Here is a 174902-nt window from a genome sequence, read left to right as displayed (position 1 = left end):
GTGCAGGCTGACGTGAACCTCTTGATCACCGGACTGCTCCGGGGGTTTCGAGGCGGTGGCGGAGCCAGGGGACGAGGGCGGCGGCCTGGGCCTGTTGGAAGGCACGGACGGTGGGGATGCCGGCCGGTGGCGGGCGGCGGGCGCTGTCGGTGAAGAAACCGGCCAGGCCCGCATAGAAGCCGGTCAGGGTGGCGGGGTCGACATCGGCGGTGAGCGGCGACCGGCGCACCAGCGCCTCGGTGTCGTGCCCGCCGTGCAGCCGCACGTTGACCAGCAGCAGCGCCGTGTCCAACCAGGCGGGCCCCCGGCAGGCCCACGGCCAGTCCACCACGGTCACCGCACCGTCCGCGTCGATCAACAGGTTGTCGGCCCGCACGTCCAGGTGGCACAGGGTGTCGCCGGTCAGCCCGGCCAGCCCCCGGTCGGCCGCCGCGCACAACTCGACCAGGTGCGCGGCGACCCACGGGTCGAGCCGGGGCGGCGGGTCGGCGGCGATCCGCCGCCAGCCGGCGAAGTCGTGGGCCAGCCGCTCGGCGGCGGTCGGCACGTCCGGCACCGGGCTCGGGGTGAGCGTGTCGGCCAGCGCCTCCAACGCGCGCAGCACCGGGTCGAGGTCCGTGGGCCGCCACGGCGTGTGCGGGTGCCGGCCGTCGACATCGGTGAGTACGAGCGCCACCCACTCACCGTCGTCGTGACAGCCGAGCAGCCGGGGCGTCGGGGCGCACCGGGGCAGTGCGGCCGTGTGCCGGGCCTCGGCGCGGTGCATCCGGGGGGTGTCCGGGTTCTGCGCCGAGCTGACCGCCTTGACGAACGCCCGTCGCCCGTCGGCCGTCAGCACCCGGTCGGCCGTGCCGGGGGAGTATCCACCGGGCTGGGAGACCGCTTCGACCACCCGGTCACCGACGATCCGTTCCACCGCCTGCCGGACATGCCCGGGCAGCTCATCCCACCCGATCCTGCCCCCACCCGCGTTCGCATCCGCCATCCCCCAACCCTGGCGAGCACCACACACCCCAGGCAACCCGATTACCCCACCCACCCCACGCACCGCCCCACCCCGCCCTCGCTCCTTCCCCGTCCCGCGCCCCGTCCCCGCCCTCGTCCCGTCCCCCCAGCCCTCGCCCCCTCCCGCCCTGCCCTCCCCTGCCCCGTCCGCGCCCTCGTCCCCTCCCGCGCCCAGGTGATCAAGAGGTTTGCGTCACCCCGCCGGCCCGACCTGACGCAAATCTCTTGATCACCCGCCCACCCCCACCGCTGTTTTCGGTGATCAAGAGGTTTGCGTCATTCCGGCCGGGTGGATTGACGTAAACCTCTTGATCACCGGGGCGGGGACGGGGCGCGGGCGGGGCAGGGGAGGGCAGGGCTGGGGGCGGGGCTCGGCTGGGGCATGGGTTGGGGTTGGGGGGGAATGCGGGCGGGACGGTTCTGGGGAGGAGTGACGGATGAGGGGTCCCACCGGATTGACCATCGGTGTGCTCGGCTCGTACGGCGGTCGGAACCTCGGTGACGAGGCGATCCTCACCGGTCTGCTGGCCGACCTGCGGGAACAGGAGCCGAACGCCCGGATCATCGTGTTCTCCCGTAATCCGGCGCACACCGCGCTGGCCCACCCCGACGTCGAGGCGGTGCCCTGGGAGGGCGTGAGCCGGGTCGACTCGGCCGAGGTGCTGGCCCAGCTCGACCTGCTCATCCTCGGCGGGGGCGGCATCCTGTACGACAAGGAGGCCCGCCGCTACCTGCGCGTCGTGCGGGTCGCCCAGGAACGTGGGCTGCCCCTGCTGACGTACGCGGTGGGGGTCGGGCCGCTCAACGACGGGGTGGACACCGGCATGGTCCGGGAGACGCTGGCCGGGGCGACCGAGGTGACCGTCCGGGATCAGGAGTCCCGGATGGTGCTGGAGGAGGCCGGGTTGCTCAACCCGATCACCGTCACCGCCGACCCGGCGTTCCTGTTGGAGCCGGAGGACTTTCCGGCCCGGCTGCTGCGCGAGGAGGGGGTGCCCGCCGGCAAGCGGCTGGTCGGGCTGAGCGTCCGGGAGCCGGGGCGGGCCGCGGAACGACTCGACGTCGACGGGTACCACCGGTTGCTCGCCCAGATCGGCGACTTCCTGGTGCAGCGGATCGACGCGCACGTGCTGTTCGTACCGATGGAACGCGACGACATCCGGCACTCGCACGGGGTGCTGTCCCACATGATCGCCGCCGACCGGGGGCGCATCCTGCACGGTGACTACTCGCCCCGGCAGGTGCTCGGCCTGATGAAGCACTTCGACCTGGCGGTCGGCATGCGGCTGCACTTCCTGATCTTCGCGGCGATGGTCGGCACCCCGTTCCTGCCCCTGCCGTACGCGGGGAAGGTCTTCGACCTGGCCCAGCGGCTCGGGGTGCCGGCGCTGCGCGGCGTGGAACGTGAGGTGGAGGGTCCGTTGCTGGCGGAGGTCGACCGGCTCTGGGACGAACGGGACTCCCGCCGCGAGGCCACCGCCCGCCGCGTCGCCGAGGTGTGCGACCAGGCCCGGGGCACCTCCCAGGTCACCCGGGCGGTGCTGGACGGTCTGCGTTCACGCACCCTGGCCCGGATGGCCGCCTGACCGGCGGGCACGCGGCCCGGATGGTTGCCTGATCGGCGGGCGCGCGGCCGGGATGGTTGCCTGATCGGCGGGCGCGCGGCCGGGATGGCCGCCTGACCGGCGGGCGCGCAGCCCGGACGGCCGCCTGATCGGCGGGCAGGCGGCCCGGATGGCTGCGTGATCGGCGGGCGCGGCCGGGATGGTTGCGTGACCGGCGGGCAGGTCGGTTCCCGGCAACCGGGGTGGGGTCAGAGCACGGGGCCGCGCCAGCGGTAGCGCCACTGGTCGCCGGCCGACTCCAGCTCGTAGATGTGGGCGTCGGCCAGCCCCTGCGGGCCGAGGTGGTGATGGGTCAGCGGGGGCCGGTCGTTGCTGTCCAGCTCGACGTCGACCGCCTCGCCGTCAGCCGGGCCGTCCGCCAGGGGAATCCGTACCGTCGAAGACATGCGCCCATCCTGCCAAGCCGGCCGCCGGGCCGCAGGGTTTGCCGGGACAGCGGGACGGCTCCGACGGTCCGGACCGCGCCGGTCGGCCGGCCGGGTCGGGGTGCGGGTATCGTCCGCTGATGGCGGAGATTCAGATCGACCCGACGCTCGCTCCGGTGTTGGCCCGCACCGGTGACGAGCGGGCGGTGCTCGACGCGTTCCTCGACTTCCACCGTGCGACCGTGCTGCGCAAGGCACGGGGCTTGACCGACGCCGAGGCGTCCCGTCGGCTGGTGCCGTCGGCGACCACCCTGGCCGGCATCCTGCGGCACCTCACCCTGGTCGAGCGGAACTGGTTCCCGTTCCTGCTCGCCCCGGCCCCCGGCGACGTCTTCCCCACCTCCGAGGAGGACGCGGCGGCCAGCTTCGCCCTGCTGCCGGGGGAGCCCCTCGACCAGCTCACCGACGGCTACGAGCGGGCGTGTGCCCGGTCCCGCGAGTTGGCCGCCCGGTTCCCCCTGGACCATGTGGTCGCGCAGCCGCAGCTCGGTGAGGTGTCGCTGCGTTGGATCATGGTGCACATGATCGAGGAGACGGCCCGGCACGCCGGGCACGCCGACATCCTCCGTGAGCTGACCGACGGCAGCACCGGCGCGGTCTGACCCCCTGCCTGAGCACGACGTCAGCCGGTCCGGCGTGGGCCGGGCGTGGCGGGGAACAGCCCGGTCGGATACTCCATCCCGTCGTGGGTGCAGGCCGCCGCAGCGACCCGGGCGGCGTACCCGGTGGCCGGCAGCAGCGCCGCCCCGCGCAGCCGGGCGGCGATCAGGCCGGCTGCGAAGGCGTCGCCCGCCCCGTTGGTGTCGACCACCGCACCGGGGGCCGGTCGCCCGGGTGGACGTCCGCGCCGTCCGCTCCCCGGGTCACCACCACCGTCCGGGGGGCGAGCGCCGCGGCCACCGCCGGGGCCCGGTCGCCCAACCGGACGCCGCTGACGAAGACCAGGTCCGCGGCCTCGGCGAAGGGCCGGTGGTACGGGTCGTCGCCGTCCCAGTCGTGCAGGTCGGTGGAGAGCAGCACACCCGGGGCCAGCGCGGCGCGCAGCGTGGGCAACCGGCCCCGGACCCAGTCCATGATCGAAACGTGGATGTGGGCCGCGCCGCCGGCCAGCGCGGCCAGTTCGGCGCGCGGGAACGGCGGCTCCCCACGCCACGGTCGGGGGTCGTAGAGCGCCATCCGGCGGCCGGCCGGGTCGACCAGGTTGACCGACCGGCGGGTGCCCCCGGGATCGTCGGCCAGCACCGACCGGATGCCGGTGCGGGCCAGCGCGGCGCGGACCACGTCGCCGGCCGGGTCGACCCCCAGCACGTCGACCACGGTCACCGTCAGTCCGAGCGCTGCGGCGGCCAGCGCCACCCCCGACCCGGTGTTGCCGACCCGCAGCTCGATCCCGGGAACGGTGACGGAGTCGGCGAGGGGCAGCGGCAGCGCGGGCACCCGGGTGCGGATGTCGACGCCCAGCCCACCGACGACGAGCAGGTCCACCATGGCGTCGACGGTAACGGTGCGCCGCCGCCTATCCTGGCCCCCGGGCGTCGACGAGGGGGAAACTGTGCTGGTCGTCCACGGGGTGTGGCTGGTCGGGGCCGGTCTGGCGGTGTGGGCGGAGGATTCCACCCGCCCGACGCAGGTGCCGCGCCGCCCCGGCCGGGCCCCGCGCGAACGCCCCCACCCCTTCGCCGCCGAACCGGCCGCCCTGTGCGCGTTGTTCGGTGACCGCCCGGCCGACGCCGTGCTGCTCACCCTCCCCACCCGGGCCGGTGCGCCGCTGCACTCCCCGGAGCTGGTCCCGGCCACCGTCGGGGAACCGGTCCGCGGCCCGGTCACCCCCGCCGCCTGGCGGACCCCCGCCCTCCGGTACGCCCCGGACGACGCGTTCGCCCTGCTGCGTACCCTCGACGGGCTCGACGCCGTGGTCGGGGCGGGCCTGCGGCACCTCGCGGAGCTTGCCGACTTCGCCGCCGACCTGGTGGCCCGGGGCCGGTTGCTGCCCGGTGTGGCCGACCGCCCGACGGGGGAGGTGCCCCGGTCACCGGCGGGCCGGCGGGCGGCCGGCCGGTCGGTGCCGTCGGCGGGAGCGGCGGTCGGATGGGCGGTGTGGCGACCCCTGCTCACCGGCGCGGACGCCGCCTGGGCCCGGTCGTTGGCCCTGGCCCTGCCGCCGGCCACCCGGGCCGCCGTCGACACCCCCACGCCCACTTCCCGCTCCCGTTCCGGGTCACGCCGGCCGACCGGCCTACGGTCCGAACCCGGGGAGGTGTCGCCCGGTTCCGGCACCACCACGGCGGCCCGACCCGGTGTCGACGTGCCGGCCGGGGCCTGGTCCGGTTCCGACGCGGTGGCGGGCGCGCGGTCCGGTCTTGCCGTGGTCGGGTCGGCAGGTCTGGTCGCCGACGCGGTGGACCTGCTCACCGATGCCGCCGCCCGCCGGGTGCTGGCCGACACCGACCTGGTCCGGGGCGGTCGGCGCGACGGCGCGACGGCCGCTTGGCTGGCGGCCCTGACCGGGCCGCAGCGGCGTTTCACCGCCGAGCCCACCGCGTTGGCCACCCTCCGTACCGAGCTGGACGCCTGGCAGCGCGACGCGGTGGGCGGCCCGGTCCGGGCCAGTTTCCGGCTGGTCGAGCCGGCCGACGACGAGATCGTCGAAACCCTGACCGTGGTGCCGGCCGACCCGTCGACCGTCATCGGGCAGGGTGGACGGTGGCGGATCGAGTTCGGCCTCCAGGCCGCCGACGAGCCGGGCCTGCACGTGGCAGCCGGTGACATCTGGCGGACGCCGGAGCGGTTGCCGGCGCTCGCCGGCCGGTGGAACGACCCGCAGGAGACCCTGTTGGCCGAGCTGGGCCGGGCCGGGCGGCTCTGGCCGGAGCTGGACGAGGCGTTGCGCACCCCCGCCCCGGAGCAGTTGGAGTTGGACGTCGAGGGTGCGCACCGGTTCCTGCGTGACGGCGCACCGGTGCTGCACGCCGCCGGCTTCGGGGTGCTGCTGCCGTCGTGGTGGCGGCGGCCGTCGGCGCGGCTCGGCACCCGGTTGCGGGCCAGCAGCCGGACCGCCCCGGGCACCGTCGCCGCCACCTCCGGGGGGCTCGGGCTGGACGCGCTCGTCGACTACCGATGGGAGGTGGCGCTCGGTGACGAGACGGTCGACGCCGACGAGCTGGCCGCCCTGGCCGCGATGAAGACCCCGCTGGTGCGGCTGCGGGGCCGGTGGGTGGAGCTGGACCCGAAGCGGCTGGCCGCCGGCCTGCGACTGCTGCGTTCCCCCGGCGAGCTGACCGTCGCCGACCTGCTCAAGATGGGCCTGACCGGGGCGGACGACCCGGAGGCGCTGCCGGTGCTTCAGGTGACCGCCGACGGGCCGCTCGGTGACCTGCTGGCCGGGCAGGCCGAACGGCGGCTCGTCCCGCTGGACCCGCCGCCCACCTTCCAGGGAACCCTGCGGCCCTACCAGCGGCGCGGGTTGGCCTGGCTGGCCTTCCTCCAGTCGTTGGGGCTCGGCGGGGTGCTCGCCGACGACATGGGGTTGGGCAAGACCGTGCAGCTGCTCGCCCTGCTCGCCGGGGACCGACCGGACGCCGGACCGACCCTGCTGGTCTGCCCGATGTCGCTGGTCGGCAACTGGCAGCGGGAAGCGGCCCGGTTCACCCCCGGGTTGCGGGTGCACGTGCACCACGGCGCGGACCGGGCCCGGGGAGCGGAGTTCGAAGCTGCGGTGCACGCCGCCGACCTGGTGCTCACCACCTACTCGGTGGCGGCCCGGGACGCGGTCGCGTTGGCGTCGGTGGGCTGGCACCGGGTGGTGGTCGACGAGGCCCAGGCGATCAAGAACGCCGCCACCCGGCAGGCCGAGGCGGTCCGGGCGCTGCCCGCCCGGCACCGGGTCGCCGTCACCGGTACGCCGGTGGAGAACCGGCTGGCCGACCTCTGGTCGATCATGCAGTTCGCCAACCCCGGCCTGCTCGGCCCGGCCAGCAGCTTCCGGCAGTCCTACGCGGTGCCGATCGAGCGGCACGGGGACGTCGACGCGGCGGCCCGGCTGCGCCGGATCACCGGCCCGTTCGTGCTGCGCCGGCTCAAGACCGACTCCTCGATCATCTCCGATCTGCCGGAGAAGCTGGAGATGGAGGTGGTCTGCAACCTCACCGCCGAGCAGGCGTCGCTCTACCGGGCGATCGTCGACGAGATGCTCGCGAAGATCGAGTCCAGCGACGGGATGGAACGGCGGGGCCTGGTGCTGGCCACCATGACCCGGCTCAAACAGGTCTGCAACCACCCCGCCCAACTGCTGCGCGACGGTTCACCGCTGGCCGCCCGCTCGGGCAAACTGCAACGGTTGGAGGAGATCGTCGACGAGGTGCTCGCGGCCGGCGAGAAAGCCCTGCTGTTCACCCAGTACGCCGAGTTCGGCGCGCTGCTGCGCGGCCATCTGTCGGCCCGCTTCGGTCGCGAGGTGCTCTACCTGCACGGCGGGGTGGGCAAGGCCGACCGGGACGACCTGGTCACCCGCTTCCAGTCCCCGGACGGACCGGCCCTGTTCGTACTCTCCCTCAAGGCCGGCGGTACCGGGCTCACCCTGACCGCCGCCAACCACGTCGTACACGTCGACCGGTGGTGGAACCCGGCGGTGGAGGACCAGGCCACCGACCGGGCGTTCCGGATCGGCCAACGGCGACGGGTGCAGGTCCGCAAGTTCGTGTGCGCCGGCACCGTCGAGGAGAAGGTGGCCGCGATGATCGCCGACAAGCGGGCCCTGGCCGCATCGGTCGTGGGCAGCGGCGAACAGTGGGTCACCGAGCTGTCCACCGGGCAGCTGCGGGAACTGTTCACGCTGGACGCCGGGGCGGTGGTCGAATGACCCCCCGGCGTGCCGGACCCCCCGCCGACGGCCCCGGCACGGCTGATCCTGACCCGGTCGGGTCGGGGCCGACCGGTCCGGCGGCGGAGGGCTCAGGGGTGGGGGGCGCGTTCGCCGACTTCGGCCCGCCGCGTCGGGTCGACGGCGGATTGCGGGCGCGCAGCACCCGGGGGGCGATCGGGGTCTCCTGGTGGTCCCGGCGGTTCCTGGAGGTGCTGGAGTCGTTCGCGCTCGGCACCCGACTCACCCGGGGCCGGGCGTACGCCCGCCGGGGGCAGGTGCTCCGGCTCGACGTGTCACCCGGGCGGGTCGAGGCGAGTGTGCAGGGCTCCCGCCCCCGGCCCTACCCGGTGGTCATCACCCTGCCGCCGTTTCCGGAGGCGCTCTGGGCCCGGGTCGAACGCGAGCTGGCCGGTCAGGCGTTCTTCAGCGCCCGGCTGCTCGCCGGTGACCTACCGGCCGAGTTGGAGGAGCTGTTCGCCGGTGCCGGTGCGCCGTTGTTCCCCGACTCGGTGGGGGAGCTGACCCAACGCTGCGGGTGCCCCGACTTCGCGGTGCCGTGCAAGCATCTCGCGGCGACGTTCTATCTGCTCGCCGAGGCGTTCGACGCCGACCCGTTCCAACTGTTGCACTGGCGGGGCCGCAGTCGCGACGCCCTGCTGGGCCGGCTCCGCTCCCTGCGCGCCGAGGCGGTCGACCGGCCGCTGCCTGCCGGGGCGGTCGGGTCTTCTCCGCCCGCCGTCGTCGACCCTGTTGCCGGGCGGCAGGGTGCCGGATCGGCGAGCGGGCAGGCCGGTGTTCCGGCGTCGGGCGTACCGGACGCCGGTACGCCCGATCGGACGTCGGGGCCCGGGTCGTCGGTGGTGGAAGGGGTGGCATCCGGGCCACCGGGCGCCGTGGCGGGGGCGGCCCGGGTGCTCGCCGACCTGCCCGACGCACCGCTCACCGAGGCGGTGGACCGGTTCTGGCTGCCGCCGGTGCCGTTACCGGACCGGCCGCCCATCCTGGCCACCGGTCCGGAACTGCTGCTGCGGCAACTCGGCTCGCCCGCTGCGACGATCGGCGGCCCCGGCCTGCTGGAACGCCTGCGCCGGGCCTACCAGGCCCTCGGCCCGTCCTGACCAGTGGTCCGCCCCGACCCGTGACGGTTCATGGTCGACACCAGTGGGGCGATGTCGGGGTGTCCCCGTCGCGTCGACCCCGCACCATCGCCACCCTGGTGTCGACCATGACGCGGGTCAACGCCAGCGGTGCCGGAAATGCCACATCAGGCCGGTGTTGGCTGCCACGAGCACGACGCACGCGGCACCGGCCGTCCGTCCGGCCACGACGGTCATCGCGGGCAGCGACGCCCACAGGATGACGGTCAGCAACATCAGCCAGCGTCCGCGCCGGGCCCGGACCCGATGGTCGAGTCTCGCGAAGAACTTCGGGTCGCTCTCCCGGAGCTGCCGGGTGATCTGTTCGAATCTGCGCTGATCCTCTTTGCTGAGCATGGCGGTGCCTTCCCCTCACGGCTGTCAGCGGTTCGGCGGCTTGTCAGCGGTTCGGCGGCTTACCCGCTCCGGCTGCGGGTCACGCCCTCCTGCTGCTGCTACTTTCGGTCCCACCCACCAGCCGAAAGGGACAGGCCGACCGAAGGCGCACCCGGCCGACCGAACGACGCAGACCGGTCGACGGCACCGCGACAGACCGGCCGACACCGGGCCCGGCCCGCCTGGCGGACGGGCGCGGCGAGGCTGCGGGTGGCCCCGGCCCGGCGTGCGGGTGGGTGGGCCGGGTGAAACCGGGCTGCGGGGGCGTTCGGTGACTCTTCGCGCAGGCTTACCGGTGGCTTAAGTTTCGCTGTGCCGGTGAACGTCGGATGCGGTGACGCGTACCGCTGCGTCGTGACGGCCGGGCTGCCGACGGACACGTCGTCCCTGCTGGGGACGCCGCTGGCCGACCGGGGTGTGGCAGCCCGGCTGACCGGGGTGCTGAGCTGCGGCTTAAGTGGCCGCCGGGGCCGCCGCGACCCGCCTTGAAGGCGCCGCACCCCTTGGCTACCTTCCCCGCAACGACTCCTCCGGCAGCCGCCGCCGCACCCCTGCCCGCCCCCGGCCGCAGTGGTACGACGCATCGAAAGAAAACGGGACCGGTACATGGCCGACCAGAAGGTGCCACCCCGCCGACCGCACGCCACCGACGAGAGTCGTTCCGGCGCACCCTACGGCGAGCCGACCGCCGGACCCCCGCCGGTGTCCCGGGGACCACAGTGGGTGGGGCCCGAGGGGTTGGGTCGGCAGGCGTTCCACCAGCCGGCCGGCACCGGACTACCGCACCTGGACGACGACGGCGACGACCGCGACCGGGTCGGCCGGCGGCGCGCACTGGTCGCGCTGGGCGGCACCGCCGCCGTGGTGGCGGGCGGCGCGGCGCTGGCGATGAGCCCCCAGGTGCGTGGTCTGTTCGGCGACGACGCCGCCGGGGACGCCACCGGCGTCACCGCCACCGACGGCACCCCGGCCCGCCCGAGCGGCCAGCAGCCCAGCACGGTACGCACCTACACCGAGCAGAACGAGAGCTACATGGGCTCCCGGGCCGGTGCGGCGCTGAAGAAGAACTCGCCCAGCGGGGGGCGGACCTTCTCCGGCCCGGCCGACGCGGCGGCGCGGACCCCGGTGACGGTGCGGACCGTGCTGGCCAAGGATCCCGTCCGGCACCTGGCCGGCCGGGCCACCTTCGGGGCCACCCCGAAGGTGCTCGCCGACATCAGGCGGATGGGCATCGACGCCTGGGTACGCCAGCAGCTCGACCCGGAGAAGATCGCGCCGAGCGCCGCCGAGCTGAAGCTCGGCGAGCTGCCCACCCTCAAACTGACCAGCCAGCAGCTACGCGACCAGCGGGAACAGCTCAACGCGCGGGGCGCGCAGCCGGAGCGGGAGATGGTCGACGGGACGCTGGCCCGGCAGATCTGGTCGGAACGGCAGCTGTACGAGGTGATGGTCGACTTCTGGAACGACTTCCTGCACGTCGCGGCGGACTTCGACGGCGGTGAGGCGTACCGGAACTCGTTCGACCGGGACGTGGTCCGCAAGCACGCCATGGGCAGCTACCCGGACATGCTGGTGGCGGCCAACAGGCACCCGGCGTTGCTGCTCTATCTCAACCAGAACGACTCCCGGGCCGACGCGGTCAACGAGAACCTGGCCCGGGAGAACCTGGAGCTGTACTCGGTGGGGGTCGACGGCGGCTACACCGAGAAGGACGTCCGGCAGGCCGCCCTGCTGCAGACCGGCCGGGGCGTCGACGACGGGCGGTACGTCTTCCGTCCCGAGCGGCACTACCGGGGCAAGGTGAAGATCCTCGGCTTCAGCCACCCCAACGACTCGACCGACCCGAAGAAGGCCGACCAGGTCATCGACGCCTATATCACGTACATCGCGTTGCACCCGTCGACCGCCAGGTACGTGGCCCGCAGCCTGGCCACCCGGTTCGTCTCGGACACCCCGCCGAAGTCCCTGGTGGACCGGCTCGCCAACATCTACACGGTCAACAGGGGCTCGGTGAAGCCGCTGCTGATGTCGCTGTTCAGCTCGTCGGAGTTCTGGGCGGCGGTCGGCCAGAAGGTACGCCGGCCGATGGAGTACCTGGTCGCCACGTACCGGACGCTGGGCGTCGGGCCGCAGGCCGGGCCGGGCTTCCGGCAGGGCGACAGCAAACGCACCGCCTTCGCCCAGGGGCTACGCCAGATCCACGACAAGCTGCGCGAGCTGGGCCAGTACCCGATGGGCCAACCCACCCCCGACGGCTACCCGGACGTCTACGTCGCCTGGACGTCGGCCGGCACGATGGTCAACGGCTGGAACGAGGCGGCGGAGCTGATCGCCGGCCGTCGTACCCAGTTCACGTACACCCGGCCGGAGAAGCTGGTGGCGAAGCCGCCGCCGACCGCCGGGGCGTACGTGGACGCGTTGGCCCTGCGGCTGGTGCACCAGAAGCTGTCGGCGCGGGAGCGCACCCTGATCCTCGGGGTGGCCGGGGTGTCCGCCACCGCACGGGTCGACGCCACGTTCGACGGGGCGATCGCCGCCGTCGCGCGGGCGATCCTCGCGTCCCCCCAGCACCACCTGCGGTGAGGCAGACGATGGACAAGCCGGTGACGCACCCGAGGGAGAAGACCGTGCCCGCGTTCCCCCTGCACCCCGAGTGCCCCGACCTGCGCCGCCTCGCCGACGACCCGACCGAGGCGCTGCTGCGCGCCGAGGCCGACCTGGTCGCCGCCGAGAACGCCGCCGAGGCCGACCGCTACCGTCGGCTGGAGGACCTGGAGGAGGCCCAGCAGGACGGGCGCGGGGTGACCCGGCGGACGTTCGTCGCCGGGGCCGCCGCCACCGCCACCACGCTGGCCACCGCCCAGTTCGTCACCACCTCCGCGTCGTTCGCGGCGACGAGGACCGGCACCCTGATCCACGTCTTCCTCTACGGCGGGCTGGACGGGCTGAGCCTGGTCGCCCCCGCCGACGACCCGGTGCTCGCCAAGGCCCGCCCCGACCTGCTGCTCGGCGGGGACTCGCTGGCCCTGGGCCGAGGGTTCAAGCTGACCAGCGCGTTCGCCCCGCTGGAGAAGTGGCTGAAGGCCGGTCAGCTCGGGTTCGTCCCGGCGGTCTCCGACGAGCGGTTGTCGCGCAGCCACTTCCAGGCCGCCGACGCCTGCAACCTGGGCGGTCTGCCCAGCGAGACCGGCGGCCGGGGCTGGCTGGACAGCCTCGTCGACGCCCTCGGCAAGGGCACCGCGTTCCGCAGCGTCGGCATCGGCAGCACGCTGCCCCGTTCACTGGTCGGCACGAACGGCGCGTTGTCGCTCAACAGCGTCGGCTCGCTGCGGCTCAACGGCGACGACCGCTACCGGGCGGCCACCGAGAAGGCGATCCGGGGCCTGTTCACCGGGATCAACCACCCCGTCGAGGAGGCGGTGATCGAGGGGATGGGCGCGTTGGCGACCGCCCAGCAGCTCGCCGCGAAGCCGTACCAGCCGGCGGAGGGCGTGACCTACCAGGGCGTCGGGTACGCCTTCCAGCAGCTCGCCCAGCTGATCAAGGGCGGGTCGAACGTCCGGGTCGCCACGGTCGGGATGGGCGGCTACGACACCCACGAGAACCAGGGCACCCGCCCCGGCGGTCAGCTGCACCGTCGGCTCGGCGAACTGGCCGGCGCGATGGCGGCGTTCTTCACCGACCTGGGCGACCGGGCCGCCGACGTCACGATCATGGTGTCCAGCGAGTTCGGCCGACGGGTCGCCTCCAACGGCGGCGGCACCGACCACGGCCACGGCGGGGTGGTCACCATCCTGTCCGGGCGTCGGCTCGCCGGCTCGCTGCTCGGCAGGTGGGACGGATTGAGCGATCTGGACTCGGGAGACGTACCTGAGTACAACAACATGTTCGACGTCTACGGTGCGGTGGCGCAGGGCCGGTTCGGGCTGACCACCGCCCAGGTCGACAAGATCTTCCCGAGGAAGAAGTACACCCCGATGAAGCTCTACGCGTGACCTATCAGGACATGCACGCCGCCGGCCGTCGCACCGGGGACCCGTCCCGGTCCGGCGGCCGGTCGGCTGCGTCCGTACGCCCGCCGCCCACCCTGCCACGACGGGGGTCGGCCGGTCGGCGGGTGGTGTCCGGGCTGTTCTGGGTGGGCCTGGTGGCCGCGGTGCTGCCGTGGTGGCTCGACACCCCGGCCGGTTCGCTGGCCGGCACCGCCGACGTGCTCACCGCCGCCGGTCGGGTCACCGGCCTGGTCGCCGGCTACCTGCTGCTGGTGCAGGTGCTGATGATGAGCCGGCTCGGGGTGCTGGAACGCGGGGTCGGCGGCGAGCGGCTGTCCCGGGTGCACCGGGACCTGGGCGCGACGCTGCTGGTGGCGGTGCTGGCCCACCTGTCGCTGCTGGTGGTCGGCTACGCGCGCACCCAGGGCAACCCGGTCACCGCCCAGGTGGGGGTGCTGCTGCGTGACTTCGACGACATGGTGTCCGCGTTCGTCGCGGCCGGCATCCTGGTGCTGGTCGGCTGCACCGGCATCCGGGCGGTCCGCCGGGCGGTGCCCTACGAACTCTGGTACCACCTGCACCTGACCAGCTACCTGGCGCTGCTGCTCGGTTTCGGCCACCAGTTCAGCAACGGTGCGCAGCTCTTCCCACCCGGCCCGGTACGCACCGGCTGGATCGCCGGCTACCTGCTGGTCGCCGCCGCCCTGGTGTGGGGCCGGCTGGTCGCGCCGCTGCTGCTCAACCTGCGGCACCGGCTGCGGGTCGCCGACGTGGTGGCGGAGAGCCCCGACACGGTGTCGCTCTATCTGACCGGGCGTCGGCTCCAGCAGCTCGACCTGCTCGGCGGGCAGTACCTGCGCTGGCGGTTCCTGACCCGGGGCTGCTGGTGGCAGTCACACCCGTTCTCGCTCTCCGCCGCCGCGAACGGCCGCTGGCTGCGGCTGACCGTCAAGGTGGTCGGCGGGCACACCGCCGACCTGCGCGACCTCGACCCCGGCACCCGGGTCTGGGTGGAGGGCCCGTCCGGCACGTTCACCGCCGCGCACCGGACCCGGGACCGGGCCCTGCTGATCGCCGGTGGCAGCGGCATCGGACCGCTGCGGGCGATGCTGGAGGAGTTGCCACCCGGCGCGGCCCTGATCTACCGGGCCCGCACCCCGGCCGACGTGCTGCTGCACCACGAGCTGGACTGGTTGGCCCAGGCCCGGCAGACGTCGGTCTGGTATGTCATCGGCTCCCGGGACGACCCCGGCCCCCGCCAGGTGATGAGCCCGGACGGGCTGCGCCGGCTGGTGCCCGACCTGATCCGCCGCGACGTGTACCTGTGCGGGCCGGAGGGGCTGGTCGAGTCGTCGATGCGGGTGCTCCGCCAGGCCGGTGTGCCCCGCCGGCAGATCCACCTCGCCCCGTTCGAGCTGTAGGAAGGCACCTGACATGCGTCGCGCGCTGTTCGCGATCACCGGGCTGGCCGCCGGCACCACCGCCCTGGTGGTGCTCAAGGGTGCACCGGACGCCCGCCAGGTCGCCCAGGACCTGCCGGCCGGTGCGCCGGGCGGCACCACCGCGGCCACCCCCGGCGCGGCTCCGGAGCGGGCCGCCGCGAAACCCCGACCGACCGGCCGCCCCGGCACCACCGCGGCCCGCACCCCGGGGGCGGGCCGGACCGGCACCGGAGCCGGCCCACGCAGCACCCCGGCCGCCCCGAGGACCAGCGCCGCCGCGCCGAAGTCGACCACCCGCAAGGTCACCGGGCCGGTGGTCGTCACGGAGTTCGGCAACGTGCAGGTGCAGATCACCGTCACCGGCACGAAGATCGTCAACGCGGTGGCCCTGGAACTGCCCCAGGGCGGCCAGTCCGACCTGCGCAGCAACCGGGTCGACGACACCTACAGCGGCACCTCCGGCACCGTGGTACGCCAGCAGGACGCCAACCTGGACACCGTCTCCCAGGCGACCGCCACCAGCAACGGTTACCGGCAGTCGTTGCAGGCCGCCCTCGACCAGGTGCGCTGATGACCGCGCCGGTGACCCGGCCCGGCCTGCGCCGGGTCGAGCAGGTGATGGGTACGGCGATCAGCCTGGACCTCGCCGACGACCTGCCCGCCGCCACCCTGCGCGAGTTGGCCGACGACACGTTCCACTGGCTGCGCGAGGTCGACGCCCGGTTCACCACCTACGCCGAGGACAGCGAGGTGCGCCGCGTCGACCGGGGGGAGTTGCCGCTGTCCGGGGCGTCGGCGGACCTGCGGGCGGTGCTGGCCCGCTGCGCCGACCTGTGGGGCGACACCGACGGCTTCTTCGACGCGTACGCCACCGGCCGGCTGGACCCCTCCGGTTACGTGAAGGGCTGGGCGGCGCAGGTCGCCTCGGACCGGCTGGTGGCCGCCGGGGCGGTCGACCACTGCCTCAACGCCGGCGGTGACATCCGGGTACGCGGGCACTCGTCGTCCGGACAGCCGTGGCGGATCGGCGTCCGGCACCCCTGGGACGCGTACGCCACCTGCCTGGTGCTCACCGGCACCGATCTGGCGGTCGCCACCTCGGGCGTCTACGAGCGGGGCCACCACGTCGTCGATCCCCGGCGGGGCGGCCCGGCCCGGGGGCTGCGCTCGGTCACCGTGGTCGGCCCGGACCTGGGCGTCGCCGACGCGTACGCCACGGCGGCGGTGGCGATGGGCGTGGCCGGGATCGGCTGGCTCGACCGGCTGCCCGGCCACCTGCACGCGGTGGTCACCGACGACGGTCGGCTCCTGCGCTCCACCGCCCTGCCGCTGGCCGACTGACCGCCCGTGCCGAGTGTCACCAGGTCGGTGGACGACGCGCGCCGACGCACAGGCCGGCGGCCCGCAGCCCGGGGTGCTCCGGGCCGTGTGGGGGGCGGGTTTTCACCGGGCCGTGTGGGGTGCGGGTTTTCACCCGGCCGGGCGCGGTGCGGGCGTTCACCCGAGCGTGCCCGGTGTGGGCGTTCACCGGGCCGTGCGGTGGGTGCCGGCCGGGCGGGAGCCGGTCGGCCGGGGGCGGCCGGGTCGGGAACCGGCGGGCCGGGTGTCCGACCAGTGTCGGGGCCGTCGCCGGTGGGGTGGTTCGGTGCCGCCGGTGTGCCGCATCTCGTCGTCCCTGGCCATGTCCTACCCCCGCTCCGGTGGCGCGTGCGCGCCGTCGTGGTGTGCAACGAGTCCGGCGTCGGCGGGGACGTTGGCGGGAACCCGACCCCGCCGACGCCCGTCCCGCCGCGCCCCGGCGGTCAGTGGCCGCGGCGGGGCAGCGGGAGCTGGCCGGGCAGCAGCTCCGGGGTCAGCGTCACCCCGTCGGCCCGCAACGCCCCGATCAGGGTGTTCTGCAACAGGTACGAGTCGGGCAGCTGCCAGCGGGCCTGCTCGGGGGCGACCGCCCAGCGCACCGGGCCCTCGGGCAGCCTGGTGGGGGGCGCGGGGATCCACGAGCCGGTGCCGTGCCGGACCACGTGGAAGCAGTGTTCCAGCTCGGGGCGCAGCGGGTCACCCGGGCGGACCAGGAACATCCACCGGCCGGTCGGGGTCACCACCACCGGGCCCCGGGCCCCGGGGCCGGCGGGGTGGCCGGGCACGGCGTCGAGCAGCCGGCGGCCCAGGTGCGCCGACACCTCCAGCACGTCGAACGCCCGACCGGTGGGCAGCAGCACCCCGTGCGGGCGGCTGCGCCACCAGGTGGCCACCCGGGCCGGGTCGGTGCTCGCCCCCCGCTCCCAGTTCTCCAGCGCGGGGTGGCAGCCGACGGTGGGACAGCCGGCCCGGCCGCACACGAAGCGGCTGCGCGCCAGACAGGCGCCGGGGGTCACCTCCCAGCCGTGCACCGCGTACCGCACGGCGATCCGGCGCAGCCGGACCCGTTCGATCGGCGACAGCTGGGCGACCCGTGGCCCGACGTTCCCCCACATGTCCCGTGCTCTCCTCTGGCCTCGACCGGTCACCCGCCACCCCTCACGTCGAGCGCCGTCACTGTCGTGATCCGGGATCGTTGACCTGACGAACGGCTCATGCAACTTGCACGAAGGTACGAAAAGCAGGTGTACGAACGACGTACACCCTGTGCGACCAGCGAATACCTGGGACGGACGGATCGGAGGCGCCCAGTGCGGGTCGTCCGGAGCCCGGTCGGACGACCCACGAGGGGGAGGAACGGGAGAAGATGGACGAGCTTCCGATAGGGCGGCGGGTGGCCTACTGGCGCGGGCGGCGCAAAATGTCCCAGCAGGTCTTCGCCGACCGACTCGGCAAGTCCAAGAGCTGGGTCGACAAGGTCGAGCGCGGGGTCCGCCGGCTGGACAAGTTCTCCGTGCTCTACGAGATCGCCGTGATCCTCCGGATCGACGTGCAGCTGCTGCTCGGCAAGGACCCGGAACGGCGCAGCGACGCGTTCAGCTGCATCGACCAGGTCGAGGTGCAGGAGATCCGGGCCGCCCTGGAGCAGTACGCCTCGATGACCGTCTACTTCGACGCCGTGGCGTACCCGCCGCCGCTGTCCGACATGCGCAAGGCCGTCACGCACGCCTGGCTCACCTACCAGTACGGCCGCTACGGGATGCTCACCCGGGCGCTGCCGAAGCTGCTGCGGGAGGCCCAGGCGGCCGACGCCGGCTACGGCGGGGAGCAGGGCAAGGAAGCCGCCCACCTGCTCGGGCAGGTCTACCAGATCGCCTCCTCGGTGCTGCGCAAGCTGGGCGAGTGCGAGCTGGCCTGGTTGGCCGCCGACCGGTCGATGGCGGTCGCCCAGCGGGCCGACGACCAGTTGCTGGCCGGTGTCGCCACCGCCCGGGTCTGCAACGCGCTGGTGGCGATGGGCCGGGCCCGGCCCGCCCTGGAGCTGAACGTCAGCATCGCCAACCGGCTCGCCCCCGGCGGCATGAACGACAGCGCGCCGGACCGGCTCTCCGTCTACGGCATGCTGCTGTTGCAGGGCGCGATGGCGGCGGCCCGGTTCGGCGACTCGGACACGGTCGAGGACCTGCTGCACGGGGCCCACGAGGCGGCCCTGATGCTCGGCGGCGACCAGAACCACTACTGGACCTCGTTCGGCCCGACCAACCTGGAGCTGCACCGGGCCGCCGCCGCCGTGGAGCTGGGCGACGGCGGGCGGGCCGTGGAGATCCACCAGCGCATCCCCGAGCCGAGCTTCAACGGGCTGCTGCCCGAACGCCGGGCCCACCACCTGCTCGACATCGCCCGGGGCTACGCCCAGCTCGGTGACGTCGCCAAGGCGGGGGAGATGCTGCTGCGCGGCGACCGGCTCGCCCCGTCCGAGATCCGCTGCCGACCCATCGCCCACGAAGTGATGTCCGACGTGCTGCGTCGCACACGGGGTGCGTTGCCCGCGCCGATAGCGGAGTTGGCTGAGCAGATGGGAGTCGGAGTATGAACACGGCGGCGGCCGGATGAGCGGCAGCCCCCACCAGAGCAGTGAGCACCGCGGAGTGCTCTACGTCATCGCCTGCGGTTCGCCGCTGGCCCGTCACCTCGATCGACTCGTCGGCCTCGCCCAGGACGACGGCTGGGAGGTCTGCGTCGTCACCACCCCCGACGGGGCCAAGTTCGTGGACCGGGCCGAGCTGGCCCGGCAGACCGGGCACCCGGTGCGTACCCATTACAAGAATCCGGGCGACCCGGATCTGCTGCCCCCGGCGGACGCGATGGTCGTCTGCCCGGCGACCGTCAACACGGTCAACAAGTGGGCGGCCGGGATCACCGACACCCTGGCGCTGGGCCTGCTGGTCGAGGGGCAGGGCCGGGGGGTGCCGGTGGTGGTGGTGCCGTTCACCAACGCGGCGATGGCCGCGCACCCGGCGTTCCGGGCCGGTCTGCAACGGCTGGGCGAGTGGGGTGCCACGGTGCTCTTCGGCGACCACGTCTACCCGCTGCACCCGCCCGGTACGGGAGAACGGCACCTGCACACCTTCCCGTGGGAGGCGGCGGTGGCGGCCCTGCCCGACCGGTCCCGGGCCGCCTCGGCCGCCTGACCCGCCGGACGGGCGTGGGCGTGGCCGCCAGTGCGCGCCGGTAAGCTGACCGGCCGTGAGCACAACCGCGTCCCCGCCGTCCGTCGCCGATGTCGTCGCCGCGCTGGACCGCCGTTACCCGCCGGCCTGGGCCGAGGAGTGGGACCGGGTCGGTCTGGTGCTCGGTGAGCCCACCGACCCGGTCCGCCGGGTCTACGGCACGGTGGACGTCGTTCCCGAGACCGTCGCCGAGGCCCTCGCCGTCGGGGCCGATCTGATCGTCGCGCACCATCCGTTGCTGCTGCGTGGTGTGTCCTCGGTCGCCCCGACCACCTGGAAGGGGCGGATCGTGCACGATTTGATCCGCGCCGGGGTGGCCCTCTACGTGGCGCACACCAACGCCGACATCGCCGCGCCGGGCGTCTCCGACGCGCTGGCCGCCCGGTTCGGGCTGACCGGCCTGCGTCCCCTCGCGCCGTCCGCCCCCGGTGCCCCGTCCGCCGGTGGTGGTCGGGGCATCGGCCGCATCGGCGAGCTGCCCGCCCCGCTGACGCTGGCCGAGCTGACCCGGCACGCCGCCGCCGTCCTACCCGCCACGGTCTGGGGGGTTCGCGCCGGAGGCGATCCCGGGCGTATCGTGCGTACCCTCGCGGTCAGCGGTGGCTCGGGCGAAGGTTTCCTGGCTGCCGCGTCCGCCGCCGGGGTGGACGCGTTCCTCAGCTCCGACCTGCGGCACCACCCCTCCGGTGAGCACCTCGCCGCCGGTGGGCCCGCCCTGTTGGAGGCCGCGCACTGGGCGACCGAACGACCCTGGCTGGACGACGTGGCCGCCCACCTGCGGGCCGACTTCGGCGTCGAGACCGTGGTGTCCGATCTGGACACCGACCCGTGGACCGTGCACGCCGCCGCACCCGCGATGGACGACAAGGAGCCCCGACCGTGAAGGCTGAACCCCAGGTCCAGCGCCGCCTGCTCGATCTCCAGGCGATCGACACCACCCTCGCCCAGCTCGCCCACCGCCGCCGGTCGCTGCCCGAACGGGCCGAGCTGGAGGGCCTGGCCCGGGAGCTGTCCGCGCTGGAGGACGAGCGGGTCCGCGCCCAGGTCGCCGTCGACGACCTGGACCGCGACATCGCCCGGTTGGAGAAGGACATCGACCAGGTCCGGGCCCGCAAGAGCAAGGACGAGGCCCGGTTGGCCAGCGGCAGCGGGCCGGCCCGCGAGCTGGAGGCGCTCCAGCACGAGCTGGTCTCCCTCAACCGCCGCCAGGGTGACCTGGAGGACGCCGAGTTGGAGCTGATGGAGCAGCGGGAGACGGCGCAGGCCACCCTCGACGGGATCGAGTCCCGGCTCGCCGAGACCCGGGACCGGCGGGCCGCCGCCGAGCAGCGCCGCGACGAGAGCCTCGCCGCCATCGCCAAGGAGGAGGAGTTCAAGCAGGGCGCGCGTAAGCCGCTCGCCGCGGACCTCCCCGCCGACCTGGTCACCCTCTACGACAAGATCCGCGCGGACACCGGCCTCGGTGCGGCGCTGCTCACCGCGGGCCGTTGCGGTGGCTGCCGGCTTGAGCTGTCCGGCGCGGACCTGGCCCGGATCCGCAGTTCGGACCCGGACGAGGTGGTCCGCTGCGAGGACTGCCGGCGGATCATGGTGCGTACCAACGAGTCGGGGCTGTAGCCCGGTGGCGGTACGCGCGGTCGTCATCGAGGCCGACGGCGGGTCGCGGGGCAACCCCGGGCCGGCCGGTTTCGGTGCCGTGGTCCGGGACCCGGCCTCCGGGGAGGTGCTGGCCGAACGCGCCGAGGCGATCGGGACGGCCACCAACAACGTCGCCGAGTACCGGGGGCTGATCGCCGGGCTGGAGGCCGCCGCCGAGCTGGGCGCGGTCGAGGTCGACGCCCGGATGGACTCCAAGCTGGTCGTCGAGCAGATGTGCGGCCGGTGGCAGATCAAGCACCCCGGGCTGCGTCCGCTCGCCGCGCGGGCCGCCGCCCTGGTGGACCGCTTCGACAGCGTCCGGTTCAGTTGGATCCCCCGGGAACGCAACCGGCACGCCGACGCCCTGGCGAACGCGGCGATGGACGCCGCCGCCGGCAAACCGTCCCGCGCGGCGGCCGTACCGGCCGGCGGCGGGGCGTCCCGGTCTCCCGGTGACGAGCCGTCCCGGTCGGTGGCGGGCGTCGACTCGCCGGGCCGGGCGCAGGCCCGCGAGGTGGCCGCCCGTGCCGCCACCCGCAGCGCCGGGACCGACCCGGCGACCGCCAAGGCTTCCTGGGAGCCGAGGCCGAGCTTCACCGCCACCCGGCTGATCCTGGTCCGGCACGGGGAGACCGAGTGGACCGTGCAGCACCGCTACGCCGGCCGCGCCGACGTGCCGCTGTCCGAGTCCGGCCAGGCCCAGGCGCGGGCCACCGCCACCCGGGTGGCCGCGCTGGCCCCGTCCGTCGCGGCCGTGCTCAGCTCCCCGCTGTCCCGGTGTACGGCCACCGCCGAGGCGATCGCCGGGGCGCTCGGCGGTCTGCCGGTCCGTCGGCAGGACGACTGGGTCGAGTGCGACTTCGGCGACTGGGACGGCCACACCTTCGCCGAGGTACGCGACCGGTGGCCGGGCGAACTGGACGCCTGGCTCGCCTCCACCCGGGTCGCCCCGCCGGGCGGTGAGTCGTTCACCGAGGTCGGGCAGCGGGTCGACCGGGCGATGGTGGCGCTGCGGGAGGCGTACCCCGGGGAGACCGTAGTGGTCGTCTCGCACGTCTCGCCGATCAAGCTGGCGTTGCGCGACGCCCTCGCGGCCGGCGACGCCATCCTGCACCGGCTCTACCTGGACGCGGCCGGCATCTCGGTGCTCGACATGTGGCCCGACGGGGGCGTCGCGGTCCGCTCCGTCAACGACACCGCCCACCTCCCGACCCGCTGATCACGGATAGTCCGCCGGCCGGCCCGGGACGTCCCGGGCCGGTTCGTCGTTTCCCGGTTCATCGTGGGTCGCCGCATCGTTCGTCGCGGGTCGATGTGTCTGCCCGTGCGTCGCACCGTTCGGCGCAGCCGGGCGGCCGTTGAGCGCATCGTCGCGCGCCGATTGAACGTGATCGGGTTCACCGGGTCGTAGCGTCCGGCCGTTACTGGCCGGCACGACTACCGGAGGTGGGTCAGATGACCGCTGCCGAACCGGAGACGCCGCGTGCGGCGTCGTCCAGGGCGAAGGACCACAGCCCCTGGAACTGGTTGCTCTTCATCCCGATCGTGGTACCGCTGATCCCGATGTTCTTCAATGCGGACTCGCCCCGGTTGTTCGGCTTTCCGCGCTTCTACTGGCTGCAACTGGTCTGGATCCTGCTCGGCGTGGCCACCACCACGCTGGTCTACCAGATGACCAAGAAGCGGGGAACCCGCTGATGTGGCGTGATCATCTGACCGAGATCATTGTCTTCTCGGTGCTGTTCCTGCTGGTCAGCGGCATGGGTTTCGTGGCGGCCCGGTGGCGGGCGCCGAAGGACATGGCCCACCTCGACGAGTGGGGGCTGGGCGGGCGCAGCTTCGGCGGCTGGATCACCTGGTTCCTGGTCGGCGGTGACCTCTACACGGCGTACACCTTCGTGGCGGTGCCGGCGCTGATGTTCGGGGCGGGCGCGGCCGGGTTCTTCGCCGTGCCGTACACGATCGTCATCTACCCGCTGGTGTTCCTGGTGCTCTGCCGGCTCTGGTCGGTGTCGCACCGGCACGGCTTCGTCACGCCGGCCGACTTCGTCCGCCGCCGGTTCGACTCGCCGGTGCTGGCGCTGCTGATCGCGATCACCGGCATCGTCGCGACCATGCCGTACATCGCGTTGCAGTTGGTGGGCATCGAGGCGGTGCTCAAGACGATGGGGGTCACCGGGGACAGCGCGGTGGCGCGGCACCTGCCGATCATCATCGCCTTCGCGATCCTGGCCGCCTACACCTACCAGTCGGGGCTGCGTGCTCCGGCGCTGATCGCGTTCGTCAAGGACACCCTGATCTACATCGTCATCCTGGTGGCGGTGATCTACCTGCCGTACAAGCTGGGGGGTTGGGGTTCGATCTTCGACGCGGCGGACGCGAAGTTCGCCGCCTCACCCAATCCGAACGACGGCATCCTGCTCAACGCCAACAACCAGCTCCAGTACGTCACCCTGGCGTTCGGTTCGGCGTTGGCGCTGTTCCTCTACCCGCACAGCATCACCGGCGTGCTGGCCAGCCGGAACCGGGACGTGATCAAGCGGAACATGTCGGCGTTGCCGGCGTACAGCCTGCTGCTCGGCCTGATCGCGCTGCTCGGTTTCATGGCCATCGCGGCCGGGGTGAAGCCGCTGCCCGGGGCGAAGGAGGGCACCGTCGACAGCAACACGGTGGTGCCGGTGCTGTTCGACCAGCAGTTCCCGGACTGGTTCGCCGGCGTGGCGTACGCGGCGATCGGCATCGGCGCGCTGGTGCCGGCGGCGATCATGTCGATCGCGGCGGCGAACCTGTTCACCCGCAACATCTACAAGGAGTACCTGAAGCGGGACGCCAGCCCGGCCCAGGAGGCGAACGTCTCGAAGATCGCCTCGCTGGTGGTCAAGGTCGGCGCGGTGGCCTGCATCGTCTTTCTCGACCCGCAGTTCTCCATCGACCTCCAGCTCATCGGCGGCGTGATCATCCTGCAGACGCTGCCGGCGGTGGCGCTGGGCCTCTACACCCGCTGGTTCCACCGGGGCGCGTTGATCGCCGGCTGGGCGGCCGGCATGGGGCTGGGCATGTGGATGCTCTACCAGATCCCCAACCCGGCGTCGAAGCGCGCGCACTTCGGCGGGTCGGCGTTCCCGCTGTCCGACTTCGGCTTCGACACCAAGAAGACGATCTATGTCGGCATCGTGGCCGTGCTGGTGAACCTGGTGGTGGCGGCGCTGGTCACGCTGGCGTTGCGGGCGGCGAAGGTGGCCGAGGGCACCGACGGCACCACCCCCGACGACTACTTCGCCGACGAGGGCGACCCCCGCGTCACCCCCGACCCCGCCCGCCCCGCCGACCCGGCCCGCGAACCAATCGCCTAACCCCCGCCTCCCTTCCCCGCCCCCTCCCCCCTCCCGCCCCCCGTCTGACCCCGTTGATCAAGAGCTTTACGTCAACATCCGACCAAGAACTGACGCAAACCTCTTGATCACGCGACTGACCCGGTCACCGTGCCCGGGGTCGGCCGGCTGGGGCTGGTGATCAAGAGGTTTGCGTCAAGTTCGATCTTCAAGTTGACGCAAACCTCTTGATCAACCCGGTCGGGCGGGGGTGGGAGGGGGTGGGGGAGAGGTGGGGAGGGGGTGGGTTAGGGGCGGCGGGTGCGGGTGTCCAGGGCCTGGTTGAGGCGGGTCAGGAGGGTGGCCAGGGTGTCGCGGTCGGTGGGGGTCCAGTCGGCCAGGATGTCGCCGTAGAGCCGGGTCCGGGCGGCCCGGACGGCGGCCATCCGGTGCAGGCCGGCGGGGGTGGGGGAGATCACCGTGCCCCGGCCGTCGACCGGGTCGGGGGCGCGGGCGATCAGGCCGTCGCGTTGCAGCGCCGACACCTGGCGGGTGACCGTGGAGCCGTCGAGGTTGAGCCGGGCGGCCAGCGCCGAGACGTTCTGCGGGCCGGTGGCGTCCAGGTGGCGCAGGATCACGTACGCCGCCCGGTCGAGGACCCGGTGCTCGGCGCTGCCGGTGGCCCGGCGGGTGGCCTCGCCCAGCCGCATCAACAGGGCGACCTCGGTCTCGATCCGGCCGAGGGTGGCCTCGTCCGACTCCGTTCGCTTCGCCTGGTCGTCGCTCATAGCTGTATGATACAACAGAATTAACTGTATGATACAGCTATCTGTGGCTTCGGCCCGACAGGAGGCGGAGTGGACCGGCGAACCGAGCCCCACCGCAGTGCCATCTACGCCACCACGCTGGTGGCCTTCCTCGCCATCGCCGGCATCGCCGTGGTGGACCCCATCCTGCCCGCCATCGGCACCGCGATCGGGGTCACCGCCTGGCAGGTCGAGCTGCTCTTCACGGCGTACATCGCGGTGATGGCGGTCGGGATGATCCCGGCGACCCTGGCCAGCGGACGCTTCGGCTTCAAACCGGTGCTCGTCACCGGCGTCTCGGTGGTCGGGCTGGCCGCCATCGCCGCCTCGTTCAGCAACGACATCGTGCAACTGTCGGTGCTGCGCGGCGTCTGGGGGCTGGGCAACGCGATGTTCTTCGCCACCGCCATGGTGGTCCTGGTCAACCTCGCCAACGACCGGGAATGGGTGGTCGGCCTCTTCGAGACCGCACTCGGCCTCGGCTTCGCCGTCGGCCCGCTGATCGGCGGCCTACTCGGCGAGATCAGCTGGCGACTGCCGTTCTTCGTCTGCGGCATGTTCATGGTGTTCGCCCTGCTGGTCGCCGCCCGCAAGCTCCGCGAGCCGACCAACCGGCAGCCGCCCGTACGACTGGGGCAGATCTTCGCCACCTACCGCCGGCCGGCGTTCCTCATCCTCTGCGTGGTCACCGCCGCCTACAACTTCGTCTTCTTCGTGGTGCTCGGCTACACGCCGCTCTTCCTCGGCCTCGACGTCATCCCCCTCGGCCTCGCCTTCACCGGCTGGGGCCTCGGCCTGGCCGCCGGCATCCTGCTCATCGGCCACCGGCTCGCCCACCGGATCGGCGCGGTGCAGACCGTCGGGGTGGCCCTCGTGGGCCTGCTGGCCTGCATGGTCCTCTTCGCCACCTCGGCCGGCACCGCCGAGTCGCTGGTGGTGCTCGTCGTCGCCGGCCTGTGCATGGGCCTGGCCAACGCCAACCTCACCGACCTGGCCCTCGGCCTCGGCTCCGCCGACCGCCGGGTCGCCACCGGCGCGTTCAACCTGGTCCGCTGGGGTGCCGCAGCACCCGCCCCGATCCTGGCCGGCAAGCTCGCCGAGCACAGCCTGACGCTGCCGTTCTGGGTCGGCTTCGGCGTGCTCGCCGTCGGCCTGCTCGTCTACCTGGCCTTCGCCCACCTGATGGCCGCCGGCTACGGCGAACGACTGCGCTGGTCCCGCTGGAACCGGGCCGCCCGGCAGGCCGAGCACGAACCCGTCGGGGAGGCCTACTGAACGGCCCCGGGGCTGCTCAGCCCAGCGCCCGCCAGAGCAGGTAGAGACCGATCGCCGTACCGAAGCAGACGATCAGCGTCCGGAGCACCACCGGTGGCAGGCGGCGGGTCACCCGCGCCCCCACGTATCCGCCGAGCATCGTGGCCGGCGCGACCACCGCGACCGCCGCCCAGTTGACCGGCCCGAACAGGGCGAACACCACGAGCGTGGTCAACCCCACCACGGCCGACAGCAGGTTCTTCACCGCCGACACCCGGGCCAGCGTCGCATCGAGCACCAGGGCCAGGCCGGCCACCAGCATCACCCCGAGCGCCGCGCCGAAATAGCCGCCGTACACCGTGCCGACCGCGACCATCGCCTGCACCGTGAGGGTACGACGGCGCGGGCCCAACTCGCCCGGATGACCGACCAGCCGGCGCAGCGGCCCCTGGAACGCCAACACCGCCGTGGCCCCGAGCACCAGGAACGGCACCACCAGGTCGAACGCCCGCGCCGGGGTGGCCAGCAGGAGCAGACAGCCGACCCCCGTGCCGAGCACCGCCGTCGGCAGCAACGGCCACAGCGTCCGCCGGTGCGGCAGATCCATCCGGCTGCCCGCCACACTCGCCGCGTAACCGGGGAAGACCGACACCGAGTTGCTGACGTTCGCCGCCACCGGCGGAATGCCCACCGCGATCATCGCCGGAAAGGTGATCAGGGAACCACCACCGGCCGCCGCGTTCACCGTGCCCGCGGCGAGACCGGCGATGATCAGCAGTACGGCATCCGAGAGGTCCATGGGGCCCAGAGGCTAGTACGCCCTGATCAGAGCCCCTTCACCGGATCAACCGCGTACCATTTTCGCCTCCGGCGCGGTGCCGGCCGGGGTGGGGTGGAATCGGCGCGGACCGCTGCGTCGTTAGGATGGGGACGCGACGGACGAGTCGACCGGGCGGTCGCGTCGGCGGGCTGCGGCCCGCCGCCGAGGAACGTCCGGACTCCACAGGGCAGGGTGGTTGTTAACGGCAACCCGGGGCGACCCGCGGGACAGTGCCACAGAAAACAGACCGCCGACCCCACTCGGGGACGGTAAGGGTGAAACGGTGGGGTAAGAGCCCACCAGCATCCCGGGTGACCGGGGTGGCTAGGTAAACCCCACCCGGAGCAAGGCCAAGCAAGGGCCGTCACCGCAAGCTGACGACCCGGCGCAGACGCTTGAGGGCTGCCCGCCCGATGTCTGCGGGTAGGCCGCAGGAGCCTGCCGGCGACGGTAGGCCGAGATGGATGGCCGCCGCCGGTGCGGGCCCCGCAAGGGGTACGCGCCGCGCACAGAATCCGGCGTACAGGTCGACTCGTCCGTCGCCCACCAGCTCAGCGCCGTGATCATGGTTCTGGGTGGGCCTTCTTGCGACCCTGTAGGCGGCGGTGCCGGTGGGGTCTGCCCCAGGCGGACGGGATCAACTCGACGCGGAGATGTCCCTTGTGGTGACCGCACCCGATCGCTGGGCCTAAGGGTGCCGGTGGTGCGGCAAGCCTGAACCGCATTCGGCCCGGTTCAGGCTTGCCACACCATTACGTCCCGACGGGATCGTGGGCTTTGTTCACCCGAAAAGAGATTCCGAGGGGTCGGTCGGTCAGCTCTGTGCTTCCAGCCAGCGGTAGCTCAGGATGACACCCACGGCGGGGCACTCCCGACGGGAAACGCGGGTCGAAGACGTTCCCGTGTTCTTCCAGTCCCCGTAGTAGTCCTGACCGTTCGAGCAGTGGATGCCGACCCGGTGCGTACCGGTGCCCGACGTGCACTTGGTCGCGCCGCCGATACCCACGCCGTCCTCGTAGATGGTCCAGACGTCGCAGTTGCTCGGGAACGCGTGCGCTGGTGTCGCTGCCACCAGCCCGGCCGCACCCACCATGACGACCACCGCGGCCCGTCCGAGTTGACGGCGAATGCCGGCAGTCATGTAGTTTTTCATTTACTATTCTCCTCGCCTGCGGTAAAGAACTCGGCGGAGGCCGAGATTCCACATTGAGGATCCCCGTGTATCGTCGTACGACTGCCTGTCACCCTAGCAATCGGCTCGGCTGATGGAAAGCCTTTGTTCTCGTACGATTCCTGTCGGGTTTCGTGGGGGTGTTACTGGCGCTGGAAGACAACGCACAATGGCATTGACGGACAACGCCGGCTATTGACTGCACGACTTTGTATACGGTCCTGCCGGCCGTGCCGCGAGGGTGGGCGGGTCAGCTGTGGTCGCGGCAGCCGAGCTGGTCGCCGATCTCCTCCGGGATGCCGTACGGGCTGCACTCCAGCCCACTGCCCTCGCCGATCTTCTGCCACCTGCCCGCCGAGTGCGCGAACACCAGCAGCCCGTCGCCCTGTTGCCCCGGGTCGACGGCGATCACCCCGGCGGTCGCCCACTGCCGTGCGCAGTTGATGTGGTCGGGGTCGATCCGGTGCGTTTTGACATCCAACCCCGCCACCTTCTGGAGGGTGGCGGCGCTGACCGGACAGGCCGCCCTGGTGGCCGTCGGTGCGGCGGACACCGCGCCGCGCGTCGGCGACGCCCTGTCGGGGGACGGGGTGACGTCGGTGGCTCCCGTGGTGCCGGCCGCGGACGGGGTTGTGCCGACTGCGGGCGGAGTGGTGCCGGAGCCCGTCACCGGGTCGGGTGGGCTGGGGTCGCAGGCGGCCAGGGCTACCAGTACGGCGACGGGTGCCAGAACACGCAGGTTCTTCAGGGCCATTGTTCCTCCAGTCCGGATGTTCGCGGTGCTCTGCCGGATACACCCGTGGCGGGCGGGACAGGTTGCGGCCGGGCCGGAATCCGGTCGGCTCTGCTCGTCGTCCGGACTGGAGGAACGACAGTGGCGTCGGCGTCGGCACCGGTGAAGGTGTCGACGCCGACGCCCGGACGCTCAGGTCAGGCCGTGCATGCGTGCGGCCCGGTGGCCGCGAGGTCGGTCAACGCGCACACCTTCACCAGCGGGTAGTGCGGCCCCATGACGGCCGCAGCGGTCTCCGCCGTGCTGTCCACCGGCACGTTCTGGGTGGCGTGCGGGAAATTGGCGACCGGCATCAGGTTGCGCAGCAGGACCATGTGCGGGGCCGCCGGATAGGAGACGGAGAACGGCAGGAAGGTGGCGTCGTCCACCGCCTCGATCGCCGTCCGCTGCTGCTCCCGGCCGAGCACGTAGGTGTAGTAGCCGTGCCGGTCGAGGCGGGTGTCGTCGTCGTAGCGGCAGCCGAGGCTCGCCGGTGCGTCGGTGAACCGGTTGATCACGACGGGCTTGACCTGGCCACCGAGGTTGGTGCACATCGAGAAGTAGCGCAGGTCGGTGTGCCGGCGCGGCCAGACGCCCGGGTGGTTGCCGGAGACCGTCCGCGGTGCCCGGCCTCGGATCACCACCACCTGATCGGCCGTCGGCGGGGTGACCCAGGTGCCGAGATACGCGTTGTCCGGGTTCGGCGCGAGGTTCTCCACCTCGGATGTCCGGGTGAAGAGCTTCTGCCCGGTCTCCTCCGGATGCCCCGGCCCGCCGGGTCCGCCGGGTCCGCCGGGTCCGCCGGGTCCGCCGGGTCCGCCGGGTCCACCGGGTCCGCCGGGCCCACCGGGTCCGCCGGGCCCACCGGGCCCGCCAGGTCCACCAGGCCCGCCGGGCCCATGAGGACCACCAGGCCCGCCAGGCCCTCCGGGATGACCAGGCCCCCCGGGATGACCGGGTCCGCCGGGCCCGGGCCCTCCGGGGTGACCGGGTCCGCCGGGGCCGGGTCCGCCGGGATGACCGGGTCCGCCCGGTCCACCTCCGGGAGGTCCCGGCGGGCCACCGGGCCCGCCGGCGCCGGACGGTCCTGCCTCCCGGGCGCTCGCCGTCGCGGGAGTGCTGGGGCCACCACCTCCCGACGGGCAGGGCGGCAGGGTCTGCGCCACCCCGTCGAGGGTGAGGGTCATGGTGGGCAGTACGACCGTCGCGTCCCCGCCGGCCGGCAGGTAGACCCGGAAGATCACCGATGCCTTCGCGCCGGGCAGGGCGTCCTCCCGGGCCAGGGGCAGGCGGTTGGTCTGCCCGAACGCCACGTCGGGGGTGATGGTGAGGGTGAACCGGCCGCCCGGCGCGGCGGCGGTCTGCCACGGATTCTGGCTGCCCGCGTCCGGGGTGATCAGGTAATCGGGCATGCTGGAGCTGACACCATTGCGCGTAAAGTAGGTGGGCTTGTCGTCATAGACGTTGAAAGACGCGTATCTGGCGTCGGGGAAAACCCCCGAGATGGTGATTTCCAGGCCTGGCGTGACCGGATAGACGGTCGACCAGTAGGTTGCTGCGGTGTCCGGCCAGTAGGCGTTCAGGCTCGTCGCCCCGTACTTCGACGACCAGGCGCAGGTCGGCATGGTGACGGCGGCGGCGGCACGTTCCGCCTCGGCAGGGGTGCCGACCAGGGGAATGGTCAGCGCGATCAGTCCGGACAGTAAGAGGAATGGCCGACGCGTGGCCCGCGTCGGTGGCGTGAGCACCGAGAGTGGCATCCGTCGACTTGATCAGACACTTGTGTCGACGTAGTTACTTTCGCGGTCAATTATCGTTGCTGATTTGCGCGTCCCGGCCCATCGGCGATAATTATTTCCCGGCAGTGTTGGCTATTTCGGAAAAGCCAGATCCGGGATATCTGGTCGGGTGGTGAGGTGGAGTGTGGACAGTGGCCGGGATTCGCCCGGTAAAGAATGTCTGCGCCCGGGTGGGCCGGGCCTGCCGGTCGGGCTCGGGGCCGGCCGCCGGGGGTGCGGCGTGCTCCGCCGCGACCCCCGCCGTCCCGGTTCAGGCGTCCGTCGGTACGCGGGTCAGCAGCGCCGCGAGGCGGACGGCCACTCCCGGGGCGTGCAGGTGCAGCCGGGCCACGTTGACCGCGTCCGTGCCGACCACGGCGAGCAGGGCCTGCTCGCTGACGGCGTAGACGCTCAGGTAGCCGTTCTGGTTGCGTACCGTGGACTGTTGGAAGTCTCCCTGGTCGAGCCGCATGCCGACCTGCCGGCCGAGGCCGAAGGTGGTCGCGGCGAGCGCGGCCAGGTCGTTGGGGTCCACCTCGGTCTGCAGGTTGTGCGTGATGAGCAGGCCGTCGACGCCGCCCAGCACGCAGCCGTGCACCCCCGGGATCTGGTGCCGCAGCTCCGCCAGCTCGCGACTGATCGCCGGGTACGGCAACGAGCGGTCCCCGGCCAGCGACGGGGGGAGCGGCCGGGCGGCCGGTAGTTTGCCGGCGCGCGCGGAGCGGCGGGGCAGGACGGTCTCGGTCTTGTCGGCGCTCACAGTTCCAGGCTCTCCTCGATCGTGCGCAGCTGGTGTCGGGCCATGGCCAGGTTGGCCCGGCTCTTGCTCACCATCAGATAGAGGAACAGGCCCTTGCCGGTGCGGCCGGTCAACGGCCGGATCAGGTGGTACTGGCTGCCGAGCGTGATGAGGATGTCCTCGATCTCGTCCTCGATCTTGAGCATCTCCAGGGTGCGCATCTTGGCGCGGACGACGTCGGTGTTGCCGGCGGCGGCGACGGTCAGATCGATCTCGCCGGTGCCGCCGGCCACGCCGAGGGTCATCCCGCTGCTGTAGTCGACGAGCGCCACGCCGATCGCTCCATCGATACTCATCGCATTCTTCAGGGCGACGTCCAGGCTAGCCACGGTGGTGTTCTCCCGGTTCGACAGGGCGGCGCCGTTGACATCGTCGTCCTCGTCCCGCCCGGTTGACGGGCGGTGGCAGCGCCGCAAGAGGTCTGACGAGGCTCGCACACAACCCGGTCCGGCCGCACTCGGGGCTGCCGCATCGGGGCTGTCCGGCCGACCCGGGCCGGCCGGCGGTCCCGTCGAGGGGACCGGGTGAGGGATGGTCCGTCTCGGGGGTGAGCTGATACCAGGTACCAGGTCCGGATGGTAGGGCCGGAAGTCCCCGAACCGTCGGCCACCGCGCGCCACGGCCCGGCGGCTGTCCCGACCGTGGACACCCGGACGACGGCTCAGCCGGTCCAGGCGACGGTCCGGGCCGTCCGGTCGAAGCGCCGGCTCAACTCCGCGTCGAGACGCTCCATCCGGCTGTCGTCCAGCGTCACCGTCGGCTCCTGCGGGGTGCGGGCGGTGGGCATCCGGTGGCGCAGCCCAGCCGGCGGGTGCGAGGCGAACAGCGACGCCGCGTCGCGGACCGACAGTTGGCGGACCAGCGGCATGCGCGCGACCGCCGCCGTCCGGGCCGACGCCACCCCCGACCGCCACACCGCCGGCCCGCCGCCGGTCCGGGCCGCCTGCCGCACCACCCGGGCCACCGAATCCCCGCTGAGCAGGACGTCGAGCAGGTCGCGTACACCGTCGGTGCCCGCCACCCGGGCGGCCAACTCGTCGGCCAGGTACTCGGCCCGCTGGCTGTCCCGCAACGCCGTCCAGACCAGCAGCAGGTGGATGCCGAAGAGCAGCCGGGACAGCACCCACGAGATCGCCCGGCCCGCCGCCTCGCCGACCATCTCCAGCAACCCGTCGGCGCGGCGGCCGGGGGACGGCCGGAACAGGTCGGCGGCATCGCCGAGCATCGTCAGCGCGGGCTGGGTGACCAGCAGCCGGCGTACGTCGCCGTTGACGAAGTGCGCCAGTCCGGTCCGGCCGACTCCAACGGGCGGCCGACGAGGTCGGCGTACTGCCGACGGTTCAGCCGGGCGGCGATCCGGTGGGTCCGTCGGTCGCCCCGTCCCCAGCCGAACTCGGGTGTCCGACGCCCCGGGTCGTAGGTGTCCAGGTTCCACTCGCAGTCCGCGCACCAGGGCGTCGCCCCCGTATCGACACCGTCGCCGACGCGCAGTGCGGACACGTCCCCATCATGATCACGCTGTTCGATTCTGCCGGGGGTCGTCGAAGTCGTACCACCGGCTTTTCGGCTCGGCCGGTCCCGCCCACCGCCGATCACGCGGGGTGGCGTCGCCGTCGGTGGGCCCGCCCCGGCCGCTGCCGAACACGGCCCGACGTGGGTGCCGCCAGGCCGCATGCGACGGCCTCCGCGCAGGTCAGGACCAATTTCGTGGTTTCGCCTCCGGCGTCGCCGAGCACGTCTACTGTGGATGTGGTCGCGACCAATTGCGGCGATCCGGTGGCGGTCGGGCTGCGCCCGGTGCACAGTGATCTCATGAACGACAGCGGAAGTGGTGGGCACTACTACTGGTGCACCCGACACCACCGGGTCGAGACCGATGCCGACGTGTGCCCTGCCAAGCACGTTCTCGGACCGTATCCCTCGGCTGCCGACGCGGAGAACGCCCTGCAGAAGGTGCAGGAGCGCAACGAGGCGTGGGAAGCCGAAGACGCCCGCTGGGCCGGGGAGGGCAACTGAACGGCGCGGGACGGCCCGCGTCGAGGACTCCGTGCCTCCGTGAGGAGGCACGCGGGAGCATGTCCCCAAGGAGGGAACCGAGATGGCCGAAGCAACAAAGGCCACCACCCGCCCGGCCGCGACGAAGACCGCCGCGGCGGAGCGGACCGCAGGCGCGACCCGGAGCACTGCGGCCCGCCGCTCCACCACCACCATGACCGCGGCCCGCAGGGCGTCGGCCGGCCGGGCGACGGCGAACGCGGCGGGTGCCGGCGCGGGTCGGACCCCGTCCACCGGCACCGCCAGGACGACGGCGACCGGCCCGGCGAAGAAGACCCCGGCCACCCGCAGCGCCGCCAGCAAGGCTCCCGCGTCGAAGTCGACCGCGAAGAAGGCCCCGGCCTCCCGCAGTGCCGCGGCTAAGTCGACCGCGAGGACGGCCCCGGCGAAGAAGGCTCCGGCGAGGAAAGCCGCCGACACGACCACCGCCGCCGCCCGGAAGACCGCCGGGGCGGCGAAGAAGACCACGGCCGCCGCCCGGACCACGGCGGCGAAGAAGACCACCGCGGCGAAACGGACGACCGCGGCAGCGGCGAAGAAGACCACCGCGACCGCCCGGACCATGGCCCGGAAGACCGCGCCCGCGAAGAAGGCGACCGCCAAGCGGACCACGGCCGCGAAGACCGCGCCCGCGAAGAAGACGACCGCCAAGCGGACCACGGCCGCGAAGACGACGGCTGCGAAGGCCATGCCCGCGAAGAAGACAGCCGCGAAGAAGGCCGCGCCCGCGAAGAGCACGGCCGCCAGGAAGGCGACGCCGGCGACGGCGGCGAAGAGGACCACGGCGGCGAGAAAGACCACGGTGGCGACGAAGACCGCTGCGGCGACGAAGACCACGCCCGCGAAGAAGGCCGCCGCGGCCAGGAAGGCGCCGGCCCGCAAGTCGACCGCCAAGACGGCACCCGCGTCGAAGTCCACCGCGAAGAAGGCCCCGGCCCGCAAGGCGGGCGCGACGGCCACCCGCGCGACGGCGGCGAAGAAGGCGACCGCCACGAAGACGCCCGCCAAGAAGGTCACCGCCCGCAAGGCCCCCGGGCGTACGGCGGCGGCGCGGCCGACCGCCCCGGCCGGCGCCCGCTCCCGAGCCCGGAAGACCACCGGCTGACCGTACGGGGACGCCTCGCCCGCCTGCCGGAGAGCGGATCGCCCGGCACGCTGCCAGGATTGACCCGTGGTCATCCGACGTGTGCTCGCGCCCCGCATCGACTTCGGCGCGCTGCGCCGCGAGCTGGGACTGCCCGACAGCTTCCCGCCCGCTGCGCAGCGCGAGGCGGACGGGGCGGCCGACGCCCCGCCGCCCGCCGCGGCCGACCGTACCGACATCCCGTTCGTCACGGTCGACCCGGCCGCCTCCCGCGACCTGGACCAGGCGATGCACCTCAGCGCCCGACCCGGCGGCTACCGGGTGCGGTACGCGATCGCCGACGTCGCCACCCACGTACGCCCGGGCGGGGCGCTGGAGGAGGAGACCTGGCGGCGCGGGCAGACCGTCTACCTGCCCGACGGCAACGTGCCGTTGCACCCGCACACCCTCAGCGAGGGGGCGGCCAGCCTGCTGCCCGACGCCGACCGGGCAGCGGTGCTGTGGACCATCGACCTCGACGCCGACGGGGCCATAGTCGCCGTCGCGCTGGAACGCGCCCTGGTCCGCAGCCGCGCTAAACTGGACTATTCGGGCGTCCAGGTGGCTGCCGACGCCGGTCGGCTGCCCGATCCGATCGCCCTGCTGCCCGAGATCGGTGCCCTGCTCACCGCCCGTGGCCTGCGCCGGGGCGCGATCAACCTGCCCCTGCCCGAGCAGGACGTCGAGCCCGACGGGGACGGGTGGCGGCTGGTGCTGCGCGGCCCCGGCCCGATGGAGGACCACAACGCCCAGATCTCCCTGCTCACCGGGATGGCGGCGGCGGACATCATGCTCGCCGGCCGGATCGGGTTGCTGCGTACCATGCCGGCACCGAAACCGGAGGCGGTGGCCCGGCTGCGCGCGGCGGCGGCCCCGCTGGGCGTGCACTGGCCGGACGGGGTACGGGTGGGCGAGGTGCTGGCCGGGTTGGACGCCTCGCAGCCCCGGGCCGCCGCCTTCGTCGACCAGGCGGCGGAGCTGATGCGCGGTGCGGCGTACACGGCGTTCGACGGCGAACTGCCCGAGCAGCCGGAGCACGGCGGGGTGGCCGCCGCGTACGCCCATGTCACCGCCCCGCTGCGTCGACTGGCCGACCGGTACGCCACGGAGGTCTGCCTGGCCCTGCACGAGGGCCGTGAGGTGCCGGAGTGGGCCCGTACGGCGCTGCCCCGGCTGCCGGAGGTGATGGCCTCGACCGACCGGACGGCGGGCACCGCCACCCGGGGTGCGATCGAGTTGGCCGAGGCGGTGCTGCTGGAGCACCGGGTGGGGGAGACGTTCTCGGCGGCGGTGCTGGACGTGGACCCACCGCCGAACAGTCAGTCGAAGCCCGGTCGGGTGCCCGGCGGGACGGTGGCGTTGGACGATCCGCCGGTACGGGCCCGCTGCACCGGTGAGCTGCCACTGGGGGAGCGGGTCACCGTACGTCTGGTCACCGCCGACCCGGTCGGCCGCAAGGTCCTCTTCGCGCGGGCCTGAACCCGGCCCCGGCGGGTCCCGCCCTGCCCGACCGCCCCGGCGGGGCGGGCAGCGTCACAGCGCCTTGTGCCGCTGACCGTGCGGGCGGTTTGCGAGGATGACGCCATGGCATACGACGCGAGCACCCTTCCCGACGTGTCCGGGCTGACCGTCGGCATCATCGGTGGCACCGGCGACCAGGGGCGGGGGCTGGCCTACCGGTTCGCCCGCGCCGGCCAGCAGGTGCTGATCGGGTCCCGCTCCGCCGACCGGGCGGCCGAGGCGGCGGCGGAGATCGCCGTGCTGCCCCGGCTGCCCGCCGGGGTCGACGTGACCGGCGCGGACAACGACGAGGTGGCCCGCCGCAGCGACGTGGTGGTGATCGCGGTGCCGTGGGACGGGCACGCGGCCACCGTCGGTGCGCTGGCCGGGCCACTGGCCGGCAAGATCGTCGTGGACTGCGTCAACCCGCTCGGCTTCGACAGGCAGGGCCCGTACGCGCTGCCGGTCGCCGAGGGCAGCGCGGTGCAGCAGGCGGCGGCCCTGCTGCCCGACTCCCGGGTCTGCGCGGCATTCAACCATGTCAGCGCGCCGTTGCTGGCCGACCCGGAGATCGACCGGATCGACCTCGACGTGCTGATCTGCACCGAGGAGCGGGAACTGGTCGACATCGTCGGCGCGTTGGCCGCCCGGATCCCCGGGATGCGCGGCATCTACGCCGGCCGTCTGCGCAACGCCCACCAGATCGAGGCGTTCACCGCCAACCTGATCGCCATCAACAAGCGGTACAAGGCGCACGCCGGCATCCGGGTCACCGACCTCTGACGGTGGGAAGGTGGGAGCAGATCACCCGGCTGCCCCGACTCGGTTGCTGACCGTGCGGATGCGGGAGCGGGCCACCCGGCTGTGCCGACGTGGGCTGCCGTCGCGGTCACGGGTGACCTCCGGAACCCCGGCCGGCCCCCGGTGCGGGTGGTCGGACGGTGGGTCGGACCGCCCGGGTGACCCGCTCCCTCTCGTCACCGTCAGAAGTTGATGTCGACGCCGGCCTTCTTGCAGGCGGCGTTCGCCATGGCGCTGGTCTTCTGGAACTCGGGGCCGTCGGCGGCGGCGTCCATGTCCGGGGCGGTGGCCACCCTGCCGGCGGCGACGCCGAACGCCGCCAACGCGGTGGCCGCCTCGCTGCCGGGGGTGCCGGCCGTGGCCTTCGCCAGGCCCGACGCCAGCTCGTTGTAGGCCTTCTTGATGGCCGGGTTCGGGTCACCACCCGCCATCGCGGCCTTCACGACGTCGACCTTCGTCGTCTCGGCGATCTTCTTGGCCGCCGTGCAGAGCTTCTTGTCGGCTGCCGGGTCGGCGGCCGCGGTCGGGGCGTCGGTGGTCGGCGCGGTCGTGACGGAGGGGGAGGCGGCCGGCGCGGCCGCGCCGGTGGCGGAGGACGACGGCGCGGCCGTCGTCGACGGCTTCGCCTCGCTGCACGCCGCGAGTGCCAGCACGGAGAGACAGGTCAGGGCGACAGTCGAGAAGCGAGCATGATTCACGAGCGGAACCCTAGCGGAGCCCGGTGGGGCTGTGGGGACAGCGCCCCACCAGGCTCCGGCGCGACCTCAGAAGGTGTGTTCGGTGGCGGGGAAGTCGCCGCCGCGTACCTCGTCGGCGAACCGGCGGGTCGCCTCGGTCAGCACCCCGGCCAGGTCGGCGTAACGCTTGACGAACCGGGGGGCCTTCCCGGTGCGCAGCCCCGCCATGTCCTGCCAGACCAGCACCTGGGCGTCGGTGTCGGGGCCGGCGCCGATGCCGACGGTGGGGATCGCCAGTTCGGCGGTGACCCGCTTGGCGACCTCACCCGGCACCATCTCCAGCACCACCGCGAACGCCCCCGCCCCGGCCACCGCCCGCGCGTCGGCGAGCACCTCGTCGGCGGTGTCGCCGCGCCCCTGCACCCGGTAGCCGCCCAGGGTGTGTTCGCTCTGCGGGGTGAAGCCGATGTGCGCCATCACCGGGATGCCCGCCCCGGTGATCGCCGCGATCTGGTCGGCGCAGCGCCGGCCGCCCTCCAGCTTCACCGCGTGGCAGCCACCCTCCTTCATGAACCGCACCGCCGTGCGCAACGCCTGCGTCGGCCCCTCCTCGTACGAGCCGAACGGCAGGTCACCGACGACCAGGGTGTGCCGGGTCGCCCGGACCACAGCCCGGACCAGCGGCAACAACTCGTCGACGGTCACCGGCAGGGTGGTCTCGTAACCGAACACGTTGTTCGCCGCCGAGTCGCCGACCAGCAGCGCCGGAATCCCCGCCTGGTCGAAGATCCCGGCGGTGTACTGGTCGTACGAGGTGAGCATCGCCCACCGGTCGCCACGCTCCTTGGCGGCGATCAGGTCGCGGGTGCGGACCCGTCGGGTGGCCGGCCCGCCGTACAGGGCGGTCACCTCGGTCGGGGTGGACTCCACCATGACTGTCTCCTTTCCTCGAGGCCGCTGTCGCGGTCCCCGGGTTCCGTCGCGATCGTCGCACCACGCGACCGGTCGACGGCAGGGAACAGTGCAGGATTTCACTCCGCCGGGGCGACGCCGACCGACCGTGGCCGGCCGGCGTCGGGGTGCCCGACCGACCCGGGTCGGCCGGGCTGTGCTGCCCAGCCGACCGGGTCGATCGGTCCCGGACGCCCAGCCGACCAGGTCGATCGGTCGGTCCCGGATGCCCAGCCGACCGCAGGTCGGCCGGCTCGGATGCTCAGCCGTCCTCGCGCCAGCGGTTGGTGACCGGCAGCCGACGGTCGCGGCCGAACGCCTTCATTGAGATCTTCGTACCCGGGGCGGACTGCCGACGCTTGTACTCGGCGGTGTCCACCAGCCGCAGCACCCGGTCGACCACCGCCGGGTCGTGGCCGGACTCGACCAGGCCGGCCCGGCCCAGGTCACCGTCGACGTAACCGATCAGGATCGGGTCCAGCACGTCGTAGTCGGGCAGGCTGTCGCTGTCGAGCTGGCCGGGGCTCAGCTCGGCCGACGGGGGCTTGCCGATGGAGTTCTCCGGGATCGGCGGGGTCTCGCCCCGGCGGGCCGCGTCGGCGTTGCGCCACTTCGCCAGCCGCCAGACCAGCGTCTTCCAGACGTCCTTGACCGGGTTGAACCCGCCGACCGAGTCGCCGTAGAGGGTCGAGTAGCCGACCGCCAGCTCACTCTTGTTGCCGGTGGTGAGGACCAGGTGGCCCTCCTGGTTCGACAGTGCCATCAGGATCACCCCGCGCACCCGGGCCTGGAGGTTCTCCACCGCCACCCCGGACAGCGAGATGTTCGCCAGGAAGGTGTCCACCATCGGCTGGATCGGCTCGACCCGGTAGTCCAGGCCGGTGCGCTTGGCCAGGTCCTCCGCGTCGGTCCGGGAGTGCTCCGAGGAGTGCTGGCTGGGCAGTGACACGCCGACCACCCGCCGTGGGCCGAGCGCGTCGACGGCCAGCGCGGCCACCACCGCCGAGTCGATCCCGCCGGACAGGCCCAGCACCACCGAGGGGAAGCGGTTCTTGTTGACGTAGTCGCGCAGGCCCAGCACCAGCGCCTGCCACACCTCGGCCTCGTCGGCCACCGGCGCCATCAGGCCGCCGTCGGCCGCCGGCCCGGTCGGGGCCGCCGGCACCACCTCGACGGTACGACGCAGCACCCGCATCCCGTCGGCGAGATCCTCGGTGTCGGCGGCGTGCGGGCCCGCCCCGGCCAGCTCCACGTCGTGCACGAGCAGGTGCTCGACGAACTGCGGCGCGCGGGTGAGCAGCTTGCCGTCGGGGGTGACGACCATCGAGTCGCCCTCGAAGACCAGCTCGTCCTGGCCGCCGACCATGTTGACGTACGCGATCGGGGCCCCGGCCTCGGCGGCCCGGCGACGCACCAGCGGCAGCCGGACGTCGTCCTTGTTCAACTCGTACGGCGAGCCGTTGATGTTGACCACCAGGCCGACGCCGGCCTGCCGGGCCACCGCGAACGGGCCCCCGGCCTGCCACAGGTCCTCGCAGATGGTCAACGCCACGTCCACCCCGCCCACCCGGACCACGGTCAGGGTGTCGCCGGGCACGAAGTAGCGGTCCTCGTCGAAGACGCCGTAGTTGGGCAGGTGGTGCTTGAAGTAGGTCGCGACCACCTCACCCCGGTGCAGCAGCGCGGCGGCGTTGCGGGCCCCCCGGCCCGGCTGGGCGTCCCCGCTGACCTGGGGTGGGCCGTCGGCGTCCAGGTAGCCGACCACGACCGGCAGGTCGCCGAGGCCGTCGGCGGCCAGGTCGGCGGCGAGCTGCCGCACCGCGGCCTGTGAGGCGGCGACGAAGGAACGGCGGAAGACCAGATCCTCGACGGGGTAGCCGGTGAGTGTCATCTCCGGGAAGGCGACGAGCTGGGCGCCGGCGTCGGCGGCCCGACGGGTCCAGGCGCGGATCAGCTCGGCGTTGCCGACGGTGTCGCCGACGGTCGGGTTGACCTGGCACAGGGCCAGACGCAGGGTGGGCATGACCTCATCTTGCCCCAGCCGCAGGCGGTCGACCCGGCGGCTGCGACGAGACGACGGCCACCCTTTCGCCGCGCCCGGCCGGCCCGCCGCTGGTGGCGGGGCCGCCCGTCGATCCGGCCGTCGGGACACCGCAGGACGAGCGGCGGCAGGTCGCGTAACGTCTGCTTAACCAGGCCGGTGAAGACTGGGCGGTCAGGACGGACCGGCCGACCGGTGCCGGACGTACGTCGCGAGGGGTTGGGGAAGTGGACCGTCAGCAGGAGTTCGTCCTCCGTACGCTGGAAGAGCGGGACATCCGGTTCGTCCGGCTGTGGTTCACCGACGTGCTGGGCACGCTCAAGAGCGTCTCAGTCGCCCCGGCGGAGCTGGAGGCAGCCTTCGAGGAGGGCATCGGGTTCGACGGCTCGGCCATCGAGGGCTTCGCCCGGGTCTTCGAGTCCGACATGGTCGCCATGCCGGACCCGACGACCTTCCAGGTGTTCCCGTTCGAGGGCGGGGTCAGCGGTGAGAGCGCCCGGATGTTCTGCGACATCCTGCTGCCCGACGGCGGCCCGTCCTGGGCCGACCCGCGGCACGTGCTGCGCCGGATGCTGTCCAAGGCGGCCGAGAAGGGCTTCACCTTCTACACCCACCCGGAGATCGAGTTCTTCCTGCTGGAGAACGGCCCGCAGGACGGCTCGGTGCCCACCGCCGTGGACACCGGCGGCTACTTCGAGCACACCACGCACGCCGTCGCGCGGGACTTCCGCCGCCAGGCCGTGCTCGCGCTGGAGCGGATCGGCATCTCGGTGGAGTTCAGCCACCACGAGGTCGCCCCCGGCCAGCAGGAGATCGACCTGCGCTACGCCGACGCGCTGACCACCGCCGACAACATCATGACCTTCCGGCACGTGGTCAAGGAGGTGGCGCTGTCCACCGGCGTACAGGCCAGCTTCATGCCGAAGCCGTTCACCGACCAGCCGGGCAGCGGCATGCACACCCACCTGTCGCTGTTCGAGGGGGAGCGCAACGCGTTCCACGACTCCGGTGACCCGATGAAACTGTCGAAGGTGGCGAAGTCGTTCATCGCCGGCCTGCTGATGCACGCCCGGGAGTACACCGCCGTCACCAACCAGTGGGTCAACTCGTACAAGCGGCTGTTCCCGCAGGCGTTGCCGGACCGGATCACCGAGAGCCCGGCGTACGTCTGCTGGGGGCACCTGAACCGGTCCGCGCTGGTCCGCGTGCCCGCGTACGGCAAGCCGAACTCGGCCCGGGTGGAGGTCCGTTCGCTGGACTCGGCGACCAACCCCTACCTGGCGTTCGCGGTGATGCTCGGCGCCGGCCTGAAGGGCATCGAGGAGGGCTACGAGCTGCCACCCGGCGCGGAGGACGACGTCTGGTCGCTGACCAGCGCCGAGCGCCGCGCGATGGGCTACGAGGCACTGCCGGAGAACCTGTCCGAGGCGATCGACGTGATGGCCGGCTCCGAGCTGGTCGCCGAGGTGCTCGGGGAGCACGTCTTCGACTTCTTCCTGCGCAACAAGCGGGCCGAGTGGGAGCAGTACCGCCGCGAGGTCACCCCGTACGAGCGGCAGCGCTACCTGTCGCTGTGACCCGTTGACGTCGGGGACCCGGGGCCCGTGCGGCCCCGGGGCCCCGACGTCAACGGGTCCGCCGGGGCTCAGGGCGTTCGGCGGTGCCGGGTCGGCCGACGGTCCGTGCGTTCGACGGTCCGGGGGGTGTCGGGGGTGGCGCGGTGCCGCTATCGTCTCGATCACCGTGCCGGCACCCGCGCCGGGCGCAGGAGGTCGGGAGGCCGTCGGTGCTGGATGATCTGCTCACCGGAGCATGGCAGAGCGTCGTGTTCGGGATCGTCGGGGTGGCGCTGATGGCGGCCGGCTTCGTGCTGGTCGACGTGCTCACCCCGGGCAAGCTGCGCGAGCTGATCTGGGTGCAGCGCAACGGCAACGCCGGGCTGCTGCTGGCCGCCAATCAGCTGGGTGTGGCCGGCATCGTCTTCACCGCGATCGTGACCAGCTACGACGACTTCGCCAAGGGGCTCGCCTCGACGGTGCTCTTCGGGCTGATCGGGTTGGTTGTCATGGCGCTCGCCTTCGGCGTGCTGGACCTGCTCACCCCGGGCAAGCTCGGTGAGGTCATCTGCTCGGACCAGCCGCACCCGGCGGCCCGGGTCAGCGCCGCCACCCACTTCGGTGCGGCCCTGATCGTCTGCGCCTGCATCGCCTGACCCCGGCCGCCCGCGCGGCCCGTACCACCTGAGCCAGGCCCGTGGTCTGAGCTGTCCCTGCCGGGACGGTCCAGACCACGGGCCTGGCGTCGTCTGCGCCCGGTCCCGCCGGCCCACCGGATGCCCGGTGACGTGCCCCGCCTCCACCGGTCGGCAGGACGGGAAGAATTTTCCGTCGGTGAAAGTCATTGCGGGCTGGCCGCGAAATTTCCTCCACCCTTCATCGGGATGAACCTCTGGTTTCGGCGCATCGAAGCTGCTAACTTCCTGGCAACCGCGTTCGCAACTTCTTGCAATGCCTTCATAGCTTGCACCCGTCGCTCGGGTGCGGGTGTCAGGAGAGCCATCATGAGGCGGACCACCACCATCCACCGCCGACGGGCCGGCGCACTCGCGCTCGTCGTCGGCGTGGCCGCGAGCCTGTTGCCGCTCACCGCGGCGGCAGCGGCCAACACCGTCACCGTCTACTACCAACCCCCGGCGGCCTGGGGCACCTCGGTCAACATCCACTACGGCGTCGACGGCGGCAGCTGGACCGCCGTGCCCGGCGTCGCCATGGAGGCCGCCTGCGCCGGCTGGCGACGCCGGACCGTCGACCTCGGCACCGCCACCGGACTCACCGCCGCGTTCAACAACAACGCCGGCACCTGGGACAACAACAACGGGGCCGACTACACCCTGCGCGCCGGGCGCAGCACCGTACGCGGCGGGTTGGTCACCCCGGACGCCGCCGACCCGTGCCAGCCGGTCACCCCGGACACCACACCCCCGGCCACCCCCGCCGGGCTCACCGCCACCGCCGCCGGGTTGTCCGTCACGCTGTCCTGGACGGCCGCCACCGACGACCGGGCGGTCACCGGGTACGAACTGACCCGTACCGGCGGCACCGGTGGGGCCACCACCGTCACCACCACGACGACCCGGTACGTGGCGTACGACCTCGCCGCGGGCACCGCGTACACCTGGACGGTGCGGGCCCTCGACGCGGCCGGCAACCGGTCGGCGGCGAGTGCGCCCGCCACCGCGACCACCGGGACCACCCCGCCGGTGGGCGGTTCGCCGCTCGGCGGTGACCCGCGCGAGGACAGCATCTACTTCGTGATGACCGCCCGCTTCGCCGACGGCGACGCCACCAACAACCGGGGCGGCAGCCAGCACGTCAGGTCCGGCAACGCGGCGAACGACGACCCGATGTTCCGGGGGGACTTCAAGGGCCTGGTCGACAAGCTGGACTACATCAAGGGGCTGGGCTTCTCGGCCATCTGGATCACCCCGGTGGTGCTCAACCGCTCCGACTACGACTTCCACGGCTACCACGGCTGGGACTTCCACCGGGTGGACCCCCGGTTGGAGAGCCCCGGGGCCAGCTACCAGCAGCTGATCAACGCGGCCCACGCCAAGGGCATGAAGATCTTCCAGGACGTGGTCTACAACCACAGCTCCCGCTGGGGCGCCAAGGGGCTCTTCGTCCCCACCGTCTACGGCGTCCGCGACGAGCAGTGGAAGTGGTACTACGACCAACCGCAGGCCGGCCGCGAGTACGACCCGATGGTCGAACACGACGGCAACGACCCGACCCTGACCGCCGCGCAGAACGCCAAGGCCAAGGGCCGCCCCTGCAACGGCGACGTCTGGTCGGGCACCGCCCCCACCGCCAACCGCTGCCTCAACTGGGGCACCCCCAACGGCGCGTACAGCCAGGAGGGCTACACCGTCTACCACTGCCAGTGGCCGGTGCCGACCGGCAAGCTCTTCCCCGCCGACCTCTACCACCAGTGCTGGATCGGCAACTGGAGGGCGAGGACGCCCGGAGCTGCTGGCTGCACGAGGACCTGGCCGACTTCAACACCGAGAACGCCACCGTCCAGCAGTACCTGATCGACGCGTACAACAGGTACATCGACATGGGGGTGGACGGCTTCCGGATCGACACCGCCGTGCACATCCCCCGGGTCACCTGGAACCGGCGCTTCCTGCCGGCGATCCAGCAACACGCCCTCGCCCGGCACGGCGAAAAGGGCCGGGACTTCTACGTCTTCGGTGAGGTGGCCGCGTTCGTCAACGACAAGTGGAACCGGGGCTCGGTCAACCACTCCGCGCAGTTCTTCACCTGGAAGGAGCGCAGGGAGTACAGCCCGGACGACGTGAAGGCCGCCATCGAGCAGTACGACTACGAGCAGCTGATCGGCACCGGCGGGCAGCCGACCAGCGACAACGCGTTCCTGCGGGGCAACACCTACCACGCGCCGGACCACTCGAAGTTCTCCGGCATGAACGTCATCGACATGCGGATGCACATGAACTTCGGCGACGCCGGCAACGCCTTCGGCAACGGCCGCGACTCCGACGACAGTTACAACGACGCCACCTACAACGTCGTCTACGTCGACAGCCACGACTACGGGCCGAACAAGTCGAACACCCGCTACGCCGGGGGCACCGACGCCTGGGCCGAGAACATGAGCCTGATGTGGACCTTCCGCGGCATCCCGACGCTCTACTACGGCTCCGAGATCGAGTTCCAGAAGGGCGCGAAGATCGACTGCGGGCCGACCTGCCCGTTGGCGACCACCGGGCGGGCGTACTACGGCGACCACCTCGCCGGCAGCGTCACCGCCACCGACTTCGGGGTGGTCGGCAGCGCCAGCGGGGCGGTGGCGACCACGCTGGCCGCGCCACTGGTCAAGCACGTGCAGCGGCTCAACCGCATCCGGCGGGCCATCCCGGCCCTGCAGAAGGGCCAGTACTCGACCGAGGGGGTCAGCGGCAACCAGATGGCCTACAAGCGCCGGTTCACCAGCGGTGGGGTGGACAGCTTCGCCCTGGTCACCGTCTCCGGCACGGCCACCTTCACCGGGGTGCCGAACGGGACGTACCGGGACGCGGTGACCGGGGACGTCCGGACCGTCACGAACGGCACCCTCACCGCTGCGGTCAGCGGCCGGGGCAACCTGCGGGTGTACGTGCTGGACCTGCCCGGCAACCCGGCGCACGGCAGGATCGGCACCGACGGTCCCTACCTGAGGTGACCGCCCGCCCCCGTCCGCCCCGCCGGGGTGGACGGGGCGGTGCGTCGTACCCCCGTCGTAGCGTGCGGGGATGAACCGGACGGATCGTCTCTATGCCCTGGTGGAGGAGCTGCGGGCGGTGTCGCCCCGGCCGCGCAGCGCCCGCTGGCTGGCCGCCCGGTTCGAGGTGAGCACCCGCACCGTCGAACGGGACATCGTCGCCCTCCAGGGCTCCGGCGTACCGATCTGGGCCGAGCCCGGCCGCACCGGCGGTTACGTGGTCGACCGGTCGCACACCCTGCCGCCGGTCAACCTGACCGCCACCGAGGCGGTGGCGATGGCGGTGGCCCTGCACCGGCTCGCCGGCACCCCGTTCGCCGTGGCCGGCAGCACCGCGCTGCGCAAGCTGCTCGCGGTGCTGCCGGCCGCCGACGCCGATGCCGCACGCCTGCTCGCCGGCCGGGTGCTGCTGGTCGGCACCGGGCCGGGCACGTCCGTCCCGGCCGTCGTCGCCGACGCGGTCTCCGCCCGCCGGGTGCTCCGCCTGCGGTACGCCGACCGCTGCGGGGTGCCCTCGTCGCGTGAGGTCGAGCCGCTGGGTTACCTGGGCAACGACCGGCACTGGTACCTGCTCGCCTGGTGCCGGCTCCGCGACGGGCTGCGCTGCTTCCGTACCGACCGGATCGTCGGGGTCGAGGCGTTGCCGCAGCGGGTGACCCGGGAGTTCTCGCCGGCCGACCTGGACGTCCCGGCCGACCGGGTGCGCCGGCTGACCCTGGTCTGACTCGGTGTGGGCCGGCCGCGCAGTCCGGTCGGCGCGGGCTGTCCGGACGGGTCGGCGTGCGGGCCGTCCAGGCCGGTCGGCGCGGGCTGTCCGGACGGATCGGCGTGCTGGCCGTGTGCACCGGGCGGTAAACACCGACAGGACGGTGTCGCGGACACCCGGGAGGCTGACTGCCGAGCCCGCCGGCCGCCCGGTCGGCGGGGGACAGGAGGCAACGCGTGACCAGCACACCCGTCACCTGGTTCGAGATCGGCACCGACCGGCCGGACGAGGCGCAGAGCTTCTATGCGGAGTTGTTCGGCTGGACCTTCACCGAGGAGGGCACGGCCGAGGGCGGTTCCTACCGGACGACCACGGCGGGGGAGCCGACCGGCATCGGCGGCGGTATCCGGGCTCTCGCCGAGGACGCGCCCGGCTACGCGATCCTCTACGCCGAGGTGGCCGACGTGGCGCAGACCTGCGGTCGGGCCGAGGCGGCGGGCGGCACGGTGCTGACCCCGCCCCGGACCACGCCGAGCGGCCTGACCCTCGCCCTGGTGCGCGACCCGGTGGGCACCCACCTCGGTCTCTTCTCCTCGGGTGGCAGCGCCTGACGCCAGCGGGTCGATGTTGCGGTTCCTCGGGTGGCGGCGCCTGACGCCAGGGCCGACGTTGCGGTGTCCCGGTGCGTCGGACACCGCAACGTCGGCCCTGGCGGGTCGATCTTCGGCCCGCCGGGTCGGGCGGGCCGGAGGTGGGTCACTCGCCGGGCGTACCCGCCGGACCGCGGTGGTGACCGGGGCCACCCGCACCCGGGAAGACCCCGGCCTCGACGGCCTTGGTGATCGCGTCGGCCTGCTCCTGGGTGAGCTTGCCGTCCTTGACCGCCTGGGCCAGCCGCTCGGCCAGCTTCTCCTGCCGGTCCTCGGCCGACGGACGCTCCGGCCGGTCACCCTTGGCGCGGTCCTTGTGCTGCTCGCGCACCTTTTCCAGGGCGGCGGTCACCTTGTCGGTGTCCACGCCCAGCTCCTTGGCGAGCGCCTCGGCGAACTCGTTCTGCCGGTCGGCGCGCTGCTGCTGCCGGTCGGTGCCCTGACCGGCCTCGCTGCTGGCGCTCGGCGTCGGGGTGGCCCCGTTCTCGGCGAAGGCGACCGTGGGAGCGGCGATCCCCACCCCGAGCACACCAGCGGCGGCGAAACCGACCAGCAGGCGCTTCTTCGACATCATGCGGGACATCGGTCCTCCAGTACGTCGGTGGTGATGCGTTGACGTCACCGACAGTGACCACCGAACCTGGGAATCCCCCCTCCCGACCCTGTCCCTGAGCTGAAAATCCCGCCCCACGGCCCGGTGATCAAGAGGTTTCGGTCAGGAACTCGCTTTCCGGTGACGCGAACCTCTTGATCACCGGAGCGGGACCGGGCCGGGCGGGGGCGGGGCGGGGTGGGGTGGGGTGGGGTTACTGGACGGCGGGGGTGGTGGTTAGGGTGCCGGTTTCGGTGTCGAGGGTGGCTGGGGTGCCCACCGGGACGGTGAGTTGGCCGGGGCCGTGGCCGATCGGCAGGCCGCCGAGGACCGGCACGCCGAGGTCGCCCAGCCGGTCGGTGAGCACGTCCACGACGGTGGTGTCCCAGCCGTCGGCGCAGTCGGTGAACTGGCCCACCGCCACCCCGGCCAGACCGTCCAGCACGCCCGCGCGGCGCAGGTGGGTGAGCATCCGGTCGACCTTGTACGGCGGCTCCTGCACCTCCTCGACGAGCAGCACCGCCCCGGTCAGGTCCGGCATGTCCGGGGTGCCGAGGGTGGCGGTGATCAGGCAGAGGTTCCCGCCGAGCAGCCGACCCACCGCCCGACCGGGGACCCGCACCGGGTAGGTCTCCTCCGTGGGCACCGCCGCCACGGTCACCGGCGCGGTGGTCATCAGCGCGGCGTGCAGCGACTCCGCCGAGCGCAGCGGGGTCCGCTCGTCGACCCAGGCCGCCCCAGGGCCGTGCACGCCGGTCAGCCGGGCCCCCCGCCAGAGCGCGAACTGCAGGGCGGTGATGTCGGAGAACCCGGCCACCACCTTCGGGTCCCGCCGCACGGCGGCCATGTCGATCAGGTCGACCACCCGCTGCGCGCCGTACCCGCCCCGGGTGCAGATCACCCCGCGCACCTGCGGGTCGGCGAAGGCGGCGTTCAGGTCCGCGGCGCGCAGCGCGTCGTCACCGGCGAGGTAACCCCGTCGGGCGTACGCGTTCGGTGCCACCACCGGGCGCAGCCCCCAGCCGGTCAGTAACTCGACACCCCGGGCCACCCGCTCCGGACGGGTCGGCCCGGACGGCGAGACCAGCATCACCGTGTCGCCCTCGTGCAGCACGGGCGGGCGCAGGACGGACGGGTCGTCGGCGATCACAGCGGCCGAGCATAGTCGCCCCGCCGCGCGGTCCGAGGCGTTCCGGGTGTCCGTCGACGAACCCGATAGCCTCGACGGCGTGGGAACCGCACTGGTGATCGAGAACGACCCGACCGACGACCCCCGACGGCTGGGGGAGTGGCTGGTGGAGGGGGGCCTTGAGCTGCGGGTGCTGCGCCCGTACGCCGGCGACGAACTCCCCGACGACCTCGCCGGCCACGTGGCGCTGGTGGTGCTCGGCGGTGACCAGCACGCCTACCCGGCCCCCGACGGCACCCCCGGCGCACCCTGGTTCCCGAAGCTCGAAGGGTTGCTGCGTAAGGCCGTGCGGCACCGGGTGCCGACCCTCGGCGTCTGCCTCGGCGCGCAACTGCTCGCCACCGCGCACGCCGGCCTGGTCGAGCGCAGCCCGTCCGGCCCCGAGGTGGGCCCGGGCGTGGTCGGCCGGCGCGACGCCGCCGAGAGTGACCTGCTGTTCCGGTACGTGCCGCTGATCCCGGACGTGCTCCAGTGGCACACCGACGAGATCACCGAGCTGCCCCGGGCCGCCACCCTGCTGGCCGCCTCGACCCGCTACCCGCACCAGGCGTTCCGGCTCGGTGACCGGGCCTGGGGCCTGCAGTTCCACATCGAGTGCGACACCGCGATGATCGCCGAATGGGCGCGCGGCTCCGAACTGCTCGCCGAACTGGGTTACGACGAGGACCTGGTGGTGGCCGCCTGCGACCGGGTGATGGCCGACGTCGAGGAGGTGTGGCAGCCGTTCGCGGTCCGCTTCGCCGCCCTCGCCCTCGGCGAGCTGGACGACGACACCCGCCGCAGCCTGCCCCTGCTCGGGCACTGAGATGAGCAGATCGACCAGGGGACGGCTGGCCCGCTACGGCTTCGCCGAGGGCGACGGCGGGGTCCGCGCCGCCGACCTGCTCGGCGCGGACGGGCTCGGGCTGTGGCAGGCCGACGAGCAGGAGCCCACCGACCGCGCGGCGGCCGACCTGCTGGCCGCGCTCTCCCGGGCCGCCGACCCGGATCTGGCGCTGCGTCAACTGCACCGGATGGTGGAGACCGAACGCCGCACCGCCGCCGACGCCACCGGGTCGGCCCTGCTGGCCGGGCTCGCCGCCGATCCGGGTCTGCGGCGTCGGCTGGTCGCCGTCCTCGGGGCGTCCTCCGCACTGGGTGACCACCTGGTCGCCAACCCGGGGCAGTGGGCGGTGCTCGGCACCGCCCCGGACGGGTTGGCCCCCACCGCCGACGGTCGACTCGACCTGGCGCTCGCCGGCCGGTTGACCGTCGCCACCGCGCCGGTGGCGGTGCTGCGGCAGGCTTACCGGCTGGCGTTGCTGCGGATCGCGGCGGCCGACCTGACCGGTGGGCGGGGCCTGGAACAGGTGATGTCGGCGCTGTCCGCGCTGGCCGACGCGACCCTCTCGGCGGCGTACGAGATCGCGGTGGGTGAGCTGCCGGCGGGCACGCCCCGGCCCCGGCTGGCCGTGGTGGCGATGGGCAAGTGCGGTGGCGACGAGCTGAACTACGTCTCCGACGTCGACGTGATCTTCGTGGCCGCGACCGACGAGGACCTGCCCGCCGCGACGACCGTCGCCGCCCGGCTGATCCACATCTGCGGGCTGGTCGCCTGGCCGGTGGACGCCGCGCTGCGCCCCGAGGGCAACCGGGGGCCGCTGGTGCGTACCCTGGCCAGCCACCTCGCCTACTACCAGCGGTGGGCCCGCACCTGGGAGTTCCAGGCGCTGCTCAAGGCCCGTCCGGCCGCCGGTGACCTGGCGTTGGCCGGCGAGTGGGTCGACGCCCTCGCCCCGCTGGTCTGGCGGGCCTCCGAGCGTCCCGAGGCGGTCTCCGACGTACGCGCCATGCGCCGCCGGATCATCGACAACATCCCGCCGAAGGAGCTGGACCGCGAGATCAAGCGGGGTCCGGGCGGGCTGCGGGACATCGAGTTCGCCGTCCAACTGCTGCAACTGGTGCACGGCCGGGGCGACGAGTCGCTGCGGGTGCCGGGCACCGTGCCGGCGCTGCGTGCGCTGGTGGCCGGCGGTTACGTCGGGCGGGCCGACGGTGAGGCGCTGCTGCGCGGGTACCGCTTCCTGCGCGGGGTCGAACACCGGCTCCAGCTCCAGGCGCTGCGGCGCACCCACACCGTGCCGACCGAGCCGGCCGCGCTGCGCTGGCTGGCCGCCGCGCTCGGCTACGCCGCCATCCCGGGCCGCAGCGCCGTGGAGAGCTTCCGCGCCGACTGGGTCGCGCACGCCACCGAGGTACGCCGGCTGCACGCCAAACTGCTCTACCGGCCGCTGCTGGAGTCGGTGGCCCGGGTGCCCGCCGACGGCCTGCGGCTCACCCCGGAGGCGGCCCGGCACCGGCTGGAGATCCTCGGTTTCGCCGACCCGGCCGGGGCGCTGCGCCACCTCGAAGCCCTCACCGGCGGGGTGAGCCGGACCGCCGCCATCCAGCGGACCCTGCTGCCGGTGCTGCTCAGCGAGTTCGCCGACGCGCCCGAACCGGACCGGGGGCTGCTCAACTACCGGCAGGTCTCCGACAAGCTCGGCAGCACCCCGTGGTACCTGCGGCTGCTGCGCGACTCCGGGCCGGTGGCCCGGCGGCTGGCCCGGGTGCTGTCGTCGTCCCGCTACGCGGCCGACCTGCTGGCCCGGGAACCGGAGGCGCTGCGGCTGCTGGCCGAGGAGAACGAGTTGACGCCCCGACCCCGGGAGGTGCTCTGCGACGGGTTCGCCGCCGCGGCGGCCCGGCACGCCGACCCGGTCGAGGCGACCCGGGCGGTACGCGCGCTGCGCCGCCGGGAACTCGTCCGGATCGCCTGCGCCGACGTGCTCAGCCGGGCCGGCGGGCTGGCCCCGCGACCCGAGCGTGGTGTGCCGGCCGGCCCGCTGGCCGACGTCACCCGGGTCGGCACCGGCCTGTCGTACGTCACCGACGCCACCCTGTCCGCCGCGCTGCGCGCCGTCCGGGCCGCCCAGCCGGAACTGCCCGGCCTACGGTTCGCGGTGATCGGCCTCGGTCGCCTCGGCGGGTACGAGTCGAACTACCTCTCCGACGCCGACGTGCTCTTCGTCTACGACCCGCCGGCCGGGACGGCGGAGAGCACCGCCAGCGCCGCCGCCCACGCGATCGCCGAGGAACTGCGCCGGCTGCTCGCCGCCCCCGCCCCCGACCCGGCGCTCGGCGTCGACGCCGACCTGCGCCCCGAGGGACGGCAGGGCCCGCTGGTCCGCAGCCTCGCCGCCTACGCCCAGTACTACGCCCGCTGGTCGCGGGTGTGGGAGGCGCAGGCGCTGCTGCGGGCCCGGTTCGTCTGCGGCGACGCCGACCTGGGCACCGAGTTCGAGAAGATGGTCGACCCGGTCCGCTACCCGGCCGACGGGTTGACCCGGGAGCAGGTGGTCGAGATCCGCCGGATCAAGGCCCGGGTGGAGAACGAACGGCTGCCCCGGGGTGCCGACCCGGCCACCCACACCAAGCTCGGTCGGGGTGGCCTGGCCGACGTCGAGTGGGCGGTGCAGCTGCTCCAGCTGCGCAACGCCGGGGCGTACCCGCAGCTGCGCGGCACGCGTACCCTCGATGCCCTCGCGGCGGCCCGGGAGGCGGGGCTGGTCGACCCGGCGGACGCCGCCGCGATGGTCGCCGGGTGGACCCTCGCCGCGCAGGTCCGCAACGCGCTGATGCTGGTCCGGGGTCGGGCCGGCGACCAGCTTCCCCGGCACGGGGTGGAGCTCGCCGGTGTGGCGCGGTTGCTCGGCGCGGACGACCCGGGGGAGTTCCTCGACGACTACCTGCGCACCGCCCGGCGGTCCCGGGCCGCCATGCAGCGGGTCCTGGAGAGCTGAGCCACCGCCGCCGGCACCGAAGCCGTCGGCATAGTCGGGCCAGACAGCCGTGCCGGGCAGCCGTGCCGGGCCGGACAGTCGGGCCGGGTAGCCGTGCCGTGCCGGGCCGGACAGTCGGGCCGGGTAGCCGGGCGACGACGGCGGCCCGGTCACCAGGGCGGCCCGGTCACCGGCGGCGGACCAGCACCAGATGGTCGATCAGGGTGCCGGCCTCGCCGTTGGGGCCGGTGGCCTGCCGCTGCGGCGCGTCGAGGCGCTCGACGTGCCATCCGTCCGGGTCGAGGTCGAGCTCGGCCAGAGTCTCCTGCGGGGTGGGGAACCGTACGTGGCGATGTTCGGCGGCACCCCACGGGGGCACCGCGCCGTGCTCGACCACCAGCAGCCGTCCGCCCGGGGCGACTGCCCGGACCGCTGCCCGCAGCACCTGCGCCCGGGGGAAGTCCAGCGGCGACTGGAGGAACTGCGCCGAGACCAGGTCGAACCTGCCCGCCGGGAAGGTCCGGGCCAGGTCGTGCCGCTGGAAGTCGACCAGGGACGCCACCCCGGCGGCCGTCACGGCGGCGGCCGACCGCTCCAACGCGGTGGCGGAGACGTCGACCGCCGTCACCCGCCAGCCCTGCCGGGCCAGCCACACCGCGTCGCCGCCCTCGCCGCAACCGAGGTCGAGGGCGCTGCCCGGCGGCAGCGCCCCGACGACGTCGACCAGGTGCGGATTGGGTCGGCCGCTCCACTGCCGCTCCCGGGCCCGGTACATCTCGTCCCAGTGCCGGGCGGTCTGCTCGTCCATGGCCGCGTCGACACCGGTTCCGTGCGTCCCGCCGCCCTGCCCGCCCTCGTTGCCGGTCCCGTGGGCACTGCGGTCCTGCCCGCCGTCCTCGTTGCCGGTCCCGTGGTCACTCACTGGCCTGTCCGCCGTCCTCGTCGCCGGTGCGGGCGGCGGTGGCCCGGTGCGTGGCCACCGCCCGGTCGGTGTCCTCGGCGATCAGGTCGGCGTTGAGCGCGGCGGCGGCCTTCAGTCCCGCCGCGGCGGCGGCGATGACGGTGGCCTGCGGGTCGGTGACGTTGCCGGCCACCCAGACGCCGGGCACCCTGGTCGCGCCGGAGGCGTCGGCGGCCACCCGGTCACCGAAGGCGTGCCCACCGACGACGAATTCCTCGGTGGGCAATCCGAGCCCGGCGAGGAAAGCGGCCCGCGCGCCGAACCGGGGGGCCACCACCAGCGCCTCCCTGGGGACCACCCGGCCGGACCGCAGCCGTACGCCGGTGAGCCGGTCGCCGGTGACCTCCAGCTGCGCCACCTCCCCGTCGACCACGGTGACGCCCCGGGCGGCCAGCTTCTCCGCCTCGTCGGCGGGCAACGGCCCGGCGGTGTGCGTGAAGACCACCACGTCGTCGGTGAGCTGACGGAACAGCAGCGCCTGGTGGGCGGCCATCGGGCCGGTGGCGAGCACCCCGACGGCCTGGTCGCGTACCTCCCACCCGTGGCAGTAGGGGCAGTGCAGCACGTCGCGGCCCCACCGGTCGGCCAGGCCCGACACGTCGGGCAACTCGTCGACCAGGCCGGAGGTGACCAGCAACCGGCGGGTGTGCAGGGTGCTGCCGTCGGCCAGGGTCACCGTGAACCGCCCCGGACCGACGTCGCCCGCCGGTGCCGTGGCGTCGTGCGGGTGGGCCGGGTCGATCGGGTGGGTGGCGGTGACGGTGCCGTCGAGGACGGTCACGCCGTACCGGGCCACCTCGGACCGGCCCGTCGCGTACAGGTCGGCGGGTGGGACACCCTCGTTGGTCAGGAAGTTGTGCACGCGGCCGGCCGGGGCGTTGCGCGGGGCACCACCGTCGACCACCACCACGTCGCGGCGGAACCGGCCCAGGGCGAGCGCACCGCTGAGCCCGGCCGCACCGCCACCGACCACCACCACGTCGTGCACCACCGGGTACGTCATGACTGCCTCCTCACGGGCGGGTCCGTCCCGCCGATGCCCCGGATCGTGCGCCCGGATCACCGTACTGCCAAATCTGGTTGCCGAAATGGCAAACTGGTGCGGTGACCGACGACCACAGCGACATCCCCCCGGACGAGGTGCTCACCGCCGTCGGACCCCGGCTGCGGGCGCTGCGGCAGCAGCGCGGCGTGACGCTGGGTCAGCTCGGCGCGGCGACCGGCATCTCGGTCAGCACGCTGTCCCGGCTGGAGTCCGGCGGCCGGCGGCCCACCCTGGAACTCCTGCTCGCCCTGGCCCGCTTCCACCGGGTGCCGCTGGACGACCTGGTCGGTACACCGCAGACCCGCGACCCCCGGGTCCACCGCCGGCCCGTCGTCCGCCACGGCGTCACCATCGTGCCGTTGACCCGTCGCCCGGGTGGCGTCCAGGCGTACAAGATGATCTATCCACCGCAGGTGCCGGCGGGGGAGCCGACCCAGCAGGCGCACGAGGGGTACGAGTGGCTCTACGTGCTCTCCGGCCGGGTCCGGCTGCTGCTCGGCAGCCACGACCTCACCCTCGACGCCGGTGAGGTCGCCGAGTTCGACACCCGCACCCCGCACTGGTTCGGCAACCCCCACGACGAGCCGGCGGAGATCCTCAGCCTCTTCGGCCCCCAGGGTGAGCGCCTGCACGTCCGCGCCCGCCCGTCCCCGGTCCGCCCCACCCGCCCCTGACCGGCAGCCCGGGTGCCGGCGCGCCGGCGGCGCACTGGCGGCGTGCGCTGCTGGTGCGCGCGACGACCCCGGGCGGGTGTCACCGCGCCTACCGTGGTAGGACTGCCCGGTGCCGACGACCCGCCGTGAGCAGTCCGCGCGTCCCGTCCTCGCGGCGCTGGCGGTGTCGCTGCTGCTCGCCGTCGCATTCCTGCTCGCCCCGCCGATGGGCACCGACCTGTCGGCCCAGGTCGCCCGCGCGGGCTTCGCCGACCGCAACGGCCTGGCCCCCATCGACTTCGCCTGGTACGGCGGAGTCCACCAGGGCGGTTACAGCCTCTACACCCAACTGCTCGGCGCGCTGGTCGGCGTACGGCTGCTCGGCGCGGCGGCAGCGGTCGTCTCGTCGGCGGCACTGGCCTGGCTGTTCGTCCGCTCCGGTGCCCGCCGTTGCCTGCTGGGCGCGGTCCTGGGCGCGGTGGTCCTGGTCGGGAACCTGGCGAGCGGCCGGATCACCTTCGCCGTCGGGCTCGCGTTCGGGCTGCTCGCCCTCTGCGCGGTGGCGGCGCAACGACCCGGCCGGCCACTGCGGCTGGTGGTGGCCGCCCTGCTCGCCGCCCTCGCCACCTGGGCCAGCCCGGTCGCCGGTCTGTTCATCGGACTGGCCGGCGCCGCAGTGCTGCTGGCCGCCCTGCGACGAGGCGACGGCCCGGGCAGAGCACTGCCCGGCGGCTGGCGGGCCACCGGCCCGGTGGCCGACGGCCTCGTCCTCAGCCTCACCCCCGCGCTCGCCCTCGCGCCGATGGCGGTGCTGTTCGGCAACGGCGGCACCCAGCCGTACTCGGCCGAGTCGATGCGGATCAACGTGGCGCTGGCCGTGCTGGGGTACGCCGTCCTCGGCCGGCAACACCGGGTGCTGCGCACCGGTGCGCTGCTGACCGTGGTGTTGCTGGTCGCCGCCTTCTACCTGCCCAGCCCGATCGGCTCCAACGCCCTACGGCTGCCGATGCTCTTCGGCCTGCCGCTGCTCGCCGGGTTCGCTCCGGTGCGTGGACCGTGGCTGGCCGGTCTGCTCGCCGCCGTTGTCTGGTGGCAGAACCCGGTGATGGTCAGCGACGTGACGCGCGCCGGCTCGGTGCAGAGCGGTGCCGCCTTCTACCGTCCGCTCGTCGACGAACTGGCCCGACGGCAACCGGTGGGCCGGGCCGAGGTGGTGCCGCTGCGCGACCACTGGGAGTCGGCGTACCTCCCACCGACCGTCCCGCTGGCCCGCGGGTGGGAACGGCAGGTCGACGCCGACCGCAACGCGATCTTCTACACCGGCCGGCTGACCGCCGACTCGTACGCGCAATGGCTGCGCGCCAACGCCGTCCGCTACGTCGCCGTCGCGCCCGACGCGCCACCCGACCGGTGGGCGCGCGACGAGGCCAACCTGGTGCTGGGCGGCCAGCCCTACCTGCGCGAGGTGTGGCGCAACGCCGACTGGCGGCTGTACGCCGTCGCCGACCCCGCGCCGATGGTGAGCGCTCCCGGACGGCTGGTCTCCGCGGATCAGAGCGGGGTCCGGTTCACGACCGACCGGACCGGGAACGTGCAGGTGCACATACGGTGGTCGCGCTGGCTCTCGCTGTCGGGGGCAGCCGGCTGTCTGCGGCCGGGACCCGACGGGTGGACCGAGATCAGGGTGGACGGCCCGGGTGAATTCTCGATCTCGAGCGACCTCCTGCCCGCGCGTCACTGCTGACGGACCCACTCACCGCCGCGACCTGGCCGCACTGGCACGCGGGCCTGGACCTGGCCGGCCCGCGCCCACCCGCCGAGTGGACCCACCGGCCCCGGTACCGACACCAGGACGCTCCCGACCACGGCCGCCGTAGCCCAACGCCGTAGCCCACCGCCATAGCCCACCCCGGGGGCGTCACCGTGGTACTGGCAGCATGTTCTCCCATGCCCCTCCCCTTGGCGCGCTGGACCGGCCTGGCCGGCTCGACGATGCTCGCCGTCGCAGCGTTCCTGGGCGGCGCGCTGCCTTCCTCGCGGCACGGAAACACCCCGGTCGGCATCTGGCAGGGCCCGAACGGGCCCCTGCTCGTCGCGCTGTGGGTGGTCGGGCTGGGGCTGATGGCCGGAGTGTGGTGGACGCTGCGCGATCGCGTCCCGTCGACCCGGTGGGCGCTGGTGACCATCGGGCTCTGGCTCGTCCCGCTGCTCGTCGCCCCCCCACTGGCCAGCCGGGACGTGTACGCGTACGCCTGCCAGGGCGCCACCTACGCCGCCGGGTTCAACCCGTACGAGCAGGGGGTGTCGGCGCTGCCGTGCCCGTGGTTGGACACGGTCTCGCCGATCTGGCGGGACACCCCGGCCCCGTACGGGCCGCTGTTCGCCCTGCTCTCCGGCGCGGCGGTGGCGGCGACGGACTCACTGGTCGGCAGCATCGTGCTGTTCCGGTTGCTGGCGGTGGCCGGGGTCGCCCTGCTCGCGGCGGTGCTGCCGGTGCTGGCCCGCCGATGCGGGGTGGCACCGGAACGGGCGCTGTGGCTGACGCTCGGGTCGCCGCTGGTCGGGGTGCACCTGGTCGCCGGCGCGCACAACGACGCGCTGATGGTCGGACTGCTCGTCGCCGGGCTGGCGGTGGTGGCATCACATCCCGGCCGCCCCGGCCCGCTGCTGGCCGGTGGCGTGCTGCTCGGCCTGGCTGCCGGGATCAAGGTGACCGCGTTGGTCGTCGTGCCCTTCGCCGCGTTGGCCGCGCTGGCCGGAACGTACTCCATCCGCAGGCTCTGCCGGGACGGCGGCTGGGTGGTCGGTGGCGCGGTGGGGACGGTGGTCGGGGCGACGTTGGCGGCCGGACTGAACTTCGGCTGGATCTCCGGCCTGCAGCAGGGTGGCCTGGCGATCGCCTGGACGTCGCCGCCGACCGCCGTCGGGCAGACCGCCGGCTACGTCGCGGCCCTGTTCGGCGCGGACATCGACGCGCTACCGGTGACCCGGACGATCGGCATGCTGGTGCTGGCGGTGCTGCTGGTCTGGTTGTGGTGGCGGGCCCGCACCCGCGACCCGCTCTGGCACGCCGGCCTGGCACTCGCCGCGACGGTGGCCCTCGCGCCGCTGTTCCACCCCTGGTACTGGCTGTGGCCGCTGGCCGTGCTCGCCGCGACCACCCACCGGACGACCCGGTGGTTCGCGTTGGTGGCGTTGATCTCGTCGTTCCTGGTGCTGCCCGACGGCACCGGGCTGCCCCGGTACACCAAGATGCCCGGTGCCCCGCTGATGACGCTGTTGGTGATCGTGGTGGCCGTCCGGTTGGTACGGTCGGCTCGGGCGGGCCGGCGGCCCGCCACCGTGGACGCGCCCGCCGACTGAGGAGAGGTGGCCGGTGACCGAGCCCGGCGTGCCGACCGGGAGACGGGCCCGTGCGGCGCGTCACCTCGGGTTGACCGGAGCGGTGCTGCTCGCCGTGGCCGGCTGGCTGGGCGGGGTGCTGCCCGAGGTGCCGCCGACCGGGCCGTGGCGCGCGCCACACGGGCCGGCCGCGATCCTCTGCTGGCTGGTCGGGACGGCGCTGATGGTGGGTGCCTGGTGGGCGTTGCGCGCCGGTGCCCCGTCCACCCGGTGGGCGTACGTCACCGCCGGGCTGTGGACCCTGCCGCTGCTGCTCACCCCGCCGCTGGCCAGCCGGGACGTCTACTCGTACGCCTGCCAGGGCTGGTCGTACGCGGCCGGGCACGACCCGTACCGGGTGGGGGTGGCGGCGGCCGGCTGCCCGTGGGTCGACGCGGTCGCGCCGATCTGGCGGGACACCCCGGCCCCGTACGGCCCCGCCTTCGTGCTGCTGGCCGCGCTCGCCGCGGTGCTCGGCGGGACCCTGGTCGGCACCCTGATGGTGCTGCGGCTGTACGCGGTGGCCGGGGTGCTGCTGGTGGCGCTCAGCCTGCCCGGCCTGGCCCGCGCCGCCGGGGTACCCACCCGCCGGGCGGCCTGGCTGGGGTTGGCCTCCCCCCTGGTCGGGGTGCACCTGGTGGCCGGCGCGCACAACGACGCGGTGATGCTCGGTCTGCTCCTGCTGGGCCTGCTGGTGCTGGTCCGGTCGCCCGGCCGGACGGGGGCGCTGCTCGTGGCCGGGGTGCTGCTCGGGCTGGCGGTGGCGGTGAAGGCGACCGCGCTGGTGGTGCTGCCGTTCGCGGCGTTGGCGGCGGTGCACGGCCGCTACACCCTCCGGGCCCTGCTGCGCGACGGCGGCCGGCTCGCCGGGGCGGTCCTGGCCACCCTGGCGGCGGTCTCGGCGCTGTCCGGCCTGGGGCTGGGCTGGGTCGCCGGCCTGGCCCGCAGCGGTGACTCACAGCAGTGGACGTCGGCGCCGACGGCGGTCGGTTTCGTCGTCGACTACGTCGGCGAGCTGGCCGGTCGGCGGCCGGACGCGGTGCCGGTGACCCGGGCGGTGGGCCTGCTGGTCCTGGCGGTGCTGCTGGTGCTGCTCTGGTGGCGGGCGTGGACGGCGTTGCGCCGGCTCAACGACGTCCGGCAGCGGGTGCACCGGCTGGCGGCGGCCCGGCCCCGGGTCACCCTGGGCGCGGCGGGCGCGGCGCTGGCCGCGACGGTGCTGCTCGCCCCGGTCCTGCACCCGTGGTACGTGACCTGGCCGTTGCTGCTGCTCGCGGTGTCGGCGACCCGGACGACCTGGTTCGTGGCGCCGGCGGCGGTGGCGGCCTTCCTCACCCTGCCCGACGGCACGTCGGTCGCCCGGTACACCAAGGCACCCGGCGCGATCGTGATGACCGCGCTGCTGCTGGTGCTGCTGGTCGGCGCGGCACGGGGCCGGTGGCATCCAACGGTCCGGCGTGACGGTGCCGGGCCGGGGTGACGGTGCGGGTCGTGTAACGCAGCGGGCCGGCGTAACGGAACGGGCCGGCGTGACGGTGCCGGGCCGATGTGACGGTGCCGGTCGTGTAGCGCTGCGGGCCGGCGTAACGGAACGGGCCGGGGTGACGGTGCCGGCCGGGGTGACGGAACGGGCCGGCTCCGCGGAAGCGGAGCCGGCCCGGCCGGTGGAACGTGACCGTCGAGGCGGACCTCAGCAGTCGAAGTACATCGCGAACTCGTGCGGGGTCGGGCGCAGACGCACCGGGTCGACCTCGTTGGCCCGCTTCCAGCCGACCCAGGTGGAGATCAGGTCGGGGGTGAAGACGCCACCGTCGAGCAGGTAGTCGTGGTCGGCCTCCAGCGCGTCGAGCACCTCCGGCAGCGAGCCCGGCACCTGCTTGACGTCGCCCCACTCCTCCGGCGGGAGGTCGTAGAGGTCCTTGTCGATCGGAGCCGGCGGCTCCATCTTGCTCTTGATGCCATCCAGGCCGGCCATCATCATGGCCGAGAAGGCGAGGTACGGGTTGCTGGACGGGTCCGGCACCCGGAACTCGACCCGCTTGGCCTTGGCGTTGCTGCCGGTGACCGGGATGCGGGTGCAGGCGGAGCGGTTGCGCTGCGAGTAGACCAGGTTGACCGGGGCCTCGTAGCCGGGCACCAGCCGACGGTACGAGTTGACCGTCGGGTTGGTGAACGCCAGCAGCGACGGGGCGTGGTGCAGCAGGCCACCGATGTACCAGCGGGCGGTGTCCGACAGGCCGGCGTAACCGGTCTCGTCGTAGAACAGCGGCTCGCCGTTGAGCCAGAGGCTCTGGTGGGTGTGCATGCCGGAGCCGTTGTCGCCGAAGAGCGGCTTGGGCATGAAGGTGGCCGTCTTGCCGTTGGCCCAGGCCTCGTTCTTCACGATGTACTTGAAGAGCTGGAGCTGGTCACCGGCGTGCAGCAGGGTGGAGAACTTGTAGTTGATCTCCGACTGGCCGGCGGTGCCGACCTCGTGGTGCGAACGCTCCACGGTGAACCCGCCGTCGACCAGCCGACGCACGATCGAGTCGCGCAGGTCGGCGTAGTGGTCCACCGGCGGCACCGGGAAGTAACCACCCTTGTACGCGGTCTTGTAGCCGCGGTTGCCGCCGGCCTCCTCACGACCGGTGTTCCACGCGCCCTCGATCGAGTCGATGTAGTAGAACGACTGGTGCGCCGAGGTCTCGTGGCGGATCGAGTCGAAGATGTAGAACTCCGCCTCGGCACCGAAGTACGCCGTGTCGGCGATGCCGCTGGCGGCGAGGTAGGCCTCGGCCTTCTTGGCCACGTTGCGCGGGTCCCGCGAGTACGCCTCACGGGTGAACGGGTCGTGGATGAAGAAGTTGAGCGCGAGGGTCTTCTGCGCGCGGAACGGGTCGATGAAGGCGGTCGCGACGTCCGGGAGCAGGAGCATGTCCGACTCGTGGATCGCCTGGAAACCGCGGATCGACGAACCGTCGAACGCGAGACCGTCGGTGAAGACGCTGTCGTCGAAGGACTCCACCGGCAGATTGAAGTGCTGCATCACGCCGGGCAGGTCACAAAAACGTACGTCGACGAACTTTACGTCCTCGTTCTTGAGGTATCGCAGGAGTTCCTCGGGATTGGCAAACACACGTCCTCCTGGCACGTCCACTCCGGTGGCTGGGCTCTGGCGACGCTATGACCGTGGGGTTGCTCGCCCGTGTCTCCAATGTTTCTGCCGTGTTACGCCGCTAGCGGAGCGTCATCTGCGCCGCTCAGTACCCGCCGGGTTGTCCGTTCGGACGATACCGGCTGAAGCGCTGTGCTGCCATTCGTAGTGATTAGACCGAATGTGCACAGATTGCTGAAACACTCTGCCTGTCCACCTGGTGACCGGCCGCCGACCGACCCGGGGCCCCGGTGACCACCCCGGCCGGCCGCCGTCCCTGAGCGGTAGCGGGTGCCGTTGCCGCCCTGAGCGGTGGCGTGCCGCCCTGAGCGGTGGCGTGCCGCCGCGGGTGCCGGTGCCGCCCTGGCCGGTGGCAGGGCGGTGCTGACTACCCTTGAACACCGTGACGAGTTCGCCTGCGGCGCCGGTGCCGCCCGCCACCGATCCCGCCTTCACCCCGCCGACCCTCGGCCGACGGTTCGGGGCCCTGGTGATCGACTGGGTGCTCTGCCTGCTGGTGGCGAACTTCTTCGCCGACCCGGTCCGCGACGGCTGGGCCCCGGTGGCGGTGCTCATCGTCGAGTACGGCCTCTTCCTCGGCCTCTTCGCCCAGACCCCCGGGATGAGGATCACCCGGCTGCGCTGCCTCGACTGGTCCGACGGCGGGCGGATCGGCGTCCCCCGGGCGCTCCTGCGCGGCCTGCTCCTGGCCCTGGTCGTACCGCCGCTGATCATGGACGGGCAGCGCCGGGGCCTGCACGACCGCCTCACCGGCGCGGTCATCGCCGACGCCCCCCGCCCCACCACCTGATCGCCCCGCCCGCCCCGCCCGGCGGGTGCCCGCGCTGCCCGCCGGGTACTCGCGCTGCCGGCCGGGCGCTCGCGCTGCCGGCCGGGCGCTCGCGCTGCCTGGCGGGTGCTCGCCGCGCTGCCTGGCGGGTGCTCGCCGCCCCGGGCGCTCGCGCTGCCCGCCGCATGATCGTGCTCGATCCTGGTTGTAGTGGCATCCGACGGCTGTGAGACCACTACAACCAGGATCGAGCACGATCATGGACGGCCGACCCCCGCTGCGGAGAGGACCACGCCGGGTCGTGTGCAGGCGCGGGCACGGGTGGGCGCGGAGCGGGCAGGCGTTGGCCCCCGCGCAGAGGTGGACACGCGGGCACGGGGCAGAGCCGGGTGGTCACGGGCAGCGCCGGGTGGGCGCGGCAGATCTGGGTGGTCACAGGCAGAGCCGGGTGGTCACGGGCGGGGCTGGGTGGGCACGGGGCCGGCCGGTGGCAGGTGGCCGGGCGTACGACGGGGGTGTCAGCGGCCCCGGGTCTGGCGGAACGCGCGGCCCGGTGGCCGCATGTTCTTCGGGATCGCGCCCTTGGGCATCTGCGGGCGGGCGGTGAGTGCCTTGAGCCGCTTGTCGAGCGAGTTGACGTCCTTGCCGTTGAGGGTGCGCGGCAGCCGCATCAGGGTCATCCGCAGCTTGCGGATCGGCAGCTCACCCTCGCCCTGGCCGATCACGTAGTCGTGCAGCGGCGCGGAGCCGATCACCTTGGCCAGCCGGCGCTTCTCCTGGCCCAGCAGGCCACGGACCCGCTGCGGGTTGCCCTCGGCGAGCAGGATCACGCCGGGCCGGCCGATCACCAGGTGCACCATGTCCATCTGGGTGGTGGAGCTGACCGCCGGGGTGACCCGCCAGTCGCCACGCATGCTCTCCATGATCTGCGCCGCCGCGCCGGGCTGCCCCTCGGCGGCGTTCATCATCGCCTTGTTGGACCGCAGGTTGAGCACGACGAGCAGGGCGAGCAGGGCGAACAGGATGCCGATCGGCAGCCACAGCCAGCCCCAGAGGATCACCGCGACCACGGTGAGCGCGAGCGGGATCAGCACCGCCCCGGCGGCCAGTGGCGCAAACCACCGGTCCTGCTTGGCGGTGAACTTGAACACCATCCCGATCTGCTTCAGCCGTTGGCCGAACGAGACCTTCTCCTGGGGCTTTGCCATGCCGCCGAGTCTAGTGGTCGCCGCCAGGACGGATGATCCCCGGCCGGTGGTCGGCGGTGGGCCGCGGTGTTCCCGGGTGGCGGGACCACCGCGAGCGGGGTCGATCCACGGCAGGCGGGGCCGGTCGGGCCGTGATCGACCGGGGCTGTTCCCGACGGTGGTCAGCCGGTGGGGGAGCGGTCCCCGACCGGCGGTGCGGTGCGGGGGCGCGGCATGACGGGGGCGGCGCGGCCGGTGCCACCCTGACCCGTGCCGGCGTGGCCGGCACCGTCGTTGCCGCCCTCCTCGTGGTAGTCCTCCTCCACGTTGACGGCCCAGACGTCGTGGTCGGTGCCGTCGAGGATGTTCTCCGCGGCGAGCATCGCGGTGAGCATGGAGTGGTCCTGGTTGTTGTACCGGTGCATGCCGTTGCGACCCACCGGGTGCACGTTCGGCACCGCCTCGGCCAGCCAGCGGCGGATCACCTCGACGGCCTCGGCGTAGCCCTCGTCGTAGACCGGGTACGCCTTCGGCATCCGCACCACGTACCCGGTGGTGACCGAGCCGGGGCGGACCAGGCCGAGCCGCTCCAACTCGGCGGTGCCGAAGGCGACCAGCTCCGGGTCGGGGGTCGACCACAGCTCGTCGCCCTCGTTGACGAAGTACTCCAGGCCGAGGCAGGTGCCGCCGGCCCGGACCATCTCCGGTGACCAGGCGCCGTAGTTCTGGATCCGCCCGACCTGCACCCCGGGGGTGTGCACGTAGATCCAGTTGTCGGGGAAACCGGCCTCGGCCGGCACCACCAGCGCCACGGTCAGGAAGTCCCGGTGCCGCAGCGCGTCGGCGGCCTCGCGTACCTCGGTCGGCGCGGGCGGGTCCATCGCCCGGACCAGGGCCGAGATCGGCATGCTGGAGACCACGTGGTCGGCGGCGATCCGCCGCTCACCGGACGGGCCGTCGACGGTCACCGCGACCGCCCGGCCGTCCGCGCGGTGCACGGTGCGTACCGCCGTCTCCAGCTCGACCGTCCCCCCGGCCTTGACCACCAGTTCGGCGCAGCGTTCCCACATCATCCCCGGGCCGAGCCGGGGGTAGCGGAACTCCTCGATCAGGCTGGTCACCTCGGTGCCGCCCCGCTGGGGCAGCAGCGCGCCGCGGATCGCCGCGCCGAGGGAGAGGTTGCGGATGCGCTGGGCCGCCCAGTCCGCCTGCAGCTCCGTCGCGGGGATGCCCCAGACCTTCTCGGTGTACGTCTTGAAGAACATCCGGTACAGCCGGGCCCCGAACCGGGCCGACACCCAGCCCTCGAAGTGGCTCTGGTCGGCCGGCGGGCGCACCCGCGCCCACAGGTACGACCCGACGCACCGGCACGCCTCCCACACGCCCAGGTTGCGCAGCGCGTTGCCGGCCCGCAGCGGGTAGTCGAACAGCCGCCCCTGGTAGTGGATGCGGCTCATCCGGGGGCGCAGCAGGAAGTCGTCTTCGGAGAGCAGTTCGTGCCAGAACGCCTCGACCCGGGACACCTTGGTGAAGAACCGGTGCCCGCCGATGTCGAACCGCCAGCCCTCCCGCTCCACGGTGCGGCTGATCCCGCCGACCACGTCGTCGGCCTCTACTACGTCGACCGGGGCGTGCCGCCGCGTCAACTCGTACGCGGCGGTGAGTCCGGCGGGGCCGGCGCCGATGACAACCGTGTGCGGCTGCGCCATCAAAGACACCACCATCGATGAGTTAGGGGTCGGGGCTGGCGGAATCTAACACGATCTCGCCCTGCCCGGGGAGCGTCGTCGAATCGACGCTGAGCTGCCGCTCACCACCCCTTGCGGGCGTCGCCCAGGTCTGGGAAGATCGACACACTCGAATGCCCAGCGGGCGTCGCCGTGACCCGGCGCGATCCCCGGGCATCGTTGCGCCACGGCCCGGATCAGCCGACCGTGACCGAGGCTTCCTCGCGGGCCGTCAACGCCTGCTGGTAGAGCCGCCCCGCCCGGTACGACGAACGCACCAGCGGCCCGCTCATCACCCCGGCGAAGCCGATCTCCTCGGCCTCGGCGCGCAGCTCGACGAACTCCTCCGGCTTGACCCAGCGGGTCACCGGGTGGTGCCGGGGGGTGGGCCGCAGGTACTGGGTGATGGTGATCAGCTCGCAGCCCGCCTCGTGCAGGTCACGCAGCGCCTGGGAGACCTCGGCCCGCTCCTCGCCCATGCCCAGGATCAGGTTGCTCTTGGTGACCAGCCCGGCGGCGCGGGCCTGCCGGATCACGTCGAGCGAACGCTCGTAGCGGAACGCCGGACGGATCCGCTTGAAGATCCGGGGCACCGTCTCGACATTGTGCGCCAGCACCTCGGGCCGGGCGCCGAACACCTCGGCGAGCTGCTCGGGGACCGCGTTGAAGTCGGGGATCAGCAGCTCGACGCCGCAGCCGGACCGCAGCGCGTGGATCTGCCGGACGGTCTCGGCGTACAACCACGCGCCGCCGTCGGGCAGGTCGTCCCGGGCGACGCCGGTGATGGTGGCGTAGCGCAGGCCCATCGTGGCGACCGACTCGGCGACCCGACGCGGCTCGTCGGCGTCGAACTCGGCCGGCTTGCCCGTGTCGATCTGGCAGAAGTCGCAGCGCCGGGTGCACTGGTCGCCGCCGATGAGGAAGGTGGCCTCCCGGTCCTCCCAGCATTCGTAGATGTTGGGACAGCCGGCCTCCTGGCAGACGGTGTGCAACCCCTCACGCGAGACCAGCCCGCGCAGCTCGGTGTACTCCGGCCCCATCTTGGCCTTGACCTTGATCCACGGCGGTTTGCGCTCGATCGGCGTCTCGGCGTTGCGCGCCTCGATCCGCAGCATCCGTCGCCCCTCGGGGGCGACCGTCGCGGAGCGCGCTGCCTGCTGGGTCGTCGGCGCGGAGTGCTCGATCGTCACAAAACCGAGCCTACGCCCGACGGCGGCGATCGATGCACGTCGGGCGACCGGCGTCACGTCACCGGTCTTGTGACACCGGACACCGGCGGGCCGAAAAAGCCCGTTACAGCCGGGGTAACGGGTGTTAGCGTGCCGCAGAGCTGTGACGGAGCCGAGTACCGCCCCGATCCGCCAGTGCAGAGAGCCGCCGGTTTGCTGGAAGGCGGTCTGACGCCGGGGCGCGAAGACCCTCCCGAGCCGCGGGAAGAACGGCGCGTCCGCGCGCCCAGTAGACCCCGCCCGGCTGGCCCCGGTGAAAAGGCGACGAATGAGGCCCCCGCCGCGGCGGGGGCGAAGGTGTGGTGGCACCGCGAGGTTCCCGCTCGCCCACACCTCCCGGGGATCGCGTTGCGATTGATCGAGGAGGTAACCGCCGTGCAACGCATCCTGTCCTCCCACCTGCCCACCCGCGTCGGCGAGACCGTGCGGATCGCCGGGTGGGTGCACCGCCGCCGACTGTTGAAGTCGGTGGCCTTCCTGATCGTCCGGGACGCCGCCGGCCTGACCCAGGTGGTGGTCACCGACCCGGCCGTCCGGGCCGCCGTGACGGCACTGCCCGAGGAGACCGTGGTCGAGGTGGTCGGCACGGTCACCGCGAACGGCACCGCGCCCGCCGGGGTCGAGGTGACCCATCCGACGGTACGACCATTCGGCCCAGCCGCCGTGCCGCCGCCGTTCGACCTGTACCGACCGGCGCTCACCGCGACCCTGCCCACCCAGCTCGACCACGCCCCGGTGGCGCTGCGGCACCCGACCCGCTCGGCGGCCCTGCGGATCTCGGCGGCGGCGGTGGCCGGCTTCCGGGCCACCCTGGACGCCCGTGACTTCGTGGAGGTGCACACCCCGAAGGTGGTCGCCACGTCCACCGAGAGCGGGGCGAACGTCTTCGCCCTCGACTGGTTCGGCCGGCCCGCCTACCTGGCCCAGTCGCCGCAGTTCTACAAGCAGCTCATGGTGGGCGTCTTCGAGCGGGTCTACGAGGTGGGGCCGGTGTTCCGGGCCGAACCGCACGACACCGTCCGGCACCTGGCCCAGTACACCTCGCTCGACGTCGAGTTGGGCTTCGTCGACGACCACCGGGACGTGATAGCGGTGCTGCGGGACACCCTCGCGGGGATGCTCGCCGAGGTGGCCCGGCGGGCCGGCGGCGCGGTGGCGACCCTGGGGCTGACCCTGCCCGACGTGCCGGTCGAGATCCCGGCCGTGCACTTCACCGAGGCGCTGCGGCTCGCCGGCGCACCCGCCGACGAACCCGACCTGGCCCCCGCCCACGAGCGGACACTGAGCGAGTGGGCCCGTGCCACCCACGGCTCGGACTTCCTCTTCGTCACCGGGTACCCGATGGCGAAGCGGCCGTTCTACACCCACCCCGACCCGGCGCGGCCCGCGTACTCGAACGGCTTTGACCTGCTCTTTCGCGGGCTGGAGCTGGTCACCGGCGGGCAGCGGCTGCACCGCCACGCCGACTACCTGGCGGCGCTGGCTGCGCGCGGCGAGCCGGTCGAGCCGTACGCCGGGTACGTGGACGCGTTCCGGCACGGGATGCCGCCGCACGGCGGCTTCGCGATCGGCCTGGAACGCTTCGTGGCCCGGCTGGTCGGTGCGACGAACGTCCGGGAGGTCACCGCCTTCCCCCGCGACCTGCACCGGCTGGCCCCCTGAGCCGCCGGGTGTCCGCGCGACCGGCCTGCCGTGGGCCCTCACCAGGCGTCTGGGTACGCACTCTGGGTAGTGGTCTCGCTGAACTCGCTGTTGGTTGCTCTCCGTGATCGATGCGAGGTGTGGGCGGAGCTGCTTTTTGCCGGGTAGCAGCCCACGCCTCGCTGAACAGGAGTTTTGCTGCCACCTCTTCCTGTCCCACTTACCCGCCCATTCGCACTTTGCTCTGCTGCCATCGACGCGGCGGTCACTCTCCGCATGCGGTGCGTCCAGGGCAGCAGAGCAAAGTGTGCGAGTGAGGTAAGTGACGCCCGGCGGCGTCTTTACGCTGCGTAGCGGACGGAGAGGTGCTGCGGCGGCTGGAGCGGGACCCGGGATCGGCAGCCGGGAGCGGGACCAGGGTTGGGGCCGGGCCGGGCCGGGCCCGGAACAGGTGGAGAATGCGGGGGCGGGACCGGGAGGTAGGACCTGGGTCCCGGCCCGGCGGATACCGGACCCGGTGGAGCTGCGGCGGCTCGACGGAGGCAGCGGGCAGCGGCGTCAGGCCGGGCCGAGCAGGTCCCAGCGGTTGCCGGCGATGTCCCGGAACACCGCCACCCGACCGTACGGTTCGGTGCGCGGCGGCTTCACGAACTCCACGCCGGCGTCGACCATTCGCCGGTGGACGGCGTCGAAGTCGTCGACCTGGAGGAAGAAGCCGACCCGACCGGCCACCTGGTCACCGACCACCGCCTGCTGCCGCTCCCCGTCGGCGCGGGCCAGCAGGATGCCGGTCTGCGCGCCGGGCGGGCGGACCACCACCCACCGCTTCGGGCGGCCGTCGTTGGTCAGCGACGGCTCGTCCTCGACCAGCTCGAAACCGAGGATCCCGGTGAAGAAGGCGATGGCCGGGTCGTAGTCGGCGACGACGACGGTGACGAGGTCGATCCGCACCGGCTCAGCCGAGCAGGGTGGGCAGGTGCCGCTCCACCACGGGCAGCACCTCGGCCACCGTCACGGGGCGGCCCAGCTCGGCGGTGAGCGAGGTGGTGCCGGCGTCGGCGATGCCGCAGGGCACGATCCGGTCGTAGTACGACAGGTCGCAGTCGCAGTTGATCGCGAAGCCGTGCTGGGTGACGCCCCGGGCGACCCGGATGCCGATGGCGGCCACCTTGCGGGCCGGGCCCCGGTCGTCGTCGGGCACCCAGACGCCACTGCGCCCCTCGACCCGGCCGGCGGTCAGCCCGAACTCGGCGCAGACGTCGATCAGCAACTGCTCGGTGCGGCGGACGTAGGCGACCACGTCGACCGGGTCGGGCAGCCGGACGATGGGATAGCCGACGAGCTGCCCCGGACCGTGCCAGGTGATCTTGCCGCCCCGATCGACGTCGACCACCGGGGTGCCGTCCATCGGCCGGTCCCAGGGCTCGGTGCGCTTGCCGGCGGTGTAGACGCTCGGGTGTTCCAGCAGCAGCACGGTGTCGCCACGCTCACCGGCCACCACCTCGGCGTGCAGCCGCCGCTGCTCGTCCCACGCGGTCGGGTAGTCGACCACACCGGCCCGGACGGCGGTCACCCCGGAAGTCGTCACGCTCACCCCGCCACCCTAGCCCCGCCCGCCCGCGCTCCGCCCCGTGAGCCTCGTCGCCCCACCCTGCGTGATCCCAGGCGCTGGGCGTGACCCCGCGCGTCCGGGCGTGGACCTGCGCCGTGGGCGTGACCGGTCAGGGGGACCGTCAGGCGGCGGGGACCGTCCAGAGCCACACGTCGTCCACCCGGCGGGGCTCGCCGAGCAGGGCGGTGGCGGTGCGGCGCAGGGCGTCCTCGTCGAGGTCGTACTTGGCCCCGTGCACCTCGTCGGGCAGGACGACCGCCTCGACCCCCCAGTACCGCAGGTCCGCCCGGGACAGGCGGATGCTGCCCTCGGTGACGATCGGCACCAGCCCGGTCCGGCCGGCCTGGTCCATCAGCGTGTCGAAGGTGCGCGGCGGCGGCCCGATCCGCCCCCGCCCGTCGGGGCCGCCGGGGCCGAGGAAGAAGCCGGCGGGCAGCCGGAACTCACCCTGCCGGTGGGACAGGGCGTACGCCTGCCAGCGCTGGCCGTCGGGCGTGACGTCCAGGGTCAGCGGGATCGGGGTGAGCACCCCGCCCGGTGAGACGTACTCCCGCCAGGTGCCGGCGGTGACGAACTCCGGCACCGGCGGGCGGACGCTGGTCAGCAGCGGGGTCGGCAGCAGCGGCAGCAGCGCCGCCGCAAAACCCACCCCCCACACCCAGACCGCCGTGCGACCCGGTGGCGTCGCCCGCAGCCGGTCGACGGTGTACGCCAGCAGCACCCCGATGACCGGCGCGACCACCAGGGCCAGCCGGGACGGCAGGGCGGCGTTGACCACCGGCAGGTCGTCCAGCACCCCGAAAGGCAGCAGTTGGCCGGTACGGCTCCCGTTCCACTTCGCCACCGGCCCCCAGGACAGCACCGCGAACACCACGGCGGTCACCCCGAGCGCGGTCAGCGTGGCCTGCCGGCCGGGGCCGGCCCGACGCCACAGCCACCCGAAGCAGACCACGGTGAGCAGCAGCAGCGGCACCCCGAAGAAGCTGTTCTCCTCGGTCGGGTTGGGCGCCAGCGTGGTGTCCCAGCCGAGCGCCCCGGCCACCGACCGGCTCGGGTACGCCCCGAACGCGGCGATGTCCTCGGCGTGGATGACCGGGTCGAAACCGGTGCCGTGGAACCGTTGCGGCCCGGCGAAGTGCAACCACAGCGGGTACGCCAGCAGCACCCCGGCGACCAGCGCGGTCACCGCCAACCCGCGCAGGAGGTCCGGCAACGCGGCGCGGGCCTGCGCCCGGCGGGCCGGGTGCAGCGCCCAGACGGCGAGGAAGACGGCGACTGCCAGCGCGGTGAAGAACAACCCCTCGGCGGCGATCGAGAAGGCCACCGCGACCAGCACCCCGAGCACCAGCCCGCCCCGCAACCAACGGCCCGGCCGGCGCAGCGCGAACACCCCGGCCACCAGCAGCGGCACCAACCAGCCGGCGGTCCAGTTCAGGTGGGCGTTGGCGTGCGCGACCATGCCGGGGGAGTAGGCGACGAACAGCGCCCCGACGCCCGCCGCGAGCCGGCTGCCGACCAGGTGCCGGGAGAGCAGCCAGTACCAGGCCAGCGCGGTGGCGGCGAGGTTGAGGGTGAGGATCACCAGGAACGTCGCCGGCGGCCCGATCAGGTACGTCAGCGGTGCGAAGACCACCGCGTACACGGTGATCGAGGTGTTGACGGCGAGGTTCACCCCGTCCGGGACGTTGAGCAGATGGGTGAAGAGCGGGTTCTCCCCGTGCGTGACGGCGTGCCCGCCGAAGGCGAGCAACCACTCGAAGAGTGCCTGGTCGCTGGAGTTCACGGTGATCGCCCGCTGGTTCGGGTCGCGCCACAGGCCGCTGGTCACCCAGACCGCCAGCGCCACCGCGACGACCAGCATGATCAGGTCGGCCCGCCGACCCCGGGCTGTGTCCGGGGCGGCGGTGGGTGGCTGGTCGGCGGCCAGGGTCGGGGAAGTCGGCACGGAGCGGACGTTACCAACCGGAACTGGACCGACCGGTCGGACCCGCGACCCCGACCCCTCCCGGTTCGACCGGGCCGCCGACCGCCGCGCCCGCATGCCCGCCGCGCCACCCGGGCCGGTCGCCGGGCGGCGAGCAGTCCGGCCAGTCGTGCCGGGCGGGTCCATCGTGCAGCCCGGTCAGTCGTGCCGGGCGGGCCAATTGTGCAGCCCGGCCTATCGTGCAGCCCGGTCAGTCGTCGTGCAGGGCGGCGTGTAGCGCGGCGGGCAGCTCGGGGTGGGTCCAGGGGAAACCAGCCCGGGTGAGCACGGCGGGCAGGACCCTCGCGCTGGTCAGCGCCTCCTGGGCGAAGCCGCCCAGGGCGACCTTCAGGGCGAGCGCCGGAATCGGGACGATCGCCGGCCGGTGCAGTTGGCGGGCGAACTCCCGGGTGAACTCGGCGTTGGTGGCCGGATGCGGGCCGACCACGTTGACCGCGCCGGCGACCTCCCCGGCGGCCAGCAGGTACACCGTGGCGTCCAGCCAGTCCAACAGTGAGATCCACGGCAGCCACTGCCGCCCACTGCCGAGTCGGCCGGCGATGCCCAGTTTGAACGGCAGCAGTTGCGGCTTGAGCAGCCCCCCGTCGCGGTGCAGCGGCAGGCCCGTCCGCAGCCGCACCACCCGTACCCCGGCGTCCTCGGCGGGCCGGGTCGCCGCCTCCCAGACCCGGCACACGTCGGCGAGGAACCCCTCACCCGCCGGGGCGTCCTCCTCGACCACCCGGTCGCCGGTGTTGCCGTACCAGCCGACCGCCGAGGAGTTGAGCAGCACCCGGGGCCGGTCCGCCGCCGGCAACCCGGCGATCGTCACGGCCAGCGTGGTGGTGCTGTCCACCCGGCTGGACCGGATCACCCGGCGGTAGTCGTCGGTCCACCGCTTGTCGCCGACCCCGGCCCCGGCCAGGTTGACCACCGCGTCGGCCGCGGCCACCACGGCCGGGTCGAGCTGCCCGGCGGCCGGGTCCCACCGCTGTTCGTCGGGGGTACGCGGCGAGCGCCGGACCAGCCGGGTGACCTGGTGCCCGTCGCCGGTGAGCCGGTCGACCAGCCGGGTGCCGAGGAAGCCGGACACGCCGGCCATCAGGATCCGCATACCCCCATCTTCGGCTACGCACCCCCAACCAGATGCGCCGACCACCACCCCCACCCCCCACCCCCACCCGCCTCGTCCCGGTGATCAAGAGGTTTGCGTCAAGATTGATCTTCAACTTGACCTGAACCTCTTGATCAACTGACCTAAACCTCTTGATCACCGGGGCCGGCCGGCGATCCGCCGAGGTGGGGTGGGGAGGTCGGGGCGGGCGGGAGGGTAACGGGGCGGGCGGGAGGCGGGTGGGGTGGGGTGCGCGGTGGTGGGACCTATCGGGTGGCCGGGGTGCCGGCGGGGGTCGGGCGCAGGTCGGCAAGGAGGCGCTCCACCTCGGCGAACGCGTCCGCCGGGAGCGGGCCGAGGGTGAGGGCGGCGAAGTTCTCCCGGGCCTGCGCCACCGTCCGGCAGCCGGGGATCGGCAGCGTACGGGGGCTGCGGGCCAGCAGCCAGCCCAGCGCCCCCTGGGCGAGGGTACGGCCGTCCGAGGTCAACGCCGCCCGGATCGCCGCCACCCGGGCCGACCACTCGGGGGTGGGCCGGCCGTCGCGGAACCAGACCAGCCACTGCGGCGCCCGGCCCCGCACGTCGTCCGCGCCCAGCGTGCGGGTGGCCCCGGTGAGCAGGCCCATCGCCAGCGGCCCCCGGTTGAGGCTGGCCAGGTCGAAGGTGTCGCAGACGGCGAGCACCTCCGGGTTGTCGTTCAGCACCGACTCGTCGTGTTCGACGGCGACGCAGTGCGGCCCCGCCCCGGCGAACGCCCGCGCCGACCCCGGGTTGTCGGTGCTCCAGCCGTACCCGCGGATCTTGCCCTGGGTGACCAGGCCCTCCAGGGTGTCGACCAGGTCGAGCGCGGCGGACGCCGGCAGGTCGTTGAGGTGCAGCAGGTAGAGGTCCACGTGGTCGGTGCCGAGTCGACGCAGCGACCCCTCCAGGCTGGCCACCGCGTACGCCGGGCTGGCGTCCACGCCCAGCGCCCGCCGGGTCGCCTCGTCGGCGCGGTTGCCGAACTTGGTGACGATCACCGCCCGGTCCCGCCGGCCGGCGAGCGCCCGGCCGAGCACCCGTTCGCTGTGCCCGGCCCCGTAGTTGCTGGCCGTGTCGAAGAGGGTGACACCCAGGTCGAGGGCCTGGTGGATGGTGGCGACCGACTCGTCGTCGTCCACCTCACCCCAGCCGTACGGCTGACCGTCGTCGCCCCAGAGTGGGCCACCGATCGCCCAGCACCCCATGCCGATCGCGCCGACCTCGATTCCACTGCGGCCCAGAGTCCGTGTCGTCGTCATGCCGACCAGTGTTCAACCTGGAGCGCGCTCCAGGTCAAGCGTTGGCCTCCGCCCCTCGGCGGACGCCCGACACCGTGGGTGTTCCAGCCCCGGCACCCTCCGCTGTGCCCGCGGACCGGGACCTCACCCGTCCCGCGTCGGTGCGGCGCCGGGCAGCCGGGACAGGACCGGGACGAGCGGTTCGAGGGCGTCCCGGCGTACCACGAAGCGGGTGACGCCCCAGCGACGCCGGTGGGCCGCGACCGCCGCGACGATCTCGTCCACCGTGCCGATCAACACGAACGGGGTGGCCAGCAGCTCGGCGACGGTCAGCCCGATCCGGCCCGCCTGTTCGGCGGCGGCGGCCTCGGCATCGTCGGTGACCACCACCGTCTGCACCAGCGCCTCCACCGCGGGCGGGGTGTCGCGGCCGGCCGCGCCGGCGGCCACCTGGGCGAGCTGCGCCTCGATCTGGTCGGTCCGCCAACGCGCCTCGTGCCGGTGACCGTCGGCGAGGGTACGCCCGAAACCTGTCAACCCGACCACGTCGGCGTGCGCGCCGGCCCAGCGCAGCAGCGTCGAGTTGGCGGTGCCCATGGTCAGCGGGATGCGCTCCTGCACCGGCCGGGGCGAGGTCAGCCGGGCCTCCCGCGCCACCAGGTCGGGGGAGTCGACAGTCACCGGGGAACCGTCGAGCAGGGCACGGACCGCCTCGGCGACGGCCACGCAGCGGCGTACCCGGCCGGCCACGTCGGGGCGTACCCGGCCGACGGCGGCCCACTCGGCGGGGGTGTGGCCGGCCCCGACACCGAGCCGGGCCCGCCCGCCGGAGACCAGGTCGAGGGTGGCCACGTCGGCGGCGAGCAGGATCGGCTCCCGCACCCCCAGATTCGACACGTACGAGCCGAGCCCGATCGTGGAGGTCACCGACGCGGCGGCGGCGAGCGCGACGAACGGGGACGTCACGTCGCCCGGGTGGTCGGCGGCGAGCAGGGCGTCGAAGCCGACCGCCTCGGCCCGGCGGGCGAGGTCGACCCAGCCCGCCGCGTCGGTCGGGGTGGCCTGGAGCGAGAAGACGGTCACCGGCCCAGCTTCGCCGTCGCGTGCCGTCCCGGCCAGCCCGCGACCCCGGATTCTGCCAACCGGAGAATCACCGCCCACGCTCCCGACGGTTCTACCGCGCGCCCCGGCCGGGTCTGTTGCGCGCCCCGGTGGGGTCACCAGTCCGGCGGTGGGGTCACCCCGAGCAGTTCGGTGGTGCCGCCCGCCCGGTCGCCGAGCGCGTCGAGGGCGGCGGTGAGGGTGCGTTCCTCGTAGCGGAAGTGCGATTCGAGGATGGCGGACAGCCCGTCCAGCTCGACGCGTACCCGGTCGAGGGCCGCCGGGTCGTCGGGCGGTGGGCCGGTGAACAGCGCCTCGATCCGGTGGACGATCCAGTCGACCATGCGGTGGTCCCGGCTGAGCTTGTCGAGCACGGGCCGCAGCTCGGGTGCCTCGTCGGCGAGCACCCGGAACGCCCCGGCGTCCTCGCCGGTGTGGTGCCGGGTGAGCGCCGCACAGAAGCTGAGGCAGTGGGTACGCAGGCCGCGCAGCCGGCCTGCCCCGGGTGATCCGTCGGGACCGGCGTCGAGGCCGGCCCGGAGCTGGTCGAGTTCGTCGAGCAACCAGAGGTGGATCTCTACCAGTTGGTGGCCGAGCGCGGTCAACCGGTCGGCCGGGGTGGAATCGGGGTGCACGTGTGTCCCATGCTGTCCCGCGCCTCCATGCCCTCGGCGGTCTCCTTGCCGGGTGCACTGCGACGCTGGCGACGATCCTACGACCCACCCGCCGCGCTGTCCGCCCTTCCAACGCCACGGATGCCGACCCACCGCCGGTTGTCGACCCGACCCACCGTCACGGGTGCCGGCCCATCGCCGTGGGTGCCGGCCCGACTCACCGCCACGGATGCCGGTCCATCGCCGGTTGTCGGCCCGGCGCACCGTCACGGGTGCCGGTCCATCGCCGTGGGTGTCGACCCGACCCATCGCCGTGGGTGTCGGTCCTGGCCTGCCGACGGGCGTCGGCACCCGGGCCGTCAGTGTCGGCGTAGGCCGGCCAGGAGCAGGTCGAGCAAACGGCCGGCGAGGTCCCGCTGCTCGGGTCCCTGCGCCGCCAGCGACATCCCGCCCAGCCCGGCCAGCACGTCGCCGGGGTCGACGTCCGGGCGGATCGTGCCGTCGGCGACGCCGGCCGCCAGCAGCCGGGTCAGCGCGGCGACCAGCAGGTCCCGGCTCTGCGCGTACGGGTTGGTGCCGGCGGCGATCACCAGGCGCAGGGCGTCGGCCATGCCCCGTTTGGTGGCCAGGTAGTCGACGAAGCGGTCCATCCACGCCCGGGTCGCCTCGGCGGGCGGCAGTCGGGTCAGCAGGTCGTCGGCGGCGGCACAGAGCTTGGCCAGTTCGCTGCGGTAGGCGGCCTCGACCAACGCTTCCCGGGTGGGGAAGTGCCGGTAGAGGGTGCCGATGCCCACCCCGGCGTCCCGGGCGATCGACTCCAGGGTCACCTCCGGCCCCTGTCGGGAGAACGCCTTCACGGCGGTGTCGAGCAGCCGCTGCCGGTTGCGCAGCGCGTCGGCGCGCAGCGGCCGGGAACCGCGCTCCGGCACGTCGCCTCCTGAGCGGTTCTGCGACACGTCGCCTCCTGGTCTGGTGCAGTGGTGCTGACGGGTGGTGTCTCCGGCGGTCGGGTCCGCTCAGGGCCCGGTCCGGGTCTGACCCGGTCCGGGTCTGCTCAGGGTCGGGTCTGCTCAGGGTCGGGTCTGCTCAGGGTCGGGTCTGCGCGGGGATCGGGTCCGCTCGGGGGTCGGGTGGCAAACGGAGGATCCTCCGGTTAGGCTCGGAGTCGTAACGGAGGGCCCTCCACTTCTCATCGTAGCGGTCGGGTCGTCCGGCCCGTACCGCACCGACAAGGACGGATCATGACCACCGACTCGCCAGTCCACACCCCCTTCGACGCCCGGACCACCGCCCTGGAGGTGGTCCGCGACGTCGACCTCACCGGCCGTCGTGCCGTGGTGACCGGCGGTGCCTCCGGCATCGGCGTGGAGACCGCCCGCGCCCTCGCCGCCGCCGGAGCCGACGTCACCCTGGCCGTCCGGGACCTCGACGCCGGCCAGCGGGCCGCCGGGGACATCACCGCCAGCACCGGCAACGACCGGCTGCTGGTCGCCCCGCTCGACCTCGCCGACCAGGCGTCGGTGTCCGCCTTCGTGGCCACCTGGGACGGGCCGCTGCACCTGCTGGTCGACAACGCCGGCATCATGGCCTCGCCCGAGCGGCGTACCCCCGAGGGCTGGGAGTTGCAGTTCGCCACCAACCACCTCGGGCACTTCGCCCTCGCCACCGGGCTGCACCGCGCCCTCGCCGCCGCCGACGGCGCCCGCATCGTCTCGGTCAGCTCCGCGGCGCACCTGCGGTCCCCGGTGGTCTTCGACGACATCCACTTCCGGCAGCGCCCCTACGACCCGTGGGCGGCGTACGGGCAGTCGAAGACCGCGAACGTGCTGTTCGCCGTCGAGGCGACCCGGCGCTGGGCCGACGACGGCATCCTCAGCAACGCGCTGATGCCCGGCGCGATCCACACCAACCTCCAGCGGTACGTCAGCGCCGAGGAACTGGAGCGGATGCGGGCCGCCAGCGGTGGCGGCGCGGCCACCTGGAAGACCGTCGAGCAGGGTGCCGCCACCTCTGTCCTGGTCGCCACCTCGCCGCTGCTCGACGGGATCGGTGGCCGGTACTTCGAGGACTGCCAGCAGGCCGCCCCGCACCAGCCCGGCACCCGCACCGGCGTCGCCGCGTACGCCCTCGACCCGGCCGCCGCCGAGCGGCTCTGGACGGTCTCCGAGCAGACCCTGCGCGGCTGACCCGCCGATCCGCCGGGTGCCGTGCCCCGGCCGGCCCTGCCCGGATCGAGGGGCCCGACGTGCGGTAGCCGGTCGGTGCGCCCGCCACCCCCCTCCCCGCCCCGCGCGGCCCGGCACGGCGGGTGGTGGCCGGTCGTTCCGTCCGCCTCGCCCCGTCCGGCCCGCGGGTGGTGGCCGGTCGGTCCGCCCGGGCCGGCACCTGGCGTGCTGACGACGGAGGCGCCCCGGTCGACCGACCGGGGCGCCTCCGTCGAACGCGGGTGTTACAGGCCCAACTCGGCCTCGAAGTTGCCGCCCTCCAGCCGCTCCTTGACCGCGACCAGGAAACGGGCCGCGTCGGCGCCGTCGATCAGCCGGTGGTCGTAGGACAGGGCCAGGTAGACCATCGACCGGACCGCGACGACCTCGCCGAGGTCCGGGTCGTTCACCACGACCGGACGCTTCACCACGGCACCGGTGCCGAGCATCGCCGACTGCGGCGACGGCACGATCGGGGTGTCGAAGAGCGCGCCCCGGCTGCCGGTGTTGGTCAGCGTGAAGGTCGCCCCGGCGATCTCGTCCGGGCTGATCTTGTTGGTCCGGGTGCGCTCGGCCAGGTCGGCGATCCGCTTGGCGATGCCGCCCAGGTTGAGGTCGCCCGCACCGTGGATGACCGGCACCATCAGGCCGCGCTCGGTGTCCACCGCGATGCCCAGGTGCTCGGCGTCGGGGTAGGTGATCGTGCCCGCGTCGAGGTCCATGCTCGCGTTGACGATCGGGTACGTCTGCAACGCCTCGATGGTCGCCAGGGCGAAGAACGGCAGGAACGACAGCTTCACGCCGTGCCGCTGCTGGAACGCCTCCTTGGCCTGGGCGCGCAGCTTGGCGATCCGGGTGACGTCCACCTCGATCACCGTGGTCAGCTGCGCCATCTCGTGCAGCGACTGCTGCATCCGCTTGGCGATGGTCGCCCGGATCCGGGGCAGCTTCTCGGTGCTGCCGCGCTTGGCGCTCGGCTGCGCCTTGGCCGCCGGCTTCGCCGGAGCCTTCGCAGCCGGCTGCGCGGGGGCCGCCGGAGCGGCCTTGGCGGCCTTCGCCTTCTCCGCCGCCTCCAGCACGTCCTGCTTGCGGATCCGGCCACCGACGCCGGTGCCGGTGACCGAGGCCAGGTCGACGCCGTGCTGGCCGGCCAGCTTGCGCACCAGCGGGGTCACGTAACCGGCGGCCTCCTCGCCGCCGCCCTGGACGGGGGCGGACGGCCGGGCCGGCGTGGCGGTCGGGGCGGCCGGCTGGGCAGCCTGCTCCGCCTTCGCCGGCTGGGCCGCCGACTCGGCCTCGGCGGCCGGCTCGTTGTATCCCGCGCCCTGGGTCGGCTCGGCGACCTCGGGCTCCGGCTCGGCCTTCGGCGCGGGCTTGGCCTCCGCCTTCGGGGCGGGCTCCGGCTCCGGCGTCGACTCGGCCGGGGCGGCGTCCGCCGCACCGATGATCGCCAGGTCCGCGCCGACGGCGGCGGTCTCGTCCTCCGCGACCTTGATCTCCAGGACGGTGCCGGCGACCGGCGACGGGATCTCGGTGTCGACCTTGTCGGTGGAGACCTCCAGCAGCGCCTCGTCGACCTCGACGGTCTCGCCGACCTGCTTGAGCCACCGGGTGACGGTGCCCTCGGTGACGCTCTCGCCCAGCGCCGGCATCTTCACTGCGGTGCCCTCGCCCGAGGACGCCGGGGCGGCCTGCGCCGCCGGCTGCTCCTGCTCCGGCTGCTCCGGCTCCGGGCCGGTGCCCTCGGCGGCGGCCGTCGGCTCGGTGGCCGGCTCGGCCTGCTCCGGCTCGGCGGCCCCGCCGTCGTCCTGCGAGCCGGCCGACTCGCCCTCGCCGGAGATGACGGCCAGTTCGCTGCCCACCTCGGCGGTCTCGTCCTCACCGACCACGATCCGGCTCAGCACCCCCGCGGCGGGGGAGGGGATCTCGGTGTCGACCTTGTCGGTGGAGACCTCCAGCAGCGGCTCGTCGACCTCGACGGTCTCGCCCTCCTGCTTGAGCCAGCGGGTGACGGTGCCCTCGGTGACGCTCTCGCCGAGCCGAGGCATGGTGACCGATACCGGCATGTTCTGAAACTCCTTCGTGGCCTGGTGCGATCCTCGCCCGCTTGCCGCCGGCGTCGCGGAATGAGTGTGGGTCAGGCGTGCGCGTGCAGCGGCTTGCCGGCCAGGGCCAGGTGCGCCTCGCCCAGCGCCTCGTTCTGGGTCGGGTGGGCGTGCACGAGCTGCGCCACCTCCGCCGGGTAGGCCTCCCAGTTGTAGATGAGCTGCGCCTCGCCGATCAGCTCGCCGACCCGGGCACCGACCATGTGTACGCCGACCACCGGCCCGTCCTCGACGCGTACCAGCTTCACGAAACCGGCGGTCTTGAGGATCTGGCTCTTGCCGTTGCCGCCGAGGTTGTAGTTGTAGACCTTGACCTTGTCGCCGTACTGCTCCTTGGCCTTGGCCTCGGTCAGCCCCACCGACGCCAGCTCCGGGTCGGAGTAGGTGACGCGCGGGATGCCGGCCTCGTCGATCACGGCCGGGTTCAGGCCGGCGATCTCCTCGGCGACGAAGATGCCCTGGGCGAAACCCCGGTGGGCGAGCTGGAGGCCGGGCACGATGTCGCCGACCGCGTAGACGTTCGGCACGCCGGTGCGCAGCCGCTCGTCGGTCAGCACGTACCCCCGGTCGAGCTTGACGCCCTGCTCGGCGTAGCCGAGGTCGGCGGTGTTCGGGCCCCGGCCGACGGCGACCAGCAGCAGCTCGGCCTCGACGGTCTCGCCGCCGGCGATGGTCAGCTTGACGCCCTTCTCGGTCTTCTCGACCTTCTCGAAGGGCTTGCCGACCTTGAAGTTGATCTTCCGCTTGCGGAACGCCCGCTCCAGCGCCTTGGACGACTCCTCGTCCTCGGCGGCCACCAGCCGGGGCAGCGCCTCGACGATGGTGACGTCCACCCCGAAGGACTTCCACACGCTGGCGAACTCGACGCCGATCACACCGCCGCCCAGCACGATCACCGACGCGGGCACCCGGTCCAGGGTCAGCGCGTGGTCGCTGGTGATGATCCGCTCGCCGTCGACCTCCAGGCCGGGCAGGCTCTTGGCGTACGAACCGGAGGCCAGGATCACGTTGCGGCCGGTGTAGCGCTTGCCGTCGACCTCGACGACGTTCTTGCCGACCAGCTTGCCGGCACCCGCCACGAAGGTGATGTTCTTGTTGCCGCCGACCAGCCCCTGCAGGCCCTTGTAGAGGCGGGAGATCACCCCGTCCTTGTACGCATTGACCCCGGCCATGTCGATGCCGACCAGCTCGGCCTGGACGCCGAACTGCGCCGACTCCCGGGTCTGGTCGGCGATCTCCGCCGCGTGCAGCAGCGCCTTGGTCGGGATGCAGCCGTTGTGCAGGCAGGTGCCGCCGAGCTTGCCCTTCTCGATCAGCGCGACGGAGAGGTCAAGCTGGGCGGCACGCAGCGCCGCCGCGTAGCCGCCGCTGCCACCTCCGAGAATGACGATGTCGAAGGTTGCGTCGTTCGGCTCGCTCACGTCCAACTCCCTGGTCGCTTCGCTGCATCGGGGGGTCACGGCGGGGCGGCACGGGCAGACCCCACCTCGGTCATCTTGTCACTTGCCCGTCCGGGGCGCGTACCGAGGTGCCCAACGACACGTCCCCGACACGTACTCTTGGCACCGTCCTCGACGACGGACGGGGGAGAGGAGTAGCCCGGTGGCGCTGTTCCGGCGACGCAAACCGCCGACCCCGGCCAACCGTGACCGGCCGGCCGAACGGGCTGACCTGGATCACCTGGCCAACTTCGCCCGCACCCGCCGGGGGGTCGAGGCGTTCATCGAACCCCGGACCACGATGACCGAGACCACCGTCATCATGATCGCCGACGACGGCGAGTGGACCCGGCGGCGCATCGACGGCCCGGAGGGCGCCCGCCGCTTCGCGCACGCCCTGGGCATCCCGATCTACGACGTCCGGCTGATGGGCTACCCGCAGCGGATGCGCGACTACAACGAACGCCGCAAACGCCGACCCGAGCTGTTCTGAGCCCCGCCCGGCGCCGGCGACGTCACGCCTGACCGGCGACGCGCCCGGCCCCGGAAACGCGGACGGGACGCCCGTGGGCGTCCCGTCGTCGTGTCGCGAATCCGTCAGCCGTTGGCGGCGACGTCCTCGACCAGCTGCACCAGGGTACGCACCGGCACACCGGTGCCGCCCTTGGTCCAGTAGCCGGTCGGCTCACCCGAGTGGTAGCCGGGGCCGGCGATGTCGATGTGCGCCCAGGCGACGTCGTCGGTGACGAACTCGCGCAGGAACACCCCGCCCTGGAGCATGTGACCGGCCCGGTCCATGCCCGCGTTGACCTGCGAGATGTCCGCCACGTCCGAGTCCATGCCCTTGCGGACGTCGTCCGGCAGCGGCATCGGCCAGGCCGGCTCGCCGACAATGTCACCGGCCACCTTCACCCGCTCGCACAACTCGGGGGTACCCATCACCCCGGCGATCCGCTTGCCCAACGAGATCACCTGACCACCGGTGAGGGTGGACGTCTCGAACAGGTAGTCGGTGCCGTCGGCGCAGGCCCGGGCCATCGCGTCGCCGAGGATCATCCGGCCCTCGGCGTCGGTGTTGAGCACCTCGACCCGCTTGCCGTTGAACATGGTGACCACGTCACCCGGCCGGTAGCTGGTGCCCGACGGCATGTTCTCCGCCATCGGCAGGTAACCGGTCACCGTCACGGACGGCTTGAGCGCGGCGATCGCCAGCATCGCCGCCCCGACGGCCGCCGCGCCGGCCATGTCGGACTTCATCTCCCACATGCCCTGCGCCGGCTTGATCGAGATACCGCCGGTGTCGAAGGTGATGCCCTTGCCGACCAGCGCGACCCGCTTGCCGTTCGTCTCACCCTGCGGGGTCCAGGTGAGCTTGACCAGGCGCGGCGGGGCCTCGGAGCCCTGCCCGACGGCGGTGATGCCGCCGTACCCGCCGGCCCTCAGCTCCTGCTCGTCGAGCACCTCGACGTCGAGGCCGGCGGCGCGGGCGGCGGTGGCGACGGCGTCGGCGAAGGCCGGCGGACGCAGCTCGTTCGGCGCGGTGTTGACCCAGTCCCGGCTGGTGCGCACCGCACCGGCCACCGCGGTGGCCCGGTCGATCTCGGCCTTGGCGGTCGCGTCGGCGGCGTCCGGTACGGCGATGAGCACCTCGGCCACCGGCTCCCGCCGGGACGGCTGCGGCTTGGTCTTGTAACCGGCGAACCGGTAGCCGCCGAGCAGCGCGCCCTCGGCGACCGCGCGCAGCACGGCCGGGGCGTCGGCGTTGTCGGGCAGCGGCAGGCTCAGGGCCACCCGGGGCGCCCCGGCCAGCGCCCGGACCGCCGCACCGGCGGCCCGGCGCAGGGTCTCCGGGGCGGGAGCGGCACCGGTCGGCTCCGGACCCAGCCCGACCGCCACGACCAGCGGTGCGGTGACGGTGCCCAGCGTGGCCAGCTTGATCACCTCGCCGGGGCCGCCGGTCGCGCCGAGCAGGGCCAGCGTCGCGGTCAGCTTGCCGTCGAAGGCGGCGGCGATACTCTCCGCGCCGTCGGCCAGCAGCAGGGTGCCGGCGGGACCGCTCGTGGCGTCCGGGCCGGTGGTCTGACTGTGTACGCCGATCACGATCGCGTCGACCGTGAGCTCGGCGGGGTCGGTGTCGACCAGGCTGAGGGTGGTGCTGGACGATGTCACTGAGCTACTCCGGGCGGGCCGGGCCGGCCGCGTCGTCGCGTACCGGCGGTGATGGTCTCCGGCGGCAACCTAACCGCCGGAGCGCGGGTGCGTCCCGCCGAACTGCCGACGGGTCCCGCCGATGCTAACCAGCGGCGCACCCACCGGTAAGTTGCCACCCATGACGGACGTGACCTCCGACGCCGCCGCGACCCGGCTGCGCCGTTCCCCGCTGCACGCGCGGCACACCGCGCTCGGTGCCAAGTTCGCCCCCTTCGGGGGCTGGGAGATGCCCCTGGAGTACGCCGGCGGCGGCGTACTCAGGGAACACGCGGCGGTCCGGACGGCGGTCGGCGTCTTCGACGTCTCACACCTGGGCAAGGCGCGGGTCACCGGCCCCGGCGCGGCGCGGTTCGTCAACTCCTGCCTGACCAACGACCTGGACCGGATCGGGGCGGGCAAGGCGCAGTACACGCTCTGCTGCGACGACGCCACCGGCGGGGTGGTTGACGACATCATCGCCTACCGGTACGCCGACGACCACGTCTTCCTCATCCCCAACGCGGCGAACACCGCCGAGGTGGTACGCCGGCTGCGCGCCGCCGCCCCGGCCGACGTCGAGGTCACCGACGAACACGACCGGTACGCGGTGCTGGCCGTGCAGGGCCCCCGCTCGGCCGAGCTGCTCGACGCGCTGGGCCTGCCCACCGGGCACGACTACATGAGCTTCTCCCCGGCGACACTGGCCGGTGCCGAACTGACCGTCTGCCGTACCGGCTACACCGGTGAGCTGGGCTACGAGCTGGTGGTGCCGGCCGAACACGCCGTCGCCGTCTGGGACGCGCTCTTCGCCGCCGGGGAGCAGGTCGAGCTGCGCGCCTGCGGGCTGGGCGCCCGGGACACCCTGCGTACCGAGATGGGCTACCCGCTGCACGGGCAGGACCTCTCCCTGGACATCACCCCCGTGCAGGGGCGCTCCGGATGGGCCGTCGGCTGGGACAAGCCGGCCTTCTGGGGCCGCGACGCGTTGCGCGCCGAGAAGACCGCCGGCCCCCGCCGTACGCTGCGCGGCCTGGAGGCCGTCGACCGGGCCATCCCCCGTGCCGGAATGACCGTCCACGCCGGTGACGCCCCGGTCGGCACGGTCACCAGCGGCACCTTCAGCCCCACCCGCAAGCAGGGCATCGCCCTCGCCCTGCTGGACACCGACCCGAAACTCGCCGACGGCGACCTCGTCGAGGTCGACATCCGGGGCCGCCGCGCCCAGATGCGCATCACCCGCCCCCCCTTCGTCACCCCCTCCGTCCGCTGACCCCACCCACCGGTTCTGGCCTCGGCCCCCGGGCTGGCCTCGGCCCCCGGGCTGGCCTCGGTGATCAAGAGGTTTACGTCACGTCGGGCCGAAATCCTGACCTAAACCTCTTGATCACCCGAGGCCAGCTCCCGCGACCCCGGCTTGGGCTCGGTGATCAAGAGGTTTACGTCATGTCAGGCCGAGATTTTGACGTAAACCTCTTGATCACCGGGCCGGGCCGGGCCGGGGCGAGGGCGGGTCGGGCCGGGGCGGGGCGGGTGGGGTCAGTGGGTGGGGTGGGGGCGTTCGCCGGCGTCGAGGACGGCCTGGGTCCAGCCGCCCTCGATGACGCCGGTGCCGTCGAGGACCGCCCAGTCGACGACCTCGGTGACGGCCACCTCGACCGGGGAGCCGATCCGGACGGTGGGGTCGGTGTTGGCGTCGCTGGCGCTCGCGCCGACGATCCGCTCCGGGGCGTCCCACGAGTTGACCCCGGCCCAGACGTACTCGGGGCCGTCGTCGCCGGGTAGGCCGTACTTGACCACCAGTTGGGCCTCCGGTGGCAGCCCGTCGGCGAGGAACCGGGCCCGGATGTCGTCCAACCCGGCGCGGGCGGTGGCGACGGCCCGGCTCATCGCGTCGCCCGAGCGGGCGTACCGGACGTCCGGCTCGATGCCGGAGAAGAGGGTCGCGCAGGCCGCCGCGAAGTAGCGACCGTCCGGCCCGGGGTGGCCGGGCGGCGGGCGCAGGCTGAGGAACGAGTCGGCCTCCGGGTCGGTCGCCGGGTCCAGCTCCAGGCGCAGCAGCACCGGGGCCGTCGCGCCGTGCTGCTCCGGATTGCCGTACGCCACCGCGATGTCGTGGCCGGTCACCGTGGCCAGCACCGGCAGCTGCACGAACGCCGGCACCTCCTCGCCGGCGAGCCCGTCGGTCCAGTCCCGCAGCAGCCGGCGGGCGGCACCGGTCAGCACCGCGCCCCAGGCCCGGGTGAGGTGGTCGGGCACCCCCTGGGTCTGCAACTCCAGCAGCCCGAAGCGGCGCAACCCCTTGGTGGTGAACCACAGCCCCTCGGTGTCCGAGGAGTACGGGACCAGCACCCAGTCGACCAGCCGGATGCGGCCCTGTGCGTCCGGCAGCGACTTCAGCGCCGTCGCCGGGTCGAGGAACTGCAACCCGAACACGTCCACCACGTCACCGTCGACGGATTCGGCGACGGCGGCGGCCACCGCGCGGGCCGCCCACTCGTGCGCCGGTGGCCAACCCGGCCGGTACTCGGCCTGCACCACCACCAGGTGGCTGGCGGCGGCGAGCCGGCCCAACTGGGCCTCGGTCGCGCCGAAGGCGGTGAGCAGGTCCGGCGGCAGCTGCGGGAACTCGTCGATCGAGCGGGTGTCCACCGACATCAGCGGGCTGTCCAGCATCTGCGTGGCCAGTCCGTAGACCGGGTCGGCGAGCCGGCCCGCCAACGCCCGTACCGCGGTCTTCGGGCTCACCGGTGGCAACCCCGCCATCGGTACCAGGTAGGTCGCGCTGAGCGACTCCGGGACCGGTACGGGCAGGAAGTCGTCCGTGATGAGCAAGTCGTCCCCCGGAAGGCCGTGCCGGTGTTGTCGGGGCAAACGCTACCCGGCACGCCGCGTCGTCCTCAGCCGGACAGCACCAAGCCCAGGTAGACCAGCGTGGTCACCACCTCCACGAGGGCCCCGAGCACGTCGCCGGTGATCCCGCCGAGGCGGCGTACCAGATGGCGGAGCAGGCCGGTGGCGACGGCGAGGGCGACCAGCACGGCCAGCGGCCCCTGCCACGGGCGGCCCGGCACGGCCGGCACCGCCGCCAGCGCGACGACGAGGGTGCCGACGACCGGTGCGACCGGCCCGACCGTCCCGGCGACCAGCGTGCCCATCCCGTCGGGGCGGGCCGCCGGCACGCCCCGACGGCAGGCCAGGGTGATCCCGAGCCGACCGGCGGCGGTGCCGGCGACCACCGCGGCGAGCGCCGTCGGCCAGGAACGTCCGGCCAGCTCGGCGAGGGTCGCCGTCTGGAGCAGCAGGACGACCACCAGCGCGACCACGCCGAACGGGCCCACGTCCGGCTTTTTCATGATCTCCAGCGCCGCCGCCCCGCGCCGGTACGACCCCAGCGCGTCCACGGTGTCTGCCAACCCGTCCAGGTGCAGCCCCCGGGTCAGCAGGGCCGCCACTCCGACGGTCAGCCCGGCGGCGACCAGGGGTGGGGCGAGCGCGCCCAGGACCAGCAGCACCGCCCCGAGCAGCACCCCGAGTAGCACCCCGACCAGTGGGGCGAGCGCCATCGCGGTGCCCGCCGTGGCCCGGTCGATCCGGCCGGCGCGGACCGGCACGGTGGTGAGGGTGGTCAGCGCCAGTCGGAACCCGTCGCCGCGCCCCGACTCAGCCGGCACGCCGGCCGGACGGGTCGCGTTCCGGCCCGGCGTCGGTGGTGGTCGGGCCCGGGCCGGCCGGCACCGGCTCCGCGAACTCCGGGGTGGCGTCCGGCCCGGCGGGCCCGGCGTCGGGGTCCGCTACCTCGGCCCCGGCCGGCCCGGCGTCGGGATCCGCCACCTCGCCCACGGCCGGCCCGGCGTCGGGGTCCGCCGCCCCGGTCGCGGCGTCGCCGGCCGGGAGGTCGGTGGCCCGGTCGGTGGTGGCCGGAACCGTGGTGGCCCCGACCTCACCGGTCGGCGTGGCCGTGGCGGCGGTCGGCGTGGTCGGGGCGGCGTCGCCGGTCGGGTCGCCGGTGGGCTCGTCGTCGGGGCCACCATGGTGCGGGTGCGCGGGCAGCGACCCGGCCAGCGCCAGCACCGAGCGCAGCAGCGGCAGGGCGGCCAGCGCGTTGGCCCCCTCGCCGAGGTCGAGCCGCAGGTCCAGCAGCGGGGTCAGGCCGAGCACGTCGGCGGCGAGCCGGACCGCCGGGTGGCCGCCGTGGTCGACCAGCAGGCACCAGTGCCGGGCCTGGCCGGCCAGGTCCCGGGCGACCATGCCAGCGGCCAGCCCGACCGGCCCGTCCAGCAGCACCGGGACCCGGCGGGCGGTCGCACCGAGCAGCACACCGGCCGCCACCGCCACGTCGCCGCCGCCCAGCTCGGCCAGGATGTCCTTGGCGTCGCGGGGGGAGCGGCGGGTGCGGTGCAGGGCGTCCCGTACGGTCGCGCACCGCACCATCCAGGCGGCGTCGTCGATCTCGCCGTCGGCGGTGTGCACCCGACCCAGCACGGTCGGGGCCTCCGCGCCGGCCGTCGCCACGAGCACCGCCGCCGCAGCGGCCTCCGCGCCCGCGCCGCAGGCCCCCAGCACCAGCAGTCGTACGCCCGCCTCGGCGGCCTCCTCGGCCAACCGCCAGCCGTAGCGCAGCGCCGCCTCGACGGCGTCGGCGTCCAGCGCCGGCCCGTGTTCGATCGGCGCGGACGGCGGGGCGTCCACCACCTGGAGGCTGGCACCGCTCTCGGCGGCCAGCCGGGCCAACGCACCCCGGCCGGCGCGGGCCTGCCGGGCCAGTCGGGCCGACTCCCCGACCGGTGCCCCGGCCGCCGCGCCACCGGCGTGGTCGCCGTGCAGCAGCAGCACCCGGACACCGGTCCACGGCGTAGGCGTCGGCGTGCCCTGGGTGGCGGCGGCGAACTCGACCACCCGCTCCAGCACGCCCAGCCCGGCCCCCGGCAGGTCCAGGGTGCCGAGCCGCTGCACCGCCTGCGGTCCGGCGTACTCGTCGGGCATCGGCAGTTCCATGCCGGGCTGGATGACGAGCCCGGTGGCGACCACCGGCAGCGCCATGGTCGGTGCCGCCCAGCCGGTGCCGTCGGCGGTGGGTGCGGCCGGGGCCGCCGGCACGGTGGGGGTCAGCACGTCCGGCAGCGGCGGCTGCGCGCCGCCGGTCGGGTCCGCCACACCGCTGGTCGGCGCGGCCGCACCGGTGGTCGGGGTGGCCTGGGTGGGTACGTCGACCGGCCGGGCCGGGGTGGCCGGCTTGAGCCAGACCGGCTGGCCGGCGACCACCAGCGCGACGGCGTCGCAGGCGTCCGCGACGGCCCGGTTGGCGGCGCCCAGCGCATCGGTGAACGCCCGCCCCAACGGGGTGGTCGGCACCAGCGACAGCCCCACCTCCGGGCTGACCAGCACGATCCGCGCCTCGCTGGCGCGTACCGCGTCGGCCAGCTCGGTGATCGTGGCGACGTCGTCGGCCGGCTGGTGGGCCGGGTCGAGCAGCACGGTCACCCAGCCGCCCAGGTCGTCGACGAGCAGCGTCTCGTTCGGCCCGGCCGAGGCGAGCACGTCGGCGAGCCGGCGCGGGTCCCCGGCGGTCTCCTCGGTGGTCCAGCTGCCCGGCCGGCGGGCCCGGTGGGCGGCCAGTCGGGTGGCCCACTCGGTGTCGTCCGGGTCGGCGGCGGCCGACGTCGCCACGTACCGCACCGTGGGGGCTTCGGCCACCAGGGACTCGGCGAACTCCGACTTGCCCGAACGGATACCGCCGAGCACCAGGACCGTGTTCCACCCGTCAACGGACATGCCCGTACCTTAAGGCCGCCCGACCCGGCCCCGCCCGCCGGCCCGGGCCCGTCACGCTGCGCGGAACCCGGCAGCCAGGGGGCGTGCGTCCGGTGCGCTCCGCACCGGCCGACTACGCTTGCGGGGATCCGTCCCCCGGGGACGGTTGAGCGGCGAGGGGAGACGCGGCATGGCGTGGAGCTGGCGGTACGAGGGCACGGACGGCGCACCGGTCGACGGGCCGGCGGAGACGTTCAGCAGCCAGGCGGACGCCGAGTCCTGGATCGGTCAGACCTGGCGGGAGCTCGCGACGTCCGGCGTCACCTCGGTCACGCTCGTCGAGGACGATCGGGTGGACTACCGGATGAGCCTGCTGCCGACGGCGGAGTGATGGGGTACGACCGCCCGGGGGGCGAGCCGCTGGTGCTCGGTGTGCCCCGGGCGGCGTTCCGGCCCAGCCCGATCTTCCTGGCCCTGGTGGCGCTCTTCGTCACCAGTGGCGTGCTGGTCTGGAACGGGGTGGGCAACGTCCGGTTCGACGTGTTCCTCTTCGTCGTCTCCGGCTGGCTGGTCTCGCTGTGCCTGCACGAGTACGCGCACGCGGTGGTCGCCTACCGGGCCGGTGACCGGGACATCGCCCACCGGGGCTACCTGACGTTGAACCCGCTCAAGTACACCCATCCGCTGCTGTCGATCGTGCTGCCGGTGGTGGTGGTGCTGCTCGGCGGCATCGGCCTGCCCGGTGGGGCGGTGTGGGTCGACCGGCACGCCATCCCGGGGCGGTTGCGGCACACCCTGGTCAGCCTCGCCGGCCCGGCCACCAACGTGCTGTTCACCCTGCTGCTGGTGGTGGTGCTGCGGGTGGGCATCGACGCGGGCGGCCCGATCGAGTTCTGGGCCGGGGTAGCGCTGCTGGCGTTCCTCCAGCTCACCGCGAGCGTGCTGAACCTGCTCCCGGTGCCCGGCCTGGACGGCGGCAACATGATCCAGCCGTGGCTCAACCCGCAGTGGCGCCGGATGTACGACATGTTCGCGCCGTTCGGCTTCATCCTGCTCTTCGCCCTGCTGTGGAACCCGCGCATCGGCAACTGGTTCTTCACCGCAGTCTTCTGGCTCAGCGACCTGCTGGGCCTGCCGCCGTGGCTCTACAGCACCGCGCTGTCCCTGATCCGCTTCTGGCAGACCTGATCCCATCCCACCCCGGACGGGGCGGGATGGGACCGGCGCCGGTCAGGGGCGCTGGGCCGGGCTCTCGGTCTTGGCCGGGTCCCGTTGGGTGACCGGGGCGACGATCTCGTCGATGGCCTTGAGCAGGTCGGCCTCCAGGGTCACCCCGGCCGCCTTGACGTTGTCGTGCACCTGGTCGGGGCGGGACGCGCCGATGATCGCCGAGGCGACGTTGGGGTTCTGCAACACCCAGGCGACGGCGAGCTGCGGCATAGTCAGCCCGGCCTGCTCGGCGAGCGGCTTGAGCTGCTGCACCCGGGTCAGCACCTCGTCGCCCAGCCACTGCGCGATGAAGTTGGCACCGGACTTCTCGTCGGTGGCCCGGGAACCGGCCGGCGGCGGCTGGCCCGGCAGGTACTTGCCGGACAGCACCCCCTGGGCCATCGGCGACCAGACGATCTGGGAGATGCCCAGCTCCTCGCTGGCGGGCACCACCTCGGCCTCGATGACCCGCCACAGCATCGAGTACTGCGGCTGGTTGGACACCAGCGGGATGCGCAGTTCCCGGGCGAGGGCGTGCGCCTCGCGCAGCTGTGACGCCTTCCACTCCGACACACCGATGTAGTGCGCCTTGCCGGCACGTACGACGTCGGCGAACGCCTCCATCGTCTCCTCCAGCGGCGTGCTGTAGTCGTACCGGTGGGCCTGGTAGAGGTCCACGTGGTCGGTCTGGAGGCGGCGTAGCGAACCGTTGATCGACTCCATGATGTGTTTGCGGGACAGGCCACGGTCGTTGCGGCCGGGGCCGGTCGGCCAGTAGACCTTGGTGAAGATCTCCAACCCCTCCCGGCGCTCCCCGGCGAGGGCCTTGCCGAGCACCGTCTCGGCGCGCGTGCCGGCGTAGACGTCGGCGGTGTCGAAGGTGGTGATGCCGTTGTCCAGGGCGGCCCGGACACACGCCAGCGCCGCCTCCTCCTCGACCTGGGAACCGTGGGTGATCCAGTTGCCGTACGAGATCTCACTGACCATGAGGCCCGAGCGGCCAAGGTGTCGGAATTCCATCCTGCGACCCTAGCCCCGACCGGCCCCGGGCACCCGCCGACGCGGTCGGGCGTCAGAGCACCGGGTGGGTGTCAGTGCACCGCATGGGCGTCGGCGCACCGGGTGGGTGTCAGAGCACCGGGTGGGTATCGGCGAGCAGCCTGTCGATCTCCGCCACCACCGTGTCCCAGTCGGGGTGCACCGGGGGGATCAGCGGTTCGCCCCGCCGGTCCAACGCCCCCCAGTGGCTCATCCCGTCGCCGATCAGGAACGCCACCGGGTGGATCACCAACGCCGGGTGCACCGGCCGGACCAGCACCGCGCCGGTGCGGTCGAGCACGCCCCGGCGGCCGGCCAGCTCCACCACGGCCAGCCCCTCGTCGGTGAAGCCGTCGAGCCGGCGACCGTCGGACAGCATCGTGTCGAGCCCGTGGTAGCGCGGGGGGACGACCAGTCGACCGTGCCGGTCCACCGCCCCCCAGCCGCCCCGCCGTACGGCCGCCACCCCGGCCCGGAACGGTCGTACCTCCTCGAATCCCGCCGGCACCACCACTGTCCCGTCGGGCTCGATCGCCGACCAGTCCGCGTCGCCGCCCTGCGACACCCAGGCCAGGCCGTCGGAGAAGGCCAGCACCCGGGCGTACGCGGTGTCGAGCCGGGTGACGCCCGACTCGTCGATCAGCTCCCAGCCGGCCTGGTCGGGGTGGCGTACCCAGGCCAGCCGCTCGTGGAACGGCTGCGCCTCGGCGTAGCGGTAGTCGACGACGAGGTCACCGTCGGTGTCCGCGTACCCCCAGCGGCCCCGGCCGTCCTGGGTGGGCCGCGGGGAGCGGCGGCCGTGCCGCACCTCGTCACGGCTGCGTGGGTACGGCCCGAACCCCTCCCGGGCCACCGCCCGCGCGTACACCGCGTCCAGCGCCACCCCGATCCGCTCGGTCAGCTCCGGATCGTCGGCCCGGTGCAGGTCGAGGGCCCGCTCGAAGTGCCCGCACGCCTCGATCAACCGGCCCTGGTCATAGCAGCACCGGCCGGCGTGTTCGTGCAGGGCCGACCGCAGCCGGTCCGGCAGCTCCGTCGAGTTCGCCTCGGCGAAGAGCCGGTCGGCCTCGGCGAACTCACCCTTCCAGCGCAGCGCCTCGGCCAGCCGCGCCCGGGCCAGCGCGGTACGCCGCAGTTCACCGGTCGCCTCGGCGTAGGTCAGCGCGAGCCGGCCGTCGGCCACCGCGTCGGCGAGGTCGCCGACCAGCCGGGAGAGCACCGCCCGGAGACTGAGCAGCCGGGCCCGGGCCCGGTTGTCCAGGGCCGAGGCGAGCTTCTCGGTCAACCGGCGGCGGATGAGTCGTAGTTCGGTCGGGTCGTCGACCACCTCGCGCAGGGTCTGCGGGTCCAGCTGCCACCGGTAGCCGGCCAGCGCCTGCTCCGGATCGCCCTGGGGCAGGTGCGTCGACGCGGCCTGCCGGGCAGCAGCGGCACCGTCCGTGGCCGGGACCAGCTCGGGTGCCGCAGCCTGTTCGGCAGTGCCGGACCGGTCCGTGGTCGAGGTCTGCCCGGTGGTCGTGATCTGCCCGGTGGTCGTGGCCCCTTCGGGAGCCGTGTTCCGTTCCGTGCTGGTGGTCGGGTTCGTGGTCGTGGCTCGTCCCGGAGCCGGGGGCCGGTCCGGAGATGACGTCCGGTCCAGGCCGCCGACGACCGTCGCCGCCAGGCTGGTGGTCTCCGGCTGGACCCCGGTAGCGGTCTGCTGGACCACGGTGGTGTCCGGTCGGGTCCCGGTGGTGGCCGGCTCCGGTGTGCCACCGGCCGGCCCGACGGCGTCGGCCACCGCGTCGGTGGCGGGCGCGGCGGTTGCCCGTGCGAGGTCGCCCGGCGGAACTCCGGCGGCGGTCGACGCTGCCGTGGCGTTCGACACCCCCGCGCTGGTCGGTGCCGGGGTGTCGACCGGTGCTGTGGTGTCGACCGGTGCTGTGGTGCCGGGCGGTGGCGTGGTGCCGGCCCGTGCGGGGGTACCGGGCGGTGGCGTGGTGCCCGGCAACGTTGCGGTGTCGGGCGGCGTGGGAGCGGTGGTCGCCGCCGCGGCGGCACTCGCGCCCGTGGCGGTACCGGTGGCCGGATCGTCGTCGGTCGGTCCGATTTCGTCCGTGCCGGTGCCGTCCGCGACAGGGGCGGTCGGGCGGGTGCCGGCAACCGTGCCGGGGCCGGCCGTGCCGGGGTCAGTTGACGGAGGCAGCCCGGTCCCACCCGGGGGGCCGGCGAGTGGGGACGGGGCGTCCCGACCGGCGGTCGGCAGGGGACCACGGTCGGGACCGGGTCGGATGCCGGAGGCGCCGGAACTGGTCGCCAGGTCCACCGGCCCCGTTTCGCGCTCGGCGAGCCCGTGGGCGGCCGACCCCGTTTCGCGGTCGACGACGGTCGGCCGCCCACGGGTGTCGGCGGCGTCGGCTACCGGGGTCTCCGGCCGGTCCTCGGCGGGAGGGGGAGCGATGGGCGGGGTCGGCCGGCCAGCGGCGGCGGGGGCCGGCGAGCGGGGGGCCCGGACCTCCGTGCCCTCCGCCCGTGACACGTCCGAGGGGGGTGGGGTGGAGGCCGGTCGACCGGTGCGCGGTGCCGGCGGCTCGACCGTGGCGGGCGCTGCGCCGCCCGACGCGGTCGGCCTGTGCGACACGGTCTGGTCGGGCGGCGTGGGCGTGGGGCCGGGCGGCGTGGGCGTCGGGCGGGATGGCGTGGGCGTCGGGCGGGGCGGTGTCGTGGTTGGGCCGGGCGGTGTGGTCGGGCTGGACGGTGCGGCGGGCGTGGTTGGTGCGGAGGCCGAGCGGCCGGGTTGGAACCAGGCTGCGGCACCCCCGGACGTGGTACGGGCAGCGGTGTCCCGGTGGTCGGTCGGGTCGGGTTCCGGCGTCGGTGGGACGTACCGGCGTGGTCGGTCCGGGGTGATCTCCAGAGCGGTCCGGTCGGTTGCGGAGTCACCCGTGGCCGCCGCCGGGGTCCGCCCGGGAACGGCCCGGTCGGTTCCGGACCCCGTGGTGGGCCGGTCGGCCGGCGGGGTGGCCGGCGTGGGCTGGCGGAACTCGAGGTGCAACCGGGCGGCCGGCGGCGCCGAAACGGGGGCGGTCTCGTCCGGGTCGGGCGCGGGCGACCACCGGTCGGTGCGGCGCTGCCGGGTCGGCAGGTCGGCCGGCGGTACGGGCGGGCCCGGCGGCACCGGGCCGGGCCGCCCGACGCCCGGGTTGGTGGCGTCGGCGTGGCCCGGGCGGGCAGTGGCGGGGTGCTCGTCGGGCTGCGCCGGGGGCGGGCCGGGACGGGGACCCCACGGGCCGGACGGGGCAGGCGGGGCGGGGGGCCGGGTCGGCTCCGCCGGGTGGCGTTCCGGCCGGGAGTACGGCTGCCGGACGTCGCGACCGTGCTCCGCTTCCCGGGCGGGGCGCAGCGGCTCCGCCCGGTCGGTGCCGGAGGTGTTCCCCGGCTCGCGGGGCGGTGTGACCACCTCGCGGGAGCGTAGGTCGGGGTACGACTCGCTGCGCACGGCCGCCTCGCGTGGGTCCGGCGACCGGCGCTCGTCGGGCCCGCGCGGGTGCTGCCAACGCTCCTCGGGAATGGGGGCCATCGCCCCTCGGCCGCCGTCGGGCGGGCGGTGCCGTGGGGCGTCCCCGGGCAGGCGGTACCGCTGGTCGTCGTGGCTGTGCGCGGCGGGTCGTTCGTCTTCCCGGCGGGGGGACCGCAGCGGGTCGTCGTCGCGGAACCGGGGTGGCAGGTCCCGTCCGGTCGGTGCCGGCCGGGCCGGGAGAGGTTCGTACCCACCGGTGGTGCGGTGCTGCGCGCCGTTGCCGGCCCGCTGGTCGGGATCGGCGAAGTCCTCGGCGGTCAGCCGGTCGTAGTCGGTGGTGCGACGGTCGGCGCTGGGGCGTTCCCCGGTGACCCGGCGGCGGGGCGGGTTCTGCGTCGGGGCGGCCCCCCAGCCTGGTTCGGTGGACCGGTCGGGCCGGGCACCGTGGGGCGGCTCGTGGCGGGGGGCGGGGGATACCGGCGGGCGGCCGGGGGAGACCGGCGTGACACCGGGGGCGGTGCGGTCCTGGCGGGGCGGGGCGTCGTGCCGGCCAATGTCGTCGTGCCGGCCAGCGTCGTGCCGGCCAACGTCGTCGTGCCGGTCGGTGTCGTGCCGGTCGCCGCCGGCCCGGTCGCGGTGCCACCCGGTCGGGGCCGGCTCGGCGGTGCCGCGCCGCCGGTCGGACCAGTTGGTCCGACCGGTCTGCCGGTCCAGGGCCGACAGTGCGTCGTACCGGTCGGGTACGTGCCGGTCCGCTGCGGGCTGACGGCGTTCCCGCTGCCAGATCGGCTCGTCCGGGAGCCGCCGGTACGCGTCGTCGGTCGGTCGCCGGTACGCGTCGTGGTCGGTGCGCGGTTCGCCACGGCGGTTCGTCTGGTCGTCCTGCTGGTCGGCCCAGGACCGGCCGAGGTAGGTGCCGTCGGGGCGGGTCGGGGCGAGCGGGGGCACCTCGGCGCGACCGGAGGCGGCGACCCGCCCCCGGGGGTCGGCGTACTGGCTGCCGATGTCGCCGGGGTAGCGCTGGCCGGGGAACTGGGGATGCCATTCGCCGGTCGGCTCGATCACCCAGGCGGGTTCCGGCGGGGCGTCCCAACGGTCGGGCCAACCGCCCGTCATCGGGGGGCTCCGTGGCCACGCGTGCGGCGCGGTCCGATGCCCGGCTCGCGTCGCTCGCTCACGGCGGTGTCACCTCGTTGCAAATTGTCGTGCGGGGCGCTCCGGGATGCCGGTAGAGTCCCCCGTCCGGCACGGCGGGGCTGCGGAAGGAGGGTAGCGGCGTGGGCTCGGTCACCGCCACTGTGGCACCTGCCACGAGCGCAAACGTTACCCGATGGTTCCGGACATTCGGGGCTTTATCCCGGGCCGGCTTCCGTCGTTACTCCACCTACCGGCAGGCGGCCGTGGCCGGTGTCGTGACCAACACCGTGTTCGGCTTCCTGCGCTGCGCGGTGCTGCTGGCCGCGGCCGGTTCCGGGACCGTCGGCGGGTACGACCGGGCCCAGCTCGCCACCTTCGTCTGGGTGGGGCAGGGGCTGCTCGCCGTGGTGCTGCTCTGGGGCTGGAGCGACCTGGCCGACCGGATCCGCACCGGTGACGTGGCCGCCGACCTGCTCCGCCCCGTGCACCCGGTGACCAGCTACCTCGCCACCGACCTGGGTCGGGCCGGCTACGCGGCGCTGGCCCGGCTGCTGCCGCCGGTCCTGGTGGGGCCGTTGTTCTTCGACGTCTGCCTGCCGTCGCGGTGGCCCACCGTCGGGCTCTTCGTGGTCTCCGTGGTGACCGCCGTGGTGCTCTGCTTCGGTTGCCGGTTCCTGGTCAACGCCACCGCGTACTGGTGGCAGGACGCGCGGGGTCCGTTGCTGCTGTGGACCCTCGGGTCGGGGGTGCTGGCCGGGCTCTACTTCCCGTTGCGGTTTCTGCCGGAGTGGCTGCAACTGGTGCTGTGGTGTGGCACCCCGTTCCCGAGCCTGCTGCAGACCCCGCTGGACGTGCTGGTGGAGCGGGATCCGCCGGCCGTCCAGGTCGGCCTGGTCGCGCTCCAGCTCGGCTGGGCGGTGCTGGTGCTGGCCGCCTGCCGGCTGGTGCAGCGGCGGGCCGAACGTCGGCTGGTGGTGCAGGGTGGTTGAGCAGGGGGTGTGCACCGGCGAGGCGGTCCGGCCGGGTGGGACGTTGCGGGCGTACCGGGCGCTGCTCGGGGCGCAGGCCCGGTCGCAGACGGCGTACCGGGCATCGTTCCTGCTGGACCTGCTGGGCAACGTGGGGGCCACCGTGTTCGACGTGGTCACGGTCCTGGTGATCTACGGGGTGACCCGGGAGTTGGGCGGGTTCACGCTGCGCGAGACGCTGGTGATGGTGGGGCTGTCGGCCAGCGCCTTCGCGGTGGCGGACCTGCTGGTAGGCAACATCGAGCGGCTGCCCACCCACGTGCGGACCGGCCTGTTCGACGCGGTGCTGCTGCGCCCGCTCGGCGCGCTGCCCCAACTGCTGCTGATGAACCTGCCGCTGCGCAAGGTGTCCCGGGGCGTGTTCGGGGTGGGCGTGCTGGTGGTGGCGCTGACCTCGGCCGGGATCGACTGGACGCCGGCCCGGGTGGCGTTGGCGGTGGTCGCCCCGCTGGCCGGGGTGGTCTTCTTCGGGTCGCTCTTCGTGGCGACCGCCACCGTGTCGTTCTGGTGGGTGGACTCCGGTGAGCTGGCCAACTCGGTCACCTACGGCGGGCGGGACTTCACCACGTACCCGGTGACCATCTTCGACGGGTGGTTCCGGGCCGCCTTCGCGTACGGCCTGGGGTTCGCCTTCGTCAGTTACCAGCCGGCGCTGGCGCTGCTGGGCCGAGCCGACCCGCTCGGCCTGCCGTCGTGGGCCGGCTGGGCGGCGCCGGCGGTGGCGCTGGTCGCCGCCGCGCTCGCGGCGACGGCCTGGCGCACCGGCATCCGCCACTACCGGAGTACGGGGTCATGAGCGTCATCGAACTGGACGGGCTACGCAAGGAGTTCACGGTACGGGTGAAGGTGGGCCGGCTACGCCGGGAGAAGCGGACGGTCACCGCCGTGGACGGCATCGACCTGCGGGTGGAGCAGGGCGAGATGCTCGGCTACATCGGCCCGAACGGGGCGGGCAAGTCGACCACCCTGAAGATGCTCACCGGGGTGCTGAGCCCGTCGGCGGGTCAGGCCCGGGTCTGCGGCTTGCGCCCGGTCGCCGACCGGACCCGGCTGGCGCTGCGCATCGGGGTGGTCTTCGGCCAGCGGTCCCAGTTGTGGTGGGACCTGCCGCTGGGTGACTCGTTCGACCTGTTGCGCCACCTCTACCGGGTGCCCGCCGCCGACCACGCCGCCCGGCTGCGCCGCTGTCGTGACCTGCTCGACCTGGACGCCTTCCTGGACACCCCGGTGCGGCAGTTGTCGCTGGGGCAGCGGATGCGCGGCGAGTTGACCGCGGCGCTGCTGCACGGCCCGCAGGTGCTCTTCCTCGACGAGCCGACCATCGGGCTGGACGTGGTGAGCAAGCAGGCGGTCCGGGGGTTCCTCGCCGAGTTGGGCCGGGCCGGCGACACCACGCTGGTGCTGACCACCCACGACCTGGCCGACATCGAGCGGCTCTGCGCCCGGCTGGTGGTGGTCGACCACGGCCGGGTGGTGCACGACGGTTCGATCGCCGCCCTGCACGCCCGCTACGGTTCCCGTCGGCTGGTCGTCGCCGAGTTGGACGCCCCGTTGTCGACGCCGCCGCAGCCGGTGGGGGCACCGCTGCACCGGGTCGAGGCCGACGGCCGCCGGTTGGTCTACGCGTTGGAGTCGGCGGGGGTGGCGGAGGTGGTCTCCGCGCTGGCCGGGCTGGCCGCGCTGCGTGACGTCTCGATCGTCGAACCGGACATCGAGGACGTGGTGGCCCGGCTCTACCGCAGCCCGGCCCCCGACCCGCGCCGCCCGTCGTGACCGGTCCCGGACCGGCCCCGCTCCCGCCCGCCGTCCCGAGCACCGGACGCGACGACGGCTACCGGACACGACGACGGCCCCGCCACCGGGGCGGGGCCGTCGGGTGACGTCGGTCAGATCGGGTCGCCGATGTTCACCCGGGGTGCCGGGGCGCGCATCCGGCGGAAGGTGATCGACCGCATGATCGCGTAGAGGTAGAGCGAACCCATCCGCTCACCGCTGTTGGGGTGGCGCTCCCGCACCAGCTTCTTGATCCGGCGGGAGATCAGCACCGAGTCGATCACCACGCCGAGCGCGAGCGCCCCCCACACGACGTTGGAGGCGAGCCGGATCGCCTGCGGCATCGCGGCGTTCGACCCGATCAGCACGATCAACGCGCCACCGAAGAACCAGGTGCCGATCGTCCGCCGCGAGTCGACGACGTTGCGGGCCAGCAACCGCTCCGGCCCCCGGTCCCGGGGGCCGCCCTCGCGGCGGAACTCGGCGGCCGCCTCGGTGCGCGCCTTGCGGCGCTGCTCCCGGGCTTCCTCCTTGGTCAGCGGCCGGATCGGACCGGCCGGCCGGCGGCCGGCGACCGGCCGTTTCGGGGTCTCGACGCCCAGTTCCTTCTTGCTCGGGGTGTAGCCCCGGGGGCGTGCGGCGGATGGCTCCTCGGTCACCACCGTGGCGGTGGCGGAGGAGTCGGAGTCGGCGGACTTGCGGCGAAACAGCGACGGCACGAGGTGAAGGGTAGCCACCCGACGGCGCCCGGTGCACATCACGGGTGCACCGGGCGCTCGGTGGAGCGGGTCGAACGGGCCCACAGGGGCCGTCGGGTGGCGGTCGGGGCCGCCGGGGGGACGGTCGGTTACGGCCGTTCGACGTGCGCGCCGAGGCTGGCCAGCTTGGCCTCGAAGTCCTCGTAGCCCCGGTTGATCAGGTCGACGCCGTACACCCGGGAGGTGCCCTCGGCGGCGAGTGCCGCGATCAGGTGGCTGAACCCGGCCCGCAGGTCCGGGATGACCAGGTCGGCGGCGTGCAGCTTGCTCGGGCCGGCGATCACCGCGGAGTGCTTGAAGTTGCGTCGGCCGAACCGGCACGGGGTGCCGCCGAGGCAGTCCCGGTAGACCTGGATGTTGGCGCCCATCGTGTTCAGCGCCTCGGTGTAGCCCAGCCGCTGCTCGTAGACCGTCTCGTGGACGATCGACAGGCCCCGGGCCTGGGTCAGCGCCACGACGAGGGGCTGCTGCCAGTCGGTCATGAAGCCGGGGTGCACGTCGGTCTCCAGCGCCACCGCGTTCAGCTCACCGCCGGGGTGCCAGAACCGGATGCCGCCCTCCTGGCCCGGGTCGCTGAGCTTCGGCGGCCGGGCGTCGGTGACCTCGTACTCGCCACCGACGGAGCGGAAGATGTTGAGGAAGGTCATCATGTCGGCCTGCTGCGCGCCGAGCACCTCGACGTGACCCCGGGTGGCCAGCGCCGCCGCCGCCCAGCTCGCCGCCTCGATCCGGTCCGGGATCGGCCGGTGGCTGTAGCCGTGCAGCCGCTTGACGCCCTGGATCTCGATCACCCGGTCGGTGTGCACCTTGATGATCGCGCCCATCTTCTGCAGGATGCAGATCAGGTCGATGATCTCGGGCTCGACGGCGGCGTTACGCAGCTCGGTGACGCCCTCGGCCATCACCGCGGTCAGCAGCACCTGCTCGGTCGCGCCGACGCTCGGGTACGGCAGGGCGAACTTCGTGCCGTGCAGCCCGTTGGGTGCGGACAGGTGCAGACCCTCGGGGGTCTTCTCCACCGTCGCGCCGAACTCGCGCAGCGCCTGGAGGTGGAAGTCGATCGGGCGGGGGCCGATGTGGCAGCCGCCCAGGTCGGGGATGAACGCGTGGCCGAGCCGGTGCAGCAGCGGGCCGCAGAACAGGATCGGGATCCGGCTGGACCCGGCGTGCACGTTGATCTGGTCGGTGCTGGCGCTCTCGACGTTGGACGGGTCGAAGACCAGCTCGCCGTCCTCGGTGCCGTCGGTCACCTTCACCCCGTGCAGGCCGAGCAGCCCGCGGACCACCTCGACGTCACGGATCTTGGGGACGTCGAACAGCCGGCTGGGCGAGTCGCCCAGCAGGGCCGCGACCATCGCCTTGGAGACCAGGTTCTTCGCGCCGCGCACGCGGATCCGCCCTTCGAGCGGGGTACCTCCGTGTACGACCAGGACGTCGTCCGTCAACGCAAACCTCCAGCGCGTGTCGGGTGGTGCGGGGTGAGTCGATGATGGGGCATGCTGTCCAGCTGTCCGGTACGAGCTGTCCAGCTACCCGGGACGGGGCCGGCTCAAAACGGTCCCCGTGGTACGTCGCCCCGGCAGCATAGCCCTCCGTGACGAAATAGGAATCGGTCACCGCACGGGTTACGGAACGAACCGGCGAATCCGGTACGTTCCCGTACCTCGGCGGTGACCGTAGGTGATCAGGTTGCGGCGGGCGGCGGGGTGTCGGCACCCGGCAGCGCGAGCATCTGGTCCAGCGCCACCCGGGCGTGGTGCGCGGTGTCCGCGTCGACGGTGATCTGGTTGACCACCCGGCCGGCGACCAGCTCCTCCAACGCCCAGACCAGGTGCGGCAGGTCGATCCGGTTCATCGTGGAGCAGTAGCAGACCGCCTTGTCCAGGAACATGATCTGCTTGTCGGGGTGGGCCAGCGCCAGCCGGCGGACCAGGTTCAGCTCGGTGCCGACCGCCCACGCCGAGCCGGCCGGTGCCGCCTCGATCGCCTTGATGATGTACTCCGTCGAACCGACCTGGTCGGCGGCGGTGACCACCTCGTGCCGGCACTCCGGGTGCACCAGCACGTTGACCCCGGGCACCCGGGCCCGGACGTCCTGCACGCTGTCCAGGGTGAACCGGCCGTGCACCGAGCAGTGCCCGCGCCACAGGATCATCTTGGCGTCGCGCAGCTCCTCGGCGGTGAGCCCACCGTTCGGCTTGTGCGGGTCGTAGAGCACGCAGTCGTCGAGCGAGTAGCCCATCTCCAGCACCGCCGTGTTGCGGCCCAGGTGCTGGTCGGGCAGGAACAGCACCTTCGAACCCTGCGCGTACGCCCAGTCCAGCGCCCGCTTGGCGTTCGACGAGGTGCAGACCACACCACCGTTGCGGCCGACGAAGCCCTTGATGTCCGCCGAGGAGTTCATGTATGTCACCGGCACGGTGTCCGCCGCGACGCCCAGGTCGGTCAGCACCTCCCAGGCCCGCTCGACCTGCGACAGCACCGCCATGTCGGCCATCGAGCAACCGGCCGCCAGGTCGGGCAGGATCACCCGCTGCGCGTCGGTGGTGAGGATGTCCGCGCTCTCGGCCATGAAGTGCACGCCGCAGAAGACGATGTACTCCGCGTCGGGGCGGGCCGCCGCCTCCCGGGCCAGCTTGAACGAGTCGCCGGTGACGTCGGCGAACTGGATCACCTCGTCGCGCTGGTAGTGGTGGCCGAGAACGAACACCTTCGTGCCCAGCGCGGCCTTCGCCGCCGCCGCCCGGGCCACCAGGTCCGGGTCGCTCGGCGCCGGCAGGTCTCCCGGACACTCCACGCCACGCTCGGTGGCGGGGTCGCTGCCGCGGCCGAGGAGCAGCAGCGCGGTCGCCGTGTTGGAGGGTTCCACCCAGGTCGAAGTCACGTCCTCATGGTCCCACAACGGGGCGTTCGCACGACCGCTGCCGGTGTGGGCTGCCACACTGCCCCGCGCCGATGTGGCCTGCCACACTCTGGGCATGCGCGTGCTGCTCTGTCCCGACAAGTTCGCCGGCACCCTGGAAGCGCCCGAGGTGGCGGCGGCCGTCGCCGCCGGCTGGCGCGAGGTGGACGACGCCGGCGAGCTGCTCATCCGTCCCCTCGCCGACGGCGGGCCGGGCTTCGTCACGGTGCTCGCCGACGCTCTCGACGGGCGGCGGGTGCCGGTCCCCACGGTCGACCCGCTGGGCCGGCCCGTCACCGGTGAGATCCTGCTCACCGCCGACGGTGTCGGCTACCTGGAGAGCGCCCAGGCCTGCGGGCTGCACCTGCTGGCCGCCGCCGAGCGGGACCCGAAGGCCGCCACCTCGTACGGCCTCGGCGCGCTGGTCGCCGCCGCCGTGGAGCACGGGGCCCGGACGGTGGTGATCGGGCTGGGCGGCTCCGGCACCAACGACGGCGGGGCCGGCCTGTTCACCGCGCTCGGCGCGACCCCGCTCGACGACGCCGGCCGGGCCCTGCCGTACGGCGGTGCGGCGCTGACCGCCGTCGCCGCCCTCGACGGCGTCCCCCGACTGCGCGGGGTGACCCTGGTCGCCGCCACCGACGTGGACAACCCGCTGCTCGGCCTGCACGGCGCGAGCAACGTCTACGGTCCGCAGAAGGGCGCCGACCGGGCCGACGTGTTGCTGCTCGACGCCGCACTGGAGCGGTGGGCGGCGGTGCTGGAACGGGACCTGCCCGGCTGCCCGCCCGGCCTGGGCACGTTGCCCGGTGGCGGCGCGGCCGGTGGCCTCGGCGCGGCGATCCTGGCCCTCGGCGGGCGCTGCGAATCCGGCATCGACCTGGTCAGCCGGGCGATCGGGCTGGAAGCCGCGCTGGACGACTGCGATCTGGTGATCACCGGGGAGGGATCGTTCGACCACCAGTCGCTGCGCGGCAAGGTGGTCGCCGGGGTGGCCGGGGCGGCCCGCGACCGGGGGGTGCCCTGCGTGGTGCTGGCGGGTCGGGTGAGCACCGGCCGGCGGGAGGCAGCCTCCGCCGGGGTGACCGAGGCGTACAGCCTGGTGGACCACTTCGGTGGTGAGGAACGCGGCGGGGTGGCGGCGGCGATGGGCCGGCCCGCCGAGGGGCTGCGGGCGCTCGGTGCCCGACTGGCCCGTCAGTGGAGCCGCTGACCGGACCACCGGGGTGGGCCGGACAGCGGGGTACGACCGACTCACACGTGCGCCGGGTGGGCGCGGGCGGGTGGGGGTGGTGCGGGTGGCCTGGAGCGGCGATCACGCCGGCCGGGTGGGGTCGGCCGGGGCGGCGTACCATCGAAGCTGGACCAAACCGGGAATCACTGGGCGACGCGTGCTGTTGACCAGGGTGTCCGGACCCATACCGCGCAGGGAGATTTCCACGTGACCACGCCAGCGCAGACCGACTCGACCGAGGCCCAGGCCCCTACTTCCGTCGTCCTCACCGACGTCGCGGCGCAGAAGGTCAAGGCCCTGATCGAGCAGGAAGGCCGCGACGACCTGCGGCTCCGGGTCGCGGTGCAGCCGGGTGGCTGCTCCGGCCTGCGGTACCAGCTCTTCTTCGACGAGCGTTCGCTCGACGGTGACGTCGTCACCGACTTCGACGGTGTCGGCGTCGTCGTCGACCGGATGAGCGCCCCCTACCTGTCCGGGGCGACCATCGACTTCGCCGACCGGATCGACGCCCAGGGCTTCACCATCGACAACCCCAACGCGGGCAGCTCCTGCGCCTGCGGCGACTCGTTCAGCTGAGTCGCGACCGTCGCCGTCGGCGGGGCCGCCCCACCACGGGGCGGCCCCGTCGTGTGTCCGGCAACCTGTCCGGGCGCGCTGTCGGTGTAGCCGAGCCCACCGGTGGTGAGCCCGCCGACGTGGCTGCCCGGTTCCGATGCCGAGGCGGTGCCGGTCGCGGTGGCCGGGCTGCTCGTGCCGACCTGCTCGGTGGCATGGGGTTGGCCGGCGTGTGGCGGGCGGATGAGCAGGTGGTGGCCGGTGCCCGTCCGACCGTCGACCGTCGTTCGCGCGCGACCGGTAGGCTGACCCGCGCCGTGCTCCCGACCCCGAGGGTTGACATGAAGATCGCCGTGACCGGCTCGATCGCGACCGACCACCTGATGAGCTTCCCGGGTCGCTTCGCCGACCAGCTCATCGCCGACCAGTTGCACAAGGTGTCGCTCTCCTTCCTGGTGGACGACCTGGTGTTGCGCCGGGGCGGGGTGGCCGCCAACATCGCCTTCGGCATGGGGCAGCTCGGGCTGAGCCCGATCCTGCTCGGCGCGGTGGGTGCCGACTTCGCCGACTACCGTTCCTGGCTGGAGCGGCACGGCGTGGACTGCGACTCGGTGCACGTCAGCGAGGTGGCGCACACCGCCCGTTTCGTCTGCACCACCGACACCGACATGTGCCAGATCGCCTCGTTCTATGCCGGTGCGATGAGCGAGGCCCGCAACATCGAGCTGGGCCCCGTCGCGGACCGGCTCGGCGGCCTCGACCTGGTCCTGGTCAGCGCGAACGACCCGGAGGCGATGATCCGGCACTCGGCCGAGTGCCGGGACCGCGGCTACGCCTTCGTCGCCGACCCGTCGCAGCAGCTCGCCCGGATGGACGGCGACGACGTGGTCGCGCTGATCGACGGCGCCGAGTACCTGATGACCAACGAGTACGAGAAGTCGCTGCTGCAGAGCAAGGCCGGCCTCACCGACGCCCAGCTCCTGGAACGGGTGAAGGTCCGGGTCACCACCCTCGGCAAGGACGGCGTGGAGATCGCCACCCGGGACGGGGAGTCGTTGCGGGTGCCGATCGTCCGGGACGCGCGGGCCGTCGACCCCACCGGGGTCGGTGACGGCTTCCGGGCCGGTTTCTTCGCCGCCCTGTCCTGGGGCCTCGGCCTGGAACGTGCCGCCCAGGTCGGTTCGCTGCTGGCCGCCCTGGTCCTGGAGACCGTCGGCACCCAGGAGTACGACGTGCGCCGCGACGTGTTCGTCAAGCGGCTGGCCGAGTCGTACGGGGACGCCGCCGCCCAGGACGTCCGGCCACACCTGGTGCCGTGACGCAGCTCCTGGTCGTCTTCGCCGGTCTGCCGGGGGTGGGTAAGAGCACCATCGCCCGGCAGGTCGGCGTGGCCCTGGGTGCCCCGGTGCTGTCTGTCGACCCGATCGAGCGGGCACTGGCCCGGCACGGGCTGACCGGCCCCGGAGCGGGCCTGGCCGGCTACGACGCGTTGGCCGGGCTGGCCGAGGTGCAGCTCGGGCTGGGCACCGGCGTGGTGGTCGACGCGGCGAACCCGGTGGCCGGCGCGCGAGGGCTCTGGCTCGACCTGGCTGCGCGGTCCGGGGTGCCGCTGCGGCTGATCGAGGTGCACTGTGGTGACGAGGCGGAGCTGCGTCGCCGGGTCGAGGCCCGGCACGCCGCCGACCCGCACGCTCCGACCTGGGAGCAGACCCGGCAGCGTGGCGCGGAGTACGAACCGTTGATCGGCCCCCGGCTGGTGGTCGACACCGCCATCGCGATCGACCCGCTCCCGGCGCTCCTGCGTTACCTCACCTGATCCCGGCCCGGCTGGCTGTCCCGATCCCGGTCTGGGCCCGGCTGTCCCTGTCCCGGTCTGGGCACCTGGCGTGCGGCTGTTGGGGCTGGCGGCTGATTTCGGGAAGGCCGCCCGCCTTGCGCCGGGCGAGGTCAGCCGGCCTGACCGGGGGAGCGGACCGGGGTGGCGGCGACGAACGCCGACCACTGGCGGGCGGGAAAGATCAGCACCGGGCCGGAGGGGTCCTTGCTGTCCCGCACCGCCATCCGGTCGGGCAGCACGGCGCACTCGACGCAGTCGCCGTTGTTGGCGCTGCGGCTGCTGGTGAACCAGCGGGCGGTGGTGTGGTCGGGGGTACGCACGGTGGCCTCCGAGGGGCGCTAGGCCGCGCCGGCCAACTCCCTGATCAACGCGCGCGACTCGGCGGGTGAGAGGGCGACCTGGCGCAGGTTGTCTGCCACCATGCTATAGGTGCGTACCCCGTCCGGGTCCTGCACGTACATCGCCCCGTCGAGCACCTCGGTGTAGGCGATCGGGCGTACGTTGGCGAAATCCAGCAGGACGAACTTGCCCAGTGGCGTCGCGGCGTGCGGGCCGTCCTCGGGGCGGAGCACCTGCACGGTGACGTTCGGCAGCTCGGACATGGTGGCCAGGTGCCGGAGCTGTGCCCGCCGGGTCTCGTCGCCGTTGACCCGGAGCCGCAGCGCCGCCTCGCCGATCACCGCGTGCAGGGTGAGCGGGTCGTCGTCGGTGAGCCGCCGGGCCCGGGTCTGCCGGAAGGACACGAAGCGTTCGGCGTGGTCGGGGCGGACGAATCCGGTGCCCAGGGTCAGCGCCTGGGCGTACTCCTCGGTCTGGAGCAGGCCGGGGATGACCATCGACTCGAACACGAACGCCCCGTCGGCCAGCCCTTCCAGCCCGACGTACGTCTTGAACCAGTCCGGCATCACCGCGGCCCAGGGTGCCCACCAGGTCTTGGCGTCGGAGCGGCCGGCCAGCGTGGTCAGCCGGTCGATCGCGGGCTGGTCGGCCCCGCAGGCGCGGAGCACGGCCGCGATGTCCTCGGGAAACTGCTGGTAACGGCCGGTCTCCATGTGGCCGAGCTTCGGCTTGCCGATGCCGGTGCTGGCCGACAGCTCGGTCAGCGTCATCGGTGCCTCGCGGCGATACCGCCCCAGCTCGGCACCGATCAGCCAGCGCAGCGCCGAGGGATCTGTCCGCCTGCCCATGTATCGCCTCCACCACTGTGTACCGACGAGAACATCATGCCGTCGAGTCTTCCAAAGAGCAAGGATAGGGGCTATACGTATAGCAACGACTCTTGGAGGTGGTCATGCCTGACCCCGCGCCGCTCGGCACGCCCGAGGAGTTCCACCTGATGCTCGTCGACCTGGCGACCGAGTTCGCCCCACGCCGGTTCGCGCTCTGCGAGGAGTACGGCGACCGCATCGACGGCGGGGTCTTCGCCTGGGGCGTGGCGTTCCCGGACGGCGCCCTGCTGCGCCACGACGGGAGAACGTCGACCGGGCACTTCGCCACCGCCGAGAGCGCGTTGCGGCTCTTCACCCGCACCGGCCGCCGCCTCCGCCTGATCTGGATCGACACCACCACCCCTGTCGATCATGGAGTTGTGGTGCCTTCGAAACGGCATTAATGCCGCAGATCGGCCACCACGACTCCATGATCGACGGAGCGGAGCAGGGTGGGGCAGGGCAGGGCAGGGCAGGGTGGGGCAGGGCAGGGTGGGGTGGAGCGGGAGCGGGCGGAGCGGGGTGGGTCAGTGGGTGCGGCGTACCTCGTAGCCCGGGCCGTCGGGGATGGCGGTGACGAACTGCTGGGCGCGCATCCGGCACCAGGCGGGGATGTCCACGGCGGCGGCCGGGTCGTCGGCGAGGACCCGCAGCACCGCGCCGACGGGCAGCTCAGGCAGCCGGCGGGCCAGCGCGATCACCGGCAGCGGGCAGCGCTGCCCCCGACAGTCCAGCACCTCGACCGACCCCGCCCCGTCGCCGCCCGCCCCGCCCGGCCCCGCCCCGTCGCCGCCCACCCCGGCCTCGCCACCGCCCGACCCGGGCGGGGGGCTGTCCGCGCCGGGCGGGGGGCTGTCCGGGCCGGTCGGAGGGTTGTCCGCGCCGGGCGGGGGGCTGTCCGGGCCGGGCGGGGTGGTCACAGGCCCACCACGCCGGCGTCGGCGCGCAGCTCGGCGACGATCCCGGGCAGTTCGGCGAGGAACCGCTCGACGTCGGCCTCGGTGGTCTCCCGGTGCAGCGAGACCCGGACGTTGCCGTGCGACAGCACCCCCATCGCCTCCAGCACGTGCGACGGGCGCAGCGTCGAGGAGGTGCAGGAGGAGCCGGAGGAGACGGCGAAGCCGCGCCGGTCCAACGCGTGCAGCAGCACCTCGCCGTCGACGTACAGGCAGGAGAAGGTGACCAGGTGGGGGAGTCGGTCGACGGGGTCGCCGACGACCTCCACGTCCGGCACCTCGGCGGCGACCCGGGCCCGGATCAGGTCCACCAGCGGGGTCAGCCGGGCCGCCTCGGCCGCCGCGTCGGCCGCCGCAGCGCGCAGGCTCGCCGCCGCCGCCACCACCGCCGGCAGGTTCACCACCCCGGGGGTACGCCCGAACTCCCGCTCGTCGGCCGGCCACGGCGACTCCCAGCGGGTGCCCTTGCGGACCACGAGCAGCCCGACGCCGGGTGGGCCGCCCCACTTGTGCGCGCTGGCGGTCAGCACCGACCACCCGTCCGGCACCGGCACCCGGCCGACGAGCTGGGCCGCGTCGACGTGCAGCGGCACCCCGACGGTGGCGCAGGCGTCGGCGGCCCCGGTGACCGGCTGTACGGTGCCCACCTCGTGACTGGCCCCGATCAGCGTCGCCAGCGCCACCCCGGGGGAGCGCACCGCCGCCGACCAGGCGGTCAGGTCGAGCCGGCCGAGCCGGTCCACCGGTACGGAGGTCGCGGTGCCACCGGCCGCCACGTGCCGCTGCGCGGCGTGCAGCACCGCCGAGTGTTCGATCGCCGAGTGCACAAGCGTGTCGCCGGTGCGCTGCCGCCCGGCCAGGCCGCCGAGCACGGCGGAGTGCGCGGCGTGCGTACCGCTGGGGGTGAAGGAGACCTCGTCGGGGCGGACGCCGAGGGTGCCGGCGGTGGCCTCGCGGGCGGCGTCGAGGAGTTGGGCGGCCCGGCGGGCCCGGCTGTAGAGGCGGGCGGGGTCGGCCCAGCCGTCGTCGAGGGCCGCCAGCAACGCCTGCCGGGCGACCGGGTGCAGCGGCGCGGCAGTGGCCGCGTCCAGGTAGACCGGGTGGGCACTCACGGCTGACGACGCTATCGCGTCGGGATGGCCACGATCCCCCCGATGGGGTCGGACAGCGACCCCAAGACGGTCGAGCCCGCCATGGTCGAGTAATCTGCGACCGTCGGTGACGCCTTTGCCGTCGGTGCTGATGGAAAGCCCCACCGCGGCGCGCTAGGGAGGCAGGACCAGGTGGTCGCAAGGAGTTCGGAGGTACGGCCGTCGGCCGTACGGCACAGCGCTTCCCCCGGAGCCGGTGAGCGTCGGCGGCGTGGTGCTGGCCGGCTCGCCGGGCTCGGTCTCGGCGGAGCTGCGCTGCTGGTTCTGCTCACCGGGTGTGACGTCGGCCGCTCGGTCGACGGCTTCGGCTGGCCGCAGGGCGGCATCACCCCCGAATCGCACCGGATGTACGACCTGTGGATCGCCTCCTGCATCGCCGCCCTGGCGGTCGGTGTCTTCGTCTGGGGCCTGATCTTCTGGTGCGTGGTGCGCTACCGCAAGCGCGGCAACGAGCTGCCGGTGCAGACCCGCTACAACCTGCCGATGGAGTTTCTCTACACCATCGCGCCGATCCTGATCGTCTCGGTGCTCTTCTACTACACGGCAGTGGTCCAGACCGACGTGGTGCGGACGACCAAGAACCCCGACGTCACCGTCGAGGTCGTCGCCTTCAAGTGGAACTGGCAGTTCAACTACCGCGACGGCCAGGGCACCGAGGCCAACACCGTGGCGTCGGTGCTGGGCACCAGCGAGGTCATCCCGGTGCTGGTGCTGCCGACCAACCGGTCCATCCGGTTCGAGGAGACCAGCCGCGACGTCATCCACTCCTTCTGGGTGCCGGAGCTGCTGTTCAAGCGCGACGTGATGCCCGGCAAGATCCGTAACGTGTTCGAGGTCTCCAAGCTGGAGTCCGAGGGGGCGTACGTGGGCCGCTGCGCCGAGCTGTGCGGCAGCTACCACGCCTTCATGAACTTCGAGCTGCGGGTGGTCTCCCCGGAGGCGTACGACCAGTTCCTGGCGGCCAAGCGGGACGGCAAGTCGACGCAGGAGGCGCTCACCGCCATCGGCCAGGACCCGTACGCGAAGACCACCCAGCCGTTCGACACCCGGCGGACCAAGGACAACTTCAACCCGGACGGCGCGTCCGCGGGCGCGGGAAACTGAGGTATCCGGCATGAAGACCGAGTGGCGCATCTTCCTCATCATCGCCGGGTTCCTCCTCGGCGCGACGATCCTCTACGGCGCTTGGACGTACGGCGACTCCGGTGGCCAGGTCGAGTGGGTCGGCACGGTGGCCCTGCTGCTGTCCTTCCTGCTCTGCGCGATGTGCGGCGGCTTCTTCTGGTTCGTCTCCCGCCGTATCGACCTGCGCCCGGAGGACCGGCCGGACGGCGAGATCGCCGACGGCGCGGGCGAGATCGGCTTCTTCAGCCCCGGCAGCTACTGGCCGTTCGGCCTCGCGCTGGCCGCCGCGGTCGCCGGCCTGGGCCTGGTGTTCTGGCAGTTCTGGCTGCTCGGCCTCGGTCTGGTGCTGGTCATCGTCACCGCCTGCGGCCTGCTCTTCGAGTACTACTCCGGCACCCGCCGCACCGCCGAGCACTGACCCACCGGCCTGCTCGCGGCGAGCCCCGTTCGCCGCGTCAGTGCCCGGAGAGCCATCCGACAGGCCCGCCTGCCCACCCGGGGAGGCGGGCCTGTCGTCGTTGGGCGGGTGATCGACTCCAGGGGGCCGAAGTCGCGGTGTCCCCGGCGGGCTGATGCCGCTGTTTCGGCTCGGCCTGGGTGGATCAGGCCGGCTGGGTGGATCAGGCCGGCTCGGGCCAGACGGGTCCCTGGTCGGTCCAGGTGACACCCCTGTTGCGGCAGAGGCAGAAGGGGTGACCGACCGGGTCGGTGTAGACCCGCCATCCGTAGCCTTCGGGGCTGAGGAAATCCTGCGCCAGGGTTGCGCCGAGGGCCAGGACGCGAGCCTGCTCGGTCTCGATGTCATCGACCTCGAAGTCGAGGTGGAACTGTTTGGGGTGCCCGCCGTCGGGCCACTGCGGGGCGCGGTAATCCGTCACCCTGATGAAGGCCAGCTCGATCTCGCCGAACCGGATGCCGGCCCAGTCCCCGTCGCTGCCCTCCCTGACCGGGCGACCCGTCACCGCGGCGTAGAAGGCCGCCAGCCTCATCGTGTCCGGGCAGTCGATGATGAAATCCGTGAGTCGGAGCATCCGGTGATCCTGCCACGCAACTGAGCAGGCCGGATCTCCCGTCAGGACCAGGGAACCGGTGGTGCCCGGCAGGGGTCGGGCCGCGTGGCGACCGGCAGGGGTCGGGCCGCGTGGCGGCCGGCAGGGGTCAGGCCGCGTGACGGCCGGCTGACGGGCGGCGGCGACGGTCGGCCAGGCGGGTGGGCTGGAAGGCGAAGGTGGCGATCAGCACCGCCGTGCCGCAGCCGGTGCAGAGCAGCTCGGGGCAGTCGGCACCGTGGCCGTCGGCGCAGGGCGGCATCTCGAACGGCTGAACGCCCTCGCAGGTGTCGCAGTAGAGCTCGCGGTCCGACACGGGCGTCTCCTCTCGTTCCGGAACCCGCCGATGGACATCGCCGCCATCACCGGAAACGGAAAATTACTCCCATGTAGTTTCCCACGCCCCTCCGACACTTCCCCGCCAGCCCCGCCAGCCCCGCCAGCCCCGCCAGCCCATGTCCGGCACACCGCTCGGCCCGGGGGAGTGGGCCGGGCTGAACGGCGGGTCGGAGCGGGCCGGGCAGAACGGGGGGTCAGAGCGGGCCGCGCTGAACGGTGGGTCAGAGGGAACGGGCGACGTCGACCCAGCGTTCCAGGACGGCCGCCGCCGCCCCCGAGTCGACGGACTCGGCGGCCCGGGCCATGCCGGCGCGTACCGCCTCGGTGAGGTCACCGTCCAGCGGAGTCTGGGTGGCGAGCGCGACGGCCGCGTTGACCAGGACGGCGTCGCGGACCGGACCGGTCTCGCCGGCCAGCAGCCGGTGGGCCACGGCGGCGTTGTGCGCGGCGTCACCGCCCCGCAGGTCGGCCAGGGTGGCCCGGGGTACCCCGAGGTCGGCCGCGTCCAGCACGGCCTCCCGGACGGTCCCCTGCTGGGCCACCCAGACCCGGGTCGGCGCGGCGGTGGTGAACTCGTCCAGGCCGTCCTCGCCGCGCATCACGATCACCGAGTCGCCCCGACCGGCGAAGACCTCGGCCATCACGGCGGCCATCCGGGCGTCGAAGCAGCCGACCGCGCCGGCGTGCGGCCGGGCCGGGTTGGTCAGCGGGCCGAGGAAGTTGAACGCGGTCGGCACGCCGATCTCCCGCCGGACCGGGCCGGCGTGGCGCATCCCCGGGTGGAACCGGGGCGCGAAGCAGAAGCCGATCCCCGCCTCGGCCACGCACCGGGCCACCTGCTCCGGGCCGAGATCCAGCGGTACGCCGAAGAACTCCAGCAGGTCGGCGGTGCCGCACAGCGAGGACGCGGCCCGGTTGCCGTGCTTGACCACCCGGACACCGGCACCGGCCACCACCAGGGCGGTCATCGTGGAGATGTTGACCGTGTGGGCGAGGTCACCACCGGTGCCGACGACGTCGACCGCGGTGCGCCGCAACTCCTCCGGCAGGGTCACCGGCACCGAGTTGCCGAGCATCGCCTCGACCAGGCCGGCCAGTTCGGCCGGGGTCTCACCCTTGGCGCGCAGGGCGACCGCGAAGCCGGCGATCTGCGCCGGCCCGGCGGCACCGGCCATGATCTCGTTCATCGCCCAGGTGGTGTCGGCGGTGGACAGCTCGTCGCCGCGCAGCAGCGCGTTGAGCAGGTGCGGCCAGGTCCGTTCGCCCATGATGGGCCTCCCGAGCGGGCGTGGGGTGCGGGTGGACGGGTGCGCCCGTCACCCCGGGCGCCTGGGCGCCGCCGTGTGCTGCTGAGTCAGGCGGCGGCGTGCGTACGCAGCAGCTCGGCGACCGTGGTGCCGGTGGTCACCGGGTCGAGCGGGTGCATCAGCACGCCGTCGACCTGCGCGTAGGAGGCGAGCCATCGGTCGGCGGCCCGGGCGATGACCACGCAGGTGGGCGGGGCGTCTTCCCGGTCGTCCTTGATCTGGCGGGCGATGCCGATGCCGCCGCCGGGGCTGGCCTCGCCGTCGAGCAGCATCAGGTCGATCTCGTAGTCGTCGACCAGCCGGACGCAGCCGAAGTAGTCGGACGCCTCGACGAACTCGATCGTGATCCCGGGGGCGGGACGGGTGCCGACGGCCAGCCGCATCCGGTCCCGGACCTGCGCGTCGTCGCTGTAGAGCAGGACGGTGCAGAGACGCTCGCTCATGCCGACACTCCGCTTCGCTCCGTGCCGTGATGAGGCACCGTCGCACTGAGCCTGACTCGCTCGCTGCGCTCACTCATGGGCTGTACTCCTCGTTGCTGCCGTTGATCGTACCGGGCGGTGTGGCGTACCCGACATCCCGCCTGCCGGCCCCGGGCCGACCGGGTGTCGCGGCAGCTCAGGATGGGGTTCCGGGGGCCGCGGCCGGGGTGGCGGCGGCCTCGGCGGCGCGTTCGCGGGCCTCCTGCCGGTCCAGCTCGCGATCGACCCGGCGGGCCTCCCGCTCGGACTGCTTCACCCACTGCACCACCAGCACCGCGAGCATCGTCACGCTGACGAATTCCCCGCCGGCCCACAGGACGCCGCCGGCGACCACCTGGTCGTTCCACGGGTCGGACCAGGCCAGGTTGAGCGACGGGTACCAGTCGCCGCCGAACAGGGTGGTGCTCTGCATGATGGTGAGCCCGAGCACGGTGTGGAACGGCACCGACAGCAGCATCAGCAGCGCCCGCGCCGGGTACGGCCAGCGGCCGGGCAACGGGTCCAGCCCGAGCAGCGGCCAGAAGAACACGCAGCCGGTCATGATGAAGTGCGCGTGCACCAGCTCGTGCGCCCAGGCGTGTTCGAGGGTGTAGCGGTACAGGTCGGTGAAGTAGAGCGCGAACGGGTTGACCACGAAGATGGCGAACGCCACCAGCGGGAAGCTGTAGATCCGGGCGATCCGGCTGTGCACCACCGCCAGCAGCCGTTTGCGCGGGCCGACCGGCAGGGTGCGCAGCGCCAGGGTGATCGGTGCGCCCAGGGCCAGGAAGATCGGGGAGACCATCGACAGCACCATGTGCTGCACCATGTGCACCGAGAGCAGGGCGGTGTCGTAGGCGTGCAGGCCGCTGACCGTGACCGCGGCGATGCCGCCCAGGCCCGGCCCGAGGAAGCAGACGGTACGGACCACCGGCCAGCGGTCGCCGCGCAGCCGGAGCCGGTGGACCCCGTAGAGGTAGAGGCCGGCGGCGAGGACCAGGCCCAGGGCGAGCCAGCTGTCCAGCCGGGTCTCGGTGAAGACCCGGGTGATGTCGAACGGCGGCGGTACCTCGACGCCGCCCGCCGCGAGGCCGGTGGGCGGGGCCGTCGAGGTGGCGGCGAAGATCGAATCGACGTGCAGCACGCTTTTCAGGCTAGGCCAGGCGAACCGGACCGCCACGATCGGGCCATCCCTCACCCGGGTTTGGCCCCCCGCTGATCGCCCGCCCCGGTCAAGGGCAATAATGACCGCGTGACTGCGGCCCCAGCCATTGACAAGAGCCGGATCCACTCTCTGACGCGGCCCAACATGGTCAGCGTCGGGACGATCGTGTGGCTCTCCAGCGAACTCATGTTCTTCGCGGCGCTGTTCGCGATGTACTTCTCGATCCGTGCGGCGGCGCCAGAGCAGTGGGAGAAGCACACCGAGGTACTCAACATCCCCTATGCGACCACCTTCACGGTGATCCTGGTGCTGTCCTCGGTGACCTGCCAGCTCGGTGTCTTCGCGGCCGAGAAGGGTGACGTCCACGCCCTGCGGCGCTGGTTCACGCTCACCTTCGTGATGGGCCTGATCTTCGTGCTCGGCCAGGCGAACGAGTACCTGACCCTGGTGCACGAGGGCGTGAAGATCAACGAAGACGGTTACGGGTCGATGTTCTACCTGACCACCGGCTTCCACGGCCTGCACGTGACCGGCGGTCTCATCGCCTTCATCATCTTCATGATCCGCACGACCATGGGCCGCTTCACCCCGGCCCAGGCCACGTCGGCGATCGTCGTGTCGTACTACTGGCACTTCGTCGACGTCGTGTGGATCGGGCTCTACGCCATGATCTACTGGCTTCAGTGATCTTGGCGTGTCACGTTCCGCGCCGCTGCTCCGTCCCCTGAGACAAGGTCCAACCGGTTAAGGACACAGGTCATGACTTCTGACAACGACCGCCGACGCGGTCTGCTCGCGCGCCTGCGCGGGCGGCCCGCGGCGCGCAGCAGGGGCCGCCGCCGGCTGGGCGCGGCGTTCCGGCTGATCGCCGCGTTGACGCTGGCCGGCGGCGCCTACACCGTCTTCGCCCCCGGCGTGCAGGCGCAGGAAAACCCGCCGCTGACCGGTGCCGCAGCCGAGGGTCGGGCGCTGTTCGACGTGAGCTGCGTGACCTGCCACGGCCGCAACGCCCAGGGCGTCGAGGGTCGTGGCCCGAGCCTGATCGGTGTCGGCTCCGCCTCGGTGGAGTTCCAGGTCAGCAGCGGTCGGATGCCGATGGCCCGGCAGGAGGCGCAGGCCATGCGCAAGCCGCCGGTCTTCACCGACGAGCAGGTCCGCCAGCTCGGCCAGTACATCCAGGAGCTCGGCGGCGGCCCGCAGGTTCCGCAGGGCAACCTCCGCGAGGGCGCCAACCTCGCCACCGGCGGCGAGCTGTTCCGGATCAACTGCTCGCAGTGCCACGCCTTCGGTGGCGGCGGCGGCGCGCTCTCCTCGGGCAAGTACGCCCCGAGCCTCGCACCGGCCAGCGACGCGCAGATCTACGCCGCGATGCTCAGCGGCCCGCAGAACATGCCGGTGTTCGGCGACAACCAGATCACCCCGGAGCAGAAGGCGGACATCATCGCCTACATCCAGGAGTCCCTGAAGGCCGACCAGGACCAGGGTGGCTTCAACCTCGGCCGGTACGGCCCGTCCACCGAGGGTCTGGCGATCTTCCTGGTGGGCATCGTCGCGCTGGTCTTCGCGAGCCTGTGGATTGCGGGCAAGTCGTGACCCAGCGGATCGTCAACAGCATTGCCGTGGTGCCGTGCGCCGGCACCGCCCGTAGCGAGGTGACGGCATGAGCACCCAGACCGAGCAGCACGCCCCGCAGGGTCGGGAGCCGCTCGACGTCCACGACCCCCGGCTCTCCCGGTTCGACATCGTCACCGAGGGCGCCCGCCGGGACGACATCGAGATCGTCCACTACGAGGAGCAGGTCGTCCCGGGCAGCAAGGCCGAGCGCCGGCTGACCCGTACGGTCGCGGCGATGTTCCTGCTCACCGGCCTGGCCGCCACCGCGTTCCTGGTCGTCTACATCTGGTGGCCCTGGGAGTACGAGCCGGGTCGCGGTGGTGACAAGTGGTACACCCCGCTGCTCGGCCTCACCCTGGGTGTCGCCCTGCTCGGCATCGGCTTCGGCATCCTCACCTGGGGCAAGAAGCTGCTGCCCAAGGAGGTCTCGATCCAGGACCGGCACGACGGTCCCGGGTCGGCGGAGGACCGGAAGATCACCGGCGAGACGATGCTCTACCTCGCCGACGAGATGGGGGTACGGCGTCGTCCGCTGCTCGGTGTCTCGCTGGTCGCCGGCCTGCTGCCGGTCGGTGCGGTCGCGGCGGCCCCGCTGGTCGGTGGCCTGATCTCCAACCCGCACAAGAACAACCAGATGTTCACCACCGGGTTCGCGCCGGCCGACGGCAAGAAGATCCGGCTGGTCCGCGAGGACGGCCGGCCGATCCGGCCCGCCGACGTCAGCACCGGTGGTCAGCTGACCGTCTTCCCCGGCATCGAGCACGGCGTGAGCAACAAGCACGCCGACTCGCCGACGCTGCTGATCCACCTGCGGGAGTCCGACGCGGAGAAGTCCCGGCAGGCCAACTCGCGGGTCGGTCACGGTGACTACATGTGGGGCAACTACGCGGCGTACTCCAAGATCTGCACGCACGCCGGCTGCCCGGCGAGCCTGTACGAGCAGCAGACCAACCGGCTGCTCTGCCCGTGTCACCAGAGCCAGTTCCTGATCACCGACAACGCCCGCCCGGTCTTCGGCCCGGCGAGCCGGCGGCTGCCCCAGCTGCCGATCGAGGTGGACGAGGAAGGCTTCTTCGTGGCGAAGTCCGACTACACCGAAACCGTCGGCCCCGACTTCTGGGAGCGGCCATGAAGCGCCGAAAGTTTGACGTAGCAGCGGTGCCGGGCAAGGCCGCCGGGGGAGTGGACGACCGCTTCCAGGTCGCCACCCCGTTGCGCAAGCTGCTCAACAAGGTCTTCCCGGACCACTGGTCGTTCCTGCTCGGCGAGATCGCGCTCTTCTCGTTCGTCGTGCTGCTGCTGACCGGCGTCTTCCTGACCTTCTTCTACGAGCCGGCGATGACCGAGGTGGTCTACAACGGCAGTTACGCCCCGCTGCGGGGCACCCCGATGTCCGCCGCGTACGCCTCCAGCCTGGACATCTCGTTCGATGTCCGGGGTGGCCTGATCATGCGGCAGATGCACCACTGGTCCGCGCTGCTGTTCATGGCCGCGATCGTGGTGCACATGATGCGGGTCTTCTTCACCGGCGCGTTCCGCAAGCCGCGGGAGACCAACTGGATCATCGGGTCGCTGCTGTTCTGGGTCGGCTTCCTCGCCGGTTTCTCCGGCTACTCGCTGCCGGACGACGGCCTGTCCGGCACCGGCCTGCGGATCGCCTCCGGCATCATGCTGTCGATCCCGGTTGTCGGCTCCTGGGTCACCTCGTCGATCTTCGGTGGCGAGTTCCCCGGTGAGATCATCATCAGCCGGTTCTTCATCGCCCACGTGCTGCTCATCCCGGGTCTGCTGGTCGCGTTGATCAGCGCCCACCTGGGCCTGGTGTTCAAGCAGAAGCACACCCAGTGGCCCGGCCCCGGCCGGACCAACGACAACGTGGTCGGCGAGCGGATGTTCCCCCGCTACGCGCTCAAGCAGGGCGGCTTCTTCATGGTCGTCTTCGGCGTGATCGCGCTGATGGGCGGCCTGTTCCAGATCAACCCGATCTGGTACTTCGGCCCGTACGAGGCGTGGGTGGTCTCGGCCGCGAGCCAGCCCGACTGGTACGTCATGTTCCTCGACGGCTCGACCCGACTGATGCCGGCCTGGGAGATCAACATCCCGATCGGCAACGGGTACGTCATCCCGCCGCTGTTCTGGCCGACGGTCGTCCTGCCCGGCATCCTGGTCGGCCTCTCCACGCTCTATCCGTTCGTGGAGGCCCGGCAGCTCAAGGACTACCGGCACCACAACCTGCTCCAGCGGCCCCGGGACGTCCCGGCCCGGACCGCGGTGGGCGCGATGGCCGTCGCCTTCTACATCGTGCTGACCCTCTCCGGCGCGAACGACGTGATCGCCGACAAGTTCCACATCAGCCTGAACGCGATGACCTGGGCGGGCCGGATCGGCCTGCTGATCGTCCCACCGCTGGCGTACTACGTCACCTACCGGATCTGCCTCGGGCTCCAGCAGCACGACCGGGAGGTGCTGGCCCACGGCGTGGAGACCGGCATCATCCGCCGCCTGCCCGACGGCCGGTTCGAGGAGGTCCACCAGCCGCTCAGCGCCGGTGACGGCCACGGGCACGGCGAGTTGGACTACGTCGGCTGGGTGGTGCCGAAGAAGATGAACCGGCTCGGGGCGCTCGGCCCGGCGATCCGGGGCTTCTTCTACCCGATCGAGAAGCCGGTCGAGGCACCGGTCTCGCCGGGGCACCCGCCGGTGGAACCCCGCCCGGAGCGGGAGGAGATCGGCAGCGGAGATTCCCGCCGCTGACCTGCCTGTACCACTCGACCGAGGCGCCCGCCGGAGGATTCCGGCGGGCGCCTCGTCCGTATCCCCAGCCCGCCTCGCCCGTTTCCGCTCCGGTCCGGTGGGGGCGTGCGGTGCGGTGTCCGTTTTCCGGCCGGCGGGCCGGCGCGGTCGGACCCCAACGGGTGGAAAGCCAGGATTAACCCTCGCCAGTCGGGTATCCGTGCGGTCCACCGAAAACGGGGAGGGAACATGTTGGGTATCAAACGCCTGGGACTGCTGGCCACGCTGGCGGTGGTCGGCCTGGCACCCGCGGCTGCCGCGCAGGCCGCCGCGCAACCGTCGGCGCAGGACACCCAGTACCTGCAGGCGGTGCACCAGGTCAACCTGGCGGAGATCGTCACCGGGAACCTGGCCCAGAAGAAGGGGCAGAACGAGCAGGTCAAGCAGTTGGGGCAGCAGTTCGTCACGGATCACACCCAGCTCGACCAGACGGTGCAGAGCACCGCGCAGCAGCTGAACGTGACCCTGCCGAACGCGCCGACAGCCGATCAGCAGAAGGTGATCGACAAGCTCAACGGCCTCAAGGGCGCCGCGTTCGACAAGGCCTGGGTGACCGCTGAGCTGGCCGGTCACGTGCAGGCCATCCAGGCCACCCAGACCGAGATCTCGCAGGGCTCCGAGCAGTCGGTGGTCCAGTTGGCGCAGGACGCCCTGCCGGTGTTGCAGGCGCACTACGACGCGCTGGTGGCCCTGGCCCAGGAGTTGGGCATCCCGGTCCCGCAGACCAGCGCCAGCGGCACCGCGAGCCCGGGTGGCAGCGGTACGCCGGCACCGGGTGGCACGACCGGGTCCCCGACCCCGGGCGGCGGCACGGAGTCGCCGGAACCGGGCGGCACCACCGAGACGCCCGTTCCGGGCAACAGCTGACGTCTCGTACCACCTGATGGTGGCCGGTCCCCAGGGGCCGGCCACCGTCGTCTGTCCGGGCGTCGGTCAGTCGGCGCTGGCCAGGCCGATCGCGAACGCCTCCTCCAGGTCGTGCTGGGAGTACGCGCGGAAGGCGATGTGCGACTCGGTGTTGAGCACCCCGGGCACCTTGGAGATGCTGCCGGCGATGACCTGGGCGATCTGCTCGAACTCCCGGACCCGGACGATGGCGATCAGGTCGACGTGTCCGGCCACCGAGTAGACCTCGCTGACACCGGGCAGGTTGGCCAGGTTCTCGGCCACCTCGGGGATCGAGTCGGTGGCGCAGTCGATCAGGACGATCGCGGTGATCACTGGACGCTTCTCCGTTCGTCGTGCCCGGCGCGACGCCGGCCTGGTGTCGTCGACCATGCTAGTGCCGCCCTCGCCGCCCGCGGGCTGCCCTCCGGTGGACGCGGCTGCCGGTCAGAGCAGCATGGTGCGCGGGTCGGCGGCCATGGCGCGCAGCCAGGCGGCCGCCTCCGCCGCCCCGGGGCAGCGGGCGGTGTCCAGCGCGGCGGCCAGGGCGTACATCTCGGGCGGCGGGATGAGCAGGCTCTCCCTGCTGCGCAGCCCCAGCTTGACGGTGCCGGAGTCGGCGGTGACGGTGAGCACCGGGGTGCGGGTGACCGCGCCGGTGGCGACCAGCGAACCGTCACTGGAGACGCCGGTCTGCGCGACGGCCGCCGCGTGCAGCGACACCGACCGGGCGGCCCGCAGGTCGACGCTCTTCGTGGTGAGCCCGACCACGGTGAGCCGGCTGCCCTCCAACCAGGCGCCGCTGCGCACGATGCTGGTCACCAGCAGGCCGATGAGGAGCAGGACCAGCCCGGCCGACACCAGCGCGGCGATCGCCGGCACCGCCGCGCTGCCCGAGGTGTCGTTGCCGCCGGCCGCGTTGATGCCGGTGCCGATGAAGGCGCCGACACAACCGCAACCGACAGTCAGGATGACACCCAGCACCAGCAACGAGACGACCCGACCGGTACGGCTCGACCGGTAGCCGACCGACAGGGGGATCCGGGGCGCGGAGGGCTGCATGCTGGTGATTCTGACACCGGTGATCAACGTCCGCCCGGTGAGGCGGCGACGGTGAGCGCGCCGTCGGCCCGGATCGCGTCGCGGAGCCGTTCGTCCGGGCCGACCGTCGCGCCGGGCCAGACCACCACGCGCTCCACGTCGCCGCGTACCACCGCGCCCGAGCCGACCACCGCGTGCCGGACCCGACCGGTGACGGTGGCGGTCGGGGCGACCAGCGCGCCGTCGCCGGCGGCGTGCAGGTTGGCCGCCAGGTAGTCGGCGGGCGTGCCGGTGTCGAGGAACGTGCCCGGGTACGGCACCACGGTCAGCTCGCCGGCCGCCTCCGCCGGCCGCCACACCGTGCGGACCAGGTCACCGAAGCTGGCCGGCAGCTCGCGCACCCGGTGCCAGGGCAGCAGGGAGAAGCCGGTGAAGACGTGCCCGTCGAAGGTGCCGGGGGCGCGCGGGTCGGGTGCCGGCCGACCCAGCAGTCGTACGGAGTGGAAATCCCACCCGGCCAGCAGCACCGCGATGTCGGGGCCGGGGGCGGCCCCCGGATCGGCCAGGTAGGCGTCGGCGTTGCCGACCAGCACCCCCCGGCCGGCGATCCAGTCCCGCAGGTTGCCCAGGCCACCGGCGGTGCCCAACGGGTCACCCGGCTCCACCGACAGGTGCGCCCGGTCGCCGACGTGCGCCACCACCTGGTCGGCCAGGTAACAGGCGTTCACCGCCACCCGCCGGGGCCCGGTCAGGCCCAGCCCGGCGAGCCGGTGCAGGGCCCGGTCCAGCAGCGGCACGTTGCCGACCGGGCAGAGCGCCTTGGGCACCCGGGCGGTCAACGGGCGCAGCCGGGTGCCCTCACCGGCGGCGAGCACCACCGCGCACAGGCCGTCCGGGGCGGTCACGTCGTCGGCTGGCCGGCCTGCGGCCCGATGCCGTAGTGGCCGAGCAGGTTGGCGGTGGCCCGGCTCAGCCGGGGCAGGTCGTCCAGCGGGTGCCAGGCGGCCTCGAAGACCTCCGCGCCGTCGACGGCCAGGGTGGTGGTGGCGGCGGGCACCTCCGCCTCGAAGACCATGTCCACCCAACCCCGGGTGTGCACCACGGCGTTCGGCACGGCCGGGCGGAGCTGCTCCGGGGCGAGCCGCACCCCGGACTCCTCGTGCAGTTCGCGGGCCGCGCCGACGACCGGGGTCTCACCGCGTTGGAGCAGGCCGGCGGGCAGCGTCCAACTGTGCCCGGGGGGTTGGCGCAGCAGCAGCAGGCGGCCGGCGCCGTCGGCCCCGCTGTCCCGGACCAGGGTCACCGCGCCGACGACGTACTTCGGCCCGGCGAGCCGGACCAGGCGACGCCGCACCGAGACCGGCAGCCGGTAGAAGACCTTGTACGCCACGGCCCGGCCGGTGGCGCGGGAACGGAGGATCATCGCTCCAGGCTAGGCCGTCGGCGTGCTGCCGTGGGGTGCGGGGCGACCGGTCACCCGGCCAGGGACTCACTGTCGATGGTCGACCAGGTCGATGAGCTGACGGACCACGGTGTCCGGTTCGACCGCCCGGTCGAAGACCGCGACCAACAGGGTCTCCAGGTCGGGGTAGCCGAGTTCCTCCGACAGCCGCAGCAACGGCAGGTCACTGGCCAGCCCCCGGTTGTGCGTACGCAGCGCCAGGCCGATGGTGGCCCGGCCGAGGCGGACCTTGTCGGCGATGGAGATGCCCGGCTCGACGTGCTCGGTGAACCAGCGGCTGATCTGCATCTGCGCGTGCGGCGACTTGACGAAGTCGAGCCACTCGCGGCGGGGGCCCCGGGGTGCGACGTCCGCCTCGAAGCCGCTCGCGACGCTGCTCTCCGAGTAGATCTCCACCACGTCGCCCTCGTCCAGTTCGGACGCCAGTGGGGCGAGCCGGCCGTTGATCCGCGCGGCGAGGCAGTGGTCGCCCCGCTCGGTGCCCAGCTCGTAGGCCAGGTCGATCGGGGTGGCCCCGGCCGGGAGCACCACCTGCCGGCCGTCGGCGACCACCTGGATCTGCGCCTCGGCCAGGTCGCACCGCAGCGACTGGAGGAACTGGGCCGGGTCGGGGGCCTCCTGCTCCCAGTCGAGCACCCGGCGCAGCCAGGAGAGCTGGTCGGTGTTGCTGGCCCCGGTGGCGGCGCGGGGGAAGCGGAAGTCGGCGGCCACGCCGTACTCGGCGCAACGGTGCATCTCCCGGGTGCGGATCAGCACCTCGACGGTGCGGTTCTGCGGGCCGCAGACGCTGGTGTGCAGGGAGCGGTAGAGGTTGTTCTTGGGGGAGGCGATGAAGTCCTTGAACCGGCCGGAGACCGGCCGCCAGCGGCCGTGCACCGCACCGAGGGCGGCGTAACAGTCGGTGGCCGGGCCGTCGACCACGATCACGATCCGGGGCAGGTCGTACGGCTGGGCGTGCCCGCCGGCCACGGTGTCCTTCCAGATCGAGTAGAGGTGCCGGGGGCGGACGCTCACCTCGGCGTCCACCCGGCTGCGGCGCAGCGCCACCTTGGCCTGGGCCACCACGTCGTCGAGATAGGCGTCCCAGCCGGGCCGGTCGTGCACGTGCCGGGCCAGCCGGGCGTGCTCGTCGGGCTCCAGGTGCAGCAGCACCACGTCGTCCAGGTCACGCTTGAGGGTCTGGATGCCGAGCCGGTCGCAGAGCGGGACCAGGACCTCCTGGGTCTTGCGGGCGATCCGCTCCCGGGAGGCGGCCGAGCGGACCCCGAGGGTACGCATGTTGTGCAGCCGGTCGGCCAGCTTGATGATCAGCACCCGGACGTCCTTGCCGGCCGCGATGATCATCTTGCGGATCGTCTCCGCCTCGGCGGCCTTGCCGTAGAACGCCTTGTCGAACTTGGTCACCCCGTCGACCAGGTGCGCCACCTCGTGGCCGAAGTCCTCGCTGAGCGCCTGGAGGGTGTAGCGGGTGTCCTCCACCGTGTCGTGCAGCAGCGCCGCGACCAGGGTGGTGGTGTCCATCCCGAGGTCGGCACAGATCTGGGCGACCGCCAGCGGGTGGGTGATGTAGGGCTCGCCGCTCTTGCGGAACTGACCGCGGTGCATGTTCTCGGCGATCGTGTACGCCCGGCGCAGCACCGAGGCGTCCGCGCTGGAGTGGATGCCACGGTGGGTACGGACGAGCTGGGTCACCGGGTCGGCGTCGTTGGCCGGCCAACTCAACAGGGACCGGAGCCGCCGGGCCAAGGGCAACTCACCCGGCTGGGCCGGGAGCGCACCCCCCAGGGCGGCGCCGTGTCCGGCGTCGACGTCCACGTGGGACACCTCCTCACCCCGGCTCCACGGTCACCGTCACCGGCAACCGGAAGCAGGCCCACGAAACGGGCAGGACTGCACTCCCTTAACAGACTAAGCGAGGCGAGGTCGTCCGATCGGTCACTTGCTCATGGGCGTTCGGTCGAGAGTTGGTGGGACCCGCCGCCCTCGGCCTTGACCAGCAGGTCACGGAACCGCCCCGCGCCGGCCACCGGGGACGACCAAACGGACGTCATCTCCACCAGCCGGGTCTCCGGTCGCTCCAACCAGGACAGGATCCGCTCGGTCTCCTCGGCGGTGGCCCGGGGCACCGGCCCGTGCCCACCCGGTTCCACCGTCTCGGCGGTGGCCCGGATCGCGGTGATCGTCGGTCGCGGATGGACACCCGGCGGGGAAACCCCGGCACCGGCGAGCCGCCCGTACCGGATCAGCGCCAGCTCCCAGCCACCCCCGGCGGCGGGTCGGGCGGCGGCCACCTCGGCGATCCGGGTCAACGCGGCCAGCCGCTGCATCCGGACGGCGGCCCGCAGCACCGCCGCCAGCCGGGACCGCACCACCGCCGCCTCCTCGTAGCGCTGCGCCGTCGACAGCGCCTCGATCCGGGCCAGCAGGGCGTCCACCACCACCTGCGGGTCACTGGTGGTGGCGGCGCGGAACGGCGCGACGGCGCGGTCGTCGTACTCCTGCGGGGTGATCCGGTGCTCGCAGGGCGCCGGGCAGCGACCCAGCTCGGCCAGCGCGCAGGCCGGTGTGACCGTGCGCAGCGACAGCCGGTGCGTGCACTGGCGCAGCGGCACCGCGTCATGGAACCCGGCGGCGGCCAGCTCGGCGGCCCGGGTGGAGCGGAACGGACCCAGGTAGGCGGTGTCACCGGGGGCCAGGCCGCGCACCACCGACAACCGGGGGTACGGCCCGCCGGTGAGCTTGAGCCACACCATCCGTTCCGGATACTTCGACCGCCGGTTGTACGGCGGCGCGTGCGCGGCGATCAGGCGCAGCTCGCGTACCTCAGCCTCCAGCGGGTGGGCGCACTCGACCGCCTCCACCCGCTCGGCGGCGGCCAGCATCTCCGACATCCGGGCCCGCTTCTCGGCGGCGGTGAAGTAGCTGCGCACCCGGGTGGCGATGTCCCCGGAGGTGCCGACGTAGAGCGGCCGGTCGTCGGCGGCCCGGAAGATGTAGACCCCGGGCGCCTTGGGCAGCCCGTCGGCGAGGTGCCGCTTGCGCCGCTGGGTGGGGGTGACCGCGCGGGCGAACTCGATCGCGTCGCCGACCGTGTCGACCCGGTGCCCGCCGAGCCGGGCGATCAGCCCGTGCAGCACGTCCACCGTCGCCTTGGCGTCGTCGAGCGCCCGGTGGGTGGGCTGGGTGGCGGTGCGGAAGTAGGCGGCCAGGGTGCCCAGCTTGCGGTTGGGCACCTCGTCGCGGCTGAGCACCCGGCGGGCCAGGGCCGCCGTGTCCAGCACCCGGGGGTTGGGCCAGCGGTAGCCGTGCTTCGCGCAGGCGGCCTTGAGGAAACCCACGTCGTACGGCGCGTTGTGGGCCACCAGCACCGCGTCGGCGACGAACTCCAGGAAGCTCGGCAGGACCTCCTCGATCGGCGGGGCGGGGATCAGCATGGCCTGGGTGATGCCGGTCAGCACGGTGATGAACGGGGGGATCGGCACCCCCGGGTTGACCAGGGTGGCGAGCACCCCCAGCTCCTCGCCGCCCCGCACCTTGACCGCGCCGATCTCGGTGATGCCCCCGCCGTCGGGTGAGCCGCCGGTGGTCTCCAGGTCGACCACCACGAACGTCGTCGCGTACAGCGGCAGGGCCGGATCGACGCCGCCGGCCGACTGGTCCAGACCGGCCAGGGTCTGCTGGACGTACTCCCCAGGTGCCACGGGCGGCAGGCTAACCGTTCGGTGCGACACTCGCGTCACCGCAGCCCCAGGGGCCCCGGCCGGCATAGGATGAGAGATCGGCTCACTCAACCGGCGGTGGGCCCGGTCGCGGTGGGAGACTTGCCCCATGCCCCTCACCGAGCCGTACGACGACCACCTCCCGGAGGAGGGGTCGTCCGCCGCCGTGCCCGAGGCCGGCGGGGACCTGGGTGCGGGGGCATCCGAGCCCGGACCCACCCTGCCCGAGCCGGAGTCCGAGCCCGGCCTGCCCGAGCCGGAGCCGGTCCTGCCCACGCCCGACGAATCCGACGACGGTGAGCCCGGGGCCGGGCTGCCGGAGCCGGAGCCCGTCCTGCCCGAGCCGGTCCGGCAGCGGATCGTGGCCCTCACCGCCGCCGTCCTGCCCGGTCTGCCCGCCGACGAGGTGCCGGTGCCGCTGCGCCGGGTGGCGAAGTTCGCCCCGAACCGCCGGGCCCGGCTCGGTGGTTCCGTCATCGCCGCCCAGCTCACCGCCGACCCGCTGTTCCGGCAGCGGGTCACCGCCCGGGTGCTGGCCGACGCCGGTGACCTCGGCGCGGCCGTCGTCGAGGGCACCGCGCCGGCCGCCGCCGACCCGGTCGAGGTGGCCGCCCTGGCCTACCTGGTCCGTCCCCGGGGCTGGCGGGAGCTGATCGACACCAGCGGCGCGGCGGTCCGCGCCGAGGCGGACAGTGCCGTCGTCGCCGAGCTGGTCCGCGAGGCCGAGCAGCGGGCCACCCGCGCCGAGCACGACCGGGCGGTGGCCCGGGTGGAGGCGGACAAGCTCCGCGACGAGCTGGCCCGGGTCCGCGAGGAGCTGGGCCAGCTCCGGGAGGAGAGCCGCCAGCTCCAGCGCAGCCTGCGGGAGACCCAGGCCCGGGAACGCCGGGCCAACGAGCTGCTCGCCACCGAACGCGGCCGGGCCACCCGGGCCGCCGCCGACACCGACGCCGAGCTGCGCCGCGCGCGGGCCCGGCTGGCCGAGGCCGAGGCGGCGGCGGGGGTGGCCAAGGCCAGCGCCAAGGAAGCCCGTTCGGTCGACGACGCCCGGCTGTGGCTGCTGCTGGAGACGATCGGTCAGGCCGCCGTTGGGCTACGCCGGGAGCTGGCCCTGGACCCGGTGGACAAGCTCCCCGCCGACTTCGTGGCCGACGCCTTCACCGACACCCCGGTCACCACCCAGGGCGGGCCGGCCGCCCGCGCCCGGGACACCGACGACCCGGCCCGACTGGACCAACTCCTCGCCCTGCCCCGCGCCCACCTGGTCGTCGACGGCTACAACGTCACCAAGCGCGGATTCGGCGAGATGTCCCTGGAACAGCAGCGCAAACGGCTGATCACCGGGCTGGGCGGGATCGCCGCGCAGACCGGTGACGAGGTGACCGTGGTCTTCGACGGGGCGGAACGGATGCACGGGCTGCCGCCCACCCCGCGCGGGGTGCGGGTGCTCTTCTCCCGCAAGGGCGAAACCGCCGACGAGCTGATCCGCCGGCTGGTCCGGGCCGAACCGCCCGGCCGCCCGGTGGTGGTGGTCTCCTCCGACCGGGAGGTCGCCGACGGGGTACGCCGGCACGGGGCGTACCCGCTGGGGGCCGACTCGCTGCTGCGCCGGCTGGCCCGCTCCTGAGCGACGCGGACGGCGTCGGTGCGGTGGCCGTCGACCGGGGGTGCGGGCACCGTCTCGGCGGCGAGCACGCCGAACCGGGCGGGCGTGCTGCGGTACCCCGTGAGGAGGACCGGGCGAACGTCCGGTCCGGGCTGGCCCGCAGTGTCAGCCGGGGATCTCCGGGGCCATCGGGTGGGGCAGGCGGAGGCGGTCCTCGGGCACTCCCGCCAGGGGTAGCCAGCGGCGGGCGTCGTCGAGCAGCGCCGGTGGGCCGCAGACGTACACCTGGTGGTGGGGTTGGTGGTGGTAGAGGGCGAGGGTGAGCGCGTCGCCCTGCTCGGCCGGCGCGGCGTGCGGGTCGTGGGAGAAGGCGGGCACGATGGTCAGCCAGTCGTGGGCCTGCTGGAGTGTGTCGAGGGTGACAGCGTCGTACAGCTCGGTGAAGGTGCGGGTGGCGGCGATCAGGGTGACCCGGTGGCCCTCGGGGGTGGCGGCGACCTGTTCGACCAGGGCGCGCAGCGGGGCCAGGCCGGTGCCGCCCGCGACCAGCAGCAGGTCACCGTCGCGCAGGTGCAGGCCGGTGTCGCGGGGCGGGCCGAGGTGCGACAGGTCGCCGGGGCGTACCTCGTGCACGAGGCTGGCCGAGACGGTGCCGGCGGCCACGGCGCGGACGTGCAGCTCGATGGTGCCGTCGCGGCGGGGTGCATTGGCGGGGGAGTACCAGCGCCACCGGCCGGGGTGGTGTGCGATGTGGACGGGGACGGCCTGGCCGGGGCGGTAGGCCAGCCGGGACCAGGGGCGGAGGGTCAGGATGGCGATGCCGGGGCAGGGCCGGTCGTGATCGATCACCCTGGCCGGCACGCCGTCACCGGCCCATTCCGCCGTCATGGCGGGATCGCTGGGCGTCGCCTCCGGCGGTGCGACGGACCACGCCGGCGGGCGGTGCACGGCGCTCATCGGGCCACCGCCCGGCGCACCCGGGCGATCCGTTCGTCGGGCAGGTCAGCCGCCCAGCACACCCCGACCAGGTAGTCACCGATACGCCGGTGCTGCTCCTCCGACAGGCCGAGCCCACCCCAGGCGTCCGCCGCCTCCCCAGCGAGCGCGGCGGTCACGCTCGCCGTCAGGTGCGCGGCCAGCCGGACCCGATCCACCCCGACGAGGTACGGCGACAGCTCCGCGTCCGCCGTCACCAGCCGCAACCAGCGGCGGACAATCTCGGCCGGTGCCATGCCGCACCCGCCCTGCGCCGGCCGACCGTCACAGGATGGCCGGTCCCCGTCGGGGATGTCTGCTGCGGTCGTCATCGTGTCTGCGCCCCTGGACTCGCGGAAGGTGGATAGGCACCGGGGCGGGCGGGGACGAGGTCGCGTCGTTCGGGTCGACACCATCCCGGAGCCCGGCACCCGCCCCGGGCCCTGCATCCACCCTGGCCAGCCGAGCGAGCATTCGGTACGACTACTCCCCGCACCTGTGCTGTACCTGAGCTGCACCGGGATCACTTAGAATCCCGTGGATCGGTCTCATAGCGAGCGGAGGCGTGTTGATGCACACCGTCCACGCCTGGACTGGACACGAGACGCGGGTGCTACGGCACGCCCTCCGGATGAGCATTCGTGACTTCGCCGAACACCTCGGAGTCAGCGAACGTACCGTCTCTAAATGGGAGGCGGGACGGGCGGCGGTACGACCTCGTCCAGAGATTCAGGCGGCCCTTGACACCGCGTTGGGTATGGCACCTCCGGACGCAGCGCTTCGCTTCGCCTCGGTGGTCGGCTCGAAGGAATCCCCGCGTGAGACGTTCGCCGACAGTTACCGCGTCGAGTCGCACAAGTTCATCCCGGCTTTCGTGGGGACGAAAGCAGCGCAGGCTTTCGCGTTCTCCTGCCAGTCTCAACTCCACGAATGGCTGGATGTCTCCTCGACGCAGATACCACATGCGAACGGGGCATGCACCGCCTATGTGTTCCGCTGCGGCGTGGTGGTGCTGCATCTCAGGCAGGATCTCGACCTGACGCGGCTAGCGACCCTGGCCGCATGGCGCTACGCGACCTACGAGAGCGATCTGCCATGGGCCACCGAGTACCTCCGGCAGACTCTGCCGCTTGACGCCGCCTGGCAGCCACCCGAATACGTCCTGTCGATGTATCTCCTGCGGAACACGATGTGGGCTGGAGAAGAACTGGACAACGCCCTCCGTCTCATGAGCCTGCCGTCGGTGTTGGTCAACCGACAGGCGCGGCCTGAGCCCGAGCCGGTCGGGACCCACGTCGAACGTCGGCTCCTGGTGCAGGGTTTCGACCAGCCTGCCGTCGAACCGTTCGGAGTAGCGGGTGTGTCCGTTGGGTACGCAAGCTGGTCCGGCCTCGCCTATTACCCTCTCTCCCCGGAGCGAGCGCTGATGCCGGACGACTTGGTCTCGTTCGAGATTGATGTGCAGATGCTCTGGGCGTACTGCCGACACATCCAGCGAGAAGTCGAAGCGGGACGCGATCCGTTGATGCCGCAGCCCTACGGTTGGCGTTTCCTCCGGGCTGCTCACTCTCGGCTGACCACGGCGCGGGCTCAGGAGACGGCACAGCACTGCATGATGCGGGAGGCCGCCTTGACAACGAGCGGGCTACCGGAACGCCTGGCGCAGGCACAGGCCGCGCTTCGGGAGACCGAGGGCCAGAGTGGCAGAGTTTTCGCATGAGTGAGACGCGCGCCGCCCTGATCGTCATCGACATGCAGAACGGCTTCATCAACGATCGGAGTCGGCATGTCGTCCGCAAGGTGGTCGAACTGGTCGAGCGCTGGGAGGCTACCGGTCGGCCGGTGGTGTTCACCCGCTACCACAACTACCCTGGGAGCCCTTTCGAGCGGCTGATCCACTGGTCCGCCGTGCAGGGGCCGCCGCAGACGGAGATCGTGCCCGAACTGGCCGCACATGCACGCAGGGCGCAAGGCATCGTCGACAAGACGATCTATTCGTACTTCTCGCCCGAGGGCGCTGCGTTGGCGGAGCACGAGGGCTGGACGGATTTGGTCTTCTGCGGGATTGCCACCGAAAGCTGTGTGCTGAAATCAGCCGTGGATGCCTTCGAACGGGACCTCACCCCCTGGTTGGTGGTGGATGCCTGCGGCAGTCATGGTGGCGAAGCCGCCCACGACGCGGGCCTGCTGGTGGCCCGCCGGTTCATCGGCGCTGATCAGCTGGTGACTGTGCAGGAGGTGGTCGCCGGATGAGTGGCCGGTTCGGATAGGCCGTGTCCACCGGCTGGGCCCGGGTTGATCACCGGTTGTCCGATTGTGTCGTACCCGATGGCTAGTGTCCGACCTGACCGACGGTGCTCGGGTGGTGACGATGGTCCTCCGCCCGACGCCGCACTGCGTCAGGAGGCACGATGCTCATCGACTGCGACGGTTGCCGGGTCCGGGGCGCGGGTTGCGCCGGCTGCCTGGTGACGGCCCTGCTTGACACCGACTCGCCGGCCGCCGCCCTGGGTGCTGCCGAGCACCGGGCGATCGAGGTGCTCACCCGCTCCGGCTTCGAGGTGGAGGTGCTGGCCCACGAGACCCGCCGGGCCCGGCCCACCCGCCGCCGCCGGGTCGCCTGACCGCCGCCGTCCCGCCGGAGCAGGCCCGCCGGGTCCGCCGAGGTCCGTGGCCGACGGTCGCTCCGCGCGGGCCGGGTGGGTCCGGGCAGACACCACGGCGGGGCCGCGTCGGCGGGCCATAGGATGGGCGCTCACGGCGGGAGGAGCGGCGGCATGACACGGGTACGACGCCACACCCGCAGGCCCGCCCCCGGGGTGTCGAGGTGACCCCGCGCGGCTGGGCGGTGCTCACCCTGGCGGCGTTGGTGCTGGCCCTGCTCGTCGTCGCGGCCCTGCTGGTCCCGTGGAGCCGCCCCCCGGCACCCCGCTCCGACCAGCTCGCCGCGCTGCGCGACCTGCCCGCCGACCAGGTGGCCCGGGGCCGGGCGTTGCAGGCGGCCCTGCGCCCCGGCCGCTACACCGGGCTGGCCGTCGGTCTGCTGGTGGCGCTGCTGCTCGGGCTGACCCCGCTCGGTGCCCGGCTGGTCGAGCTGGCCGGGCGGCCGTTCGGTGACCACTGGATCGCCCGCGCCGTGCTCGGCGGGATCGCCGTGGTGCTCGTCGCCGACCTGCTCACCCTGCCCTTCGCCGCCTGGCGGCAGTCGGTGCTGACCCGCTACGGGCTGAGCACCCAGGGCTGGGGCGGCTGGACGGTCGACCTGCTCAAGTCGTACGCCCTCAGCGCGGTGCTCGCCGCGACCGTGCTGCTCGGCTTCTACACCGTCACCCGGCTGGCCCCGCGCTGGTGGTGGGCGTTCGGGGCGGCCGGCGCGGCCGGGCTGGTGGTGCTGCTCTCCTTCGTGCTGCCGGTGCTGGTGGAGCCGGTGTTCAACCGGTTCACCCCGATGGAGCAGGGGCCGCTGCGCACCGAGCTGACCGCGCTGGCCGCCCGCGACGGCGTACCCGTGCGGGACGTGCTGGTCGCCGACGCCTCCCGGCGCACCACGGCGGTCAACGCGTACGTGTCCGGGCTGGGGCCGACCCGGCGGGTGGTGGTCTACGACACCCTGCTGCGTGAGGCCACCCCGGCCGAGGTGACCAGCGTCGTCGCGCACGAGCTGGGCCACGCCAAGGACCGGGACGTGTGGACCGGCACGCTGACCGGCGCGCTCGGTGCCGCCGCCGCGGTGGTCGCGCTCTACCTGCTCGGCTCCTGGACGCCACTGCTGCGCCGGGCCGGCGTCGACTCGATCGCCGAGCCCCGGGCGTTCGCGCTGCTGATCGCCCTGGTGACGGTCGTCGGGCTGGTCGCCGGCCCGGTGCAGGCGCTGATGTCGCGTCGGGTCGAGGCGCGGGCCGACGCGCACGCCCTGGCGCTCACCGGTGACCCGGCCACCTTCGAGGCGATGCAACGCCGGCTCGCCGGGGTCAACCGGGCCGACCCGGACCCGCCCCGCTGGGAGTACCTCTGGGCGGCGTCGCATCCGTCGACGGTGGAGCGGATGGCCGCCGCCCGTGCCTACGCCCGGGAGGTCGGCCGATGAGCCGCACCCTGCTGATCACCAACGACTTCCCGCCCCGACCCGGCGGCATCCAGTCGTTCGTGCACCACCTGGCGGTCCGTCAGCCGCCCGGGTCGGTGGTGGTCTACGCCTCCAGTTGGCGCGACACCGCCGAGTTCGACGCCGCGCAACCCTTCCCGGTGATCCGGGACGCCACCCGGGTGCTGCTGCCCACCCCACGGGTCGCCCGCCGGGCTGCCCGGCTGGCCCGCGAGCACGGCTGCGACACCGTCTGGTTCGGTGCCGCCGCCCCGCTGGGCCTGCTCGCCGGGGGGCTGCGGCGACGCGCCGGCATCCGTCGGGCGGTCGCGTTGACCCACGGCCACGAGGCCGGCTGGGCGACCCTGCCCGGGGCCCGCGCCGCGCTGCGCCGGATCGGCCGGCACACCGACGTGGTCACCTACCTCGGCGACTACACCCGGGTACGCCTGGAGCGCGCCCTGCACGGCGTCACCGAGCTGCACCGGCTCGCCCCCGGGGTGGACGTGGACACCTACCACCCGGCGGTGGACGGCGCACCGGTGCGGGCCCGGCTCGGGCTGACCGACCGGCCGGTGGTGGTCTGCGTCTCCCGGCTGGTCGCCCGCAAGGGCCAGGACACGCTGATCCGGGCCCTGCCGGCGATCCGCCGCCGGGTGCCCGACGCGGCGCTGCTGGTGGTCGGGGGCGGGCCCTACCGGGCGACGCTGGAGAAGCTGGCCCGGTCCACCGGTGTCGAACGGGACGTGGTGTTCACCGGCTCGGTGCCGTGGGAGGCGCTACCCGCCCACTACGCGGCCGGTGACGTCTACGCGATGCCCTGCCGCACCCGCAACCGGGGCCTGGACGTCGAGGGGCTGGGCATCGTCTACCTGGAGGCGTCGGCGACCGGGCTGCCGGTGGTGGCCGGTGACTCCGGCGGCGCACCGGACGCGGTCCGCGAGGGCGAGACCGGATACGTCGTCCCGGGCCGTGACGTCGCCCAACTCGCCGACCGGGTGGCCACCCTGCTCGCCGACCGGGACCTGGCCCGCCAGCTCGGTGCGGCCGGCCGGGCCTGGGTGGAGAAGGAGTGGCGCTGGGAGACCCAGGCCCGACGACTCACCGACCTGCTCACCGGCACCACCGCACCCGGCTGAGCCGGCACTGACCGCCCACCGGTGTGGCCCGGCCGGCGTCGCCGCAGCGGCAGGTGCCCGGCCGGGCCACACCGGCCGGCGGGTCAGCGGATCTGTTCGAGGATGCGGGCGGCAGGGGCGGGCCGGCCGAAGTGCCAGCCCTGGCCGGCGTCGCAGCCGATGGCGCGCAGCAGGTCGGCCTGGTCGGCGGTCTCCACCCCCTCGGCGGTGACGGTCAGGTCCAACGCGTGGGCCAACGACACCAGCGAGGCCAGGATCCGTTCGTCCGTACGGCTCGCCGGGTCGACCTGCGGGGCACGCAGCCCGGTCACGAACTCGCCGGCCATCTTCAGCTCGGTCACCGGCAGGTCCCGCAGGTAGGCCAGGTTGCTGTAACCGGTGCCGAAGTCGTCGATGGCGATCCGCACGCCCAGGTCGTTGAGCGCCCGCAGGGCCCGGACCGGGTCCTCCGCGCCGGCGCTCATCATCGTGCTCTCGGTGATCTCCAGCTGGAGCCGTTGCGGTGGCAGGCCGGTCTGCGCCAGCAGGCCGCGTACCTCCTGCACCAGGTCCGGGCGGTTGACCTGTCGGACGGCGAGGTTGACGCTGACGAACGGCGCCGGCCCACCGTCGGCACCCCAGCTCTCCGCCTCCCGGCACGCCTCGGCGAGCACCCAGCCGCCCAGCCGGACGATCAGCCCGGTCTCCTCGGCCAGCCCGATGAAGCTGTCCGGGCGCAGCACCCCCAGCTCGGGGTGCCGCCAGCGGACCAGCGCCTCCACCCCGAGCAGGGTGCCGTCGCGCAGCGACGTCAACGGCTGGTAGTCCAGGAAGAACTCACCCCGGTCCAGGGCGGCGGGGATCGCCGCCGACAGGGCGTACCGGGCCAGTTCGGTGCGGTGCCGGGCCGGGTCGAACAGCGCCCACCGGGCACCGCCGGCCGCCTTGGCCCAGTGCAGGGTGCTGTCGGCGGCCCGCATCAACTCGCCGGGCGTGGTGCCGGCGACCGGTCGTTCCACGATGCCGACGCTGGCCGTGACGCTCAGCTCGTGCCCGTCGACCAGGGCCGGTTCGCTGACCGCCGCCAGCGCCGCCTCGGCCGCCTTGACCACGTCGTCGGTGCCGCCCGTCCGCTCGACCAGGATCACGAACTCGTCGCCGCCCAGCCGGGCCACCAGGTGCTCGCCGAGCGCCCGACGCAGCCGTTGCGCCATCTGCACCAGCAGCGCGTCGCCGAGCTGGTGCCCGAGCGAGTCGTTGACCACCTTGAACCGGTCGAGGTCGAGGAAACAGACCCCGACCCGGTCGGCGCCCCGCCCCGGCGCGTTGATGGCGGCGGCGAGCCGTTCGGTGAACAGGGTGCGGTTGGGCAGGTCGGTGAGCGGGTCGTGGGTGGCCTGGTGGCGGAACCGGGACTCGCTGTCGCGCAGCGCCCGTTCGGCCTGTGCGCGGGCCACCATCGCGGCCCGCCGGATCGACTCCTGCTCGTCGAGCGTCCGGTCACGCAGCGCGCGGGCGTACCCGGTGGTGATGGTGGCGAGCAGCCGGGCCAGCCGGTCGGAGATGTCGTCGCCGACGAGGCCGAGATCACGCAGCAGGCGCAGCTGGATGACCTCGACGGTGCGCCCCAGCCCTTCGGCCGAGGCGATGTGCGCGGCCACCAGCTCCGCGCCCACCTGGTGGCCGACGCGCGGGTCGAACGGCTCGGCCCGCAGCGCGGCGGCCAACCGGTGGGTGAGCCGTTGCAGCAGCTCCTCTAGCTGGGCCTGGGTCATCGGCAGGTAGCTGGTGCCGGAGACCGCCTTGGCCCAGGCCCGGGCGAAGGTGCCCGGGCAGGACGCCCCGGACGCCGCCGGCTCACCCATCGAGACGCCCGACGCCACCCAGGAAGACGGCCTGCTCGGCGTCTTCGGCGCTCTCCGGTGTCTCGGGTCGCCACTGCGGCACCCAGACCACCCCGGGGTCGACGAGCGTGAAACCGTCGAAGAACTCGGTCAGCTCGGCCCGGCTGCGGATGCACAGCGGATTGTCGGTACGCCGGTAGACCCGTTCCGCCTCGACCCGTTCCGCCCCGCCCCGGGTGTCGTCGCTGGCCTGGGAGAGGACCAGGTAACTGCCCGGGGCCAGCGCCGCGCGCAACGTCCGCAGGGTCTGCTCGGGATGGTCGGAGTGCGGGATGAAGTGCAGCACCGCCACCACCATCACGGCCACCGGCTGCGAGAAGTCGATCAGCCGGGTCACCTCGGGGTGCGTCAGGATCGCCTCCGGCCGGCGCAGGTCCTCCCGGACGACGGTGGCGTTGCGGTTACCGGCGAGGATCTCCTGGCTGTGCGCCACGGCGACCGGATCGACGTCGACGTAGACCACCCGGGCTTCCGGGGCGGCCCGCTGGGCGATCTCGTGCACGTTGCCGACGGTGGGGATGCCGGAGCCGATGTCGAGGAACTGCCGGATGCCGGCGTCGATGAGATGTTGCACCACCCGGCGCAGGAACGCCCGGTTGGCCTGGGCCATCAGCGGCGCGTCGGGAACCGCCTCGACCATCGCCCGGGCGGCGACCCGGTCGGCGGCGAAGTTGTGCGAGCCGCCGAGGTAGTAGTCGTACATGCGGGCGACGCTGGGGCGTTCGACGTCGATGTCGTCGGGTGCCCAGTCCGGTCGCTGCATCCCCAACCCCTTTGTCGAGTATCACCACGTGGGTTGTCGCCTGCGCGGTTCACCCGGGTATTGTGCCCGCCCGTTGCCCAGGTGCAAAGACCGCGATCTGTGCGCGATCATCCCCTCACCGGGTGCAATCGAAACCTGTGGATCGCCCGGCAGGCCCGGTCCGACGAGGGATCCGGGCCTGCCGGCCTGTGGGTGGGGACCCGCTCAGAACTTCGGGGCGTCCGGCGCCTCGAGCAGACCCAACCGCAGGGCGGTCATCAACGCCTGCGCCCGGTTGGCCGCACCCAGCTTCTCGTAGAGCTTGGAGATGTGGGTCTTGGCGGTGGACTCGCTGACGAAGAGCTGCTTGGCGATGCCGGCCACGCTCATGCCGTCGGCGAGCAGCCGCAGCACCTGCCCCTCGCGGGGGGAGAGCTGCGGGCCGGACGGGGCCAGCCGACGCTTCATCGCCTCGGCCAGGTCGGCCGCGGTGAACGCGCTGGGCGAGGAGGCGGCGTGCCGGGCCGCGGCGACCACCTCGTCGGCCGGCGCGGTCTTCGGCACGAACGCGCTCGCCCCGGCCTCCAACGCGCCGAAGAGTTGGTCGTCACCGGCGTACATGGTGAGCACCACGATGCCCATCGACGCACTGGACTTGCGCAGCGCCCGGGTGGCCTCCAGGCCGCTGCCGTCGGGAAGCCGCAGATCCATGATCACGACGTCCGGTTGCAGCGCGCCGGCCTGGCGCACGCCCTCCGCCGCCGTGGCGGCCTCGCCGACGACCTCGAACTGACGGTCACGCTCGAAGGCGTGCCGCAGCCCCTTGCGGATCAGGTCGTGATCGTCGACAAGGAGGACCTTGGTACGGGTGGCCGGTGTCGGGCTTGTGGTCATCCTCGAATTACTCCACTTCTGCTGCTGCGCTGCCACGCACGTTATCGCGCCGGGGCGACGAACCCACCACCACCGCCACGGTCGTACCACTGGGTTGCCGGGGACTGATCTCCAACCGGCCCCGGATACGTTCCGCCCTCTCCGCCATGATCGCAAGGCCGTAGTGACCGTCGGTGCGCTGGTCACCGATGCCGTGACCGTCATCCGACACTTCAATTTGCGCGTACGGGGGGTCCACCTCGCAGGTGACCCAGAGATTCGACGCCCCGGCGTGCTTGCGGGCGTTGGTCACGGCCTCCTGCGCGATGCGCAGCAACTCGGCCTCGGTGGCGGCCGGCAGCCGGGCGGTCGACTCGTCCAGCGACAGGTGCACCCGCAGCCCGCCGGCCGAACCCACGGTCCGGGCGTACTCGGCGATCGCCGCCGCCAGGCCGCCGTGCCGGTCCACCTCGCTGCGCAGCTCGAACAGGCTCAACCGCAGCTCGGTGATCACCCGGGTCACCTCGCCGCGCAGGGTGCGCAGCGCCTCGGCGGTCTCCTTCGGGTCCTCGTCGACGTAGGCCAGCGCGTTGTCGATGCCGTAGCCGACCATCACCAGCTCCTGCGCCACCCCGTCGTGGATCTCCCGGGCCAGCCGCTGGCGCTCCTCGTTGGTGGCCAGCGACCGCACGTCGTCGAAGAGCAGCGCCGCCTCCAGCCGCAGCGCCGCCGGACCGGTCAGCGCGGTCACCCGGGACACCACCGGCGGCGGGTACGCGTGTGCCGCGTCCGCCTCCAGCACCACCAGGCCGACCGTGCGGACCCCGGCGACCAGCGGAACGATCAGCGACGAGACGTCCCCGCCGGTGTGCGAGCGGGCCTGCGACCGGGCCGCGGTCTGGGGCTGCTGACTGGCCCAGGCGTCGGCGATCGCCGAGTCGGAGTCCAGCGTCGTCTCCCAGTCGACCCGGTCCACGCCGATCTGGGCGAGCACCACCAGCCGCCCGCCGCCGCTGGCCGACAGCACCGCGCCCCGGTTGACGGGGGCGACGGTCCGCAGCTCCTCCAGCAGGTGCTCGGAGATGCCGCCCGGATCGAGGGTGGCCCCGGGCAGCTGCCGGGCGACCGTGCGCAGCTGGGTCAGCAGCCGGGTCGCCTCGGCGTACGGCTGGGGCTTGCCCTCGGCCCGGACCCGCATCACCTGGTGCAGCGTGCCGGCGGCGTAGAGGCCGAGCCCGGCGAGGATCAACCACTGCGCGCAGACCGCCAGGTAGCCCGGCTGGCCCAACTGCCGCCCGCCGTCGACCTCGGTGAAACCACCGGCGACCACCAGGGTGGCGGCGGTGACCCCGAGCAGCACCGCCCCCTCACGGAACTGCCGGCGCAGCGCGGTGACCGTCACCGGCACCGCCAGATAGGGCAGTACGGCCGAGGCGCCCAGCCCGCCGACCGACGAGCCGAGGGTGGAGGAGACGGCGACCTGGCTGGCGGCCAGCCCGATCACCACCGCCTCGGCGAGCCGGCTCAACGGGCCGATCAACCGGTGATCGGGGGCCAGCAGGGCGGGTGCGCCGGCGACCGCCAACAGGGCGATCCACCAGAGCTGGGCGGGATCGCCGGTGGCGATCAGGGTCAGTGCGCCGACCAGCGCGAGCATCACCGCACGCGCGGCGGCGGCGACGGGTCGCGTCTGGGGGCGGACAGCTGTGGAGGCGGACACGTGACGGATCGTAGTCAGCCTTGGTAGATCTCCGCGATCTCGGCCGCGTACGACTTGTGCACGACCTGCCGCTTGACCTTGAGTGAGGGGGTCAGCTCGCCGGTCGCCTCGGTGAAGTCGCGGGGCAGGATGCGGAACACCTTGATCGATTCGGCCTTGGAGACGGCCAGGTTGGCGGTGTCCACCGCCCCCTGGATCTCGGCCCGCAGCCCGTCGTGCGTCACGAGCTGTTCGACCGGGGTGTCCTCGGGCAGTCCGTGCCCGGCCAGCCACTTCGGCAGGGCCTCCTCGTCGACGGTGACCAGGGCGGCGATGAACGGCTGCCGGTCACCGACCACCACGCACTGGCTGACCAGCGGATGCGCCCGGACCTGGTCCTCCAACACGGCCGGGGCGACGTTCTTGCCGGCGGCCGTCACGATGATCTCCTTCTTGCGGCCGGTGATGCTGAGGAAACCGTCGTCGTCGAGGTGCCCCAGGTCGCCGGTGCGGAACCAGCCGTCGACGAGCGCCTCGGCGGTGGCCGACTCGTTCTTCCAGTAGCCCTGGAAGATCAGGTCACCGGCGATCAGGATCTCGCCGTCGTCGGCGATCCGGATGGTCACGCCGGGCAGCGGCCGGCCGACGGTGCCGATCTTCGTGCCGGTGGGCAGGTTGGCCGCGGCGGCGGGGGAGGTCTCGGTGAGGCCGTACCCCTCGCAGATGGTCACCCCGATGCCCCGGAAGAAGTGCCCGAGCCGGGCGCCGAGCGGGGCACCGCCGGAGATCGCGTCCCGGCACCGGCCACCGAGGGCGGCCCGCAGCTTCCGGTAGACCAGCCGGTCGAAGACCGTGTGCTGGGCGCGCAGCGCGAACCCGGGACCTCCCGGGGTCTCCTGCGCCTCGCTCCAGGCGATGGCGACCTTCTCCGCCCGGTCGAAGATCGCGCCCTTGCCGTCGGCCTGGGCCTTCTGCCGGGCGCCGTTGTAGACCTTCTCGAAGACCCGTGGCACCGAGAGCACGAACGTCGGCCGGAACTCCTGGAGCTGGGCGACCAGGTCCCGGGTGTCGGCGCAGTGCGCCATCGTGGCCCGGGCCTGCACCACCCCGATCTGGATGAGCCGGGCGAAGGCGTGCGCCAGGGGGAGGAACAGCAGGGTCGAGGCCCCCGGCCGGAACAGGTTCGGCAGCACCGGCACCGCGTTGGCGATGTCGGCGTACATGTTGCGGTGGGTCAGCACGCAGCCCTTGGGGCGGCCGGTGGTGCCGCTGGTGTAGATGATCGTGGCGACGTCGTCGGCGCTGACCGAGGTGCGGCGGCGCTCGATCTCGGCGGGGTCGACCGACGCTCCGGCGGCGACGATCTCGTTCACCCCACCCAGCTCGATCTGCCAGACGTCGCGCAGCTCGGGCAGCCGGTCGCGGACCCCGGCGACCAGGGTGGCGTGGCTGTTGGTCTCCACCACCACGGCGACCGCGCCGGAGTCGGCGAGGATCCAGGCGGCCTGCTCGGCGCTGGACGTCTCGTAGATCGGGACGGTGACCGCGCCGGCCACCCAGATGGCGTAGTCGAGCAGGGTCCACTCGTAGCGGGTGCGGCTCATCAGGGCGACCCGGTCACCGGGGGCCACCCCCGCGCCGGCCAGGCCCCGGGCGACCGCCACGACCTCGTCGCGGAACTGCCGGCAGGTGACGTCGGTCCCGGCGCTGCCGTCGGCGGCGGGCCGGACGAACTGCACCGCGTCCGGGGCCGCCTCGGCGTTGTCCCAGACCGGGTCGGTCAGGTTTGCCGCGTCGCCGATGCTGACGATCGGCGGAACGGAGAACTCGCGCACCTGCACTCCCTCGTGCTCGCACTGGCCGGGCCGACCTCGGGCCGGCATGGTCGAAACCTACCCGGCCGGCCCACCGAACGCCCCAGGCAGGTTGCCCGCCCCACCGGCCCGGACCCCGTCGGGGACGGCCCGGGAGCCCGCGGCGGGCCACCCCCGGCCCCGCTGCGGGGCGGCCCGGGACCCGGCTTCGGGGGTGGAGCGGGGCGGCCGGCGGAGGCGGCGGGTAGCCTCCCCCCATGGCGGACTCCTCCACCCAGTCGATCATCATCGGCGCGTCACCGGACCGGGTGGCGGCGGTCATCTGTGACTTCGCGAGTTACCCCCGGTGGACCGAGGCGGTGCGTCGGGCCGAGGTCGTCGAGGAGTACGAGGACGGCTACGCCAGCCAGGTCCGGTTCACCATCGACGCCGGGGTGATGGCCGACGAGTACGTGCTGGCCTACGAGTACGCCGAGGACCTCTCCCGCGTCGAGTGGCACCTGGTGGCACCCTCGAAGATGCAGAAGACCCAGCGTGGCTCGTACGACCTGGTCGGCAACCCGGACGGCACCTGCACGGTGACCTACACGCTTGAGGTCGAGTTGTCGGTGGGCATGCTCGGCATGTTTCGCCGCAAGGCCGAGAAAATGATCATGGATACGGCGTTGAAGCAGCTCAAGCGCCGGGTAGAAGCACCCGGTGCGGCGTAGCGACACAACGGCCGGCGACACGACGGAGGAGCCGACCATGGGCGCAACGGAACCGGGCTCGGCCCGGGAGGAAGCGGAACGGCTGGTCGCCACGCTGCTCGCGACGGCCCGGCTGGCCTCCGCCGGCACCGGGTCGGGGGCGGGACCGTGGGGTCCGCTCGGTGGGATCGTCTCGGGTGTCCTCGGTCACAGTGCCGGCGCGGCCCGGCCGACCGCCGGCACCCACCGGGCGGAGGGTTTCGCCACCGGATCACCCGAGTGCTGCATCTGTCCGATCTGCCGGGCTGTCACCGCCTTGCGCGATCCCAGTCCCGAGTTCGCCGAGCGGCTCGCCACCGGCGCGGGGGACCTGGCCGCCGGAATCGCCAGCCTGATGCGGGCGTTCGCCCCGCCCGCAGGCGGGGAAGCATCCCACGGGACGCCCGGTGACGCCAGCGCGACGACAGGTCGGGGCGGCCCTTCCGATTCCGAGGCCGATCATGTGTGGCGCGAGGCCACCCGCACCGGGCATGATTCTGCGTCGGCGCCGGAGCGGGACGTCTGGTCCGCCGCCACCCGGGCGGAGGACGCGGTCGCACCGGCCGTCGCCGCACCGCCCGTCGACGACGCCGGGCCGGCCGCGCCGGCCCAGCAGGTCCGGCCCACGGCCGACGGTCACGTGGTGCCCGCCTCGCGCGCGCCGGCCGGCGCGGACGGGGACGCACCAGGCGACGGGGCCTGACTACCGGACATCCCGGCAGCGTACGGCCTGTTTCGGTCGATGCCGGGCAGCACAGCAGAGGGGAGTGGCCGCGGTGACGCTGACCATCGGAGTCGACGTCGGTGGCACGAAGGTGGCCGGCGGTGTCGTGGACGACACCGGCCGGGTTCTCGTGCAGGCCCGGCGGGACACCCCCGCGGACGACGTCGGCAAGACCCGCGACGTCATCATCGAGCTGGTCACCGAGCTGTCCACCGGCCACCAGGTGGACGCGGTGGGGATCGGCGCGGCCGGCTGGATCGACGCCTCCCGCTCCACCGTCCTCTTCGCCCCCAACCTGGCCTGGCGCGACGAACCGCTGCGCGACTACGTCAGCACCGCCACCGGGCTGCCGGTGATCGTCGAGAACGACGGCAACGTGGCGGCCTGGGCCGAGTTCCGGCACGGCGCGGCCCGCGACGCCGACGACTCCATGGTCATGTTCACCATCGGTACCGGTGTCGGCGGCGGCATCGTGCTCGGCGGTGAGCTGGTCCGTGGCGCCAACGGCATCGCCGCCGAGCTGGGCCACATGCTCACCGTCCCCGACGGCCACCAGTGCGGCTGCGGCCGGCTCGGCTGCATCGAGCAGTACGCCAGCGGCAGCGCCCTGGTCCGGTTCGCCCGGGCCGGCGCCCGACAGGAGCCGCAGCGGGCCACCGCCCTGCTGGAGCTGGCCGGTGGCGAGGCCGAGGCGATCACCGGGCCGATGGTCACCACCGCCGCGCAGGCCGGCGACCCGATCTCGGCCGAGGCGTTCGCCCAGATCGGCCGCTGGCTCGGCACCAGCCTCGCCGACATGGCCCAGATCCTCGACCCGCAGGTGCTGGTGGTCGGCGGCGGCGTGGTGGACGCCGGTGACCTGCTGCTCGGCCCGACCCGGCGGTCCTTCGCCGACGCGCTGGCCCAGCGCAGCCGACTCCCGGTGGCGCAGGTGCGCCCCGCCGAGCTGGGCAACACCGCCGGCGTCATCGGCGCCGCCGACCTGGCCCGCCGCCGGTGACCGCCGCACCGCCGGCCCCGGCCGCCGCCGGCCCCACCGCCGCCAGCACCAGCGCCGACAGCCCCACCGCCGACAGGCTCGCCGCCGCCGGGGCCGCCGGGTCGGGTGCCCCCGCCGGGGCCGCCCCGACCGGTGCCGCCCGGGTGCCGCTGCGGGTGGTGTCGTACAACATCCACAGCCAGCGCGACGACACCGCGGCGCTGGCCAGCGTGGTCCGCGAGGCCGCCCCGGACGTGGTGATCGTGCAGGAGGCGCCGCGCCGGTTCCGGTGGCGGCAGAAGTCCGCCACCCTCGCCGACTCGTTCGGCCTGGTGGTGGCCGCCGGTGGCCTGCCCTCGCTGGGCAACCTGCTGCTGACCAGCCTGCGGGTCCGGGTGACCGGGACGCACTGCCAACGGTTCCCGCTCACCCCGGGCCGGCACCTGCGTGGCGCGGCGTACGCCCGCTGTCAGGTCGGCGGGGCCCGGTTCCTGCTGGCCGGCTCGCACCTGGCCACCGACCCGGCCGAACGCCCCGGCCAGGCCGCGCTGCTCAAGCGGGAACTGGCCGCGAGCGACCTGCCGGTGGTCTTCGGGGCCGACCTCAACGAGGGCCCGGACGGCCCGGCCTGGGGCACCGTCGCGAGCGGACTCGTCGACGCCGCGGTCGCCGCCGACGCGGCCGACCGGCACACCTACTCGTGCACCAACCCACGCCGGCGCATCGACGCCCTCTTCGTCGACCCACGCGTCGAGGTCGTCGGCTACGACGTGGTGGACACCCCGACGACCCGCCGGGCCAGCGACCACTTCCCGGTCCTGGTCGACCTGCTGCTGCCCGCCGCCGGCTGACCGGCCGGCAGGCCTCCCCGGCGGGCCGACGCCGCCGGCCGGGGAGCAGCCGTCGCCGGGTCCGGGCCCCCGCGAGCCGGGCTGGACAACGGGACGCGGGTACGGGGAGGATGCCCGTCGAACCGGCGTACCTGGCCGCATCAAAGGAGATTTCCGGTGCCCTCCTCCACCGAGCACGGCCGGCCCGATCCGGAGACCACGACGCCCGCCCCGAGCCGGGACGGCCGGCCGGTCTCCGACCGGGGCGACACGGTCTGCGTGATCGGGGCCGGGGCCAGCGGCCTCACCGCCGTCAAGAACCTCACCGAACACGGCTTCGGCGTCGACTGCTACGAACGGGAAACCGGCGTCGGCGGTGCCTGGAACTGGCGGCACGACCGCAGCCCGGTGTACGCCAGCACCCACCTCATCTCGTCGCGGCCGTTCACCCAGTTCCCCGACTTCCCCATGCCGGACTCCTGGCCGGACTACCCGCACCACGGTCAGGTGCTGTCCTACTTCGAGCGGTACGCCGACCACTTCGACCTGCGCCGGCACATCTGGTTCGGCACCGAGGTGGTCCGGGTGGAACCCGTCGACGGCGACCGGTGGGACGTCACCACCCGCAGCACCGGCGGGTACGGCCCCGAACGCACCTCCCGGTACGCCGCCGTGCTGGTCGCCAACGGGCACAACTGGTCACCGAAGCTGCCCCGCTACGAAGGGCTGGAGGAGTTCCGGGGCGAGGTCATGCACGCCTCGTCCTACAAGGACCCCGCCCAGCTGCGCGGCAAGCGGGTGCTGGTGGTCGGGGCCGGAAACACCGGCTGTGACCTGGCCGTCGAGGCCGCCCAGCAGGCGTCCCGCTGCTGGCACTCCACCCGCCGCGGCTACTGGTACGCCCCCAAGTACGTCCTCGGCCGCCCCGCCGACCAGGTCAACGACGCGCTGCTGTCGTGGCGGGTGCCGCTGCGGCTGCGGCAGTGGCTCTACCACCGGACCCTGCGGCTGACCGTCGGCGACCTGACCCGGTTCGGGCTGCCGAAGCCCGACCACCGGGTCTACGAGACGCACCCGATCGCCAACAGCCAACTGGTCTACTACGTCGGCCACGGCGAGATCACCCCGGTCCCGGAGGTGGCCCGGTTCCATCCCGGCGGGGTGAGCCTCACCGACGGCCGGGAGATCGACCCCGAGCTGGTCGTCTTCGCCACCGGTTACCTGCCCCGCTTCGAGTTCCTCGACCCGCAGATCCTCGGCGACGCCGACGGCTCCGGCCGGCCCCGGCTCTGGCTGCACGCCTTCCCGCCGGGCCACCCGACCCTGGCGGTGGCCGGGCTGTTGCAGCCCGACTCGGGCCTGTTCACCCTGGCGCACTGGCAGACGGTGCTCTTCGCCCGGTCGCTGCGGTTGCGTCGGGACCGGCCGCAGCGGGCCGCCGCGTTCGCGTCCCGGGTGGCGGCCGGCGCGGGGGAGCGGTACGCCGGGAGGGTCAAGGACAGCAGCCGGCACTGGTTCGAGGTGGGCCACGTCGACTACCTGCGCGCGGTGCAGCGCGCCCTCGACGACTTGGAGGGCAAGTGAGCGGGACGACCGAGGAGCGGGTACGGATCCTGCGGGGCCGGGAGTGGGCGCACCCGGTCCGTGCGGCCCGCCGGGAGGTGCTCAGCGCCGTGCCCGAGCTGGACGAGGGATGCCCACCGCTGCTGTTCGTCCCGGGGTTCGGGCACGGGGCCTGGGCGTTCGCCGAGCACTGGCTGGAGCACGCCGCGTCGCGCGGTTTTCCCGCGTACGCGGTGAGCCTGCGCGGGCACGGCGGCAGCGAACCTGCGCCGGGGGCGACGCTGCGGGCGTACACCCATGATGTGGTCCAGGCGGCGGCGGAGCTGCCGCGTCAGGCGGTGCTGGTGGGGCACGGCGCCGGGGCGTTGGTGGTGTCGCACGCGTTGGCCCGGTATCCGGCCCGGGCCGCGGTGCTGGTCGCGCCGGTGCTCGGTGGCCCGGCCACGGCCCTCGCGGCGCTGCGCGCCAACCCGGTCGGCACGCTGCCCGCCCTGTTCGGCGGGGCGCTGCGGCTGCACCGCCGGCAGCTGTTCGGCCGGGAACTGCCCGACGCGGACGCCCGGCGGCACCTGGCCCGGCTGGGGCGGGCCGACCGGCGGGCCCAGTGGCAGCTGCTCGCCGGCCGACCGGCCGAGCCGGCGGTGGGTCACCCACCCGTGCTGGTGCTGGGCAGCCCGGACGACCGGGTCGTCCCGCCGGCCGCCCTGACCCGGGCGGCCGGCAGGTACGGCGCGGCCCCGCTGCTCTTCCCCGGCATGGGTCACGACCTGATGCTGGACACCCGGTGGCAGGAGCCGCTGGACGCCCTCCTGGACTGGCTGGTCAAGGAGCCGGGCCGCCGCTGACCGCCGCCCCGTGGCCCCGTCGGCGGCTCGGCGGCTCGGCGGACACCGGCTACCCCGCCGGGCGGGGTAGCCGGACCGGCGGCGGGTCAGCCGGTGCTGCTGAGCCGGGTGAGCAGCGAGCCGGTGTCGTCCAGGGCGCTGAGGTAGGAGCGCGCCCAGGCCCGGATGTCGTGCCGGTGCAGGTGGTCGCGCATCGCCCGCATCCGGTCGCCGACGTCGTCCGGCCCGGCCCGCAACGCCGACAAAATCCCCTGCTTGAGCCCCTCCAGGTCGTGCGGATTGACCAGGTACGCCTGGTCCAGCTCGGCCGCCGCTCCGGCGAACTCGCTGAGCAGCAACGCACCCGTGTCGTCGACCCGGGCGGCCACGTACTCCTTGGCGACCAGGTTCATCCCGTCGCGCAGCGGGGTGACCGCCATGACGTCGGCGACCCGGTAGAGCGCCGCCAGCTCGGCCCGGTCGAAGGGCTGGGTGAGGTAGTGGATGGCCGGCTCGCCGACCCGGCCGAACTCGCCGTTGATCCGGCCGACCTCGCGTTCGATCCGTTCGCGCAGGATCTGGTACTGGCCGACGCGTTCCCGGCTCGGCATGGCGACCTGCACCAGCACCGTGTCGCGGACCTTGACGTCACCGCTGGCGAGCAGCTCGCTGTAGGCCTTCAGCCGCTGCTCGATGCCCTTGGTGTAGTCCATCCGGTCGAGGCTGAGGATGACCCGCTCGGGATCGCCCAGGTCGTGCCGCAGCCGGCGGGCCCGCGCGGTGACGTCCGGCCGGCCGGCCAGCGCCGCCATCTCGGCGGTGTCGATCGAGACCGGGTACGCCCCGATCCGCACCACCCGGTCCTGCACGCCGATCCGCCGGTCGGTGGCGGGCAGCCCGAGGACCTTGCTGGCCAGCTGGGCGAAGTTGTGGGCCGCCTGGGCCCGCTGGAAACCGATCAGGTCGGCACCGAGCATCCCACGTAGCAGCTCCGCCCGGCGGGGCAGCTGCATGAACAGCTCCGGCGGTGGGAACGGCACGTGCAGGAAGAAGCCGATCCGCAGGTCGGGCCGTAGTTCGCGGAGCAGGCCGGGGACCAGTTGCAGGTGGTAGTCCTGCACCCAGACCACCGCGCCCGGGTCGGCCACCTCGGCGGTCGCCTCGGCGAACCGCTGGTTGACCCGCTGGTACGCCTCCCACCAGCGGCGGTGGTATTCGGGTTGCTCGACGGCGTCGTGGTAGAGCGGCCAGAGGGTCGCGTTGGCGAAGCCCTCGTAGTGGTCGCGCAGGTCGTCGGCGCTGAGCGGGACGGTCTGCATGTGCACGCCGTCCACGTCGGGCAGCACGGGCGCCGGCCCGGTGCCGCCGGCCCAGCCCACCCAGGTGGCCGGGGTCTGTCGGAGCAGTGGGTGCAGCGCGCTCACCAGCCCGCCGGGGCTGCGGCGCCACTCGCAGGCGCCGTCGGGCGCCACGCTGTCGTCGATGGGGAGCCGGTTGGCGACCACCACCAGGGAACTCTGTCGCATCTCGGGCATTCCGATCGGCAGGGGACCGACCACGCGAGCAAGGAACAACCGGGCAGTCGGTGGGCGAAGTGACCTACAGCGGTATTCCTACTGACCGTAAGTTACACCACTGTTACGCCCGGCGTGGGGGCGACGGTGTCCCGGGATGCGGGCGAAGGTCGACGGCGGGGGCGGTGATGTGCAGGGGGTGGGGACTCAGACGACCGCGCCGTCGTCGGGGTCGTGGTCGTCCTCGTCACCGGGGCGCAGTCGCCAGATCAACGTGACGAACCCGGCGAGGATGCCGGTGAAACCGAGCAGGGTCACCACCGAGGCGTCCACCGGCAGCAACGACGGATTGAGGAACAGGACGAAACCGAGCACGATCCCCAGCACGCCGACCACCGCGTACTTGGAGATCCGGGGCAGCGGCGGGGGTGGCGGCGGGGTGTACCCCTCCTCCGGATCGTCCGGCAGGTCCGCCCCGAAGGTGTCCAGGCCGTCCAGCAGCGACGGCTCGTCCTGCCGGCCCCGGGGGGTCACCGAGATGCCGGAGATGTCAGCCGCGTACGGCAGCCGCCGCACGTCGGTGGCGGTCGGGCCGGTCGGCTCGTCGGCCCGGGTCGTCGATCCACCGGCCCGGGTGGTCGGGTCGGTCGGCTCGTCGTCGACGTCCTCGGCGGCCGGCCAGGGATGACTACCGGCGGTCGGGGCGGTGTGGAAGGCGGCGACCAGGCGTTCCCACTCGGCGTCGACGTCCGGCTCGGCCCGGGCCGGCTCCGGCGTCGCCTCGTCGGCGAGCTGGGTGAGGTAGTCCCGGGCGGTGGTCAGGTGCGAGCGGTCCACGTAGAGCCGGTCGACCGGCCGGGACGGCACGGTGGTGGTCCGGGTGATCGGGTTCAGGTCGGCGGAGGGCTGGAGGTAGGCGGCGATCCCGCCCGCGGCGAGCACGTCGAGCAGGTGCTCGCCGACGCGCGGATCGACGTCGCCCGCGACGGCGTACTCGCTCGCGTCGAGCCCGTTGTCCCGCCGTCCCCGGCGGGCACCACCCGCTGACACCGGACATCCTCCTCCGCGCACCTCCCGGTGCGGTCGTGTCGGCGCCCCGTACGCCGTGCTCTGAATCGTGACACGTCGGCACCCCGTTCCGGGAGTGCGTTGTGGCGTGCCGCTCGTGGTTCGTCGGCTCCGGGCCGGCCGCGTCCCCGTCGGTCACCGTCGTGGACGATCGTCCGGCCGCCCCGGGCGAGCTGTCCGGACTCTCCGGACCGGGAGTCCCGGCCCGGGTGGGGGGCCGCGAACCGTGGCCGTACCGGCTGGTAGTGCAACTGGGCGTCGTTGCGCCGTGCGGGGCGGGGCCATCCGCTGCCGGGGGAGGCGCCGTCGACCTGCCCGTCGGCGGTCCGGTGCCCCGCGTCGGCGGCGGGTCCGAACGCTCTCCAGCGGCCCGTTCCGGGGCAGTGTCTGCAAGAACTCACATCCGGCGCGAAACGGAATACTTCACCGGGTATCCCCGTACCGCGAACGGCCCGAGCAAGTCGATCAAGGTGCCCGGCCCGTCCTGGCCCGGGTCGGCCCGGACCGGGCGGGTGGTGGGCGGGGTCAGGTCGCGGGGGCCGGGGTGGCGAGCCGGAGCAGACCGGGCACGTCGTTGCGGTCGGCGAAGTCGCGTACCCGGTCGATGGTGGCCGCCGCCTGGGCGGGGTCGGCGACGGCCAGCGCCCGCACCGACAGCGCGGTGGTCAGCACGTGGTCCGTGGTGTCGGTCATCCGGGCGTAGCTCTGCGCCGCCGTGCGGAACAGCCGGGCGGACCGCTCGGCGTCCCCGTCGGCCAGCGCCAGGGTGGCGTCGGCGACCTGCCCGGCGGCCTCCGCCCAGGGGGTCATCCGGGGGGACCGGTCGAGCATGTCGTGCACCAGCCGGGCGGCCTGCGGGCCGAGCACCGCGGCGACGTGACCGACCGCCGGCACCCACTCGGCGAACGGGATCATCCGGGTCCGGCCCCAGTCCTCGTCCAACTCCACCAGCAGCCGCATCGCCTCGTCCCGGCGGCCCCGGACCGCCCGGCAGAGCGCGGCGTGCGCCAGCGTCGACTGCAACACCCGGTGGAAACCGCTGCGCCGCGCCGCGACCAGGGCCCGGGACACCAGATCGTGATCGTCCGCCCCGGCGTCGCCCGACCCCGGGCCGGCTGCCCCGGCGTCGGGTGCCTCCGGGCCGGACGTCCCGGGACCGCTCGGCGTGTGGCGGGTCGGGGCCGACGCCCGGGGCCCCTCGTCGGCCGGGCCGGGCTGGATCGGCACCAGCGGATGAGCCGGCTGGCCGGCCGGCGGACGAGCCGGTGGGCGGGCCGTCGGGTGGGTCGGCGGGTCGTCGGCGCGCAGGGCGCGCATCCACCCCGAGATCGCGACGATGTGCAGGTCCCACTCGGCGGTCGGCAGCCGGGTCGACTCGGTGCCCAGCTCCAGCGCCGCCACCCAGTCGCCGGCGTAGTACGCCCGGGCCCACTTGTCGGCGAAACTGGTCGCGAGGCTGTGCCCGCCACCCGGGTCCAGCGTGCGCTGCTCGTCGACCAGTTCGGCCGACCGGGCCAGGTCACCCTCCTCCTGCGCCGCCCAGGCCAGGTTGTGCACCGCCCGGCGTCGGCTGGCCAACCGGTCCACCCGGCACTGCTCGGCGACCTCGGCCAGCTCCGCGTACGCCTGCTGCTCGCCGGCCATGTACCGGGCCACCGCCAGGGTGATCCGCGCGTTGGCGCGTACCTCGGGCAGCAGCAGCCGCTCGGCCAGCTCGACCGCCGCGCGGGCCGCCACGCAGGCCTGATCGGTCTCGGCGTTGAGCATCCGGACCCGGGCCAGCTCCAGCAGGGCCTCCGCCTTCTCCTCGGACTCCGGCAACTCCGCGTAGATCGCGTTGGCCCGGTCCAGGCAACGCAGCGTCTCGGACCGGTCGGCCCGGCTCCAGGCGGCGGTGGCGAGCCGGGTCCAGGCGCGGGCCGCGCCGGCACGGTCCCCGACGGCGGCCAACCGCTCGGTGAGCCCGGCCAGCACCTCGGTCCCCCCGTCGACGAGGAAGGCGTCCCCGTCCCGGAAGAAGGCCAGCTCGGCGGCGAACAGCTCCAGCCCCGGGTCGGGGTCCCCGCCGACGGCCAGGGCCCGCCCGACCAACGTCGCGGCGTTCTCCAACGCGTGCAGCTCGTACGCCCGGCGGGCGGCCTGGTGCAACGCCGTCCGGGCCGCCACCGCGTACGGGGTCGGGTCCAGTCCGACCGTCCGGGCGATCTCGTGGGCGGTCCAGCGGTGGTTGGCCAGCACCTCGGCCAGGTCCTGCTGCCCGGCGTCGGTGAGCTGGGCTAGCCAGTCGGCGGTGCGCTGGTGGCGCAGCACCCGTTCCGCCCGGGGCAGCCGCTGGTAGCACACGTCGCGGACCAGGATGTGCCGGAACCGGTACTCCGGCTGACCGGCCATGGTGGAGGCGGGCAGCTCGAAGACCATGTCCCGGCGCTGCAACCGGTCCAGCGCCCGTTCCACCCACTCCACCGTCCGCCCCAGCGCGGTCGCCACCGGCACCGGCCAGAACTGCACCCCCACCACGGCGGCGGCCTGGAGCACCGCCCGGTCCGCCGGGTCGAGCAGGTCGAGCCGGTTGGCGATGACGGCCTGGACGGTGCGCGGCATGTCGCTGGTGCCGGCCGGGGCGAACCGGGCGGCCGGCTCCAGCAGCCCGCCGTCCATCAGCATCCGGGCGTACTCCTGGGCGTAGAGCGGATTGCCGTCGGCGAACTCGATCAGCGGCTCACGGGCCGCCGCCGGCAGCGCGGCCTGCCCGAGCAGCAGCGAGTAGAGGGTGTCGATGTCCGCGTCGTGCATGGGCGGCACCGAGATCGACATCGCCCCGCTGATCGTGCCCGTCCAGGCCGGCTGCCGCTCCCGCAGCTCCGGCCGCGCGGTCGCCACCACCAGCAGCGGTACGCCCCGGGCCGCCGCGCCGAGCTGCTCGACGAAGGTGAGCATCGCCTGGTCGGCCCAGTGCATGTCCTCGAACACCAGCACCGTCGGCCCCTGCGCGGCCAGGGCGAGCAGGAACCGCCGCCAGGCCGCCTCGGTCTCCCCGGAGTTGAGCCGGGTGCCGGCGGCGACCCCGAGCAGTGGCCCCAGGGCGTTGGCCAACCGGGCGGCGTGCGGATCGCCGAGCTGGCCCAGCCGTTGGCGCAGCCGGTCGCGCAGCGGCTCCGGGTCGTCGCCCTCCGGCACCCCCAGCCACCCCTTGACGATGTCCGCCAGGGCGGCGTAGGTGACGTTCTCGCCGAACGGCGGGCACTGCCCGACCAGCCAGGTGACCCGGTGGCCGGGCAGGTTGGCGGCGTGCCGGGACAACTCGCGCAGCAACCGGCTCTTGCCCACCCCGGCCGGCCCGAAGACGGTCACCAGTTGGGAGGTGCGCTCGTTGACGGTGCGGTGCAGGGCACTGACCAGCAGCCCGCGCTCGTGCTCCCGGTCGACCATCGGGGTCAGCTCGGCGGCCTGCGGGCCGCTGCGCGGCCGGGCCCGTACGGCGAGCCAGATCCGGCTCACCGCCGAGCGCCCCCGCAGGGTGACCGCCGGCCGGTCGACGTACTCCAACTCGTGTCGGGTCGCCGCCCAGGTGCTCTCGTCGACGACCACCCCGCCGGTGGGCGCCAGCGCCTGCAACCGGGAGGCGGTGTTCACCACGTCGCCGGTGACGAACGCCTGGCCGCCGTCACGGGTGGCGGAGAGGTCCACCAGCGCCTCACCGGTGGCGACGCCCACCCGGAAACCCAGCGGCGGGTGCGGGCCGGCGGCCTGCCGGGCCAGATTGCGTTGCAGCTCCAGACCGGCCCGTACGCAGCGCAGCGCGTCGTTGTCCGTGGCGACGGGGGCACCGAACAGCGCCATCACCGCGTCGCCGATGTACTTCTCGACCACCCCGCCGTACTGGTGGACCAGCTTGCGGACGGTGGCGAAGTACGCCTGCTGGAGGCTGCGCGCCTGCTCCGGGTCGGCCCGCTCGGCGTACGTGGTGAAGTCGACGATGTCGATGAAGAGCACGCTGACCTGGCGGCGGTCCTCCTGCACGGTGACCCCGTGGTCACGCAGCGGCTGCCCGCAGTTGGTGCAGAAGTTGGCCTCGGGGTTGTTGCCGTGCCCGCAGGAGGCACAGCCGAGCGACAGCGCCTGTCCGCAGCCGCCGCAGAAGCGGTCGTCCGGTCCCGCCGCCCGGGAGCAGTGTCCACACTTGAGGTCGATGACGAACTCCGTACGTGAGGAGGTCCCATTATCCCGCTGCGGCGGGCCAGTCGGGTACCCGACGTGCGGGCGGACCCTGCCGCTGGTCGGCCGCCACTAGTGTTCCTCACGAGGAAAACTCACTGTCAGGAGAGTGCCGTGCAGGTGCGATTGTCCGGCTACTGGACCGACCCGAACGGTACCGTCCGGTCTCCCGGGGAGACGGTCGACGTCGACGCGGTCACTCTCGCCAGAATGGAGGAACAGGGCATGGTGGAGAATCCCGACAGCAAGGCGTCCTCGGACACTGGCACGACCACGACCTCGCCGTCAAAGCCGCAGAAGATCGGGCCCGGACCAGGCACACCGCCGGACGAGATCGGGCCCGGACCGGGTGCCCCGCCCGCGGACGACAGCGGCAAGTGAGTGACCGGCGTGGCCGGCGGACCAGGTCCGCCGGCCACGCCGCTGTCGATGTCACCGTCACGCATCCGGCCCCGCCGGGAAATCGGCCGCCGTCGCCGGGATGCGGGCGTCCGCCGGGGAGCGTCGGTCAGCGGTCGTTCATGCCGGCGCGTCGGCGCAGCGCCGCCACGTCGGTGACCACGATCCGGCGTCCCTCGGTACGCAGCCAGCCCCGGTTGGCGAAGGAGCCGATCGCCTGGTTGACGCTCTGTCGGGAACCACCGGCCATCTCGGCCAGCTGGCTCTGGTTCAGCTCGATGGTGATCATCGGGGCCTGGCTCTCGCCGGCCAGCCGGACGAGCGTCTTGGCCACCCGACCGGGCAGGTCGAGGAAGACATGGTCGGCGTTCTGCTCGGTGAGCCGCCGGATCAGCGCGCCCAGCGACCGCATCACCGCGTCCAGGATGCGCGGGTTGGAGTGCACCAGTTCCATGAAGGCCGGACGGGACAGGGCGAGCGCCGCGCAGTCCTCGATCGCCTCGGCCGAGGCGGACCGGGTGGAGGCGTCCAGCAGGGAGACCTCACCCAGCACGTCCGGTGGTCGGATGACCGACAACACGGCACGCTCCCCGGTCGGCGCGGTGCGGAACACCGCCACCGCCCCCCGACGCAGGACGATCAGCGACTCACCGGGATCGTTCTCGACGAAGAGCAGCTGACCCTTACGGTAGGTGCGCGGCACGGCTGCGGCGATCACCCGCTGGCGGACCTCGGGCTCCAACCCGGCGAACATCTCCACCCCCGTGAGGGCGTCACCCGGCTCCGGTAGGCGCATCTCCACCGCCCCACCCCTCCCCGGTCAAGGACCACAAATTTCGCTCACCGGGTGAACCCTGACGGCCCCTGCAGAGGTGAACTGACACCGGTTCGGCGTCCGGTAGCGGTACACATCAGATCATGACGGCCCAGTCGCTTGCTGTACACCCCTGTAAACCTTTCCGTGACACTCCGGAGCTGCGGCGGACGCCGAGGGTACGGCCCTGGAGCCCCACCCGGACGCTCCGGCACCGCCCACCCGGACGCTCCGGTGCCGCCCCGCCCGTCGGCGGTCACCGGCGGTGGGCGAGGATGGACGGCGATGGTCTACCGCTATTTCTACGACTGCGAATTCATCGAGGACGGCCGCAGCGTCGACCTCGTGTCGATCGGTGTCGTCGACGAGTACGGCCGCGAGTTCTACGCGGTCTCCACCGAGTTCGACGACTCCCGCGCCGTGCCCTGGGTCCGCCGTAACGTGCTGGACAAGCTCCCGTCGCCGGCCGACCGGGCCTGGCGCTCCCGGGCCCGCATCCGCGACGACCTGCACGAGTTCCTGCTGGAGCCGGTCCGCGACCGGCCGAACGAGCAGCTGGAGCTGTGGGCCTGGTACGCCGCGTACGACCATGTGGTGCTGGCCCAGCTCTGGGGGGCGATGCCGGCGCTGCCCCGGGAGATCCCCCGGTTCACCAAGGAGCTGCGGCAGCTCTGGGACGACGTCGGCCGTCCCCGGTTGCCGGACGCGGCGGCCGACCGGCACGACGCGCTGGTCGACGCCCGGCACAACCTGGCCCGCTGGCGGGCGATGACGGCCCGCCCGGTCTGAGCCCCGGCCCGGTCCGTCGGGTCCGGCCGGCGGCCCGGCCGCTCCCTGGCTGGCCGGGTGGCTCATGACAGCCCGTGACGATCAGCAGGTTTGGCTGGTCCCGTCGGGGGCACCGGGTCCGGGCGAGCCGATCCGAGGGAGTGCGCCATGGCCGACGACGCGACCACCATCACCGACGCCCGGCGGCGGGTGACCGAGCTGATCCGGGACGCCCGGATCTGCATGTTGACCACGATCGGCGTGGACGGTCGGATGCTCAGCCGGCCGATGGCGCTCCAGGCGGCCGAGTTCGACGGCGACCTGTGGTTCTTCGCCTACGCCGACTCCGCCAAGGTGCGTCAGATCCGGGTCAACCCGGAGGTCAACGTCGCCTTCTCCGACCAGCGCCACCACGCCTGGGTGTCGATCGCCGGCACCGCACAGGAGGCGTACGACCGGGGCCGGGCCGAGCGGCTGTGGAACCCGCTGTTCAAGGCCTGGTTCCCCGACGGGCTGGACACCCCCGGGCTGACCCTGCTCAAGGTGCACGCCAGCTCGGCCGAGTACTGGGACTCCCCGGGTGGCACGGTGGTCAACCTGCTCGGGTTCGCCAGGGCAGCGGTCACCGGGAGGCCGCCGGAGGCGGGGGAGAACCACGAGGTCAGCTACTGACCGGTAGTCGCCGGGGTGGGCGGGACCGGCCGGGGCGCGGTGTCGGCGTGCAGCTGAGCCGACTACAGTGCGCACTGACGGCCCGCCCCGGGCCGGCAACGACGCCGATGGTCTGAGCGGACACATATCCTGGGGCTTATCCGGGCTTCACCTGACGTTCCAGGAGGATGAGCAGATCATGCGTATCGGCGTGCTCACCGGCGGCGGCGACTGCCCAGGTCTCAACGCGGTCATTCGAGCGGTGGTCCGTAAGGGCGTCGCTACTTACGGTCACGAGTTCGTGGGTTTCCGGGACGGGTGGAAGGGTCCGCTGGAGGGCCTGTCCAAGCCGCTCGGCATTCCTGAGGTGCGGGGCATCCTCCCGCGCGGCGGCACCATCCTCGGCTCGTCCCGCACCAACCCGTTCAAGATCGAGAACGGCGTGGAGCGGATCAAGGAGAACCTCGCCGGGCAGGGCGTGGACGCGCTGATCGCGATCGGCGGCGAGGACACCCTGGGCGTCGCCACCAAGCTGCACGAGCTGGGCGTCAACGTGGTCGGCGTGCCGAAGACGATCGACAACGACCTGGGCGCCACCGACTACACCTTCGGCTTCGACACCGCCGTCAACATCGCCATGGAGGCGATCGACCGGCTGCACACCACCGCGGAGAGCCACCACCGCACCCTCGTCGTCGAGGTGATGGGCCGGCACGCCGGTTGGATCGCCCTGCACGCCGGCCTCGCCGGCGGCGCCAACGTGATCCTGCTGCCGGAGCGCAAGTTCGACGTCGACCAGGTCGCCGGCTACGTCGAGAAGCGCTTCCAGCACCAGTACGCCCCGATCGTCGTGGTCGCCGAGGGCGCCCAGCCGCTGGACGGCCAGATGGTCCTGCACAACCAGGAGCTGGACGCCTTCGGGCACGTCCGGCTGGGTGGCATCGGCCAGTGGCTGGCCGAGCAGCTGGAGGCCAAGACCGGCAAGGAGGCCCGCACCGTCGTGCTCGGGCACATCCAGCGCGGTGGCACCCCGACCGCGTTCGACCGGGTGCTCGCCACCCGGCTCGGCCTCCAGGCCATCGACGCCGCGCACGAGGGTGACTGGGGCAAGATGGTCGCGATGCAGAGCACGGACATCGTCCGGGTGCCGCTGGCCGAGGCCACCCGCGAGCTGAAGACCGTCCCGATCGAGCGCTACGACGAGGCCGAGGTCTTCTTCGGCAGCTGATCGCAGCCCATCCCCTTCCCCTCCGCAGCGCCGGAGGGGAAGGGGCACGGGACCGGACGAGCGGGACGGAAGGGTGACATGGGGTCGGCGAGGCACACCGTCGCGGTGATCGGGGCGGGAAAGATCGGCGAGCTGGTGCTCTCCGGGTTGCTACGGTCCGGGTGGCCGGCGCAGCGCCTGCTGGCGACCGCCCGCCGACCCGTCCGGGCCGAGGAGTTGGCCACCCGGTACGGCGTACGGGTGGTCGACAACCTGACCGCCGTGACCGAGGCGGCGGTGCTGGCGATCGCCGTGAAACCCCAGGACGCGGGGGTCCTGCTGGACGAGATCGGCCCCAAGGTGCCGGCCGACAAGCTGGTCGTCTCGCTCTGCGCCGGGCTGCCCACCAGCTTCTTCAGCCGCCGGCTGCCCGAGGGCACCCCGGTGGTCCGGGTGATGACCAACACCCCGGCCCTGGTCGACCAGGCGATGAGCGCCATCTCGGCCGGCGCCCACGCCACCGGCGAACACCTGGCTCTGGCCGAGGAGATGTTCGCCCCGCTCGGGGCGACCCTGCGGGTGCCCGAGTCGCAGCAGGACGCGGTCACCGCCCTCTCCGGCTCCGGCCCGGCCTACTTCTACCTGCTGGTCGAAGCCATGATCGACGCCGGCATCCTGCTCGGCCTGCCCCGGCAGGTGGCGCACGAGCTGATCGTGCAGACCGCGATCGGTTCGGCCGTGATGCTGCGCGACTCCGGCGAACACCCGGTCAAGCTCCGCGAGGCCGTCACCTCGCCGGCCGGCACGACCATCTCCGCCATCCGCGAGTTGGAGAAACACGGGGTACGCGCGGCGCTGCTGGCGGCGCTGGAAGCCGCCCGCGACCGTGCCCGCGAGCTCGCCGCCCAGGCCGACTGACCCGGGCTCGCCGTGTCCGGGGCGGGGGCCGACGGCACCGCGGATCTCGGCCCGCCGCCCGAACGGGTACTGAAGCCGGCGGGCGGGTCGGTGCGGATCACCCGGGTGCCCCATACTGGCCCCGTGTTCACTCTCGCCCAGGCGCGGTACCTGGTCGCCACCCTGCATCCCCGCATCGACGAGCTGATCGGCATCCGGGCCGACCTGGCCGAGCTGCGGGCCGACCTGGCCGGCCCGGGGATGTCGGCGCTGGGCGGCCGGGCCGAGGTCAAGGCCCTGGAGGCCCGGCTGCACGGCGTGCTGGAGGACCTGAACTCGCACGACATCCAGGTCAAGGGGATCGCCCCGGTGCTGCTCGACTTCCCCGGCGAACACGAGGGCCGGGCGGTGCTCTGGTGCTGGCTGGAGGGTGACCCCGACGTCCGCTGGTACCACCGCGTCGAGTGCGGCTTCGCCGGCCGCCGCCCCATCCGCTAACCCCCCCACCCCCACCCCCACCCCCGCACCCCACCCCCCCACCCCCAACCCTCCGCGTCGATCATGGAGTTGTGGTGGGTTGCAAAAGGGGTGTATCACCGCGAAATCGGCACCAGAACTCCAAGATCGCGCGCGTCACCCGGGGCAGGCCAGCTCGGCGGGTGGCCGGGTGGGTCAGTCGGCGGCGGAGCGGGGGAGGGGGTCGGCCGGTGCGTCGGCGACGGCGAAGACCACCACGTTGTCCCGGTAGTGGCCGACCCGTCGGTCGAAGTCGCCGCCGCAGGTGATCAGGCGCAGCTCGGGGCCGGGCGTCGGGCCGTACACGGTGGCGGTGGGGAAGGCGTCCTTCGGGGTGCGCAGCGCGCCGGTGACCCGGAACGGCACCCGTCGTCCGCCCCGCCACACCTCGATCCGGTCGCCGGGGCGCAGTTCGCCGAGGCGGGCGAAGACGGCCGGGCCGCGCCGCGAGTCGAGGTGCCCGGCGATCACCGCCGGTCCCGGGTCGCCGGGCGCGGGGCCGCCGCCGTACCAGCCGGCCCGGGTGAAGTCCGCCGGGGGGACCAGGGTGCCGGCCCGGTCGAGGTCGAGGGCGGTGAGTGGGGAGTCGACGCCGATCCGCGCCACGCGTACCCGGGTGGGCGGCGTCGGGGTGGCGCGGGGGGTGCCGGCGCTGGTGGCGCAACCGGCCGCGCAGCCGGGCTGCCAGGTGCCGGCCGGGTCGGCCGGGCGGGCGGAGTCGCCGGTCAGGCGCGTGTCGGTGGCCAGGCCGACGCCGGTGCCGGCGGCCAGGCAGAGCACCGCCCCGGCCGCGACCAGGGCGGCGGCCGGCGTCCGGCGGGCGCGGTGCCGGCGGATCGCAAAGCCGGGCCTGGTCACCAGACCGGTCGCCGCCGTCGCCGCACCAGCACCGTCGCCCCCACCACCACGGCCCCCGCGAGCACCCCGCCGGCCACCATCGGGTACGCCCCGGGCCCGTCCCCGGCCAGCCCTCCCGCTCCCGCCGGCACGCCACCGGCCGGGGCGACCCCGCCGCCCCGGGCGTCCTCGCGCAGCTCGGTGGTGAGTCCGCCCCGTTTGCCGTCGAGCACCAGCAGCGAGTAGACCCGCCCGCCGGTGAGGGTCACCTCGGCGTCGGTGCTCGGGCCGCTGCCGCCGCCGAGGCGCAGCCGCCAACGACCCGGCTCGACCTGCCGGTAGTTGGTGGTGGTGGCGAACCGGACGGCGTCGGCGATGGTCGGCCCGTCGTCGGCCGTCACGTCGACCACCGGGGCGCGCACGGAGGCGTGGACGACCCGTACCTTCGCCTGGCCGGGGGCCGGGGCGGTGAGGTCGTCGGCGAGCACCCGCAGGCCCAGGTCGGCGTAACGGCCCACCCCGGCCACCGTGTACGCCTCGCCCGCGCCGAGGTCCACCTCGGTGGTGAGCACCGGGGGTTCGCTGGCCGGGGTGCCGGCCTGCCGCATCGCCACCGCGTAGCGGCCGACGGCCAGGGGCAGGTAGCGGGAGACGACGCCGTAGCCGACGGCGGGGAAGACCTGCGGTGCGGCGCTGCCGGGGGCGGAGAGGTAGACGTCCACGGCGGGGGTGTCGGGGGAGAGGTGGGCGAGCCGGACGTAGCCGACGTCGCCGGCCGCCGCCCCGGCCGGCGCGATGCCGACGGTGGCCAGCGCGGTGCCGAGCAGGAGCGTGCCGGCGGCGGCGAGCAGCCGACGCGGCACGGTGGGGAGCTGGGGCATCTCGCCTCCGAGGTGGTGTCGGTCCCGACCCCCAGCGTCCCGTGAGCGGGACCCGATGGCAAGTTGGCCGGACGTCGTGTTCCGGCACCTTCCGGTCGGCGCGGTTCCGGGCCGGCTCCGTCGTTTCCGGTCGGCGGTCCCGGGTCGGCGCGGTTCGGGTCGGCGGTCCGCCCGGGGCATCCGGTACCGTCCGTTCGTGATCAACGTTCGACGGGCCGTGGTCGCCGACGCTGGTGAGATCGTTCGCCTGCGTGGGGTGATGCTGGCCGACATCGACCAGTTGGACCCGGCACCGGGGCCCTGGCAGCAGGCGTCCCGGGAGGTGCTGCACCGGCGGCTGGCCGAGCCGGCCGACCTGATGGCGGTCTTCGTCGTCGACGACCCGGCCCGGCCCGGCGTCCTGGCGGCCTGCGCGACCGGGACCATCGAGCAGCGTCTCGGCGGCCCCGGCAACCCCGACGGCCTGACCGGGTACGTCTTCAACGTGGCCACCGAGCCGGTGCACCGTCGGCGCGGCTACGCCCGGGCCTGCCTGGAGGCGTTGCTGGACTGGTACCGGCAGCGCGGGGTCGGCAAGGTCGACCTGCGGGCCTCGACCGACGGCGAGCCGCTCTACCGGTCGCTGGGCTTCGTCCCCACTCCCGGGCCCACGCTGCGGCTGAGCCTGCCCGTCGCATACCGGAGGAACTGACGGATGTTCGCACTACCGCTGACCGGGGACGCCGAGCTGCGTCCGCTCGCACCGTGGCAGGCCGAGGAGTTCCTGGCCCACCTGGACCGGGCCCGGGCACACATCGCCCCGTGGGTGGGTGCGTCCTTCGTGGCCACCGACCTGGAGGCGGCCCGCCGGGTGCTGCGTCGGTCGGCCGACAAGTGGGCTGACGACGCCGGGGGCATCTGGGGGATCTGGCTCGACGGCGTCCTGGTCGGCGGGGTGCTGTTCGTGTCGTTCAGCACGGCGACGGGGGTGGCGGAGGCGGGCTGCTGGCTGGAGCCGGCCGCCGAGGGTCGGGGCCTGGTGACCCGGGCGGCGACCCGGATCGTGGACTGGGCGATCCGGGAACGCGGCATCCACCGGGTCGAGTGGCGGACCAGCGTCGGCAACGTCCGCAGCATCGCGGTGGCCCGGCGGCTCGGCATGCGGCACGAGGGCACCCTGCGTCAGGTCGCCCGGGGGCCGGCGGGCCGGGTGGACATGGAGGTGTGGGCGGTGCTGGCCGACGAGTGGCAGGCTCCTCGCTGACCACGGCGGGTCGCCCGCCGGCCGCACCGGCCGGGACGGGCCTCGCGGCTGCCGTCCCGGCCGGTGCGGTGGTGGTACCGGTCAGGCGTCGGCGTAGCGGCGGGCGGCGGCCAGGGCGTCGCGCAGCCGCTGCGCGTCGGTCGGCAGGCCCGGCTGTTCGTAGCCGGCCGCCGGGTCGGCGGTGTAGAAGACGCCGTACGCGGCGGTGTCCCGCTGGAACCGCCAGCCCTCGGCGAGCGGCCCCACGTCGACGGTGTCGTACCCGACGGAGTCGATGAACGCGGTGACCTCGGCCTTGGCCCCGGCGTCGTCCCCGGCTACCGGCAGCGAGGTGCGGTCGGCGGCCCCCGCCGGGCGGGCCAGCGCGAGCAGGTGCTTGAAGTAGATGTTGTTGAAGGCCTTGACCACCTGCGACTCCGGCAGGTGCCGCTGGAGCAGCTCGCTGGTGGTGGTCGACTCGTCGTCCAGCTCCGGGAAGCTGTCGTCGCGCTCCGGGTAGTAGTTGTTGGTGTCGATGACGGTCTTGCCGGCGAGCGGCGCGGCCGGCACGTCCCGGTAGGCGCGCAGCGGGATGGTGACCACCACCAGATCGCCCGCTGCCGCCGCCTCGGCCGGGGTGGCCGCCCGGGCCCGTATGCCCAACTCGTCGACCAGGTCCTTGAGCGTCTCCGGGCCGCGTGAGTTGCTGAGCACCACGTCGTGTCCGGCGGTGACCGCCAGCCGGGCCAGGGTGCTGCCGATGTTGCCGCTGCCGATGAGTCCCACAGTTGTCATGCCGGTGACCAACCGGCCGGTGTGGGTGCGTATTCCCGACCTGACCGGTGGGTTGTGCGCCCGATGTCGACCGTCCACGTCGGCCCGGCCGGGTCGTCTGTCCGACGGCGACGTCACGTGCGGATGAACCCCTAGTCACCCCTGTTACCCATCGACAACCTTCCCCAAACACGTGATTGAGTGATATCTATCTCCCACCACCACTTCCTAACCCCCAGGAGTGCGACGTGCGGAGATCCCGACTCGTGACCCTCGCCGTGAGTCTCGCGGCGTCCATCGGCGTGACCCTCGGCGCGGCGGTGCCCGTCCAGGCCGCCCCCACCGACCGGTACGTGGCCCTCGGCGACTCGTACGCCTCCGGTGTCGGCGCCGGCAGCTACACCTCCGAGAGCGGCTCCTGTCAGCGCAGCAGCAACGCGTATCCGGCGCTGTACAACACCAACATCAAGCCGGCCTCGTACAAGTCGGTGGCCTGCTCCGGCGCGACCACCACCGACGTGGTCAACAACCAGCTCTCCGCGCTGACCTCGACCACCACCCTGGTCAGCGTCACCATCGGTGGCAACGACGTCGGGTTCACCACGATCATGTCGACCTGCGTGCTCCAGGGGGAGACCCAGTGCGTCGCGGCCGTGCAGGCCGCCGAGAACAAGGCCCGCGCGGAACTGCCCGCCAAGCTCGCCACCGTCTACAACGGGATCAGGTCGCGTGCGCCGTCGGCCCGGGTGGTGGTCGTCGGCTACCCGGTCTTCTACCAGCTCGGCACGGTCTGCGTGGGGCTCAGCGCGAACTCCCGCGCGAAGATCAACGAAGGCATCAACCTGATCGACGACATCACCCGCACCGCCGCCACCTCGGCCGGCTTCACGTTCGCCGACGTACGGTCCATCTTCGTCGGTCACCAGCTGTGCAGCTACGGCGAGAAGTGGCTGCACGCGTTGAACTTCGCCAACCTCGGCGTCTCGTACCACCCGACGGCGGCCGGGCAGTCCGGCGGCTACTACCCGGTCTTCCGCTCCGCCGCCGGTTGACCTGAACCGCGTCCCGTTGGCTCCACCGTGACCGCGTCGCCCCGCCAGGGTCGGCGCGGTCACGGCCGTCGGGGGGTCTGCGGCATCCTGTCCGGCGGGGTCGGGTCCACGGGTGTCCCTGTTCCGGTCTGCTCCCCGGGCGCAGGTGCGCCGGCTTCCGAGCGTGGGTGGGCCGTCCGGTCGAGTGCCGGACGCCGGCCCACCTACCGATGTCGTTGCGGGTGCTTTCGAGCTGATGACGTTGACGACTCGCTGCTCGGTCCCGGATCCCTGATTGCCTGATGACGTTGCCGGCTCGCTGCTCGGTCCCGGGTCCCTGGCTGCCATCCGGGCCGGGTGGGGTGTCGTGCCCGGTAGGGGATCACGTGGCGTGTCGTCACCGGGGCCGGGGCGGACGGCGCTGCCGGGCGGGGGTGGGTTTCGCCGTCGGTCCGGCACACCTTCCTCGGCCAGCGGCACCCCTTGACCACCCCGGGTGCCCGGGCGAGGGAAGGACGTGACTCGCCGTGTCCGCAGGGGAGCGACCCGGCCCTGTTCGAGGGGTGACTCGTTGGTGTCGTCAGCTCGAAAGGGCGGGAAGGGGTCTTCGTGGCCGGCGCGGCCGGTCCGCGTCGTGGGCGGGGCTCGGTGGGCGGGGCTCGGTAGCTGGGGGTGCGCCGGCCGAGGGTGGCTCAGCCGGCCACCGTCGCGACCATTGCGTGTGGTCGGGACGGTGGCCGGCTCCGGAGGGGCAGGGACGCGCTGTCAGGCGGGGAGAACCTTCTCGACGGCGGCGCGTAGCTCGGCCGAGTCCGGCGTGACGGTCGGCGCGAACCGGGCGGCGACCGTGCCGTCCGGGGCGACCAGGAACTTCTCGAAGTTCCACCGGACGTCGCCGGTGTGCCCCTCGGCGTCGGGAGTGTCGACCAGCGCCGCGTAGAGGGGGTGCCGGGCCGGGCCGTTGACGTCGACCTTCTCGGTCAGCGGGAAGGTGACGCGATAGTTGACCTGGCAGAATTCGCCGATCTCGGCGGCCGTGCCCGGTTCCTGCCCGGCGAACTGGTTGCACGGTACGCCGAGCACCACCAGGCCCCGGTCGGCGTACTCGGTGGCCAGCGCCTGGAGGGCGGTGTACTGCGGGGTGAGGCCGCAGCGGGAGGCCACGTTCACCACCAGCAGTGCCCGGCCCCGGTAGCCGGCCAGGTCGGCCGGCCCGCCGGCCAGGGCGTCGATCTCGATGTCGAAGACGGTCATGTGGCGAGGTTAGCGCCCGGGCCGCCGCCCGCTTCGCTGCTCGTCCCGCCGGCGGGTCCGCTGCTCGTTCCGTCGCCCCGGGCCGGTGATGAATCGACGGATGCGCATCTTGACGAAGTGATGACGGTGTGAGTAGCGTCTCCCCATCGATTTGGAAAGTTTCCTAACTGTTTGAGGAGGCGCCCCATGAAGAGATCGCTCCGCCGCGCCCTCTGGGCCGGCGCGGTCGTCGCGCTGACCGTGGCGGCGGTACCGGTGACCTCGGCGTTCGGCGCCGGAAGCGTCACCGCGACATTCGCCTCGGCCCAGGACTGGGGGACCGGCCACGAAGGGCGGGTCACCGTGGCCAACGGCTCCAGCGCCAGCGTCAGCACCTGGCGTATCGAGTTCGACCTGCCGTCCGGCACCACCATCAGCAGCTTCTGGGACGCCGACGTCACCAACAGCGGCAACCACTACGTGGCGGTGAAGAAGAGCTGGGCCGGGCCGCTCGCCCCGGGGGCCAGCTTCAGCTGGGGCTACAACGGCACCGGGCCGTACAAGGCGCCGCTGAACTGCACGATCAACGGCGCGTCGTGCGGCGGCGGCACCCCGCCCACCACGAAGCCGCCGACGACCCCGCCGCCCACCACGGCCCCGCCCACCACCGCCCCGCCGACGACCCCGCCCCCGACGACCCCGCCACCCACGACCACCCCGCCCAGCGGGGACAAGAAGGTCGTCGGCTACTTCGCCGAGTGGGGCGTCTACGGCCGCAACTACCACGTCAAGAACATCGCCACCAGCGGCTCCGCCGCCAAGCTCACCCACATCCTGTACGCCTTCGGTAACACCACCGGCGGTCGGTGCACGATCGGGGACAGCTACGCCGACTACGACAAGGCGTACACGGCGGCGGACAGCGTCGACGGCGTCGCCGACACCTGGGACCAGCCGCTGCGCGGCAGCTTCAACCAGCTGCGCAAGCTCAAGAAGATGTACCCGCACCTGAAGGTGATCTGGTCCTTCGGCGGCTGGACCTGGTCGGGTGGCTTCACCCAGGCCGCGCAGAACCCGGCCGCGTTCGCCGACAGCTGCTACAGCCTGGTCGAGGACCCGCGCTGGGCGGACGTCTTCGACGGCATCGACGTCGACTGGGAGTACCCCAACGCCTGCGGTCTGAGCTGCGACAGCAGCGGCCCGAACGCGTTCAAGAACGTGATCTCCGCGCTGCGGGCCAAGTTCGGCTCGTCGGCCCTGGTCACGGCCGCGATCACCGCCGACGGCAGCAACGGCGGCAAGATCGACGCCACCGACTACGCCGGTGCGGTGGGCAACCTCAACTGGCTGATGCCGATGACGTACGACTACTTCGGCGCGTTCAACGCCCAGGGCCCCACCGCCCCGCACTCGCCGCTCACCTCGTACACCGGGATCCCGCAGCAGGGCTTCAACTCCGACGCGGCGATCCAGAAGCTCAAGTCCAAGGGCGTACCGGCCAACAAGCTGCTGCTCGGCGTCGGCTTCTACGGTCGGGGCTGGACCGGGGTGACCCAGGCCGCCCCGGGCGGCACCGCCACCGGCGCGGCCCCCGGCACCTACGAGGCGGGCATCGAGGACTACAAGGTGCTGAAGAACACCTGCCCGGCCACCGGCACCATCGCCGGCACCGCGTACGCCAAGTGCGGCAGCAACTGGTGGAGCTACGACACCCCGGCCACCATCGGCGGCAAGATGACCTACGCGAAGAACCAGGGCCTCGGCGGCGCGTTCTTCTGGGAACTCTCCGGCGACACGAGCAACGGTGAGCTGATCGGCGCCATCAAGGGCGGCCTCGGCTGAGCCGAGCGCCCGACGTACCACCCGCGCGGGGAGGGACCGGCCACCGGTCCCTCCCCGCCCGGCTGCGGCCAGGGCCTGTCCGACGCCCGCCCGGGTCGGCCCGTGCCGGGTAGGGTGGTCAGCTTCCGGCGTCGGGCGGTCCCGTCGGACGAAACGCCGGCCGGCTCGGGCGGCGCGGCCGTGACGGGTTGCCACCGCACGGGTGCGGTGTGGCAGACTCGCCGCTCGGCATCCGGTCGACAGCCGCCCCAGGGGCCGGTCGACATCCGCACCCGGGGAGGACGTATGGGCCGCAGGTTCCGCACCGCCGGCGTCGTACCGCTGGCCCTGCTGCCGTTCGCCCTGCTCGGCTGCGGTCTCGGCGGGGACGACGAGGCCGACGGCGGACCCACCCGGGTCCCCGCCCAGGAAGCGGCCACCAAGGCCCGCGAGCGGGTCCAGGCGTACCTCGACGCGATGGCGGCCAAGGATCCCGCCGCCGGCCGCAACCAGCTCTGCGCGACGATGCAGGCGGGCTTCGACGCCGCCGCGACCGGGCCGAACGGTGACTTCGCCGACCACTTCACGGTGCCCACCACGACGATCACCGACATCCGGACCGGCGCCAAGGGCCAGGAGGTCAGCACCACCGTGACCGTGTCGGTGGGGTCGAAGAAGACCACCCGGCCGCTGCTGTTCACCGTCACCCGCGACGGCGCGGACTGGTGCATCGCGGGCGAGGAGCCCGGCGGGCACACCCCGGCACCGTCGGTCACCCCCTGACTCCCACCTTCCGGAACCCCGCCCCTCGGGGGCGCAGCGTCCGGACCGTCGCCGTACGCTTTCTCCCATGCGCCATGAGTGGCATCAGCTGAGCTACCCCGCCGTGAGCAGCCCCGGGCTGCAGACCAGCCGTCCCACCGTCGACTCGGCCGAGGACGCCGCGCTCGGCCTCGACCGGTGGCGCGAACTGCCCCGTCAGCAGACCCCGCCGTGGTCCGACCCGGCCCAGGTCGCCGAGGTGTGCAAGGTGCTCGACACCGTGCCGTCGGTGGTCGCCCCCTACGAGGTCGACCAGCTGCGGCGCAAGCTCGCCCTGGTCTGCGAGGGCAAGGCGTTCCTGCTCCAGGGTGGTGACTGCGCCGAGACCTTCGCCGACAACACCGAGAGCCACCTGCTGGCCAACGCCCGCACCCTGCTCCAGATGGCGATCGTGCTCACCTACGGCGCGTCCCTGCCGGTGGTGAAGGTGGCCCGGGTCGCCGGCCAGTACACCAAGCCCCGGTCGCTGCCGACCGACGCCCGGGGCCTGCCCGCCTACCGCGGCGACATGATCAACGCGCTGGAGGCCGACCCGGCCGCCCGGGTCGCCGACCCGCAGCGCATGATCCGGGCGTACGCGAACTCGGCCGCCGCGATGAACATGCTGCGCGCCTACCTGGCCGGCGGACTGGCCGACCTGCACGCGGTGCACGACTGGAACAAGGGCTTCGTGAAGAACTCCCCGGCGGGGGAGCGCTACGAGGCGATCGCCCGGGAGATCGACCGGGCCATCGCGTTCATCCGGGCCTGCGGGATGACCGAGGACGACGCGCTGCGTACCGTCACCCTCTACTGCTCCCACGAGGCGCTGGCCCTGGAGTACGACCGGGCGCTCACCCGGGTCTCCGACCGCCGGGCGTACGGGCTGTCCGGGCACTTCCTGTGGGTCGGCGAGCGGACCCGGCAGCTCGACGGCGCGCACATCGACTACATCTCCCGCATCGCCAACCCGATCGGGGTGAAGCTCGGCCCGACCACCACCCCGGACGAGGCGATCGAGCTGTGCGAGAAGCTCAACCCGGAGAACATCCCGGGCCGGCTCACCCTGATCAGCCGGATGGGCAACCACAAGGTCCGCGACGCGCTGCCGCCGATCGTCGCCAAGGTCACCGCCGCCGGGGCGAAGGTGGTGTGGCAGTGCGACCCGATGCACGGCAACACCCACGAGTCGTCGAACGGCTACAAGACCCGGCACTTCGACCGGATCGTCGACGAGGTGCTCGGCTACTTCGAGGTGCACCGGGGGCTGGACACCCACCCCGGCGGCATCCACGTCGAGCTGACCGGTGAGGACGTCACCGAGTGCCTCGGCGGCGCCCAGGGCATCGAGGACCTCGACCTGCCCGGCCGGTACGAGACCGCCTGCGACCCCCGGCTGAACACCCAGCAGTCGCTGGAGCTGGCCTTCCTGGTCGCGGAGATGCTCCGTGGCTGACCATCCGGCCGACCTCGCCGGTGCCCCGACGGGCGGGCCGGGCCCGGCGCGTTCCGGCCGCCCCGGCGACCCGGGCCCGGTGGTGGACCTGCGCTCCGACACGGTGACCCGGCCCACCGCCGGAATGCGCGAGGCGATGGCCGCCGCCGAGGTCGGCGACGACGTCTACGCCGAGGACCCGACGGTCAACGCGTTGGAGGCCGAGGTCGCCGCGCTCTTCGGGCACGAGGCGGCGCTCTTCGCCCCGACCGGCTCGATGGCCAACCAGATCGCCCTGCAACTGGTCGTCGCACCGGGTGACGAATTGCTCTGCGACGCCGACGCGCACGTGGTCACGTACGAGGTCGGCGCGGCGGCGGCGTACGGTGCGATCTCCACCCGGACCTGGCCGGCCGTCGGCGCGGACCTCGACCCGGGCGTGGTGGCGGCGATGATCCGGCCGGACGGCTACTTCGCGGTGCCGACCCGGGCCATCGCCGTGGAGCAGACCCACAACCGGGGTGGTGGTGGGGTGATCCCGCTGGCGACCCTGCGGGAGCTGCGCCGGGTCGCCGACACCGCCGGCCTCGCCCTGCACTGCGACGGCGCCCGGATCTGGCACGCGCACGTCGCCGACGGGGTGCCGCTGCACGAGTACGGCGCACTCTTCGACACCCTGTCGGTCTGCCTGTCCAAGGGCCTCGGCGCACCGGTCGGCTCGCTGGTCGTGGGCAGCGCCGAGCGGATCGACCGGGCCCGGTTCCTGCGCAAGCGGATGGGGGGCGGGATGCGGCAGGTCGGGGTGCTCGCCGCCGCCGGCCGGTACGCCCTGACCCACCATCTCGACCGGCTCGCCGACGACCACGCCCGCGCCGCCCGGCTCGCCGAGGCGCTCGCCCCGTGCGGGGTGCTCGCCGGTCCGGTACGCACCAACATCGTCCCGTTGGACCTGACCGGGCACCGGCTCGACGCGCGGGCCCTGGCCGCCGCCGCCCGCGCCGAGGGGGTGCTGCTGTCTGTGCTCGGCCCCCGTACCGCCCGCCTGGTCACCCACCTCGACCTCGACGACGCCGCCATCGACCACGCCACCAAGATCCTCCCCCACCTCCTAACCCCCTAACCTCCATCCGCCCCCTCCGCACCCTCCGCGCCTCCGGGCGTTGATCAAGAGGTTTACGTCAGCCTGGAGATCAAACCTGACGCGAACCTCTTGATCACCGGGGGCGGCGAGCCGGGGACGCCGAGTCGGGGGCGGCGAGCCCGGGACGCTGAGCGGGGCGACGGCGAGTCGGGGCGGCGGGTGGGAGGGTGTGCGGGGGAGGGGTCAGGGGGTTTGGAGGCGGGTGAGGGTGGCTATGTCGGTGGCGTGGCCTTCGTGCTTGTCCGAGGGGGTTTCCACGACGACGGGGATGCCGGCGGTCGCCGGGTGGGTCATCAGCTCGGCGAAGGCGGGCTCGCCGATGTTGCCCTTGCCGATGTTCTCGTGCCGGTCCCGGGTGGAGCCGCACAGGTCCTTGGAGTCGTTGGCGTGGATCAGCTTCAGCCGGTCCGCCCCCACGGTGGCGACCAGGGTGTCCAGGGTCGCCGTCATGCCGCCGGGCACGGCCAGGTCGTGCCCGGCCGCCCAGGCGTGGCAGGTGTCGAAGCAGACGCCCAGCCCCGGATGCCGGTCGACCGCGTCCAGATACGGGCCGAGGTGCTCCACCCGGGAGGCCAGTGACCGGCCGCCACCGGCGCTCGGCTCCACCAGCAGCAGCGGACCGCCGCCGGCCGTGATCTCGTCGAGCAGCGGCAGCAGCGACTCGCGTACCTGCCGCAGGGCGGTCTCGGCGTAACCGGCGTCGACCGCGCTACCGGCGTGGAACACCACGCCCCGGGCACCGATCGCCCGCCCCCGGCGCAACGCGTGCGCCAGCGTCTGCGTCGACTTCTCCACCGTCGCCGGGGTGGGCGAGCCGAGGTTCACCAGCAGCGACGCGTGGATGTAGACGGGCACGCCCCGGGCGGCGCAACCCTCGGCGAACAGTGCGTCCTGAGCCGGGTCGCCCGGCGGCAACGCCCAGCCCCGCGAGTTGGCGACGTAGACCTGCACCACCTGGGAGCCGGCCGCGTCCACGTACGGCAGGGCGGCCCTGGCCAGCCCACCAGAGGTGGGGGTGTGCGAGCCGACCGGCCGGTGGGTGCTCACAGGCAGCCCAGGGTGACCGGGGTGCCCGGCGGCACCTGCGAGTTTTCGCCCGGGTTCTGGAACCGGACGGTGCCGTTGGGGTTGAACTGGACGTTCACCGTGAACCCGGCCCCCTCCAGCTGCTGCTTGGCCTGCTGGCAGGGCAGGTCGACGACCCGTGGGACGGTCACCTGCGGCGGGCCCTTGCTGACCTCCAGCTTGACCTTGGTGCCCTTCTCCACGCCCGCGCCGTCGGCCGGGCTCTGCCCGAGGACCTCGTCGCGGGGCTTGTCGGACTCCTTGTAGGTCGTCTCGGCCACCACCAGCCCGAGCTGGGACAACGCGGACCGGGCGTCGTTGAGGCTCTTGCCGACCAGGTCGGGCACGGTGATCGGGGCGCGGCCCCGGCTGAGGATGACGGTCACCTTCGTGCCCGGCTTGACCTCGGTGCCCACCTTCGGGTTGGTGTCCACCACCACCCCGGCCGGCAGGTTGTCGTCATAGCGGGGGCTGCCCTTGGCGACCACCAGCTTCGCGCCGGTCAGGTCGGCCTCGGCCAGGCCGAACTCCTTGCCGACGACGTCCGGCAGCGGGAACCGCTCCGGGCCGAGGGAGAGGGTCACCGTGATGGTGCCACCCTTGAGGATCTTGGCGGCCGAACCCGGGTCCTGGGCGACCACCCCGTCGCGGGGGATCTTCTCGTCGTAGCGCGGCGCGGCGAAGTCGAGCTGGAAACCCGCCCGGTCCGCCTGCGCCTGCGCATCGGCCCGGCTGAGGTTCACCAGCTGCGGCGCGACCGTGTAGCGGCCCACCCCCACCCACCAGCCGCCCATCGCGGCGAGCAGGCCGACCACCACCACGGCCGCCGCCACCGACAGCCGGCCGCGCGGGGTGCCCATCACCCGGGTACGCAGCTCCGCCAGGCGGGACCCCAGGCCGGCGCTCTCGGTGGCCCGGCGTCGGTGCGGGCGCTGCGGGGCGGCCGGCTCGGGCAGCCGCGCCCAGGTCGGCCGGGTGACCGGGGTGACCGCCGCGACCACCATCGTCGGCTGGGCCACCGCCGGCAACTCCTCGGCCACCCGACCCAGCACGGCGGTGTGCGCGTTCGGGTTGCCCAGGTCGTCCCGGGCCACCTGCACCTCGGCCAGCAGGGCACCCGCGTCGGCCGGACGCGCGCCCGGGTCCCGTCGGGTCGCCCGGGCGACCAGCTCGTCGAGCACCCGGGGCAGGCCCGGCACCAGGACCGACGGGGCCGGGACGTCCCGGTCGACGTGCTGCCAGGCCACGTCGACCGGGCGGTCCCCGTCGTACGGCACCCGGCCGGTGAGCATCTCGAACAGCACGATGCCGGCCGAGTAGACGTCGGTACGGGGATCGGCGCGTCCGTCGGTGACCAGCTCCGGTGCCACGTACGCGACGGTCGCCATCAGTTGGTTGCCGTCGCCCTCCTCGGCGCTGGCCTCCACCGCGCGGGCCAGGCCGAAGTCGGCGACCTTGACCACGCTGTCGACCAGATTGGCGACCCCGCCGGTGGGCGCCTCGGCCACCAGCACGTTCTCCGGCTTGACATCACGATGGACCAGTCCGGCCCGGTGCGCGGCGGCGATCGCGGCGAGCATCTGCTCCATGATCGCAAGCGCCTCGTCGGGGTTCAGCCGGCGGCGTTCGGCGAGCACCTCACGCAGGGTGCGACCCCGGACGTACTCCATCACCAGGTAGGGCAGCCCCTGGTGGGTGCCCTGGTCGTAGACGGCGACCACGTTGGGGTGGGTCAGCCGGGCGATGGCCTTGGCCTCGTCGGTGAACCGGTCCGGAAAGCCCGCCAGCCGCGACCGCGCCTCGGCGGCCTGGGACGGGTGGATGATCTTCACCGCGACGGTACGCTCCAGGCGCTCGTCGGTGGCGGTGTACACGGTCGCCATGCCGCCACGGGCCACGCGGCCGCGAATGCGGTAGCGCCCGTCGAGCAGCGAGCCCAGCAACGTGTCGGCGACCTGTATGTCCATCGGCAGGGAGTCTATGTGTCCTGAGGGTGAAGGTTGAACAGGATGCTACAGCCGGGCTCCCCGCCGGTCCGTCCCGGCGCGCTCACCCAGGCCCGACGGGGTGCCGCTGCACGGGTGGCCGGGTGACGTGGCAGGGTGGTCCGGTGACCGATTCCGTACCCGCCGACCAGCCTGCCGACAGCGACCTCGGCGGCCCCCGCGACCCGGCCGAGTGGCTCACCCTCCCCGACGTCGCCGAGCGGCTCGACCTGTCGATCAGCAAGGTCCACCAGATGATCCGGGACCGCGAGTTGATCGCCGTCCGTCGCGACGGCGTCCGCCGGATCCCCGCCGATCTGGTGGCCAACAAGACGGTGCTCAAGCACCTGCCCGGCGTGCTCAACCTGCTCGCCGACGCCGGCTATGACGACGAGGCCGCCCTGCGCTGGCTCTACGAGCCCGACGACACCCTCTCCGGCGGCACGGGCGCGGTCACCCTCGGCGGCGACCACGCCCGCGAGGTGAAACGCCGCGCCCAGGCCCTCGGCTTCTAGCCCGATCCCCGCCCCACCCTTCCCCCCGGCCTTTCCACCCCCAACCCCCAACCCCCTGCCCCGCCCGCGTTGATCAAGAGGTTTGGGTCAGTTGATCAAGAGGTTTGGGTCATCTGAGGG

General features: G+C 73.4%; 155 protein-coding genes and 1 other RNA gene. 79 read left to right on the top strand and 77 right to left on the bottom strand.

The genetic code is table 11. The features are described 5' to 3' along the window. Window positions 1-25: 25 nt before the first annotated feature. Window positions 26-985, bottom strand: a complete 960-nt coding sequence (locus JQN83_RS20810; protein WP_208568805.1) for a phosphotransferase — start codon at window positions 983-985, stop codon at window positions 26-28. A gap of 457 nt (window positions 986-1442) precedes the next feature. Here JQN83_RS20810 and JQN83_RS20805 point away from each other — a divergent pair, with 457 nt between their 5' ends. Continuing rightward, on the top strand, window positions 1443-2591 hold the full coding sequence (locus JQN83_RS20805; RefSeq protein ID WP_208568804.1) for a polysaccharide pyruvyl transferase family protein: 1149 nt from the start codon (window positions 1443-1445) through the stop codon (window positions 2589-2591). 227 nt (window positions 2592-2818) lie between these two features. Here the strand turns inward: JQN83_RS20805 and JQN83_RS20800 are convergent, their stop codons facing one another. Beyond that, the gene (locus JQN83_RS20800; protein WP_208568803.1) at window positions 2819-3016 is read right to left on the bottom strand and encodes a DUF8847 domain-containing protein; all 198 of its coding nucleotides are present in this window, start codon (window positions 3014-3016) and stop codon (window positions 2819-2821) included. Between the two features lie 119 nt (window positions 3017-3135). On the opposite strand from JQN83_RS20800, the gene JQN83_RS20795 reads away from it, so the two are divergent. Next, window positions 3136-3657, top strand: a complete 522-nt coding sequence (locus tag JQN83_RS20795) for a DinB family protein (protein WP_208568802.1) — start codon at window positions 3136-3138, stop codon at window positions 3655-3657. Window positions 3658-3677: 20 nt separating this feature from the next. Here the strand turns inward: JQN83_RS20795 and JQN83_RS33225 are convergent, their stop codons facing one another. Both JQN83_RS33225 and JQN83_RS20790 read right to left on the bottom strand, forming a co-directional pair. Continuing rightward, window positions 3678-3866: a PfkB family carbohydrate kinase gene (locus JQN83_RS33225; RefSeq protein ID WP_307799497.1), complete on the bottom strand. Its 189-nt coding sequence runs from the start codon at window positions 3864-3866 to the stop codon at window positions 3678-3680. Further along, window positions 3821-4543 (bottom strand): carbohydrate kinase family protein, encoded by a 723-nt coding sequence (locus JQN83_RS20790; protein ID WP_244252854.1) that lies wholly within the window; start codon window positions 4541-4543, stop codon window positions 3821-3823. Before JQN83_RS20790 ends, JQN83_RS33225 begins: the two co-directional genes overlap by 46 nt. A 64-nt stretch (window positions 4544-4607) precedes the next feature. Here JQN83_RS20790 and JQN83_RS20785 point away from each other — a divergent pair, with 64 nt between their 5' ends. Next, window positions 4608-7913 (top strand): DEAD/DEAH box helicase, encoded by a 3306-nt coding sequence (locus JQN83_RS20785; protein WP_208568819.1) that lies wholly within the window; start codon window positions 4608-4610, stop codon window positions 7911-7913. Between the two features lie 98 nt (window positions 7914-8011). Next, window positions 8012-9034 (top strand): SWIM zinc finger family protein, encoded by a 1023-nt coding sequence (locus JQN83_RS20780; RefSeq protein WP_307799494.1) that lies wholly within the window; start codon window positions 8012-8014, stop codon window positions 9032-9034. A 117-nt stretch (window positions 9035-9151) separates the two neighbouring features. Here the strand turns inward: JQN83_RS20780 and JQN83_RS20775 are convergent, their stop codons facing one another. Beyond that, window positions 9152-9409, bottom strand: coding sequence for a DUF3040 domain-containing protein (locus JQN83_RS20775; RefSeq protein ID WP_208568800.1), 258 nt, complete (start codon window positions 9407-9409; stop codon window positions 9152-9154). A 645-nt stretch (window positions 9410-10054) separates the two neighbouring features. On the opposite strand from JQN83_RS20775, the gene JQN83_RS20770 reads away from it, so the two are divergent. From JQN83_RS20770 to JQN83_RS20750, 5 genes are read left to right on the top strand one after another with little or no spacing between them, the layout of a single operon-like run. Next, window positions 10055-12031, top strand: coding sequence for a DUF1800 domain-containing protein (locus tag JQN83_RS20770; RefSeq protein ID WP_208568799.1), 1977 nt, complete (start codon window positions 10055-10057; stop codon window positions 12029-12031). 44 nt (window positions 12032-12075) lie between these two features. Beyond that, the gene (locus tag JQN83_RS20765; RefSeq protein ID WP_307799492.1) at window positions 12076-13443 is read left to right on the top strand and encodes a DUF1501 domain-containing protein; all 1368 of its coding nucleotides are present in this window, start codon (window positions 12076-12078) and stop codon (window positions 13441-13443) included. Continuing rightward, window positions 13440-14861, top strand: coding sequence for a ferredoxin reductase family protein (locus JQN83_RS20760; protein WP_208568797.1), 1422 nt, complete (start codon window positions 13440-13442; stop codon window positions 14859-14861). The genes JQN83_RS20765 and JQN83_RS20760 overlap by 4 nt, the downstream gene beginning before the upstream one ends. Window positions 14862-14874: 13 nt before the next feature. Further along, the gene (locus JQN83_RS20755; RefSeq protein WP_208568796.1) at window positions 14875-15453 is read left to right on the top strand and encodes an FMN-binding protein; all 579 of its coding nucleotides are present in this window, start codon (window positions 14875-14877) and stop codon (window positions 15451-15453) included. A gap of 47 nt (window positions 15454-15500) precedes the next feature. Then, on the top strand, window positions 15501-16223 hold the full coding sequence (locus JQN83_RS20750; RefSeq protein WP_208568818.1) for an FAD:protein FMN transferase: 723 nt from the start codon (window positions 15501-15503) through the stop codon (window positions 16221-16223). 461 nt (window positions 16224-16684) lie between these two features. On the opposite strand, the gene JQN83_RS20745 is transcribed toward JQN83_RS20750, so the two are convergent. Beyond that, window positions 16685-17356, bottom strand: coding sequence for a bifunctional DNA primase/polymerase (locus tag JQN83_RS20745; protein ID WP_208568795.1), 672 nt, complete (start codon window positions 17354-17356; stop codon window positions 16685-16687). Between the two features lie 251 nt (window positions 17357-17607). On the opposite strand from JQN83_RS20745, the gene JQN83_RS20740 reads away from it, so the two are divergent. The 7 genes from JQN83_RS20740 to mctP all read left to right on the top strand — a co-directional run bounded on the left by JQN83_RS20740 (window position 17608) and on the right by mctP (window position 24462). After that, window positions 17608-18834, top strand: coding sequence for a helix-turn-helix domain-containing protein (locus tag JQN83_RS20740; RefSeq protein WP_208568794.1), 1227 nt, complete (start codon window positions 17608-17610; stop codon window positions 18832-18834). Between the two features lie 16 nt (window positions 18835-18850). Next, a complete protein-coding gene (locus tag JQN83_RS20735; protein ID WP_208568793.1) occupies window positions 18851-19432 on the top strand; it encodes a flavoprotein in 582 nt (193 codons plus the stop codon). Window positions 19433-19487: 55 nt separating this feature from the next. After that, the gene (locus tag JQN83_RS20730) at window positions 19488-20354 is read left to right on the top strand and encodes a Nif3-like dinuclear metal center hexameric protein (RefSeq protein ID WP_208568792.1); all 867 of its coding nucleotides are present in this window, start codon (window positions 19488-19490) and stop codon (window positions 20352-20354) included. After that, a complete protein-coding gene (locus tag JQN83_RS20725) occupies window positions 20351-21088 on the top strand; it encodes a zinc ribbon domain-containing protein (RefSeq protein ID WP_208568791.1) in 738 nt (245 codons plus the stop codon). Before JQN83_RS20730 ends, JQN83_RS20725 begins: the two co-directional genes overlap by 4 nt. 4 nt (window positions 21089-21092) lie before the next feature. Continuing rightward, complete coding sequence (locus tag JQN83_RS20720) at window positions 21093-22328, top strand: bifunctional RNase H/acid phosphatase (RefSeq protein ID WP_208568790.1); 1236 nt, start codon at window positions 21093-21095, stop codon at window positions 22326-22328. Window positions 22329-22564: 236 nt separating this feature from the next. Continuing rightward, window positions 22565-22807, top strand: coding sequence for a DUF3311 domain-containing protein (locus JQN83_RS20715; protein WP_208568789.1), 243 nt, complete (start codon window positions 22565-22567; stop codon window positions 22805-22807). Further along, window positions 22807-24462: a monocarboxylate uptake permease MctP gene (gene mctP / locus JQN83_RS20710; protein WP_208568788.1), complete on the top strand. Its 1656-nt coding sequence runs from the start codon at window positions 22807-22809 to the stop codon at window positions 24460-24462. Before JQN83_RS20715 ends, mctP begins: the two co-directional genes overlap by 1 nt. Window positions 24463-24728: 266 nt before the next feature. On the opposite strand, the gene JQN83_RS20705 is transcribed toward mctP, so the two are convergent. Further along, the gene (locus tag JQN83_RS20705) at window positions 24729-25208 is read right to left on the bottom strand and encodes a MarR family winged helix-turn-helix transcriptional regulator (protein ID WP_208568787.1); all 480 of its coding nucleotides are present in this window, start codon (window positions 25206-25208) and stop codon (window positions 24729-24731) included. Between the two features lie 69 nt (window positions 25209-25277). Between JQN83_RS20705 and JQN83_RS20700 the strand changes: the two genes are divergently transcribed. Next, on the top strand, window positions 25278-26501 hold the full coding sequence (locus JQN83_RS20700) for an MFS transporter (protein ID WP_208568786.1): 1224 nt from the start codon (window positions 25278-25280) through the stop codon (window positions 26499-26501). Window positions 26502-26517: 16 nt separating this feature from the next. Here JQN83_RS20700 and JQN83_RS20695 read toward each other — a convergent pair whose 3' ends face one another. Continuing rightward, entirely contained in the window at window positions 26518-27279 is a 762-nt protein-coding gene (locus JQN83_RS20695; RefSeq protein WP_208568785.1) for a sulfite exporter TauE/SafE family protein, read from the bottom strand. A gap of 141 nt (window positions 27280-27420) precedes the next feature. On the opposite strand from JQN83_RS20695, the gene rnpB reads away from it, so the two are divergent. After that, window positions 27421-27839, top strand: an RNA gene (gene rnpB / locus JQN83_RS20690) — RNase P RNA component class A. A 275-nt stretch (window positions 27840-28114) separates the two neighbouring features. Here rnpB and JQN83_RS20685 read toward each other — a convergent pair. The 7 genes from JQN83_RS20685 to JQN83_RS33220 form a co-directional block, all read right to left on the bottom strand. Then, window positions 28115-28453 carry a hypothetical protein gene (locus JQN83_RS20685; RefSeq protein WP_208568784.1) on the bottom strand — a complete coding sequence of 113 codons (339 nt, stop codon included), beginning with the start codon at window positions 28451-28453 and terminating at the stop codon, window positions 28115-28117. Between the two features lie 268 nt (window positions 28454-28721). Continuing rightward, window positions 28722-29225, bottom strand: coding sequence for a hypothetical protein (locus tag JQN83_RS20680; protein ID WP_208568783.1), 504 nt, complete (start codon window positions 29223-29225; stop codon window positions 28722-28724). 176 nt (window positions 29226-29401) lie between these two features. Further along, the gene (locus JQN83_RS20675; protein ID WP_208568782.1) at window positions 29402-29962 is read right to left on the bottom strand and encodes a hypothetical protein; all 561 of its coding nucleotides are present in this window, start codon (window positions 29960-29962) and stop codon (window positions 29402-29404) included. A 1330-nt stretch (window positions 29963-31292) separates the two neighbouring features. Continuing rightward, window positions 31293-31781 (bottom strand): roadblock/LC7 domain-containing protein, encoded by a 489-nt coding sequence (locus JQN83_RS20665; RefSeq protein ID WP_208568781.1) that lies wholly within the window; start codon window positions 31779-31781, stop codon window positions 31293-31295. Next, window positions 31778-32149 (bottom strand): hypothetical protein, encoded by a 372-nt coding sequence (locus JQN83_RS20660; protein ID WP_067306011.1) that lies wholly within the window; start codon window positions 32147-32149, stop codon window positions 31778-31780. The genes JQN83_RS20665 and JQN83_RS20660 overlap by 4 nt, the downstream gene beginning before the upstream one ends. A gap of 332 nt (window positions 32150-32481) precedes the next feature. Next, window positions 32482-33045 (bottom strand): hypothetical protein, encoded by a 564-nt coding sequence (locus JQN83_RS20655; RefSeq protein WP_244252852.1) that lies wholly within the window; start codon window positions 33043-33045, stop codon window positions 32482-32484. Between the two features lie 2 nt (window positions 33046-33047). Next, window positions 33048-34973, bottom strand: coding sequence for a hypothetical protein (locus JQN83_RS33220; RefSeq protein ID WP_244252851.1), 1926 nt, complete (start codon window positions 34971-34973; stop codon window positions 33048-33050). A gap of 73 nt (window positions 34974-35046) precedes the next feature. On the opposite strand from JQN83_RS33220, the gene JQN83_RS20640 reads away from it, so the two are divergent. Continuing rightward, window positions 35047-36477, top strand: a complete 1431-nt coding sequence (locus JQN83_RS20640) for an RNB domain-containing ribonuclease (protein WP_208568779.1) — start codon at window positions 35047-35049, stop codon at window positions 36475-36477. Window positions 36478-36582: 105 nt separating this feature from the next. Beyond that, window positions 36583-37281, top strand: coding sequence for an NADPH-dependent F420 reductase (npdG, locus tag JQN83_RS20635; protein ID WP_208568778.1), 699 nt, complete (start codon window positions 36583-36585; stop codon window positions 37279-37281). 200 nt (window positions 37282-37481) lie between these two features. Here the strand turns inward: npdG and JQN83_RS20630 are convergent, their stop codons facing one another. The 3 genes from JQN83_RS20630 to JQN83_RS20620 all read right to left on the bottom strand — a co-directional run bounded on the left by JQN83_RS20630 (window position 37482) and on the right by JQN83_RS20620 (window position 40950). Further along, window positions 37482-37997 (bottom strand): hypothetical protein, encoded by a 516-nt coding sequence (locus JQN83_RS20630; protein WP_208568777.1) that lies wholly within the window; start codon window positions 37995-37997, stop codon window positions 37482-37484. A 66-nt stretch (window positions 37998-38063) separates the two neighbouring features. Then, the gene (panB, locus tag JQN83_RS20625; RefSeq protein ID WP_208568776.1) at window positions 38064-38909 is read right to left on the bottom strand and encodes a 3-methyl-2-oxobutanoate hydroxymethyltransferase; all 846 of its coding nucleotides are present in this window, start codon (window positions 38907-38909) and stop codon (window positions 38064-38066) included. 280 nt (window positions 38910-39189) lie between these two features. Continuing rightward, on the bottom strand, window positions 39190-40950 hold the full coding sequence (locus JQN83_RS20620) for an NAD+ synthase (RefSeq protein WP_208568775.1): 1761 nt from the start codon (window positions 40948-40950) through the stop codon (window positions 39190-39192). A gap of 245 nt (window positions 40951-41195) precedes the next feature. Between JQN83_RS20620 and glnA (JQN83_RS20615) the strand changes: the two genes are divergently transcribed. The 6 genes from glnA (JQN83_RS20615) (at window position 41196) to JQN83_RS20595 (ending at window position 47565) form a co-directional block, all read left to right on the top strand. Next, a complete protein-coding gene (gene glnA / locus JQN83_RS20615) occupies window positions 41196-42545 on the top strand; it encodes a type I glutamate--ammonia ligase (protein ID WP_208568774.1) in 1350 nt (449 codons plus the stop codon). Between the two features lie 209 nt (window positions 42546-42754). Then, the gene (locus JQN83_RS20610) at window positions 42755-43180 is read left to right on the top strand and encodes a DUF350 domain-containing protein (RefSeq protein WP_208568773.1); all 426 of its coding nucleotides are present in this window, start codon (window positions 42755-42757) and stop codon (window positions 43178-43180) included. 348 nt (window positions 43181-43528) lie between these two features. After that, complete coding sequence (locus JQN83_RS33215) at window positions 43529-45058, top strand: carbohydrate binding domain-containing protein (RefSeq protein ID WP_244252850.1); 1530 nt, start codon at window positions 43529-43531, stop codon at window positions 45056-45058. Then, window positions 44956-46209, top strand: coding sequence for an alpha-amylase family glycosyl hydrolase (locus JQN83_RS33210; RefSeq protein WP_307799490.1), 1254 nt, complete (start codon window positions 44956-44958; stop codon window positions 46207-46209). Before JQN83_RS33215 ends, JQN83_RS33210 begins: the two co-directional genes overlap by 103 nt. A 70-nt stretch (window positions 46210-46279) precedes the next feature. Beyond that, window positions 46280-46972 (top strand): helix-turn-helix transcriptional regulator, encoded by a 693-nt coding sequence (locus JQN83_RS20600; protein WP_208568772.1) that lies wholly within the window; start codon window positions 46280-46282, stop codon window positions 46970-46972. Window positions 46973-47190: 218 nt separating this feature from the next. Continuing rightward, window positions 47191-47565 (top strand): VOC family protein, encoded by a 375-nt coding sequence (locus JQN83_RS20595; RefSeq protein WP_208568771.1) that lies wholly within the window; start codon window positions 47191-47193, stop codon window positions 47563-47565. Window positions 47566-47710: 145 nt separating this feature from the next. Here the strand turns inward: JQN83_RS20595 and JQN83_RS20590 are convergent, their stop codons facing one another. Further along, the gene (locus tag JQN83_RS20590) at window positions 47711-48187 is read right to left on the bottom strand and encodes a hypothetical protein (RefSeq protein ID WP_208568770.1); all 477 of its coding nucleotides are present in this window, start codon (window positions 48185-48187) and stop codon (window positions 47711-47713) included. A 223-nt stretch (window positions 48188-48410) separates the two neighbouring features. After that, a complete protein-coding gene (locus JQN83_RS20585; RefSeq protein WP_244252891.1) occupies window positions 48411-49286 on the bottom strand; it encodes a S66 peptidase family protein in 876 nt (291 codons plus the stop codon). A 139-nt stretch (window positions 49287-49425) separates the two neighbouring features. Between JQN83_RS20585 and JQN83_RS20580 the strand changes: the two genes are divergently transcribed. Both JQN83_RS20580 and JQN83_RS20575 read left to right on the top strand, forming a co-directional pair. Beyond that, a complete protein-coding gene (locus tag JQN83_RS20580; RefSeq protein WP_208568768.1) occupies window positions 49426-50190 on the top strand; it encodes a type 1 glutamine amidotransferase in 765 nt (254 codons plus the stop codon). Between the two features lies 1 nt (window position 50191). Next, the gene (locus JQN83_RS20575; protein ID WP_208568767.1) at window positions 50192-53206 is read left to right on the top strand and encodes a bifunctional [glutamine synthetase] adenylyltransferase/[glutamine synthetase]-adenylyl-L-tyrosine phosphorylase; all 3015 of its coding nucleotides are present in this window, start codon (window positions 50192-50194) and stop codon (window positions 53204-53206) included. 166 nt (window positions 53207-53372) lie between these two features. On the opposite strand, the gene JQN83_RS20570 is transcribed toward JQN83_RS20575, so the two are convergent. Continuing rightward, on the bottom strand, window positions 53373-53993 hold the full coding sequence (locus tag JQN83_RS20570; protein ID WP_208568817.1) for a class I SAM-dependent methyltransferase: 621 nt from the start codon (window positions 53991-53993) through the stop codon (window positions 53373-53375). Window positions 53994-54099: 106 nt separating this feature from the next. Then, window positions 54100-55149 carry an NAD(P)/FAD-dependent oxidoreductase gene (locus JQN83_RS20565; protein WP_208568766.1) on the bottom strand — a complete coding sequence of 350 codons (1050 nt, stop codon included), beginning with the start codon at window positions 55147-55149 and terminating at the stop codon, window positions 54100-54102. A gap of 101 nt (window positions 55150-55250) precedes the next feature. On the opposite strand from JQN83_RS20565, the gene JQN83_RS20560 reads away from it, so the two are divergent. The 4 genes from JQN83_RS20560 to mptB (JQN83_RS20545) all read left to right on the top strand — a co-directional run bounded on the left by JQN83_RS20560 (window position 55251) and on the right by mptB (JQN83_RS20545) (window position 60705). Continuing rightward, window positions 55251-55865, top strand: a complete 615-nt coding sequence (locus JQN83_RS20560; protein WP_307799485.1) for a helix-turn-helix domain-containing protein — start codon at window positions 55251-55253, stop codon at window positions 55863-55865. Window positions 55866-55974: 109 nt separating this feature from the next. After that, on the top strand, window positions 55975-57588 hold the full coding sequence (locus tag JQN83_RS20555; RefSeq protein ID WP_208568765.1) for a hypothetical protein: 1614 nt from the start codon (window positions 55975-55977) through the stop codon (window positions 57586-57588). Between the two features lie 203 nt (window positions 57589-57791). After that, window positions 57792-59207: a polyprenol phosphomannose-dependent alpha 1,6 mannosyltransferase MptB gene (gene mptB / locus JQN83_RS20550; protein WP_208568764.1), complete on the top strand. Its 1416-nt coding sequence runs from the start codon at window positions 57792-57794 to the stop codon at window positions 59205-59207. A 13-nt stretch (window positions 59208-59220) separates the two neighbouring features. Further along, on the top strand, window positions 59221-60705 hold the full coding sequence (gene mptB, locus JQN83_RS20545; RefSeq protein ID WP_208568763.1) for a polyprenol phosphomannose-dependent alpha 1,6 mannosyltransferase MptB: 1485 nt from the start codon (window positions 59221-59223) through the stop codon (window positions 60703-60705). A gap of 210 nt (window positions 60706-60915) precedes the next feature. On the opposite strand, the gene glnA (JQN83_RS20540) is transcribed toward mptB (JQN83_RS20545), so the two are convergent. Further along, window positions 60916-62340 carry a type I glutamate--ammonia ligase gene (glnA, locus tag JQN83_RS20540; protein ID WP_208568762.1) on the bottom strand — a complete coding sequence of 475 codons (1425 nt, stop codon included), beginning with the start codon at window positions 62338-62340 and terminating at the stop codon, window positions 60916-60918. A 421-nt stretch (window positions 62341-62761) separates the two neighbouring features. Here glnA (JQN83_RS20540) and JQN83_RS20535 point away from each other — a divergent pair, with 421 nt between their 5' ends. Further along, window positions 62762-63169: an RDD family protein gene (locus JQN83_RS20535; protein ID WP_208568761.1), complete on the top strand. Its 408-nt coding sequence runs from the start codon at window positions 62762-62764 to the stop codon at window positions 63167-63169. Window positions 63170-63666: 497 nt separating this feature from the next. Here JQN83_RS20535 and JQN83_RS20530 read toward each other — a convergent pair whose 3' ends face one another. The 3 genes from JQN83_RS20530 to lipA all read right to left on the bottom strand — a co-directional run bounded on the left by JQN83_RS20530 (window position 63667) and on the right by lipA (window position 67309). After that, a complete protein-coding gene (locus JQN83_RS20530; protein WP_208568760.1) occupies window positions 63667-64356 on the bottom strand; it encodes a DUF4191 domain-containing protein in 690 nt (229 codons plus the stop codon). A 161-nt stretch (window positions 64357-64517) separates the two neighbouring features. Beyond that, a complete protein-coding gene (locus JQN83_RS20525; RefSeq protein ID WP_208568759.1) occupies window positions 64518-66044 on the bottom strand; it encodes an NAD(P)/FAD-dependent oxidoreductase in 1527 nt (508 codons plus the stop codon). Window positions 66045-66259: 215 nt separating this feature from the next. Next, entirely contained in the window at window positions 66260-67309 is a 1050-nt protein-coding gene (gene lipA / locus JQN83_RS20520) for a lipoyl synthase (RefSeq protein WP_208568758.1), read from the bottom strand. Window positions 67310-67666: 357 nt separating this feature from the next. Between lipA and aspS the strand changes: the two genes are divergently transcribed. After that, the gene (aspS, locus tag JQN83_RS20515) at window positions 67667-68953 is read left to right on the top strand and encodes an aspartate--tRNA(Asn) ligase (RefSeq protein WP_208568815.1); all 1287 of its coding nucleotides are present in this window, start codon (window positions 67667-67669) and stop codon (window positions 68951-68953) included. Between the two features lie 537 nt (window positions 68954-69490). Here the strand turns inward: aspS and JQN83_RS20510 are convergent. From JQN83_RS20510 to JQN83_RS20475, 8 genes are all read right to left on the bottom strand, one after another. Then, a complete protein-coding gene (locus JQN83_RS20510) occupies window positions 69491-69883 on the bottom strand; it encodes a VOC family protein (RefSeq protein WP_208568757.1) in 393 nt (130 codons plus the stop codon). 4 nt (window positions 69884-69887) lie between these two features. After that, window positions 69888-70526 carry a lipoyl(octanoyl) transferase LipB gene (gene lipB, locus JQN83_RS20505; protein WP_208568756.1) on the bottom strand — a complete coding sequence of 213 codons (639 nt, stop codon included), beginning with the start codon at window positions 70524-70526 and terminating at the stop codon, window positions 69888-69890. Window positions 70527-70665: 139 nt separating this feature from the next. Further along, a complete protein-coding gene (locus JQN83_RS20500) occupies window positions 70666-72489 on the bottom strand; it encodes a DUF6311 domain-containing protein (RefSeq protein ID WP_208568755.1) in 1824 nt (607 codons plus the stop codon). A 229-nt stretch (window positions 72490-72718) separates the two neighbouring features. Then, complete coding sequence (locus JQN83_RS20495) at window positions 72719-73621, bottom strand: TIGR01777 family oxidoreductase (protein ID WP_208568754.1); 903 nt, start codon at window positions 73619-73621, stop codon at window positions 72719-72721. Between the two features lie 266 nt (window positions 73622-73887). After that, a complete protein-coding gene (locus tag JQN83_RS20490) occupies window positions 73888-74901 on the bottom strand; it encodes an aldo/keto reductase (protein WP_208568753.1) in 1014 nt (337 codons plus the stop codon). Window positions 74902-75024: 123 nt separating this feature from the next. Further along, window positions 75025-75963 (bottom strand): LLM class flavin-dependent oxidoreductase, encoded by a 939-nt coding sequence (locus JQN83_RS20485; RefSeq protein ID WP_208568752.1) that lies wholly within the window; start codon window positions 75961-75963, stop codon window positions 75025-75027. Window positions 75964-76097: 134 nt separating this feature from the next. Further along, on the bottom strand, window positions 76098-76616 hold the full coding sequence (locus tag JQN83_RS33205) for a hemerythrin domain-containing protein (RefSeq protein ID WP_307799483.1): 519 nt from the start codon (window positions 76614-76616) through the stop codon (window positions 76098-76100). A 338-nt stretch (window positions 76617-76954) separates the two neighbouring features. Further along, the gene (locus tag JQN83_RS20475; protein ID WP_307799482.1) at window positions 76955-77551 is read right to left on the bottom strand and encodes a TetR/AcrR family transcriptional regulator; all 597 of its coding nucleotides are present in this window, start codon (window positions 77549-77551) and stop codon (window positions 76955-76957) included. 285 nt (window positions 77552-77836) lie between these two features. On the opposite strand from JQN83_RS20475, the gene JQN83_RS20470 reads away from it, so the two are divergent. Then, window positions 77837-78781 carry an SDR family NAD(P)-dependent oxidoreductase gene (locus JQN83_RS20470; protein WP_208568750.1) on the top strand — a complete coding sequence of 315 codons (945 nt, stop codon included), beginning with the start codon at window positions 77837-77839 and terminating at the stop codon, window positions 78779-78781. Between the two features lie 263 nt (window positions 78782-79044). Here the strand turns inward: JQN83_RS20470 and sucB are convergent, their stop codons facing one another. Beyond that, window positions 79045-80865 (bottom strand): 2-oxoglutarate dehydrogenase, E2 component, dihydrolipoamide succinyltransferase, encoded by a 1821-nt coding sequence (sucB, locus tag JQN83_RS20465; protein WP_208568749.1) that lies wholly within the window; start codon window positions 80863-80865, stop codon window positions 79045-79047. Between the two features lie 71 nt (window positions 80866-80936). Continuing rightward, window positions 80937-82364, bottom strand: coding sequence for a dihydrolipoyl dehydrogenase (gene lpdA / locus JQN83_RS20460; protein WP_208568748.1), 1428 nt, complete (start codon window positions 82362-82364; stop codon window positions 80937-80939). A 142-nt stretch (window positions 82365-82506) separates the two neighbouring features. Here lpdA and JQN83_RS20455 point away from each other — a divergent pair, with 142 nt between their 5' ends. Next, window positions 82507-82836, top strand: a complete 330-nt coding sequence (locus JQN83_RS20455; protein WP_208568747.1) for a hypothetical protein — start codon at window positions 82507-82509, stop codon at window positions 82834-82836. A gap of 104 nt (window positions 82837-82940) precedes the next feature. Here JQN83_RS20455 and JQN83_RS20450 read toward each other — a convergent pair whose 3' ends face one another. Next, window positions 82941-84512 (bottom strand): leucyl aminopeptidase, encoded by a 1572-nt coding sequence (locus tag JQN83_RS20450; protein WP_208568746.1) that lies wholly within the window; start codon window positions 84510-84512, stop codon window positions 82941-82943. A gap of 160 nt (window positions 84513-84672) precedes the next feature. Here JQN83_RS20450 and gcvT point away from each other — a divergent pair, with 160 nt between their 5' ends. Then, complete coding sequence (gene gcvT / locus JQN83_RS20445; RefSeq protein ID WP_208568745.1) at window positions 84673-85803, top strand: glycine cleavage system aminomethyltransferase GcvT; 1131 nt, start codon at window positions 84673-84675, stop codon at window positions 85801-85803. Between the two features lie 266 nt (window positions 85804-86069). Here gcvT and JQN83_RS20440 read toward each other — a convergent pair whose 3' ends face one another. The 3 genes from JQN83_RS20440 to JQN83_RS20430 form a co-directional block, all read right to left on the bottom strand. Then, complete coding sequence (locus JQN83_RS20440) at window positions 86070-87365, bottom strand: DUF2314 domain-containing protein (RefSeq protein WP_208568744.1); 1296 nt, start codon at window positions 87363-87365, stop codon at window positions 86070-86072. 65 nt (window positions 87366-87430) lie between these two features. Further along, on the bottom strand, window positions 87431-88204 hold the full coding sequence (gene cobS / locus JQN83_RS20435; RefSeq protein WP_208568743.1) for an adenosylcobinamide-GDP ribazoletransferase: 774 nt from the start codon (window positions 88202-88204) through the stop codon (window positions 87431-87433). Then, entirely contained in the window at window positions 88194-90305 is a 2112-nt protein-coding gene (locus tag JQN83_RS20430) for a bifunctional adenosylcobinamide kinase/adenosylcobinamide-phosphate guanylyltransferase (protein WP_208568742.1), read from the bottom strand. Before JQN83_RS20430 ends, cobS begins: the two co-directional genes overlap by 11 nt. Before the next feature lie 169 nt (window positions 90306-90474). Here JQN83_RS20430 and JQN83_RS20425 point away from each other — a divergent pair, with 169 nt between their 5' ends. Both JQN83_RS20425 and JQN83_RS20420 read left to right on the top strand, forming a co-directional pair. After that, the gene (locus JQN83_RS20425; protein WP_208568741.1) at window positions 90475-90675 is read left to right on the top strand and encodes a hypothetical protein; all 201 of its coding nucleotides are present in this window, start codon (window positions 90475-90477) and stop codon (window positions 90673-90675) included. Further along, entirely contained in the window at window positions 90675-91472 is a 798-nt protein-coding gene (locus JQN83_RS20420) for a site-2 protease family protein (protein WP_208568740.1), read from the top strand. Before JQN83_RS20425 ends, JQN83_RS20420 begins: the two co-directional genes overlap by 1 nt. 42 nt (window positions 91473-91514) lie before the next feature. Here the strand turns inward: JQN83_RS20420 and JQN83_RS20415 are convergent, their stop codons facing one another. Both JQN83_RS20415 and JQN83_RS20410 read right to left on the bottom strand, forming a co-directional pair. Further along, on the bottom strand, window positions 91515-92513 hold the full coding sequence (locus tag JQN83_RS20415; RefSeq protein ID WP_208568739.1) for an aldo/keto reductase family protein: 999 nt from the start codon (window positions 92511-92513) through the stop codon (window positions 91515-91517). 109 nt (window positions 92514-92622) lie between these two features. Next, window positions 92623-97146, bottom strand: a complete 4524-nt coding sequence (locus JQN83_RS20410) for a WG repeat-containing protein (protein ID WP_244252848.1) — start codon at window positions 97144-97146, stop codon at window positions 92623-92625. 161 nt (window positions 97147-97307) lie between these two features. On the opposite strand from JQN83_RS20410, the gene JQN83_RS20400 reads away from it, so the two are divergent. The 3 genes from JQN83_RS20400 to JQN83_RS20390 are packed head-to-tail and all read left to right on the top strand — an operon-like array spanning window position 97308 to window position 99968. Continuing rightward, the gene (locus JQN83_RS20400; RefSeq protein ID WP_208568738.1) at window positions 97308-98156 is read left to right on the top strand and encodes an ABC transporter permease; all 849 of its coding nucleotides are present in this window, start codon (window positions 97308-97310) and stop codon (window positions 98154-98156) included. Beyond that, window positions 98149-98991, top strand: coding sequence for an ABC transporter permease (locus JQN83_RS20395; protein WP_307799479.1), 843 nt, complete (start codon window positions 98149-98151; stop codon window positions 98989-98991). The genes JQN83_RS20400 and JQN83_RS20395 overlap by 8 nt, the downstream gene beginning before the upstream one ends. After that, the gene (locus JQN83_RS20390) at window positions 98988-99968 is read left to right on the top strand and encodes an ABC transporter ATP-binding protein (protein WP_208568737.1); all 981 of its coding nucleotides are present in this window, start codon (window positions 98988-98990) and stop codon (window positions 99966-99968) included. The genes JQN83_RS20395 and JQN83_RS20390 overlap by 4 nt, the downstream gene beginning before the upstream one ends. 113 nt (window positions 99969-100081) lie before the next feature. Here the strand turns inward: JQN83_RS20390 and JQN83_RS20385 are convergent, their stop codons facing one another. From JQN83_RS20385 to nadA, 3 genes are all read right to left on the bottom strand, one after another. Beyond that, on the bottom strand, window positions 100082-100726 hold the full coding sequence (locus JQN83_RS20385; protein WP_208568736.1) for a DUF3043 domain-containing protein: 645 nt from the start codon (window positions 100724-100726) through the stop codon (window positions 100082-100084). An 89-nt stretch (window positions 100727-100815) separates the two neighbouring features. Then, window positions 100816-102171: a UDP-N-acetylglucosamine 1-carboxyvinyltransferase gene (murA, locus tag JQN83_RS20380; protein ID WP_208568735.1), complete on the bottom strand. Its 1356-nt coding sequence runs from the start codon at window positions 102169-102171 to the stop codon at window positions 100816-100818. 239 nt (window positions 102172-102410) lie between these two features. Next, a complete protein-coding gene (gene nadA, locus JQN83_RS20375; RefSeq protein WP_208568734.1) occupies window positions 102411-103610 on the bottom strand; it encodes a quinolinate synthase NadA in 1200 nt (399 codons plus the stop codon). Between the two features lie 94 nt (window positions 103611-103704). Here nadA and JQN83_RS20370 point away from each other — a divergent pair, with 94 nt between their 5' ends. The 4 genes from JQN83_RS20370 to JQN83_RS20355 all read left to right on the top strand — a co-directional run bounded on the left by JQN83_RS20370 (window position 103705) and on the right by JQN83_RS20355 (window position 107233). Then, complete coding sequence (locus JQN83_RS20370) at window positions 103705-104841, top strand: glycerate kinase family protein (RefSeq protein ID WP_208568733.1); 1137 nt, start codon at window positions 103705-103707, stop codon at window positions 104839-104841. 228 nt (window positions 104842-105069) lie between these two features. After that, complete coding sequence (erpA, locus tag JQN83_RS20365; RefSeq protein ID WP_091237771.1) at window positions 105070-105438, top strand: iron-sulfur cluster insertion protein ErpA; 369 nt, start codon at window positions 105070-105072, stop codon at window positions 105436-105438. Between the two features lie 320 nt (window positions 105439-105758). Next, complete coding sequence (locus JQN83_RS20360; protein WP_208568732.1) at window positions 105759-106736, top strand: carbohydrate kinase family protein; 978 nt, start codon at window positions 105759-105761, stop codon at window positions 106734-106736. Next, window positions 106733-107233 carry a P-loop nucleotide/nucleoside kinase family protein gene (locus JQN83_RS20355; RefSeq protein ID WP_208568731.1) on the top strand — a complete coding sequence of 167 codons (501 nt, stop codon included), beginning with the start codon at window positions 106733-106735 and terminating at the stop codon, window positions 107231-107233. The genes JQN83_RS20360 and JQN83_RS20355 overlap by 4 nt, the downstream gene beginning before the upstream one ends. 131 nt (window positions 107234-107364) lie before the next feature. Here JQN83_RS20355 and JQN83_RS20350 read toward each other — a convergent pair whose 3' ends face one another. Further along, complete coding sequence (locus tag JQN83_RS20350; RefSeq protein ID WP_208568730.1) at window positions 107365-107574, bottom strand: DUF397 domain-containing protein; 210 nt, start codon at window positions 107572-107574, stop codon at window positions 107365-107367. 18 nt (window positions 107575-107592) lie between these two features. Then, on the bottom strand, window positions 107593-108441 hold the full coding sequence (locus tag JQN83_RS20345; protein ID WP_208568729.1) for a helix-turn-helix domain-containing protein: 849 nt from the start codon (window positions 108439-108441) through the stop codon (window positions 107593-107595). A 104-nt stretch (window positions 108442-108545) separates the two neighbouring features. Between JQN83_RS20345 and JQN83_RS20340 the strand changes: the two genes are divergently transcribed. Beyond that, window positions 108546-108866 (top strand): hypothetical protein, encoded by a 321-nt coding sequence (locus tag JQN83_RS20340; RefSeq protein ID WP_208568728.1) that lies wholly within the window; start codon window positions 108546-108548, stop codon window positions 108864-108866. A 123-nt stretch (window positions 108867-108989) separates the two neighbouring features. On the opposite strand, the gene JQN83_RS20335 is transcribed toward JQN83_RS20340, so the two are convergent. Together JQN83_RS20335 and JQN83_RS20330 are read right to left on the bottom strand one after the other, a co-directional pair. Beyond that, window positions 108990-109199 (bottom strand): sulfurtransferase TusA family protein, encoded by a 210-nt coding sequence (locus tag JQN83_RS20335; protein ID WP_219470244.1) that lies wholly within the window; start codon window positions 109197-109199, stop codon window positions 108990-108992. 179 nt (window positions 109200-109378) lie between these two features. Next, window positions 109379-110530, bottom strand: coding sequence for a cysteine desulfurase family protein (locus tag JQN83_RS20330; protein WP_208568727.1), 1152 nt, complete (start codon window positions 110528-110530; stop codon window positions 109379-109381). A gap of 171 nt (window positions 110531-110701) precedes the next feature. Here JQN83_RS20330 and ctaC point away from each other — a divergent pair, with 171 nt between their 5' ends. Together ctaC and JQN83_RS20320 are read left to right on the top strand one after the other, a co-directional pair. Continuing rightward, window positions 110702-111673, top strand: coding sequence for an aa3-type cytochrome oxidase subunit II (gene ctaC / locus JQN83_RS20325; RefSeq protein ID WP_208568726.1), 972 nt, complete (start codon window positions 110702-110704; stop codon window positions 111671-111673). Between the two features lie 10 nt (window positions 111674-111683). Next, on the top strand, window positions 111684-112112 hold the full coding sequence (locus tag JQN83_RS20320) for a cytochrome c oxidase subunit 4 (protein WP_208568725.1): 429 nt from the start codon (window positions 111684-111686) through the stop codon (window positions 112110-112112). A gap of 202 nt (window positions 112113-112314) precedes the next feature. Here JQN83_RS20320 and JQN83_RS20315 read toward each other — a convergent pair whose 3' ends face one another. The 5 genes from JQN83_RS20315 to JQN83_RS20295 form a co-directional block, all read right to left on the bottom strand. Next, complete coding sequence (locus JQN83_RS20315; protein WP_208568724.1) at window positions 112315-112725, bottom strand: VOC family protein; 411 nt, start codon at window positions 112723-112725, stop codon at window positions 112315-112317. Window positions 112726-112852: 127 nt separating this feature from the next. Next, window positions 112853-113059, bottom strand: coding sequence for a hypothetical protein (locus JQN83_RS20310; protein ID WP_208568723.1), 207 nt, complete (start codon window positions 113057-113059; stop codon window positions 112853-112855). A 244-nt stretch (window positions 113060-113303) separates the two neighbouring features. Further along, a complete protein-coding gene (trpD, locus tag JQN83_RS20305) occupies window positions 113304-114350 on the bottom strand; it encodes an anthranilate phosphoribosyltransferase (RefSeq protein ID WP_208568722.1) in 1047 nt (348 codons plus the stop codon). Window positions 114351-114436: 86 nt separating this feature from the next. Next, entirely contained in the window at window positions 114437-114832 is a 396-nt protein-coding gene (locus JQN83_RS20300; protein WP_208568721.1) for a hypothetical protein, read from the bottom strand. A 175-nt stretch (window positions 114833-115007) separates the two neighbouring features. After that, window positions 115008-115994 (bottom strand): cytochrome c oxidase assembly protein, encoded by a 987-nt coding sequence (locus JQN83_RS20295; RefSeq protein ID WP_208568720.1) that lies wholly within the window; start codon window positions 115992-115994, stop codon window positions 115008-115010. Window positions 115995-116102: 108 nt separating this feature from the next. Between JQN83_RS20295 and ctaE the strand changes: the two genes are divergently transcribed. The 5 genes from ctaE (at window position 116103) to JQN83_RS20270 (ending at window position 121289) form a co-directional block, all read left to right on the top strand. Continuing rightward, window positions 116103-116702, top strand: coding sequence for an aa3-type cytochrome oxidase subunit III (gene ctaE, locus JQN83_RS20290; protein ID WP_067314692.1), 600 nt, complete (start codon window positions 116103-116105; stop codon window positions 116700-116702). 72 nt (window positions 116703-116774) lie between these two features. Further along, window positions 116775-117608 carry a cytochrome bc1 complex diheme cytochrome c subunit gene (gene qcrC / locus JQN83_RS20285; protein ID WP_208568719.1) on the top strand — a complete coding sequence of 278 codons (834 nt, stop codon included), beginning with the start codon at window positions 116775-116777 and terminating at the stop codon, window positions 117606-117608. Between the two features lie 67 nt (window positions 117609-117675). Then, window positions 117676-118761 (top strand): cytochrome bc1 complex Rieske iron-sulfur subunit, encoded by a 1086-nt coding sequence (qcrA, locus tag JQN83_RS20280; protein ID WP_208568718.1) that lies wholly within the window; start codon window positions 117676-117678, stop codon window positions 118759-118761. After that, complete coding sequence (qcrB, locus tag JQN83_RS20275; RefSeq protein WP_208568717.1) at window positions 118758-120383, top strand: cytochrome bc1 complex cytochrome b subunit; 1626 nt, start codon at window positions 118758-118760, stop codon at window positions 120381-120383. The genes qcrA and qcrB overlap by 4 nt, the downstream gene beginning before the upstream one ends. A gap of 228 nt (window positions 120384-120611) precedes the next feature. After that, window positions 120612-121289: a DUF4142 domain-containing protein gene (locus tag JQN83_RS20270; RefSeq protein WP_208568716.1), complete on the top strand. Its 678-nt coding sequence runs from the start codon at window positions 120612-120614 to the stop codon at window positions 121287-121289. A gap of 66 nt (window positions 121290-121355) precedes the next feature. Here the strand turns inward: JQN83_RS20270 and JQN83_RS20265 are convergent, their stop codons facing one another. The 6 genes from JQN83_RS20265 to JQN83_RS20240 form a co-directional block, all read right to left on the bottom strand. Next, window positions 121356-121643: an Lrp/AsnC family transcriptional regulator gene (locus JQN83_RS20265; protein WP_208568715.1), complete on the bottom strand. Its 288-nt coding sequence runs from the start codon at window positions 121641-121643 to the stop codon at window positions 121356-121358. 111 nt (window positions 121644-121754) lie between these two features. Continuing rightward, window positions 121755-122369, bottom strand: coding sequence for a hypothetical protein (locus tag JQN83_RS20260; RefSeq protein WP_208568714.1), 615 nt, complete (start codon window positions 122367-122369; stop codon window positions 121755-121757). Window positions 122370-122392: 23 nt separating this feature from the next. Beyond that, window positions 122393-123253, bottom strand: coding sequence for a sugar phosphate nucleotidyltransferase (locus JQN83_RS20255; RefSeq protein WP_208568713.1), 861 nt, complete (start codon window positions 123251-123253; stop codon window positions 122393-122395). Continuing rightward, window positions 123250-123771, bottom strand: a complete 522-nt coding sequence (locus tag JQN83_RS20250) for an NUDIX hydrolase (RefSeq protein ID WP_208568712.1) — start codon at window positions 123769-123771, stop codon at window positions 123250-123252. The genes JQN83_RS20255 and JQN83_RS20250 overlap by 4 nt, the downstream gene beginning before the upstream one ends. Window positions 123772-123837: 66 nt before the next feature. Continuing rightward, the gene (locus JQN83_RS20245) at window positions 123838-125625 is read right to left on the bottom strand and encodes a RelA/SpoT family protein (protein ID WP_208568810.1); all 1788 of its coding nucleotides are present in this window, start codon (window positions 125623-125625) and stop codon (window positions 123838-123840) included. A gap of 128 nt (window positions 125626-125753) precedes the next feature. Further along, window positions 125754-127511, bottom strand: coding sequence for a DEDD exonuclease domain-containing protein (locus tag JQN83_RS20240; RefSeq protein WP_208568711.1), 1758 nt, complete (start codon window positions 127509-127511; stop codon window positions 125754-125756). Window positions 127512-127638: 127 nt separating this feature from the next. Here JQN83_RS20240 and JQN83_RS20235 point away from each other — a divergent pair, with 127 nt between their 5' ends. Continuing rightward, a complete protein-coding gene (locus JQN83_RS20235; RefSeq protein WP_208568710.1) occupies window positions 127639-129156 on the top strand; it encodes an NYN domain-containing protein in 1518 nt (505 codons plus the stop codon). A gap of 144 nt (window positions 129157-129300) precedes the next feature. Here JQN83_RS20235 and JQN83_RS20230 read toward each other — a convergent pair whose 3' ends face one another. Both JQN83_RS20230 and JQN83_RS20225 read right to left on the bottom strand, forming a co-directional pair. Continuing rightward, complete coding sequence (locus JQN83_RS20230) at window positions 129301-130092, bottom strand: FAD-binding oxidoreductase (RefSeq protein ID WP_208568709.1); 792 nt, start codon at window positions 130090-130092, stop codon at window positions 129301-129303. Then, window positions 130089-130367 carry a hypothetical protein gene (locus JQN83_RS20225; protein ID WP_208568708.1) on the bottom strand — a complete coding sequence of 93 codons (279 nt, stop codon included), beginning with the start codon at window positions 130365-130367 and terminating at the stop codon, window positions 130089-130091. The genes JQN83_RS20230 and JQN83_RS20225 overlap by 4 nt, the downstream gene beginning before the upstream one ends. Window positions 130368-130681: 314 nt before the next feature. On the opposite strand from JQN83_RS20225, the gene JQN83_RS20220 reads away from it, so the two are divergent. The 5 genes from JQN83_RS20220 to JQN83_RS20200 all read left to right on the top strand — a co-directional run bounded on the left by JQN83_RS20220 (window position 130682) and on the right by JQN83_RS20200 (window position 135333). Continuing rightward, window positions 130682-131830 (top strand): helix-turn-helix domain-containing protein, encoded by a 1149-nt coding sequence (locus tag JQN83_RS20220; RefSeq protein WP_279632815.1) that lies wholly within the window; start codon window positions 130682-130684, stop codon window positions 131828-131830. Further along, the gene (locus JQN83_RS20215) at window positions 131827-132363 is read left to right on the top strand and encodes a cysteine hydrolase family protein (protein ID WP_208568706.1); all 537 of its coding nucleotides are present in this window, start codon (window positions 131827-131829) and stop codon (window positions 132361-132363) included. The genes JQN83_RS20220 and JQN83_RS20215 overlap by 4 nt, the downstream gene beginning before the upstream one ends. Window positions 132364-132521: 158 nt before the next feature. Beyond that, window positions 132522-132734, top strand: a complete 213-nt coding sequence (locus JQN83_RS20210; protein ID WP_208568705.1) for a hypothetical protein — start codon at window positions 132522-132524, stop codon at window positions 132732-132734. Between the two features lie 203 nt (window positions 132735-132937). Next, window positions 132938-134197: a M48 family metallopeptidase gene (locus tag JQN83_RS20205; RefSeq protein ID WP_208568704.1), complete on the top strand. Its 1260-nt coding sequence runs from the start codon at window positions 132938-132940 to the stop codon at window positions 134195-134197. After that, window positions 134194-135333 (top strand): glycosyltransferase family 4 protein, encoded by a 1140-nt coding sequence (locus JQN83_RS20200; protein WP_208568703.1) that lies wholly within the window; start codon window positions 134194-134196, stop codon window positions 135331-135333. Before JQN83_RS20205 ends, JQN83_RS20200 begins: the two co-directional genes overlap by 4 nt. Window positions 135334-135416: 83 nt before the next feature. On the opposite strand, the gene JQN83_RS20195 is transcribed toward JQN83_RS20200, so the two are convergent. The 5 genes from JQN83_RS20195 to JQN83_RS20175 form a co-directional block, all read right to left on the bottom strand. Further along, the gene (locus JQN83_RS20195; protein ID WP_208568702.1) at window positions 135417-137177 is read right to left on the bottom strand and encodes a putative bifunctional diguanylate cyclase/phosphodiesterase; all 1761 of its coding nucleotides are present in this window, start codon (window positions 137175-137177) and stop codon (window positions 135417-135419) included. Continuing rightward, the gene (locus tag JQN83_RS20190; RefSeq protein ID WP_208568701.1) at window positions 137170-137979 is read right to left on the bottom strand and encodes an SAM-dependent methyltransferase; all 810 of its coding nucleotides are present in this window, start codon (window positions 137977-137979) and stop codon (window positions 137170-137172) included. Before JQN83_RS20190 ends, JQN83_RS20195 begins: the two co-directional genes overlap by 8 nt. A gap of 204 nt (window positions 137980-138183) precedes the next feature. Continuing rightward, window positions 138184-138852: a response regulator transcription factor gene (locus JQN83_RS20185; RefSeq protein WP_007072219.1), complete on the bottom strand. Its 669-nt coding sequence runs from the start codon at window positions 138850-138852 to the stop codon at window positions 138184-138186. Window positions 138853-138859: 7 nt separating this feature from the next. After that, complete coding sequence (locus JQN83_RS20180; RefSeq protein WP_208568700.1) at window positions 138860-140551, bottom strand: GAF domain-containing sensor histidine kinase; 1692 nt, start codon at window positions 140549-140551, stop codon at window positions 138860-138862. A 14-nt stretch (window positions 140552-140565) separates the two neighbouring features. Further along, window positions 140566-142365, bottom strand: coding sequence for an AMP-dependent synthetase/ligase (locus JQN83_RS20175; protein WP_208568699.1), 1800 nt, complete (start codon window positions 142363-142365; stop codon window positions 140566-140568). A 236-nt stretch (window positions 142366-142601) separates the two neighbouring features. Between JQN83_RS20175 and JQN83_RS20170 the strand changes: the two genes are divergently transcribed. The 6 genes from JQN83_RS20170 (at window position 142602) to JQN83_RS20145 (ending at window position 148013) form a co-directional block, all read left to right on the top strand. Beyond that, entirely contained in the window at window positions 142602-143054 is a 453-nt protein-coding gene (locus JQN83_RS20170) for an SRPBCC family protein (protein ID WP_208568698.1), read from the top strand. A 37-nt stretch (window positions 143055-143091) separates the two neighbouring features. Next, window positions 143092-143775 carry a hypothetical protein gene (locus tag JQN83_RS20165; RefSeq protein ID WP_208568697.1) on the top strand — a complete coding sequence of 228 codons (684 nt, stop codon included), beginning with the start codon at window positions 143092-143094 and terminating at the stop codon, window positions 143773-143775. Between the two features lie 73 nt (window positions 143776-143848). Continuing rightward, window positions 143849-144796, top strand: a complete 948-nt coding sequence (locus tag JQN83_RS20160) for an ROK family glucokinase (protein WP_208568696.1) — start codon at window positions 143849-143851, stop codon at window positions 144794-144796. A 143-nt stretch (window positions 144797-144939) separates the two neighbouring features. Then, window positions 144940-145626, top strand: coding sequence for an endonuclease/exonuclease/phosphatase family protein (locus JQN83_RS20155; protein WP_208568809.1), 687 nt, complete (start codon window positions 144940-144942; stop codon window positions 145624-145626). A 156-nt stretch (window positions 145627-145782) separates the two neighbouring features. Beyond that, window positions 145783-147189 carry a flavin-containing monooxygenase gene (locus tag JQN83_RS20150; RefSeq protein ID WP_208568695.1) on the top strand — a complete coding sequence of 469 codons (1407 nt, stop codon included), beginning with the start codon at window positions 145783-145785 and terminating at the stop codon, window positions 147187-147189. Beyond that, on the top strand, window positions 147186-148013 hold the full coding sequence (locus JQN83_RS20145) for an alpha/beta hydrolase (protein WP_208568694.1): 828 nt from the start codon (window positions 147186-147188) through the stop codon (window positions 148011-148013). Before JQN83_RS20150 ends, JQN83_RS20145 begins: the two co-directional genes overlap by 4 nt. 86 nt (window positions 148014-148099) lie before the next feature. On the opposite strand, the gene JQN83_RS20140 is transcribed toward JQN83_RS20145, so the two are convergent. The 4 genes from JQN83_RS20140 to JQN83_RS20125 form a co-directional block, all read right to left on the bottom strand. Next, window positions 148100-149518 (bottom strand): alpha,alpha-trehalose-phosphate synthase (UDP-forming), encoded by a 1419-nt coding sequence (locus JQN83_RS20140; RefSeq protein WP_208568693.1) that lies wholly within the window; start codon window positions 149516-149518, stop codon window positions 148100-148102. Between the two features lie 195 nt (window positions 149519-149713). Beyond that, entirely contained in the window at window positions 149714-150556 is an 843-nt protein-coding gene (locus JQN83_RS20135) for a DUF308 domain-containing protein (protein ID WP_208568692.1), read from the bottom strand. Between the two features lie 543 nt (window positions 150557-151099). Next, complete coding sequence (locus JQN83_RS20130) at window positions 151100-154765, bottom strand: AAA family ATPase (protein WP_307799499.1); 3666 nt, start codon at window positions 154763-154765, stop codon at window positions 151100-151102. 532 nt (window positions 154766-155297) lie between these two features. Continuing rightward, window positions 155298-155990, bottom strand: coding sequence for a Crp/Fnr family transcriptional regulator (locus JQN83_RS20125; protein WP_208568691.1), 693 nt, complete (start codon window positions 155988-155990; stop codon window positions 155298-155300). 297 nt (window positions 155991-156287) lie between these two features. Here JQN83_RS20125 and JQN83_RS20120 point away from each other — a divergent pair, with 297 nt between their 5' ends. From JQN83_RS20120 to JQN83_RS20100, 5 genes are all read left to right on the top strand, one after another. Continuing rightward, a complete protein-coding gene (locus tag JQN83_RS20120; protein ID WP_208568690.1) occupies window positions 156288-156791 on the top strand; it encodes a polyadenylate-specific 3'-exoribonuclease AS in 504 nt (167 codons plus the stop codon). Between the two features lie 147 nt (window positions 156792-156938). After that, window positions 156939-157442, top strand: coding sequence for a pyridoxamine 5'-phosphate oxidase family protein (locus JQN83_RS20115; protein ID WP_208568689.1), 504 nt, complete (start codon window positions 156939-156941; stop codon window positions 157440-157442). Window positions 157443-157620: 178 nt separating this feature from the next. Continuing rightward, window positions 157621-158649: a 6-phosphofructokinase gene (locus JQN83_RS20110; RefSeq protein WP_208568688.1), complete on the top strand. Its 1029-nt coding sequence runs from the start codon at window positions 157621-157623 to the stop codon at window positions 158647-158649. A 78-nt stretch (window positions 158650-158727) separates the two neighbouring features. Further along, window positions 158728-159546, top strand: coding sequence for a pyrroline-5-carboxylate reductase (gene proC / locus JQN83_RS20105; RefSeq protein ID WP_208568687.1), 819 nt, complete (start codon window positions 158728-158730; stop codon window positions 159544-159546). A 123-nt stretch (window positions 159547-159669) separates the two neighbouring features. Next, on the top strand, window positions 159670-160023 hold the full coding sequence (locus JQN83_RS20100) for a DUF2203 domain-containing protein (RefSeq protein ID WP_208568686.1): 354 nt from the start codon (window positions 159670-159672) through the stop codon (window positions 160021-160023). A 174-nt stretch (window positions 160024-160197) separates the two neighbouring features. Here the strand turns inward: JQN83_RS20100 and JQN83_RS20095 are convergent, their stop codons facing one another. Both JQN83_RS20095 and JQN83_RS20090 read right to left on the bottom strand, forming a co-directional pair. After that, entirely contained in the window at window positions 160198-160899 is a 702-nt protein-coding gene (locus JQN83_RS20095) for a class F sortase (RefSeq protein WP_307799463.1), read from the bottom strand. Further along, complete coding sequence (locus tag JQN83_RS20090) at window positions 160896-161759, bottom strand: DUF4397 domain-containing protein (protein WP_208568685.1); 864 nt, start codon at window positions 161757-161759, stop codon at window positions 160896-160898. Before JQN83_RS20090 ends, JQN83_RS20095 begins: the two co-directional genes overlap by 4 nt. 196 nt (window positions 161760-161955) lie before the next feature. Here JQN83_RS20090 and JQN83_RS20085 point away from each other — a divergent pair, with 196 nt between their 5' ends. Both JQN83_RS20085 and JQN83_RS20080 read left to right on the top strand, forming a co-directional pair. Continuing rightward, window positions 161956-162450: a GNAT family N-acetyltransferase gene (locus JQN83_RS20085; RefSeq protein ID WP_307799461.1), complete on the top strand. Its 495-nt coding sequence runs from the start codon at window positions 161956-161958 to the stop codon at window positions 162448-162450. Between the two features lie 3 nt (window positions 162451-162453). Continuing rightward, window positions 162454-163002 (top strand): GNAT family N-acetyltransferase, encoded by a 549-nt coding sequence (locus JQN83_RS20080; protein WP_208568684.1) that lies wholly within the window; start codon window positions 162454-162456, stop codon window positions 163000-163002. Between the two features lie 81 nt (window positions 163003-163083). Here the strand turns inward: JQN83_RS20080 and JQN83_RS20075 are convergent, their stop codons facing one another. Further along, window positions 163084-163776: an NADPH-dependent F420 reductase gene (locus tag JQN83_RS20075; protein WP_208568683.1), complete on the bottom strand. Its 693-nt coding sequence runs from the start codon at window positions 163774-163776 to the stop codon at window positions 163084-163086. Between the two features lie 227 nt (window positions 163777-164003). Here JQN83_RS20075 and JQN83_RS20070 point away from each other — a divergent pair, with 227 nt between their 5' ends. Next, a complete protein-coding gene (locus tag JQN83_RS20070; protein ID WP_208568682.1) occupies window positions 164004-164807 on the top strand; it encodes an SGNH/GDSL hydrolase family protein in 804 nt (267 codons plus the stop codon). A gap of 744 nt (window positions 164808-165551) precedes the next feature. Here the strand turns inward: JQN83_RS20070 and JQN83_RS20065 are convergent. Further along, complete coding sequence (locus tag JQN83_RS20065; RefSeq protein ID WP_208568681.1) at window positions 165552-166040, bottom strand: glutathione peroxidase; 489 nt, start codon at window positions 166038-166040, stop codon at window positions 165552-165554. A gap of 186 nt (window positions 166041-166226) precedes the next feature. Between JQN83_RS20065 and JQN83_RS20060 the strand changes: the two genes are divergently transcribed. From JQN83_RS20060 to JQN83_RS20045, 4 genes are all read left to right on the top strand, one after another. Next, window positions 166227-167861 carry a glycosyl hydrolase family 18 protein gene (locus tag JQN83_RS20060; protein ID WP_208568680.1) on the top strand — a complete coding sequence of 545 codons (1635 nt, stop codon included), beginning with the start codon at window positions 166227-166229 and terminating at the stop codon, window positions 167859-167861. Window positions 167862-168146: 285 nt separating this feature from the next. Further along, complete coding sequence (locus JQN83_RS20055; protein WP_208568679.1) at window positions 168147-168623, top strand: hypothetical protein; 477 nt, start codon at window positions 168147-168149, stop codon at window positions 168621-168623. Window positions 168624-168690: 67 nt separating this feature from the next. After that, a complete protein-coding gene (locus JQN83_RS20050) occupies window positions 168691-170097 on the top strand; it encodes a class II 3-deoxy-7-phosphoheptulonate synthase (protein WP_208568678.1) in 1407 nt (468 codons plus the stop codon). A gap of 79 nt (window positions 170098-170176) precedes the next feature. Further along, window positions 170177-171196, top strand: a complete 1020-nt coding sequence (locus JQN83_RS20045) for a threonine aldolase family protein (protein ID WP_208568806.1) — start codon at window positions 170177-170179, stop codon at window positions 171194-171196. Window positions 171197-171400: 204 nt separating this feature from the next. On the opposite strand, the gene JQN83_RS20040 is transcribed toward JQN83_RS20045, so the two are convergent. Beyond that, window positions 171401-172264 carry a deoxyribonuclease IV gene (locus JQN83_RS20040; protein ID WP_208568677.1) on the bottom strand — a complete coding sequence of 288 codons (864 nt, stop codon included), beginning with the start codon at window positions 172262-172264 and terminating at the stop codon, window positions 171401-171403. Next, the gene (gene pknB / locus JQN83_RS20035) at window positions 172261-174249 is read right to left on the bottom strand and encodes a Stk1 family PASTA domain-containing Ser/Thr kinase (RefSeq protein ID WP_208568676.1); all 1989 of its coding nucleotides are present in this window, start codon (window positions 174247-174249) and stop codon (window positions 172261-172263) included. The genes JQN83_RS20040 and pknB overlap by 4 nt, the downstream gene beginning before the upstream one ends. A gap of 143 nt (window positions 174250-174392) precedes the next feature. Here pknB and JQN83_RS20030 point away from each other — a divergent pair, with 143 nt between their 5' ends. Continuing rightward, window positions 174393-174782, top strand: coding sequence for an Rv2175c family DNA-binding protein (locus JQN83_RS20030; RefSeq protein WP_208568675.1), 390 nt, complete (start codon window positions 174393-174395; stop codon window positions 174780-174782). The last annotated feature ends 120 nt before the right edge of the window (window positions 174783-174902 follow it).

It is taken from the genome of Micromonospora antibiotica (genome assembly GCF_017599305.1).
Lineage (GTDB): Bacteria > Actinomycetota > Actinomycetes > Mycobacteriales > Micromonosporaceae > Micromonospora > Micromonospora antibiotica.
This window is presented reverse-complemented; position numbering and strand designations above follow the sequence as displayed.

Coding starts and splice junctions, on each gene's coding strand:
- sucB (WP_208568749.1), bottom strand. CDS start 80,865: ATGCCGGTATCGGTCACCATGCCTCGGCTCGGCGAGAGCGTCACCGAG.
- JQN83_RS20415 (WP_208568739.1), bottom strand. CDS start 92,513: ATGGAATTCCGACACCTTGGCCGCTCGGGCCTCATGGTCAGTGAGATC.
- JQN83_RS20735 (WP_208568793.1), top strand. CDS start 18,851: ATGAGCGGCAGCCCCCACCAGAGCAGTGAGCACCGCGGAGTGCTCTAC.
- JQN83_RS20170 (WP_208568698.1), top strand. CDS start 142,602: ATGGCGGACTCCTCCACCCAGTCGATCATCATCGGCGCGTCACCGGAC.
- JQN83_RS20200 (WP_208568703.1), top strand. CDS start 134,194: ATGAGCCGCACCCTGCTGATCACCAACGACTTCCCGCCCCGACCCGGC.
- JQN83_RS20470 (WP_208568750.1), top strand. CDS start 77,837: ATGACCACCGACTCGCCAGTCCACACCCCCTTCGACGCCCGGACCACC.
- JQN83_RS20705 (WP_208568787.1), bottom strand. CDS start 25,208: ATGAGCGACGACCAGGCGAAGCGAACGGAGTCGGACGAGGCCACCCTC.
- JQN83_RS20390 (WP_208568737.1), top strand. CDS start 98,988: ATGAGCGTCATCGAACTGGACGGGCTACGCAAGGAGTTCACGGTACGG.
- JQN83_RS20090 (WP_208568685.1), bottom strand. CDS start 161,759: ATGCCCCAGCTCCCCACCGTGCCGCGTCGGCTGCTCGCCGCCGCCGGC.
- JQN83_RS20530 (WP_208568760.1), bottom strand. CDS start 64,356: ATGGCAAAGCCCCAGGAGAAGGTCTCGTTCGGCCAACGGCTGAAGCAG.
- JQN83_RS20190 (WP_208568701.1), bottom strand. CDS start 137,979: ATGCAGCGACCGGACTGGGCACCCGACGACATCGACGTCGAACGCCCC.
- JQN83_RS20195 (WP_208568702.1), bottom strand. CDS start 137,177: ATGGGTGAGCCGGCGGCGTCCGGGGCGTCCTGCCCGGGCACCTTCGCC.
- JQN83_RS20525 (WP_208568759.1), bottom strand. CDS start 66,044: ATGGCGCAGCCGCACACGGTTGTCATCGGCGCCGGCCCCGCCGGACTC.
- JQN83_RS20425 (WP_208568741.1), top strand. CDS start 90,475: ATGGCGTGGAGCTGGCGGTACGAGGGCACGGACGGCGCACCGGTCGAC.
- npdG (WP_208568778.1), top strand. CDS start 36,583: ATGGCATACGACGCGAGCACCCTTCCCGACGTGTCCGGGCTGACCGTC.
- JQN83_RS20360 (WP_208568732.1), top strand. CDS start 105,759: ATGAAGATCGCCGTGACCGGCTCGATCGCGACCGACCACCTGATGAGC.
- JQN83_RS20810 (WP_208568805.1), bottom strand. CDS start 985: ATGGCGGATGCGAACGCGGGTGGGGGCAGGATCGGGTGGGATGAGCTG.
- JQN83_RS20110 (WP_208568688.1), top strand. CDS start 157,621: ATGCGTATCGGCGTGCTCACCGGCGGCGGCGACTGCCCAGGTCTCAAC.
- JQN83_RS20410 (WP_244252848.1), bottom strand. CDS start 97,146: ATGACGGGCGGTTGGCCCGACCGTTGGGACGCCCCGCCGGAACCCGCC.
- JQN83_RS20185 (WP_007072219.1), bottom strand. CDS start 138,852: ATGACCACAAGCCCGACACCGGCCACCCGTACCAAGGTCCTCCTTGTC.
- JQN83_RS20340 (WP_208568728.1), top strand. CDS start 108,546: ATGCCTGACCCCGCGCCGCTCGGCACGCCCGAGGAGTTCCACCTGATG.
- JQN83_RS20770 (WP_208568799.1), top strand. CDS start 10,055: ATGGCCGACCAGAAGGTGCCACCCCGCCGACCGCACGCCACCGACGAG.
- JQN83_RS20570 (WP_208568817.1), bottom strand. CDS start 53,993: ATGGACGAGCAGACCGCCCGGCACTGGGACGAGATGTACCGGGCCCGG.
- JQN83_RS20225 (WP_208568708.1), bottom strand. CDS start 130,367: ATGGCACCGGCCGAGATTGTCCGCCGCTGGTTGCGGCTGGTGACGGCG.
- JQN83_RS20115 (WP_208568689.1), top strand. CDS start 156,939: ATGGCCGACGACGCGACCACCATCACCGACGCCCGGCGGCGGGTGACC.
- JQN83_RS20140 (WP_208568693.1), bottom strand. CDS start 149,518: ATGCGACAGAGTTCCCTGGTGGTGGTCGCCAACCGGCTCCCCATCGAC.
- JQN83_RS33215 (WP_244252850.1), top strand. CDS start 43,529: ATGAGGCGGACCACCACCATCCACCGCCGACGGGCCGGCGCACTCGCG.
- JQN83_RS20060 (WP_208568680.1), top strand. CDS start 166,227: ATGAAGAGATCGCTCCGCCGCGCCCTCTGGGCCGGCGCGGTCGTCGCG.
- JQN83_RS20420 (WP_208568740.1), top strand. CDS start 90,675: ATGGGGTACGACCGCCCGGGGGGCGAGCCGCTGGTGCTCGGTGTGCCC.
- JQN83_RS20120 (WP_208568690.1), top strand. CDS start 156,288: ATGGTCTACCGCTATTTCTACGACTGCGAATTCATCGAGGACGGCCGC.
- JQN83_RS20490 (WP_208568753.1), bottom strand. CDS start 74,901: ATGACGACGACACGGACTCTGGGCCGCAGTGGAATCGAGGTCGGCGCG.
- proC (WP_208568687.1), top strand. CDS start 158,728: ATGGGGTCGGCGAGGCACACCGTCGCGGTGATCGGGGCGGGAAAGATC.
- JQN83_RS20260 (WP_208568714.1), bottom strand. CDS start 122,369: ATGCAGCCCTCCGCGCCCCGGATCCCCCTGTCGGTCGGCTACCGGTCG.
- JQN83_RS20270 (WP_208568716.1), top strand. CDS start 120,612: ATGTTGGGTATCAAACGCCTGGGACTGCTGGCCACGCTGGCGGTGGTC.
- JQN83_RS20345 (WP_208568729.1), bottom strand. CDS start 108,441: ATGGGCAGGCGGACAGATCCCTCGGCGCTGCGCTGGCTGATCGGTGCC.
- JQN83_RS20800 (WP_208568803.1), bottom strand. CDS start 3,016: ATGTCTTCGACGGTACGGATTCCCCTGGCGGACGGCCCGGCTGACGGC.
- JQN83_RS20320 (WP_208568725.1), top strand. CDS start 111,684: ATGAAGACCGAGTGGCGCATCTTCCTCATCATCGCCGGGTTCCTCCTC.
- JQN83_RS20750 (WP_208568818.1), top strand. CDS start 15,501: ATGGGTACGGCGATCAGCCTGGACCTCGCCGACGACCTGCCCGCCGCC.
- JQN83_RS20430 (WP_208568742.1), bottom strand. CDS start 90,305: ATGTCCGTTGACGGGTGGAACACGGTCCTGGTGCTCGGCGGTATCCGT.
- JQN83_RS20600 (WP_208568772.1), top strand. CDS start 46,280: ATGAACCGGACGGATCGTCTCTATGCCCTGGTGGAGGAGCTGCGGGCG.
- JQN83_RS20220 (WP_279632815.1), top strand. CDS start 130,682: ATGCACACCGTCCACGCCTGGACTGGACACGAGACGCGGGTGCTACGG.
- qcrB (WP_208568717.1), top strand. CDS start 118,758: ATGAAGCGCCGAAAGTTTGACGTAGCAGCGGTGCCGGGCAAGGCCGCC.
- JQN83_RS20790 (WP_244252854.1), bottom strand. CDS start 4,543: ATGGTGGACCTGCTCGTCGTCGGTGGGCTGGGCGTCGACATCCGCACC.
- JQN83_RS20695 (WP_208568785.1), bottom strand. CDS start 27,279: ATGGACCTCTCGGATGCCGTACTGCTGATCATCGCCGGTCTCGCCGCG.
- JQN83_RS20385 (WP_208568736.1), bottom strand. CDS start 100,726: ATGTGCACCGGGCGCCGTCGGGTGGCTACCCTTCACCTCGTGCCGTCG.
- JQN83_RS20740 (WP_208568794.1), top strand. CDS start 17,608: ATGGACGAGCTTCCGATAGGGCGGCGGGTGGCCTACTGGCGCGGGCGG.
- JQN83_RS20300 (WP_208568721.1), bottom strand. CDS start 114,832: ATGAGCGAGCGTCTCTGCACCGTCCTGCTCTACAGCGACGACGCGCAG.
- JQN83_RS20235 (WP_208568710.1), top strand. CDS start 127,639: ATGCCCCTCACCGAGCCGTACGACGACCACCTCCCGGAGGAGGGGTCG.
- JQN83_RS20315 (WP_208568724.1), bottom strand. CDS start 112,725: ATGCTCCGACTCACGGATTTCATCATCGACTGCCCGGACACGATGAGG.
- JQN83_RS20055 (WP_208568679.1), top strand. CDS start 168,147: ATGGGCCGCAGGTTCCGCACCGCCGGCGTCGTACCGCTGGCCCTGCTG.
- JQN83_RS20565 (WP_208568766.1), bottom strand. CDS start 55,149: ATGACGTACCCGGTGGTGCACGACGTGGTGGTGGTCGGTGGCGGTGCG.
- JQN83_RS20745 (WP_208568795.1), bottom strand. CDS start 17,356: ATGTGGGGGAACGTCGGGCCACGGGTCGCCCAGCTGTCGCCGATCGAA.
- JQN83_RS20620 (WP_208568775.1), bottom strand. CDS start 40,950: ATGCCCACCCTGCGTCTGGCCCTGTGCCAGGTCAACCCGACCGTCGGC.
- JQN83_RS20250 (WP_208568712.1), bottom strand. CDS start 123,771: ATGATCCTCCGTTCCCGCGCCACCGGCCGGGCCGTGGCGTACAAGGTC.
- JQN83_RS20080 (WP_208568684.1), top strand. CDS start 162,454: ATGTTCGCACTACCGCTGACCGGGGACGCCGAGCTGCGTCCGCTCGCA.
- JQN83_RS20685 (WP_208568784.1), bottom strand. CDS start 28,453: ATGAAAAACTACATGACTGCCGGCATTCGCCGTCAACTCGGACGGGCC.
- trpD (WP_208568722.1), bottom strand. CDS start 114,350: ATGGGCGAACGGACCTGGCCGCACCTGCTCAACGCGCTGCTGCGCGGC.
- JQN83_RS20230 (WP_208568709.1), bottom strand. CDS start 130,092: ATGAGCGCCGTGCACCGCCCGCCGGCGTGGTCCGTCGCACCGCCGGAG.
- JQN83_RS20655 (WP_244252852.1), bottom strand. CDS start 33,045: ATGCTCGGCGATGCCGCCGACCTGTTCCGGCCGTCCCCCGGCCGCCGC.
- panB (WP_208568776.1), bottom strand. CDS start 38,909: ATGGTGGAGTCCACCCCGACCGAGGTGACCGCCCTGTACGGCGGGCCG.
- pknB (WP_208568676.1), bottom strand. CDS start 174,249: ATGGACATACAGGTCGCCGACACGTTGCTGGGCTCGCTGCTCGACGGG.
- JQN83_RS20210 (WP_208568705.1), top strand. CDS start 132,522: ATGCTCATCGACTGCGACGGTTGCCGGGTCCGGGGCGCGGGTTGCGCC.
- mptB (WP_208568764.1), top strand. CDS start 57,792: ATGCCCCTCCCCTTGGCGCGCTGGACCGGCCTGGCCGGCTCGACGATG.
- JQN83_RS20050 (WP_208568678.1), top strand. CDS start 168,691: ATGCGCCATGAGTGGCATCAGCTGAGCTACCCCGCCGTGAGCAGCCCC.
- JQN83_RS20585 (WP_244252891.1), bottom strand. CDS start 49,286: ATGCTGGTCTCGCCGTCCGGGCCGACCCGTCCGGAGCGGGTGGCCCGG.
- JQN83_RS20575 (WP_208568767.1), top strand. CDS start 50,192: ATGAGCAGATCGACCAGGGGACGGCTGGCCCGCTACGGCTTCGCCGAG.
- JQN83_RS20680 (WP_208568783.1), bottom strand. CDS start 29,225: ATGGCCCTGAAGAACCTGCGTGTTCTGGCACCCGTCGCCGTACTGGTA.
- JQN83_RS20775 (WP_208568800.1), bottom strand. CDS start 9,409: ATGCTCAGCAAAGAGGATCAGCGCAGATTCGAACAGATCACCCGGCAG.
- JQN83_RS20805 (WP_208568804.1), top strand. CDS start 1,443: ATGAGGGGTCCCACCGGATTGACCATCGGTGTGCTCGGCTCGTACGGC.
- JQN83_RS20165 (WP_208568697.1), top strand. CDS start 143,092: ATGGGCGCAACGGAACCGGGCTCGGCCCGGGAGGAAGCGGAACGGCTG.
- JQN83_RS20795 (WP_208568802.1), top strand. CDS start 3,136: ATGGCGGAGATTCAGATCGACCCGACGCTCGCTCCGGTGTTGGCCCGC.
- JQN83_RS20215 (WP_208568706.1), top strand. CDS start 131,827: ATGAGTGAGACGCGCGCCGCCCTGATCGTCATCGACATGCAGAACGGC.
- JQN83_RS20590 (WP_208568770.1), bottom strand. CDS start 48,187: ATGTCCCGCATGATGTCGAAGAAGCGCCTGCTGGTCGGTTTCGCCGCC.
- gcvT (WP_208568745.1), top strand. CDS start 84,673: ATGACGGACGTGACCTCCGACGCCGCCGCGACCCGGCTGCGCCGTTCC.
- qcrA (WP_208568718.1), top strand. CDS start 117,676: ATGAGCACCCAGACCGAGCAGCACGCCCCGCAGGGTCGGGAGCCGCTC.
- JQN83_RS20495 (WP_208568754.1), bottom strand. CDS start 73,621: ATGCGGATCCTGATGGCCGGCGTGTCCGGCTTCCTCGGCACCCGGCTG.
- JQN83_RS20065 (WP_208568681.1), bottom strand. CDS start 166,040: ATGACCGTCTTCGACATCGAGATCGACGCCCTGGCCGGCGGGCCGGCC.
- JQN83_RS20755 (WP_208568796.1), top strand. CDS start 14,875: ATGCGTCGCGCGCTGTTCGCGATCACCGGGCTGGCCGCCGGCACCACC.
- qcrC (WP_208568719.1), top strand. CDS start 116,775: ATGACTTCTGACAACGACCGCCGACGCGGTCTGCTCGCGCGCCTGCGC.
- JQN83_RS20715 (WP_208568789.1), top strand. CDS start 22,565: ATGACCGCTGCCGAACCGGAGACGCCGCGTGCGGCGTCGTCCAGGGCG.
- JQN83_RS20075 (WP_208568683.1), bottom strand. CDS start 163,776: ATGACAACTGTGGGACTCATCGGCAGCGGCAACATCGGCAGCACCCTG.
- mctP (WP_208568788.1), top strand. CDS start 22,807: ATGTGGCGTGATCATCTGACCGAGATCATTGTCTTCTCGGTGCTGTTC.
- JQN83_RS20370 (WP_208568733.1), top strand. CDS start 103,705: ATGCGCGTGCTGCTCTGTCCCGACAAGTTCGCCGGCACCCTGGAAGCG.